The following is a 161818-nucleotide window of genomic DNA, read 5'->3' on the forward strand; positions in this document are numbered from 1 at the left end:
GTTTAACCGGGTAAGACCGCAAGTAGATAACTTGCTTGATAGGCGGCATGTGTAAGCAGGGTAACCTGTTGAGCTGAGCCGTACTAATGGTCGAGGTCTTTGACCTACATCAGGCTGAGCACAAAACTATTCACTACCCCCACAAGAATCTACGATTTTTGTGGGTATGCGACGCGGGGTGGAGCAGTGGTAGCTCGTCGGGCTCATAACCCGAAGGTCGTTGGTTCAAATCCAACCCCCGCTACCAACTCTTTGCAAAAGTTTGCAAATCGTAGCTAATTTTTCACCTGTTTTGTTCAGCCAGAACTTTCTCAAGTATACCTGTTATATCCTTGGAATCGAAGGGTTTGATTAGATACGGTCTCCCTGTTGAAGCAAGGAAATCATGGGTATCTGCTGTCATGACATCACCCGTGATGAACACGACCCTTTTTACCGAATTGGGATGTTTCTTTTTAATTGCCTCGTACAATTCCCTGCCACTCATCCCGGGCATTTTAAGGTCAAACAATAGCAGGTCGTAGACATTATTTGCCAGCTTATCCAAGGCATCCTTGCCATTGGATACGGCCTGCACCTGATAACCACTGGCTGAAAGATTTCGTGTCAGGACAGCGCGAATTGATGACTCATCTTCTGCAATCAGTATCTTACCCGTCATCTTACGCCGTGGGCGGCGACTCTTTTTCTTTGCAGGTTTCTCCTCTCTTATTACCGCTTGTTCTCCAGTTGCTATCGGCAACTCGATGATAAAGGTAGTTCCTTTACCCGGAGTGCTTTCGGCGTATATATTGCCACCGTGCTCAGTTATGATACCATGACAGACGCTTAAGCCCAGTCCGGAGCCACTACCCTCCGGCTTGGTGGTGAAAAACGGGTCAAATATTTTGATAATACTCTCCGGAGAAATCCCTGGGCCATTGTCAGTGATGGATATGCTTACACAGTCCTCGACAACATCTGTGGTCACCGTAATCTTGCCTCTACGTTTGGTCTCAGCTATAGCTTGCTGGGCATTAGCTATGATGTTCAATATGACCTGCTGGAGCTGATTATAATCAGCTAATATCAATGGTATGTCGGCTGCTAACTTAGCAGAAAGCCCGATATTGCTTGTCCTCAGCTTGTAGGCTTCCAATTCCAGAGTCCGCTCTATAAGTTCGTTTATGTCCACAAGGCTCTTTTCCGGCTTATACTGGCGGGCGAAGCGCAGCAGGTTCTGGACTATCCTGACCGTCCTCTGGCTTTCTTCGTAAATCTTCTGCAGGTCTTCCTTAATATTCTGGGGAACATCCTGCCTATCTGCCAGGAGTTGAGCATAACCTATTATGCCGGTGAGTGGATTATTTACCTCATGAGCCACACCGGCCACCAATTCGCCGACTGAAGCCAGCTTTGCGTTCACAAGTGCTTGTTGCTCCGCCTTTTTGCGCTCGGTGATGTCAGTCAGAAAGTTCAATGTAGCTGGTTTCCCCTCCCAGATTATGGAGACGGCGTTGATTTCCGCCCACTTGGTATTGCCTTCTTTATCGATAATCCTGAAGGGATAGATTTGAGGAAATACCTCACCTTGCAGCCTTCTCAGATATCGGTCAACCACCATATCCCGGTCATCGGGGTGTATAATATCGGCAAAAGGTACAGAGGCCAGTTCCTTTATTGAATAGCCGCTCAGTTCAGCAGTCTTGGGATTGGCGAACTTAAGTATACCGTCTTGAGCCACAATAATCGCCTCGTTCGCGTTTTCTACCAAAATGCGATATCTCTCTTCTGATTCCTGCAGCGTTGCCTCCGCTAATTTGCGCTCGGTGATGTCTTTAACTATTGCAAAGTAACCTATTACATTCCCTTCCTTATCTTTTACCCAAGAGGGGCTCACAATCACCGGAAAGCGCTGGCCGTTTTTTCTCATGAAAGTCAATTCGACATCTGCGAAGTCGCCTGCAAGAGTATTCTGGAAAGCCCTATCTATTTCTTCGTGTTTTTCTGGTGGCCAATAGGGGTGGGGTGGTCCAACTCCAACAAGCTCATCTTTTGGAAAGCCAGTCATCTCACACATGGCGTAGTTAACATTAATGTGAACGCCGTTGCTATCCAATACAGAGACACCATCTCTCGCCGAAGTGATGAGGCTCTCTGCGAACTCCTTTGCCTCCCTTAGCTCATCCTCCATCTGCTTGCGCTCGATGGCATAGCTTATAGCACGCCATAGTGCCAGACCACTTAGCAGCCTTTTGACTAAATAGTCCTGAGCGCCATGGCGCACTGCCTCAATGCCGACTCCCTCGTCATCAAGACCGGTAAGCACCACAATGGGTATACCTTTTATCCGAGTGAATGTTTTGTGGAGCGTGTCCAGCCCTTGGCTGTCTGGAAGACCAAGGTCCAGCAAGATAACATTGGGCTGCTGTTTAGCCACACACTCCAAACCTGTTGATAGCTGACCTACAGACTGGAGTTCCCAGGAGGCATCGGGCACCCCAGCTAGCATCTCCCGTATAAGGCGGATATCTCCAGGATTGTCTTCAATCAATAGTATCTTGATGGGCTGCGTACTCTTTTTAGTCGCTGCTATCATTTTTTCACCCCTCCTGACCGCCTATGCCGACTGTAGGCTATTACTGGTAGCTCAATAATTAGATTGGCTCCTTTACCCGGCTCGCTTTCAGCCCATATCTTGCCTTTGTGCTCGGTTATTATACCGTAACAGGCACTCAAGCCGAGTCCTGTTCCTTGACCCACCTCTCTGGTGGTAAAGAAGGGGTCGAATACGCGCTCCAGGTTTTTCTTAGGTATGCCCGGACCATTGTCTTTGAAGGATATACGGATGACATTATCTGCGTGCCCTGTTTTAATTAACAGTTTTCCACTATCACGGGCTGATTGCATTGCTGACTGGGCATTCATAATTAAGTTGAGAAATACCTGCTGGAGTTGACCTGGGTCGGCGATGGTCATGGGTAAGTCACCAGCAAGCTGTAGGCTAACTTTTATATTGTTGGCTGCCAGGGCATAGGCTTGTAGGTCGAGTGAGTTACGTATAAGTTCGTTAATATTGACGTATCTTTGCTCCGGTCTGGTCTGACGGGCGAAGGCGAGCAGTTTTTTTACAATGCCGGCTACCCGTTGAGCGCCTTCATTGATAATCTCTATATCGTGCCTAATATCCTCAGGTATATCTTCTCTGGCTAAAAGCAACTGCGCATAGCCGATAACGCCGGTCAGTGGGTTATTTATCTCATGGGCAACGCCAGAAGCCAGCTCGCCGATAGAAGCCAGGCGACTGGCAAGCTGAGCCTTCTGCTCGATTTTCCCTTTTTCCACTTCCATGCGTTTGCGCTCAATGGCGTAGCGCATAACGCGCCGCAGCAGCCTGACGTTTATATCGTCTTTTAATAGATAATCCTGAGCGCCCTTATGTACTGCCTCGCTGGCAATCGCCTCATCATCGAGTCCGGTAAGCACCACAATCGGCACTGTAGTTGTCTTGGAGCATATCTTGTCGAGTGTTTCCAGCCCCTGACTGTCAGGAAGGCCAAGGTCTAGCAAGATGATGTCAGGCTGTTGTTTAGCCACACACTCTAAACCTGTTGATAACTGACCTACAGACTCAAGCTCCCAGGAGGCATCGGGCATCTCGGCCAGCATCTCACGTATCAGGCGGACATCCCCCGTGTTGTCTTCTATTAGCAGTATTTTTCTTGGCTTATGGCTCATTTTCCCTTTGACTCTTTGGGTGGCAGTTTGACGATGGCCAGCCAGAAGTCTTCTATGGCTCTCACCACCTCGATGAAGCGGTCGAGGTCGAGTGGCTTGGTGATGTAGCAGTTGGCGTGTAGGTCATAGGTCTTGATGATGTCCTCCTCTGTTTTCGACACGGTCAGTATGACCACAGGGATGCGCCTCAGGGCATGGTCCTCTTTGATTTCAGCCAGCACCTCCCGGCCGTCTTTCTTGGGCAAGTTCAAATCAAGCAGGATGAGGTCAGGTCGGGCGGCATCGACGTACTTGCCTTCTCGCCGCAGAAAAGCCATTGCCTCCACACCATCGTTGACTACGTGGAGGCTGTTTAGCACCTTGCCGTCCTTTAGGGCTTCCTGTGTCAGGCGCACATCACCGGGGTTGTCCTCCACCAGTAGAATCTCGATAGGTTTGCCGCTTTTTCCTGTCATTACTGTTTATCTCCTTTCATTTCATTCGTCGCTCGTTGTCAGTCGCTCGTCGCTCGTTGCTCGTCGCTGGTCGAAGTTTATTGATGAGCGAAGCATGCGAGCCTCGCATCCTTCGTCATTGCGAGCGAAGCGTGGCAATCTCACAACTCCGGCCATAGGTCTTTCCACTCGCTGCTCATACTGTTGATCAGGTCCATTTTCTTCTGCCTCGACCCTGCCTTTATCTGCTTCTCTCTCAAAATAGCACCTTCAATAGCGTCAAATACTTCGTAGTATACCAACTTGGTTACGTTGTACCGCTTGGTGAAACCATCAATTAATTTCTCCCTATGCTCGTGAACCCGTTTCCTCAAGTCGCTGGTGATGCCCGTGTACAGTACTCTGTCGTCTATGTTTGTCATTATGTATACGTAGTAATTTTTACTCATGCCACCAAACGATAAGAGATTGCCACGTCGCCTGTGGCTCCTCGCAATGACAGGGCGAAGGCTGCCTGATTCCTTTTTGCCACACCTTCAAACCCCTATAGTCTTTTACTTTCATATCACGTCCTCTCACGAGCTACGAGCGACGAGTCCCGAATCCCGAGCGACACTTCTTTCGCCTTTCGCCTGAAGCGTAAAATAAAACGTGCTCCCTTTGTCCGGCTCTGACTCTATCCAGATGCGCCCGCCATGACGTTCCACAATCCTCTTGGCGATGGCAAGACCAGTGCCAGTACCGGTATACCCTTCACCATGCAGACGCTGAAAGATAATGAAAATACGGTCGAAATACTGTGGGTCGATGCCTATGCCATTGTCCTTTATCGAGAAGACCCATTTGTCTACATTTGTCTTGGCGGAGACGTGCACACGCGGCAGTCTCTTACCATGAAACTTGATGGCATTGCCGATGAGATTTTGGAATAGTTGCACCAGTTGTCCTTCATCTGCTATCACCGTGGGCAACGGGTCATGGCTCACTTTGGCTTTGTTCTCTTTGATAACCACGCTCAGATTAGCAATCGCAGCATCGAATACTGCCTCGCAGTCTGTGGGCTCAAGTGGCTTGCCGCGGGTGCCTACGCGAGAATAGGCTAGCAGGTCATTTATCAGGTTTTGCATCCGTTTGGCTCCGTCCACGGCATATCCGATAAATTCGTGGGCATCATCATCCAGCTTGTCCTTGTAGCGCTTTTCCAGCAGCTGAGTGTAGCTTGACACCATGCGCAGCGGCTCCTGAAGGTCGTGAGAGGCGACATAGGCAAACCGCTCCAGCTCGGTATTGGAGCGCTCAAGTTCTGTCATTGCTTTCCTCAAGTCTTCCTCTTTGCGCATGATCTCTGTAATATCCTTAAACGTCGCTATTATAGTGGCGGGGTTGCCCTCGGCATTTTTGACAAACGACATAGCGGAAGCTACAGGGACATTAGAGCCGTCCTTTTTGATGATACTGAAGGTGCTTGGGGGTGTGGTTTTTCCCTCCATGGCAGTAGCAAACACTGCCGCCATCTCTTCCAGGTCTTCAGGTTTAATCATCTTCAGCAGCAAGTCAGCGGCGTTTCCTCTCACAAGCTCACTCTCGCTATAGCCCGTCATCGCTTGGAATGGCGGATTAACTGCTGTTATTCCACCTGTCATGTCCAATGCAATAAGGCCATCGCCCATGGCGTCGACAATTGCCGCCCTTTCAGCTAGTACACTGGTTCGTTCCTCCTCGGCCTTCTTGCGGGCTCTCTCCTGCCTATCTCTCTCCAATCTGGCACCCAGAATAGGCCCTATTTGGTTACCCAAGGTTTCCAAAAACTGGACGTCCTCCTCGCTATAGTCGGTCGTCTTGTTTGCAATCTGGATAAGCCCAATGGCCTCTCCTTGATATATTACGGGCATGGAAATATACCTGGTAATAGGAATGTGGCCTTCTGGCGTACGTGTAGAGCGCTCATTTGTATAGTTTGTCTTTTTCTCTCTAATAGCCCGCGGCCATGAGCTATCCCCCCATGTCTCGCGGGGAAATACGAAGTCCTTCTGGGGTACCTGACACTGATCCCAGATGCCTCTGGTCATAGAGGGGGCGACAAGGGCTCCATCCTCTCTGATATACCCGAAAACCCCGTACTTGCTCTCCATAACTTGGAGAACGATCTGTAATACCTCCCCGTACATTTCATCGTCTGGGACGGCGAGGAAGACATTGGCAATCTGATGCCTTATGGCTAACTCCCGCTGCGACTGAATTAGCGCCTCCTCCATTCGCTTGCGCTCGGTGACATCACTGAACACGCCGTGCACCCCGATCACGCGGTCTTCAACGAAGATGGGTTTGTTGGAATTGCGCAGCCAGCGCATTTCGCCGGACTTGGTAAAAAAGCGAAGCTCATCAACCATAGCCTGACCAGAAAGGGTGCGCTGAAAAGTGTCAAAGGCGTGTGCCAGATCTTCCGGGTGTAGAAACTCGGCAAAGGTACGTCCCATGAGCTCTGAGGCGCTGTACCCCGTCATAGACTCTACGGCCGGGCTGAGATAGGTCAGCGCTCCGTTCTGGTCAACAGCGAAGACGACATCGGGTAAGTCCTCTACTAAGTCACGATATTTCTCCTCGCTTTCAAGCAATGCCTCTTCTGTCCACTTGCGCTCGGTGATGTCGCTGCAGGCGCCGATCATCTTGTAGGGTTGACCATTATCATCTCGCAGCGCCATACCCTGGTCTGTCCAGTAAAGGTAGGCGCCGTCCTTGCGCATGATACGATATTCTTCGTTGTAGGGCGTGCCTTTCTTCAGGTGGCCGTCCAGCGTGGCATTGACGCGGTCGACGTCGTCGGGGTGGATGGCCTTCTCCCAGGCATCTAGGATGCGGGGGAATTCACCTGTCTCATAGCCCAGTATCTCATCGATTCTGCCGTACCACTCCAGCCTTCCGCTGGGTATATCCCAGTCCCAGATGAGGTCACTGGCGCTGGCAGCAGCAACACGGAACCTCTCCTCGGATTCACGCAGTTCCTGTGTCCGCTCCTCGACCTTCTGCTCCAGTTCTGTGGCGTACTGGCGCAGTTGTGCTTCTTTGTCAGCCAGGGAAGCCGCCATTCGGTTGAACTCGGCGGCAAGTTGCCCGATTTCATCACCCGTCTTCATCTTAATGCGCTGAGTAAGGTCTCCGGCACCGAATGCCTCGACTGCTCTGGTGAGCCGGTCAAGTGGCACCGTAGTCTGTCGCGCCAGCACGACACCGACTATTCCAAGGAGAAAGATCGCGACTACGATTGTCAGCGCCATGTTTTGTGCCATCTGGTTAATCGGCGCAAAGGCCGTCTTGGTGGGTGTAACATAAACCACCGCCCATCCGGTGTCAGGCAACTGCATATAGGCTCCCAGTCTCTCATCCCGTTCTATTGAGTTGAAGTACTCTAGTGCGCCCTCTTTCCCTGCTAAGGCCAGGCTTACCGGTGGCAACGAGCTGAAGTCGGTCTGCTCTTTCACATACAAGGGGTGGGCTGTATCGGCGATAATCAGCCCTCGGCCGTCCGTGATGTAGCCCCACGACAACGGCGTCTCATCTTTCCAGGCACTTACGCCAACCTGGGAAATTTGTTCCAGTGCCAGGTGACCAGCGAGTACACCTGCAATTCGTCCGTCAGTTCCACGTACGGGTACTGCGATAACCACTGTTGGTTCCTGGTCGGCAGGGCAGATGACCAGGTCACTGATAACCGTTTTACCGGTGCTCATCAGCTCTTGATACCAGGCGTTGTAGGCGAGGTTGGTGTGTGACAGCTTGAGCTGTTCTTCATAGGGCTCCATCAGGTATACATCTCCATTGGCACGAAGCAATGAGATATGGCGGACAATCGCGGAATGCCGTAACAAATCGGCGGCGATTTCACGTTTGGTCACAACTGCATCAGCGGGCACACCGTGGAGCGATGGGTCGATAAGCGTATCTGAGAGGGGCACCGACATCTGAGGCATGTCAGCTATCATCTCCAGTTGTGAACGAGCACCCTCAAGATATAATCTTACGGCGCTGGCGTAGGTCTGGACATTGTTGATGTTAGCCGCAATCGTCTGGTCACGCAGCATATTACGGCCTATGAAATAGCCAGTCAGCCCTCCGACCAAGCCGGTAAGGATTATGGCCATAACAATCACCAGGGGCAACTTTAGTGCTAGGCTCATGCCACGCATTATCGCCTTCCCTTCTTTTTCCTCTCTAACTGCCGACTGTTGACTGAAGACTGTCGGCAGTCGCTAGTCGATAGTCAGCAGTCATTCAAGACCACTACTGTTATAATCCTAATTATCGCTCTCACTTTTATCTTTTCCCTCCTTATTGACTGTTGACTTTTGACTGTTAACTGCTGACTGTCGCAGATATTTGATAAAGCCATTTATGAGTTTGGCTGTTTCGCTGCTCAGTTCGTGTATCTGCTTGAATTGCCCGTTTGAAATATAGTCTAGGTCTTTGGCTATGTATAGCTGGCTTTGAACTTCAGCCACAGACCCGAGAGCCACGTGCAAAAACTGGATAAACTCCTTATCGGTCTGTCTGGCATAACCTTCAGCGATATTGCTCATTATTGACACAGAAGCTCGCCTTATCTGGTCTTTCAAGCTGTAGTCCTTGGCGAAATTTTCTCGGCATGTCATATTGTAAATCTGCTTTGCCACATCTCTTGCCTTTTGCCACGCCTTTATATCTTCAAACCTCTCAATCGCCGTCATCGTCCTCTACTCCGACTGCCGACTGCTGACTGCCGACTGCCGACTGTCGACTGTTGACGTCACGCATTATCGCTTTTCCTTCAGGACTTCGTTGAGCAGCGTCTCATCGTAAAGCTGGCTTGCCGGGATGGGTGACTTGAGCATGCTGGCGTTTATCATCACGGTCTGCATACTTTCCAGAAGAACCGGGTCGTTGCGTCCATCGGCCGAGAAACGCGGCATATTCATTTTCTTGGCTACCTCCGGACTGAGATTTAACCGTTTCGCCAGTATATCCCGGGCTTTTTCCGGGTTCTGGTCTATCCACTTGACGGCCTGTAACTGGGCGCGCAGGTAGGCTTTGACTACCTCAGGGTTGCTGCGGCAGAAATCAGCGCTGAAGGTGACCATGCTGTTTTCAATACGCTCAAAGGGTGGCCCGCCGATGACCCAGCCCAGTAGTTTGCCATCTTTTCGAAGAAGTGACTGTGTCAGCCACGGTTCTGGCATAAGGGCGGCAGCCACATTACCTCCAGCTACTGCCAGCCCCTGATTGGCGTAGGGGATTTCCACAAACTTGTGACCGGCAACGCCCTCAACTTGCAGACGCCCATTAACGGCTACGCTGGCTGGGCTCTTTATCAGTGGGACAGCGATGTATTGTCCTTTCAAATCTTGCCAGCTATTGATAGAGGAGGCTGCTAAGACACCAGCCAGTGGATGCTCAGGGTCGGCGAAAGCGTTAGCAGCCACAGGCACAATCTTCCCAGGAACCAAACCCTTTTCCGCTGCTGGAAGTACCGACATACTTCCCATGAGGTTGCCGCAGTTTACGGAGCCAGCTACTATTGCGTCGATGAGGGCACCTCCACCTGGGAATGCTTCCTCCTCGAACTGGAGGCCATTCTTAATGGCAAAGCCCTGTTCCTGCATGACAAAATAGGGCAGGGACTCGATTAAGGGAAAGAAGCCGATGCGGAGCTTGAACTGCTGCGCCGGTGACTTAGGCGTGCAGGCAACTAAAACAGCAATCGCCAACACTAGCACCACTGATATCACCGATATACTAGCTATTCTCTTCATCTTTCCCGCTCCTTTCTATCTTTTGACTGCTGACTACTTGAAGCACCTTGTCTTTCATAGCTGAAGGCAAGAAAACGAAGCCCGCAATAAACAACAAGGGGCACGAGACCTCTGCCCAAAATCGGCTCCACAGCTTTCTCGATGCCCCTCATTCTCAAATCTCTCCTCAGCCCTTTATTCCAAAATGTGTGAGATAACCTAGACAAATATCATATTCGTATAATTACATAATATACCCCCCCCAGGCTGTCAACAAATATCGAATATTACTCTCTAATACCTGCATTCAGCACATTCAAAATGTTATCTTAGCGAGTGGCAATTTATGTAGCAAAATCAGCAAGCAGCCAACCCGTCTAGATTTTAGAGTATGAGATGAGTAGCTGCTGCAAAATTGGAGTCAGTTGCCTCTTAGCAAACACGAGTTCGTAAACTGACCCCAATGGCCCACCCTAGGATATTCGAACCAAATCAGGCAAAGGTAAAGGTAGCTCTAAAAGTTCTATATATTAAACAACTTGGGCTACCAAGAAGTAAAGGGAAGCATGAATGCTTCCCTTCTTGTTTATGTATAGCTTGTTGACAACTCATGCTTTCCGTACAGGCCATCTCCAGGCATACCAGACGATGAGGGCAGTAACTACGACTGTTGAGAGATTAAGCAGCAATTGATGAACAGATGGCTGCGCCATGTGAATAGATGGCTGTGCCAACTGCTCAAATAACAGGTGAAAGATGTTGCCAACTGTAAATATTATGCCCAGAATGATATTTGCCCGGCGATTTGCCAAATCCTTCAAAGTCACAGAAAGGAAAGCCATAGTCAAGGGAATCAACCAGGCGAAGAATGCTGAGAATATAAACTCTCCTTCACTTATTTGTATCTTCCCGTCAGCTATTTGCTGAATAACGCCCGGTTCAAATATAGACAGCGCCATGTGCGCCGAATAAGCGACCGCCATAAAAAGCCACAGCACCGCAATCTTTATCTTCAAAGTCAGATATTCCATGGTCTATCGCCCCCTTTCTATTCGTGACTCGAGTCTATCCTTTTCCCTAGTTCGTGTCAACCCTCCCAGCCTTCGTGCTTTTCAAATCCAACCCCCGCTCTTACATAACACTGGAAGTTTTCAGACAACCTGGCTAAGGGACATCGGGCCTTGAAACATGGGCTAGGTATGGCTGGCATGATGAGACTAAGGGCTAGAACTCCAGCTTTTTCCTGGCAAAGAAACGTTCGATGGCACGGTCTAGCCTCTGCCTGACAGGCATGAGGATACCAACGACTACTCCTATTGAGACAAGATGAATATATATCGGTTGCTCACCTAGTAAGTCCCCGAGATACTTGGACAGAAGGTGCTCGGAACAGCTAAATATAAAGATGATAAGCGCCACCAATATTGAGTATATAGTTCCCTTTTTTATGATGACTGTTATATCAAGGAGCCGATGCATTATTATGGCTATGCCAATTAAGGCTGCAGCAATGTCGTTGAGAAGCATACAGGTGGGCATCAACCAAGGAATGTCGATGCCATAAAGTATGACCATTTTTGTCATAGCTAGATGGACTATTAAAAGGCTGATGAAGATATACAGTATATGGCGCTTTTTCAACGGCAATGTTTCCCGCCTGTAAGCGCGGAACAGGTACCAGAGTGCAGATATGCTAAAATAATAGAACATGGGGCCCAATATGAGGTTACCAATAAGGAGACTAGAGTCGGGCCGGTAGATGTTCCCCCAGCTATAGTTGTAAACGCCTATAATCTTGCCGCCCAGGCCAGAGACGCCAAGAATAAAGAGAATGGCAGAAACAACCCAGATAAAAATGGTACGCTTCCTTCTCGGCTGGTTGAGATAGCTACACGTAAAGTGGTAGATGACGGCAAACATAAAATTGAACGGTTGCCAGATTATATTGCCATAGATAACCAGCTCGTTAACATGGCTATTTCTTATCATGGACAGAGCTACGCCGAGGTCCCACAGAGCACACATGAAAAGAAAACCGCTAAAAAGGTAGTGATATTTTTGCCTTCCCCGTGAAAGGACAAGAAACAGCACGAATGCGTTTAAGAGAAAGCCAATAAATGATGTAATAGCGGTGACTAAAACAGTAGTGGAAGGCATTGGACTCTAATACCCAGATTCTACCTTCAAAACTATCGATTCCTTGAGCCTGGATCTCCTACATCAACTACCGTCTGCCATCTTAAGCCTCTAGTTGCTGAATGTCAATACTTGAGCAAAGGTTTCGGTCGGCAAAGCTGGCATTTGCAAAAGGGCGAACTTTAGCGTATAGTAGAAGTGGTGGTTTCAGTTTCGGTTATCACGTACTTAGTTAAATTAACTTAGATTTGTGCAATTTATCCAAGCTCCGGATGACCACAACTCTAGCCAACTATTTATAAGAGAGGAGGCCATCCAATGAGTTTCACAGACAAGTCAATCCTCTGTCCCGATTGCGGGACTACCTTCGCCTTCACTGCTGGGGAACAAGAGTTCTATGCGTCTAAAGGCCTTACCAACGACCCTAAGCGTTGTCCTTCATGCCGACAGGCTAAGAAACAACAGCGCAGCGGTTCACAAGGGGGCTGGGATAGCTACAGCAGCAAGGCCGAACTTAGTAGGGAATACTAGTTTGGCCTTGAGGACATACATAGGCTGGGAGTACCTGGCCTATGTATGTTACACAGCATGTTAATAGAAGGAGGAACAAAACATGAATATCTACGTGGGTAACTTATCATACAATACAACTGAAGAGGAATTGCGAAACGAATTTACAGCTTTTGGAGGAGTCACATCCGTAAGCATCATAAAGGACAAGTATAGCGGTCAATCTAAGGGATTTGCGTTTGTTGAAATGCCGGTATTGTCTGAAGGCCAGGCCGCAATTAAAGGCCTCCATGGGAAGATGCTAAATGACCGAGCACTCACTGTCAATGGAGCCCGTGAACGTTCCGAAAGCAGCGGCAGTAGATCCTATGGCGGCAGCAGGGGCGGAGGGTTTGGCGGCAGCAGGAGCGGAGGGTCTGGCGGAAGAGGCAGACAGAAAAGATACTAAACCGCCTGATCATCGTCTACATGCTTAAGACATGTAGTGTTGATACTTAGCATGCAAATGACCAAAGACGCGGGGCATAGTATAGTGTCAATGGTAGTGGCAAGATAATCGTGCCAAGATGAAGCGCTTTTATTCTTTTTTAATATGAAAGACAACAGTGACATACACTCTGAAGACATCCTCGGCATGAGGCCTGAAGTCGAGTCACTTAGACCTCCCGAGAGCACTTGGTATATTTTCCACGACGAGGAGACAGAAACAGAAGAAGATATTACCGAAATTGCCCCTTCTTGGGAAGGTGAAGAATCTGCTGACCTTGAAGAAGAGTGGGGAGATAAGATAGAAAGAGGAGCCAAGTCTGTGCTTGGGCTTGAAGTAGAGCCTGAGGAGCATATAGTTGATGACCCAGTTCTCATGTATCTCCGCGAGATCGGCAAAGTCTCGCTTCTCACCGCAAACGATGAGAAGGTATTAGCCAGTAAATTAGAAGATGCCAAGTATCTAGAAAGGATTGAAGGTCTTCGCTTTCAGCGCCATGGTAGATATCCCCTAGCGATTAGTACGACAATCTATTTGCTTCGTCATTTACTTGCGGCTCGGCCCATAGTTGATATTCTGGTCAAGCGCTTTGAGATTGCTACGACAGATGGCCTCATCCAGACAATTCGCGATCCCAAACTGCGGGCGGCCATCGACGGAGTAATCGACCCAGAACTAGTGAAAGCTATTACCGAAGCCAATGGCAAAAGCGCCTCAGAAGTCGGGCGGAGTTTGATAGACCTTTCGATAGATAGCCGGCTTTTGCCTTCGGAATTACTGGAGAGCATAGTAGACGGAACCTCTTGGAGTCAGATGGAATCTTTAGCCGCCGAGCCCGTTAATCTTGAATTACTTTCCAAGCTTCGTGCCAAGAGCCAGCAGCTTAAAACCCATTTTAGTGAGGTTAAAAGAACGGCAAGTGAAGCAGAGAAACAGCTTATTGAAGCAAATTTGCGCCTGGTTGTGAGCGTTGCCAAGAAATATGCTGGACACGGAATACCACTTTTGGACCTTATTCAGGAAGGCAACATTGGCCTATTTCGGGCTGTGGACAAATTCCAATACAGGAAAGGTTATAAATTCAGTACTTACGCTCATTGGTGGATTAGGCAAAGTATTACCCGATCTATCGCTGATCAAGCCCGTACTATTCGTATCCCAGTGCACATGGTAGAAATCATCAATAAGCTATTCAAGACCATCCGTTGTCTAGCTCAAGAGTATGGGCGTGAACCGAGTTATGAGGAAATTGGCAGAGCGATGGACATCCCTTCAGAAAAAGTAAGGGAGGTCTTGAAATTATCTAAAATGCCGCTATCTTTAGAGGCTCCTATTGGCGAAGATGGAGATAGCGATCTCGGCGATTTCGTTGAAGATCGATCTACCATACCGCCAGCCGAGGCTGCCTCACGAGAGCTACTTAAGGCGCAACTAAGTAAGGTGCTTTCTGAACTCAGTGACCGGGAGAGAAGGGTTTTACTGCTCAGGTTTGGTTTAGAGGATGATAGACCCCGAACTTTAGAAGAGGTGGGGAAAGAGTTTAACGTGACCCGAGAGCGAATCCGCCAGATCGAGGCTAAGGCATTACGCAAGTTGCGTCATCCCAGCCGTAGCCGGAAACTCAAAGACTACCTGGAGTAAGCTCGCAGGACTTTGCGGTGCACGATTAGTGCGGAGGTAAAGTAGCATACTTTTTGAGGGATAGTTGCCTTCAATTATCTCTAACATAGGCGAGGCTATAACGAACTACAGCACCTATTATTCCCAATCTAGCTCAAAGCCACCATTTGAGGACAGCTTCGAGCAAGCATCTGCCACCGTAGGGTCGTAGAGAACGCCTTTATTTCGTACGATTTCTCGTATTGCCCTTTCCATACCTAAGGCTGGGCGGTAAGGTCGGTGAGAAATCATGGACTCAACAACATCAGCTACACACAAAATCCTGGCTTCCAAAATTATGTCTTCGCCAGAAATACCGTTAGGATAACCGGAGCCATCTAACCTTTCATGGTGCTGAAGTATAGTTTCAGCTACTGGCCAGGGGAAATCCAGATTTTTCAGTACCTCGTAAGCCACCTGAGGATGAGTCTTGATGATGTTCAATTCCTCAGCGCTTAACTTGCCCGGCTTGCTGAGAATATCCCCGGGCACAGCTATTTTCCCGATATCATGGACTACACCTATTATGTGAATGCCATAAACTTGCTTGGCGGGAAGGCCCATCTTTCTGGCAATAGCACAGGCAAGCTGAGCTACCCTGCGCTGGTGACCAGCAGTATAAGGGTCCCTCTTCTCATACAAAGTAGCTATAGCCTCGACCGTTCCGTTAAGCACCTTCAGCAGACTTTCAAGGTTTTGTTCTATCAAGATTTGTGCCTCTTCGAAGCCACATCTCGAAATGAGGTAAGAAGCGACTTCGAGTCATATCGTCAGAAATGGACGGAATATAGGCTTGTCGTCGACAGGCTCGGGGCATGCGAAAATTTACACTCCTAATATAATAAACGATAGGAACAGGCAAAAAGTTTATCCGCTTAAGGGTTACGGCTCAACTGTCCAATATTTCGCTAAGCTTTTGCTCTACAGTTGACGGAAGATTGGCTTCAGACACAGCTCGCCCATCTAAAGACTCACCAGCTACTACCAGGCTTTGCTTCGCCTTGGCTCTAATCTCTTCTTTGTTGCCACAGGCACGTGGACAGCCACACAGAATTACCACTACATCAATATCATCTTCAGATAGAGGCACAAGCTGAAAATATCTTTGCTCCACGACCACCTTGGCTAGATGACGGGCTATCTTGGTCAAATCCACATGAGGATTACAGGAGCCACAATACTTCAGCGCTACCTTAACTTTGCGACTATCCTTTGACACTTCCACTAGCAGACGAGGAGAGGCTGTTCACCAATCTTGGCTAACTTCTCCGCCAAACGTTTTTTGCGCTCAAGGTTAGCCCGCCGCTCAATCATTATTCTCTGTGCTTGGGGTGAACCAGCACCGTGCATGGACTCGACCAGTGCTGTACCGCAAGTCATCGCCTCAAGAAGTCGAATAAGCCGCATCCTAGTCTCGGTAGGCACATCAGCAACACCCTTCATATACTTGTCCACATATTTACCTACCCGCTTGTCTTTCCAATCCATTTCCGACGGTGCCGTTGCCAACATGCCCCCAGTGATATCCTGAGCCAGCCTGGCGATTTCATAAATGTGGCGGGTTACATTCAACTTAGTGACATTTGCCAGGAGAGGGTCAGCCATGTATGAGCCGGCTGGTAAAGCATAACCCTGACAGGAACAGGCTATAGAGCAGCAGTAGAGCGTCTCCGTGAGGTGAACCATCTCCACCAGCTTATCTCTGACATGCGAAGCGCGGTCTGTGCCCTGGACTTGCGACAGGGCATACGTGGCACCAATGAGAGCGTCAGCCAGACCAGTTTTACAACCGCCGTAGTTCTGGCGATGGGCAGTAGCAAACCTCTCCACAAGCTCATAGGCAAACTCGTATTCACCACACATAAAGACGTGCTCCCAGGGAACGAAGGCCTTGTCAAAGACTATTAGAGCCTCACCACCCACAATGCCATATTCCGCATTACCCTGGTCAAGAAAGCAATTGCACTTCCGCGTATCGTTGGTCTGCCGCCCAAAGATATGGATTACCCCCGGAGCATCCACAGGCACATAAAAACAGACAGCATAATCAGCATCTTCCGCCTTCATAGCAGCCGTAGGCATGACCAGATGCCCATGGGAATTGACTGCACCGGTAATGTGGGCTTTGGCACCGCTGACCACAATACCATCCTTCTTCTTTTCCACCACGTGCACATACAGGTCAGGGTCTTTTTGCTGGCTCGGCGACAGACGGCGGTCGCCCTTTACATCGGTCATAGCGCCTGAAATCATCAGGTCTTTAGACTGCACTTCCTTGAGCAAGCTGACCAAACGCTTGTGGTAATCTGTCCCCATCTCCTGGTCTATGTCATAGGTAATAGAATAGACAGAATTAAGCCCATCATGGCCAACACATCTCTGGAAACAGCTACCCGTCTGCTGGCCGAGAGCACGCAGCATCTTCACCTTTTTCACCAGGTCATCGTGGCTATGATGGATGTGAGTATAGCGATTAATTTTCTCTCCAGTGAGATGTGAAGTAGCTGACAACAACTCTTCGAATTCAGGTGCCAATGCCATATCATAGGTCAGTGCTGCCGCATTTACATGCGGCACAAAAGCTGGGTGGTCGGCCACGCTTTCAATCTTCTCACCCAGGTAATATATCTCCGGCTTAAGCTTCCTAAGGCTTTCCCGATATTCTTTTCCTGTCATCATACTCATGTGTCACCTCCAAGAGTTTCTAAAATGAAGTAAACAACTGCCTTATATAGCACCTCGATTTTGAAAAGTCAACCATGCGCGTTAATATTAAGTCAACAGTCGAATATCATACTATATATGTATGCCAACACGCCAAAAAACAATACTTCAGTTGCCCTTGTAACATCAAGCTGAATACCTATACAATGTGACATTGAATATCCGTAAAGGGGGGAATATTTATGGACAGGGTTAAAAACAGCGTCGGTATCTGGGCCTTCGGTCCCAATGCAACCCGCTTCATGCCTTCAGGCTACCATCCAGAGTTAGTACAGGAAAATATGCCGGCTAAAGTACGAAGGGTCATTGATGGACTAGGTGAACTTGTGGATGGCTATGAATTTCACTACCCCGGTGAGGTCAACGAGGGAAATTTGGATGAGGTCATGAAAGCACTTGGCCAAGCTGACCTTTATGCCATTGCCTTAGGCCTGTTCTCCAACCCAAAATACGCCCTGGGTTCATTCATCAACCCCGATAAGCAAATTCGAAAAGAATCAGTAGAGATAGCCAAGAGAGGGGTTTCGCTGGCCGCGACTGTGGGCGCCAAATTTATAATCTGGCCGGGCGGTGAGGGCTACAACTATTCTTTCCAAGTTCTCTACAACAAGGTATGGGACCAGTTCATTTCAGCGATCGTGGAGATAGTGGCCTGGGCAAACGAACACGGAGTCGTGGTGCTGCTGGAACACAAGAATTCCGAACCGGCCATGAGGATACTGATGAGAGATATCGGCATGACCCTGCATGTTATCCACAAGGTCAAGGAGAGGGGTATACCTACCAATAACGTCAAGATAAATATGGACTGGCAGCACCTGATTATGAACGGAGAACCACTGGCTGAATATGCAGCGCTTCTGGCTAAGGAAAACCTCCTTGGGCATCAACATGGGAACTCCGGCTGGGGCGCTTTCGACGATGACAACATGGTGGGTGCTTCGTTCTTTATGCAGACTCTAGACCTAGCAGTGGAACTGCGTCGAGCCGGATACGGTAGAAACGGAGAGCGCATAGGGTTTGACCTTTTCCCCTACACGGAGAACCAGATTGAAGCAGTAAGTCGCAGCATCTACCACTGGGAATTTATTGACTCTATTGCGGCGAAAATCGACGACAAGGCCTTAAGACAAGTACAGGCAACACACGACGCCGTTGCCTCATACGAGATTGTTTTCAAGGCTTTGGGGCTCGACGACAAGTTCATCCAGGCAGTGTATGCAAGCCGCAAAAGGAAATAGAGGCAACAATCATGAAATATGTTCTGGGAATAGACATCGGCACCACAGGGGCAAAAGCTCTCCTTGTCTCTGAGACTGGTAATATAACTGCATCTGCCACTGTAAATTATCCCCTGCTTACTCCCAGGCCGAAATGGACAGAGCAAGCCCCACTAATATGGTGGGAGGCGACCGTTTCCGCAATCCGTACCTGCTTGGAGAAAGGACGCTCGGTCACCAATTCAAAAATCGAAGTGGTTGCCATCGGGCTTACCGGGCAGATGCACGGTTCGGTGTTCTTAGACAATCACGGCAAAGTGCTCCGCCCAGCAATACTATGGAACGACCAGCGTACCGAGTCCCAATGCCGCGAAATCACCGAGACCGTCGGTTTCAATAAATTGATTGAATTAACATTTAATAGAGCCTTGACTGGATTCACAGCCCCTAAGATACTATGGTTACGCCAGAACGAGCCAGAAATCTATGCACGCGTTTCTAATGTGCTGCTGCCAAAAGACTACATAAGATACAGAATGACTGGTGCGTTTGCCACGGAGGTCTCGGATGCATCGGGAACACTTCTCTTCAATGTAGCCGACCGAAGGTGGTCTGAGGAGATGTTAAAGGCATTGGATATACCCCGAGGATGGCTCCCCGACTGTTTCGAGTCACCGGAGATAAACAGCTACATAAGTAAAGAATCATCTAAGACTCTGGGATTAATCAAGGGGACGCCGGTTGTTGGCGGCGGTGGTGACCAGGCAGCAGGTGCTGTTGGTAATGGAATCGTTCGGGAAGGGCTGGCATCATGCGTAATCGGCACAAGCGGGGTTATATTCTGGCATGTAGACAAGCCAGCCTTTGACCCATTGGGGCGACTCCATTCGTTCTGCCACGCTGTGCCCGGCAAGTGGCACCTGATGGGCGTCACACTTTCCGCAGGAGGCGCATTACGCTGGTTCCGCGATGCGCTCTGCCATGACGAAATCAGAGAGGCAAAACTTAAGGGGATGAGTCCTTACGAAATTATCGACCAGAAAGCTGCCAGCGTGCCGGCCGGCTCAGAAGGTCTTGTCTTTCTGCCATACCTCGCCGGCGAGAGGACTCCTTACGCTGATGCCAACGCTCGGGGTGCGTTCCTCGGTCTCTCCCTCAGACACACGAAAGCGCACATGGCAAGGGCAGTCCTGGAAGGGGTTACCATGAGCCTAAAAGACTGCCTCGAACTGGGACGAGAACTCGGGGTCAGTACCACAAAAATCTATCTCTCAGGCGGCGGGGCGAAGAGTGTCTACTGGCAACAGCTAGCAGCAGATATCTTCGAAACTGAAGTGGTTCGAATAGGCGTTGATGAAGGCCCAGCTTATGGCGCCTCAATCTTGGCTGCTGTTGGGGTCGGTTTATTTAAATCCGTTGAAGAGGCCTGTGCTAACCTCATCCACACCGTTGATTCAAAGTCCCCTGATTCCACAAAGTCGCAGATATACCGCTACCTCTATGCGCTCTACCAGCCTCTTCCTAGAACTCTGAAAGACTTTTTCGACCGCGATGCTGCCTTTGTCGAAGGAACGCTTAAGTAAAAGAAAGGGTTGAAACAATGGAACTCTATCGTGATTCCTCCAAAAGCATTGATACCAGAACCAAAGACCTTATTTCCAAAATGACGCTCGATGAGAAGATAGCACAACTCGGTGGTATCTGGAGCTTCGAGATATTAGAGGCCGGGGAATTCTCTCCAAAAATGGCAGTATCACTTATCAAAAATGGCATCGGGCAGATATCCAGACCTGGAGTAGGCACCGCTTTGCCACCCGGGAAAATAGCGGCTTTCACAAATGAAGTTCAAAAATTCCTAATCGAGAAAACCAGACTTGGCATACCAGCCCTAATCCACGAGGAATGCCTGAACGGTTTTATGGCAAAAGAGGCAACTATATTTCCTCAGATAATTGGCATAGCTAGCACATGGGATCCAGAGTTGGTCGAAAGGATGACGGCCATAATCAAAACTCAAATGAGAGCCGTCGGGGTGCATCAGGGGCTTAGCCCCGTTTTAGATGTTGCCAGAGATCCGAGATGGGGAAGAGTTGAAGAAACCTTCGGAGAGGACCCTTGCCTTATAGCAAGGATGGGAACAGCATACGTAAAAGGACTTCAGGGTGATGATTTAACAAAGGGTGTCATCGCCACTTTAAAACATTTCGTCGGCTACGGATTGCCAGAGGGCGGATTGAACTGGGCACCTGCCCATATACCACCAAGAATGCTCAGGGAGGTCTACTTATATCCATTCAAAGAAGCTATCAAAAAGGGTAAGGCTTTGTCAGTCATGAATGCCTACCATGAGCTTGACGGTATCCCATGTGGTGCATCCCATGAGCTACTCACAGGCATTTTGCGTGAAGAGTGGGGATTTGAGGGGATTGTAGTTTCCGATTACTTTGCTATTGACAATTTGCAGAGCTATCATAAGATAGCTCCTGACAAAGCAAATGCCGCCAGGCTGGCTCTTACAGCCGGTATCGACATCGAGCTTCCTAAGTATAACTATTATGCTCAACCTTTGAAAGAACATGTCGAAAAGGGGCTGGTCTCGGAAGAACTGATTGACCAGGCCGTCTCAAGGGTACTGAGTCTTAAGTTCATGATGGGCCTTTTTGAAAATCCGTATGTTGATCCGAAAGGCATTACGAGGATTTTCGATACTTCAAACCATCGTGAGCTTGCTCTCGAAGCGGCACGGAAATCGCTCATTCTCCTGAAGAACGAGGGTAACATCCTCCCACTCAGCAAGGATATCAAAACCATCGCTGTAATAGGGCCTAACGCGGATAGTCAACGGAATCTCCTCGGGGACTATACTTACGCTGCCCATATTGGCATTATGGCGATGACAGCAAACGTGCTCGGTTCTCCTTTGCCAGAGGCAGACACCAAACCCGACCAGGTTACCGTTCCTGTAGGCACTATGTTGGAAGGAATTAAGTCAAGAGTCACTGCGAAGACCAAGGTCTTATATGCCAAGGGCTGTGAGGTAAGCGGTACTTCAAGGGACGGTTTTGAAGAAGCTATAAAAGCAGCACGACAGGCCGATGTGGCGGTGGTGGTAGTCGGAGGAAAATCTGGGCTGACCCCAGATTGTACCTGCGGCGAAATGAGAGACAGTGCTGAGCTGCGCCTTCCAGGTGTGCAAGATGACCTCGTGAGAACCATCTATGAGACGGGTACTCCTATCGTGCTCATTCTCGCAGACGGCAGACCGCTTGCCCTTGGATGGATTATAGAAAAGATACCAGCTATTATCGAAGCCTGGCTGCCTGGGGAAGAGGGCGGCAATGCGATTGCCGATGTCCTTTTTGGCGATTACAATCCAAGCGGCAAACTGCCGATATCGTTCCCCGAAAAAGTGGGGCAGGTTCCAGCCTATTATGGCCACAAGCCATCCGGCGCCAGGTCTCAACTCTGGGGAAATTATATTGACGCAAGCACCAGCCCCATTTTTGAATTTGGCTATGGCATGAGCTACACTACCTTCGAGTTCAGCAACCTCAGAATAGAGCCAAAGCAAGTATCACCAACTGGCGAAATCTCAATAAAGGTTGATGTCAAGAATACCGGAACCAGGGTCGGCGAAGAGGTAGTCCAACTCTACACCAACGACGTGGTCGCCAGCATTACCAGACCTGTCAAAGAACTGAAAGGTTTCAAACGAATCGCCCTTGAACCTAATGAGAGCAAGACGGTGGAATTTGAGCTGCCTGTAGAAAGTCTTAGTTTCTATAACAAAGATATGCAGTTCATTGTCGAGCTGGGCGTTTTCACAGTGGGGGTAGGACGTTCCTCCAAGGATATTCTGCTATTGGGAGAATTTGAAGTGGTGGCATGAGCGGGCCAATCTTTTACTACCTGGTAGTTCTGGGCATAGCACTACTCCTGTCCTCGGGACTGGTTCTATATCTGCGTTGGCAGGAAAACAGGTGGTGGGTCTTAGCCCTGGGAATCGGTGCCGCCCTGGTTCTCTATATCTTAGCCGGGGGCAGCCTAAGGGTAGCTCAAAGTTTCTACTGGGTTAATAAAAACCCCGATGTTTACGCTGAAGGCAGAATTGTTGACGGAATAGTCGACGGGGAAACCAGAATCAACCCGGAGGTAGTGGAACGAAGCAGCTACCAGACGCTTACCCTCACCTTCCGTGTCGGAGAATACGGCATTAAAGAAATGGGCGGCATCATCCTCCGCCTGGGCAAAATTATCCCTGTAGGTGGTAAGCCGCAGTTCTATGATTGTTTCTATCAGGATATGTGGGAGCAGACCCTCCAGATAAGCAAGCCTTCTCAGCAAGGATATGCGACTGTCAGAGCACCCGATGGGGCTAAGATATCTCTAAGTAAGCCTTCAGCCCCACCTTACAATAACTTTTTGCTCAACACCTTCGCCATAGATGCTGCCAGGCACAGGAAAGACCCTTCTGCCCCGATATACTACCCTCTCAATGTGGCGCGACGCCACGAGATACATCTGAAGTTGGTGAAGGGGTCTCTAAAATCAGGAGACCGAATAGAGCTGGTGCTGGGCGATACTTCCAATGGTGGCTCGGGTTGGAAAATGCCGGATGGCGAGGCGGATGTGGACTTTGTCTTCTACGTTGACCAAGACGGAGACGGCTTCTATCGTATGGTTTCTTCCTATGCCACACTCGAGGTTGGTGGACGACAGATGGCCTCACTGGAGGTTCTGGCTCCCAGCACTCCTTCGCTGCAAAATGACTTTCCCATCGTGGTCAAAGCCCTAGACAAAGATGGTTTCCTCTCCATGTTATACGGTGGCACCATAACTTTCTCGCCCCAACAAGGACTGGAATTTGCCACAGAGAGCTACACCTTTTCCCCATCAGACCGAGGAGTAGCCAAAATACAGGCTCGGGTCACATCTCCAGACACTTACCGCATCAAAGTCCGAGACGACGCCACTGGCCAAATATACGCCAGCAACCCGATATTAGTAGACCCGGCTGCAGAAAAACATATCTATTGGGGTGACCTACATCAGCATACCACCCTGGGAAAAGATGCCAACCGCACCCCACAATATGTCTATGAACGAAACCGCCGAATAGACCGCTTTGATTTCGCCTCAATAAGTATCCACGACCTCTTCGACTACTGGGGGCTTTCCCCCAGCCCAGAGGAGTGGCAACACTTATTAGACTTAAATGAGAAATACAACGTACCGGGAGAGTTCGTCACTTTTGATGGCTTCGAGTGGACTGACTATTATCAAGGCCACCGCAATATTTACTACGCCGAGGGAGAAGACCCCATTTTGGTTTCTCGCCGAGATGCCGCTACCCCTGAGAACCTGCGGCAAGCACTAGAAAGCCGGCGTTACCTAGTTATACCTCACCACACTGCCTGGCGCCTTCTCTATGCCAGCGTCCCTTACAACTGGGGCCCCGCTGACTGGGAACAGCTACGGCTGGTAGAGATATTCTCCAAACACGGGAGCAGCGATTACTTCGACAGTCCTTATCCTATCCACCACGATATCACTCCATTATTCACCTACCTATATGGGGAAAGGAGTCACAGAGCTTACGAGGGCACCGGCTCATATGTCAGGGAGGCTCTGGCTAAGGGATACCGGCTTGGCTTCACTGCCGGCGGTGACAACCACTGGGCAAGGGGAGGTAAGTCCTTCGGCACGCGCATCACCAAAGATTACCAGCCCGGCCTGCAGGCTATTTTTGCCACCAACCTCACCCGAGAAAGCCTCTTTGATGCCATGTGGCAACGCCATACCTATGCCACAACAGGATCCCGCATAGTCGTTGACTTCCAGGTCAATGGTTACCCAATGGGTTCGGAAATATTCAGCGATGACACCACTGTCACCATATATTGCTCGGTAAAGGCTACAGCACCGTTGAAGTGCGTGGAGATGTGGAAATATTCCAGCTCCAAGGGATATGAGCTGTTCTCTCTAGATGGAAAAGGGCAATCCGATTTGGAGACCGAGTTCAAAGACGAAGCATTCGACGAAAGCTCATTCTATTTTGCCCGTATAGTCCAAACAGATGGCCACTTAGCCTGGGCCAGCCCGGTATGGGTTGATAAATAAAAGTATCTAAACAGCACCACACCTGCGATTAACTTCAGGCCTCTGCCTCACCGACAAATATCAGACTTTCCGCCGCGGCAATCTAGTCAATAAAGACCATTCTTTTTCAAACACGTATTTCCAGATTACAGCTGCTATAATACCGCCTACTATGGGAGCTACCCAGAAGAGCCAGAGTTGGGAAAGTGCCGCGCCGCCAACGAAAACCGCCGGGCCTAAACTTCTTGCTGGATTGACCGATGTTCCGGTTATCGGAATTCCTACCAAGTGTATCAGCACCAGGGACAAGCCAATTGACAGACCGGCAAAGCCCTTAGGTGACTCCTTGCTCGTGGAGCCGAAAATCACAAACAGGAACAATGCGGTTAGAACAATTTCTGTCAAACAACATGCAGCCAAAGAATAGCCACCAGGGGAATTAGCTCCAAAGCCATTCTGCCCTAGCCCATTTACCGCCAACGAGTAGCTAGGTATGCCTTTTGCGATTGCCAAGAGAATACCGGCGGCGATTATGGCACCAATGCATTGAGCAATGATGTAAAACACTGTGTCTTTCCAATTCATCTTGCGGGCAGTGAGCATGGCAATGCTTATAGCTGGATTGATGTGGCACCCAGATATACTCCCAATCGCGTAGACCATGGCCAGCACCGTCAAGCCGAATGCAAATGATATCCCAAGGAACCCAATATGCTGACCTGCAATCACGGCACTCCCACACCCTACGAGAACCAAAGCAAACGTCCCTATTAGCTCAGCTACATACTTCTTCATGCGTACCTCCTTATTTTTAGTGCTTACCTAGTTCCATGCCGGCGTCAACTTGCCCTCAGGGCTCTGCCAGTTGGGCATCCAGACCAGCGTAGTCAGGCGCACAGAAATATCTTTCTTTGCCGGTCTAACAATAACTTTCTCCAGCTCCTCGGTTAGTGGGTCACTTTTAGCTGCCAGCGCCTCCGTCTCAGCTTTCAAAGACGACTCGAGCTCCTGCAGCCTCTGTTGATAAGTGGCCACTGTTTCTTGGGCTTGTTTTATGTCCTGGGACTCCTTCATGATACGGCTGGCGCCACGCACTGCCGTTGTGGCACGTCCCAAAGACGAATAGCTAACTGCCTTGCGACCCACAAACGCGCTCAGCAGTGTTGCCCCTACCGATACAGCGGTCTGCATTTTTTGCTGCTTGGCTTGCTCTGCCTCACGCTCAACCGCCTGCTGGGCTCTGCGAACCTGCTCCTCAAGTGTAGCCATCTTCGACGCATATTTCTGCCGAAGTTTTTCTGTTGCCTCATCTCGCTGCTCACGGGCATCTTGCTGTAACCTTATCCGAAAATCGCGTTCCGACTCACCTAAATTCGAGAACTGCTTGAGAGTCGGGCTTCTGAGTAGTTCCAGCTTCTGGTTCCTGTAAAGCCAGTCGGCAAAATCCTTATTCCAGCCACCGTAGTTTCTAGCGTTGCCCGTTGCTGCGGGTAGCTGAGAATACTGGGCTGGTTCATTGGGCGATTTGTCCAAATCGGATATGTTAAAGCTGGCTACTGCCGAGTTATCCCAGTTCACCGCTATAGGATCTTCCGTTATTTGGGTGACAAACGTAGATTCCTGGGCGACATCCACCCCGGTCTTGATATCGGCAAAATGAACCTGCGCTAATCCGAGCAGCATGGGATTGTAGATCAGGGTCTGTCCTGTCGGCTGGCTGCCGCGGATAGGAATAAAATATTGGGAAATATCCGGCGGTAGCAACGGACGTTCAGCCTTTTTGGCAGTAGCACTTACGGCTGCGGCTGGGGCCTGATAGGCAGAAACACCGGGCGAAGATGGAACTTGTGCTGCAGCACCTACAACGGGTTTACCAATTATAGTAGATCTCTTCGGATCCATAAGCAATTTAATCTGATTTCGGGTAACAGGCCCCCTGAGGTACGACATAGCCCACCGGGTTTCGAAAATTTCTGGGGCATCCTCATGGACATCGTTCATCAAGAAAATACGGCTACCGAGCCCGGCTAATGTCTCTTCCATGCTTTGCCGGTCAAATTTTATACCAGTACTGGCAGCAGCACCTTCCAAACCCTCCAGAACCCGCATCTTATCACGCTCTGTCTGCAGTCTTCCTATTAACCACGTGCCCGCATTGGACAGGCCTTTATAGTCCAGGTCTACCGGGTTTTGTGTGGCCAGCAAAATACCAACACCAAAGGCACGCGCCTGTTTCAGCAAAGTAAGAAGAGGTGTTTTTGAAGGAGGATTAGCCACCGGCGGGAAAAAGCCAAAAATCTCATCCATATAGACTATGGCCCTCAAGCTCGTGGTACCGGACTGCATGCGTGTCCAACCCAGTATTTGATTAAGCAGTAATGATACAAAGAACATACGCTCGGCATCATTAAGATGGGCTATAGAGAATATTGATATTCGTGGCTTGCCATCTGGGGCATGCAATATTCGGTCGATATCGAGCGGCTCCCCTTCTAACCAGGCGTTAAAGCCTGGTGCCGCCAGCAAATTATTAAGCGAAAGAGCCAGTTCAAAACGCTCCTTAGACGGATAAAATGATTCGATGTCCATAACACCTATCTTGGCTACGGGAGGTGTTTGTATATGTTGAATGAGAGCTGCCAAATCCAAATCCCGGCCTTGTTTCCAGGATGAATCCAATATTGTCGAGATTAAAATATGCTCCCGGCTCCGGATCGGGTCAGCCTCTATGCCCATAAGTCCAAGCAAACTGGTAGCTGTGGAGCTGATTCGGTCTCCAAGAAGCTCACTATCGTCAATAATGGCAGCTGGCGGAGCAGCAAATGATTTCAATATGGAAACTGGTATACCGGCACTGCTTCCCGGCGTATATATGACGAAATCGGCCGCCTGGCGCAGGCGACCAATCCGTTCACCGCTTTGCCCCCATCCCGCGAGACCCTTCTTCCACATCTCCGCCTGCTGTTTAGAATATTCCTCTGCGGAAAGCCCCTTCTTGCGAGCATCATCCTCATTTATCCAAGGGGCAAAATCTTCCGGTCGTAGCTCCGGGAATGTTAGTAGCAGATTAGGCAGGTCTCCTTTGGGGTCAATAACGATTGCCGGGACGCCATCAAGAGCAGCTTCCTCCAGAAGCGCGATGCAGAGCCCAGTCTTGCCGCTACCGGTCATGCCAACGCAGACGCCGTGTGTTACCAGGTCTTTAGAATCATAGAGAATAAGCCCATCTTTTGGACTTTTTGTTGCCAGGTCATAAGGCCGGCCCAGATAAAAGACTCCCAACTTCTCATAATCTTCCATCGCCAAAGTCTCCTTAAATTATTTTACCGCATCCATTCATTCCCCAGGTTTCCAGAAGCGGCGTCTTTAATTTAAGCCTAATATGCAGACGTTGTCAATAGCGCACAACTTGATTTGTAAAGCCTGTTGTCGTAGACTACTTCTAGTGTGCATAATCCTTTTAAGATTGGAGGCTGACTGATAAAAGGGATGCAGCCTAAGACAAAGAACTTAGAGAAACTTTCAGTAGCTATGAAAGACGAGAATTTCAGTCTATTTGACGCTATCGGTAATACCCCGCTGGTTGAACTAAAGAATCTAAATGGAAATCCGAGGGTAAAAATCCTGGGAAAACTCGAGGGCAGTAACCCCGGAGGTTCAGTTAAAGACCGACCTGCCTACTACATGATAATCAAGGCCGAGGAATCCGGCAGACTAACTAAGGATAAGACAATAGTTGAGCCGACATCAGGAAACATGGGAATTGCCCTAGCTATGATAGGAGCGGCCAAAGGATACAACGTCAAGTTATTTATGCCAGAATGTGTCAGTGTAGAGAGGCAACGTACTCTGGCTGCGCTAGGTGCCGAGGTTATGCTCACCCCAGCCACAGAAGGCACTGATGGCGCTATAAGACGGGCACACCAACTTGCCAGCGAAGAACCTGACAAATGCTACATGCCCAATCAATTCGACAACGAAAGCAACGTCCTGGCTCATTATGAGACAACCGGACCTGAGATATTCGCTCAGACTAAAGGGGAAATTGACGTGTTCATTGCCGGCATGGGGACGACAGGAACGTTAATGGGCACTGGGAAATACCTCAAAGAAAAAAAACGGGGCGTGAAAATAGTTGCGGTAGAGCCTACCGAGGGACATACGATACAGGGACTGAAGAACATGAAAGAATCCATAGTCCCCAAAATCTACCGCCCAGATACATTTGATGAAAAGGTTATCATTGAGGACGATGACGCATTTGAAACAACGAGATTACTGGCTATCAAAGAAGGCCTCTTTGTCGGGATGTCAAGTGGAGCAGCAGTAGCCGGAGCTCTACACATAGCTAAAAATCTGAATTCCGGCACTATTGTGGTTGTACTGCCTGACCGCGGAGACCGCTACTTGAGCACAACGCTGTTCCGGTCGTTTTGCGCCAAATGTCCTCCATAAACTTCCTTTCAACCCAATCCTTCCACAAAGGCCTTAACATTCTTGCCCAAGACATTATGGTTATAACCACCTTCTAGAACAGCAAATCTTCTGCCTTTGCAGTTCCTTTCTGCAGCTTCCTTAACCAACTTTCCAATAGTCCGGTAATCGTCGGTAGCGAGTAGTCCACCCCAATCCTCAATATGGCGATCAAAGCCAGCCGAAACCGCCAGTATAGAGTAGTCTTCCTCTTCCTGGAATCTTCTGGCTATTTCTTCAATGAACGTCTCCCGATTTTGGGCCTCTGGATGAAAATATTTAATCTTGCTCCCTTCAAAAATATTGTTGGTGCCATCTCCAAAATGCAGATCGAAATCCAGAATCAAAGCCTGTTCAATCAGGTTTTCGTTCTGAAGCTTAGCTAAAGCTACGGCGATGTTATTGAAATAGCAGAATCCCCAGCAATGGTCAGGACTGGCATGATGTCCTGGTGGCCTGATAAAACCAAAACTGGCTTCGCCTTCCATAGCTATTTCGGCAGCTTCAATGGCTCCACCGACTGCCAGAGAGGCAATCTCATAAAGATGTTTATCTCTTTTGATTGATTCGACATGATACTGAGTATGGACTCGCCTCAAATCGTCCTCAGAAGCCGTTCGAGGTTCAACAAAGTCGCACTTTCCTTGGAGTTCCTTAAAAATCGCCTCCATTCTCCCTGGACTGGCAGCCGGGTCGGAAGCATAAACCTCAATATATCGGGGGTGGTAAACTATCTTCATAACATCTGAGGACTACCCGAACTAAATCCACTTCAAGATGCCCATGAACACTACCAGGCAGACGATATCGAAGGCGAGTATTGCTCCAACCGTTATTGCCTTCTTCTTAACGCTCTCCATGTCTAACACCCAGAAGGAAACCAGGAAAAAGTAAAGATATCCCACCAGAAAGATCAACCACGGCGCACCTGTGTTCCACCAAGGGTATTCCCAAGTAAGCGCACCAACGGCATTCAACAAATACTCAACAAAGACACAAAAGGCAGCGCCGACGATGGCAAAAAGCACCCGGTTGGGAATGCCCAACACCTTCATTTTCTTGTCCTTGGGCAGCATCTTGCTGAAGGCAATGCCTGCAATCGCAAACATAAAGCAAATCTCTATATTGAGCCCGATTAAAATGAGATAAGCCGTACCTCCAGGCGCACCCCAAACCGGGGCGTACTGAGTAAAATGGAAGACTAGCCCATTCCAAATCTCATTGAACCAATCCATGCCCCAGAACGCCAGACCGGCGAACACCAAGCTCCAGTTTCTCTTTTCGACCTCATTGGCATACACATACACCACAAGGGCAAACAGAGGGATAACATGCCATTGAAACAGGCTTCCATCACGCAAAATACTTAGGGCTTGCTGAGCTGACTCTGTCATAATGCACCTCCATCTGAATGATTACAGCCGAAAAAATCCGCGACTGTTTCAGCGTGCGGCGAATGTCATTATACACCCAGACTAAGACAAAACGGAATACCTTTATCTCTGCATGTTCTCAAATTGATTGACGTAATTGCTGACCATTGATAGAATGGCAATCTGCTGAATATAAATTAGATTACAAAACGCGGATATAGGACGCTTCGTATGATAAAATCAATGACATCCTGGAAAATAGTTGTACTGTTAAGAAAAACAATTCAGGAGTTCACCACCGATAACTGCCCCCTGCTCGCCGCCGCCATTTCATATAACTTGCTCCTCTCCGTGTTCCCTTTTTTACTAGCAATAATATCTATAGCCACTTTTTGTGTAGATGCGCCATCGTTACAGGAACGAATGTCTCAGGCCTTCCAATATTTAGTTCCTGTATCACCTGATTTTATATTAAATATCACCAGTAGTGTGATTAAGGAGCGTGGAGCTGTAGGTATCATATCTATTATACTGATGCTTTTAGGCTGCTTTGGATTTTTCAATTCGCTGAGAATATCACTAAACACAGCTTGGGGAATTCACAAATCCAGATCGATCATACGAAGTCAGCTAACCAACTTTGCTATGATTCTCGGAACTGTCTTGCTTCTATTCATTTCTCGCTTGATAACTGTAATTCTGAATGTCAGCGAAACATTTCTGAGAACAATTACAGATCAACCACTCACAAATTTAGTTCTGTTGCATCTTTTAGTCGTCATCATTGACATCGCTGTTGCTTCTTTGGTTTTTCTTATCATTTATAAATTCATACCCCAACGCCAACTCAGATGGAAAGATGTCTGGAGCAGTGCTGTGGCAGGCGCATTTTGCTTTGAGATAATAACAATTCTATTTATTTTATACTTAGATAAATTTAACCCTTATAATCTAGTATTCGGTTCTATCGGAGCCATCATAGCCTTCCTGGTATGGACATACCTTGCGGCGCTCGTACTTCTCTTTTTTGCTAAAATCTCAGCGATTAATCTGAGGATTAAAAGCGTGCAGTCATAGTAAGTTACTATTCCGGTCAATTAGCGTGGGATTCTAGTTCATATGCTCAATCAACATAACCAGCAGATGCATTCTGCCTTCTTTCGACAACCTCGATGGCACTCCGATATAGGTCAAAAAGTCCACGTCTATTTAAGTTGCTCCCTGGAATAGTCGAGGACTCGTCGTGCCACTACGAGCATGTTAATCTGGCCGGTACCCTCGAAGATATCGTTTATCTTGGCATCACGCATCCATTTTTCCAGCAGGCATTTTCTGGAATAGCCCAGCGGCCCCATGATTTCAACCGCCTTCTGGGTAATCTTGGTAACAGCCAGCCCGGCTTTCGCCTTAGCCATCGATGCTTCAAGGCTATTTGGCAGCATCTGGCTCATTAGCGAAAACGCACGTAATGTCAGCAGCTTGGCTGCCTTGTAATTGGCTTCCATTTCCATGACATCCCGTTCTAGAGCACTGAGCTTGTTACGCGGTAAGCCATAACGTATCTCGATACCTTCCTTTTCCAGTGTTTCCTTGACGAAATCCAAGGCGGCACGGCCAACACCTAAAGCCTGAGCAGCGATCATGGGTCTCGTGGCATCGAAGGTAGCCATGGCTCTTTTGAAGCCGGCAGTCCCGGCCTTGTCTATCTTCCTGACTTCAGGACTGCCCAGTATATTTTCATAAGGTATGCGGCAATTATCGAAAACGATGGTTACAGTATCGCTGGCCCTGATTCCCAGCTTTTTCTCCATCTTCTCCACCCTTGCTCCCGGAGTTCCAGCCTGCACCACAAATGACTTCATGCCAGCACGTCCCGCTGACTTGTCCACAGTAGCCCAGACCACCACCAGGCCTTCAGAGTCCTCCATAGCTCTTTTCCCACAGGTTACAAATATCTTCTCACCGTTGAGCACCCACTCATCGCCATCGCGTACTGCAGTAGCAGTAATGGCAGAGGTGTCCGAGCCGCAACCGGTCTCCGTCATCGCCATAGCACCCCATTTTGGTCCACCCTCGTTATAGTTACCCAGAAAACGCTGCAGTTGCTCTGGTGTCCCCGTTGCGAAAATAGCCGCACCACCCAATCCCGGGCTCGGAACACACAAATAAAGGCCGGCGTCACCCCAGCAGACCTCCTCAGTCCTTAACGCCGCAGTCATGTCCAGCCCGCCAAGCAAGCTGCCTTCCCGCCTTTTCTCCCACAACTTATCGATGAGTTCCTGCGGGCTCTCGTGTTCATGTTCGTCATAATATCGACTTATAGGCCGCAATAGCTCTTCCGCAACCTTATGAGCTGCCTCCACTGCTTCTTTTTGTTCCGGTGTGAGTTCGAAATCTATCATTAGCGGAAACCTCCTTCTATACGATAGCCATGCCATCAAAAGTGGCAAATCCCCGACCGTTCCTGAGCCATAGCTCCACCGGGTGCTCACGGATATAACCATGCCCACCCAATATCTGCACGGCGCGGTCGGTCACCATTAACACCATGTCATCAGCATACGTCTTAGCTAGAGAAGCGTCTTTTGTCGACTCTTCTTTTCTATCCAGCTTCCAACCAGCCTCCCAGGTCATTAATCTGGCAGCATCTATTTCAATGGCCATCTCTGCCAGCATGAAAGCGATTGCCTGTCTAGACGCAATCGGCTCGCCGAAGGCAACACGCTCTTTGGCATAATCTCTCGAGTACTCAAAGGCAGCTCTGGCTACCCCAACAGCCATCGCTGATAGAGCCACCCGTGAGCAGCTTATAATACGCGAGAAATCACATCCCTTGTCACCCCCAAGCCGATTCTCTTTGGGTACGCTGCAATTCTTCAGACTCAGTTCGTATGTGGCTAAGGCTTTAATGCCCATGTTCTTTTCGCGCTCGCCAATCTCCAGCCCCTTGGTACCCTTCTCGACGATGAAAGCTTGACTATTGCCTTTCCCTGCGGCATAGACCAGTAACATGTCGGCATCTGCGGCTAGTGGGACATAGCACTTCTGCCCATTAAGCACATAGCTTCCGTCCTTTAGACTCGCAGTGGTTGAAAGAGAGTAAGGGTCGAAGCCGAATCGAGGCTCGATTAGAGCAGCAGTGGCTGCTTTGCACTTCTCACTGCAAAAAGTAGATAGATACTTTTTCTTCTGCTCCTCAGTGCCCATCTCGAGAATAGGATAAACTGCCAGAGAAGGGCACAGGATATGCATGGCCATAGACAGGTCGCCCCAGGCCAATTCCTCGGCAATCAGTGAACCTGTTATAGCCGAGTGCTCTCCACCAAGACCTCCATACTCCTCGGGTATGCTTGTAGAAACCAGCCCTAATTTCCAGGCAGTGTCGATGATACGGGCAGGAATTTCGCTGTTTTCATCGCACTCCCTGTAGACTTTCCGCATCTCATCGTTGGCAAACTGCTTCACCATGGTCACAATCATTTGCTGTTCTTCACTCGGAGTAAACGAAATCATATCTCAACTCCTTTCAGTACACGCGTAATTTCAACACACCCTCCAAACGGGATAATTTAGCATTACCAGAACCCTTAGTCAAGGATAAATATACCTATATTATGCTCAGAATACCGGTATTAAGCCCAATACCTGCAGAGATAATTTATTAGAACCAGTACCATCGGGGAATTGCCTAAGAATTACCGCTCCATCAGCTTAAGCGCTGCATCCACGATACGCTTCGTGCCAGGAAGAACCTGGTCTTCAAGCTCCCGACAATAGGGTATGGTCTCTTCAGTGCAGACTCGGCCATACCGCACCGGAATTCCCGCCTCCAACACCACTGCGGCAAGCTCTCCTGAGAGACCGAAATCCTTATAGTCCTCATCCACAACCAGCAAACGTCCACTTCTGGAGACAGCCTGACACAGCGTCTCCTTGTCTAACGGCGAAACAGTTCTTAAGTCCAGCACACCGGCTGAGATACGTCTCCTTTTGAGTATCGCTGATGCCTCCAGACAACGGTGGACTCCAACGGCAATGCTCACCATCGTAACGTCATTGCCTTCACGCCGCATAGCTGCCTTCCCCAGGGGCAAAGGCATCCATTTGTCAGGAACAGGACCACATGTACCTTCCGCTGGCACGTCATACTGCACAGTTTTACGCCCACCCGACCCTAAGAAGTCCAGCATATTGCTGGCAAGAAGCTTGTGCTCCAGATAGACCACCGGCCCTTCATGTTCAATAGCTGATAACATCAATCCACCGGCATCTGCAGGATTCGATGGTACCACCACAGTCAGTCCCGGAACATGTGCCAGCCAGCCCCACAATGATTGCTCATGTTGTCCCCCATCACCATAGCCCCCACCGCACGGAGCCCTAACAACCATGGGAACCTTCCATTTACCCCCAGAAAATGCATCCACCTTGGCAGCATGGTTAAGCAATGCATCCACAGCCACCCCAATGAAGTCCACCATCATCACCTCCACCACCGGCTGCAGACCCGCCATGGCAGCTCCCACTGCAGCCCCGACAAATGCAGCCTCACTGATAGGAGCAGGACGAATTCTCTTTTCACCAAAACGCACAAAGAGTCCAGTCCTCAGCCCATGAACATCCTCCCCAAAGACCACTACTCTGGAATCACTCGCCATAGCTTGGGCTAAGGCATCATCTATGGCATCGGCAAAGCCCATCGTCTTCATTATCTCTTTCCCCCATTAGAGCTATGACAATGCAACATCCACCGCCTGCTTGATTTCCTTCGCTATCTCTTTCTCGATTTCATCTAGGCGAGATTTCTCTCCTTTCAACCTCTGCCTAGCACGGTAAATAGGGTCACGGTGCTTACTGTACTTCTCAGTCACAGTTTGACCAATCAGAGACGTTATCGTGCCAAGGCTGGCAATACGCTCACCCGGCGATGCCCCTTGCCTCACCGGTAAGGAGCGCATTAGCGGCTTGACCATTCCCATCATCGACTCTAGAGATTTCCGTAACGGCGTGTAACCCAGGAAGTGTCCCTCAGGCCTGATGCAGTGAGCCAACAGAAAGGCGGGGCTGTTATTTTTACGTGCCCTGTCAACTCCCTCTCTTGCAGCATTCCATACCGCCTCCACATCTGTCCCATCCACCTCAAGCGCTGGCATTCCGAATCCCTTGACACGGTCAAGCAAATTTCCACCTGTGACATACCTAGAACGGGTGGTGATCGCCCATTCATTGTCCTTGCAGACAAAGAGCACAGGCAGCTTCCAGGCGACGGCAAGGTTAAAGGATTCCAAAAGCATACCCTGATTCATAGCTCCGTCTCCGAAAAAAGCCACAGCTATATTCCCTGGACGGAGATGCTGAGCAGCTAAGGCAAAACCAGCAGCTACTGGGCCGGCTGAACCTACGATACCTGAAGATGCCGCAAGGTACTCGAGAGAAAAGAGATGCATGTGTCCACCCATACCACCACAGAGACCGTCACTACTACCCAAAAACTCCTTCAGCAGGAGTACCAGGTCCACTCCACGTACAACCAGCGGCGGCGTACCACGGTGGTCAAGGGCCATTGCATCCCCATCCTGCAGGTGCGCTACAACACCTGCGGCGATAGCTTCTTCTCCAATACCCAGGTGCATCTCACCGGAGATTTTTCCCTTCTCCCACAAATCTGCCACCGCCTCCTCAAACCGTCGGCTCCGCAGCATGTGTCGGTAAAGTGCCCACAAATCAGGCCCCATGCTCTCCTCCGATGAGTGATAGACTATAGCCCATAATTATATGCCCTCAATAACTTTTGGTATCTGGTTACTGAAACCGGACGATAAGGATGGCCGCATATATGACAAAGGCCACGATAGCGATTAGACTAATAACACCCATGACAATAGCCAGACGTGCTCGACCGACTCTACTACCCAAGATGTCGCCTATGAGTATGACTACAGCAATGCCCACCACTATCCCGACCACGGTAATAGCAGTTTTCAAATCAATCATAAACCACTCCTCATAGTTTAATTATAGCAGTAATTCCCGACAAGGCAAGACTTTGCCTAACTCATCTGCTTCTGCTATCATCTCAAAACATGCAAATTAAGCTAACTTTTCTGGGCGCGGCTCAGAGCGTCACCGGCTCATGCTACCTCGTTGAGGCCAGCAACGTCAGATTCCTGGTAGATTGCGGGCTTTACCAGGAGAGGGAGTTCAGAGGACGGAACTGGGAACCGTTTCCTATTCCGCCCGAAACTCTGGATTGCGTCCTTCTAACCCACGCCCACCTCGACCATAGCGGCCTTCTGCCCAAGCTAGTCCGTGAAGGTTTCCATGGTCCGATTTACTGTCTTGCTGCCACCACTGAAATCGCAGAAATCATGCTCCTCGATTCAGCAAACCTCCAGGAAGAAGATGCAGAATTTAAGAAAAAGAGACACCAAAAAACAAGGAGACAAGGCCAATATCCGGAGGTTCCACTGTACACGGTAGATGACGCCAAAGCTTCTTTCCCACTTTTCTCGCCTGTAGAATATAGAAAAACCGTCAGTATAGGCAAAGGTATTGAAGCCACCTTTTATGATGCAGGTCATGTCCTTGGCTCATCCATGATAAGGGTCAGGATACAGCAAAACGGGGAGGAGAGGACGATTCTCTTCTCTGGAGACATTGGCCGTTGGGGTAAACCGATACTCCGTGACCCCACACTGTTCGAAGAAGCAGCCTACGTACTCGTGGAGTCCACATATGGTGATAGGTCACTTGAGCCTTCAGAAGACGCCGCCAACAAGCTAGCCGATGTCATAAACGCAACCGTGAAATCCAGAGGAAACATAGTCATCCCCAGCTTCGCTCTGGAGAGGTCACAGGAGATATTGTACTGTCTCAACAAGTTCCTACTTGAAGACCGCATACCGCACCTCATGGTTTTCATCGACAGCCCTATGGCAGTAAGCATTACCGGAGTGTTTGAACATCATCCTGAACTGTTCGATAAGGAAATGGTCAAGCTTATGCGCCAGAAAAGGTCGCCCTTTGATTTCCGTGGCTTAAATGTGATAAGAACGGCTGAGGAGTCAAAGGCGATAAATCGAATAAAGGGTACCGTTATTATCATCGCCGGCTCCGGGATGTGTACCGGCGGCAGGATAAAACACCATCTGGTAACCAATATCTCCAGGAAAGAGAGTACAATACTTTTTGTCGGCTATCAGGCAGTAGGAACTTTAGGCAGGGAGATAGTTGGCGGTGCTGAAAAAGTCAGGATACTGGGGCAGCACTATCCAGTTAAAGCCAGAGTGGTACAGATAAACGGCTTTTCGGCACATGCCGACAGGGATGAACTTCTCAAATGGCTCTCAAGCCTTCGCAAACCACCCAGGCGCCTCTTTGTAACCCATGGCGAATCGAGCGTATCGCAGCATTTCGCTAGCCTTATCAAAGATAAAATAGGATGGGAGGTAGCTGTCCCAAAATATCAGGAGGAGTTTCTGCTCGATTAGAGGCTTATTCCAAGCCCGTCTGAGCTACAGCTCTTCTACCAACGATTTTTTGCTTTACATACCATTGCTGAACTGTGTCAACCACTTCATCAGGCGTGTCGCAAACTCTGAGTAAATCAAAGTCCCCTTCAGAGACAAAGCCCTTAGTTAAGGTTTGACGTCGCAGCCAGTCTAGAAACCCCTTCCAGTATTTACTATCAAACAAAATCACGGGGAAAGGTTTTATCTTGTGGGTCTGCATCAATGTCAGCACCTCGGTTAATTCGTCAAGCGTCCCCAGCCCACCAGGCATCATGATAAAAGCGGTAGCATACTTCACCAGCATGACCTTGCGAACAAAAAAATGGTGAAACGTTATCGATTTGGTGGTGTAAGGATTACAAGCCTGCTCCTCCGGCAGCTCGATGTTTAGTCCAATTGAGGCCACTCCAGCTTCGAGAGCACCCTTGTTGGCTGCTTCCATAACACCGGGTCCACCACCACTTATAATTGAAAAACCCAGCTCACCCAGCCGACGGGCTATCTCTTCGGTCTTCGCAAAAAGCTCGTCATCTGACTTCAGTCGAGCCGAACCATATATAGTCACCGCCGGTTCTACGCCTGCAAGCTCATCAAACCCTTCCACCAGCTCCCCGATTATCCGAAACATCCGCCAGGAATCTTCTTTAGCTAATTCGTTTATCTCATATTCTTGCGCCATATATGCCTCCGCTTCAATCAGATATTACCATACTGGGTACAAAAACTGCCACTAAACCAACCAAAGCTGCCTTGACACAATTCGGCAAGCAATCTACACTATTGACAACCTTTTGAGGATAGCGTTTATTTGTCATTGCGAGCGAAGCGTGGCAATCTGGGGGATAAAGATAGGGTGAGATTCTTCGTTGCGCTCAGAATGACAGGCAGTGTCGCTCAATAGGCTTGTGAAGGTGTAGTCGTAATGATTTGTCCGTCCTGTAAGAGCGATATGATAGTTGTTGAGTATAACAACATCGAGCTTGATTATTGTAACGACTGCCATGGGGTATGGTTCGATTCCACAGAACTCGAGCTATTGCTGAAGTCAATGAACCTCGATAGCCACAACCTGCTACTCAGCGATATATTGAAATCGCCGGAAGCCGAGTCATCGGAGAAGAAGCGGAAATGTCCCATCTGCAGGAAGAAAATGAAGAAAACAACCATCGGCGAACATCCCAGAGTACTCGTCGATGTCTGCCCGCAAGGACACGGATTGTGGTTCGATGGCGGTGAGATGGCTCAATTGCTAAAACATCTAGCCGGGAAAAAACCAGCAAGAAAGGATTCTCAACAACAGGTAATAAGTTTCCTGGGAGAAACATTCAAAGCTGGAACTCAGCTGCAACAATAAAAGCATATGATAAACGGATAAACAACCGTTAAGGAGGGTTACCCATGATAGCAGTCTGGATTGTCATCGGCATCGTAGTTATCCTTATCATCGCCTTCATCGCCATCTACAATGGCCTGGTCAGGTCGCACAACCAGGTAAAAAATGCCTGGGCGCAGATTGATGTCCAGCTAAAGAGACGGCATGACCTGATTCCAAACCTTGTAGAAACGGTAAAAGGCTACATGAAACATGAACGACAGACAATGGAGGCAGTAACTAAAGCCCGCACCCTTGCCCAGCAGGTAGCTTCCGCCGGGCCGGGCGAGCGAGCTAAGGCTGAGGGTGAGCTAAGCTCAGCCTTGAATCGGCTGCTGGCTGTAGCTGAAAGATACCCCGACCTCAAAGCCAGCCAGAACTTCCTGGCTCTCCAGGAAGAGCTCGCCTCAACCGAAAACAAGATAAGCTTCTCCCGTCAGTTCTACAATGATTCGGTGTTAAACTATAACAATCAGACGCAGATGTTCCCGTCTAACATCATAGCCGGCATGGCTGGCTTTAAGCCAGGCGAGTTCTTCGAGGTCACCGTAGCTGCGGAAAAAGAGGCGCCAAAAGTCAGCTTTACTTAATCAATAGAGGAGAAATCCCAAATCCAACTCTCTAAACAATAACGTTTAGGGTTTGGTGCCTGGGATTTCGTGCTTGTTTTTATGTGGGAACAAATCAGGTCTAACCAGACCAGGTCAGCAATACTTGTAGTTTGGATGGGAGTATTGCTGCTCCTGCTCGGCTATTTCCTGGGCGTGTACTTCTTCGATAGCGGCACAGGCGGCTTAATCTTCGCCCTGATACTATGGATAATCATGAGTCTGGTCGCCTATTTCCAGGGAGACAGCATCCTGCTTGCCATGTCGGGAGCCAAGAAAATCAGCCACGATGACCATCCCCGCCTATTTAACATAGCTGAGGAAATGAAGATTGCCTCCGGTCTGGAAACAATGCCCGCCATATATATTGTTGACGACCCGGCGCTGAACGCCTTCGCCACCGGGCGAGACCCCAAAAAGGCATCTGTGACCGTCACCTCCGGACTGCTGCAGAAGCTCAACCGAGATGAGCTACAGGGAGTCGTTGGGCACGAGATGTCTCACATCAAAAACCGAGATGTGCTATTGATGGCAATGTGCAGCGTGCTTCTCGGCACTATCGTCATCCTGGCCTGGTACGCATCACGATTCATGCTTTTCGGCGGCATGGGCAGAACCAGAAGAAGCTTCTCTTCAGGCGGTGGCTCGGGCCAGATTATCATCATCATTGTTGCCATTGCCTTTATGATACTGGCTCCAATCATGGCTCAACTCATTTACTTCGCCATCTCCAGAAAAAGAGAATACCTAGCAGACGCCTCCTCAGCTCTATACACCAGATACCCTGAAGGATTGGCCTCGGCTCTAGAGAAGATAGCCACCTCCACCGACCAGCTAAAATCAGCCAATCAAGCCACAGCACCAATGTATATTGTCAATCCCTTCCGCAAGCGAGGTATGTCTGCCGAGAATCTCACCAGTACCCATCCACCAATATCCGAGCGAATACGCATATTACGTTCCATGGCTGGTGCCTCTTTTGCTGACTATGCTGCTGCTTATAGACAGGTTCGCGATACCAGCCAAGTATTAATACCCGCTGCTGCGGTAACAGCCGCCGGAACTGTGGCTCTGCGAGCCGCACGACCGGAGGCACCCAAAAAACTCGAAACTGTCCAGCGGGCTCGAGAGACCTCGAACTTAATGTGGAACCTCAACAAATACAACACCATAACCTGTGCTTGCGGCACCAAGCTGCGGCTGCCTCCCAACTTCAAATTACCTGAAATCAGATGCCCACACTGCGGCAGAATCAACCCGGTTTGAAAGGAGAAAAACGATGAAATTCAAAGACTTAGTCTACGTTGAAAAAGATAAAATTGCCTGGATTACGCTGAACCGTCCCAAATCCTTCAATGCCTTAAGCATGAACCTTTCCGATGAGCTGGTAGCTGCCATAGAAATGATACGCAAATCCACTGCGCTTAAATTCCTGGTGATAAAAGGCGCCGGCGACAACTTCTGCGTTGGGGATGACATCACAGAGATGGCCCAGTGGGGCAATGCCAATGACGTCATGCGCCGTGTCCGATACTACCAGAACATGGCCAATCAGCTTGAAGAACTGGACAAAATAACCATCTCCGCCGTAGATGGCTATGCCGTAGGTGGTGGCCTGGAAATCACCATGGCCTGCGATTTCGTCATCGCCACGGAACGCGCCAGATGGGGAATGCCTGAGGTGGATGTGGGGATTACACCGGGGTGGGGTGGAACAACACGCCTGGCTCGCCTCATCGGTCGGCGCATGGTCAAAGAGATTAACATGCTCGGTGCTCTCCATCATGCCCGCAGGGCCGTGGAGTTAGGGCTTTGGAACCGGGTTGTACCCAACGACCAGCTCGATGCCGAGGTGGACAAATTGCTTGAATTATTGCGCACCAAGCACCAGCAGGGACTGCGACAGTTGAAGTTCATAATCAACCGTGGCGTGGAATGCGACCTTTATACGGCACAGGGCTTCGAAGCGCTTTCTGGCGCGCTAATCGGAGCTATTAGTAGTTGGGGAGAAATAGAGGATGCGGACAGAGGTGCTGGGGTACAGGCTTTCACCCAAAAAAACGAACTCTGGAATAAACGTCGCAGCCTAGCCACAAACTTCTGGGTGGATTAGATAATGTATACCATGAAATGAACACGGAGGGATAAATGCCATCGGAAAAACCTAAAAGAAAGAAGAGGGTCGAAACGAACATCCGCCAGATGGAGATAGACGATATCAGCGCTGTCTATCACCTGGGCGAGCAGCTTTTCACCAGCGAGGAATTTCCTATTCTCTACCGCACCTGGGACCAATATGAGGTAACCGATTATTTCACCTCCGACCCTGAATATTGCATGGTTGCCGAGACCGAACCGGATGGGAAAATTATCGGCTTCATAATAGGTACCACCATTGAGAAGGAAGGCACTGCCTGGAAGAAATACGGATACCTAAGCTGGATAGGTGTGGATGAAGCTTTCCACAGGACTAATTTGGGCCTCCGACTTTATAGAAAGCTGGAACAGAGGCTGCGGAGAAATGGAGTCAGGATGGTTATAGCCGATACCGACGCTGAGAATGAGCCTGCTATCGCCTTCTTCAAGGCGATTGGCTTCTCCCATAGCAGCCAGCACGTCTGGCTGGCCAAAACCATTCGCCGACCCAACAAAGACAACAACAAGCCCGAGAACTCTTCAAAAACCACATGAATCAGAACAAGTACCATGAAACCAAACACTAGCCAGTCAATGAATATAAAACCAGCAAGGCTGAAAAAGCTTCTCAAAGACCTGGTGGACATCTACAGTCCGTCGGGTAAAGAGGAGGAAATTGTTGAGTTTGCAGAAGAATATCTCAAGAAACATGGCCTGGTGATAAGCAAGCAGGAAGTCGATGAGAACCGCTTTAACCTGATAGCCTTCCCTAAGGGAAAAGACGAGGCAGACCTCTGCTTTGTAGGACATCTTGATACCGTTACTGCCCACGACCTCGAGGATTTTGGATTCAGTGAGAAAGACGACACCATCTTTGGCCTGGGAACCACAGATATGAAAGCCGGCTGCGCTGCCATGATGGAAGCGTTCATCGCTCTGGCTAGCAGAAAAAAGGCTTTCCCGCCAGTAGGGCTAGCCTTAGTGGTTGGCGAAGAGGAAGACAGCAGCGGTGCCAAGGCATTGATTCAGGAATATAGTTTCCCGTGGGCGGTGATTGGTGAGCCTACCAACATGGTACCCTGTCTCGGGCATTACGGCTATCTGGAAGCACTACTGCGCACCGAGGGGAAAAAAGCCCACTCTTCTATGCCGGAACTTGGTCAAAATGCCATTGAGGCCATGCTAAGACTCTTGCTGCAAATCACAGAATACGCCGCATCAGCACCACAAGGCTTGGTGTACAACATCAGAGAACTTTCAGGCTTCCCCGGTGGATTCGTCGTGCCGGACACCTGTGAGGCCTGGCTGGACCTTCACCTGCCACCTAACGCCAGAATTGACATGCTCAAAAGGGAACTGGAACAACTAGTAGAGGCAGCAAGTGCCAACATCCCCGACCTGAATGCCCGTCTGAAATTTGAAGATACACACGCCGGCTACCAGATCTCCCAGGAGAGACCCTTGATAAGTAAGCTGAAGGAAACATATAGAAAGATGTCTCTCCCCTGGGAACCTCAAGACTTCAGGAGCCATTCCGATGGCAGCGTGCTCTGGGCTGCCGGTGTAGACCCCATCGTACTAGGGCCTGGTCGGCTAGAAGCAGCCCATGCACCGGAAGAATCGGTTTCCTTCCAGCAGGTGCTGCAGGCAGCTCAGCTGTATCTGAACCTGGCACTGGCCATATAAGCCCGGACTATTCGTCACTTTCCACCCTTAGTCGTGCGTCACAAATGTAGCCTTGACCCTTTAGGATCGCCCTTCTTTCCGTTCATTCTGAGCTTGTCGAAGAATCTCAAGCCTCGTGGCTACATGTGCTTTTTCTGTCATTGCGAGCGAAGCGTAGCAATCTTATTCATTCTGAGCCCAGTCAAGAATCTCACAAGGCTCAGGATGAACTTGTCACTCAAAAAATCTCGCTACCGATACGGCTTATTCAGCTGCACGAGTTCCGCATGAGTTGGATATAGAAATTGATGAATTCGCCATAATTATCGATGGATATCCTCTCGTTCAGGCCATGAATCCTGGTCAAGTCCTCGCCAGAAAGCCTCTGTGGCAGAAAACGGTAGATGCTCGGCGAGAGCTCCACGTAGTATTTACAGTCAGTGGTGACAACCACCAGGGAAGGTGCAACAACCACGTCAGGCATTACATCGCGAATGGTCTTGTTCATAATACCGAAGCTCCATGTCTCAGCGCTGGAGATAGGCGACGGCTCGACACCAGGATGGGCTGAACTCCGCACAACCACGCGCGGGTCGTCAATGATTTTCTGCACCTGCTCAGTAACGCTCTGGACGGTATCCCCAGGCAGTAGCCTGAAGTTGACCGCCGCCCTGGCCTGTGTGGGGAGCACATTTTCTTTTGTGCTGCCTTGAAACATGGTGGGCGCCATGGTGGTCCTGATGGTTGCATTCGTCGCCGGCGATACAGAGAGCTTACCCTTCACTACCGGGCCGAAGAGCCACATATTGGCAAAGACCATGTTGTTGGGAAATTTCATCTCCGGGCCAAGGTACTCGAAGAGGTCGCCGGTGGGACCTGACATACGAATTGGAAAGGGGTTGTTCTGAAGTTTGTCTATGGCTGTAGCCAGGATACCGACCATGGTCTGGGGCGGCGGCATGGCTGAGTGACCACCTTCGCCCTCAGCAATAAGCTCAAGCGTGAGATAACCTTTTTCTGCGGTTCCCACCAAGGCTGCAGGAGCAGACACCCCAGGCACAATACCCTGTGTAACCACAAGTCCTTCGTCCAAAACATATTCAAACTGCAATCCCTGTGACTTGAGGTACTCAGCTATCTTACCGGCACCGTCGCTGCCTCCTATCTCCTCATCGTGCCCAACAGCCAGATAAATAGAGCGCGCTGGCTTGAAGCCCTCCTTTATCAGATACTCAATGGCTTCCATCGGCCCGCAGATGGCGCTTTTATCATCCAGAGCACCGCGGCCCCAGATGTAGCCAGCGGCTACCGTCCCAGAAAACGGCGGGTACTCCCAGCCAATATCTTCAGCCGGCACTACGTCTTGGTGCGCCAGCAACAATATGGGCTTCTTCTGGGTATCTGTGCCCTTCCAGACGTAGAGAAAGCTGTACTCGCCTATAACTTTTTTATCCAGAGCAGAATGCACCACCGGGAATGCCTTTTCCAGATGTTCCTGGAGCAGCCTGAATTGCTCGTAGTCTATCTCGGACGGGTCCTGGCTGGAAACAGTCTTGAACTGAATAGCCCCGGAAAGGCGTCCGGCAGCCCTGTCAATATCAACAGGGTAAGTCACCTTGCCTGAGACAGGAATCTGCTTCGAGGTGAAGGTAACGGTTCTAACAGCTATGACAGCTACTAAGATGACTATCAACAGCGCGACAGAAAGCACTGCAATGACCCATTTCTTCATTTCTAAACCTCCTTGTGTGCATAATCGGGGTAATTTTCGCACAGATACCATTGCCTTGACAAATGGCCGAAAACACGTATAAAATGATACGCAAAAGACATAGCGCCATTTCGAGAGGTGGGAGGGTCACCCCCTCCCACCTCTACTATATCGAGAAACTGTAGGGACAGACCTCCAGGTCTGTCCTCCTTGGACTAGCGTACTGAGCAAAGATGAATAAGAATAAACATTTGACACAAACAGGCTACGAAGACCAAACAATGAAGAGCGATATCAGTCGGCGCTCTGCAAAGTTCAACGCGCTTAAAGCCGAGGCTAAGCGGCGAAACACAAGTCTAATCACAACTATCGTTACCTGCGCCGGTGTTCTGGCATTTGTAGCCGCTACCATACTGGCAGCCATATATGTCCCTCAGGTAGCCATATATGTGCCTTTTATTGCCCTGGCACTGGCGTTGGCCCTACAGAAATACACTGCCAGCTTTTTCTCCTTCTTTGTCATCACCTTCTCCAAAATCTACGACATTGGGGATAGAATTCGCATCGGCAACACAAAAGGCGATGTCAGGCATATAGGGCTGCTTCACACTACACTCGAAGAGGTCGGAGAGGACGAGAAGCTGGGCGGTGAACTCACCGGCAGGCTGCTATACGTGCCCAACCTCATCATACTTGACCAGCCAGTACTGAACTACTCCAAGGACTACTCGACAGGCCTTGAGGCTATCTCCTCTGACTACATGTTCGACGAGGTACGCATCCCCATAACCACCGACAGCAACGTGGAGAAGGCGAGCCAGCTTCTGGAGAGCATACTTAAGAGCCAGGACGAGGTCTACGTGAAGCAGGCCGGCCAGGTCTTCCAGGACGGTTACCCCAGGTTCCTCGACGAAGCCATGAGCGGCCCCCGCGTGCTCGTCTTCGTCGAACCGCAGCACATTTGGATTAAAGGCAAGTTCGTCGCCCCGCTGGAGAGCCGCAACGACCTGCGCAGCAGCATACTCCTCCAATTCATCAAGGAAGCCAAAACCAGCTCCGATATCAAGCTGGCATAGGCCACCACACCATTCACTATTCACTCACCGTCTTTGCCTGGCGTGTCTTTGATTGCCCAAGATTGGTAGGTAAATAAGGTCAGAGCCATTGACATCTAATGTCATATGTGATATAATAGTTCGGTCAGGGGGGTAGCAACTAATCAATAGGCTTAAGGGTTCAAAGCAGAGAGGAGGATTAGAAATGGGCATAAAGTATACGGCAACAGGGAGGTTATCAATCAAAATACTGGCTATGCTGGGCATGTGTTTGGTGCTGTTGACGAGCGTTTCAGCTCCTGTATTCGCCGGCGTTGAGCCCACTCCGTGGCAGCCGCAGGTGAATCAGCTCAACGCAGTGACTAACAACCTGGCAGAGATTAACAGGCACGTTGATAAAGCCATAATCCGGGCAGGCGTTGAGCCCACACCATGGAAAGCGCAGGTGAACCAGCTCGAGGCCATGGCGCAACAGCTTAGCGTGCTGAACGGTCGGGTGAGTGCAGTTCTAAAGGTTCTAGGTGTCCCACCTGATGACCAGAGAGTACTGGATGCCCTGCAAGAAGTCAGCGATGGAGCGCAGGCAATCGTTACTGACATCCGTCTTGGTACTCCGCCGGATGACAATAGGGTACGGGAAGCCCTGCAAGAAGTCAGCGACGGAGCGCAGGCAATAGTTGACTTGGTAGACACTTTCCTCGATGGCACACCCATAAAATAGCTGACCGCAGCACATCTGGATTAAAGGCAAGTTCGTCGCCCCGCTGGAGAGCCGCAACGACTTGCGCAGCAGCATACTGCTGCAATTCATCAAAGAAGCCAAAGCCAGCTCCGATATCAAGCTGGCATAGGCTACTACGTCATTCGCTATTTACCGACCGTCTTTGCTCGGTGTGCCTTTGACTCCATGATACTACGCCGCACCGGGAATTGAGCAGAACGTTTTGCGTTGTGTGGCTCAGGCCTTTTCTCTCTATGTGCGTCAGATCTGACAAATTCCTTAAAGCTTTTAAACATTAAACGAACCACCTAAGTCTTGACTTGACAGCATCGTTTGACACGGTCTATATTAGTTATGTAATGTAATGGTCAAACCGCTGGTGCGGGGGGGCAAAATCCAAGCCAGCATAGACTAGGTACGAAAAGTGATGGAACAACTATCAACAAATAGCCATATAGTCGTAGACCCTATCTATGGCAATATCGAAATCGACGACTTGCTACGTAAGCTTCTGACATACACCGACGTTCGGAAGGAGCGGGAGAGGCTGGAAGGAATTAGATGTCTTGGCTTGATTTCACTGGTATTCCCATCGGCGACACATATGAAATGGGAACACCACACAGGTATGTACCATGTTGTACAGGAACTCAGACTCATTTCTGAAGATATGAAGAAGTTCAGAATATATTGCATTCTTGGTGGGATAGGCCATCTCCCATATACATATGCAGCAGAAGAAGGAGTGCTACTGGCTACTAAGCTGTCAAAGGAATTTCACGACACACTGCGTAGTGCGTTGGAACCAGTTTGGGAGATGTGTATAAAACACAAACCGCAATTGGAATCGACTAGCAGACTCGACCAACTATTGGAAAACTATGAATACGAGTCATTACATGCTTGGTTTTGTGGCTTGAAGATAAAGCTTATGCCAAAGGAAGTGGACCTCGGCGACAGGGAATGGTTGATCTGTCATAGGCTCGATGACAGGAGCGAGTTCAACCGACTATATAGGATAGTATCGCGCTACGATTATGTGCAGAGAGACCTTCATTACACAGGACTCGCCAGATTCTCTATTCCCGTAAGTGTTGCTTTTCAGGCGATGCGCAGTGGCATTACAGCGGTTGCTGCGCTAGAAGAATCAGTGGAGGTGGCGCTTCTAAGCCAGTTGCGCCATTATCTAGTAGACACTCTATATCTTGATGCTAGGTCAAGTGTCATCGAAAGTCTTGTAGCACGAAAGGTAGCAAGATTGCTTATGGAAGGCATGCTAGACGTGAACAAGTTGTTGGAATTTAAAGATGAAGACCTTAAAAGCTTGCTCGATAAAAATCTTGGAAAAGATTTCTTGCCTTCCACCAGAGACAGAATACCTAGAGTCATACTTAAGAGCGATGTTAGGTTTTCTTATGCCACTGCTATGGATGAGAAAATTCCAAACGTCCTAGAGCAAGAGAAAAAGGTAGTTGGCTTAGGAAGCAGACTCTGCAGAAAGTTGTGTCCTATCCCGATGACGACGGTTATATAGTTCTAGTCAGGCCCATGACGAAACCAGGGGACTTTGCCTCCACTCATGTTATCACAATAGCAACGGTCGATACCCCAAAATCATTGGGACTACTGGTGCGTCCTATCCGAAACTTAGAGATCCTGCAGAGTAAACTTGCAAGAGGGGGGAGTATGCCTACATCTGCAAGAGATCTCTCAAAGTCGCCTTACGGAATAGCAATTCTACGCTATATTTTCGATACGTCGAAGGTTGAAATTAACACGAATAAGTTAGAAAAGCATTTGGTAGCAGCAATAAAACAGGCTTCTGATCCAAATCTCCAAAACTTGTTTGAAACGCTATATAAATTAGAAAAAGTAGATACAGAGCCTGAAAGAGCAAGACCGAGAGACACCGTTGCTTGGAGGCTTATATTTGGCAATAAGAATGAGCCACAACGTCTTAAAGAGGCAATAAATGCGCGCCGCGTTGTAAGACTAATTTTTGACTTGACAACAAAAAGTTCCAGAATGGCCCGAACTCTTTGTATTCCTCTTAGAGCAATTCTTATGGAGGCGGAAAAAAGCAAAACGCTGAAGCAAGATGAAGTCACAGAAGTTCTTGCGTATACCAACGAGCTCATGGCCGATGATAAACAACAAGCGGCTAGGTGGGTCTTGCCTCTTGTAACAATCGCAATGCGACCAGACGATTTAAAAGAAGTGGATGTAATAACAATTACGCTTGCGTCTGATGGCGTTTGTATAAGACTACTTGAATGCACCAAAAGCGATGCCTCAAACAAAGCTCTAAATGATTACAGCAAACTGATTGATTTGAAAAACTACCTAAATTCGAAACGGTTTGCCGACCTCACTGTTGATACAAAAGTTATCGGGGCCTCTAAGGTGGCCAAAGATTTTCTATCCATTGATTTACTCTATAAGTCGCTTCCAAGCGACAAAGCTCCGGAAGAAGAGTGACGTCACGCACACAACTGCCCATTGTGTCATCAACCTTGAAGCGTTTCTAAAAAAATCGTGTTCACTGTCCGTTTGGTTCCATGCGGAGATACTTCAAAAGAAGATCGCAATTTAGCTATACGTCCATAGTTTCACATCTCTATTGTGCCACTCGCAGACGGCAAGGTGACCTCAATTCCACTTCCACTCAGGTGCTCTATGTAGAAATCGGGGTGTTCACTGTGGACGGGGATGAGAACCTCGGGCTTTATGCATCGAGCCACCTCGAGTAAATCGGGACCACAGGCATGGCCGGAGGCATGTAAACCCCTCTCCTCCTCAGGTATCTCCCAATCACCATTCTTTTCTACAGGCAGGCCAAAACCTCTAAGCCCAAAATGCTCCAGCCACTGATGCAGGCGACGGAAGTCAATCTCCTGCTCCTCGTCATGAGGCTCGCTGGAGCTGAAAACATACAGGCTGCCCGGCTTAGGACGAAGGCTGGGCAACTCATTAATGTCAAAGAAGCTGAAACAGAGGATAAACCTGTCCTCTGCCGAACGTACATCTTCAGCCAGAATCATCTTGCTGCCGTACTCTTTGCACAAGTTCTGCACCCAAAGATTGGGGCTCTTGCTGGCAATGGTGTCCTGATATATGACGATGCTATCCTCCTGAGCAATATCAGGAATCTCCGGCTCCAGTAGACGCATGGTCTTTAACAAATAAGCGTCTCTGGGCAGTATAGCCAGCTTCCTGCCTGTATCCCTGGCAACCTGCAAGAAGGTGAGCAGGCGGTACACATCCCGGGGAGGGAAGTCAGCGATAACTAAGCCGGTAGCACCTTTTATAGCCTTAAACCCATTTTCATACACTTCGCGCTCAGCCACATTCGTCTTGCGGGTCACATTCGTGCCTTCCAGGATAAGCGCCCTGGGACGCAATTTGCCAGCCTCTTCAATGAATTTTCTGGTAAGCTCAGCCCGCTTGCCGTGCAGCCGCAAATCTCCGCTGTAGATAATCCAGCCGGAGCTGGTCTCAATGCCCCAGGCGCAGGCACCGGGTATGGAGTGGTCAACGGGGAAACAACGTAGCTTCAAGCTGCAGCCACTGTGGCAAGCCAGGGGACAGGAGATAAGAGGTTTTTGTCCCGGAGATTTCAGCCAGAACTTGACGGCATCTTCGCTTAAGGCCTGTAGCTCTGCATCGGCAAGGCAAAACTGCCGCTGCTGCTTTTTATCAGTGGTGAGCAGCGCCTCCTGCTTCCAATTTGAGGGACGACCTGGTTGTTTATGGTCGAAATAACATACCTGCTGGTCGAAGTCTGCCTTTCCTGAATCCTGAACAGCCTTGGCAATAAAGGCAGTAGTTACAGTCGAATAGACCGGGATGTCATCCCTGAGAAAAGCGATATGACCTGAGTGGTCGAGATGAGCATGGGACAGCAGCATGCCATCCAACTGCTCAAGTTTACGATAGGAAGGAGCATTCCGGAACTGCTCCCAGAGCCCCGGCGTAACCAGGTCATCCCGATAAAGCCCCTCCAGCGGAGGCAGCAACCCCATCGCCAGGGGGTCGAGCAAGCCGGCGGCGCCGCGTGGCTTCAGGTATTCCTCGTAGAACTGCTTGTGTCTTTTATAGGGAAAGCCGAAGTCAAGGAACAGCCGTCGCTCTCCATCCTCGAGGAGTATCTTGTTGCCGCCGATTTCATTGACGCCGCCGTAGAATGTCAGCTTTACCACAGACCGCTCCTGTTATGCTATCAGTCTAACGTAAAGGCGACCTGGAGGCAACCCATAAAAAGTTAAAAATCAAAATTGACAGCTTTCTCAAATTGGAGTAGGATAAGCTCTCGATGAAGAAAGAGTTGATGGACATACTGGCCTGTCCGGTGTGCAAAAGCTCGCTTAAACTCAAAGCAACTGAGGAGAAAGAGGGCGAGGTAGTTACCGGCTCACTCTTCTGTAAACAATGTAACCACAGCTACCCCATCACAGAAAGCATCCCCAACCTCTTGCCGCCAAACATAGAAGGCTAACTATTCAGGGCTATAAGTTACGCAGCTCTGCGGCGATTCCCACACCTGAACGCTCGACAGCGACACCCCACCAGAGAAACGACCTTTAAGCTGGTCATATATAGTGACAGCGATATTCTCCGAAGAGGCGTTGATTTTATCGAAGGGCGGCACATCGTTGATGCAGGTGTGGTCGAACCGGGCAAGAACCTCTTTCAGATGACGCTTCAGCTCCACGAAATCATAAGCCAAACCGATCTCATCAAGCTTTGTTGCCTTCAGACTGACCACCACCTTGAAGCGATGACCATGCAGATTCTCACACTTGCCGCCATAGTCCCTGAGATAATGGGCGGCATCAAAGTGTCCTTCAACGGATACTTGATACATCTTGCCTCCTAATCATAATCTCCTCGGCTCCAGCCCACTTTCGAACACCGGTCACAGTTCCCAAATCATCAAGCAGCTCTTTGGCAGTTTTTTTATTCCCAGGATGAACCAGGTCTGGAGCGATCTCAGCCAGCGGCACCAGCACAAAAGCTCGCTCAGTTAGGCGAGGATGGGGTATGGTCAATTCTTTACTGCTGAAAACCTCATTGTCATAGAGAAGTATATCTATATCTATTGGCCTGGGCGCGTTGGCAAGACTAGGTGCTCTGCCAAGCTTAGTTTCAATTTTCTTGGCCAAACGCAGAAGCTGTCTGGGATTTAGCTCAGTAGAGATACGGCACACGGCATTAAGAAAAAGGGGTTGCTCCGTGTAGCCTACAGGCTCGGTCTCGTAAATAGGGGAGACTTTTTCAATCACCACATGTTTTGACAGCAACTCAAGGGCTTGAGTCAGATTCTGCTTTCTGTCTCCCAGATTGGAGCCAAGACCAAGGTAGACTGTTGCCACTGCTAGCTCCCCTTGCCTCGAATGATGGCATCGCTCATGCGGCAAACGCGCATCATCTCCCTGACATCATGCGCCCGAATTATATCGGCACCTCTGGCGATACCGATGGCAATGCTGGCTGCTGTGCCCTCCAGACGCTGCTCCGGAGGCAAATCCAACACCAGTCCAATCATCGATTTACGCGAGGTGCCAAGCAATATGGGTCTGCCTAAAGCTTTAAGTTCATCCAATCGCCGTACCAGCTCAAGGTTCTGTTCCAGTGTCTTACCGAAGCCAACGCCCGGGTCAATGATGATATTCTCCCAGGGCACCCCGGCATCTAACGCCATATCTATGGCCCTCTTAATATCCGCAATAACGGCCGACACAATATTGCGCTGAGGCTTATCCCGCTGATTACTCATCAGGATTATAGGCACGGCTCTCTCTGCCGCCAGCTCAGCCAATCGTGGCTCTTGCTTCAACCCCCAGATATCATTTACCATCTCTGCCCCGGCATCCAGAGCCCGACGAGCCACCTCAAACTTGTAGGTATCGACACTCAAAGGCACCTTAACTTTGCCGACCAATCGCTCCAGCACCGGTATCACCCGCCGCAACTCCTCATCGACTGATATCGGAGCCGAATTGGGGCGGGTAGATTCGCCACCAACATCGAGTATGTCAACACCTTCGGCGACAAAACGTTGCGCCTGAGCCACCGCAGCATCGACACTATCCAAGCCATCGCCGGAAAAAGAATCGGGTGAGACGTTGATAATCCCCATCACATAGGTTCGCTCTCCCCAGTAGAAGGTGTTTTTTCCGCAATGGGTGACGCCCAAAGAAGAAGCTCCCCTCGCCTTTCGCCACTCTAGCAATGAAGCTTTGCTCATCCTGCCAGTCATCAGGTTTTTATTCTATCATGCTATGTGATTATACGCTATTCAATGCTCGGCGAAATATGTTACAATGCTATTTGCGGCAATCGCAGCACGTAAAATCCTCACATAGCGGCTTGATGGGAAGGTAAAGCATATGGGAATTGAACAAAAGATCACCGAGTTAAACAAATTAAGACAACAGGCCATGGCCAGTGGCGGAGCCCAGCGTATAGAAGCCCAGCATAAACGAGGCAAGCTTACCGCCAGAGAACGAATTCAGCTTCTCTTTGACCCAGGTACCTTTGAAGAACTCGACCCGTTCGCTCTTCACCGCTGCACTGACTTCGGACTCGAAGAACAGAAGGTTCTAGGCGATGCTGTAGTCACCGGATATGGCAAAATCAATGGACGAACTGCTTTTGTCTTTTCCCAGGATTTCACCGTTTTCGGTGGTTCGCTGTCAAAAGTGGCTTCAGAAAAAATTTGTAAAGCCATGGACCTATCAGCCAAAAACGGCACCCCTATCATCGGCTTGCTTGACTCAGGCGGTGCCCGTATACAGGAGGGAGTAGACAGCCTGGCAGCCTACGGTGACATCTTCATGCGCAATACCATTTATTCAGGCGTCATCCCTCAAATTTCAGTGGTTATGGGACCGTGTGCCGGAGGCGCCGTATACTCACCAGCCATAACCGACTTCATCTTCATGGTAAAGAACACAGGCCAAATGTACATCACCGGGCCAGCAGTCATCAAGGCAGTGACCGGCGAAGAGGTTACTTTCGAGGAACTAGGTGGCGCTATGACGCATGCCACTAAAAGCGGCAACTGTCACTTTGTCGCCGATAACGACCAGCAATGTCTTGAGGCAATACGCCGACTGCTAAGCTTTCTGCCACAAAACAATATGGATGAGCCACCTTTTATGGATACCGGCGATGACCCGAACCGGATGGATGAAGAACTTCTTAACCTCGTCCCTGATGACCCGAACAGAACCTATGATATGAAAAAAGTCATACTCAAAATCGTAGATAACGGCGATTTTCTGGAGGTACACGAGAATTTTGCCAACAACCTCATTGTTGGCTTTGCCAGGATGGGCGGGCACATCGTCGGGATAGTAGCCCAGCAACCATCAATATATGCCGGAGTAATCGATGTTGATGCTGCAGACAAAGGCGCCAGGTTCGTCCGTTTTTGTGATTGCTTCAATATCCCTCTGGTTACACTCGTCGACGTACCCGGATACATGCCAGGCACCGAACAGGAGTACAGGGGCATTATCAGGCATGGTGCCAAGTTCCTCTATGCCTATGCTGAAGCCACCGTACCCAAGATAAGTGTCATCACCCGCAAAGCTTACGGCGGGGCTTTTGTAGTCATGAGCAGCAAAAACCTGCGCGGCGACATCAACTATGCCTGGCCAACAGCCGAGATTGCTGTAATGGGGCCAGATGGTGCCGTAAACATCATCTTCAAAGATACCATAGATAAGTCAGAAAAACCGGAGGAGACAAGACAAAAACTGATTGCTGAGTACAGAGATAAATTCGCCAATCCCTATGTAGCTGCTAGCAAGGGCTACATTGACGATGTCATCGACCCCAGAAGCACACGGCCAAAAATAATTAAAGCCCTGGAAATGCTCCGCAACAAAACCGATACCAACCCACCGAAAAAACACGGCAATATACCGTTATAGAAAGTAATCGAAATGAACAAGGCTGTAACAGCCGCAATAGCGGGGGCGATTAACGCCTACATGGAACAGGAAGAGCAGGCCAAAGCAGTACCTTCTAGAGTCACGCCTTATTCTGAAACTAGCCCGTGGCGGCTTTTTGGACGCCAGGAACTGATGAGAGCCAGAACTCGCTGGCGCGTAAGAAGAGTCAACCGATAGCAAGTCCAACTATCCCATTCATTGAGGAGGAGACATAAATATGAGTCCCACTAAGGAAAGCGGCAAGAATCCAGTAAAAATTACCGATCTTACCCTGCGTGACGGACATCAATCCCTCTTCGCCACCCGGATGCGAACCGCTGACATGGAGCCTATTGCCCCGGAGATGAACAAAGCAGGATTCTGGTCCATGGAAGTTTGGGGTGGTGCCACTTTTGATGTCATGACCCGGTTTCTGAATGAAGACCCCTGGGAAAGAATCCGTATCCTGAAAAAGCTGATGCCTGATACCAAATTACAAATGCTACTGCGCGGTCAGAACTTAGTTGGCTACCGCAATTATGCCGACGATGTAGTCACCGCATTTGTCCATCATGCCGCCGACTGCGGTATTGACGTCTTCCGCGTCTTCGATGCCGTCAATGACGAGCGAAATTTCATAACTGCCTTTAAAGCCATCAAGGATAAAAAGAGGCATATCCAAGGTTCCCTATGCTACTCATTAACAGAACCTAAGTTGGGTGGCCCAGTATACAATATCGATTATTTTGTGAAGAAAGCTCTTGTCATTCAGGAAATGGGAGCAGATAGTCTGTGTATTAAGGACATGGCTGGACTTATCTCCCCGGATGACGCTTACGAGCTAATCAAACCTCTAAAACAAGCCCTGAATATACCCGTCAACTTGCACAGCCACTTCACCAGTGGCATGGCCTATATGAGCTACTTAAGAGCCATCGAGGCTGGCGTTGATTTCATCGATACCTGCATCGCCCCATTCGCCTTGCGCACCGCTCATCCAGCAGTAGAACCAATTGTAGTCGCCCTTAGCGGCAGCCCTAGGGATACGCAGCTTAAATTGGCGCACCTACTTAAATTGGGCGAATACTTCGAGTCCATTGCCCCTAAATACAGGGACTTTTTAGACACAACGAAGATATCGGTGATTGACACCGGCGTGCTATGGCATCAAATCCCCGGGGGTATGTTCAGCAACATGGTTGCCCAACTGAGAGAAGCCAATGCCCTCGACCGTCTGCAAGAGGTCTATGCCGAACTTCCCCGAACTCGAAAGGAGCTTGGCTACCCGCCACTAGTCACCCCAACCAGCCAGATAGTCGGCGTTCAGGCAGTCCAGAACGTCCTCTTTGGCAGATACAAGATGATATCTAAAGAAGTCAAAGACTACGTCTATGGCTTGTACGGCAAGCCACCAGCCCCGATTGACAAGGAGATACAGAAAACAGTCCTCAAAGGCTATGAAAGAGGAGAGAAACCTATTACCTCTCGGCCGGCCGATATCCTTGAGCCGGAACTGCAAAAAGCCAAAGAGGCGACAAAAGACATCGCTAAAGACATCGGTGATGTGCTTGTCTATGCACTTTATCCTCAGACAGGCATGCGCTTCCTAAAGTGGAAATATGGCCTTGAGACACCACCTCCGGAAACCAAGCCAAAGACCTTAGAAGATGTCAAAAGAGAAGAACAGCTTATTGCCAAAGCTAAAGCTGGTAAACTGGTGGAAAAAGTCGAGCTTAAAGCACCGATGAAAGGGCCGGCCTCCAGAACATTTAATGTCTTTGTTGGTGACGACTACTACAAGGTCCAGGTTGAGCCTACAGGTGGCCCGGCCACATTTGCTCCACCTCCAGCATATGCCCCACCACAACCTACAACAGCACCACCACCTAAACCAGAAGCGCCTCCAGCACCTCCCAAGGCAGAAGTTGCTGCCGGGGAGACACCAGTGCCTGCTCCGATACCAGGCACGGTCATCCGTTATCTCGTAAAAGAGGGTGATGAGGTCAAAGCAGGCATGGGCATAGTTATCCTAGAAGCCATGAAGATGGAAAACGAAATAGTTGCTCCAGCCACTGGTAAGATAAAAGCCATAAATTTCAAGCCCGGTGATAAAGTAAGCGGGGGCGCTGTACTCGCCATAATCGGTTAGGCTTTAATGGGGAAAACCCTCAGTGAGAAAATACTAAGTGAAAAATCAGGGTCTGATGCCAGAGCAGGCGATATAGTCATTGCCCAGGTGGATTTAGCCTTTGTGCAAGACACCACCGGCCCCTTAACTATCCGGCAGTTCAAAGAAATCAAACACGGCCGCATAGCCAACCCGCAGCAAACCGCCATCTTTCTTGACCACGCCATACCAAGCCCTAACCGGCAACTGTCTAATGACCATAAATTCCTACGCCGCTTCGCTGAGGATACCGGCTGTCTGATTTTCGAAGGCGGCAGTGGCATATGCCATCAGCTAGTAGCCGAAATGTTTGCCAACCCGGGTGATATTATCGTCGGTGCTGACTCACATACTGTGACTGCTGGCGGTCTAGGGGCCTTTGCCACTGGAATGGGGTCCAGTGACATTGCCGTTGTTTTCGCCCTGGGCAAGACATGGTTTCGAGTACCAGAGACCTTCAAAATTAGCATCAGCGGCAGATTTCGAAAATGGGTTGGTGCCAAAGACCTTGTCCTCCACCTTATCAGCGTACTAGGAGCTGACGGTGCCACCTACAAAGCATTAGAATTCAACGGTAACACGGTAGCTAACATGACCATCTCACAACGCTTGACTGTAGCCAATATGGCAGTGGAAGCTGGTGCCAAGGTCGGCATTTTCCCCAGCGATAATGTCACCCTAAGATACTTGGCGGCTCAAAGGAGAGGCAATAAATACAGGCCTCTTCGACCGGATGATGATGCCAATTATGAACGTGCTATCATCATCGATGCCTCCGAAATTGAACCTATGGTAGCCATGCCTCACACTGTAGATAATGTCGCTCCAGTAAATATGCTCGCCGGTACTAAAATCGACCAGGTATTCATCGGCACCTGCACCAACGGTCGACTTGAAGATTTAGCCATAGCTGCTACCATTCTCAAAAAGAAGAAATGCCACCCAAGCGTCAGGCTAATAATAGCTCCGGCATCACAGCAAGTCCTGACCAAAGCCATGAGGATTGGCTACATCCAGGTGCTAGCTGCGGCTGGGGCTATGATACTCCCACCAGGATGCGCTGCCTGTCTCGGCCTCCACCAAGGCGTTCTCGGAGATAATGAAGCCTGCCTATCAACAGCTAATCGTAATTTCAAAGGTCGTATGGGCAACCCAGAGGCCTCAATATATCTGGCTAGTCCAGCTACAGCTGCCGCTTCAGCATTGACCGGCGAAATTACAGACCCGAGAAAGGTGTCATGATGTCTAACACAATTCTTAAAGGCAGGGCTTTTAAGTTCGGTGACAACATTTCTACCGACCATATCATACCGGGTAAATACGCACACTTGAGAAGCGATTTGCCAGAGTTAGCCAAACACGTTATGGAAGATGCTGATCCAACTTTCGCTAACAAAGTGAAACCAGGTGACTTCATCATTGCCGGCAAGAACTTTGGGCTTGGTTCCAGCCGGGAACATGCTGCACTAGTTATTAAAATTGCCGGGGTGAGCGCTATCCTGGTAAAATCAGTCGCCCGCATCTTTTTCAGAAATGCCATAAATCAGGGATTACCAGTCCTGATTTGTGATACCAACAAAATTGACGCTGGTGATGAAATAGAGGTAAATTTAGCCACGGGTGTAGTTACCGACTTGACCAACCGTGGCCAGCTTACCTTTGGCAAAATTCCAAAGGTGATGCTGGACATACTTGACGAAGGCGGGCTCGTCCCCTACATAACCAAACATGGCAACTTTGAACTCTGATATTATAAATAGGGAATATCTTATGCCTCACAAAGTGACCCTTATCCCCGGCGATGGAATTGGCCCTGAGATTACTGAAGCGACTAAAAGGGTATTGGAAGCCACCGGTGTTAAATTTGAGTGGGATATTGGAACAGTCGGCCAGGGAGCTCAGGATAAATTTGGCACACCTTTGCCTGATTATGTTCTCGAATCCATCAGGAAGAATAAGGTAGCTCTAAAAGGCCCGGTAACCACGCCGATAGGCATCGGCTTTAGGAGCGTCAATGTAGCTTTAAGGCAAAGTTTAGACCTCTACGCTTGCCTCCGCCCGTGTAAGACCTACCCCGGCGCGCCCACGCCCTTTGAAAACGTAGATATCGTAATCGTTCGCGAGAATACAGAGGACCTTTACAGCGGTATTGAATTTGCCAAAGGGACTAATGGGGGCGATAGACTGGCAAAACTCATTTTCGAGACCACACAGACAAAAGTGAAGGAAGATTCCGGCTTCAGCATAAAGGTGATTTCTGAAACAGCTTCCAGGCGCATCGTCAAGTTCGCTTTTGAATATGCCCTTGCTAATAAGAGAAAAAAAATCAGCGCTGCCCATAAAGCTAATATCTTAAAGTTCTCCGATGGCCTATTTCTGGCTACCGCCCGTGAAGTGGCTAAGGAATATCCAACCATAGAGTTCGAAGATGTAGTTATTGACGCACTGTGCATGCGGCTTGCCAGAAATCCTCAGCAATACGATGTCATCGTCTTACCTAACCTCTATGGAGATATCGTCTCCGACCTTTGTGCTGGATTGGTCGGCGGGCTAGGTGTTGCACCCGGGGCTAACACGGGTGATAATATAGCAGTTTTCGAACCTACTCATGGTAGCGCACCAAGATACACTGGTCAGAATAAAGTTAATCCCATGGCTATGATGCTCTCAGCAGTGATGATGCTCCGCCACCTCAACGAAATTAAAACGGCAGATAGACTAGAAAAAGCTATAGCTGACGTAATATCTGAAGGCAAAAAGGTCACCTACGACTTAAAGCCAGACCGCAATCAACCTGCAGCAACTACCTCAGAGGTGGCTGATGCAGTGATTGAAAAACTCAAAAAACAAGGAGGGTAAAATGCGTAGTAAAGTTAGCGTCATCGGCGCCGGGAATGTAGGTGCTACTCTAGCCCAGCGTATCGCCGAAAAAGGATACGCTGATGTGGTAGTGGTGGACATCGTAGATGGCTTACCTCAGGGCAAAGGACTGGACATGCTACAAACAGGTCCAATTACCGGCTCAGATGCCAAAGTCATCGGCACTAATTCCTACGAAGAAACTGCCAACTCTGACATCGTAGCCATTACTTCAGGGGTGCCGAGAAAACCAGGAATGAGCCGTGATGACCTGGTACTGACTAATATGAATATCGTGAAATCGGTCACTGAACAGGTGGCGAAATACTCTCCCAACTGCATCCTTATTATGGTGGCCAATCCCTTAGACGCCATGACGCAGTTAGCTCTTCACGTCAGCAAATTTCCTCGGCAACGCGTCTTCGGGCAGTCAGGCATTTTGGATACCGCCAGATTCAGAACCTTTCTGGCTCAGGAACTCAATGTCTCAGTCGAAGACATTTATGCCTGCGTTCTGGGTGGGCACGGAGATACCATGGTGGCTATCCCAAGGCTAACCACCGTGGGCGGCATCCCAATAACCGAGCTTCTGCCGCAGGAAACTGTAAACAAAATCGTTGAGCGGACGGTCAAAGGGGGTGGCGAAATAGTTGCCCTACTGAAGACGGGAAGCGCCTTTTATGCTCCGGCGGCGGCTACCGCTCAAATGGTCGAATCTATACTCCTGGACAAGAAGAGAATCTTACCCTGCGCTGTCTATCTTGATGGCGAGTATGGAATAAAGGGTGCAGTAGTTGGTGTTCCAGCAAAGGTAGGTAAAGATGGCATTGAGCAGATAATCGAGCTCAAGCTAACGGCAGAGGAGAGCACCGCACTCAAGAAATCAGCCGAGGCCGTAAAAGAGCTTGCCAAAATAATGAATTTGGAGTAATCGGCTAATGCGGGACATCGACTGCAAACAGATAACAGAAACCATATCCAACCTGTTTCAGGAAGCTTGCCTTTATCTCCCTGAAGATGTGCTCACAGCGCTCAAGCAGGCAAGAGAGAAAGAAGAGTCACCCGTGGCTAAAGACGTTTTAGCTCAAATGCTTGAGAATACCGAAATCTCCACCAAGGAGAAAATACCCCTATGTCAGGATACAGGCGCCGCAGTGGTCTTACTGGAAATGGGGCAAGAAGTTCACATAACCGGTGGAGACCTTTATACCTGCATAAATGAAGGTGTTCGCCAGGGATACGACAAAGGCTATCTGCGCAAATCTATGGTGAATCAGCCATTCTCAGCACGGGTGAATACCAAAGATAACACTCCGGCAATCATTCACACCGATATCGTTCCCGGCGATAAACTTAAAATCAGCGTGATACCTAAAGGGGGCGGCTCGGAAAACTGCTCCCGCCTGACAGTTATGCCCCCAGCAAAAGGGCGGCAGGGAATTATAGATTTCGTGGTAAATCTTGTCAATGAGTCCGGTAGCAACCCGTGTCCACCTATCATCATCGGGCTAGGCATAGGCGGAACAACAGATAAAACAATGGCAATGGCCAAGAAAGCACTTCTGCGCAAAGTCGGCGAGCCAAATCGAGACCCAGAGGTTGCTGAGCTGGAGAAGGAAATCCTGCAACGTGTGAATAACCTGGGCATTGGGCCGATGGGCTATGGTGGCAGGACAACCGCCTTAGCCGTTCATGCTGAAGTCTTCCCAGCACATATAGCCAGCATGCCCGTGGCAGTTAATATTCAATGTTGGTGTGCTCGTCATAAGGAGGCAATACTGTGACGAGCCAAAAACACGATATTATAGTTCTGGGATCGGGACTTGCCGGACTACGTGCTGCCATAGAAGCTGCCCGAAATCCAGACCTCGATGTTGCCATCGTCTCCAAAGTTCAGTTGATGCGTTCTCACTCAGTCTGCGCCGAGGGTGGTACTGCAGCAGTCATGCAGCCGGATGAAGGAGACAGCTTTGAACTCCACTCCTGGGATACAGTCAGAGGTGCGGACTTCCTTTGCGACCAGGACGTGGTGAAGCACTTCGTCGAAGAGGCACCTAGCGAAATATTGCTATTAGAGCACTGGGGCATACCCTGGTCACGGCGTCCGGATGGACGCATCGCTCAACGACCATTCGGCGGCCATAGCTATGACCGCGCAGTCTTCGCTGCCGATAAGACAGGCTTTGCCGAAATGCAGACTCTCTACGACACTTTACAGAAATATGCCAATATACGCAGATACGATGAATGCTACGTTAGCTCCATCCTAACAAAAGACAATTCATTCTGCGGCGTAACTGCCTGGGATCTAACCAGTGGTGAGTTCTTCCTGATTCAAGGCAAGGCTCTAATCATCGCTACCGGTGGTGCTTGCCGCATGTTCGGCTTCACTACTTATTCTCTTACTGCGACAGGCGATGGCCTAGCCATGGCTTATCGGGCCGGATTGCCTATCAAGGATCTGGAGTTCGTCCAGTTTCATCCCACCGGACTGGTGCCCTCCGGCATCCTGATTACAGAGGCGGCACGAGGTGAAGGCGGCTATCTGCTCAATAACAAAGATGAAAGATTTATGGAAAAATACGCTCCGTCTAAGATGGAGGTAGCCCCTCGAGACATTGTCTCCCGCTCTGAGATGACTGAAATCGAGGTGGGAAGAGGATTCCAGGGTCCCGATGGTCTCGATTATGTTCACATCGACCTGCGTCATCTCGGCGCTGCGAAAATCAACGAACGGCTGCCGATGATTCGAGAGGTCGCTATGAAGTTCAACTTCATCGACCCCATCTACAAACCAATACCCATTCGTCCCGCCGCTCACTATTTTATGGGCGGCATCCACACCGACATTAACGGAGCTACACCAATAGAAGGCATCTGGGCAGCCGGCGAGGCCGCCTGTGTATCGCTCCATGGCGCCAATCGCCTCGGCTCCAATTCAACCACAGAATGCCTTGTCTGGGGAAAGAAAACCGGAGATGAAGCCGCTAAGTATGTCTCTAAACAGAAGACTCCGCGTCCAGCACCTAAAGAAGCTACATTAAAGGATGAAGAGGCGCGAGTCTTCAATAGGTTTAGCTCTGACGGCAAAGAAAGCGCCTATGCTCTACGCAGGGAACTGCAGAAAACAATGGATAGTAAGGTAGGTGTATTCCGCACCGGCTCGGAACTAAAAGCAGCCCTGCATAAGATAATAGAGATAAAGCAGTGCCTGCCTGATGTCAAAGTCAAAGACCGCGGACGCATATATAATACTGACCTGCTCAGCGCCTTAGAAGCCGATAACCTGCTTGACCTGGCTGAAATCATCGTCGCCGGAGCTCTAGCCCGCACCGAATCCCGAGGAGCTCACTCTCGACGAGATTTTCCCAATCGTGACGATGTCAACTGGCTCAAACATACCCTGGCTCACTACACACCAAAAGGACCGCGGCTCGATTACATGCCCGTAACCATCACCATGTGGCAGCCGGTAGAAAGGAAATATTAGGGACTAAACATGAGACAGATACAGCCACGACAAAACCATCTAGGCATTGGCGGCTGGGTATGGGCAGGCAATTACAAACTAGAGCGTTACCTGTACATACTGCACCGGGTAACTGGACTGGGAATCTTGCTCTTCCTACTGATACATCTGACCATGACAACCATTTTCCGTATTCAAGGCCAGGATGTCTGGGAAACTACGATGAGCATCCTTCGCAATCCGTGGTTTAAAATCGGCGAATATCTGGTTGTTGTCGCCTTAGTTTACCATTCTTTAAACGGCCTACGCCTCATCCTACAAGAACTCGGTTTTCTGATGGGAAAGCCAACCCCACCAATTTATCCTTATCGAGATTCGTTACGTAAAAAGCGCCTCTGGACAATGGCCATGATAGGCATAATTTTAATCCTGTGCCTGGTGTTCTTTTATGACTTCATCGCAGGAGGTTGGTGATGCGCAATACTTACCTCTGGTTCATACAACTGGTTACTGGCGTGCTGATAGCATTGCTAGCAGGCATACACATGGTATGGATGCACCTCGATGCCATCCTCGGCTTTTTCGGGATCGATATCAGTGACATAACTTCGTGGCATTCCATGATAGAACGGTCTCGCGAAGTTATATGGGCTGGCATATATATAGCCTTACTGGCTGTCGTTCTGTATCACGCCCTCAACGGACTGCGTAACATCATCCTGGAGCTGACACCATCAGCCAGAACCGAGCACATTGTTACCTGGGCTATTGTAGCTTTTGGCATCATCGTCTTCGTCTGGTCTGTCTATGTGCCAATTGCGCTGTTATCCACATAGGAGGCATCATGGATAAAGAAAAAAACGGACAGATAACGCTCAAAGTCCAGAGATATAATCCTGAAAAAGATGGTGAGCCTCATTTCCAGGAATTCGTAGTCACGTCCAGCCGAGGCATGACGGTACTCGATGGCCTTATATACATAAAGGAGAATCTTGATAGCACCCTGGCTTTTCGTACCTCATGCCGCATGGCAATATGCGGCTCCTGTGGCATGCTTATCAACAACTACCCACATCTTGCCTGCCATACACAAATAGAAGAGTTTCACTCAAGCAGGTTAACCATCAAACCACTACCCAACCTGCCAATCATCAAAGACCTGGTGGTTGACCTCACTCCATTCTTCGAAATTCACAAATCAATAAAGCCCTACATCTTACGCCGTGATGGCAAGGAAATGGAAAACCCAACTGCTGAATTTGCCCAGTCGCCCCAAGCATTAGATGCTTTCTTACAATTTACCTACTGCATAAAGTGCGGCATTTGTATATCTGCTTGCCCCACGTCAGCCAGTGACAAGCTTTTCACTGGCCCACAGGCTCTGGCTCAGTGCTATCGTTACTGCGCCGACAACCGCGATGAAGGCGAGCCGGAGAGATTCCCTGTGGTAGACACCGACCACGGCGTATGGCACTGTCATCTCGCCGGTGCTTGCTCCGAAGCCTGCCCCAAAGGATTAGACCCAGCTTTAGCCATTCAACTACTCAAAAGACTAATGGTATCCCGGGCTGTAGGAATCGGCAGAAAGGAGCAGCCTGCTTCGATAATGCCACCACCAACCCAGACCAAATCCAAAGTTCCCTTCCCTGACTTCACTGTGAAAGGAAGTAAATAAGCTACCTCGGAGGGATAGCAATGAAAACTCTAAATATCAAGTCCCCGCTCGACGAGGAGACCATAAAAAGGCTAAAAGCCGGCGACCAAGTTTTCATTACCGGCGTGATTTACACGGCTCGAGATGCTGCTCACAAACGCCTGGTTGAAGCCCTAGACAGAGGTGAAAAACTACCTTTTGACCTCACAAATCATACTGTCTACTACATGGGCCCATCTCCGGCCAGGCCCGGGCAAGTCATCGGCTCAGCCGGACCGACAACCAGCGGAAGAATGGATAGCTACGCCCCCCGCCTCATGGCTGCCGGCCTTAAAGGAATGATTGGCAAAGGCAACCGAACACAAGCAGTAAAAGATGCTATGAAACAATACAAAGCCGTGTATTTTGCCGCCATAGGTGGTGCAGGAGCCCTTATATCAAAGAGCATCAAGAAAGCAGAGGTTATAGCTTACGAAGACTTAGGTGCAGAGGCAATACGCCGCCTGGAGATAGAAAACTTCCCCGCCACCGTCATTAACGACATCTATGGCGGTGATTTGTACGAACAGGGCAAGGCTAAGTATCAAATCAAGACATAACTTGCACAGTTAACTGCCCTTCAGTCCAAGTGAGATAACCCTTAGCAACCCAGCTACACTCTTAGCATCACAGATTTCCCCGGAAGCAATAAGGTCAGGTATCTGTGATAAAGGTACTCGAACCACCTCTATGTCTTCTGTGTCCTCAGCCTCAAGACGACTGGGTATAAGATATGTAGCCAGATACAGGTGCAAATATTCAGTACAATAGCCAGGAGCTGCATAGAAACCGCCGAGTTTGTCTATCTTGTTGGGCAAATAACCTATCTCTTCTTGCAACTCACGGCGGACACAGTTGATGGGTTGTTCACCCTGGTCAATGCCACCTGCTGGAATCTCCAGAAGCGTTTTGCCCACAGCGCTGCGATACTGGCGCACCAAGATAGCCCTGTCTTTAGAATCCAGAGCTACCACCGCCACACAATCGCTATGCTCAACGACTTCCCTGGTGGTAATCTTGCCGCTGGGCTTCCGAACCGTGTCAACCCTCAGTTTCACCGCCCGGCCATCATAAACCCGCTGGCTAGACAAAGTCTTCTCCATCTCAGTTCTCACCTCTCAAATCGATAGATCAGAGCCACCTCATCACAATCCGGAAACTTGGGGCAACGATAGCACTCCGCCCATACTTTTCGTGGCAATTCCATCTTGTCAACCTGACGGAAGTTATGTTTTTCGAAAAAAGCTGGCTTGTAGCTCAGGCAAAAAATTGTAGGAATTCCCAGTTCTCTGGCTTCATCGAGACAGGCCTCAACAAGCGTTGAGCCTAATCCCTGAGCTTGTTTATCTCCGCTCACTGCTAAAGACCTAATCTCAGCCAAATCTGACCAATTAATATGAAGAGCAACACAGCCGATAACCTGTTTATTACTATCCCTGACGACGAAAAAGTCGCGCAGGTTCTCATATATCTCGCTTAATGCCCAAGGCAGCATCTCGCCTTTGTCGGCGAAGCTGTTGACCAGCTCATGTATCCGCTGGGCATCGTTTATTTTAGCTTTCTCTAATTTCATGATATCTTCCCTTTAAGTCTCGACTCCAGATAACTGTAAAAATAAGCTTTGGGACGAATCCTTAAGAAACGCCCTACATAAGGGCTAAGTTTAACTTTAACTTGATCTCCGCTGCGTAGTGGCAACTCCACCTGCCCATCAATGCTGAGCATGGCTTCATGGGTTGTAGTCACCTTCAACTGGATTTCAGCTTCGGCAGGCAAAACCACAGCTCTATCCAGAGTCAGATGAGGACAAACCGGCTTGAATATGATTTCGTTCGCCTGTGGATGAAGAATAGGCCCACCAGCCGCCAGTGAGTAACCTGTGCTACCAGTAGCCGTAGCCACTATGACGCCATCAGCCCGATGGGTCGCTAAAATCTCGCCATTAACCCTGGTCTCAACCTGAACCAGCCGCGCAAAGTTCCTTCGCCCAACAAAAATATCGTTCATGGCATGAAAAACCTTGTCCTGAGATAACAGCACAGCTTCAAGCATAGCTCTCTCTTCAATCCAACCACCACCATCCAGCAGCCGAGGCAACTTCTCAAAAGCTTCATCAGCTTTAAGCTCAGTCATAAAACCCAGGTTACCCAGGTTTATACCTACAATTGGCACTGCCTGCGGAATAACGGCTCGTACTGCCCGCAGTATAGTGCCATCACCCCCGATGCTCAGTATTAATTCCGAGCCGGCTATCTGAGGCTTCGCCTTCTCCTCCTCCCATGACGAGCACGTCCAGAAGGAAACGCCCTGAGCTTTCAGAAATTTCTCCAGCTCTCGGCTAAAAGCCTCAGCCTTCTCAATTTTTGGGTGATATAAAATGCCAACCCGTTTCACAGCAAGAGGAGTCTATCACCGCCTGCTAAAGGGTGTCAAGAAAATATACCAGCGAAACAACGTGATAATAGTTGTAAGGACAGACCTTCAGGTCTGTCCGCTTTGGACAGGTCTAAAGACCTGTCCCTACATTCGTCATAACTGCGTCCCTTCATGGCCGTAGCCACGAGGCTAAAGCCTCATGGCTACATGTAATTGCATATAGAGATGACTGATAAAAATATTTGGTTGATAGTTTACTTCTTTCCAATCCTGGAGACCCCCCACGATGCTATCCCCATAACAGCTAGTCCCAAGATTATAAAAAATGCGTAGTCACATATGGTAATATTTGGAACTCTCGCCAGCCAAGCCGAGACCCCCACCAATGCCACTGCCGCACCAAAAAAAGAAAAGGTCACCATGTGGGATTTCTCTATTTCTTTGTCCTGCCGCTTGAGGTGTTCTTCAATTGCCTCCAAGCTAACCATTTTCCCTGTTTTGCCAGCCATGCGTCACCTCCTCTATTCCTATATGCTTATAATACCAAAGGGAAAACTAGGCGACAATAACTAATCTATTTAAAAAATGAGGGAGACGCGTTAATGGGAGGAACAAGAGATTGAAGATAAGCAGTTTACGAGCCCAACATGCGAACGGCAGCTTCAGCAATACCGACAAAACCACCCGGGACAACACCCAAAAGCAGGACGAAGAGGCAGCAGAAAGCTAAAGCAATACGCAGCGCCCAGGACGAAGGCACTCTCTCCTCTGAAGTCGGAGTGCCCACCCACATTACCTTAACCACTCTCAGATAGTAGAAAGCCGAGATACAACTATTTATCACCGCTACTATAACCAGCCACAGTAAGCCATGTTGCACTGCTCCACTAAAAATATAAATCTTGGCAATAAGCCCTGCTGTCGGCGGCAAACCAATCAGAGAAATCAAGCAAAGAGTTAAAGCGACAGCCAAGAGCGGTGCTCGCTTACCCATGCCGGAATAGTCATTAATTTCATCACTTTTGATCTTGTTGGAGATAGCTATAATAGCAATAAAGGCTCCCAGATTAGTAACGGCGTAGCTCATTAGGAAAAAGAGCAGCCCGCTTTGCCCCAAAGCATCGCTTCCTACCGCCATCCCAACCGTAGCCAGCCCAACCATGAGATAGCCAGCTTGAGCTATGCTGGAATAACCGAGCATGCGCTTGATATTGCTCTGAAGAATAGCCACCACATTGCCCACCGTCATGGTGACAGCGCTCAAAATGGCAAATAAAATGCCCCAGTTAAGGCTAAGCCATTCAGGAGCACCAAGGGCGACGAAGAAAATACGAAGGACAACGGCAAAGCCTGCAGCCTTGCTGGCTACAGAAATATAGGCGGTAATCGGCGTTGGCGCACCTTCATAAACATCGGGCACCCACATCTGGAATGGGAAACTGGCGATCTTGAAGCCGAAGCCAGCAGCCAGAAGCACCATACCCAAAAGCAAAGCTGGGTTGTTTAGAAGACCGGCGCCAGGCATACCCCGAACATAGTCGGCAATACACATCAGGCATGTCTTGCCGGTAAAGCCGAAAACCAAAGCCATGCCATAAAGGAGCACTGCCGAGGCAACAGCACCCAGAAGCAGGTACTTCAGCCCGGCCTCAGATGATTTCTGGTCCTTCAGAAAAGTAGCTAGCACATACAGCGAGATGCCGCTCAATTCCAAAGCCACATAGATAGCAATCAGGTCGGCTGATGCCACCAGCAGCATCATACCTAGAGCCGAGATAAGCACCAACGCATAATACTCGCCCTGAAATCTCTCGAATTTACTCACATAGTCTTGGGAAGCCAGTATAATGAGACCGGCAGCTACTAATAATAGGAGTTTAAAGAAAAGAGCAAAATTGTCGACCGCCAGCATGCGGTAGAAGATGGCTTCACTGGGTGTTCCCCAAATCGCCACGGTGAAACCAGCGGAAACCACCAGGCCAGCGATGCTAAGACCAGCCAGGACTTTCTTCTGCTTGACAAATAAATCAACCAGAATTACCACGAGGGCAAAACCCAGCAGACTGAGTTCCGGTGTCAAAAAACGAAGCTCACTAATTGTCATGCAATTAGACCATCCCGGCTAATTTAAGCAACTCTTTGGCATCTTCATGCATGTCTTTCCAGATACTATCAAGTTCCTCCTTATTAACCCATAGAGCTTCTCCAACATCGCTATCCACCTTGAGTTCACCACCAGCTAGCTTGGCTACGTAGCTAATATAAACCACATGCAAGCTCACTCCACCAGCCGACTTCACAATTCGGTCAAAAGCTGGCAAAGGTCTGACCAATTCTATCTCTAATCCTGTCTCCTCTTTAATCTCACGTTTTATGCCCTCAGCAATCGTTTCTCCCAGCTCCAGTTTACCGCCTGGGCAAATCCACTTTCTTTGCCAAAAACCACCCCTTTCCGGCTTGTGTTTAACTAAAAGTATTCTACCTTCGTCATCCTCAATAACCGCCCCCACCGCCACCATTATCTGAGACGTAATCATTCACCCCTATCACAAACCTACTAGCCTTACTATCGGCTCAACCCCCAGCTTGATGACATCAGTTAGGATAGCTGGGTAAATACCGACAAGCATAATAGCAGCAACAAAAGAAAAGACGCATACCTTCTCAATATTGTTGGCATCGGGTACGTCGCTGAATTTCTCCAATGGCGGGCCGTAGAAAACTCGCTGCAGCATCCACAAAATGTAGCCGGCAGTTAAGACAATCCCAAAGACACCCAGAATGGTATATATTCGAATGCCTTCAACAGCCAGGCTCGAGTAGCTTCCCACAAAGGTAATAAACTCAGCAGCAAAACCGCTTGTGCCCGGTAAGCCTAAAGACGCTAAGCCGGCGATGCTGAAGACCACTACTATAACCGGCATCCGTCGGGCTAGCCCACCCAGATTGTCCAGATTGCGCTCATGAGATTTATCGTAGACCAGCCCTACCATAGCAAAGAGAAGTCCGGTGATAATGCCATGGCTGAACATCTGCAAAGTGGCCCCGGTCAGACTTATTTGACTCAAGGCGAAAATGCCCAGAAGCACATACCCCATGTGGCTAACGCTACTGTAAGCGATCAACCGCTTCAAATCCTTCTGCCTTAAAGTTACCGCCGCTCCATAGAGTACACTGACAACGGCGAAGACTACCAGCAACGGAGCGTAATGCAGGGCAACCCCAGGGAAGATGGTTACACAAAGCCGAATCATCCCGTAGCCACCCATCTTCAGCAATGCCCCGGCCAAAATCACGCTCGCCGCTGTCGGAGCATCAGTATGGGCATCGGGCAACCAAGTATGTAAGGGAAAAACCGGCAGCTTAATAGCGAAACCAACCAACATCAATAAAAACATGGCCGCCAGCGGGATAACTGGCCTGGCAGCAGCCAGACCAGCCAGCTCCATCATGTTCAAGCTACCAGTTGTAAAATAAATGCTCAAAATGCCAGCCAGCATCAGGGCGCTGCCGACCAGGGTGTATATCACATACTTGATAGCTGAGTACTCTTTCCTGCCACTGCCCCAAATAGAGATGAGAAAATACATAGGGATAAGCTCTAGTTCCCAGAACAAGAAGAACAAGATAAGGTCTAAGGAGCAAAAAACACCCAGTATGCTCGCCTCCAAAAGCAATAACCAGATGAAATATTCCTTAGGCCTCAACTGTATATTCCACGACACCAGCACCGCCAAGACGCCGAGGAATGTCATCAGTATCACCAGAGGCAAGCTGAGGCCATCAACACCGAGATGGTAATAAGCGTTGATTGCCGATATCCAGGAGAGTTTTTCCTCAAATTGAATCTGTCCAATAGCGCCAGCAGAACGGTCAAAAAGACAGAAAACAGCTATCGACAGAGCAAATGAAGCCAGGGCGAATATCAGGGCTATAAGTTTTATGGTCTTTTGCTGCGGTTTAGGCAATAAGGCAATAATTACCAGCCCGACTACCGGGAGAAAGACTATGGTTGATAGATAAGCAAAACTCAAATCACTCTACCTCAACCGAAGAGATAAAAACAGACTGCAATCGCTATCACACCAATAGCAATAGCTATGCCATAGGCCTGCAACTGCCCTGTCTGTGCCCGCCGCATAACTCCACTCGCCTCAGCAGTACCGCGAGCCACACCATTCACCACCCCATCGACAACACGAGAGTCAAAGATGCTGAGCGCCGCAAAAATTCCATCAACCAGCACCCTGACCACGACAACTCGCTCATAAAGCTCGTCGAACCAGTATTTTCGGTTAAACAAGGTATAAAAAGGCTTGAAGACCCTGCCCACAGCTTCAGCCGACACCCATTTAGCACTGTACATAGCGTAGGCCAACAAAATGCCCAAGCCTGCTACCAGAAGTGATATCAAAGGCAACGGATGTGCCAGCATGCCAAAGAAACCACCAATGAAACCATGCACCCCACCATTTCCACCATGACCCAGAAACTGGCTGAATGAGCCGGTAACATTGAGCCATCCGGAGACAACCGATAAAACAGCCAGAATGACCATAGGGACAACCATCACTGCCGGTGATTCATGAGGCTTCCCACCTTCATGACCACCATGACTTGATAACGCCCCGCCTCGGTACTCACCACCGAAGGTAAGGAATACGGCTCGGAACATATAAAAGGCTGTCATAAATACGGTAATCATGGCCAGGTAGAACAATACCTGGTTGTTGGCAAAGGAATATGCCAGTATTTCATCCTTACTCCAGAAACCGGAAAGCGGCCAGATACCAGCAATACTCAATGAGGCAATAAGGAAAGTAATATAAGTCCATGGCATTGCCTTACGCAAGCCACCCATCTCCCGCATGTCAAAAGTCCCCGTGCTGTGGTTGACACTTCCAGCACCGAGAAACAACAGGGCCTTGAAGAAGGCATGATTGAACAGATGGAAGATGCCAACGGCAACACCGCCAACACCCAGACCCAACATCATATAACCCAGCTGGCTGATGGTTGAATAAGCCAGGACACGTTTGATATCAGTCATCACCAGACCCATGCTAGCAGCAAAAATAGCCGTAAAACCGCCGATGACGGCTACCGTAGTTAAAGCCATCTGGGAATGCTCAAACAGTGGGAAGAAGCGAGCCACCAAGAAGACCCCTGCAGCCACCATTGTCGCCGCATGTATGAGGGCACTGACCGGCGTCGGGCCCTCCATAGCATCGGGCAACCAGACGTGCAATGGGAATTGCGCTGATTTGCCCACAGCACCGGAGAAAATGCCGATGGCTGCCCAGGTTAAAGTTGTCCCACCTAAAACTCCGGCAACAGCTAAGCCATGCAGCTCCTCGATATTAAAAGTTCCTGTATTGTAGAAAAGCAGAAGGATAGCAGCTAGAAAACCAAAATCACCAAAGCGGGTAACAATAAAAGCCTTCTTGGCTGCATCGGCAGCAGAAGGCCGGTGAAACCAGAAACCGATGAGAAGATAGGAGCCTAAGCCAACGCCCTCCCAGAAGAGAAATAGGAAAACGAGGTTATCGGCCATGACCAAGCCCAGCATACAGGCTGTGAAAAGAGACATGAAAGCAAAATAGCGATGGTAGCCGGGATCACCTTGCATATAACCTTGGGAATAAATTTGAACCATCAGGCTGACAAAGCTAACCACTACAACCATGATGGCAGTTAGAGAATCAACTAATATCCCGACTTGGACGCTCAGGTCACCAATCACCATCCACTGTATATCAGGTATTTCCAGCTTATGCCCGGGCATAGCCAAGACTTCCGCCAGCACCCACAAAGAGAGGACACAAGAAACGCCAATAGCACCAATGGTAACATAGCCGCCAAGTTTGGGACGATTATTAAAGAAAGGCCGGAGGATGAAGGAAATAACGATAAATGACAAGAAGGGTAATAGAAATATCAGCCACGGGACTTGATTGGGCATTAGAGTTTTCTCAACACCTCCTCAACAACATGTACCCTCTCCTGGGACACAAGGATGCGGTAGCTAGGTAATTCGCCGGCGCCGGGCTTTTCCGTCTTAGGCAGAATCCGCGTCGGTATCCCTTCACCTTCAAAAAGCTCCTTCCACATCTCCGCTATTATCAAATTAGTTGCGCTCTTAACTTGAACCCACATATCCTAACTCGCTACCATTTCATCAAGTCAAATTTATCAACATCAACAGATTCTCGATTACGATAAATAGTGATTATTATGGCTATGCCAACAGCAGCCTCAGCCGCAGCCACCACCATGACAAATATGGCAAATATCTGCCCGGTAAGAAACATGGGCACAACGTAGCGGGAAAAAGCAACCAGGGCGATGTTAGCTGCATTGAGCATAATTTCAATGCACATCAAAATGACCACAGCATTACGCTTAGCCAAAACCCCATATAACCCAATGGAAAAAAGAACCGCTGATAAAACAAGGTAATGCTCTAGTCCAACTGACATCTTTATTTCTCCCTTATCAGCACAATAGCACCTAGCACCGCCGCCAAGAGCAACACTGCGGTAATTTCCACAGGTAATATAAAGCCACCTTCGCCGAACAGGCTCGCACCTATGGCTGCCGTTGTCGGCTGTTGAGGTGGCTCACCGCTCGTTTCCCATTTGGTGCTTATCACAGTGAAAACCATAGTCCCTAAAAGCAGCAAGCTCACAACCAATGCGGGGATGCGCAGTTTCCCCGATGGATTGCCGTGCCAAACTTCGCGTGTAAGCATGATTGCCACAATAATCAATACTGAGATAGCTCCCACGTAAATAAGTATCTGCACAACCGCCAGGAAGTCTGCGTAAAGCGTTATATATATCCCAGCTATGGTTAAGAAAAGCAGAACCAGAGAAAGAGCTGCCCGAAAGACATCACGCAAGATAACCACAGCCAACGCTGCACAGACGGTCACGGCTGCCAATATCCAGAAGATAATATCAAACACCTCGACCTCTCTTCTTGCTCAGTCCTAGCCAGCTCAATTTTTGTCCACCTCCCTCCCTGCCCCCGTAAATAAGCAAGCTCTGTTTAGGCAGACTCGCCTCAATCTTTGGACGAGCATAACCACTGGGCTGCCTTACATCAGACAACTGGAGCTCTTCTTTGCTCAGAATGAGCTTTCGACGTCTATGCTGCGCCTGCTCATAACTGCGCCCCATAGCCAGAGCATCGTATGGGCAAGCCTCAACACACAAGCCGCAGAACATACAACGTCCAATATCTACTTCGAACTTGTCAACCACATAATTGTTCTCATTACCTACATGGGTAACAATCTCAATATTTCCTTGAGGGCAAGCCTTGGCACAAGTAGCACAGCCGGTGCATCTATCGGGAAACCACACCAGCTCGTTGCCCCGTATGCGCCGGGAAACGACTAACTTCTCCTCGGGATACTGCACCGTAATCGGGGCGCGGAATAGATGCTTGAATGTCACCGCCATCCCTTTAGCTATGCCGATTCCATATCTCTCAAACTTCAACTCGGCCGCCTCCTAAGGCAAACAACTTCGACCATAAAACAATCAGAACACCGGCAGAAACGAAATTCACTGCTACTATTATCCACGGCATAGTTTCCGGCAGCCACAGCACCTCGGCAGCAATGATAAATAGGTTAATTATGGCCATAGGTAATAAACCCTTCCAAGCAAAAGCCATTAATTGGTCTACACGCAATCTGGGGAGAGTAGCTCGCATCCACACAATAACCGAAAACACCGCCATGACTTTAATCAAAAACCATATAATCGGTGGCAATAATGGCCCTTGCCAGCCACCTAGGAACAACGTAGTGATAATACAGGAATAAGCCAGAGCATGGCCATACTCGCCCAGATAGAACATAGCAAACTTCATCCCAGAGTATTCTATATGGTAGCCGGCGACTATTTCAGAATCAGCCTCAAGAAGGTCAAACGGGCTCCGGTTCATCTCAGCCACCGTGCCCAAGAAAAAAATAACAAAACCAAGAGGCTGCAGTATGAGGAAAGGAATATCCTGGGAAGCAACAATTTGAGTCATTGAAAGCGACCCGGTCATCAACACCACACCCAGAATCGCTAGAACCACAGGCAGCTCATAGCTCACCATTTGAGCTACTGTCCTTAAAGCTGCTATCAAGGCATACTTATTATTTGACGCCCAACCCGCCATGTATATACCGACTGCAGACACTGAACTGATTGCCACTACATAAACTATGCCCACATTAAGGTCGGTTAAGATAGCCCTTTCGCCGAAGGGTACAACAGCAAAAATCATCAATACCGGCACAAAGACAATCACCGGAGCCAGCCAGTGAATCACTTTATCACCCTTAGCCGGCACAATGTCTTCTTTCAATAGTATCTTCAAAGCCGTAGCAATCGGCTGGAAAATCCCCTCCGGACCAAGCCGGTTCGGACCTAGCCGAATTTGGAATCGACCCAGTAGACGCCGCTCGTACCAAATGAAGATGATAACCGTAATCACAACAAAGGCGAGAACAACCACTATGCCAACCACACCCGGCACGATATAGGCTGCCCAATCCGGCCAGATACCGCCTAACCGCAACTGAAATTGTTCCAGCAGCGTCATTACCTGTCTATCTCTCCCAGGCAAACATCGATGCTGCCAAACGTAATTATCAAGTCGGCAACCTTCCAGCCGACAACCATATCCTTTAACGCAGTCAGATTAATCAGCGTCGGAGGGCGAATATGTAACCTGTACGGAGCAATTGAATTATCGCTGACCAGGTAGAAGCCAAGTTCACCTTTTGGTGCTTCTATATGCCCGTAGACCTCACCAATCGGCGGCCGCAGCAAATGAGGCACTCTGGCACAAACCTCACCTTCAGGCAACTGAGCTATCGCTTGCTCCAAAATGCGAACGCTCTGCCTCATCTCCTGCATCCTCACCCAGTACCGGTCATAGTTATCACCCACGGTGCCAACTGGTATCTCAAAGTCAAAGCGGTCATAGATTGAATAGGGGTCAGCTCGACGAATATCCCACTTCACACCACTGGCTCGAAGCACCGGACCGCTGGCCGCGGTGTTTATGGCAGTATCTCTCGGCAGAATGCAGACCCCTTTAGTCCTTGCCAATAAAACTTCATTCTGAGATAAAAGCTGGTCATATTCATCAATAAACCCCGGCATTTCAGCCACAAATTTTTTCAGAGCCGGTAAAAATTCTTCAGGGACATCCTGGCTAACTCCACCGATGCGCATATAGTTGTAGGTAAGCCGCTGACCGCAAACCATCTCATATAAATCCAGAAGCTTTTCCCTCTCCCGCCACATATACAATACTGGCGTCATCATAGCCCCAAGATCGTTAAGGAAAAAGCCGACTGCCATAAGATGGTTGGCAATACGCATCGTCTCGGCCATGATAATCCTCAGGTACTCAGCCCGCTCCGGAATTTTTATCCCGGCCAACTTCTCCACAGCCAGCACATAGGCGAAATTGTTCGTCATCGAAGCTACATAATCGAGCCTGTCGGTCAGCGGGATTATTTGGGTATACGTTCTGGTCTCCCCTAACTTCTCGATGCCCCGATGTAGATAACCGATAACAGGTTCTACATCAACAACCACTTCGCCATCAAGAGTAACCCTCATGCGGAAGACACCATGGGTTGATGGGTGCTGTGGACCCATATTAAGGATAAAAGGCTCAGTCCTTATCGCCATCTAGAGATAATCCCTCCGCAACGGATACCCAACAAACCCTTCCCAGAGCAACAAACGCTTCAAATTAGGATGCCCTTCAAAGATAATGCCCATGAGGTCATAGGCTTCCCGCTCTTGAAAATCAGCCGAGCGCCATAAACTAACCACCGAAGGCACTGCAGGCTTATCGCGGTCATGGCATCTGGTCTTCAAAACCAAACTGTGGTTATGCTTCAACGAAATCACATGGTAAACAACTTCGAAATAATCCATGTAATCGACGGCAGTTAGATTTGTAAGATAGTCAAAATCAAGCGCTGGAGTATTCTTTAGAAACTCCGCCACCTGATAAAGAGACTTACTAGTCACAACAACAGCCGCCTTGTCAGCAGCAACAACTGTCCCGGGAAACGCTTTGGTTATTCTCTTGGCTACCTGCTCACCATTTAAGGCCGTGGTCACGCTTTGTTTATACTCTCCTTAACGATTTTCTCGTGTATCTTCCTTATGCCGTGAAGCAATCCCTCAGGCCGAGGCGGACACCCGGGCACATAGACATCAACCGGAATTATGCGATTGATGCCCGGGACAACACTGTAAGATTCCTTGAAAGGCCCGCCGCTAATGGTGCACTGTCCCATAGCTATCACCCATTTAGGCTCAGCCATCTGCTCATATACCAGTTTCACCGCGGGTGCCATCTTCCAAGTAAGTGTTCCAGCGACAATCATCAAATCAGCCTGGCGCGGCGACCAACGGAAGATATCCATGCCGAAGCGAGCGATGTCAAAACGCGAAGCTGCCGTACCAATCATCTCAAAAGCGCAGCAGGCCAAGCCAAACATAAGCGGAAATAATGACCGCGACCGCGCCCAATCAAGCACATAATCCACCGTAGTAACCAGAACATTCCGCCTGATCTCCTCATCAAGCCAGCTATCAGGATCAGGAATAGGCTGCTGAGAGGCCGCCATCAGCGAGTTAATCTTTAGGCCCTCAGCTAAATCAATCTCATTCAAGGTCATCATCGAATACTTCTCTACTTCCATTCCAGGGCTCCTTTGAGCCAAGCGTAAATGTAGCCCACCATAAGGATTACAAAGAAAACAGCTATCGCAATCAGCCCAAACATACCCAGCCCCTTAAGATTTACTGCCCAGGGATACAGAAAAACAGTTAATACGTCGAGCGCAACGAAAAGAACAGCAAAGAAGTAATAGCGAAAGTTGAATTGAACCCACGTTTTACCGATAGTTTCCATGCCGCACTCATAAGTGGAAGTCTTGGCTGGATTGCTTTTCCTGGGGACGATATTGAAAAAGCTAAGAGTTAAAGGTAGGAGTAGAGTGGTAACCATGAACAGTATACCTACGATAAGGAGTATACCAATATATCCGAAGTCAGCTAGCAAATACTCATGCCTCCCCGCCTAGTTTACTCTGAAAACTTCGCTTTTCATAGGTCCCAAAGTCCGATTTTGAAACAGCGAGGCCCCATAAAAGAGCTAAACGAATCTCTCATGGGTACTAAAAATGCCGTTTGAAAGTATATCACACACACAAAAGAGAGGGCAAAGCTTGACTATAGAATAAGTCAATGTATAATAATGCAGGTAAAGGTTCCGGACAATGCGTATTACCGGCGGCGTTGCCAGAGGACAACAATTGAAGGTGCCCCAGAACGATTTAGTTCGTCCAACAACAGATAGGGTGAGAGAAGCCATCTTCTCCATTCTAGCCTCCCTCACCAGCCACTGGTCTCGAGGGCTAGACTTGTTCGCTGGTAGCGGCGCTCTGGGTATCGAAGCTCTAAGCCGCGATATAGAGTGGATCGACTTCGTCGACCAGGCACCCAAATGCTGTGCTATCATTAAACAGAATTTGCAGAAGCTCGGATTTTCACAAAAAGCTCATGTCTATTGCTGTAACGTAGCTAAAGCCCTTACCTTCCTTAAAGACAAATACGACATTGTATTTATGGACCCGCCTTACTCAGACCAGTCAATAAATCATATGGCAACGCAATTAGCCAGCTCGAGAATCATAGATGACGAATCATTAATCGTGATTTCCCACGCTTCCCGTTCCCCACTACAAGACAGCTATGACGGCCTATCTTTAATCAAAGAAAAACAATACGGTGACACCTGTATTTCGATATACCAAAAACGCGCTCCCGGAAAAGGAGGTTAAACTTTGACTATCGCTATCTATCCCGGCAGCTTCGACCCTATAACTCATGGACACCTCGATATCATCAAACGCGCTTCCTCAATATTCGACGAGTTAATCGTCGGTGTTTATGACAGGCCTGAGAAACGGCTTCTATTCTCTACCGAAGAACGAGTAGAGATGACCCGGCAAGCCATGGCTCATCTGAAGAATGCTAAGGTTAAATCCTATTCTGGGCTTACCGTCGATTTCGCTAAAAATGTGGGGGCACAAGTCATGGTCAGGGGATTGAGGATGAGTTCCGACTTTGAACGAGAGTTTGAGATGGCGATGATGAACAAAAAGCTGGCACCTGACCTCGAACTGGTCTGTTTTATGGCAAGCCTGCAATATCAATTCCTCAGCTCCAGCCTGCTTAAGGAAGTAGCCCAGCTAGGAGGTTGCCTTGAGGCGATGGTGCCAGACCACGTGGCCAAAGCACTGAAGAAAAAGTTTACCCCGTAGACTTGTAAGCCTTGACCGATAAGCGTTACTAGACAATATCACTAGAAATAGTTACTATATTAAATTCTAAGGAGGTTAACTTAAAAAATGGCGTACAAGATCACTGACGAGTGCATCAGCTGCGGTGCCTGCGAGCCGGAATGCAAAAACCAAGCCATCAAAGAAGGAGCATCGATATACGACATCGACCCCGCTAAGTGCACTGAATGCGTTGGCTGGTTTGCGTCACCTAAATGCGCTGAGGTTTGCCCAGTAGATTGTTGTGTTGCAGACGCTGCTCATAAGGAAAGCAAGGAACAGCTGCTGGAAAAGTGGAAGAAGCTGCACCCTGGCAAAACTCCAGAAGCTACTTAATCAGACAAAAAACACAAATTTAGCTCAAATAACTAAGACAGCAATCGGTCGCTTGCTGTCTGTTGTTACTCTTTGGAGAAATCTGCCCTCTAACCAAGCCGCCAGAAAACCCAAAAGCATATAAAGGTTATTGTGAATGCTTACCATCGACTATGACCTCATAGGAATTAAGGATGGTGAGCGAGTTCTAGACGTCGGCTGCGGTGAGGGCAGACACAGCTGGGAAGCCTGCAAGCGAAACGATTGCCTGGTTTGTGCCTTAGATATTGAGGAGGTGAATCTCAAAAAGGCACATTACGCCCTTTATTTAATGGAACAGCAGGGCGAAACCAAGGGAAAATGGCTTCTAGCTAGGGGGGACATAACCAGCCTCCCCTTCAAAGATGCTTCCTTCGATAAAGTCATTTGTTCCGAGGTGTTGGAACACATCCCTGACGACATTCAAGGTATCAGTGAGCTGGTCAGAGTTCTAAAAGACAATGGCGCGCTTGCCATCAGCGTCCCATCGTATCTGCCCGAAACCATCTGCTGGAAATTATCCAGAGGTTACCACAGGAAGCCGGGAGGTCATATCAGGATATACAAAGCCAGCGAAATCACATCTAAGCTACAGCAGAACAACCTGCATATCTTTGCAGTACGCCGCAAACACGCCTTACACTCCTTTTACTGGATATTACGCTCTCTGTTCGGAGTAGAGAACGAAAAGGCTATTATTCCTTCTCTTTACCACAAGTTCTTGGTCTGGGACATATACAAGAACAGCAAACCCGTCCGCCTGCTCGATGAATTCCTCAACAAATTTTTCTCCAAAAGCCTGGTCCTCTACGCCCGCAAAGCTCAAACATAACACGATTACGGCGATTTTTTTAGACGATACCAATTTCCTTGCTTCGGTCTACACCTCAGCACCACAACATCGCTGAGAGACGGCAGATGTCGAGCCAATTTATCTAGCGTTTTTAATATGGCAAGCGAGATGCCCCTGGGGCACTTAGCCAAAAACATACCCCACCACGGAAGACCAAAGAGCAATGACACCCCGATAGCCTTTTCTACTTTAAAATGGTTGCCCACCAGACGCCTGAGAAATGAGTAATCAAATTTATATGTGTGGTCCTCCGGCACTTCCCATAGCATTCTCCCCTCTGTAGCCTTAAAGCCAAATACCTTCCTGAACCACCACACCGTCTTCCCCCACCTGAATCCAAGGCTCTCAAAATTAGCTATGGCTATTATCGCTTTTCCTCCAGGCCTAAGCACCAGGGCAATCTGCTCCATGACCATGGGCGGGTTAGGAAAATGGTCCAGAGCTCCTTTGCATATAACCTTGTCTACAGAATGAGCTCGGAACGGCACATGCTCGCCCACCCCACTGACCAGTCTCATCTTCGCTCCATTCTCAGAAATATGCTTCCTGGCACGTCTTATCATCACCTTTGAAGGTTCAAGGCCAACAACCACCGCACCTCTCTTTGACAACTCCACGCCATCAATACCCCTGCCGCAGCCGATATCCAGTATAACTTCACCTTGTCTCGGATTCACGCTTTCCAAAGTGGCTTCGTTCATCCTCCGAAACAGGAACTCCGCATCCGGATAAACCACCTCAGGAAAGAGCTGCCCATCATCCCACTCCAAGTCAAATCGAGCATTCTTTTTGTCATTGCCAGGAGCGTTAGCGACATGGCAATCTCTCAACAAGTTCTCCCCCCCCCCTTGAATGGTGAAGGTGAAACCCTGAGATTGTCACGCTCTGGTCGCAATGACATAGGGGAATTGCCCAACAACTTACTCAGTAAGATAGGTTCTTACTTGGCTCCTAAAGCCTTAGCCTTGTTATAAGCGGCGATGACCGCCTGGAGAAGCAGCGACCGCAATTTGCCTGCTTCCAACTGCAGCAGTCCTTCGGTGGTCGTCCCTCCCGGCGATGTCACCATGTTCTTCAGCTCCGCCGGATGCTTACCCATCACCTCCACGGCTCGCGCTGAACCCAGCACCGTCTGCACCACCAGCTTTTCAGCCATATCACGGGGTAAACCTATGTGCACACCGGCATCGACCAACGCCTCGATAATGAGAAACACATAAGCCGGACCGCTGCCGCTTAAAGCGGTTGCCATATCTATGTATTTCTCACTAATGACATAGATTTCCTTGCCCATGGCAGCCAGAATAGACTGCGCCATATCCTTCTGCTTCTGGTTCACCCCATCAGTAGCTGTCCAAACCGTCATGCCTTCACCGATTTGTGCCGCCATGTTAGGCATCGCCCGAACCAAACAAGAATGGCCTAACCCCTGGTGCAAACTCTCCACAGTAGCCCCAGCCACTATGGACAACACCATCTGCTGAGATGATAGCCCCTTCAGCTCAGCCATCACCTTACCCAGTTCCTGCGGTTTCACCGCCAGGACAATTACTTCAGCCCCTTTAATTGTCTCCTTATTATCAGCCACAACCCTGACACCGTGCTTCTTCTTCAAGACATCTCGTCGTACTTTACTGACATCGCTGACAACGATGTCACCGGGCTTAGCCGTTCCTTTAGTCAGCAGGCTCTTAATTATCGCCTCCCCCATAATCCCACCACCGATAAAACTTATCTTCATTGCTGCCTCCTCTCGCCGAATATAGCTCGACCTATTCTTAGCATGGTCGCCCCTTCCTCAATCGCCACCTCAAAATCATCGGTCATACCCATAGACAGATGTTCCAGTCCCAACGAATCTCGAAGCTCCCGCAGCTTTCGGAACACGGGACGGACTTCCTCAATGTCAGCCACGAATGGAGCCATAGTCATAAGTCCCATCACCTTCAAATTGGGCAAATGCTTTACCTCGTTTACCGCCACGGCAATCTCTCCCACAGAGAAGCCACCCTTTGTCGCCTCCCCGGAAACATTGACCTCAAGCAAAACAGGCAGTGGTTTTTCAGCCCGCCTACTCAAAACCTCAGCCAGCCTTATCGAGTCAACGCTGTGTATTATGTCAAATAAATCAATAGCCCGCCGGGCCTTGTTGCTCTGGAGATGTCCCACCATGTGCCAAGTCACATCTGGCTTGAGGTCTGAAAGCTGTGCTATCTTATCCTCTGCCTCCTGGACTCGGTTCTCACCGAAATTTCTTATCCCGCAGCCAAAAGCCACCCTTATCGCCGAAACATCAACCCCTTTGGTAATTGCCACCAGCGTTATCTCGCCGGGCAGCCTGTGACTTCGTTCACAAGTCCGGGCAATGCACCCCTGCACTTCTTCGATATTTGCCGCTATACTCACCGCCCTCTATTCTAACACACTGGCACTGATATCACTCAAAACAAGAAGGGTATGAACATCCTGGTTGTCTTCATATATACACCGTAATCGGCACCAAAATTGCGGATGTTCTCCGACTCTTCTACCTTAGCAGTAGCTACCAGAAAGGCTGAGGCCGCTAGAGCCAGGATACCGCCGAGCCATGAAGGACTCTTGAAGAATGCTCCCCAGGCAAGGAACAGCAATGAGCTATAAAGAGGATGGCGGATATACTTATAGGCACCAACCATCACCAGAGTGGTCGTGTCCTCAATCCCGCTTTTCGGTCTGCCAATCACATGAAGCAAATAAAATCCATGCGCCGCCAAGACAATTGAGGCGAGCAACAGCAACCAGGAAACGATTTGATGCACAGAGAATGGGTCGCTAAACCAGCGCTCCAGGTTGAGCAGAATTAAGATTAAAATGGATTCGAAGGCGAAGAAGCGGTAAAAACCATGCGAGCGTGGATTACGCAAGGATTGCCATGAAACAACGAAAATCCCCACAGACACAACAATAAAAATGGACACTTTCAATATGAGCATCGTTCCGCCCTAGGACTTATCTGTCATTGCGACCCTGAGCGTAGCGAAGGGGTGGCAATCTCACGGTTTCTTAAATCTGACTGTATAATTAAAGAAGTTCCCTGACACCTTATCCACCACAAAACCGGCTCCGTTACCTAACTTGATGGTAGTAGACTTCCAGGGATAATCGGGGTCGGGAAACAGTTCGGTCACAGCAAAAAATCCACCTCGTTTCAACACCCGCTTAACCTCCTGCAAAGCCCTGCTTCTATCGGGTATCTCCTGGAGGACAGTCACCATATTCACCAAATCGAGAGAGTTATCCTCAAATGGCAGCTCATAGGCATTGCCCTCAATCAGTTTGATATTCTTAATATCCTTATTCTCAGGCTTGGACAGCTTCCTCTCAAGCTGCTTCAACATATCCGCCTGTATATCGAGGGCGTAGACCTTGCCTTTTTCACCGACTGTCCGGGCAATAAAAGGTGTAAATGCTCCGCTGCCGCAGCCAAGGTCCAAAACCTGCATCTCTCTTTTTACCCCACTCCGTTCTATCAACTGAGCCGGCGGCTGTATTCTTCTTCTATAACCGCTATCCAGCAGCCGCCCGATGAACGCCGGCGCCGGAAAACGAAACATCTTCCTGACTACCTTAGCCAGGCTAATCCACAGTATAGGAAACGCCAGAATTACTAATATGATTATTAACAGTGTTTTAAGCGCCATACAATTAACACCTCAGCCAGATTTTGTGAGCAACAGCCGTCAATGGCTTGGCTTCTCTTGGTATTGTATCGATATAACCTCCGAGCCTGTCTCGAATAATTCAGACTTGATCTCATGGACCAAACCCCAGGCCTTAGCCTCATCAGGATTCAATGTAGTTCTTTCCAGCATGGCATCTGTCACATCTTGAACAGTCTTGCCAGTATTTGCCGCTATGACTTTGGCAATATTCTCAATGTCAATCCTGAGCCCTTTCAATCTCTCCTCAAGTTGCTTCTCTTCCAGGCGCTCGTTTTGAAAACCAGCAGCTACGCCATGAAGCAGGAATCGCGCCTGCGGAACTGAAAGTCTCTTGCTCCCTCCACAAAATAGTACAACTCCGATAGAATCGACACTGCCAAAATTATGCGTGGTTACATCTACAGGCAAGCCCTTTAGATAGTTGTAAGCCGATAAGCCATGAAAGACAGAACCACCGGGAGATGAAATGAGTATGATGAAGTGATTAGCACCTTGTTTCATCTTCTGGTCAATTGCATCCATCAAAGCGTTGATCGTGCCATCAATAACCGGAGCAAAAAACTTAATAACTACAGGTTTCGTTGCCATATTACGACCTCCCTTTGCCAATAATGGCAGCCAACATTTCTGAAGCTTTACTAAGCACCATAGGCATTGCCTTCAATCAGCTTGATGTTCTTGATATCTCTGTTCTTTGGTGCTGTATCCTCCTCCTGTAACCGCTATCCAGTAGCCGCCCGATAAACGCCGGCGCTGGAAAATGCACCAGCTTCCTGACTACCTTGGCCAGGGTGACCCACAGAATAGGGAATGCCAGGATGACCAGTATTACTATTAATACGATTTTCAGTGCCTCCATTGTTATCTCCTTATTTGCTGCCAGACCACATCCACCCCCACATAACAAAAAGGCTGTCGATCATCAGAACCGTCAGAATAGTGCCGATCACCACACAGCAAATAAAAACAAAGGGAGCTAGGATTCAAGACGCTGCGTAAGCCTGTCTCTCAAATCAACAATGCCGTCCCCAGTCCTAACCCACCGTTCTCCCTCTTTCTTCCAACCCTCCCAAGACATAAGTCTGCCTTTTCCTTCCGGGTAATTACTATCTTCCTGCCCCCATATCCATTTATAAGCCTTCATTAAGGCTTCGGGTGACTCCCCACAAGGAGTACCCAACCGGATATCTCCTATGACATCATCAGGTTCTTCTCCATTAACGACTCTTTCAAATAATTATGACCGGGCAGACGCACGTCCCGTAATATCATGACTACTATGGCATCATGACCTCTACTTTAAACTTCCTGAGTATTCGGGCACATTTCTTATAAGCATCTCTATACATAAGCAAGTCCCCAGCGTTGTCAATCTGATATTCTTTACCGTCCCTGATGCCGAGCTTCTTAAGTTCATAAAGCACACCCCCGTAATCTGCCATATCTTCGAGTTCCGAAGTAACTGCTATAACCACATTTCCGTACAACGTTAGACCACTACTACTTTGCAACTTCATAGTTATGCTCCTCTCTCAGCAAATCCAAACTGTTCTCGTTTATCATTATGTAACAATGCTGAGTTATATAGTTCCTCTAGATCTTTATAGAATATAAACAGGAATTTACTCTTAAAATCCCTAAATGGGGTTTGATTTACATATTGATCAAACAACTCTTTCTCCTTTTCAGTGGGACCTATGATGTAGAATTTGGCGGGGAATCTTCTCGGTATCTTCAATAGCCTGTCCAATCCAGACTTCACCCTTGTAGTCTCTTCAACTTCAAAAGCATACACCGGAAACAGTCCGTAATCATCTTCGTCAAACCACAATACATCTATTTCTCTAATCTTTGCCAAATTGGGCCCTCTGAAAATATCAGTACAGTCAGCCACTGTGACAAAGTCTCTTAACGGCTTATCCTGAAAGCTCCTAGAGGTCTGATCATGTGGTGGTATATAAGTTTCATAACCATAAATCTTGCCCACGGTCACCAACATTCCCTGAGCAATTCCATGATCGATCTCTGGCTTTTCTGTGAAGCCCTGCGCTTCTGGCTTTACGTAAACCTCTTCAACAACCCTATAAATACCGCTTCGTTCGGGTGAAACTGGTTCAAATATCTTATACTGTCTTACTACCCTTCTTATAGTATCTCGCCAAGTTGGGTTCGTTCTTGTCTTTGGGTGACCTTCTATTATCCTGTTTATTTCAGATAAATGGCCTTGTCCACCTAATTCTAATAGAGTATCCCTTACAACATCTTTCCAAGTCAATTTTTGCTTATCCATCTAAACCACCACCTCAGTTTCTCCAAACTACCCCACCACTATATTCACCAACCGATGCGGGACATAAATAACCTTGGCGACATTGTTGTCTTTAATATATACCTTTATCCGTTCCCGACTCAAGGCCAGTTCCTTAGCCTCGGCTTCAGTGATGGACACGGGCACGGTAACCCTGTCCCGCACTTTGCCGTTTACCTGAATGACCAGCGTGACCTCCTCCTCTTTAGCCAGTTTCTCATCCCACTTGGGCCAGAGTTGATTGTGAATACTATGAGTTTGGCCGGTCTTTTCCCATAGCTCCTCGGTTAGGTGCGGTGCCGTCGGCGCCAGAAGCAGCAATAAGCTGGCTATAGCCTCATTCCACAACGAAGCTGAAACCGTCCCCTGCTCCTGCACCTTGCTGAGATAATTGGTGAACTCCATCAATGCCGCCAGCATGGTGTTGAAGCGGAACCGCTCCATGTCATTGGTTACCTTCTTGATGGTCTTGTGAATAATACGGTTCAACTCTTTTTCCACATCAGGGACAACCTTTTTCTCCGAATAGCCAGCCGTTACCAGATTCCAGACTCGGTTCACCCAGCGGCTCATGCCGACAATGCCCTGGTCGCTCCACTCACCACCCAACTCCCAGGGTCCGATGAACATTAGATAGGCTCGAACGGCATCAGCACCTATCTCAGATACGTAGACATCAGGCGTAACCACATTGCCCCGGGACTTGCTCATCTTGTCACCCTGGTAAATAATCGTCCCCTGGTTGAAAAGCTTTATAAAGGGCTCATCGAAATTCACCAACCCCATATCTCTAATCGCCTTGATGAAAAAGCGGGAATAGAGAAGATGCATTACAGCGTGTTCGGCACCGCCGGTGTACAGGTCCACCGGCATCCAGTGCTTCAGCTTAGCCTTATCAAAGGGATGTTTATCAACGCCGGGACTGGTATAACGCAGGAAATACCACGAGGAGCACATAAAAGTGTCCATGGTATCGGTTTCCCGCTGTGCCGGCGAGGAGCACTTCGGACAGGTGGTGTTAACAAAAGACTCACAATATTTCAGCGGTGACTCGCCGGTAGGCCTGAACTCGGCATCAGGAGGCAGCATAACGGGCAAATCTTTCTCCGGCACGGGCACAATGCCACATTTATCGCAATACACCATGGGAATAGGCGCACCCCAGTAGCGTTGGCGTGAGATTAGCCAGTCGCGTAGCCTGTAGGTGACAGCCCGCTTCCCCCAGCCCTTTTTCTCCATGTAATCGCAGATAGCCTCAAATCCCTGGTCGCTGGGCAAACCATCGAACTGCCCCGAATTCGCCATGGTCCCATCTTCAGTATAAGCGCACTCCAATTCTTCTCCAGACCAATCCTGTGGAGCGATAACTACTCGAATGGGCAAGCCGTACTTCTTGGCGAACTCAAAGTCACGCTGGTCGTGGGCTGGGACTCCCATCACCGCCCCGGTGCCGTAGCTGAGGAGCACGTAATCGGTAATCCAGATGGGCACCGGCTGACCATTCAGCTTGTTAATCACATAGCTTCCCAGGAAGACGCCGGTCTTTTCCCTCTCCGCAGATGTCCTTTCAATCTCTGTTTGCCTCTGAGTTTGAAGTATATAAGCCTCCACCTCAGACTTGTGTTCCGGTGTGGTGAGCAGAGGCACCAAGGGGTGTTCCGGCGCCAGGACAAAGAAGGTTACCCCGAAGATAGTATCAGGACGGGTGGTGAATACACTTATCTCCTTGGTATCAACGCCTTTATGCTCCAGCCCAAAGGAAATCTCGGCACCGGTACTCTTGCCAATCCAATTGTTCTGCATGATTTCTATACGCTCGGGCCAGTCTATCTTACCGAAGCCCAGAAGCTCATCGGCGTATTTGGTGATGCGGAAAAACCACTGCTCCAACAATTTCCTGAGCACCGCCGTGCCGCAGCGCTCACAGGAGCCCTCACCGACCACCTGTTCATTAGCCAGCACCGTCTGGCACGTGGGACACCAGTTTACCGGTGCTTTAGCTCGATAAGCCAGCCCAGCCTCATAAAGCTTGAGGAAAAACCACTGCGTCCATTTATAGTATTCGGGTAGGCAGGTGACTACCTCACGGTTCCAGTCATAGATGGCACCGATGCTCCTGAGCTGACGGCGCATGTTTTCGACATTCTCCATCGTCCAAATGTAAGGATGAATGCCGTGTTTAATAGCAGCATTCTCCGCCGGCAGGCCGAAAGCATCAAAGCCCATGGGATGCAGCACATTATAGCCCTGCATACGCTTAAATCTGGCCTGGACATCCGAAGGCGCCATAGCATACCAGTGCCCGATATGGAGATCACCTGAGGTATAAGGGAACATGGTCAGGGCATAAAATTTGGGGCGACTGTCACCATCCTTAACTTCATAAAGTCGGTCAGCCGCCCATTTCTCTTGCCATTTCTTTTCGATTTCCTGAGGATTATATTTAACAGCACACATAACAGGCTGATTTTATCCCGTTGGAGCTATCCCGTCAACCTTATCCCGTTTGAGGGTGTTATGTCATTGCGGGGAGTGACAGCGACGAAGCAATCCCAGTGGGGATATGGAATTGAGATTGCCACGCCTACGGCTCGCAATGACACGGGGGACTGTTATTCAACAAGAGTACAGCGGTGTATAATGTGAACATGGAAAGGCAAGAGTTTGAGGCTGTCGTCTTCAGGGCAATAGAGGCATTGCCGGCGGAATTCAAAAGCAAACTGGAGAACGTCGATATTTTAGTCGAAGACTGGCCAAGTCCAAAGCAAATCCGTCAATTAAGGCTCAGAAGTAAGGCACAATTGCTGGGTCTTTACGAAGGAGTGCCTCAGACAAAGCGAGATAGTGGCTACAACCTGGTTCTACCGGACAAGATAACCATCTTCCAGAAGCCCATTGAGGCGCAGTGTCGCTCAAGCCAGGAAATCGAAAACGAAATCGGTAGAGTGGTACGCCATGAGATTGCTCACCACTTCGGCATCGGCGACGCCACCTTATACAAGATAGAAAGACAAAAATCCAGGAAGAATAAAGAGAGCACCTAGCACTCCCTGCCCGCCATTGAGACCGAAGCTAAACAACCCGGATTAGCCTCTTAAGGCAAGAAACTCCAAATACTAAACACTAAATCCTAAATAATGTCAAAATTCAAATTTTCCAAATCCCAAGGTGCAATTTTTGGGTCATTGGCATTTTGGAATCTGAATTTGTTTAGGGCTTACTGAAAACAGATGCAAGAACAAATCTTTAAGCCTACCCGAAGCTCACATCTACTATTTCCCCGTATACTTGGGAGGCCGCTTCTCCAAGAAAGCCTTCGCCCCTTCTTTCTGGTCCTGGGTGCCAAAACACATGGCAAACAGGTCAGCTTCGCACTCAGCTCCGACAGAAAGTGGAGTCTCTAGAGATTTATTGACCGCAAGTTTAGCAAATTTCAAGATTGCCGGGCTCTTGCTTTTAAGTTTCTTTATGACTTCTTCAACTGCCTCTCTCAACTTTTCCGCCGGGACAACTTTGTTCACTAAGCCGAGCCGCAGGGCTTCCTCGGCCGAAATAGGGTCGCCGGTAAAAATCATCTCCCGTGCCTTCTTGTCTCCCACAAGCCTGGGCAAAATCTGGGTTCCGAGCCCACCCGGTATAACGCCAACGCTTATTTCCGGCTGACCAAATCGAGCATTCTCCGAGGCTATAATCATGTCGCAACTCATTGCTAGTTCACATCCACCACCTAATGCCAGACCGTTTACCATGGCTATGACCGGCTTGGGAATTTCCCTGATGAAATTATATGGCCTCTTCGCTCCCTTGTTCGATGTAATGACGCTAATTGTAGTCCAATCAACAAAATTGCTGATATCAGCACCGGCGCTGAAAGCCTTGTCGCCCGCCCCGGTAAGAACGATAACCTGCACCTCATCGTCTTCCTTGGCATCCTCTAAGGCAGTGATAACCTCACTGCGCAAGGTCTGATTCTGAGCATTATACTTCTCAGGTCGGTTTAAGGTTATCCAGGCAACATTGTCCTTCTTCTCATAAATAATTGTCTCGAATTTCATTACTATCCTCCCTTATATCGTAGCGCCACCATCTATGGCCAGAACCTGTCCGGTCACATAGCTAGAAGCATCAGAAGCCAGAAAAACAACAGCTCCAACCATTTCCTCAGGTTCGGCTACCCGCCGCATTGGAGTTCCCAGCATGGCACCCTGCAGAACATCCGGGTTGCCCCAGAGGGCCTCACTGAAACGAGTCTTAGTCAGTCCCGGCGCTATGGCATTAACCCTGATATTATATTGAGCCCATTGTTGTGCCATAACTTTCGTTGCCATAATCACTCCAGCTTTACTTATGGAATAAACCGGCAATATGTCAGGGGTAATCCCAGCCACGGAGGCAACATTGATAATCTTGCCTCCACCTTGCCCCTTCATCACCCTGGCCACCGCCTGACCGAGGAAGAACAGCCCTTTCAGATTTAGATTCATAATGGAGTCCCAGGCGCGTTCCTCTATATCTATAGCCTGGTCCATAGTCGGGTTGGTAGCTGCATTGTTCACCAAGATATCAATTCTGCCGAACTCCTCTTTGACCTTACTAACCAGGTTGTTTATCTCCTCAAGTCTGCCAACATGTGCCGCCACAACCAGCGGCTTCCTCTTCAATCCTTTTATCTCTTTAGCCACCTCCTCGAGGTCTGGTAATTTTCGACTGGCTAAAGCCACATCGGCACCGGCCTTAGCCAGCCCAACAGCAATCGCCTTCCCGATGCCACGGCTGCCACCAGTTACCAAAACCACTTTGTCTTTCAGAGAAAAATCATCCGGGGAAAAATTCATCACTTACCTCCTAAACAAGATTTATTAACTATGCTCAAAAACCAACATAAAAGTATATATCGCCAGTGGCATGATACGCAACTTAGCGCTTAGGTGTTTCCGATCAGGAGTTGCGAGATTAACGACCGCTTTTGCGCGACTCATCAAGCGTACGCCTCAAGTCTTTTACGAAGCTGGCGACTGATGTTAAATCGTTATCAGTCCCCATAAGTTGAATCGCCCGACTGCCTACAATCACCCCGTCGGCTATTTGGGCTACCTGTTTTGCCTGTTCCATGGTAGATATGCCAAACCCAACACACAGTGGCAGAATAGCTATCTTTCTCACCCTGGCAACAAATTCATCCAGGCCTGAGGGAAGATTGCCTCTGGCACCGGTAACGCCCGTTACCGAAACCAAATAAATGAAGCCTCGAGACCTCTCAGCCGCAAGTTCAATGCGCTTCTCAGTGCTGGTTGGAGCCAGGAGATAGACAAGGTCGAGGTTTTGTTTTTGGCTGATAGCTTCTAGTTGTGAGCCCTCGTCTGGAGTCAAGTCAGGGATGATTAAACCATCGATACCAGAATTAGCACAAGCACTACAGAATTCTTCAAGGCCGTAACTAAAAACCGGATTGAAGTAGGTCATAAACACGAGTGGTTTATCAACTTTTTGACTCAACTCTTTGGCCACTTCTAAACAGAGCTTGGGGGTAACGCCATTACTCAAGGCACAGAAGCTAGCCTGTTGTATAGTGGCACCATCGGCCAAGGGGTCAGAGAAAGGTATGCCCAACTCAATCATATCGCAACCGCTGCTTGCAAGGAGAGGAACAACCTTTAAGGTAGCTTCAATGCTAGGGTAACCGACAGTAATATAAGGTATAAGGGCAACATGACCTGGCCGGCCAAATACAGGAGCAATGCGGCTCAAGGCTGTGCTCCCAGTGCTTCAGCTACAATATGCATGTCTTTATCTCCACGACCGGAAAGGTTAACCACAATAATCTGCTCCTTGTCTAACGAATTTGCTAGCTTAACGGCATAAAATATAGCGTGGGCTGGCTCTAAAGCCGGGGCAATACCCTCAGTCTTACATAGGAGCTGGAAACCCTCAAGCGCCTCCTTATCGCTCACTGCGAAATACTTAGCACGTCCGGTGTCCTTGAGATAGCTATGCTCAGGTCCAACACCCGGGTAATCCAGCCCTGCAGAGATGCTATGTGTTTCTTCAATTTGCCCATCACTGCTCTGGAGGACATAAGACTTCGCCCCGTGGAGTACCCCCACCCTTCCTGCGACCAGTGAGGCGGCGTGTTCCCCTGTACTAAGCCCCTTCCCTGCTGCCTCCACCCCGATAAGCTTGACATCTTTATCGTTCAAAAAGGGATGAAAAATACCAATGGCATTGCTCCCACCCCCCACACAAGCGACTACATAGTCGGGCAGGCGATTACATTTGGCCAGAATTTGCTCTCTCACTTCCTTGCCGATTACAGATTGGAAATCACGCACCAACGTCGGATATGGATGAGGACCAACCACCGAACCTAGAAGATAGTAGCTGTCTCTAACATTGGTCACCCAGTCTCTCATCGCATCGTTGATGGCATCCTTTAGCGTTCGGCTACCTGTAGAAACAGGCCTAACTTCAGCCCCCATTAGTTTCATCCGGAAGACATTAAGTGATTGGCGGCGCATGTCTTCCTCACCCATGTAAACGATGCAATCCAAACCGAGCATGGCACACACTGCAGCAGTAGCTACACCATGTTGTCCGGCTCCAGTCTCAGCGATGATCCTACGTTTTCCCATTTTCCGAGCAAGAAGCCCTTGCCCCAGAGCATTGTTAATTTTATGCGCCCCGGTATGAGCCAAATCCTCTCTCTTAAGGAAAATCTGAGCACCATCGCAGTGCCTACCTAGCCTCTCTGCTAAGTAAAGTGGTGTCGGTCTTCCTGAGTAGTCACGAGACAGGGAATCAAACTCAGCCCAAAATGAAACGCCGGCTTTGGCATCCGCATAAACTCTTGCCAGCTCGTCCAACGCTGGTATAAGGGTCTCGGGGACAAAACGTCCACCATAATCACCAAAATAGCCTCTGTTATCAGGCAGCAACGAATAGCCTTCTTCGGTCACAAGCAAACCCTCCTATCTCATGAAAAACGACTAATATTTGTCTCAGCCCTCCTCACTGCCTCGATAAAGGCACTGATTTTTGCCACGTCTTTCCCACCGTCAGTCTCTACGCCGGTGGAGACATCAACTCCCCAGGGTTGAACTTCCTCGACCAGCCGGCCAACATTGGCTGGAGTTAGTCCCCCAGCAATAATAACCGGGGACCTTGCCGATATCCCCTTTGCTAATTGCCAATCAAAAGCCTGGCCTGTACCACCATAGTAATCCCCTGCTTTCGAATCGAGAAGGCAAACAAGTTTATGATAGCGCACTTGGTGGTACCCCACGACCATCTCGCCAACAATCTCCTCAATCGTACTGGTCAGTGACACGTGGAAAGTTTTGATAATCGGTCGTTCAATCTGCTGGCAGTAGTGCCAGGTTTCATCGCCGCTGAGCTGCACCCAATCTAAACGGCAGAGGTTCGCAATGTGGTTAACCTCGTCAACTGCAGCATTGGCAAAGACACCAGCAATAGCCGGATGGCGTCTTAAACTGCGAACTGCTTCAACTAACTTTAGTGCCTTTTCAGCAGAGACCTGACGCCGGCTGGTAGCAAAGACCAACCCTATGAAATCAGCACCAGCTTCCGCTGCTGCCAAAACATGCTGTACCTCAGATAGGCCGCAAATTTTAACCTTGGTCAAAATAGCTCCCTCATTTTGGCTGCAATATTAGATGCTGACATTAGAGATTCACCGATAAGGACCGCGTCAATGCCCAACTGTCTCAGCTTCTCTATATCGCTGCGCTCTTTTATGCCGCTTTCACTGACCACTATTCGGTCTGTTGGGATAAGCGGCCTCAATCGCTCAGTGGTAGCGAAATCTACTTTAAGGGTAGAAAGATCACGATTGTTGATACCGATGATCTTGGCTGCGCTCTTCAGAGCGATTTCGACCTCGGCTTCATTATGTACCTCAACCAGACAGCTCATGTTCAGCTCGTGACTCATTGCGAGCAACTCCTGTAATTTTTCTAACTTCAAAATAGACGCGATGAGAAGCAGACTGTCAGCACCGTAGGCTCGCGATTCGTAAACCTGGTATGGGTCGAGGATGAAATCCTTTCTCAGCAGAGGCAGCTTCTTATGCAATGCATTACTAATGTCCGCTAGGTGGTTAAGGCTGCCCCGAAAGTATCTTGCCTCGGTCAGTACCGATATGGCTGAAGCACCACTGTCAGCATATATTTTGGCTATCTCCACTGGGTCGAAGTCAGGATGAATGATACCCCTAGATGGCGATGCTTTCTTCACCTCGGCAATAAGTCTAACGTCCTCACCTCGGAGAGCTGAAGCGAAGTCGAGTGATGGAGGCTGCTCCAATGCCATCTTCTGCAGCTCTGTCATAGGGAGGATACGCTTCTTAGACTCAAGTGCTTGCAGAGTGTGTGATACTATCTCATCAAGAATCATTTTCCCTTAGCCTAAGCTTCGACTGAACTCAATTAGCTGGTCTAGTTTTGCCGCGGCACTGCCATTGTCAATTACTTCCTTAGCCATGGCTACTCCTTGCTGGAGCGTTTCTACCTTGTCTCCAGCTACCAGTGCGGCGGCCGCATTCATCAACACCACGTCTCGCTGCGAACCCAAGGTGCCGGAGATGGTATTACGCAATAATTCAGCATTCGCTTTGACATCACCACCCTTTATGCTGCCTGAGCTAGCCCTCGGTAGGCCGAAGTCCTCAGGACTGACGATATAGCGTTCTATATGGTCATTTTTGAGTTCGCAAACATGAGTCTTGCCAGTGATCGTTATCTCATCCAACCCATCCTCACCGTGGACTAACAAGGCGTGCTGACAGCCTAAGCCTTGAAGCACCAATGCCAGCTTCTCTATCAGCGACTCATCGCCTACACCCAACACTTGAGCCTTGGCACCGGCAGGGTTGGTAAGCGGACCGAGGATATTAAACACAGTGCGAATCCCAATCTCGCGCCGGGGAGCTGCAGCATATTTCATGGCGGGATGGAATACTGGAGCAAACATGAAACCAATTCCTATCTCCTTTAAACATCTCTGCACTTGCTCAGCATTAAGGTCGATTTTGACACCTAAAGCTTCCAGAACATCAGCACTACCACACTGGCTGCTCATGGCGCGATTGCCATGCTTGGCTATTTTAAGCCCGGCTCCAGCAGCAACGAAGGCAGCCGCTGTTGAGATGTTGAAGGTATGTGAACCGTCACCGCCGGTTCCGCAAGTGTCCACAACCAGCCCGTCGGTACTCACAGGAATAGCCTTAGCCCTCATAGTTCTGGATAAGCCGACGATTTCATCCACAGTCTCCCCTTTAAGTCTTAGTGCAGTAACAAAGGCGCCAAACTGGGCTGGAGTAGCTTCGCCCTCCATTATCTCCTCCATGACCTTTGCTGCCTCATCCGTAGCCAGTGAACGTCCTGACACTAAAGTCACAATAGCCTCTTTAATCATGCTGAATCACCTCCGTACCTAATCGTCTGCCGTTAATTGTAAAGTAGAGTTCTCCTAAGAAAGCCTTCTTATTCTGCTTGTCGATGCGAAATTCCTGAACAGTAGTAATTTTTCTTTCATAAATATCCTGATATTCGGTTTCTAGTCGTGGACAGTATGCCGCTGGTTTGCCGAACCACTCTCCCGTATAGTTAAAATCAATCCGTACATGTGCGCCCACTTCTAAGGCTTTGGACTCACGAGGAGGAAAGAATAGTACTTTTTCTGGGTGACTATCCAGGGGCATCCCCCATAATGAAAACCGCGCGTTAACGGCCACACCCTTACCCAAGTTTGCCCACTCAAATGTCGCCCCTGTGCCCGTTTGCAGAATCTTGTAGAGATGCTCATCGGGATCAAGCCCCTTAGTTTTTTGAGCTATGGAAACTAATAGCACAGGTAAGCATTCGGAATACCTCTGCGCTTTTATCTCTTCAGCTTGCTTCCTTGTGGCACCAGCAATTTCCGCAGTTCGTATAGCATAAATTCCAGTAACGCATATCAAGGCAAATAATAGGAGCAAATTCATAGCCTGACTCATATCAATGATATGCTTTATCAATAGAAAAACGATTAAACCGGCAAAAACAATTAGAAGAATACTTAACTTTTTTAATTCATTCTTTCTCACCTACTTATCCTCCCTTAAGAAAATTTCTCAAAATATCCTTTCCCGCTTGGGTCATAAATGATTCAGGATGAAACTGAATGCCTTCTACCGGATATTGGCGATGACGTAACCCCATAATCGTGCCATCATCCGTCCATGCTGTTATTTCAAGGCAATCAGGAAGCCCACCACGCTCCACTACCAACGAGTGATAGCGAATAGCAGAGAAGGGATTAGACAGCCCAGCAAACACCCCTTGGTTGCTATGGTATATAAGGGATGACTTACCATGCATAATCTCCTTGGCTTGCCCAATAGACGCACCATAGCTATAACCGATGCACTGGTGCCCCAGACAGACGCCCAGTATGGGCAACCTGGAACCAAAATTTTGAATAACTTCATTGGAAATACCAGCTTGCAGCGGCGTAGAAGGTCCAGGCGAAATAACTATCCGCTGAGGCTTCATTTTTTCAACTTCCTCAAGAGTCGTCTTGTCATTGCGTATCACCACCGCCTTTTCACCCAATTCACTCAGGTATTGAAAAAGGTTATAGGTGAAGCTATCATAGTTATCAATCAATAGCAGCATTTTTCCTCTCAGCTGTCCGACTCGAACTCTCAGCTTGATCAATAGCTTTAAGTAGAGCCTGAGCCTTGTTCATGGTTTCTTGATATTCGCGTTCTGGTATGCTGTCGTAGACAATGCCACATCCAGCCTGGACATAGGCAGTTCCCTTAGCAACCACCATGGTTCTTATGGCTATGGCCATATCCATGTTGCCTGAGAATGAGAAATAGCCCACAGCTCCGGCATAGGGCCCTCTTTTCTCGGGTTCGAATTCGGCAATTATCTCCATCGCCCGAATTTTTGGAGCTCCGGACACAGTGCCGGCAGGAAAACAAGCCTGCAGGGCATCAAATGAAGTCAGTTCACGCTGCAACTTACCTTGAACATGAGTAACTAAATGCATTACATGAGAGTAGCGTTCCACCTCCATCAGTTCGCTAACCTCAACAGTACCCGGCTCGCTCACACGCCCGATGTCATTGCGACCCAGGTCCACCAGCATAATGTGTTCAGCACGTTCCTTCTCATCATTGCGCAGCTCTTGCTCCATCAGGATATCCTCATCCAAGCTTTTCCCTCTTGGCCTGGTGCCAGCCAGAGGGCGGGTCATCACCATACCATCCTCTACTCTTGCCAGAATCTCAGGGGAGGCACCGATAATGCAAAAGTCGGTGAAATCGAGAAAGAACATGTATGGGGAGGGATTCAGGGTGCGCAGTGCTCTATAAATTTCAAAAGGAGCAGCACCGGTAGGTTGAGCCAAACGCTGGGAGAGTACCACCTGAATAGCCTCCCCGGAAGTGATATACTGTTTTACTTTCTGCACGCTGGCTTCAAACTCATCCTTAGAAAAGTTTGAGGAAAGGTTATAGTTTGTTTTAGAAGGAATGGCAGCCTTTTTGTCCTGGTTTGGTTCAAGCACACGATTCAATCTATCTATAAGGTTATCAATCTTGTCCACCGCACTTTGATAGGCTTGCTCTATGTCCCCGTCAAGACGAACATGGCTCAAAACTTTAATCTTATGGGTGACGTGGTCAAAGACAAGCATGGTATCCACAAACATAAACAAGGATTCAGGTAATTCCAAGGGGTCACTAGCAGGAGATGGCAATTCCTCAAAACGAGTGGCCACCTCATAGCTAAGATACCCCACTGCCCCACCGCAAAACCTGGGCAAGTCACTAATTGGCACTATTTTGTATTTTCCCAATTCTTCAGCTATGAGCGGGAGAGGATTAATTCTATCTTTTGCTCTAGCCACCAACACCTGGTACGGCTCAGTGCCTATGAAGCTATAGCGAGCCAGCCGCGCACCACCCTCGACACTTTCCAAAAGAAAGGAATAGCCGCCACGGTTAATCTTCAAAAAGGCTGACACGGGTGTATCCAAATCAGCAACGATTTCACGGTAAATAGGTATTAGGCTGCCGTCCTTTTTTCGTTTCTTGACTTCATCTAGTGTTGGGTAATACATTGAACCTCCGGCAATCTCGTAAATAAAAAACCTCTCGCCATAGGGGCGAGAGGTTTTCTTCGCGGTACCACCCTAATTGATCGCCTGTTACCTTAAGGCAATCATCTCAATCAGGTACGGCTTCAACATTTCTGAAGCGATACCCTGGGCTCTAATAACGGTGCCCACTCCGTCAAAGCCTACTTGGGCATTCTCCTTTCGGTTTGCGGCTCCCGAGTCCATTCAACCTCTGCATTAGCACCGGCTCACACCTTCCCCGGCTCTCTGAGCTTCGCTGGAGGCCTACTAGTCTCGTTCCCAGCCTTTGTTCTATTCTATTTTAGTGATGACTCTAGTGTAGTCAACAACGAGCTTCTTGTCAAGTTTCGTACTTATTGTGAGAAGCTGGCAACTTAAGGTTAAATGGTGGGGCATTATGGACAGTTCCCGAACTCGTGTTTGATAGTAAGAAACTGAAGCCAATGCTTGAGCAACTTCTTGCTACTGTTCATATGGCATAAAAATTTCACAAAGACATACTTAAAGCATTAGCGTCATGTACATTAGTTTGAAATGTTGAGGCCGTGATAAAAATGAAAGAGCGAATCGCAAAGCTTTGACAGCCCATGACTGGACGGATTTGTCATTCTTTGATAACATGCGACGCTATCCTGGTTTTACCTCCTTTTTTAAACCTGAAATCGCACTTCTCAAAGCCGTCGGCGATTGTCCTCGTCCGGATTAAGCCCCATCCAAATAACTCGCTATAAACAATATCTGCTGTGCAAATATAGGGCGCAAGTTCGGCGGCGCCTTGTTTAGACAGGAATTTGCAGGCGCCACATTCAGTATAGTCCACGCCATAGTCGAATTCCCTTCCGTCACCGTCTACGACAGAAAAAACATATCCTCCAGGGTACAGTCGCTTCTGCGATTCTAAAGCCCTCTTTTTCAATGCTCTTAAGTAGATCTTTGAGAAGCTCAGATTTCCGATAAGGCGGTGTACAATCCTTGGATACGAATTCAGGACAGCTTCGCACATGAGGTAATACAACTTCCCGGTCTCTTCCACTGTCTTGCCGTGACTACTAAGCACTCGATAAATCGCCAGCGACTGAGCTGTAGCCGTTATGAACTGTACAAGAATCTTGCTGTGACCTACATAAGGGATTTCGGGGATCAGCTTTGAGTATTCTTGGCGGGTCTCACTAACTATTGTTTCAGTAAATTTTTCGCCATACTGCGATACCAAAACACCTTTTACTGTTTTCATTAAATTGTCAAAGTCTTTGAGGAGTTTTGATTTTCGTGAGATAAAATAAGTTTCAGCGAATTTGTGGCTCATATTGAATACCTCCATAACCCTGCTGAATATATTTTATCAGGGTTACAGCTCAAACGCATTTCTTCAACTATAGCAGGAAGCTCTCAATAGCATTAGAAATAGTAATTCCTGGATCTGACGCTACAGCTAAATGAGCATGTTGTTTATTAGTAGTTACTTCTTTGGATACTAAGGATTTAGGAGAAATGGTGGCAGCGACTAGATTTGAGCTAGTGACCAAGGGCTTATCTGGGCTTTAATTAATAATTCGCACTAATAGCCAGCAAAGCATAGGGTTCGGGATCTGTCCAGAATGGTTACAGTTTCAGGTTCGATGGTGGAGCTGATGGGATTCGAACCCACTACCTTTTGACTGCCAGTCAAACGCTCTCCCGATTGAGCTACAGCCCCACGCCAAAAAGTCTAGCAAAAAGCTCGGCGAAACTCAAACGGCACTAATGTTTCAGGGGCCGACCCCAGGCATCCTTGCGCCACTCGCTGGCAATGAGGATGAAATCAGTAAGCCACCAGACACCAAAACAGCTCAAGGTAAGGAGCTTAACAATTGCCGAGCGCGTTCTGCCGATATAAAAACGGTCAGCCCCAAAGGGCCCAAGGAAAAGAGATAGAAGAAGCGCTACTCGCCAGCTTCTTAGCTTAGGCTTAGATTTAGGCTTAGATTTAGACTTAGACTTAGGCATAGACCATCTAAATTCCTAGCACTCCTACCCAGCGTAGTATAGAGCGTAAGCCGAAATAACCCAAATAGGCAATTGCCATGTTCTTTAAAGCCTTACCTGCCCAGCATAAAAAGAAAAATTTGACCAGCCCAAACCGAAGCATTCCAGCTATGGCCGTGAACGGATAGAACAAAGGATTAAGGATGGCTGACATTAAGAAGACAGCTATCTCACCACGACGACGTATCCAATCAGTAAATTTGTCCATGAATTTGTGGTTAATATTTTGTATAGCTTTTTGTCCGCCCCAGCCACTCAGGTAAATACCAATACTACCAACTGCTTCCCCTAATCCAGACACGATTCCAACCAGAGCTGGATTTAATACGCTGCCCAAAGTGAATACAACTAAAACACCGGGTATAGGCACAAAAATTGTAGCACCAGCAAGAATACTGATAACGAATGCGCCAAGGTAACCATAGTGTTGAGCCTGCCTGACATAATCCCAGTAAAAAACAACAGCCACACAACAAGCAATAGTGAGCGCTAGTGCCAAGCCGCCTATAATATATTCCTTTTTCCTCGACCCAGTCTTTGTTGCCATCGTCAATTTCGAAGATTATCCGGTTTAAGCTGGCTACCTCTCTTATTTCTTGGCGCCAAAATTAGTCTTAAGGAAATCAGTGATTCGTCTCTGAATCCTTGGATTATCCCAGTCGTATTCGTGTCCCTGGGCACTAACGCAATGAGCAAACATTACCCGTTTTCCCATAAGCCGATACCACATCCACTTAAAAGGAGCAGCCATAAGAATTCTAGCCCCAACCCACAGATTACCTTGCACTAGAACGTCAGGCTTGACACCATTACCTTCTACTACTAGCGTCCTCTTGGTAACTGTCCGCCATGATTTGTACTGGAAGGGAAAGCCCAATTCAATGCTATAGACCGGGTAACGTCCACCTAGCTGCTGCATAACTGCGCTACCGAAGGCAGCTCCCTGACTTATCCCTACCAAGATAACCTTGATAGCATTGACATGTTTGATGATAAATCGCAGCCAAGCCGCCATTATATTTGCCTTAGAAGCAAAAAAACGAAATTGCTCTCTCAAGTCCCGCATCTGCTCCCGACACCCCGTACCGCTGCGGAAATACTGGGTCAGCAACGACCTGTGCCCCATTCCCTCAGTGACTGCTTTAATTCCGACCACTATGCCCCTTTCCCACTCCAGACATTGGTCTAACCGGGCATGCCCCCAACCACCAGGGTTATGAACAATGAGGAAGTCTTTCCCTTTGGCTTTAGCACAAACATCCACAAGTTGATTAGCAAAATCACTGCCTGTATCACCAATTCCAAAAAGTTGCTGAGCCAGGCGATAGGCGTCTTCCCGTAAAGTTAGACTCGCACTAGTCATCCTTGGTACCTCGCTGTCGTTTTGGGGACTTCACAGGAAATCTTAATCAACGGAGCATATACCTGAACGCACCAATGGGGGATACCTTGCACTCTTCTTGCCTACTGAATTGTTCCTCTGCTCAAGATAGATTGCGTTGCCCTTTTGCCAAACCCATAGATGATGGCCAGGGTGAAGCCATGCCCCAATAGATTGCCTCGAAGGATAAACAAGAAAAACGGTCTCTGCTACTCTGATAAGCTCATCCAATGCCATATCGGCATAAGGAATTGATTGCAGGTGCTCCAATATGTGACTGGCAAAAACGGCTCCAAATGCTTTGTCGGAGAACGGAATTCTGGTAACATCGGCAATCACCCCGCAGGGGTGCCCTTCGAAGGCCCGGCGCTCAATATCGAGACAAACATCACCGCCACCGTGCGCAGGCATCTTTAGCCACCGGCGAATTCCCCTGTCGCTCCATGGCCCACCGGCTACAAGAAGTGGCTTACTAGTCTTCCGGGCACGGGCAGCAGCTGCCTCGTACTTACTGTCTTTATCCTGAATTTCACCAACCCAAACGGCGAACTGCCAGATTACTACACCGAGCGATATTCCGACCATGCAGAAAAAGAAGATATACACTTTTTCAATTACATTCCCTTCTAGATTCCCAGAAATCGGAAAAGCGAAGTTAACCCGAAATAACCACAAAAGGCTATGAATGAACTTTTTACTACGTTACCCAGTAGAGAGAAAAGGAGGAATTTCCATGCAGGATAACGAAGTGACGCCATGGCAATAGTCATCGGCAAGTGGAAAGGATTTATTATGGCCGACATGGTAAAGACAGCCAGTGAGCCGTGCCGCTGTGCCCACCTCAAGGCCCTATCATACAAGCCTCTATTAACTTTATAAGCGAGTTTCTGAGACAGGTCTCTGCTCCCATAGCCAAGCATGAAAGTGAGCAGTTGACCCAGGCTGGCACCCAACCCTGAGATTATACCCACCAACATAGGCGCTCCTATCTGAAATTGAGGTGCCAGGATAGACGGCAACGTGAATACTAAAAGCCAATAGGGAACAGGGATGGCTATCATGCTCAACAAGCTTCCACCGAGGAAGGCAACGATGAGCATGCCCAGAAGGCCATAGGTGGCTACATATTTCGCACCCAGCAGGTAATCTTTATAGTAGATGGCAGCAAAACAGAGAAGGATAGTGAGTAGTAAAGACAGGACACCTAATGTGATGTCTCTTACAGATAACCGCTGCTTGACTTCATCTCTGGCGGTTACGGTGTCCATTCGTGAGGAATTTCCCATCTATTTAGCTGATTTGACCTTTTTCTTGGTGCTGAAGTTTAGCACATCACCGCTGACGCCAACAACCACAGTTTCTCCGTCTTTTATTTCACCTTGCAATATTCGGCTGGACAGAGGATTTTCCACATAGCGTTGGATTGCCCGGCGCAGCGGACGCGCTCCATAGGCCGGCTCATAGCCCTTCTTGAGCAGCCAGGCTTTTACCTCGTCACTTAGCTCCAATTTCATATTGCGCTCATCCAGCCTTTTCTGCACTTCAAGAATTAACAGGTCAACAATCTTCTTTAAGTGCTCTTCAGTTAGCGGCCGGAAGATAATAGTATCATCTATCCTATTGAGAAACTCAGGGCGAAAGGTCTTTTTCAAATCGCTCTCTATAGAACTCCTCAGCCTGTCCATCTCGTCTTTATCCTGCTTGTCCCCAGGGGTTGAAAAACCTATTGCCCGGCTTGCCTGACGGGTGAATTCAGACATACCTAAGTTGCTGGTCATTATCACCACTGTTTCCCTAAAATTGACTGTCCTGCCATGGCCATCAGTCAGCCTACCATCCTCCAGTATCTGGAGCAGAATGTTAAATACATCAGGATGTGCCTTTTCAATCTCATCAAAAAGAATCACCCGAAACGGGCGCCTTCGCACTGCCTCGGTTAGTTGCCCCGCCTCGTCATAACCCACATATCCAGGCGGAGCACCGATTAGCCGAGATACCGTGTGCTTCTCCCCGAACTCTGACATATCCAGCCTTATCATGGCTTCCTCATCGTCAAAGAGAAATTGAGCTAAAGCCTTAGCCAGCTCTGTCTTACCAACACCTGTAGGACCCAAGAAGATGAAGCTACCTACAGGTCTCTTGGGGTCTTTAAGCCCGGCTCGACCTCGCCTGATAGCCTCGGAGATGGCTGAAACTGCCTCCTCTTGATTTACGATTCTCTCGTGCAACCTCCCCTCCATATGAACCAGCTTCTCAGCCTCACCCTCCAACATACGAGACACCGGAATACCTGTCCATTTTGAAACTAACTCGGCTATAGTCTCCTCATCCACAACACCATAGATTTTTTTCTCGTTACGCCACTCAGCCTCTTTTTCATCACGGACCGGCTCAAGTTGCAACCTTTGTGACCTTATCTCGGCAGCTCTTTGATAATCATCCCGCTGAGAAACTGCCTCCTCTTCGTCTTGTAGGTTTTTTATCTTGGCATCCAACTCTTTGATATCTGATGGCTTGCTTTCCATGTCAATGCGCAGCTTGCTTGCTGCCTCATCTATAAGGTCAATTGCCTTATCTGGCAAAAACCGGTCTGCTATATAACGCTGGCTAAGTTTAGCAGCAGCCACCAGAGCAGAGTCGTCAATTTTTATCTTATGATGGGCTTCATATCTAGGACGCACCCCACGTAACATCTCTATAGTCGCCTCAACACTCGGCTCACTTAGAAACACAGGTTGTAACCGCCGCTCCAGCGCCTTGTCCTTCTCAATATGCTGCCGATACTCATCCAAAGTAGTCGCCCCAACGCACTGGAGTTCACCACGAGCTAATGCTGGCTTTAACATGTTGCTGGCATCGATAGCCCCCTCAGCAGCTCCGGCGCCAACTACAGTGTGCAACTCATCTATAAACAAGATAATCTCACCGCTGGACTGGCGAACCTCATCCATAACCGCCTTCAGCCTCTCCTCAAACTCGCCACGAAACTTGCTACCGGCAACCAGTGCCCCCATATCCAAGGCAATAACTCTTCGATTCTTGAGAGAATCGGGAACGTCACCAGCGGTAATTTTCTGGGCTAGCCCTTCAGCAATAGCTGTTTTGCCAACACCTGCCTCGCCGATAATAACCGGGTTGTTCTTGGTACGCCTAGTCAACACCTGTATCACACGTTTTATCTCATCATCACGCCCGATCACCGGATCAAGCTTCCCCTGACGAGCTAACTCAGTGAGGTCACGCCCATACTTCTCCAGGGAACGATACTTACTCTCAGCGGTTGGGCTATCAACTCGGTGGCCACCACGCACGTTCTGCATTGCTAGGTAAATCTTCTCTTTATCAACACCGAATTCCTTGAGTATAGTAAACGCTTGTCCGGCATCTTCGCTAGCAATAGCAATCAGCAAATGCTCGACGCTGATAAACTCATCGTTGAGCCTATTAGCTTCGCGCTCAGCAATATCGAGCAACCGGGCATATCTGGGTGTAGGATAAAGCTGGATAGCACCATGAGAACCTGTTTGATGTAATACTTTAGGAAAAGCGGCAACGACGTTTTCCACACGGCTTTTGACAGCCGCTATGTCTACACCTAAATTCCGCAACAACTCAGGTACTGCACCACCCCGCTGGTTCAGCATGGCCAGCAGAATATGCTCCACATCAACCTGACTATTCTTTAAACCATAAGCAATCTGTGACGCAGAAGCTAGCACCTCCTGCGCCTGCTCGGTAAATCTTTCCGGTCTCATGAGCTTACGTTACTTTCCTCCAAATTCTTCCTTAATTAGCTTATCTCTGTAATCTGTAACATAGGAGCATTCGGGCCCATTGCATTTCTCTATCTTGAGCCTCATTTTCTTATCGGACTTTTGCTTTTTGTCCTCAAGAGCTTTCTGTTTATGCCGATTATACCAGACACATTTAGTTGACCAATCTTTGTTCACCATGATAGTGACAAAGTCGTCAACCAATTCACAACGCATAGTAGTTGCTGTAATCTGCCATTTGGCAGGTTTTAGTTCTGTCTTTGTCTTAGGCATCATTAACCTCCATTCTTTGGTTTTCTTCTTATTCCTATTTCAGGTTGTCTAAGCTGCTCAATCTCAAATTCCATTTCTTGAATTCGGCGTTGCATTTCTGTCATCTTCCCGACCATGCGTATTACTACCTCCACCCCAGCCAGATTAATTCCCAAATCGCTCATCAAGGTTTTAATATGACGCAGACGTTCAATATCAGCTTCCGAGTAGTAACGAATATTCCCCTTGGAACGATACGGCTGCACCAGGCCGATTCTTTCATAATATCTCAGAGTGTGCGTCTCAATGCCGACTATTCGAGCCGCAATGCTTATCACATATCTCGGTTCTGAACCCGCCGAATTCATGCTATCTTATCACCTCAACAACACAATGGCAATGCTTAATTGGGCCGATATGTTCGCAACTGCTCAAAAAGCTGTTTCTCCTGCTGTGTCAATTTTGCCGGCAGCACCACCTTGACTTTAGCAAACATGTCACCTCGTGCAGAGTCGTTCAAATGAGGCATGCCCTGACCTGTCAACCGAAACACCTTGCCGTTCTGGGTCTCCGGCGGCACTTTCAAAGCCACATTCCCCTTAAGTGTCGGGGCCTCCACTTCACCACCAAGCATGGCGATGACTAGCGGGACAGGCACCTCAACATGAAGGTCATCACCTTTACGCTCAAAGACTTGGTGAGGCAATACTTTCACTACCAGATAGATATCACCTTTAGCTCCATCATAATCTTGACTGCCCTGACCGGCAATCCGCACCTTTGAACCGTCTCTAACTCCCGGTGGAATTTTGACCTCGAGTCGCTTAGGTCTCAACAACTTGCCTGAACCTCCACAGGTAGAACATCTTGCTCTCCCCACCCTGCCACTACTACCACACACTGAACAAGGTTCCTCGGCCTGAAGTTGAAGAACACGCTTTGTCCCGTGATACGCTTCCTCCAAGGTCACCTCGACGGGATGCTCCATGCTCCTGGGCCCAGCAGAGCGGCGAGCAGTATTTGAACCACTACCAAAGCCCCGGAAAATACCGCCAAAGACGTCCCCCAAATCACCTAAGTCACCAAAATCAAAGGTGGTATAGGTGTCCCCCTGTCTGAAATCCCACTGGGCTCCTTGCCCGGCTTTGGCAAACTGCTCGGCATATTGCCACTGGTCGCCAAAGCGGTCATATTTCTTACGCTTTTCTGAGTCAGACAGAATCTCATACGCCTCATTTATTTCTTTAAACCTGGCTTCAGCCGACTTGTCACCAGGATTGACATCGGGATGATATTTCCGAGCTAGCCGACGATAAGCCTGCTTTACCTCCTTTTCAGTGGCATTGCGGCCAACTCCTAAGATCGTATAATAATCTCTACCCGGCATAACATTCACCTTTAACTTTTAGCCGTATTATAGATAATTTCTTAAACTTTGTCAAACACCTGCCCTATAAATGTTAATATTGATTATTAATCAGCTTGATAAAAGTATTTAAGTATCCTCTAATTTGTTGTGAGTGGAGCTCATATTACATAAAGGAGGTAAAGCTATGAACGTTGTACGATGGGAGCCATTCAGAGAAATGACAAGTTTGAGAGATGCTATGGATAGGCTGTTTGAGGACAGCTTCGCACGGGCTCCACGCTTGTGGCCCGGGCTTGGAGAATGGGAATTGCCTATCGACATGCATCAAACTGCTGACGAGGTGGTAGTGAAGGCATCTGTCCCAGGATTCAAGTCTGAGGAGGTTGATATCTCCATCACCGGGGATACCCTCACCATCAAAGGTGAACATAAGGAGGACAAGGAAATCGAAGAGGAGGATTACATCTACAAAGAGCGCCGCTACGGCACATTCAGCCACTCCATGCTCATCCCTGTACAGGTCAAGAGCAATAAGGCGAAGGCACTCTTCGGAGATGGCGTTCTCACCCTAACCTTGCCCAAGGCAGAAGAGGTCAAGGCAAAGCAAATCACTGAGGGCAAAAAGGCCGAAACCAGAAGCTAAAAGGCAAATCACTGAGCTCCACTCGCTGCTTGCCAGACTTCAAGAAATTGCTTAACAATCCGGGCTGTAGCCCCCCATATCACCCGTCCTTCATATTCATAGGAGTAATTAACAAAAACCTGATTATCAAAAGTATAATACTCCTCTTTTTTGTTAGCTTTATACAACAAAGCTAAGACGGGTACACTGAAAATTCCATCGATCTCATAAGGGCTTAAAGCGAACTCGTAAGGATAAGGGATAAAAGCTACAAAAGGCGAGATATTGAAACTCGATGTTGTTGTAGGGGTATCATCTAGTTCTCCCAAAACCTCCGCATCCTTGGCTTCCAATCCAATCTCCTCCCAGCTCTCTCTAAGAGCTGTATCCGAAAGACTAGCGTCAGACTCGCTGCGTGCTCCACCAGGAAATGATATCTGACCTTTGTGATGCGGTACCTGGTCGCTCCGCTGAGTGAAAAGGATATGATGTTCTCCGTCTTTGCAGAAAATTGGGATGAGGACTGCTGCCTCAGTCAACCCTCTGTCGCTTAACCTCATCTTCTGCCGCGAAGCCAACGCCTGCCTGAGCTTCTCTTTCATTCAACAAAATCATACATCACCCTCATTTGCAACACAAATCACAGAACTTGCCAAGCCAGCATATCTAAAATTTGCCAAGAAATTGACTTATTAGATATACTGAAATGTTGAGGTTTGTTTTAATATGCCCACCAATCGGGACTATTACGAAATACTTGGGGTTCCAAGAAACGCTAGTAACGAGGAAATCAAGAAAGCCTTCCGCAAGTTAGCTTTCAAATATCATCCTGACCACAACAAAGAATCAGGAGCCGAGGAAACATTCAAGGAGATAAACGAAGCCTACGAAGTTCTCTCCGATGCCCAAAAGCGTGCCTCCTATGACCGCTATGGCAATGTAGCCACCGCTGATCGATTTGGTTTCGAAGATCTCGGCTTCGGTGGCCTGGGTGACATTTTCGATGCTTTCTTTGGCGCCACTACTGCCAGGGCTCAACGCCGTTCCCCGCAAAAAGGATCTGACCTGCGAGCCAACCTAACCCTTTCTTTCGAAGAGGCCGTTTTCGGTATAGAAAAGCAGTTCGATATATGGCGCATCGAAAACTGCTCTGTGTGTAATGGCCTCGGCAGTCAACCAGGAACAAATCCGCAAAAATGCACTAACTGTAACGGCAATGGCGAAGTGCGCCGAACACAACAAAGCCTTTTCGGGCGTTTTGTTCACACCGCCACCTGTCCACACTGCAAAGGCGAAGGCACGGTGATTAACAACCCTTGCCACCAGTGCAAGGGTAGCGGTAAAGAAAGAATAAAGCGCAAACTCACGGTTAACGTTCCATCAGGTATAGATGAAAGCTATCAACTGCGCCTCAGCAATGAAGGCGATGCCGGAAGATATGGTGGTTCCCCAGGCGATATCTACATCAACTTTTCCGTGAAACCACATAAGGTCTTCAAACGTAAAGACCTTGATATCTTCTATGAGTTGCCAATTAATTTCGCGCAAGCTGCCCTGGGAGGTGACTTAGAGGTGCCGACCCTGGATGGTAACGCAACGTTGAAAATACCGCCGGAGACCCAGAACGGCAAGGTGTTTCGCATCAAAGGCAAAGGCATACCCCGACTTCACGGCAGAGGCAAGGGAGACCAATTGGTCATAATCCGGGTAGTAACCCCACAATCTATAGATACCAACCAGCGGCGACTTTTTGAAGAACTGGCCAAAACACTGCCCACGGCGAAAATGCCTGAAGGCAAAGACCACGAAATTATCGAATAGACGAAGGACGCGCCCATCAAGAGTTAGAGGATTGATTCAGGCTTCAGCCCGTCCTTGAACCGGCTTGATATCTCAGTTGGCGGCAGGGATTCGAATAACACGCTATATACAAGATTTATAATTGGTGTATCAAGTCTAACACTATTCGCCAATCGGTGAGCAGCTATAGCCGTATCAACCCCCTCAGTGACATGGGACATAGAACCAATTATGTCACTCAAAGGCCGCCCTTTACCCAATTCGTAACCCACATAATGATTACGACTCAACGAACTGTTACCGGTAGCTATTAGGTCGCCCAAGCCCGCTAGTCCATAAAAAGTGCCTGGCTTAGCCCCCAAGGCTATCCCCAGCGAAACAACCTCGCTCCAGCCTAGAGTTATAAAGGCAGCTTTGGCATTGTTGCCTAAATTCAAGCCATCCATGATTCCAGCCCCTAAGGCAATCACGTTCTTTAAGGCACCGCACAACTCAACACCAACAATGTCATCGCTGACGAAAACGGAGAAATTCGGTGAATCCAACAATGCCTGCACCTTTTTGGCAACCTCAATATCCTGACCAGCTATTACAGAGGTGGCAGGTAAGCCCTGGTTAATCTCTCCAGAAAGGTTCGGCCCGGATAGAGCACATATATTGTCATGAGAAACAGAGGTAGCCTCCTCCGCTATCACCTCTGACATCCTCTTGCCAGTTTCTGCTTCCAGCCCCTTAGCTGCGCTTACCAAAACCACAGAGGCATTTAAACGAGGATTACTAAGCCTCATATTTTGCCGCATGCGTTGGGCTGGCACGGCACAGATAACAAACTCAGCTCCATGTAATGCCTCGTCAAGATTATCTGTAAACGAGAGGCAACCGGCGGAGACGTCTTTCGATAGGCACCCTTGGTGCTCCTGTCTCATCTCCTTGGCCTTAGCCTCAGTCCGTACCCAAACACTGACCATCACCGCTTTGTCTGCCAAAAGCCTGCTCAAAGTATTACCCCAGGTAGTAGCACCGATAACAGCAACTTTAGACATAACCAGTTACCCCTTACAAAGGATAAAACGAATTTTCATGCAGTTGTGGTTATGGAGACTAATCACAGGGCTATCTTAGTTACTACGCCCTCGGCCCATCCGACTTTCAGTCCCAGCTTGCAACCTGCTGATATTGCTCCGATGCTGAAAGACAATCAACGCTGCAGCTACCAGGCTATAAATTAAGTAGACAGGAGAAGACGCATCAGCCAACGTCAGTACCATGAACAAACACAAAATACTCAATGAGCCAAGTATAGAGCCCAAGGACATATATTTACTCAGCCAAACCGTCACTATCAAAATCACACCACCGAATAAAGCAGCCAGTGGCCAAAGAGCAAACCAGCTACCAAAGTAAGCTGCTGCCCCCTTACCCCCACGAAATTTGATATATGCTGACCAATTGTGCCCCACCATCACCATCAAAGCCGTTATGACTTGACCCCATTGCCAATTAAGAGGAAAACCGGCTATAGGCAGTACGCTGTCACCTATGATAAACTTGGCCAACATCACCGGCACAAATGCCTTGACTAGGTCCAGAGCCATTGTAATGGCACCTGCTTTGAAACCTAGAACGCGCAACACGTTGGTACCGCCAAGATTACCACTACCGTACTTAGAAATATCAATCCCTGCCATCCGCTTGCTGATTATTAGAGCAAACGGAATAGCACCCATGAGATAACCAATCACTGCAACAAGAATGAATTTAGCCACTATCACGCCTTCTCACCCCCCACTTTCTGAAGCTTTCTTGATTTTGCCTTCTTGAAAATAAGCCGCAATGAGGTACCGGAAAAGCCAAAGGTTTGCCGGAGCCTATTTTCCAAATAGCGCTGATAAGAGAAGTGCACTAGCTCCGGGTCATTAACTAGAAGAGCAAAACTCGGCGGATTGATGCCCGCCTGATAGGCACGAATGACTTCGAGTTGCTTTAAACCTTTGCGTGGCCGCGTATGAGCTATCACCGCCTCTTTAATAAGTTTATCCACCACTGGGTCAGGTAACTGCTTTTGCCTTTCCTGCCATACCTCCAGAGCCCTAAGTATTATCTGGTTGACACCACGCCTAAATTTAGCTGAAACATAAAGAACGGGCACATGGGCCATAAACTTTAGCCGTTGCTGAATTTGTTGAGCGTATGCTTCCTTCGGCTGCTCGGAGACAAGGTCCCATTTATTAATCACCAGCACCATGCCTTTGCCCGCCTGCTTGACATAGCCAGCAATATGCACATCCTGAGTAGTAATAAACTCAGTAGCATCCGCAACTAACAGGGCAACATCGCAACGATTAATGGCACGCAAAGCTCGAATCAAGCTGTAATATTCTACTCCAATGCTAGTACGCCCACGCCGCCTGATGCCGGCAGTATCTATCAACAGCAACTCCTGCCCTCGGTGATTGAAAACGGTGTCCACAGCATCCCGAGTTGTCCCGGGAACTTGGTCCACAATGGTTCTCTCCTCGCCAACAATTGCATTCAATAACATTGATTTCCCTACATTAGGCCGTCCTACAATAGCCAGTTTAGGCTTATCTGAATCAACAAAACTAACAGAAGGCTCTGGAAGGAAATGAGTTATCGCTTGCAAAAGCTCGTTTATACCCCGACCATGTTGAGCACTAATAGCCAGTGGATTGCCAACGCCTAACCCGTAAAAATCAGCTGCCTGGCTTTCTAACCTGGCATTATCGGCTTTATTAGCCGCCAAAACCACCGGCTTATCACAGCTACGCAGCAGGTCGGCTATCTCACAGTCGGCAGCAATCACTCCATCGCGAACATCCACCATAAAAATAATTAAGTCGGCTTCAGCTATGGCTGCTTCTGCTTGGTCCTTAACTTTCTGAGCTAGAGAAGAGTCTGGCCTTAGCTCCAAACCACCGGTATCAACCAAAGTCACTTCCCGCCCCTGCCAGGAAACATCGGCAAAAACACGGTCGCGCGTCGTCCCTGGCAGGTCTTCAACAATAGCAACCGACCCACCTGCCAGACGATTAAACAGTGTCGACTTGCCGACATTGGCTCGACCGACTATAGCTACAACAGGTTTCATATTTTACTCACTATCGGAATAATGACTGGTATAAACAAAAAATGTCACTTGCTAGCGGGTGCGTCCAACCTTGCCAAACATCTCGGCCAGCAAATGCTCTTTGTAGGTGGAGCCTATTTTCTGTCTGGTCAAAGACCACTGAGCATGGGCTGTCCACAAACCCAGCAGCAACCTCCTCCCCCTGATGAGCTGGCAGAAGATGCATAAATATAACATCCTTCTTAGCTAAAGACAATAACCGGGCATCGACCTGATAGCGCGCGAAGGCTTTGCGACGTTTTTCAGCTTCAGTTTCAGCGCTTCGGCAATGTTTTTTTCAGTCTCCGCAGCGCTCAAATCGGCTACAGAAAGCAGATTCTTCGTCTTCACTTTAACCCCTCTTAAGGAATGAGCAATAGTATACCACGGCCGTCAACCTGTTATATAATGAACCTAATCACAGGAATTTAGGTGTCATTGCAAGGTGTCCCGAATGAAACGAGGGAACAGCCGTGGCAATCTCGCTCTCTTCCGTCATCGCGAGAGGCGTTAGCCCCGTGGCGATCTCGGGGTAGCTGAAAAAGGCTATGAGACTGCTTCGCCTCGCTCGCAATGACAAAGGGGAAAATTAGTACCAAAGTTAGATTGGTTAGTTTAAAGATATGGCTCAATACAGACCGCTGTTGCTGCTTTTTGATGGGAATGCTCTAGTACATCGAGCTTTCCACGCCATCCCTCCCCTAACAATCTCGAGAACCGGGGAAATGGTCAATGCCGTTCAAGGCTTTGCCAGTACCTTACTTAAGGTGCTAAATGAAATCAAGCCAACTCACTGGGCTATTGCCTTCGACCGTCCCACACCAACCTTCAGACACGAAAAATTCGAGGACTACAAAGCTCAACGCCCCAAAACCCCCGAAGAGCTGGTCAGTCAAATAAAGCGAGTGCACCAGCTAGTAGATACCTTCCATATTCCCACCTTCGAAATCGATGGCTACGAAGCTGATGACGTTCTGGGTACTCTGAGCCTCCAGGCTAGCCAGCAAAACGTAGACACCCTCATCGTTACCGGCGACAACGACATGCTGCAGGTCGTCTCACCGAGCACAAAGGTAATGTCTCCAAGACGAAGCTTCAGCGATACAGTAATCTACGATGAGACTGGCGTCGAGCAGAAATACGGCATATCTTCCAGTCAACTCACCGACTTCAAAGCTCTCACCGGCGACCCTTCAGACAACATTCCTGGCATCCCCGGCATCGGCGACAAGACAGCAGTCAAGCTGCTGCGACAATTCAACAGCCTTGAGGGAATATACACGCATATCGACGAAATAACACCTGAGAAGCTACAGGCGTTGCTCCGCGACCATAAAGACCGGGTTCTTCAAAACAAGGAACTGGCGACAATAGTTACCGATGTCCCCATAATCTTGAATCTGAATGCTTGCCAGGTCAGCAGATACGACAGACATCAGGTAGTCGAGCTTTTCCGCGAACTGGGATTCGCCCAATTGCTATCCAGGCTGCCCGAGGAGATAGAAGGGACACCAACTGTAGCTCCTGGCAAACCCATATCCAAAAAGGACTACCACATAATTGACAGCGACCAAGCGCTAGATAAGCTTATCACCCAGCTGCTAGCCGCCAAAGAATTCACCGTTGATGTAGAGACTTCCAGCAAAGAAGTCATGGCTGCTGAGCTCGTCGGCATCTCGCTGTCATCAAAGCCGGGTGAAGCCTACTACATACCGCTGGGGCACCGTGGGCTAAGCCACATATCCCAGCTACCATTGTCTCAAGTCATTGCCAGGCTTAAGCCGGTGCTTGAAGACACCAAAATCCCCAAAATAGCACAAAACGGCAAATTTGATATGACGGTGCTCGCCGAATATGGGATAAGGCTTGAGAATCTTAGCTTCGATACCATGATTGCCGCCTATCTGCTGGGTGAAAAGTCCATCGGGCTTAAAGCACTGGCTTTCAATAAACTGGGAGTTGAGATGACACCCATCACCGACTTAATTGGCAAAGGAGCCAAGCAGCTCTCTATGGCGATGGCAACAATAGAACAGGTTACCGACTATGCCTGTGCCGATGCCGATATTACTCTAAGGCTTAAAAGCGTGCTCGACGCTGAGCTGCGAAAAGAAGGACTATGGCAACTTTTCAGCGAAGTGGAGATGCCCTTGGTACCAGTGCTGGTAGACATGGAAAGAAATGGGGTGGCTATAGACGTTGAGCTGCTGCGAGATATGTCTCACAGCCTGGGAAAGGAGATGCTCAGACTGGAAGCCGAGGTTTACAACAGCCTTGGCTACAGGTTCAACATAAACTCGTCGCAACAGTTGTCCAGAATCCTGTATGAGGAGATAAGGCTTCCCAAGCCGCGCAAAACAAAAAGCGGCTATTCTACCGAAGCCTCAGCGCTTGAGGAGCTAAAGGGAACTCATCCTATAATTGAGCTTGTCCTACAATACCGCCAGCTGGCTAAATTGAAGTCAACCTACACCGATGCTTTCCCTGCCTTAGTCAACCCTAAAACAGGCCGGCTCCATACAAGTTTCAACCAGACAGGCACAACTACCGGCCGTCTTTCCTCCAGCGAGCCGAACATGCAGAACATCCCCATAAGGAGCGAGCTGGGTGGAAGAATAAGGCAAGCCATCATCGCCCAGCCGGGGTGGTATCTTCTATCCGCCGATTACTCCCAAATCGACCTCAGGGCATTGGCCCACATTTCACAGGACCAGGAGCTTATCGCCACCTTCCTCAGAGACGAAGACGTCCATACCGCCACCGCTTCCCGCGTCTTTAATGTCCCAACAGACAAGGTGATACCTGAGATGCGCCGTGTGGCCAAAACAGTCAACTTCGGCGTTATCTACGGCATGAGCGACTACGGTCTGGAGCAAGCTACAAGTTTCAGTCGGGAGGAGGCTGCCCAGTTCATAAGCGCTTATTTCGAGAAATATCCCAGGGTCAAAGAATATATCGAAGCCACCAAGAGCCAGGCCAGAGAACTGGGTTATGTGCAGACAGTGATGGGCAGGCGCCGTTATATTCCTGAAATCAAGTCGCCAAACCGTCAGGTCAGAGAAGCTGCTGAGCGAATGGCGATAAATATGCCAGTGCAGGGCACTTCGGCTGATATAATCAAAATCGCCATGGTCAACCTTCACCGCGAGATGGAAAAACAGAACTTGCGAAGCAAAATGAACCTTCAAGTGCACGATGAACTCCTCTTTGAAGTGCCGCCAGAGGAAACAGACCTGATGAAAGAACTAGTAGCTGAAATAATGCCTCAAGCCTTAAAGCTCAGCGTGCCCTTGAAGATAGACATCAAACTAGGCAAAAACTGGGCCGAGATGGGATAAGGTGCCTGAACTTCCCGAAGTCGAAACCATAAAGAACGAACTCTCTCCCCACATAATCGGATGGCGATTCACCGGCGCTACCGTCTGCGACGCTAAGATGGTGCGCCAGCCTTCAGTTGAAGAGTTTCGCCGCAAACTCGTGGGGCAAAGGATAAACGGCCTTGAGCGCCGCGGCAAATATCTCCTCTTCCGCCTGTTCAGCGACAACGTGCTGATTATCCACCTCAAAATGTCCGGGGCTCTGCTGCTAAATCCAGAACAAGCCGACCGCTATACCAGAGTCATCTTCGACCTTGATAACGGCAACCGGCTCATCTTCACCGATCGAAGGCGGCTAGGAGCCATCTGGCTGGTAGAAAATGAACAGGCTGTTACCGGCAAGCTCGGCCCTGAGCCACTAGCCCCAGAATTCACCGCCGAGAGTCTAGCCGAACGACTGCACAAACGCCAGGCGCCGATAAAAGCCGTACTCCTCGACCAAGCTTTTATCGCCGGCATTGGCAACATGTATGCCGATGAAGCTCTGTTTGCTGCCAGAATCCACCCACTGCGGAAAGCAAATAGCCTGTCACCTCAAGAAATCAAAAAGCTACACAAAGCCATCGTTGACGTCCTGCGGTCAGCCATCGACAGCAAAGGTGCCAGCGTTGACACCTATAAACTTCCCGATGGCGAACTTGGCACTGCACATTCAAACTTCTGCGTGGCTCATCGCGGCGGCAAGCCATGCCCTATCTGTGGCACGCCCATCCAGCGCCTTGCCATCAGAAACCGTGGCAGCTACTTCTGCCCCAATTGCCAAAAGCTCTAGACAGACGTGTTATAATTGTATTATCGAGGATAAAGGAGGTGGGAGATATGAATGCATTAGAGCACAAACACTAGCCGTCTTATTATTAACCGAACTCAAAAGGAGGTAAATGTGAGAAAAGCGATTTTTATTTTCTTCGGTTTACTGCTTGCAGTGTCGATGTTCTCCTTCCCAGCAGACACGATAAGCGCCCAGACAATCACCACGCCACAGTTATCGTCATCTTCCCCAGCCGCTATGCAAGCAGGCGAAAAGGAATTAATAGATGACATTCTCAGAGAGCTTGACCAGGCCCGGAAATTAACCAACGATAGTAATATTCAGGGCCAGATAGGTGTCATCAAAGAATGGGTCAAAAAGCTTCAGGCACTTATAGAGCGGGGTGACACGAAGGCAGCTCTTGAAATCAAATATACAATAGCCAGGCGGCTGGAGTGGCTAATAAACCAATTGCCAACTGTTACGCCCGGTACAACTACCGCCGTCGCAGCTGTGCCAGCACCAAACCCTCTATATGATGAGCTGGTCAGAATTCGAGCCAAAATTGATAAGCTCATAGCGCTGGAAGAGCGAGAAATGCCAACCATAACGCCATGGGAACCACCTGAAATCCAGCGCCCGCCGGAGATGGAAAAGCTGATTGTCTACTCAGCCAAGTTCCTCTGTGGGCCCGCCTTAGGTGGGGAAGGCGTTCAGTCCGGCTCATATTCCACAGCCATTAACGTACATAACCCGAATAACGACACCGTCTATGTGTTCAAGAAAGCTGTTATTGCCCAGCGAGAGGATGAAGCCAGAGGCAGAATCTCTGCTTTTCGAAAAGTCGCGCTAGGACCTGACGAGGCCATAGAGATTGACTGCATCGACATAGTCAGATTCTTTGGGGCTCAACAAGAAACTGGAGTAACTGCCCCCTCTCAGCAAACACAGACCTTGCTACAAACCACAAATGTTACGCCAATAAGTTCTGTGGTTAGGTTCATCAAAGGCTTCGTCGTCATCTACGCCACAGCGCCTTTGGATGTAGTCGGCGTTTATACTGGCAGCACACCCAATGGCTTCAGCCTTGATGTCGAACAAATTCCTCGCAGTACCATGGGAGTCCCTGTGCGCGTTCCAGAAGAACCTGAAGAAGAAGCCGAATGTCCCGCAGGATGTTACTGTATGACCAAGGACGAGGCCCTTGGTAAATTAGGGGCCAACGCTACTCTGTGCCAGGATGCACCATGCGATAAGGACGCCAGAGGAGTCCTCAGATATTGCTGGAAAGCCGGCGAGGAGGTTAAATGCCCCGGGGGCTGCGTCTGCCTGACCAAGGATGATGCCTATAAGAGGTACGGACAAAACGCTACCCTCTGCCAAGATGCGCCATGCGATAAGGACGCCAGTGGAAACCCTCTATACTGCTGGAAACCGCCGGCCCAGGCTACCTGTCCGCAGGGATGCGTCTGCTTGACCAAGGATGACGCCTATAAACGATATGGACAAAACGCTACCCTTTGCCAGGACGCGCCATGCGATAAGGATGCCAGTGGAAACCTCCTATATTGCTGGAAACCACCGGCCGAGGTTACCTGTCCGCAGGGATGCTACTGTCTGACCAAAGCCGATGCCGACGGTCGGGGCTACACCACCCTGTGTCAGGACCAACCATGTGGATATGTCACCAGCGCCACAACTGCCACTACAACTGCCGCCACAACCGCTGTGCAAACCCCTAAATATTGCTACAAACCGCCGGCTCAGGTTACCTGCCCCCAGGGATGCTATTGTCTAACCAAAGACGAGGCATACGCCAAATTGGGGGCCAACGCCACCATGTGTCAGGAACAGCCATGCGAATATGTTGCAGGTGCCACAGGTGCTGCGCAAATCGTGAGATATTGCTGGAAACCGCCGGCCGAGGTTACCTGCCCCCAAGGATGCTACTGTCTGACCAAAGCCGATGCCGACGGTCGGGGCTACACCACTCTCTGCCAGGACCAGCCGTGTGGGTATGTTGCAGGTGCGACAACAGCTATGCAAACCCCGAAATATTGCTACAAACCACCAGCTCAGGTCACCTGCCCACAGGGCTGCGTATGTGCCACCTTCGATGAGGCTAAGCAATACGGCTACGTTTACTGCCAGAACCAACAGATACAATGCGGCACCGGTAAGTATTGCTTCCAACGGGCAGTCACAGAGGTCAAACCCACACCAGCCAGAATACTAATTGACCCCGCTCAGGCTAGAAACGTTGTGGGTTCTCAGCATACCATCACGGTTGTTGTCTACGACACTAACGGCAAGCCAATGGCGAACGTAAGGGTAAAAATCAGCCACACTGGTGCTAATAGCTTCGCCCCGATCGAGCTCACGACTGACGGCAATGGCAAGGCTAGCTATAACTACACCGGCAAAAACACCGGCACCGATACCATCGTGGCTACTGTTGACAGTCTGTCAGCCAAAGCCACCAAGGAATGGTATAGACTGCCAACAATAACCGTACCACCGACCCTCAAATGAAGCCCAAGCAGAGCTGGGGAGTTTTCTATGAGCTCCCCAGCTCTCACCTAAATTCAAGAAGTCGAAAGCTTATCCAAAGCTGCTCTCAGCCGCTTAAGGCACAGCTCCCTACCCAGCACCTCCATGGTCTGAAACAAAGGCGGAGCTGCCGTTCTTCCCGTAACTGCTACACGCAGCAGGCCAAAGAATACGCTGGTCTTCAATTCACGCTCCTCAGCCAATGGCCGGAAAACAGCCTCTAGTGAAGCTGCGTCCCAATTCTTCAAATTATCCATCTCGGCAACCGAAGCCTGGAGACTTTTAATCGCTTCAGCCTTCTCAATTTTACCCAAGAGCAGCCCTATATCATATTCCACTTCATCCGCAAAGAAAAAATCGCTGAGCTGTGGCACTTCAGCCAGAGTTTTAGCTCTCTCTTGGACAAGAGGCACAATCTGACGGATATAGCCAATGTCGAATGGACGATTGATTTCCGCTGGCAAGTCCCTTTCCAAAAAAGGGGTAGCTCGCTGGGCAAATCTTTCTGCACTCAAACCCCGGAGATAAACCCCATTCATCCAATCGAGCTTATCTTTGTTAAACACGGCTGCAGTCCGGCTTATCCGCTCCAGCGAGAAATGCTTCACTATCTCTTCTCGTGTCAAAAGCTCCGTCTTATCATCCAACGACCAGCCAAGCAGAACTAGAAAGTTAAACATCGCTTCGGGCAAATAGCCCTGCTCTCGATATTCAGTGATGGCTGTAGCACCATGCCGCTTACTTAGCTTCGACCTATCTGTCCCCAGAATCATAGGTAAATGGGCAAACTGAGGTGGCTGCCAACGCAGCGCCAGGTAAAGCAGAACATGACGAGGTGTGCTCGATAGCCACTCATCAGCTCTGAGAATATGGGAAATCTCCATAACATGGTCATCAACTATGTTGGCCAGATGATACGTAGGATAACCATCAGATTTAAGGAGAACGAAATCGTCCAAGGTGCTGTTTTCAAAGACTATCTGGCCACGAAGCAAATCATTGAAAGAGGTCTGGCCATCAAGGGATGACTTGAAACGCACCACAGGTATAATCCCGCTCGCCTCCATCTCAATCTTCTGTTTTTGTGTGAGGTTGCGACAGTGACGGTCATAGCCGGGTGGCTGCTTCCGCTTTATCTGCTCCTGACGCATTGACTCCAGCCGTTGGGGAGAACAGTAGCAATGGTAAGCAGACTCCTGCTTCAGCAACCTATCAGCCACCTCGCGGTAAAGCTCCAGCCGTTGTGATTGGAAATAGGGACCTTCATCCCAATCAAGCCCGAGCCAGCGCAGACTCTCCAAAATAATATCTGTAGCTCCATCCACTAGACGAGCCACATCGGTGTCCTCAATACGCAGAATAAAAAGGCCATTATTGTGACGGGCGAATAGCCAATTAAATAGAGCGGTCCTGATATTGCCAAGATGAGGATAGCCTGTTGGGCTTGGAGCGAAGCGAACACGCACCATAGTTTCAGACATAGCTAGCCTGGCCCCGCGCATAAGGCCCCGTGAAAGACACCTGCCTTACCGGCAGTTTCACCACGTAGGTATCAGCAATCTTATCATGTATACCTTGCTTGCGGGCATCAAAGGCAACCCAGATAAAACCTACAAACAGAGTTACCACCGAGACAATGTATCCCAAGAAACGATACAGCGCGCATTGTAATTTAACCGGAGAGCTGTCAGTCCGAATAACCTTTATCCCCACAGCCATCTTCCCCAGCGTCTGTCCCCGCCATACCCAAAAACCCAACCAATAAGCAACCGATATTACTAGGCCGCTTGGCACCCAGATTACCGGAGAGGCAAAAACGCAGACAATAACGGCAACAATAAACCCTAAGACCAAAAGGTCAATAACACCTGCCCCGAGCCTAACCCAGAAACCAGCATACTCTAAGGCAAACTCTTTTGGCTTCTTCTCCAACCCTCATTCCTTTTGAAAACGCTAGTCTTACTGCGCATTCTTGGATTCACTGAAGGCAACAAATCATCCCATAAGGCTTAAGTAATTAGAGAATATCCTGGAAAGATACAGGAAACGGTTAATAGATTACTACCAAATCCTCATTTTTTGGTCAGGATACGGTACATGCCTTCAAGATCATTCAATCTTCGTCTGAGCCGCCCAGCTAGCTGTTCAGCCTGCTTCAAGGCATTCCTGACATCCTCCATATCGGTTTGGATTTTAAATAGTAACTCATTCCGCCGAACAGCGGAATCAGCTTCAAAGCTCTCCAAATCGCCGAATTCGCCTTTGCCACTTAATTGTGAAAGCAACTCACTATCACGCCCCATTTGACCTTTTTTAATCTGCTCAAAAGACTTATCAGCGCCCTTCATCTTTAAATACCTCTCTTCAAATACAATTTAACACATTATCTATGCATTAGCAATAGGAAAAGGCAAGAATTCTAAACCTTTACCCCAGTTATGAGTCTCATAGCCTGCTTCAGGTCTGAAGGCAATTCACAGGTGAATTCCTGGTATGCGCCGCTGGCAAGCAAACGGAAACCCAAGCGGTAAGCATGAACGAACTGCCGCTTAACATAGGCGGACCTGACACCATACATCGGGTCACCGACGACTGGATAGCCAATAGCTGATAAATGAACTCGTATCTGATGGGTTCGACCAGTTTCAGTGGTAACCTCAAGCAGGGAGTAATCACCCAGATACTCCTTAACCTTATATCTGGTCCTGGCTTGCCTGCCGTTAGATACTACCGCCATCCGTTTGCGATTGAACGGGTCACGCCCGACAGGAGCATCGATAACACCCTGACTCTGAGCCAGCTTACCTTTAACTAAGACAAGGTAACCCTTGGACACTGACCTGGCTTTGAATTGATTAATCAGATATTGCTGCGCGGAGTTATTCTTGGCAATAATCATCAACCCCGAGGTATCTTTGTCCAAACGGTGAACTATACCCGGTCGTATAGCATCACCAAAGTTGCCCAAATTTGGGCAACGAGCTAAGAGGGCATTGACCAAGGTATGAGTGGTATGTCCCGGAGACGGATGGACAACTAACCCAGCCGGCTTGTCTATCACCAGAAGGTCGTCATCTTCATAAATCACATCCACCGGAATAGGTTCAGCAACAAGTGAGACCTGTTCGGGAGGGGGCAACGCGATATGAATCTTATCTCCAGCATTCAACTTCTGGCTTGCCTTGGCTCCACATTCGTTGACCAAAATATAGCCCTGCTCAATCAGCTTCTGAAGGCGAGAGCGTGATAACTCAGGATATTCTTTAGCTAGATATCTATCCAGGCGACCTGTTGACCCTGCAACCTGCAATATCTTAACTTCTGGCTCCAGAGGAATTACCATTTCCCTTTCTAAATGCCCAAAAAATGAAAATAGCCAGCACTATACTACCAACGGTGATGGCTGAGTCAGCGACGTTAAATGCCGGCCAGTGAAAATCACGCCACAGGCGAACATCAACAAAGTCGGTAACATAACCGAAACGTAGGCGGTCTATCAGATTACCTACTGCACCACCAAAAACCAAGCCCAAAGCCGAGATACCCAGAATGCTAGACCTAGAAAGATAGCGATAAAACAGCAAAATAGTCATTAACCCGGCTATAGCGACTAGCGTTAGCAAGAAAGCTTGATTTGCAAAAAGACCAAAGGCTGAGCCAGTATTCCGCACATGGGTCAAGCTTAAGAAACTGGTTATAGACACTGTTTGATAGAGCTCTAAATGAGACCTGACCCACAGCTTACTTGTCTGGTCTAATGCCACCACAAAGGCAGCAATGATGAGGAATAATCCTCCCCACCACCCACTACCTTGCCGTTCTACTTCTGGCATTCTTCGCCTGGCGCGCTTTACACTCAAGACACAAGTTCGCTTGCGGCAATGCCTCAAGCCTAGCTGGCTCTATGGACCGACCACAAAGGTCACATATTCCATAAGTGCCAGCCTCATATTTTTTCAGAGCATGCTCCACCCCAGCTAGAGCGTCAGTCAGCTGCCTTTCCAGAGCCATCCTCTTCTCCAACTCAAAGGCTTCGGTGGCTCCCTCTTCTCGCTTTCCGAAGGGACTTCCCTCTCGCTGCTCGTCAGCAGACTTCTCCTCAGCCTTCAACCGCTGAAGCTCCTTTTTCAGACGCACCTGCTCTTGTTTCAAACGTTCATAAAGCTCAGTAAAATTGGCCACAACTTAAACCTGTCTCAACATGCTGTGGAGACTATTCTAGCCTATGCTAGATAGGAAAGCAAGCTAGTCAACCATAAGACGTAGCTGTCGTATAGTGCCTATCGCTTGTCCGCGCCAATGGTTATTGGCGAAGACAAAAGTCTTTTCTGCTAGACTGTTCAGCTTGCTTATCCGTGGCAACCATTCCTTCAGTTCTTCGGCTGAATAGGTATAATCATACCTTTCGTAAGCATGCTCGTGTTGCCACCACTTGGCTGCATTACGCCCGTGGAAACGCACATAACCTACATTACTAGTAACCTCAGCCAACGGCGGCAGGAGCTTGGGCAACTGTGGCTCATCAACACAACAAAAACCAAGATTGCGGTTTCGCAGCAAATCAAAGACATCTGACCGCAGCCATTGAGAGTTGCGAAATTCCACCACCACCGGTAAATCACCCAGCCGTTCCTGAAAAAGTTCAAGATAATCGCGATTCTGAAGGCTGAAATGAAAACTGTAGGGAAACTGAGCTAACACACAGCCCAGCTTACCGGCAGCCATAAAAGGCTGGAGTATACGGACAAATGCTGCAAAAACACTGCCATCGTGCTGGCGTTGATGTGTCATCTCTTGATTCGCTTTGATGGAGAATAAGAACCCCTCTCCAGTCTTACCAATCATAGCTTCCAGAACGGAAGGCTTAGGCAAGGCATAAAAGGTAGAATTCAGTTCTAAGGAGTTGAATTCCCGGGCATAGTAACGAAGCCATTCCTGTCGTGGCATGCCACGAGGATAAAAGTTACCTACCCAATCATTATAGCTGAAGCCAGACGTGCCTAAGTAAAGCACACCTTAGTCTAGCACAGCTGTCAGCGTAAACAAAGCTAACGCAGCTTTAAATAAAGCGGATGCAATTAAACGCTCAATTTCTTACGAAGTTAAATAGCCAGAATTATAGTCCATATCCCGATAATAATTAGATAAATACCAACAAGGTAGTTTAATATCCTAGGAAAAATCATCACGATAATGCCGAAGATAAGGGTTAATATACCAATTATTAAACTGCCTACGGGAGCTATAGTAATGCCAAACATAATACATTACCTCCTTTTCAAAATAAGCAATGTCCTCAGGACAAATAAAATACTACTTACACCAACGTGAATACAGCTACCTATTTATGAGCGCCAACACACCCCAAACAATAAGAAAAACACCAACAATGAGGTAAAGGGGTAGCCAGTTAAACAGAATCAACACGCCGGCGACTATAGCAATAATCGCCATAACTGTACCGCTTATAGTAATGCTTTTCTTCGCCATATGAATGAGACCTCCTTCAGTTTGGATTTACTACTTATATTATTGATTTTTGGCTATGCTGTCAATACTTTGGTTACCAGATGAAATATGCTGCAATCAACGAGCAACATGGTTACTCATTGACCAAACTATCCTCGCTATTGTAATATCTCCACAAAACATTTTGACTTGAAGACAGAAAGGGGGATGTTTTTATGAGCGCAAAAAGGCGAGGAACCACGAGCAAATGGAAATGGGTCATCATTGGTATAGTCGTGGCTGTCTTGCTTGTGCCAGTTGGGCTTTTCCTGGCAACAGACCACGAGGACAAAGAACTCAACGAAGCCACACGCGCACAGCTAGGCGGCACCTATGTCAAACTCTCTGATGGGGTGACCCATTATGAATTACTCGGCCCGAAAGATGGGCCAGTGGTTGTTTTGGTTCACGGTGCTACCATACCGATGTGGATATGGGACCCTCAGATTGAGGCATTTATCACCGCCGGATTTCAGTTGCTTCGCTACGATATGTACGGCAGGGGCTATTCCGACCGCCCTGACGCCGACTACAATCGGGAACTCTACCGCAAGCAACTGCTCGACTTACTCGATAATCTGGGACTAAATGAACCTGTCGATTTAGTCGGGATGTCTTTAGGCGGCGCCATCGTCACCGACTTCACTGCCAACTACCCCGAGCGTGTGCAACGCTTGGTTCTAGTTGCACCAGTGGTTAATTCTGTAAGCAAAGATACTTCCATCAAGATGCTGCGCATTCCCATTCTGGGCGATTTCCTGATGCGCATGGTGGCAGTGAAAACCGTAACCAAACGCGCCAATTCCTTAATTCAGGGAATGGACAGGGCTGATGAATACAGCAAACTCCTATATGAACAGACCACCTACAAAGGCTTTGAAAGAGCCTCCCTTTCTATGTTTCGTGGCGATGCTATGCGAGATTATCGAGAAGCCTACCGCACAGTGGGAAAGCAAAACAGAGAGGTGATGCTCATCTGGGGAACAGAAGACACAGACATCTCTCGTGAGAGGATAGATGAAATAATAAGCGCCGTCCCGAACATTCAAGTCCATATCATTGAGGGAGTCGGCCACCAGGTGAACCTAGAAGAATCGGAGAAAGTCAACGAGCTTGTGGTCGACTTTTTGAAATAATAGCTTGAAAGAATAGAGCAGAACTTATACTTCCCTGAACTCGCCCTCCACAGTACCCTCCTCGCCACCAGGAGGAGGTCCACCAGGAGCTTCACCTCCAGGCGCTCCACCGGGTGGAGGTGGCGTCCCAGCTTGCCCATAAACAGCAGCACCGATCTTTTGCATTACTTGAGACAGCTCCTCCGCTGTGCTGCGAACATAATTCATATCCGTGCCTTGAAGAGCCGAGCGCACAGCAGCTATCTTGCCATCTACCTCCTGTCTTAAGTCAGCCGGTATCTTGTCCCCTTGTTCGCGGAGCGTTCGTTCAGCAGTATAAACCAAGGTATCAGCCGTATTGCGAGTCTCCACCTCTTCTTTCTTTCTGGCATCTTCAGCAGCATGAGATTCAGCTTCCCTAGCCATCTTCTCCACTTCATCCTTGCTCAAACCGCTGGAGGCAGTAATTGTAATCTTTTGCTCCTTGCCAGTGCCCTTGTCCTGCGCCCGGACGTCCAGAATGCCATCAGCACTGAAATCAAACGAAACCTCAATTTGGGGTACACCCCTCGGCGCTGGCAAAATGCCGTCAAGTACAAAACGGCCCAGAGTCCGATTATCCGCCGCCATGGGACGTTCCCCCTGCAGTACATGGATTTCCACGCTGGGTTGACTGTCTGACGCCGTGCTAAAAATCTGGCTCTTTTTGGTGGGAATAGTAGTGTTCCGCGGAATAAGCGGCGTGGCCACACCACCCAGCGTTTCAATACTCAAAGTAAGCGGTGTAACATCAAGCAGAAGAACATCTCTGACATCTCCCTTAATCACACCTGCCTGGATAGCAGCGCCCAATGCCACCACCTCATCAGGATTAACACCTTTAACCGGCTCCTTGCCAAAAAACTGGCGCACCATGTCCTGGACCTTTGGCATTCTTGTTTGACCGCCAACTAGAATGACATCGCTTACCTGAGCCGCAGTAATTTTGGCATCAGTCAACGCTTTACGGCACGGTTCTATGCTCCTTTCCAGCAAGTCCATGGACAACTGCTCCAGCTTGGCTCGCGTCAGAGTTATATTCAAGTGCTTGGGCCCAGAGGCATCGGCCGTGATGAAAGGCAAATTTATATCCGTCTGACCAACTGTGGATAACTCACGCTTGGCTTTCTCGCCAGCATCCTTTAGACGCTGCAACGCCATCCTGTCCTGTTTCAAGTCTACGCCCGATTCCTTCTTAAACTCATCGCATAGCCAGTCCATAATTTTTTGGTCTATATCATCGCCACCGAGATGAGTATCACCATTCGTTGACTTAACCTGGAATTGGCCTTCACCAAGTTCGAGTATGGAAATATCAAACGTGCCACCGCCGAGGTCATAGACAGCGATAGTTTCCTCCTGCTTCTTATCCAGCCCGTAAGCCAAAGCTGAAGCGGTTGGCTCATTTACTATGCGTATCACATTCAACCCCGCGATGGTGCCAGCATCCTTGGTCGCCTGGCGCTGGCTGTCATTGAAATAGGCCGGCACCGTAACCACCGCATCGGTGACCTTCTCGCCGAGGTAAGCTTCAGCATCAATTTTCAGCTTCTGCAAAATCATGGCTGAGATTTCCGGCGGACTGTACTGCTTGCCCCCCATCACTACCCAGGCATCACCATTGCTGGCTTCAACTATTTTGTAAGGTAGTCGCTTTATATCATTCTGAACTTCGGAGTCTTTGAACTTGCGACCCATGAGCCTTTTCACACTGAAGATAGTGTTCTCGGGATTGGTAATCGCCTGCCGCTTTGCCAATAATCCCACCAGCCGCTCACCCTTCTTGTCAATAGCCACTACCGAAGGTGTTAGCCTCTCCCCCTCAGCATTGGGGATTATTTTCGGCTCACCACCTTCCATAACTGCCACCAAACTAAATGTGGTGCCTAAATCAATACCAACTGCTTTGCCCATCTTGTCCTCCTTCTGACACTAAATTTTTTATGACTTTTCTCATTTTTCTAACCCTTTTCCGCAGTTAAATCTTCCTCATCCTGTTTAGTCGATTCCGTGGCCGATGATTCGCCACCCTTCCCCACCACCACCTGTGATGCCCGAAGTAATTTGTCCTTCAGTTTATACCCTTTTCGAACCTCATCTAGCACCTCGCCTTCAGCACCCTCATGCTGGGCTACTGCTTCATGGAGACTCGGATCGAATATCTCACCCACACACTTCATTTCGGCCAGCCCATGTTTACTCAAAACATCTAATAACATCTTCTGAATTTGCCTGAAGCCGGTAAGCCAACTGAGACCTTTGCCCTCAGGAGCAGCTCCTTCAAAAGCACGGTCAAAAGCATCCAACACTGGTAATATATCACAAACCAGCATGGAGTTGGCCCAATGTATGAGCTCTTTTTTCTCTTGTTCTTCACGTGTTTTATAGTTTCGAAAATCAGCCTCAGTCCTCTGCCAGTTGGCTAAATACCGTTCAGCCTTCTCTTTCTCCTGAGCAAGGGCTTCTTTTAAAGACTCAATATTCTCTTCGGCTAGCTCAGGCGCTTCACTCTCAGATGCCACTCTGTCTTCTTCAACCAATCTATAGCCTCCTTATAACAAATCTAATCGCCGCGGTAAATTCCAGCCACCAGATCGCTTAATACCCCAGACATATAGGACACTATAGAAATAGCTCGGCTGTAATCCATCCGAGTTGGACCGATAACACCAACGGTGCCACCAACCTGGCCAGGTATACCATAGCGACTGAAAACCAAACTCAAATCACGTAATGTCTGAACTTGATTCTCTTCACCGATCAGAACCTGTACGCCAACATCGCTCGACCGCAGGGAGAAAGCGGAGTTAAGCCACTCTTTCGTCTCCATCAGCTCCATGATACTCAACATCCTGTCCTTTTGAGCAAACTCAGGTTGGCCAAGCATCAAGCGCAATCCTTCAAGGTAAGATTCCTCATATTCTAGCTCATCCTCGGCAGACATCATGTCAGTCACGGCTTCAATTACTTGCTCCTCTTCCGAGGAAAGCCCTACCTTTTTAGTTTTAATTAAGATCTCAGAGCTTGTTAGCCCAGAATAAACAGCATTCAGTTTATTAGCCATGATTGTTAGCTGTTCCTGCGTTACTGGCTTATCGAATGACAATAGTTGCCTCTTCAATATAGCCTCCCTGAGCACCAGAACCATAAGAGCCACGAACTCCTGCATTGCCACCAATTCCACATGCCAGAATCGACATTGCCTTGGCTTGGGATAAGTGACCAAAGCTGCATTCTTGGCTAAACGTGCCAAGATGGTTGCTGCCAGCTTCAGCCATCTATCAAATTCCTCTTCCACTTCACGGAAAAGCTTACTGATGCGATACTGCTCCTCCAAGGGAAGCTCGGCTTCATTAGCCAGCGACTCTACATAATGACGATACCCCTTGTCTAAAGGCATACTGCCAGCCGATGTATGGGGTCGGCTAATATAGCCCTCCTCTTCAAGATAGGCCATGTCATTGCGAATAGTAGCCGGGCTCACCCCTAGCTGATAATTTCGAAAAATAGTCTCCGACGCTACAGGCACTGCTGTAGCAATATACTCACTGACTATTATTCTCAGAACAGCTTCTCTTCTCTTAGTCAAACCTTTCAACATTTTTTAGCACTCTCCCCCAAAGACTGCTAACTACTATAATTTACCACTATATCAACAATATGTCAAAACCTAAAAATAGGGGCTACTTACTTATGTAGCTGCGAGGCTTTAGCCTCGCTAAAGAAAGGCAATCCTGAAGTGGCGCAACTGGATTGAAAATGGATTATTGATAAACACTCCTAAAAATATATAAGGTGGCCTTAAGGCCACCTTATACAACATACAACAAAAAATTCAGGTGGTTATCTTTCTGAATAGGTGACCTCGAGAATAACCTCTGACCACTCTATCAATTGAGCTACACTGTTGCCGTTAGTCTTCTTCATAAATAGAGCTTCAACCTGAAAGTGAGTGGCAGCCGCAGCGGCAAGATGGACTATGTCAGGAGTGACGTCTACTATAGTCGGTGGTTGAGTAAAAAGCGTAGAGGAATACTGCAATTGCGTGCCAGTATACCAGAATTCGGGCAGCTTGTCACCATATTTAACATTCCACAAACGCATACCGGCAAGCCCCGTAGTGGCCGGGAACGGATCACTAACTACGCTCCTAGTGGTAAACCTGAGATTGGCATTTTCTATTTTCTTTCCCGCCAGGCTCCAGATATCGAAGCTCCAGAAAGCACAATATCCTCTATTCTTCTCATCATCCCCAGCTATAGTCCGGGAATTATCTTTATCACCTTCAGAATCTACTGTGCCAGTTTCCTCGGCAATCGGTCTGATGGTTACGGTTTTAGTAACTGTTGACACGGTGACCATCACATTACCCTTGGTTTCGCCACCTTTGCCATCGCTAACAGTTACCGTGATGTTGAAATTCCCACCTTTATTCGGTGCTATCCAGGTAACTCTGTTGCCTACCCCGGTGATATCCCCCTCACTAGCCGACCAGCTATATCTGACCGCGTCGCCATCAGGGTCACTAGCAACACAGGTAAGCATCGTACTCTCCCCGTACAGCACCCCGGATGGGCTGGCATCAAAGCTAGAAATTATCGGCGACTGATTAGCACCAACTGTCACAGGTAAACTAGCCTGTGACGAACCACCTTTGCCGTCCTCCACGGTGACCGTGATGGTTTAAGTCCCGTAATTCGGCGGAGCTTTCCAGATAACGGAGGGCCCAGCACCGCTAAAATCACCCCCTGTGCATGCCCACCTGAAATCTAACTGATCACCATCTGCGTCCTGAGCTATACACTTAACCTCAGTGTTGCCTGAAGGATAAAGCTGTGTCTTCGCCGCTACTAGGCTGGCGATTACTGGCGGTTGATTACCGCTCGGCATCGATGGCGGCGTCGCCTGGCGCGGGCCGCAAGCCCCACCCAGCATGACCGCCACAGCCAGCATAACCAGGACTATAGTGAAACTAACTCTAAAAATACTCATCCTCATTTACCTCCTTACGTAAAAGTATACTTCAACTCAACACTGTTAACAATCAGAGCGACCCGTGCCAATCATCAAGACTATTGCTTTGTGCTAGCCGCAATGTCATAGCTTGTAATCTTCCAGGCATCAGGGCCAATAGTCGTAATGCTGAAATCCCATATCTCACCCGGGCGCAGATTCTCCCTAATAGCTGACGCCTTGGCAATGAGACTTTTGTTCTTATCATAGAAATTGACTGCTATCGTGCCGAATTTTATGTCCATATTGCCAACGTTCTGAGCTCTGCCAATGACCACTGCCGTGCTTTGAGGTGCACTTCCAGCGAACTCACGCACCGTCATGCTATGGCTCAATATCTTCAACTCTCCATCATCGCCTACCCCTAGTTCAGCACACCCAGCAGAACTTACTGTTAAAATCAGCACCAATACTGCAGCTACAACCCTAGCTGTCCTCTTCATTATCTCCTGCTCTCCTTGCAACTTAACCCATCTCATTTCCATTACTGACCGCAACAGCTCTTGTATGGCCTGGGAATAACGCTTACGGTTAAGGTAGCCTCGGTACTGCCACCATTTGCGTCTTGGGCAACAACCATAATGTGATAGTCACCATAATCGTTTGGCGCTTCCCAGGTAATAGTAGGCCCATCACCCGTTAGACTACCACCGGTGGATGACCACTTGAACTGCACCGCATCGCCTTCAGGGTCAGAAACAACACATTTGATTTCAGAGGCTCCCCTAGGGTAAACATTTATATACTGAGCCTCAAGATTTGAGATTTCTGGAGGCTTATTGCCCTTAAACTCCGGCGATGCCAAACAAGCACTGCACAGCACTGTCACAACCACGATTATGCCTAAACCAATTTTGTCGATACGCGAATTCACTGATACTCCCTCCCTCGAACGAGCTAGCCAAAGTATATACAGGCGTGGCAATTTTAGCAAGCAATCGTGCTGTTGACCTTGTTTTAGCAGGATGGTATCATTCTCTAAATATCCCGGAGATACAGGATTGGCTGACAACGCCAGACAAGATACCGAAATCGCTCGATTTCTCAAGCTAGAGGCTAGGCGACAAAAGGAAACCATAAATCTTATTGCCGCCGAAAATTACGCCAGTCGAGCGGTGCTCGAAGCTCAAGGCTCCATATTAACCAACAAATATGCCGAAGGCTACCCGCAACGCCGCTATTACGCTGGCTGCCCCAATATAGATGCCATCGAAAGCTTGGCAATCGAGCGAGCCAAGAGATTGTTCAACGCTGAGCATGCCAACGTCCAGCCCCATAGCGGCAGCCAAGCCAACATGGCAGTCTATTTCGCCCTTCTCGAGCCCGGCGATACCGTTATGGGAATGAGCTTAAGCCATGGCGGCCATCTAACTCACGGCGCCCCAGTCAATTTCTCGGGAAAATGGTACAAGTTCATCACCTACGGAATTGACCGACAAACTGAAAGGCTCGACTATGACAACATAGAGAAACTAGCCCTAAAGCACAAGCCAAAACTTATTATCGCTGGAGCCAGTGCCTATCCCCGAATTATTGACTTCAACCGCTTCCGCAGCATAGCTGATGCTGCCGGCGCCCAGCTTATGGCAGATATGGCCCACATAGCCGGATTGGTAGCTACCGATTTACATCCCTCTCCAGTACCTCATGCCCAAATAATTACCTCATCCACCCACAAGACCTTGCGCGGTCCCCGAAGCGGCTTCATTTTATGTAATCAAGAGCTGGCTTCAAAGATAGATGCCGCTGTTTTCCCTATGATGCAGGGAGGACCACTGATGCACGCCATCGCTGCCAAAGCCATAGCCTTTTTTGAAGCTATGCAGCCTGAGTTCGCCACCTATCAAAAGGCAGTACTGGAAAATGCTCAAGTCCTTGCCTCTGAGTTAAAGCAGCACGGTTTACGACTAATTTCTGGCGGTACCGATAATCACCTCATCCTCGTTGACCTCACCCAGACTGGAATAACCGGCATAGTCGCTCAGGAAGCCCTTGAAGCCGCTGGCATCTTGGTAAATAGGAATGCCATCCCCTCAGACCCCAGACCACCTCAAATCACCAGTGGCATCAGGCTGGGTACACCAGCTATTACAACCAGAGGCTTCGGCCCCAAAGAAATGAAGCACATTGCTTCTTTCATTATAAAGGTGCTCTCTCACCCCGAAGATAAAAGAATACAAAACGAAATAGCTGAGCAAGTAGCTTCCATGTGCCACAGTTTTCCCACCCCAGGAATAGACTAGACTCTACCAATGAAACGTTACATCACAAGACAGAAAACGTCAGATTCCCTTTAAGCGGGTAGGCCTTCCATAGCATCATTAGTATAATTCAAAGGTTTGCGGTAGAAACCTATGGAACCAAAATTTGCCATCGAAACCAGAGATTTAACCAAGAAATATGGTGACCTCACTGCGGTCGATAAGCTAAACATTACAATAGGCTACGGTGAGGTGTTTGGGCTGCTCGGCCCTAACGGTGCCGGCAAGACAACAATAATCTCCATGCTGTGCACCATAATCAATCCATCTTCAGGCAACGCCACTGTGAATGGCTTCAATATATTAAAACAACCGGCCGCTGTTAGACGCAGCATCGGCATCGTTTTCCAGGACCCAAGCATCGATGACCGCCTAACAGGCAGAGAAAACTTGCAGCTTCATGCTTGCCTTTACGATATGCCGGCAGAGCTAACCAAAAAGCGCATAGCGGAGGTCCTAAAGCTGGTAGGATTGGAGGATAGAGCGGATTCCGCCATGAAAACTTACTCGGGCGGTATGAGAAGACGATTGGAATTGGCCAGAGGTTTGCTTCACCACCCCAAGGTGCTCTTTCTCGACGAGCCCACTCTAGGCCTGGATCCTCAAACTCGAGAGCATCTCTGGACATACATCGAAAACCTGGCCCGAACAACTGAAATCACCATCATCCTCACCACCCATTACATGGAAGAAGCCGACCTGCTTTGCAGTCGTGTTGCCATCATTGACTATGGTAAAATCAAGGTCATTGACACACCCTCCAATCTGAAGGCAGCTCTAAAAGGCGATGTCATAACCATTACCACAGCCCATCCGCAAAAGCTCGCCACCAGACTGACTGAACTCAGACTCACCCCTCATATAGACTCATCAGGAGATGCCTTGAGATTAACTGTCTCCAACCCAGAAAAACTCATACCCAGATTAATTAGAACCGCTGCCGATGTTGGAGTAGAAGTCAATTCCGTATCTATCCATCACCCAACATTAAATGATGTGTTCCTTCACTACACCGGTCGAGACATAAGAGCAGAAGAGGCCGAATCACAGTTCAGAAAATTCATGATGGTGGGGAGGCAAAAAAGATGAGTGAGCTCAGGAAAATATATGGATTGTGGCGTCGGGAAGTACTCAGATACTGGCGTGAAAAGTCACGGATTATCTCTTCACTCATATTGCCTCTGCTCTGGCTGCTGGTTTTCGGCGGCGGCATGCGCGGCGTAGAGCTGCCCGGCATACAGGGTTACCAAACATACATATTCCCGGGCATAGTCGCTATGACACTCTTATTCACCTCTGTCTGGTCCGGCATCTCCATAATCTGGGACAGAGAATTCGGCTTCTTTAAAGAGATTATGGTAGCACCCGTCTCTCGAACCTCAATCGTCATCGGTAAGGCTCTGGGCAGTGGAACAAGCGCCCTTATCCAGGGCTTCATTTTGCTACCGCTTTCATTTCTGGTAGGTGTGCACCTGTCGCCGATGTCTTTCGTAATATTAATCCCCACTATGATTCTCATCTCAATCGGACTGGTCTGTATTGGACTGCTTATCGCCTCAATGATAACCAGCATGGAAGGATTCAATTTCATCATGAGCCTGGTGATTATGCCCATGTTCTTCACCAGCGGCGCCCTTTTCCCCCTAACTTCGGCGCCAGATTGGCTTAGGGGCTTTAGCTATGCAAATCCACTGACTTACGGCGTGGATGTCTTACGCTGGGGCACCTTCGGCGAGGCAAGTTCATTGCTACCAATTTATGCCGAATTTCTTATACTGGTGCTATTCGCCGCAGCTATGATTGTAGCCTGCTCCTATACCTTCAACATTAAAAAGTAACGTCCAATCACCCAGGGCACAATATCCTCACCGCTCCGACTATTCTCTGACCGCTTTCGCATGATTAAAGCATGATTCATCAGAAGAAAGCCAATCGCAGCATACGGTTCAGTTAAAATTTTTACCAAAAATTTACACAACGACAAAACCGAGGCAACAATCCGCTGCTACACTAATAGTAGACTGTAAAGTTGACCCAGGCCTTGTACGCAGGGCCCTAACATGGTCTGGAGTTAGCTCCCAGTCAAGAAGAAAAAGGAGGTTAAAAAATGAAGAAAACTCTAAGCCTGGCGCTGCTGGCAATAATCTTGGTAGCCAGCCTCGGTTTTGCCCCGGCAGCCTATGCCGATGATGCCAGCACCGATGTCGATGCTAAAGGCATCGGCAAGCTGAAAGCCCAAGGAGACGGCATAGCCGTATTATATGGCAAGGGCGCCGTCGAACTCAGCGGCAACGGCACCCTGTGGGTAAAGGACTCCGCTGGCAATGCTAAGATTGAAGTCACAGGATACGGCGTAAAGAAGGAGTTCCCCGATGGTTGGATTCAGTACGCAGGTCTGCGCGGCACCGCCAGTATTAAGGGCACCAATATCCGCGTTGTCATTGCCGGCGTAAGCATCGACCTTACCGCTAAAGGCCGCGGTGGCGCCATTCTCTGGGGGCACGGAACTTATGAAATGAACGGCAGGTCAGGCCAGTGGGGCAACAATACCTTCCCCAAACCAGTGCTGCTCGCCCCGGTTGAATAACTAAAGCAACGACAGACAAAACTCTGGCAAGCCAGGGAATTCTCTGGCTTGCCAGACTGAAAAAAAGAAAGGAGATTACAAAGAAATGAGAAAAATCCAGAAATTCGTTCTTGCCACCGTACTTGTCGCCATCATGCTCATCTCAAGCGCACCGGCTATAGCGCTGGCTCAAGAAGACGGGGCTCCGGAACGTCGGGGTGCTCTAATAGCTCAAGTCGCCGAAATACTGGGTATTGACCAGCAAGAGCTTGAGGATGCCCTCAAGCAGGCCCAAATGGAATTGCGGCAGGAAACTCTCGACGCCAGACTTCAAGAATTAATAGCTGAGGGCACGTTAACCCAGGAGCAGGCTGATGACCTTAAGGCATGGATGAATGCCAGACCCGATGTCCCGAATATTCCTCCAAAGCAACTTAAGGAGGCACTAGAAAAAGGCGTTATAACCCAAGAGCAAGTAGACCAACTTAAGGCATGGATGGAGGCAAAGCCGGACACTCCAAATATCGGGGCAACGATAGGTGAGCGTCTTGTAGAGGAAGGCATAGTCACACAGCAACAGGCAGACGAGTACAAAGCCTGGATGGAATCAAGACCAGCGGATATACCAAAAGTTGGCCCCGGACAACTTAAGAAGTTGCTGGACGAGGGCAAAATAACCCAAGACCAGATGGATGCGTTCAAGGCGTGGATGGAATCAAAGCCTGATATGCCAAAGATTCGGCCAGAAGTGCGAAAGGAGCAGGCAGAGAACACTCAAGAACACCGCGATGCTCTGACAACACGCGTCGCTGAAATCCTTAATATCGACAAGGCAGACCTTGAGAATGCCTTCAAGCAAGCCCAAAGTGGATTTCGAGAGCAAGCCCTGGACACTAGACTGCAGGAGCTGGTAAATCAGGGCGCGTGGACCCAGCAGCAGGCTGATGCATTCAAAGCCTGGATAAAAGCCAGGCCTGATGTCCCACCACTTCAACCTGCCCAGCAAGCCGGCCAATCAAGGCCACCAAGATAATAGGAGACACCGGACCTAGTGGCTGAGCGGACAAACTAAGCATCAATAACGATTGGCAAGCCAGGCTGTGCCTGGCTTGCCAGCATTCGAACCGTAAGCACATCAAAACACTTTAAGCTATAATAAGAAGAATACGTATTTACTAATTACCGAGGTAGGTCATGACAACCATACTGGTCGTCGACGATGAGCCGAACATACTAGAACTCGCCAAGCTCTATCTTGAGCAAGAGGGGTACCGTGTACAGGGGGTTGGCAACGGCAACGATGCCCTTGAAAAGCTAAATTCGGTTAAGCCATCGCTCATCGTCCTGGATTTAATGCTACCCGACATAGACGGTTTTGAGGTATGCCGTGAGATACGAAAGAAAAGCGACATCCCCATTCTGATGCTTACTGCCCGAAAAGAAGACGTGGACAAAATAGTCGGGCTTGAGCTTGGGGCTGATGACTATCTAACCAAACCATTCAATCCACGAGAGCTGGTAGCCAGGGTCAAGGCTATTCTCCGCCGCTACAAGTCCGGACTCAAGCCCAGTCAAGCCATAGAAGTCGGTAATCTACATATTGACCTGGCTCGCCGCGAGGCAACTATAGATAGCCAACAACTTAAACTCCGCACTAAAGAGTTCGACTTGCTAGCAACCCTGGCTCAAAACATAGGAGTCGTTCTAACCCGAGAGCGACTCCTTGAGATGGTCTGGGAAACTGATTACTACGGAGAAACGCGCACCATCGACATCCATATTAACCATCTCCGGGACAAGTTAAGCGGAGCGAACGCCTCGATAGAAACAATCCGAGGTATAGGCTACAAAATGACATTGAAATAACGAGCATCCAGCGGCTGAGCACAGAGTTTTTAGTCACAGAAAAAGCCGCTCCTAAATAGAGGTTTATGATGAGCCTGCGTACACGCCTTATTCTTTCATACGTTTTAATCATAGTCTTATGCCTGGGCATAGTCGCTGCCTCTCTGATAGTCTTGCTCGGTGACCATATAAACAGGCTAGCCATGGCACGCCTGGCCGATATTGCACTGCCCATCTATGTCCAGTTCAGAGCAGCTACCAGAAGCCAAGTCTCTCTGAACCAGGCATGGGCCAATCTGCAGGAGATGTCTCAGGAAACTGGCACTTACATATTTCTACTGGACGCTAAAGATGTCATTATCAGACAGGCAATACCCGAGGAGAGTTCCTGGATACCACCCTCAAAGTTGGAAATCAAAAAGCCACCTGCCATCAGACTAACGCCTTACCACGGAACTTATGTCGCACCTGGTGGAGAAAGATTACTATTCGTCGCCCAACCACTTACTGGATTGTTCAAAACACCCAACCCCTCTAATCCAGAGACCCTAGTGCTGGCCTTGCCTCGCCGGGAGGCTCTGGCCATCTGGGCTGACTTTGCTAAACCATTTCTCTGGGCAGGACTAGCCGCCCTGGCTGTCTCCATACTTATAGCCATTCTCCTAGCGCGCTCCGTCTATGTACCTGTCCGACGCGTGACAAACGCCGCCGAAGAAATAGCCCACGGTAACTATGAGCAGGAGGTCCCAGAGGCCGGCCCTAAAGAGGTCAAAGGCTTGGCTACAAGTTTTAACCAGATGGCCAAGCAGGTGAAGCACTCTCAGCAGATGCTGCGCGACTTTGTAGCCGATGTCTCCCACGAGCTAAGAAGTCCGCTTACCTCCATCAAGGGATTCGCCCAAGCCATAGTCGATGGAACTGCCAAGGACAAAGAAGCCCAGCTTAAAGCTGCCACTGTCATCGAGGACGAGTCCAAACGCATGATGCGGCTGGTAGAGGAACTGCTTGAGTTTTCCAGGCTTGAATCAGGCCAGATCACCATGGTCAAGGAACCAGTAGATTTGAAGGAGCTTCTGCAGCAGTGCCATGAGATTTTCCTCATGCGTGCCGAAGAAAAAAACATACTACTGAAAACAGAGATTGAGCCTCTGTCGCCTGTCACCGGTGATATCGACCGTTTGGAGCAGGTCTTCAACAACCTGCTCGACAATGCCTTGAAACACACCCCCTCCGGTGGCAAGGTAAGCATCATTGCCCGGCAACCCCACCCCAACTTCGCCGAAATTGCCGTAACTGATACCGGCCCAGGCATCTCTGGTGAGCAGCTACGGCATGTCTTTGAGCGCTTCTATAAGGCTGACCATTCAGCAGGTAAAACTGGTGCCGGCCTGGGCCTGGCCATCGCCAGACAGATAGTCCGCGCCCACGGCGGAGATATCATGGCTAAAAGCGCCCTGGGTCAAGGAACCGAGTTCCTGGTCAGATTACCCACCAACCCCACTATTTAATATTGTTTAGCTGGTAGGTTGGCGCAAATGCTCCAACCTACCCCAAAATTCTAAATAACAAACATCAAATACTAAACAATGTCAAAATTCAAATATTCAAATTCAAAACCGTAATGTTTTGGTCATTGGTGTTTTAGCATTTGGATTTGTTTGGGATTTAGAAATTAGGATTTGGTATTTATTTAAGATGCTGCTTGCGGTACGTTAGTCTCGCCCCTCCTGTTTCCCAAGCCATGCGTAACTGGGGCATAATCCGCCTAACACGCACTCCTTACAACGAGGCCGTTGAGCTTTGCATATCCTCCGGCCATGCTCTATCAGCATAACATGAAACTGATACACATCCTGAGACGGCAAAAGTGCCTCAAGCAGCCTGTGTGCTTGCTCCACAGAAACCTTGGAGCTAATCAGTCCCAGCCTTTTAGCCACGCGGAAAACATGCGTATCCACCGGCAAAGCTGGCATACCCAGCGAAAAAAGCAATACGCAGCTAGCTGTTTTCATGCCCACCCCGGGCAATTGCCTCAGCCAATCCCTGGCCTCATCTACAGGCAGCTTCCCCAAGAAGTCCAGCTCGAAATCACCACGCCTTCGCCGTATTTCCTCCAGTGCCTGCTTGATATATCTGGCTTTAACTACACCCAGTCCACCAGCTTTAATAGAATGAGAAATCTCACCAACGCTGGCATTAGCCATATCTTCCCAACTACCAAAAGAAGCCAAAAGCTGCTCAAAGGCTTTTCCGGAGTTCCTATCCGACGTGTTCTGGGAAAGAATCGTCTGGACCAGCACCTCTATCGGGCTCTGCCGCCGTCGCCAATTGCGCCTGCCATATTCTTTAGTCAGCAACGTGAGAATTTGTTCAACGCTCGCTCTAACCATTCCGAAAGTATTATACAGCACAAACGTAGGGACAGGTCTTCAGACCTGTCCGCAGCAGACAGACCTAGAGAAAATCCTAAAATCGTTACAAAACCGTAATGTTTTGGTCATTGTTATTTGGTGCTTTGAGTTTGTTTGGGATTTCCCTAATCTGCGGACAGACCTAAAGGTCTGTCCCTACAGTTTTCACTTGGATAGGGTGAGGGTGAGAGTAGGACACAACAACCTCTTTGGTGCTATAATTATCTCACTAGAAATGGTAGGGGTGACTAATGGATGAACTCAAGGTCTTCACCGGCAACGCCCACCCGAAGCTAGCCGAGGCAATATGCAAATACCTCAACATACCGCTGGGCAAAGCTGAGGTCTTCGAATTCAAGAATGAGAACATCTTCGTCCGAGTTCAGGAAAATGTCCGTGAACGAGATGTATTCGTCATCCAACCGTTTTCCACACCGGTCAATAAAAACCTGGTCGAACTCCTAATTATGATTGACGCCTTCAAACGAGCTTCTGCCGGTAGAATCACCGCTGTCATCCCTTACTACGCCTACGGCCGCACCGACAAGAAAGACCAGCCTCGCGTGCCCATAACCGCCAGATTAATTGCTGACCTGCTCACCACCGCCGGCGCCAACCGCCTGCTAACCATAGACCTTCACGCCGCCCAAATCCAGGGCTTTTTCAACATACCAGTCGACGAACTCACCGCGCTCTTCATACTCAGCGATTACTGGAAAGAGAAAGAGAAGGTATTGGATAACCTGGTCGTCGTCGCCACCGATATCGGCATATCCGCACATGCCCGCGATATGGCGGCTAAGCTCAATGCACCATTGGCTATCATTGAAAAGAGGCGACTAGGCAACATCGACGCCACCGAGACTCTCAACATCATCGGCGAAGTCGAGGGAATGCGTGCACTGACCATCGACGATGAAATCGATACCGCCGGCTCCCTTGTCGGTGTCGTGGACACTCTACTAGAGCACGGTGCCACCGAAGTTTACGCCTGCTGCACCCACCCCATATTCTCCGGACCAGCTATAGAGCGAATAGCCAAATCGCCAGTTAAAGAGATTGTCGTCACCGACACCATTCCTATCGACAAAAAGAGGAGACTGGACAAAATCACCGTCCTGCCTATCGCTCCGCTCCTCGGCGAAGCCATACACCGCATCCACACCGGCCTATCCATAGGCGCCATGTTCGAGTAGAAAAACCATGCTTAAGTGGCTAGGTAGCCTCGTTGATTCCAACGAAAAAGAACTGAAGCGTCTCCAGCCTATTGTAGACGAGATAAATTCGCTAGAACCCGAATTCCAGAAGCTCAGCGATGCTGAACTTCGCGCCAGGACAGACGAGTTCAAAGCCCGGCTTAAAAACAGCGAGACGCTAGATGATATACTTCCTGAAGCCTTCGCTGCCGTCAGAGAAGCTGCCAGGCGCACCATAGGCGAACGACACTTCGATGTCCAGCTTATTGGCGGCATCGTACTCCACCAGGGCAAAATCGCCGAGATGAAAACCGGCGAGGGCAAAACCCTGGTTGCTACCTTGCCACTATATCTGAACGCCCTCACCGGCGAAGGTTGCCATCTCGTTACCGTAAACGACTACCTGGCGCGGCGCGATGCTTACTGGATGGGCCCCATATACCACGCCCTCGGCTTAACCGTTGCCAGCATCTACCCACAACAGAGTCCCGCAGAACATCTGCCAGCCCGTCTTTATGACCCTGACTATACCGATGAAAAAGACACCCGCTGGCCCCATTTCCGACCCGTCAGCCGCCAACAGGCTTATCAAGCCGATATTACCTACGGCACCAACAACGAGTTCGGCTTCGACTACCTCAGGGACAACATGGCTATAGACCTGTCTCAATACGTCCAGCGCCCACTCAACTACGCCATTGTCGACGAGGTGGACAATATACTCATCGACGAAGCCCGCACCCCGCTGATAATCAGCGGCTCCGCTGAAGAAGCCACTGAAAAATACAACGTCTTTGCCCGCCTAGTGCCTCAGCTCAAAAAAGATGAAGACTACACCGTCGAAGAAAAGGAACGCCAGACCTACCTCACCGAATCCGGCATGACCAGGATGGAAAAATGGCTTCGCCGGGACGGCTTGCTCAAAGCCCCCAGCCTCTATGACCCGGCTAACTACAGTTTGACTCAATACCTGGAAAATGCACTGAAAGCCAATGTGCTGTTCAAGAAAGACCGCGACTACGTAGTTAAAGACGGGCAGGTTATCATTGTCGACGAGTTCACCGGACGGCTCATGTTCGGCCGCAGATACTCCGAGGGGCTGCACCAGGCTATCGAAGCCAAGGAAAGGGTCAAGATTCAGCGGGAGAGCGTAACCCTAGCCACCATCACCTTCCAGAACTATTTCCGCCTTTACAAAAAGCTGGCCGGCATGACCGGCACCGCCGCCACCGAAGCTGAAGAATTCCACAAGATTTACAAGCTTGAAGTGGTCGCCATCCCCACCAATAAGCCGATGATTCGTATTGACAATCCCGACCAGATTTACAAGGACGAAGAAACCAAATTCAAAGCCGTCGCCAGGGAAATCGAGGGCTTCCATCAGCAGGGCACGCCGGTGCTCATAGGCACCGTCTCCATCGAGAAATCCGAGCTTTTGAACGGACTGCTCACAAGGAAAGGCATACCGCATCAGGTGCTCAACGCCAAAAATCATGAAAAGGAAGCTACTATAATCGCTCAGGCTGGACGCATAGGCGCCGTCACCGTTGCCACCAACATGGCCGGGCGTGGTGTTGACATCATACTTGGCGGTAATCCTGTCGAGCGTGATAAGAAAGAATGGCAGAAAGAGCACGATAGGGTAATTGAGCTTGGCGGCTTACACGTCATCGGCACCGAGCGCCACGAGGCCAGGCGCATTGACAACCAGCTCCGAGGCCGCTCTGGAAGGCAGGGCGACCCCGGCAGCTCCCGATTCTATATCTCCTTAGAAGACGATGTCGTTCGCCGCTTCGGCGGCGACCGCGTCAAAGGCTTCATGGAGTGGGCTGGCTTCGATGAAAACACGCCCATCGAACATTCCATGGTCAGCAAATCCATAGAAAACGCCCAGGTCAGAGTTGAAGGCCATCACTTCGATATCCGCAAACACCTCGTTGATTATGATGATGTGGTCAACAAGCACCGCGAGGTAATCTATGCCGAGAGAAGGAAAATACTGGAGGGCGCTGACCTCAAGTCAAACATCCTGTCTATGGTTCGAGATGAAATCGAAAAGCTGGTAGCCGCCAGTGGCAGCCATGACCTTATCCAGCCAGACTTCACTGGCTTAATCGAGGAACTCGCCACTATCCTCCCCCTACCACCTCAGATAAATCCTGCCGCACTCTCCAAAATGAGACCAAACCAAATCACCGAAAAGCTGATTGAGCACGCCGAGCAGCTATACGAGCAACGAGAGGCAGAGATAGGCGCCGAGAACACGCGGCTCTTAGAGAGACTGGTTATGCTCCGCGCCCTCGACAGCTTATGGAAAGACCATCTCACCGCTATGGACCATCTCCGTCAGCAGGCAAGCCTTTACGCCATGAAACAGGTTGACCCCATAGTCGTCTATAAAAAAGAAGGCCATGCGCTGTTCGAGAGCCTCACTGCCAGCATAGAGCACGATGTCGTCCACACCATTTACAAAGTCAGCCTCGAGAGAAAGGAAGCCCCAGCACAGAGACAGCCCCAGAAAGTCGCCGTCCCTGCTGGCAAAAAAGTCGGCCGCAACGAACCCTGTCCCTGCGGCTCCGGCAAGAAATACAAGCATTGTTGTGGCAGATAAAAAGGAGGAGGTTGTGATATGATGGAAGCTAGATTAGGCGTCACTATCTGTGACAAATGCCAGCAGCCGATGGCAAAAGACCAACATGTCATTATAATAACCGAAGGCAATATCACCGCATCAAACGATATTTTAATCTTTGACGGCTCTTGTGTCCGCTATGCTTGCCATCTCGGTTGCTGGGATGGAGTTGAGGAGAGTTGAGGAGATTGAGCAGGCGACGCGATATTCAAAAGCTAGATCCAGATTTCGCAGTTAAGCACAACCTCCGGGCAAATTGGAGGTAACAAAAATGGAACTGAAAGATTTAATAAGAATTTACGAAGACAAGAAAAGATTATACGGAGATGAAGTTTATCTCCATGTATCTGAGATTTTCGAAGAGGCGAGAGAAAAGTATAAACAAGAATATCTATCAAGCTCAAAGGCTTCGAAACTAAGGGCTAAGGGTAAAACACCAGATGCCGAGCAATCGTGGAAAGCGTTTAAAGGTAAAAACTTCGAGAAGCTGATTTGGCATATAATCGGTGATGAACTTGAGTCTGTTGATCTTCGCGTAATACTTGGTGCATCACTAAAAAGGAAAAAACTATCAGCAGAATTGAGCAAGGTATATCGGAACCTTCTCATCAGATACGGAGAGTGGGCATTGCTGCCCGATGTAGATTTGGTTATTTATGACCCTACGACGTGCGATATTATCGGAGTCATTTCATGCAAAATAACACTACGGGAGAGAATCGCCCAAACCGCATATTGGAAGTTGAAGCTAGCAAGTGATCCTTTAACTATGCACGTTAAAGGGTACTTCATAACAGCTGATGAGGATGGAGACCTAGTGAAAGGCATGACAAGCCCCACTCGAAACAGAATTATCGTTGAACATGAATTAGATGGAACTTACGCCCTACGGCACATTGCTGAGAGCGAAAAGGTTAAGGCATTTCCGAAGCTTCTCGACGATTTACGAGCAATGGTTCAAAAGAGATAACACGCATGGCTAAAAAAAGATCTAAAGAGATAGAAGCTAAGCTACCACTCTTTAAAAACATACCACTAAACGGATTCGCCTATCAGGCCAGCGAGACTAAAAAAGCTAAGAAATCTGAAGGCGTTAAAGAAATAAAAACAAAGGATGAAACGCTTATATTGGAGGCCACTACTTTATGGGATTATCCAAAACAAAGCTATGGCGAGAAGCCAAAAGGCAATAACAAATATGCAGGTGTCACACCTGCATTCATAATTTGGAATCTAGTCCAACGATATACCCTGCCGGGTGATTTAGTTGTAGACCCAATGGCCGGAAGCGGCACAACCATCGACGTGTGCAAAGAAGAAGGCCGACAGGCCATTGGATATGATATAGCTCCGGCACACCCTGAAGTTATGCAGAATGATGCTCGGAATATACCGCTTCCTAATGATTCAGTAGATATGATATTTATAGATTCTCCTTACTCTGACAACATAAACTACTCTGACCACCCTGATTGCATCGGCAAGATTTCCTGCGAGGACGAGCGTTTCTTCGATGAGCTTGATAAAGTTGCAGCCGAAATACATAGGGTCCTTAAGCCCGGTAAGGTAATGGCATGGCTGATTGGTGACCAATGGGTAAAAAAGAGGTTTACACCCGTAGGCTTAAAACTATACGAGCGTCTGTGCAAGTACTTCGAGACTGTAGATCTCATTTGCGTTGTGAGAAGGGGACAAAGTTCAAATACAGGTCTTTGGCACAATAGAGCAAGAAGGTTCAACTTCTATCTCCGTGGCTTTAAATACCTTTTCATCATGCGTAAGCCCTCAATCGAAACTGACAAAGAGCAGCAAAATCGCTCGGTAAAATGGGCCAGATATGAGAGAGGCGGGAAGAAGAGCAGCAAAACCAGAAGTGCTTCTTCAACCACGGCGACCCCGACTGGGAGTGGATAAGGACAAAGATTCAAGCCTCGACAGTTGAGCATAAATAGTGCTCAATTGCACACAAATTCTGCTCGGCCTATACTATTGATATACGGCCAATGAAAAACACCGCTATTGCTAAAGTATTCCAGGATATGGCTGACCTGCTGGAGCTTAAGGGGGAGAACGTGTTCAAGATTCGAGCCTATCAGCGTGCGGCTCGCACCATCGAGCACCTGCCCAAGGAGATAGAAATAATGCTCCAGGAAGGCGAGGACTTGCAGACCATACCCGGCGTCGGCGAGGCAATAGCCAAGAAAAGCATCGAGCTGGTAAATACCGGCAAACTACATGTATACGAAGAGCTTAAAGCCGAGTTCCCTGAAGGCATAACTACCCTGCTAGAAATCCCCGGCATCGGACCCAAGACGGCAAACAGGCTCTCCAACGAACTGGGGATTAAGTCCGCTGACGAGCTGGAAGAGGCTATAAAAGACGGCCGGGTTGCCAAATTATTCCGCCTCGGCGATAAGACGGCCGACAACATACTGCAGCAAATTGAAGCCCTGCGCCGCAAAGACCAGCGTATACCCATAGGCGAAGCCCTGCCAGTAGTCGACGAGATATTTAAAGCCCTGCGTCCTCTACCCGGCGTGAAAAACCTGACCGCTGCCGGCAGCCTGCGCCGCTTCAGGGAGACGGTGGGCGATATCGACCTTATGGGCACCGCCGATAACCCAGAGGAGGTCATTAATGCCTTCGTGGCTTTGCCACAGGTGAGAGAGGTGCTGGCTAAAGGCCCAACCAAAGCCAGCGTCATCCTCCCCGGCGGACTTCAAGCCGACTTGAGAATGGTGGAGCATGATTCCTTCGGCTCACTGCTCCAGTATTTCACCGGCAGCAAGCAGCATAACGTCACACTGAGGACAAGGGAACAGAAAAGGGGGCTCAAGCTGAGCGAATACGGCATAACTGACACTAAGACCGATAAGCTGGAGAAATTCGCCACCGAGGAAGCCTTCTACCGCCGACTGGGCTTGCAGTACATCCCGCCGGAACTGAGGGAGGACCAGGGCGAAATAGACCTTGCTGAAAAAGGCAAAGTACCGAAGCTTGTAGAGCTATCAGACATAAAAGGGGACATCCACGCTCACACCGACTGGAGCGATGGCCATGACTCTATCGAAGCCATGGCTCAGGCAGCCAAAGCCCTCGGCTACCAGTACCTGGCAATCACCGACCACTCAGCCGGTAGAGGCATCGCCCACGGATTAAGCGAGGAGCGTTTGCGACAGCAGATAGAAGAAATCAAACAGCTCAATAAGCAGCTCAAAGGAATGCGCATCTTCACCGGCACAGAGGTGGACATACGCGCCGATGGCAGCATAGACCTGCCTGAGACACTTCTGGCCGATTTAGACGTCGTCATCGCTGCCATCCATTCAGCCATGACTCAAAGCGAGGAACAGATAACAAAACGCATCTTGGGCGCTATAGAAAACCCGCATATTGATGTTATCGCCCACCCCACCTGCCGCCTGCTCGGTGAGCGGGAGCCGGTAGCCGTTGACATGGAAGCCGTCTTCCGAGCCGCAGTCAAATACAATAAAGCTCTGGAAATAAACGCTATGCCCAGCCGACTCGACTTGAAGGATATTCATGCCTACCGAGCGCGGGAATTGGGGGTAAAGCTAATAATGGGCACGGATGCCCACAGCATTGCCCAGCTAGGCTTTATGCGCTTCGGCATCGGCGTAGCTCGCCGCGGCTGGTGCCAAGCTAGAGATATACTCAATACCAGGCCTACAAAAGAAATGCTGGCATTCCTCAGAAAGAATTAAGACATGCTTGCCACTATCGAATATGGACAGGTAACCCAGATTAGGCTGTGTCGCTATCCGGACTTCAATCCCGGCGGCACTGTGTCCACTTACCTGGTGGACAGCCTCTTGGTAGACAGCGGACCGGCTCATACTGCCGAGGAGTTGACAGAGTTCCTGAAAGGCAAAGGGGTAAAAACGGTAGTTAACACCCATTATCATGAAGACCATATCGCCGCCAATGCCTTGCTCAAAGAAAGATACGGCGTCGAGCTTCTGGCTCATCCCCTGGCGGTGAACAAAATCAACCAGCCAGCCAAACTTTATCCCTATCAGGAAGAGGTCTGGGGCTATCCTGTACCCAGCCAGGTTAAGGAAATCGGTGATAGCGTCACCACCGAGAATTTCCGTTTCGAGGTAGTCCCTACTCCGGGACATGACCGCGACCATATCTGCCTTTTTGAGAGAAAAAATGGCTGGCTTTTTACCGGAGACTTGTTTGTTGGCACCCGCCCCAATGTAGTCCGACCTATGGACGACGTGCGGCAAATAATAGCCGACCTCAAAAAAGTAAAGGATTTAAAGCCGCAAATACCCTTCCCCGCACCGGGAAAGGTGAGAACTGAGCCCGTGCCTGTGCTGGAACAGACCATCCAATACCTTGAGGATTTGGGGCAAAAGGTCATGGAGCTGCATGACAAAGGTTTATCTCCAGCCAAGATTGTGAAACAGATTTTCGGCAATGAGGCACCTTTAGCCGAATCGACCCAGCAGCAATTCTCATCGTTAAACATGGTAAAATCTCTACTTAAAACAGGTTAATCAAAATGTCACCAAAGGAAGCCAAAAATATGCCGACCACGGCTGCAGGCGATGCCAGAGCCATCGAGCATATCAAACAAGCTGTGGCTAATGGCAAGCACTGGTATACAGCTTTGCTCGAGGCTATCAAGCTGTGGAAAAGCGCTGAGGAGGATTATCATGGCCATCATCTCCGCTATTTGATTGATGGCGAGGCTTTTGACTGGCTATTACTGGCAGAGCGTCTAAGCGACGAGATAAGCCAGTCCATTCCAGAAAAAGAAAGAATCAACCTCCTTTTCTTTGACCTGCCGCCATTGGAGTTAACCAGAGAGGAATTCAAGAAATTGATAGGCCCGGTTAAATATCGAGCTTATCTTAATTATCTTTACGGCGTCCTCGTTGAGGAAAACCTGATTTCCGCTGTGGTTGACGAGATTCGAAAAGAAAGATTGGCATCAGGCTTAAATAAGCATGAGGACATACTTGATAAAGCATACCGCAGAATTTACGGCGATAACCAGCAGGCTTTGCTCGATAGCTTCAGAAAAGAAAAAAAACGCCCGAAGCGCAAATCTATGACCCTGGGCGAAATGAAGGAATTCACCTACTGGCTATTCAAATATCGAATAAAAAGGTGTGATAAGTCCCGCGTGGCCAGCGATACCAAAAAAGCCCTGATAAAGATGCAACGCAACCTGGCAGCCAAAAAGTCACCCCTCTAAACAGCACAACTGAATCCCACCTCCAAATCCCAAATTACAAGCACCAAATCTCAAACAATATCAAAATCCGAAGAACCAAATCCAAAACTACTGGCTTTTTGTCAGGATAGAGCTGAATATCTTCGTCAACTCTGCAGATTCTTTCAAGCGCATCGCTTGCTCCTGCCGTAAAGCAGGGCTACTCACTCCAATAAGTCTCAGCCAGTATCCACTCTCTTTAGCTTCCTTACGACATATCTTGATTCTCATCAAGAAATCCTTCTTCCCTAATGCCTCATTCGCTTCTATATAATTTGCTCCCACAGACGTCGCCGCTCGAACTAATTGCTTTGCAAGTTCTCCATCAATAACCGTCTTCGACAATTCCTTACAAAAATTAATCACACTCTTGGCAAAATTGAGGGTTCTCGCTTCTAGGTCGTATTGTTTTGAATTTTGATTTTTGGTCATTGGACTTTGTTTGGGATTTGTGTCTTGAGATTTGGAATTTCTAGTGTGCACAGCACACTAGCTAAGTTGTGTCAGTTCCTGCTTCAACCTAAGCAACTTGTCTTTATAACCTTGGAGCTTGCCCTTCTCTTTCTCTACCACCGCTGCTGGCGCCTTGGACATAAAAGCCGCATCTTTCAGCCTTTGCTCTAATCGGTCGATTTCCTGCTCAATCGTGCTGATTTCCCCTTCCAAACGTCGCTTCTCGGCAGCCACGTCAACCATGCCCGCCCAAGGCAAGACCACCTCAGCTTCCTTCAACACCAAGACCAGGGCTTTCTCCTCCTTTGCCTGACGCTGGTTGCGACTCAAAACAGCCAGTGGCCGGGCTTTGGCTAAGGTCTCTATAGCCTCAGACTGCGAAGCTATAGCTGACTGGAGTTTATCGGCGTAGACACGAGCTTCAATCCATTTGCCTGCTGCCACCTTGTGCTCAGCCCGGGCATTGCGTATGGAGCGGATGATTTCTGTAACCGACTCCATCACCGTCTCAGCCTCAGCATCGACAAATTTCTTATTGCCAACAGGGTACGGCGCAATGATGATTGAATCTGAATTGAGACTACCCTCAGGCAAACGCTGTTTCAGATTCTGCCACAGTTCCTCGGTGATGAAGGGCATAAAGGGATGGAGAAGGCGCAGCGCAGTCTCCAGAGCGAAGGCAAGCACGGGTAAAGGTGAAAAATCCGACCGGGACAGGCGGATTTTGGCTATTTCAATGTACCAATCACAGAATTCGCCCCAGAAAAAGTCATGGATTTGCCTCTCAGCCTCCCCGAACTGGAAATTAGACATCAACTCATCCACGCTTAAAACAAGGCGATTAAGCCGGCTCAAAATCCAGCGGTCCTCCATCGGCTCCGGACGCTTTGCCATCAACTTCGCTAAGGCTCCACTCTCTATCGGATTAGCTTCAAGACTTTGCAAGACAAACCTGGCAGCGTTCCACATCTTGTTGGCAAAGTTGCGCCCAGCTTCCAATCGGTGGGGACCAAGATTAATATCATTCCCCGGAGAAGTGCCGGTGGTTACGGCAAAGCGGAGGGCGTCAGTGCCATAGTCTTCTATAGCATCGGTGGGATTAAGGACATTCCCCCGCATCTTGCTCATCTTCTCGCCTTTCTCATCCCGAATCAGCCCGTGCAGATAGACAGTGTGGAAAGGGACATCTCCGGTGTCTTCCAGCCCCATCATAATCATACGGGCAACCCAGAAGAACAATATGTCATAGCCGGTTTCCATAACCGACGTGGGGTAGAAATACTTCAAGTCCTCAGTATCCTCAGGCCAGCCTAAAGTCGAATGTGGCCAAAGCGCCGAGCTAAACCAGGTATCGAGCACATCAGGGTCCTGGACGATATCATTAGAGCCACAATGTCCACAGGTTGAAGGCTCGTCGATAGCCACCGTCAATTCATTGCATTTCTGACAATACCACACCGGTATGCGGTGCCCCCACCACAACTGCCGGCTGATGCACCAATCGCGGATATTCTCCATCCAGTTAAGGTAGACTTTAGTAAAGCGCTCCGGGACTATGGCAATCTTATCATCGGTGACGGCTTTAATTGCCGCCTCAGCCAATGGCGCCACTTTTACAAACCACTGTTTGCTAACCTCAGGTTCCACCATGGTTTGGCAACGACCGCAGTGCCCCACTGAATGATGATGCGGCTCAATCTTCTCCAGCAGTCCGGCCTTCTCAAAGTCAGCCAACACCTTCTGCCTGCAAATAAAGCGGTCAAGCCCAGCATAAGGGCCAGCTTGCTCGTTCATGGTGGCATCAGGATTCAATATCTTTACTATCGGCAAATGCTGTCGTTCTGACATTTCGAAGTCCACCGGGTCATGGCCTGGGGTAATCTTAACAGCACCGGTGCCGAACGAAGGGTCAACAGCACTATCAGCGATAACAGGAATCACTCTCTTAATAACTGGAAGGACGACCTTTTTGCCCACCACAGCCTTGAAACGCGTATCATCGGGATTCACCGCCACGGCGGTATCACCCAGATATGTCTCCGGGCGAGTAGTAGCCACGGTGACAAAGCCATCGCCATCAGCCATGGGATAACGAAGGTAATACAGATTTCCCGTTATGTCTTTATGCTGGACTTCTAAATCAGAAAGGGCAGTCTGGCAGCGGGGGCACCAATTGACAATCCGCTCTCCACGATAAATCAAGCCTTTATTATATAGTCGGACAAAGGCAGTCCGTACCGCCCGGCTGGGCACCTCATCAAGGGTAAATCGCTCTCGAGTCCAGTCACAGGAAGCCCCCAGCCTCTGATGTTGGTATGTAATCGACTGCCGTGACTTCTTAACCCACTCCCAGACGCGCTCGATGAACTTCTCCCTGCCCAGCTTATGTCGGTCCAGTCCTTGCTCAGCCAGTTTCTGTTCTACGACCACCTGAGTAGCGATGCCAGCATGGTCAACTCCGGGCAGCCATAGCGCAGGCTCGCCTTTCATCCGATGCCACCTGATCATAATATCTTCCAGTGTAGCCGTCAGCGCATGCCCCAGATGAAGCTCGCCGGTGACATTAGGAGGCGGCATTATGATGACGAAGGGCTTTTTTTTGCGGTCTATCTTCGGAGTGAAATAGCCATGCTCCATCCAGAAGCGATACCACTTCTGCTCAACCTCACCTGGCTCATAAGCCTTTGGAATTTCAGGCATATCACATAACCCCAGCTATAAAGTAATGCGACCCCTCAGGGTCGCCTATCACACCAGCCTCAAAATACCGCACTACTAATAAATCTTACCTAAGTAGGGACAGACCTTCAGGTCTGTCCGCCTCGGACAGGTCTAAAGACCCGTCCCTACATTTTTTGACTGTCTCTTAGCCATGAGTTCCCTGTTAGCTTCAATAATCAATTGTGTAGCTTCCCTAATGTTTTCTCTTACTTCTTTCAAAGTTCGCCCTTGGGTGTTAACCCCCGGGAGCTCCTCTACATAGCCAATGTACCAATCTCCCCTTTTTTCAATAATTCCAGTGAACTCTCGTGACATTTCTTCTCCTTACGCTTTCCTAATGCGACACCTTCTCATTGGCTGGATAACTTCAATAAAATTTATAGCCCTGTACTATCTCTTTGCAGCCAAAAACTGGGCTACCTTATCCAGAATCTTGTCCGCCACTTCTCGCTTGGGCAAGAGGGGTAATTTCTCAACTTTACCCTTACGGTCAATTAGCACCACCTGGTTGGTATCAGCGCCGATGCCGCTAGCCCTAGCTGTTATGTCATTGGCAACGATAAGGTCAAGCTGCTTCTTTTCAAGCTTTTCCTTGGCATTAGATACCAGATTTTCAGTTTCAGCAGCAAAGCCAACCTTGAGAAACTTTCCCTTCACCTCAACCAGTATATCAGGCGTCCTCTCCAGTTCCAGCGTCAAACTGGAAGCTTGCTCCCGCTTAATCTTGCCCTTAGAGACCTTCTTAGGCCGATAATCAGCCACCGCCGCTGCCATTATCAGGACATCTGCTTTAGCCACAGCCTTCTTCACCGCCTCATACATCCCCTGAGCCGTGCCAACATTCACCACATCTACGCCGACCGGTTTTGAAAGAGCACTGGGCGCACTAACCAGCACCACCTGAGCACCGCGGTCTCTGGCGGCTTCAGCCAGTGCATAACCCATCTTGCCGGAAGAGCGATTGGTCAAGCATCGGACCGGGTCAACCGGCTCCTGAGTGCCGCCGGCAGTAACCACAATTCGCCTGCCTGCCAGATCACGGCTTCTACCCAAAACCTGGCGGATAGTACCTAAAATCTCGCTTACATCGACAAGGCGTCCCAGGCCTATTCCACCCGAGGCGAGCCGACCATAATCAGGGCCGACGATGGTGAAACCACGCGCCTTCAGCTTAGCCAGATTATCCTGGGTTACCTGGTTCTCATACATGCCGGCATGCATCGCCGGAGCCATGATAATAGGTGCCTTTGTGGCCAGCACAGTGCAGCAGAGCATATCATCAGCAATACCAGCAGCTATCCTGGCAATGATGTCCGCTGTAGCTGGAGCTATAGCCACCACATCAGCAGCCTTGGCCAGAGCTACATGCTCCACACTGTATTCAGAAGCCAACTCGAACATCTTGGTAACCACAGGCCTGCCAGTGATGTTACGAAAGGTCAATGGTGTTATAAACTCGGTAGCGGCTTCGGTCATAATAACCTCAACTCTAGCCCCCGCCTGCGTTAACTGGCTAGCTAATTCAGCAGCCTTATAAGCAGCGATGCTGCCGGTTACACCTAACACTACAGTCTTACCTTCTAACTCCATATCCCTAATCCTTTACCTTGTTCATTTCATAGATTAAACGCAAACCTATAAGCGTCAAGTCAGGATTTACCTCCTCGATTACCGGTGTTTCCCGAGCCAGGAGCTCGGCATAGCCCCCCGTAGCCACCACCTTTGCTTTACCTCCTAGTTCTTGCTGAATCCGAGTCACTATACCTTCAATCAGCCCGGCATAACCGAAGACTATGCCAGATTGCATAGCGGCAACAGTATTCCTACCGATAGCCCGTTTGGGATGAGTCAATTCCACCCGTGGCAGCACCGCAGTCCGGGCAAACAAAGCTTCCGTGGCAATAGCAATTCCTGGGGCAATAGCCCCTCCAAGATAATCCCCTTCCTCAGATACAACATCAAAAGTGGTGGCAGTGCCCAGGTCAATGACAATCACCGGGCCACCATATAGCGCATGAGCGGCTACCGCATTCACTATTCGGTCGGCGCCAACCTCCCTCGGGTTATCCATAGAGATTCGCACTCCTGTCTTGACACCGGCCTCTATCACTAAAGGAGCAACCTTTAGATATCGCCGGCACATCTCCTCAAAAACGCCTACCAGCGGAGGAACAACGCTGCATAATATCGCATCAGTAATTTTAGAAGCAGAAATACCCTGGCGCTCAAAAAGATTAAGCATCAAGCTGGCATATTCATCTGGCATACGATGAACACCGGTCGCCACCCTCCAGGTAGCCTTCAACTTACTACCATCAAAGATGCCAACAGTCATGTTAGTATTGCCAACATCAACAGCTAATAACACTACACTCACCAAACCTTAAGATGTCTCTCTCAGTTTAAGCCCCATTATCACCTTAGGTAAAACCGGCAAAAGGTCACTAGCCAACATCCCGACATCACCCATCTCCCGACTCACCATCTCTCCAGCCTCACCATGAAGATAGACACCACAAGCTGCAGCATCGAAAAGAGACATGCCTTGAGCCACCAATCCGGCAATCACACCAGTAAGCACATCACCAGTTCCGGCTGAGGCCAATCCCGGGTTAGCTACCTGACTGATTCGCGCCTGACCATCAGCTGCTGCCACAATAGTATATGCCCCCTTAAGCACAATCACCTTTCGCCACTCCATAGCCGCTTTCCGAGCAATCTCCAGGCGCTGCCGCTGCACCTCATCCACCGAAACTTCCGCGAGCCGCGCCATCTCGCCCGGATGTGGCGTAAGTATAGCATCCTGACTTAGCTTCTGCCACCAATGGGGTATCTGGGCTAAAGCATTCAAAACATCAGCATCAAGAACCAAAGCTGGAGAGGAACTTTTTGCCAAACTAAACAGAGTAGACTTAATAAACTCCACAACCTGTGGCTTTTGCCCCAATCCACATCCTATAAGCAAAACTTCGTAGCTTGGTAGTAACTCTTTTAGAACAGATACTGCTTTAGAAGCGATTATCCCAGCTTCAGCTTCTGGCAAAGGAGCATAAGTTACTTCAGCCATTTTCGCTGCCAGAATTGGCTGCAGACTCGAAGCCGTAGACAATGTTATCAGACCAGCCCCCACCTTAGCCGCTCCCATACAGGCAAGGTAAGCAGCTCCGATATAGTTGATTGAGCCAGCAACTACTAAAACTCTACCAAAGCTCCCTTTATTGGCACTAAGAGGACGCCTAGGTAACACCGATTTAACCCAATCCCCGGTGATTAGCTCGGTCGGTATATTCTCTGCCAGACTGGGCGGTATGCCGATATCAGCTATGATAACCCTGCCAGCCCTTTCAGCACCGGGGAAGTTGAATAATCCAGGCTTAGGATAACCAAGGGTAACAGTGGCATCAACATAGGGACAGCTTGGATCAACTGCCCCAGTATCAGAATCGAGTCCCGAAGGTACATCCACGGCGATAACTAAAAGCTCGGGATTCTTCTGCTTAGCCGCTATAACCCTGGTCAGCACTTCTTTAAACACACCACCAACAGTGCGACTTCTGCCTGTACCAAAGACGGCATCGATTATCACTTCAGAAGAAGCTAAGAGGCTGCCCAAACTGGCGAAATCCTTGTCCTGGTCAGCCTGAATAGTGATTATGCCCCGCTCTTGAGCTAGCGCCAGATTCTTATCGCTAGCTGGACGCTGACTGCACAAGTAAAGACTGACGTCAGCCCCCCAATCGTCAAGATAACGACCTGCCACCAGGCCATCCCCACCGTTATTCCCCGTACCAACTATGACTAAGATATGCTTGCCGATAACACCACCAATAAGCTTCCTGGTTTCCTCGGCTACAGCCCGCCCGGCATTCTCCATCAATGTTTCAGTGGTCAAACCGATGCCAGCAGCACTGCGGTCAATCTTCCGCATTTGCTCCGCGGTAACAATCTTCATAACCCAGACCGCCTTCCACTATTTCTATTTTTGTGCCGCGAACCTCTCCAGTTCCCGGCTCATTGCCTGCCAATGTGTGCCCCGCCAATAGATGCGATGACAGGACGGACACTCCATATACAGGTTCTGGGTATTAAAAACGTAAGGCGGGACTAAATCACGCACTTCGTCTCTATCCCTTTCTATCAGGTCCTCATTACACTCGAGGCAGATAGAGAACGGCCTAAATTGGTAGTCCAAGCTTAAAGTTCCAACAATCTGCTGCAATTGAGCTTTGGAGTCATCATCCTCAATTAAAATAGCCTTAAGTCTGCCACTGGTTACCAGCCGCCGCCTCATAATCTGCGTATCTTTAGTCAAAATCACCCTGTCTTGCGCCAAGGCGACTTTAACCATCTTGCCATCATCCTCTTCCGTGAAAAGCAAGGTATCGTATCCCATTATTCTCAACCACTTCCCCAGTTTGCCAACATTATTGTCAACGATAAACTTAATTTCCACAGCCTATCCCAGTTCAGCCACTAAATGACCCTCAGGGGATTAAAATCAACGCCGTAGTCATAGACGTCGATGTTTTCTTTCCGCTTTAAATAACCTACGACGACATAAGTTAACGGGGTAGCTATGACTTCATAGGCAGACTTTACCAGCCAGTGACTCAAAATCATGCTGCCCAGCACAGAAAGCGGCAGCAAACCTACAAAAGCTATAGTCAGAACAAACAATGTATCCACACCCTGCCCTACTAAAGTGGAGCCGATGGTTCTCGTCCACAGCCACCGCCCTTTGGTCGTTATCTTCATCTTGGCCAGAACGAAAGAATTGGCAAATTCACCAGCGAGATAAGCTGCAAAAGAAGCTAACAAGAAACGAGGAGTGCTACCCAGAATGTCCTCATAAGCATTTTGCGCCTCGAAAACCGGTGCTGGAGGTAGTATCCTACCTATCCAGATAGCCAGCACCGCGATCAAATTACACAAAAAGCCGAGCCAGATTACACGCCGTGCCTGCCGGTAACCATAAACCTCAGTAAGAATATCACCGATAATATAACTTATAGGAAAAATTATTATCGCCGCTGGTAAAATTATGCCACCGATGCTTATCTGCTTAGCAATTATGATGTTGGCCGTAATCAGACAGGTGACGAAAAGAGCCGCTACCACTACAAATCTATGAGAAACTGTCATCGCGAAAGCCCTTGCACCCAAGTCAACCTAAAGCCAATGCCTACGACGGAAGTACCAGAGCATAGTCATAGCAATACCAAACATGATGAAAAGTACTATCCCAAAAGTCCAGAAGGTGATCTCTCCCGCACTCGATAGCCCACCGGGTAAATGTATATTCATGCCATAAATACTGGCAATGAGAGTTCCCGGTGCCATAATCGCCATAACGATGGTTAGTATTCGCATTATCTCCTGAATCCTGTGGGAGGTTAGCCAGTTGCTGGTATCCACCAAGCCATCCACCACCTCCTTGCAATCTTCCAAGCCATCCCAAATCTTGCGAATATGGTCAGCAATATCGCCAAAATAGATGTCCTGGTCTTCTTTGAAGAACGAATATTCCTCTCGCTCCAGTGCCTCCACTACGCCGATTTGAGGGTGGATGACACGACGAAAGGAAATTAAGTCACGCCTGATTAGCGAGATTTCGCGCACTGTCTCCGGAACCGGCCTGGCAAAAATGAGGTCTTCCAACTTCTCAGCATTGTCTACCACCTTGTCAAGAATCGGGAAGCAATAATTTACCAGCCTATCCAGTATATGGTAGAGGAGAAAGCCCGAACTACGACTCATATAGGCGTTACAGATTCCCTCGTCGACATGGCACTCATTAAAAAATTTAGCTAAGGGCTTCAAATCACCCGACTTATGGACAGTGACCATGTAGTTCTCGCCGATAAATATATCTACCTCACTGGGATGCGTCACCCGATTCTCTTTGTCGTACACAGGGAAATGGAGCACAATAAAAAGGTGGTCGGGATACTCATCGATTTTAGGACGCTGCACTCGGCTCAAAACATCATCTAAATTTAGCGGATGAAAATTGAAGCTCTGAGCCAAATACTCAACATCCTGTGTAGTTGGTGTCTCGATGTAAATCCAGGTCAACTTGCCACAGGTAATCAAATTTGCATTTGACTTCTTCTCTTCATCAACCAAAGGCATCGACATGTTCCAAAACCCCCAAAGGTAAAATCTTGCCCTATTTTACCACAATTGAGGTTAACAAAGGGGAATAGATTGGAAGGTGCTTATGTGATTACAGGCGCTAAGCCAGAAAGGAAACTTATAAAGTTAACCTGTATCGCAGAGAAAAGGTTGTGATGACAGCGAATTCAACTCAATATACTCGCTCGTCAACTATCAGCTTATGCCATTCGGGAATCACCCCTTTGGCTACAAATTCAACCCGGTCAACCTTGATCCTTAACGCCTCGCTCACTACCTGGATTAACTCTTTTGCCAGGTTGTCCTTGTCAATTCTTTCCTCGGCTTTGAGCTCCACTTTGAGCGTCAAGTCATCCCGATGACCCGGCCTGGTCACCACTGCCTGATATTGAGCAACTTGCGTAAATTTGGCCATGGCTGGCTCAAGCTGCCGTGGATGAATAAACATGCCCCTGGTTCTAACGGCATCACCCACCCTGCCCAAAAGGCGTGTTATCCTAAGAGAAGTTCGGCCACAAGAGCAAGGCTCATCAATCAAACCGGCAAGATCTCCAGTGCCAAAACGTATCAATGGATAGGTCTCATCAATTGGAGTTATTACTATTTCGCCGACCTCACCAGGCTCAACCTGCTTCTCAGTCTCGTAACTAATCATCTCCAGTATTACACCCTCGGCAATGTGCATGCCACTCTTGGCACTACACTCAAAAGCTATTAGGCCGACATCGGCTGTTGCATAGATATCCCCGGTAGCAATGCCATATTTCTCCTCAACCGTTTTCCTGATTGGCCCACCACCCATCTCACCACCAATGACAGCTAGTCTAAGATTAAAATCTTTGCGAATATCAAGACCCATCTCCTCAGCCTTATTTATGATATTCATAAAGAAGCCCGTAGTGCCAATAAATCCATTAACTTTAAGCTGATGCATGACTTGGACTTGGAGCTCAGTATTTCCCACGCCCATCGGTATAACCGTAACCCCGGCTCGCCTTAATGTCTCATCAATGAGAAGCCCAGCCGGCACAAGGTTATACATCCAGCTGTTGACCACGATGTCTCCTTTACGAAACCCCACAGCTTTGACCAGGTAGACATGCCTCCGCCAGAAAGTTTCACTTTGATGATGCGGGTCATAAATGGGACCGGGGGAAACATAAACCCTCTCCAACTCGTTTATGGGCACAGTCACCAATCCGCCAAGAGGAGGATTTGCTTTGTATAAATCCACCAACGCATCCTTCCTCAGTAAAGGCAAATTCTCCAAATCCTTAATGCCGGACACTTTTGATGGCACAATACCCGCCTTATCAAACCTCTCTTTGGTTGCTGGAGCTTTTTCATAAGCATAAGCAACCAGCCACTTTAACTGTTCATCAAGGTGTTTCTGCCTCTCCCCACGGGACATCTTCTCCATTGCCTCAAATGGAGGTAAAGGTTTTTTTGCTTTCACTGCTCTTCTTTCTCCTTCATTTATTCATTTAAGCTGTTAATCATGTTTGCTACGGCGCCAATTTGGGCACCTTCCTGAATATCAGCAGCCAAGACTAAGAGGAACCCATAAACTCGAGCAAACATGGATTATTTTGGGCTTAGTTCTCTTGATAGCCCTTCCAGTCTAGACTATGAAAATTTTCTAGGCCAGACGCAAAAGTACTGAACTGAGCTAGCGAGTTAGTACCTGAGAGGTTAGCGCTATGCAACCAATAAAGCTGCTGGATTGGCGCAAACTGTATTATAGCTAATATCCTCTCTTATCAACAATGCGTTTGGCATCATCAGGAATGGCACCCTTGGCAACAAACTCCATGTGGTCAAACCTTACCTTACATACATCCCTGAAACTCTTATCCAGAGCACCCTTCAACTTCTCCTTATCAATATCTCCATCGGCAAGTTCAGCCATAAGAATCATCTCATCCCTATGCTGAGGACGAGTGACCACCAGCTGATACCGTCGAACCTCAGGAAATTTAGAAATCGCTTCATCCGTCTGCTTGGGATGGACAAACATCCCCCTCACCCTGAC

Annotated in this window: 166 protein-coding genes, 2 tRNA genes, 2 pseudogenes and 1 other annotated feature; of the genes and pseudogenes, 61 read left to right on the forward strand and 109 right to left on the reverse strand. The window is 48.9% G+C overall.

The window, feature by feature from the left end; translation table 11 throughout:
* The first annotated feature begins 2 nt into the window (after nucleotides 1-2).
* Nucleotides 3-106 (forward strand) — a sequence feature (possible 23S ribosomal RNA but 16S or 23S rRNA prediction is too short).
* Nucleotides 107-172: 66 nt separating this feature from the next.
* Nucleotides 173-247, forward strand: a tRNA-Met gene (locus FJ023_03915).
* A gap of 36 nt (nucleotides 248-283) precedes the next feature.
* Here FJ023_03915 and FJ023_03920 read toward each other — a convergent pair.
* From FJ023_03920 to FJ023_03960, 9 genes are all read right to left on the reverse strand, one after another.
* The gene (locus FJ023_03920) at nucleotides 284-2578 is read right to left on the reverse strand and encodes a PAS domain S-box protein (GenBank protein MBM4446484.1); all 2295 of its coding nucleotides are present in this window, start codon (nucleotides 2576-2578) and stop codon (nucleotides 284-286) included.
* Nucleotides 2575-3717, reverse strand: a complete 1143-nt coding sequence (locus FJ023_03925; protein ID MBM4446485.1) for a response regulator — start codon at nucleotides 3715-3717, stop codon at nucleotides 2575-2577. Before FJ023_03925 ends, FJ023_03920 begins: the two co-directional genes overlap by 4 nt.
* Complete coding sequence (locus tag FJ023_03930; GenBank protein ID MBM4446486.1) at nucleotides 3714-4172, reverse strand: response regulator; 459 nt, start codon at nucleotides 4170-4172, stop codon at nucleotides 3714-3716. Before FJ023_03930 ends, FJ023_03925 begins: the two co-directional genes overlap by 4 nt.
* Nucleotides 4173-4312: 140 nt before the next feature.
* On the reverse strand, nucleotides 4313-4573 hold the full coding sequence (locus tag FJ023_03935; GenBank protein ID MBM4446487.1) for a GIY-YIG nuclease family protein: 261 nt from the start codon (nucleotides 4571-4573) through the stop codon (nucleotides 4313-4315).
* Nucleotides 4574-4726: 153 nt separating this feature from the next.
* Nucleotides 4727-8335 carry a PAS domain S-box protein gene (locus FJ023_03940; GenBank protein ID MBM4446488.1) on the reverse strand — a complete coding sequence of 1203 codons (3609 nt, stop codon included), beginning with the start codon at nucleotides 8333-8335 and terminating at the stop codon, nucleotides 4727-4729.
* Nucleotides 8336-8443: 108 nt separating this feature from the next.
* Nucleotides 8444-8872 carry a four helix bundle protein gene (locus FJ023_03945; GenBank protein MBM4446489.1) on the reverse strand — a complete coding sequence of 143 codons (429 nt, stop codon included), beginning with the start codon at nucleotides 8870-8872 and terminating at the stop codon, nucleotides 8444-8446.
* 66 nt (nucleotides 8873-8938) lie between these two features.
* The gene (locus tag FJ023_03950) at nucleotides 8939-9934 is read right to left on the reverse strand and encodes an ABC transporter substrate-binding protein (protein ID MBM4446490.1); all 996 of its coding nucleotides are present in this window, start codon (nucleotides 9932-9934) and stop codon (nucleotides 8939-8941) included.
* Nucleotides 9935-10521: 587 nt separating this feature from the next.
* On the reverse strand, nucleotides 10522-10944 hold the full coding sequence (locus FJ023_03955) for a hypothetical protein (protein ID MBM4446491.1): 423 nt from the start codon (nucleotides 10942-10944) through the stop codon (nucleotides 10522-10524).
* Between the two features lie 193 nt (nucleotides 10945-11137).
* Nucleotides 11138-12070, reverse strand: coding sequence for a hypothetical protein (locus tag FJ023_03960; GenBank protein ID MBM4446492.1), 933 nt, complete (start codon nucleotides 12068-12070; stop codon nucleotides 11138-11140).
* 297 nt (nucleotides 12071-12367) lie between these two features.
* Between FJ023_03960 and FJ023_03965 the strand changes: the two genes are divergently transcribed.
* The 3 genes from FJ023_03965 to rpoD all read left to right on the forward strand — a co-directional run bounded on the left by FJ023_03965 (nucleotide 12368) and on the right by rpoD (nucleotide 14687).
* Nucleotides 12368-12580 (forward strand): hypothetical protein, encoded by a 213-nt coding sequence (locus FJ023_03965; protein MBM4446493.1) that lies wholly within the window; start codon nucleotides 12368-12370, stop codon nucleotides 12578-12580.
* Nucleotides 12581-12662: 82 nt separating this feature from the next.
* The gene (locus tag FJ023_03970) at nucleotides 12663-13007 is read left to right on the forward strand and encodes an RNA-binding protein (protein ID MBM4446494.1); all 345 of its coding nucleotides are present in this window, start codon (nucleotides 12663-12665) and stop codon (nucleotides 13005-13007) included.
* 414 nt (nucleotides 13008-13421) lie between these two features.
* Nucleotides 13422-14687, forward strand: coding sequence for an RNA polymerase sigma factor RpoD (gene rpoD / locus FJ023_03975; GenBank protein MBM4446495.1), 1266 nt, complete (start codon nucleotides 13422-13424; stop codon nucleotides 14685-14687).
* A 117-nt stretch (nucleotides 14688-14804) separates the two neighbouring features.
* Here rpoD and FJ023_03980 read toward each other — a convergent pair whose 3' ends face one another.
* From FJ023_03980 to FJ023_03990, 3 genes are all read right to left on the reverse strand, one after another.
* The gene (locus FJ023_03980; protein ID MBM4446496.1) at nucleotides 14805-15446 is read right to left on the reverse strand and encodes an HD-GYP domain-containing protein; all 642 of its coding nucleotides are present in this window, start codon (nucleotides 15444-15446) and stop codon (nucleotides 14805-14807) included.
* Nucleotides 15447-15594: 148 nt separating this feature from the next.
* A complete protein-coding gene (locus FJ023_03985) occupies nucleotides 15595-15924 on the reverse strand; it encodes a hypothetical protein (GenBank protein MBM4446497.1) in 330 nt (109 codons plus the stop codon).
* A gap of 5 nt (nucleotides 15925-15929) precedes the next feature.
* Complete coding sequence (locus tag FJ023_03990) at nucleotides 15930-17390, reverse strand: 4-hydroxybutyryl-CoA dehydratase (protein MBM4446498.1); 1461 nt, start codon at nucleotides 17388-17390, stop codon at nucleotides 15930-15932.
* A gap of 221 nt (nucleotides 17391-17611) precedes the next feature.
* Here FJ023_03990 and FJ023_03995 point away from each other — a divergent pair, with 221 nt between their 5' ends.
* The 4 genes from FJ023_03995 to FJ023_04010 are packed head-to-tail and all read left to right on the forward strand — an operon-like array spanning nucleotide 17612 to nucleotide 24769.
* Nucleotides 17612-18670 carry a TIM barrel protein gene (locus FJ023_03995; GenBank protein ID MBM4446499.1) on the forward strand — a complete coding sequence of 353 codons (1059 nt, stop codon included), beginning with the start codon at nucleotides 17612-17614 and terminating at the stop codon, nucleotides 18668-18670.
* 11 nt (nucleotides 18671-18681) lie between these two features.
* Entirely contained in the window at nucleotides 18682-20232 is a 1551-nt protein-coding gene (xylB, locus tag FJ023_04000) for a xylulokinase (GenBank protein MBM4446500.1), read from the forward strand.
* 17 nt (nucleotides 20233-20249) lie between these two features.
* The gene (locus FJ023_04005; GenBank protein MBM4446501.1) at nucleotides 20250-22538 is read left to right on the forward strand and encodes a beta-glucosidase; all 2289 of its coding nucleotides are present in this window, start codon (nucleotides 20250-20252) and stop codon (nucleotides 22536-22538) included.
* A complete protein-coding gene (locus FJ023_04010) occupies nucleotides 22535-24769 on the forward strand; it encodes a DUF3604 domain-containing protein (GenBank protein ID MBM4446502.1) in 2235 nt (744 codons plus the stop codon). The genes FJ023_04005 and FJ023_04010 overlap by 4 nt, the downstream gene beginning before the upstream one ends.
* Nucleotides 24770-24829: 60 nt before the next feature.
* On the opposite strand, the gene aqpZ is transcribed toward FJ023_04010, so the two are convergent.
* Together aqpZ and FJ023_04020 are read right to left on the reverse strand one after the other, a co-directional pair.
* A complete protein-coding gene (gene aqpZ, locus FJ023_04015) occupies nucleotides 24830-25543 on the reverse strand; it encodes an aquaporin Z (GenBank protein ID MBM4446503.1) in 714 nt (237 codons plus the stop codon).
* A gap of 27 nt (nucleotides 25544-25570) precedes the next feature.
* The gene (locus tag FJ023_04020; protein MBM4446504.1) at nucleotides 25571-28048 is read right to left on the reverse strand and encodes an ATP-binding protein; all 2478 of its coding nucleotides are present in this window, start codon (nucleotides 28046-28048) and stop codon (nucleotides 25571-25573) included.
* Nucleotides 28049-28279: 231 nt separating this feature from the next.
* Here FJ023_04020 and FJ023_04025 point away from each other — a divergent pair, with 231 nt between their 5' ends.
* A complete protein-coding gene (locus FJ023_04025; protein ID MBM4446505.1) occupies nucleotides 28280-29203 on the forward strand; it encodes a PLP-dependent cysteine synthase family protein in 924 nt (307 codons plus the stop codon).
* A gap of 8 nt (nucleotides 29204-29211) precedes the next feature.
* On the opposite strand, the gene FJ023_04030 is transcribed toward FJ023_04025, so the two are convergent.
* Both FJ023_04030 and FJ023_04035 read right to left on the reverse strand, forming a co-directional pair.
* Nucleotides 29212-29961, reverse strand: a complete 750-nt coding sequence (locus FJ023_04030; protein ID MBM4446506.1) for a histone deacetylase family protein — start codon at nucleotides 29959-29961, stop codon at nucleotides 29212-29214.
* Nucleotides 29962-29982: 21 nt separating this feature from the next.
* Nucleotides 29983-30618, reverse strand: coding sequence for a hypothetical protein (locus FJ023_04035; protein ID MBM4446507.1), 636 nt, complete (start codon nucleotides 30616-30618; stop codon nucleotides 29983-29985).
* 207 nt (nucleotides 30619-30825) lie between these two features.
* Here FJ023_04035 and FJ023_04040 point away from each other — a divergent pair, with 207 nt between their 5' ends.
* Nucleotides 30826-31671 carry a YihY/virulence factor BrkB family protein gene (locus FJ023_04040; protein MBM4446508.1) on the forward strand — a complete coding sequence of 282 codons (846 nt, stop codon included), beginning with the start codon at nucleotides 30826-30828 and terminating at the stop codon, nucleotides 31669-31671.
* A 128-nt stretch (nucleotides 31672-31799) separates the two neighbouring features.
* On the opposite strand, the gene FJ023_04045 is transcribed toward FJ023_04040, so the two are convergent.
* The 5 genes from FJ023_04045 to FJ023_04065 form a co-directional block, all read right to left on the reverse strand.
* Nucleotides 31800-32996, reverse strand: coding sequence for an acyl-CoA dehydrogenase (locus FJ023_04045; protein MBM4446509.1), 1197 nt, complete (start codon nucleotides 32994-32996; stop codon nucleotides 31800-31802).
* Between the two features lie 16 nt (nucleotides 32997-33012).
* Nucleotides 33013-34107 (reverse strand): acyl-CoA dehydrogenase, encoded by a 1095-nt coding sequence (locus tag FJ023_04050; protein ID MBM4446510.1) that lies wholly within the window; start codon nucleotides 34105-34107, stop codon nucleotides 33013-33015.
* A 182-nt stretch (nucleotides 34108-34289) separates the two neighbouring features.
* Nucleotides 34290-35303 carry a pyruvate dehydrogenase gene (locus tag FJ023_04055; protein ID MBM4446511.1) on the reverse strand — a complete coding sequence of 338 codons (1014 nt, stop codon included), beginning with the start codon at nucleotides 35301-35303 and terminating at the stop codon, nucleotides 34290-34292.
* 21 nt (nucleotides 35304-35324) lie between these two features.
* The gene (locus FJ023_04060) at nucleotides 35325-36329 is read right to left on the reverse strand and encodes a thiamine pyrophosphate-dependent dehydrogenase E1 component subunit alpha (protein MBM4446512.1); all 1005 of its coding nucleotides are present in this window, start codon (nucleotides 36327-36329) and stop codon (nucleotides 35325-35327) included.
* A 67-nt stretch (nucleotides 36330-36396) separates the two neighbouring features.
* On the reverse strand, nucleotides 36397-36588 hold the full coding sequence (locus FJ023_04065; protein ID MBM4446513.1) for a hypothetical protein: 192 nt from the start codon (nucleotides 36586-36588) through the stop codon (nucleotides 36397-36399).
* Between the two features lie 89 nt (nucleotides 36589-36677).
* Here FJ023_04065 and FJ023_04070 point away from each other — a divergent pair, with 89 nt between their 5' ends.
* The gene (locus FJ023_04070; GenBank protein MBM4446514.1) at nucleotides 36678-38084 is read left to right on the forward strand and encodes an MBL fold metallo-hydrolase; all 1407 of its coding nucleotides are present in this window, start codon (nucleotides 36678-36680) and stop codon (nucleotides 38082-38084) included.
* A 4-nt stretch (nucleotides 38085-38088) separates the two neighbouring features.
* Here FJ023_04070 and FJ023_04075 read toward each other — a convergent pair whose 3' ends face one another.
* A complete protein-coding gene (locus FJ023_04075) occupies nucleotides 38089-38784 on the reverse strand; it encodes a TIGR00730 family Rossman fold protein (protein MBM4446515.1) in 696 nt (231 codons plus the stop codon).
* A gap of 243 nt (nucleotides 38785-39027) precedes the next feature.
* Here FJ023_04075 and FJ023_04080 point away from each other — a divergent pair, with 243 nt between their 5' ends.
* From FJ023_04080 to FJ023_04105, 6 genes are all read left to right on the forward strand, one after another.
* Nucleotides 39028-39459 carry a hypothetical protein gene (locus tag FJ023_04080; protein ID MBM4446516.1) on the forward strand — a complete coding sequence of 144 codons (432 nt, stop codon included), beginning with the start codon at nucleotides 39028-39030 and terminating at the stop codon, nucleotides 39457-39459.
* Between the two features lie 44 nt (nucleotides 39460-39503).
* Nucleotides 39504-40067 carry a LemA family protein gene (locus FJ023_04085; protein MBM4446517.1) on the forward strand — a complete coding sequence of 188 codons (564 nt, stop codon included), beginning with the start codon at nucleotides 39504-39506 and terminating at the stop codon, nucleotides 40065-40067.
* A gap of 81 nt (nucleotides 40068-40148) precedes the next feature.
* On the forward strand, nucleotides 40149-41351 hold the full coding sequence (locus FJ023_04090) for a M48 family metallopeptidase (GenBank protein MBM4446518.1): 1203 nt from the start codon (nucleotides 40149-40151) through the stop codon (nucleotides 41349-41351).
* 13 nt (nucleotides 41352-41364) lie between these two features.
* Nucleotides 41365-42198, forward strand: a complete 834-nt coding sequence (locus tag FJ023_04095) for an enoyl-CoA hydratase/isomerase family protein (GenBank protein MBM4446519.1) — start codon at nucleotides 41365-41367, stop codon at nucleotides 42196-42198.
* A gap of 35 nt (nucleotides 42199-42233) precedes the next feature.
* Complete coding sequence (locus FJ023_04100) at nucleotides 42234-42776, forward strand: GNAT family N-acetyltransferase (GenBank protein ID MBM4446520.1); 543 nt, start codon at nucleotides 42234-42236, stop codon at nucleotides 42774-42776.
* 15 nt (nucleotides 42777-42791) lie between these two features.
* Nucleotides 42792-43907 (forward strand): M20 family metallopeptidase, encoded by a 1116-nt coding sequence (locus tag FJ023_04105; GenBank protein ID MBM4446521.1) that lies wholly within the window; start codon nucleotides 42792-42794, stop codon nucleotides 43905-43907.
* A 247-nt stretch (nucleotides 43908-44154) separates the two neighbouring features.
* On the opposite strand, the gene FJ023_04110 is transcribed toward FJ023_04105, so the two are convergent.
* The gene (locus FJ023_04110; protein ID MBM4446522.1) at nucleotides 44155-45669 is read right to left on the reverse strand and encodes a M20 family peptidase; all 1515 of its coding nucleotides are present in this window, start codon (nucleotides 45667-45669) and stop codon (nucleotides 44155-44157) included.
* 209 nt (nucleotides 45670-45878) lie between these two features.
* Here FJ023_04110 and FJ023_04115 point away from each other — a divergent pair, with 209 nt between their 5' ends.
* The 4 genes from FJ023_04115 to FJ023_04130 all read left to right on the forward strand — a co-directional run bounded on the left by FJ023_04115 (nucleotide 45879) and on the right by FJ023_04130 (nucleotide 49851).
* A complete protein-coding gene (locus FJ023_04115) occupies nucleotides 45879-46673 on the forward strand; it encodes a mechanosensitive ion channel (protein ID MBM4446523.1) in 795 nt (264 codons plus the stop codon).
* A 184-nt stretch (nucleotides 46674-46857) separates the two neighbouring features.
* On the forward strand, nucleotides 46858-47373 hold the full coding sequence (locus FJ023_04120) for a hypothetical protein (protein MBM4446524.1): 516 nt from the start codon (nucleotides 46858-46860) through the stop codon (nucleotides 47371-47373).
* A 427-nt stretch (nucleotides 47374-47800) separates the two neighbouring features.
* Nucleotides 47801-48907 (forward strand): hypothetical protein, encoded by a 1107-nt coding sequence (locus FJ023_04125; GenBank protein MBM4446525.1) that lies wholly within the window; start codon nucleotides 47801-47803, stop codon nucleotides 48905-48907.
* A 152-nt stretch (nucleotides 48908-49059) separates the two neighbouring features.
* The gene (locus FJ023_04130) at nucleotides 49060-49851 is read left to right on the forward strand and encodes a hypothetical protein (protein MBM4446526.1); all 792 of its coding nucleotides are present in this window, start codon (nucleotides 49060-49062) and stop codon (nucleotides 49849-49851) included.
* A 131-nt stretch (nucleotides 49852-49982) separates the two neighbouring features.
* On the opposite strand, the gene FJ023_04135 is transcribed toward FJ023_04130, so the two are convergent.
* Nucleotides 49983-51572, reverse strand: a complete 1590-nt coding sequence (locus FJ023_04135; GenBank protein MBM4446527.1) for an exonuclease — start codon at nucleotides 51570-51572, stop codon at nucleotides 49983-49985.
* Nucleotides 51573-51685: 113 nt separating this feature from the next.
* Between FJ023_04135 and FJ023_04140 the strand changes: the two genes are divergently transcribed.
* Complete coding sequence (locus FJ023_04140; GenBank protein MBM4446528.1) at nucleotides 51686-51868, forward strand: Trm112 family protein; 183 nt, start codon at nucleotides 51686-51688, stop codon at nucleotides 51866-51868.
* On the opposite strand, the gene queD is transcribed toward FJ023_04140, so the two are convergent.
* The 3 genes from queD to folP are packed head-to-tail and all read right to left on the reverse strand — an operon-like array spanning nucleotide 51869 to nucleotide 53620.
* Entirely contained in the window at nucleotides 51869-52237 is a 369-nt protein-coding gene (gene queD, locus FJ023_04145) for a 6-carboxytetrahydropterin synthase QueD (GenBank protein ID MBM4446529.1), read from the reverse strand.
* Complete coding sequence (gene folK / locus FJ023_04150) at nucleotides 52218-52745, reverse strand: 2-amino-4-hydroxy-6-hydroxymethyldihydropteridine diphosphokinase (GenBank protein MBM4446530.1); 528 nt, start codon at nucleotides 52743-52745, stop codon at nucleotides 52218-52220. The genes queD and folK overlap by 20 nt, the downstream gene beginning before the upstream one ends.
* A 2-nt stretch (nucleotides 52746-52747) precedes the next feature.
* The gene (gene folP, locus FJ023_04155) at nucleotides 52748-53620 is read right to left on the reverse strand and encodes a dihydropteroate synthase (GenBank protein MBM4446531.1); all 873 of its coding nucleotides are present in this window, start codon (nucleotides 53618-53620) and stop codon (nucleotides 52748-52750) included.
* A gap of 142 nt (nucleotides 53621-53762) precedes the next feature.
* Here folP and FJ023_04160 point away from each other — a divergent pair, with 142 nt between their 5' ends.
* Genes FJ023_04160 through FJ023_04220 form a run of 13 tightly spaced genes read left to right on the forward strand, consistent with a single transcriptional unit; the run spans nucleotide 53763 to nucleotide 66061 of the window.
* Nucleotides 53763-55313: an acyl-CoA carboxylase subunit beta gene (locus FJ023_04160; GenBank protein MBM4446532.1), complete on the forward strand. Its 1551-nt coding sequence runs from the start codon at nucleotides 53763-53765 to the stop codon at nucleotides 55311-55313.
* 12 nt (nucleotides 55314-55325) lie between these two features.
* Nucleotides 55326-55511, forward strand: a complete 186-nt coding sequence (locus tag FJ023_04165) for a hypothetical protein (protein MBM4446533.1) — start codon at nucleotides 55326-55328, stop codon at nucleotides 55509-55511.
* 40 nt (nucleotides 55512-55551) lie between these two features.
* Nucleotides 55552-57462 (forward strand): pyruvate carboxylase subunit B, encoded by a 1911-nt coding sequence (locus FJ023_04170; protein MBM4446534.1) that lies wholly within the window; start codon nucleotides 55552-55554, stop codon nucleotides 57460-57462.
* A gap of 6 nt (nucleotides 57463-57468) precedes the next feature.
* Nucleotides 57469-58722: a 3-isopropylmalate dehydratase large subunit gene (locus tag FJ023_04175; GenBank protein MBM4446535.1), complete on the forward strand. Its 1254-nt coding sequence runs from the start codon at nucleotides 57469-57471 to the stop codon at nucleotides 58720-58722.
* Between the two features lie 11 nt (nucleotides 58723-58733).
* A complete protein-coding gene (locus tag FJ023_04180) occupies nucleotides 58734-59228 on the forward strand; it encodes a 3-isopropylmalate dehydratase small subunit (GenBank protein MBM4446536.1) in 495 nt (164 codons plus the stop codon).
* 22 nt (nucleotides 59229-59250) lie between these two features.
* Nucleotides 59251-60339 carry an isocitrate/isopropylmalate dehydrogenase family protein gene (locus tag FJ023_04185; GenBank protein ID MBM4446537.1) on the forward strand — a complete coding sequence of 363 codons (1089 nt, stop codon included), beginning with the start codon at nucleotides 59251-59253 and terminating at the stop codon, nucleotides 60337-60339.
* A gap of 1 nt (nucleotide 60340) precedes the next feature.
* Nucleotides 60341-61270: a malate dehydrogenase gene (gene mdh, locus FJ023_04190; GenBank protein MBM4446538.1), complete on the forward strand. Its 930-nt coding sequence runs from the start codon at nucleotides 60341-60343 to the stop codon at nucleotides 61268-61270.
* Nucleotides 61271-61277: 7 nt separating this feature from the next.
* The gene (locus FJ023_04195; protein ID MBM4446539.1) at nucleotides 61278-62123 is read left to right on the forward strand and encodes a fumarate hydratase; all 846 of its coding nucleotides are present in this window, start codon (nucleotides 61278-61280) and stop codon (nucleotides 62121-62123) included.
* A complete protein-coding gene (locus FJ023_04200) occupies nucleotides 62120-63829 on the forward strand; it encodes a succinate dehydrogenase/fumarate reductase flavoprotein subunit (GenBank protein ID MBM4446540.1) in 1710 nt (569 codons plus the stop codon). The genes FJ023_04195 and FJ023_04200 overlap by 4 nt, the downstream gene beginning before the upstream one ends.
* A gap of 9 nt (nucleotides 63830-63838) precedes the next feature.
* Nucleotides 63839-64282: a hypothetical protein gene (locus tag FJ023_04205; GenBank protein MBM4446541.1), complete on the forward strand. Its 444-nt coding sequence runs from the start codon at nucleotides 63839-63841 to the stop codon at nucleotides 64280-64282.
* Entirely contained in the window at nucleotides 64282-64644 is a 363-nt protein-coding gene (locus FJ023_04210; GenBank protein ID MBM4446542.1) for a hypothetical protein, read from the forward strand. Before FJ023_04205 ends, FJ023_04210 begins: the two co-directional genes overlap by 1 nt.
* An 8-nt stretch (nucleotides 64645-64652) precedes the next feature.
* Nucleotides 64653-65483, forward strand: a complete 831-nt coding sequence (locus FJ023_04215; GenBank protein ID MBM4446543.1) for a succinate dehydrogenase iron-sulfur subunit — start codon at nucleotides 64653-64655, stop codon at nucleotides 65481-65483.
* Between the two features lie 20 nt (nucleotides 65484-65503).
* Complete coding sequence (locus FJ023_04220; protein ID MBM4446544.1) at nucleotides 65504-66061, forward strand: Fe-S-containing hydro-lyase; 558 nt, start codon at nucleotides 65504-65506, stop codon at nucleotides 66059-66061.
* A gap of 9 nt (nucleotides 66062-66070) precedes the next feature.
* Here the strand turns inward: FJ023_04220 and FJ023_04225 are convergent, their stop codons facing one another.
* The 17 genes from FJ023_04225 to FJ023_04305 form a co-directional block, all read right to left on the reverse strand.
* A complete protein-coding gene (locus tag FJ023_04225) occupies nucleotides 66071-66604 on the reverse strand; it encodes an NUDIX hydrolase (GenBank protein MBM4446545.1) in 534 nt (177 codons plus the stop codon).
* Nucleotides 66605-66612: 8 nt separating this feature from the next.
* Nucleotides 66613-67074 (reverse strand): N-acetyltransferase, encoded by a 462-nt coding sequence (locus FJ023_04230; GenBank protein ID MBM4446546.1) that lies wholly within the window; start codon nucleotides 67072-67074, stop codon nucleotides 66613-66615.
* Nucleotides 67071-67895 carry an NAD(+)/NADH kinase gene (locus tag FJ023_04235; GenBank protein MBM4446547.1) on the reverse strand — a complete coding sequence of 275 codons (825 nt, stop codon included), beginning with the start codon at nucleotides 67893-67895 and terminating at the stop codon, nucleotides 67071-67073. The genes FJ023_04230 and FJ023_04235 overlap by 4 nt, the downstream gene beginning before the upstream one ends.
* Before the next feature lie 236 nt (nucleotides 67896-68131).
* Nucleotides 68132-68386: a hypothetical protein gene (locus FJ023_04240; protein MBM4446548.1), complete on the reverse strand. Its 255-nt coding sequence runs from the start codon at nucleotides 68384-68386 to the stop codon at nucleotides 68132-68134.
* Between the two features lie 125 nt (nucleotides 68387-68511).
* Complete coding sequence (locus tag FJ023_04245; protein ID MBM4446549.1) at nucleotides 68512-69981, reverse strand: NADH-quinone oxidoreductase subunit N; 1470 nt, start codon at nucleotides 69979-69981, stop codon at nucleotides 68512-68514.
* A 4-nt stretch (nucleotides 69982-69985) separates the two neighbouring features.
* Nucleotides 69986-70414, reverse strand: coding sequence for an NUDIX domain-containing protein (locus FJ023_04250; GenBank protein MBM4446550.1), 429 nt, complete (start codon nucleotides 70412-70414; stop codon nucleotides 69986-69988).
* A 9-nt stretch (nucleotides 70415-70423) separates the two neighbouring features.
* On the reverse strand, nucleotides 70424-71911 hold the full coding sequence (locus FJ023_04255; protein MBM4446551.1) for an NADH-quinone oxidoreductase subunit M: 1488 nt from the start codon (nucleotides 71909-71911) through the stop codon (nucleotides 70424-70426).
* A gap of 11 nt (nucleotides 71912-71922) precedes the next feature.
* Nucleotides 71923-73839: an NADH-quinone oxidoreductase subunit L gene (gene nuoL, locus FJ023_04260; protein MBM4446552.1), complete on the reverse strand. Its 1917-nt coding sequence runs from the start codon at nucleotides 73837-73839 to the stop codon at nucleotides 71923-71925.
* Nucleotides 73839-74033: a hypothetical protein gene (locus tag FJ023_04265; protein ID MBM4446553.1), complete on the reverse strand. Its 195-nt coding sequence runs from the start codon at nucleotides 74031-74033 to the stop codon at nucleotides 73839-73841. The genes nuoL and FJ023_04265 overlap by 1 nt, the downstream gene beginning before the upstream one ends.
* Nucleotides 74034-74044: 11 nt before the next feature.
* Complete coding sequence (gene nuoK, locus FJ023_04270; protein ID MBM4446554.1) at nucleotides 74045-74356, reverse strand: NADH-quinone oxidoreductase subunit NuoK; 312 nt, start codon at nucleotides 74354-74356, stop codon at nucleotides 74045-74047.
* 2 nt (nucleotides 74357-74358) lie between these two features.
* The gene (locus FJ023_04275; GenBank protein MBM4446555.1) at nucleotides 74359-74844 is read right to left on the reverse strand and encodes an NADH-quinone oxidoreductase subunit L; all 486 of its coding nucleotides are present in this window, start codon (nucleotides 74842-74844) and stop codon (nucleotides 74359-74361) included.
* Nucleotides 74837-75382: an NADH-quinone oxidoreductase subunit I gene (locus FJ023_04280; GenBank protein MBM4446556.1), complete on the reverse strand. Its 546-nt coding sequence runs from the start codon at nucleotides 75380-75382 to the stop codon at nucleotides 74837-74839. Before FJ023_04280 ends, FJ023_04275 begins: the two co-directional genes overlap by 8 nt.
* Nucleotides 75372-76481: an NADH-quinone oxidoreductase subunit NuoH gene (nuoH, locus tag FJ023_04285; GenBank protein ID MBM4446557.1), complete on the reverse strand. Its 1110-nt coding sequence runs from the start codon at nucleotides 76479-76481 to the stop codon at nucleotides 75372-75374. Before nuoH ends, FJ023_04280 begins: the two co-directional genes overlap by 11 nt.
* Nucleotides 76481-77584, reverse strand: coding sequence for an NADH-quinone oxidoreductase subunit D (locus FJ023_04290; GenBank protein MBM4446558.1), 1104 nt, complete (start codon nucleotides 77582-77584; stop codon nucleotides 76481-76483). Before FJ023_04290 ends, nuoH begins: the two co-directional genes overlap by 1 nt.
* Nucleotides 77585-77986: an NADH-quinone oxidoreductase subunit C gene (locus FJ023_04295; GenBank protein MBM4446559.1), complete on the reverse strand. Its 402-nt coding sequence runs from the start codon at nucleotides 77984-77986 to the stop codon at nucleotides 77585-77587.
* Between the two features lie 35 nt (nucleotides 77987-78021).
* The gene (locus FJ023_04300) at nucleotides 78022-78612 is read right to left on the reverse strand and encodes an NADH-quinone oxidoreductase subunit B (protein ID MBM4446560.1); all 591 of its coding nucleotides are present in this window, start codon (nucleotides 78610-78612) and stop codon (nucleotides 78022-78024) included.
* A complete protein-coding gene (locus FJ023_04305) occupies nucleotides 78603-78974 on the reverse strand; it encodes an NADH-quinone oxidoreductase subunit A (protein MBM4446561.1) in 372 nt (123 codons plus the stop codon). The genes FJ023_04300 and FJ023_04305 overlap by 10 nt, the downstream gene beginning before the upstream one ends.
* 217 nt (nucleotides 78975-79191) lie before the next feature.
* On the opposite strand from FJ023_04305, the gene rsmD reads away from it, so the two are divergent.
* From rsmD to FJ023_04325, 4 genes are all read left to right on the forward strand, one after another.
* The gene (rsmD, locus tag FJ023_04310; GenBank protein MBM4446562.1) at nucleotides 79192-79755 is read left to right on the forward strand and encodes a 16S rRNA (guanine(966)-N(2))-methyltransferase RsmD; all 564 of its coding nucleotides are present in this window, start codon (nucleotides 79192-79194) and stop codon (nucleotides 79753-79755) included.
* Between the two features lie 3 nt (nucleotides 79756-79758).
* On the forward strand, nucleotides 79759-80238 hold the full coding sequence (coaD, locus tag FJ023_04315) for a pantetheine-phosphate adenylyltransferase (protein ID MBM4446563.1): 480 nt from the start codon (nucleotides 79759-79761) through the stop codon (nucleotides 80236-80238).
* A gap of 87 nt (nucleotides 80239-80325) precedes the next feature.
* Nucleotides 80326-80592 carry a YfhL family 4Fe-4S dicluster ferredoxin gene (locus tag FJ023_04320; protein ID MBM4446564.1) on the forward strand — a complete coding sequence of 89 codons (267 nt, stop codon included), beginning with the start codon at nucleotides 80326-80328 and terminating at the stop codon, nucleotides 80590-80592.
* Nucleotides 80593-80728: 136 nt separating this feature from the next.
* Entirely contained in the window at nucleotides 80729-81442 is a 714-nt protein-coding gene (locus tag FJ023_04325; protein ID MBM4446565.1) for a class I SAM-dependent methyltransferase, read from the forward strand.
* Nucleotides 81443-81447: 5 nt separating this feature from the next.
* On the opposite strand, the gene FJ023_04330 is transcribed toward FJ023_04325, so the two are convergent.
* The 11 genes and pseudogenes from FJ023_04330 to FJ023_04380 form a co-directional block, all read right to left on the reverse strand.
* On the reverse strand, nucleotides 81448-82293 hold the full coding sequence (locus FJ023_04330) for a methyltransferase domain-containing protein (GenBank protein MBM4446566.1): 846 nt from the start codon (nucleotides 82291-82293) through the stop codon (nucleotides 81448-81450).
* A gap of 110 nt (nucleotides 82294-82403) precedes the next feature.
* Complete coding sequence (locus tag FJ023_04335; protein MBM4446567.1) at nucleotides 82404-83204, reverse strand: pyrroline-5-carboxylate reductase; 801 nt, start codon at nucleotides 83202-83204, stop codon at nucleotides 82404-82406.
* Nucleotides 83201-83869: a YggS family pyridoxal phosphate-dependent enzyme gene (locus FJ023_04340; protein MBM4446568.1), complete on the reverse strand. Its 669-nt coding sequence runs from the start codon at nucleotides 83867-83869 to the stop codon at nucleotides 83201-83203. Before FJ023_04340 ends, FJ023_04335 begins: the two co-directional genes overlap by 4 nt.
* A 35-nt stretch (nucleotides 83870-83904) precedes the next feature.
* Complete coding sequence (locus FJ023_04345; GenBank protein MBM4446569.1) at nucleotides 83905-84435, reverse strand: isoprenylcysteine carboxylmethyltransferase family protein; 531 nt, start codon at nucleotides 84433-84435, stop codon at nucleotides 83905-83907.
* A 60-nt stretch (nucleotides 84436-84495) separates the two neighbouring features.
* The gene (locus tag FJ023_04350) at nucleotides 84496-84993 is read right to left on the reverse strand and encodes a methyltransferase domain-containing protein (protein ID MBM4446570.1); all 498 of its coding nucleotides are present in this window, start codon (nucleotides 84991-84993) and stop codon (nucleotides 84496-84498) included.
* Nucleotides 84994-85182: 189 nt separating this feature from the next.
* Complete coding sequence (locus FJ023_04355; protein MBM4446571.1) at nucleotides 85183-85752, reverse strand: hypothetical protein; 570 nt, start codon at nucleotides 85750-85752, stop codon at nucleotides 85183-85185.
* Between the two features lie 76 nt (nucleotides 85753-85828).
* On the reverse strand, nucleotides 85829-86023 hold the full coding sequence (locus FJ023_04360; GenBank protein ID MBM4446572.1) for a hypothetical protein: 195 nt from the start codon (nucleotides 86021-86023) through the stop codon (nucleotides 85829-85831).
* A gap of 195 nt (nucleotides 86024-86218) precedes the next feature.
* A pseudogene (locus FJ023_04365) lies at nucleotides 86219-86401 on the reverse strand (hypothetical protein).
* Nucleotides 86402-86441: 40 nt separating this feature from the next.
* A complete protein-coding gene (locus FJ023_04370; protein MBM4446573.1) occupies nucleotides 86442-86681 on the reverse strand; it encodes a hypothetical protein in 240 nt (79 codons plus the stop codon).
* A gap of 2 nt (nucleotides 86682-86683) precedes the next feature.
* Complete coding sequence (locus FJ023_04375) at nucleotides 86684-87454, reverse strand: hypothetical protein (GenBank protein ID MBM4446574.1); 771 nt, start codon at nucleotides 87452-87454, stop codon at nucleotides 86684-86686.
* A gap of 27 nt (nucleotides 87455-87481) precedes the next feature.
* Nucleotides 87482-89929: a leucine--tRNA ligase gene (locus tag FJ023_04380; GenBank protein ID MBM4446575.1), complete on the reverse strand. Its 2448-nt coding sequence runs from the start codon at nucleotides 89927-89929 to the stop codon at nucleotides 87482-87484.
* Nucleotides 89930-90105: 176 nt separating this feature from the next.
* On the opposite strand from FJ023_04380, the gene FJ023_04385 reads away from it, so the two are divergent.
* On the forward strand, nucleotides 90106-90516 hold the full coding sequence (locus FJ023_04385) for a metallopeptidase family protein (GenBank protein MBM4446576.1): 411 nt from the start codon (nucleotides 90106-90108) through the stop codon (nucleotides 90514-90516).
* A 228-nt stretch (nucleotides 90517-90744) separates the two neighbouring features.
* On the opposite strand, the gene FJ023_04390 is transcribed toward FJ023_04385, so the two are convergent.
* From FJ023_04390 to FJ023_04490, 21 genes are all read right to left on the reverse strand, one after another.
* A complete protein-coding gene (locus FJ023_04390; protein MBM4446577.1) occupies nucleotides 90745-91527 on the reverse strand; it encodes a crotonase in 783 nt (260 codons plus the stop codon).
* Between the two features lie 12 nt (nucleotides 91528-91539).
* On the reverse strand, nucleotides 91540-92307 hold the full coding sequence (locus FJ023_04395; protein MBM4446578.1) for a glucose 1-dehydrogenase: 768 nt from the start codon (nucleotides 92305-92307) through the stop codon (nucleotides 91540-91542).
* A 118-nt stretch (nucleotides 92308-92425) separates the two neighbouring features.
* Nucleotides 92426-93220 carry a tryptophan synthase subunit alpha gene (locus FJ023_04400; GenBank protein MBM4446579.1) on the reverse strand — a complete coding sequence of 265 codons (795 nt, stop codon included), beginning with the start codon at nucleotides 93218-93220 and terminating at the stop codon, nucleotides 92426-92428.
* Nucleotides 93217-94404, reverse strand: coding sequence for a tryptophan synthase subunit beta (gene trpB / locus FJ023_04405; GenBank protein MBM4446580.1), 1188 nt, complete (start codon nucleotides 94402-94404; stop codon nucleotides 93217-93219). Before trpB ends, FJ023_04400 begins: the two co-directional genes overlap by 4 nt.
* 38 nt (nucleotides 94405-94442) lie before the next feature.
* Nucleotides 94443-95111: a phosphoribosylanthranilate isomerase gene (locus FJ023_04410; protein ID MBM4446581.1), complete on the reverse strand. Its 669-nt coding sequence runs from the start codon at nucleotides 95109-95111 to the stop codon at nucleotides 94443-94445.
* The gene (gene trpC / locus FJ023_04415) at nucleotides 95108-95881 is read right to left on the reverse strand and encodes an indole-3-glycerol phosphate synthase TrpC (GenBank protein MBM4446582.1); all 774 of its coding nucleotides are present in this window, start codon (nucleotides 95879-95881) and stop codon (nucleotides 95108-95110) included. The genes FJ023_04410 and trpC overlap by 4 nt, the downstream gene beginning before the upstream one ends.
* A gap of 6 nt (nucleotides 95882-95887) precedes the next feature.
* The gene (trpD, locus tag FJ023_04420) at nucleotides 95888-96901 is read right to left on the reverse strand and encodes an anthranilate phosphoribosyltransferase (GenBank protein ID MBM4446583.1); all 1014 of its coding nucleotides are present in this window, start codon (nucleotides 96899-96901) and stop codon (nucleotides 95888-95890) included.
* The gene (locus tag FJ023_04425) at nucleotides 96894-97571 is read right to left on the reverse strand and encodes a hypothetical protein (GenBank protein MBM4446584.1); all 678 of its coding nucleotides are present in this window, start codon (nucleotides 97569-97571) and stop codon (nucleotides 96894-96896) included. The genes trpD and FJ023_04425 overlap by 8 nt, the downstream gene beginning before the upstream one ends.
* 4 nt (nucleotides 97572-97575) lie before the next feature.
* Entirely contained in the window at nucleotides 97576-98142 is a 567-nt protein-coding gene (locus tag FJ023_04430; protein MBM4446585.1) for an aminodeoxychorismate/anthranilate synthase component II, read from the reverse strand.
* Nucleotides 98126-99598, reverse strand: coding sequence for an anthranilate synthase component I (trpE, locus tag FJ023_04435; GenBank protein MBM4446586.1), 1473 nt, complete (start codon nucleotides 99596-99598; stop codon nucleotides 98126-98128). Before trpE ends, FJ023_04430 begins: the two co-directional genes overlap by 17 nt.
* Nucleotides 99599-100220: 622 nt before the next feature.
* Nucleotides 100221-100937: a hypothetical protein gene (locus FJ023_04440; GenBank protein MBM4446587.1), complete on the reverse strand. Its 717-nt coding sequence runs from the start codon at nucleotides 100935-100937 to the stop codon at nucleotides 100221-100223.
* 299 nt (nucleotides 100938-101236) lie between these two features.
* Nucleotides 101237-101312, reverse strand: a tRNA-Ala gene (locus FJ023_04445).
* Nucleotides 101313-101356: 44 nt separating this feature from the next.
* Nucleotides 101357-101602 (reverse strand): TM2 domain-containing protein, encoded by a 246-nt coding sequence (locus FJ023_04450; protein ID MBM4446588.1) that lies wholly within the window; start codon nucleotides 101600-101602, stop codon nucleotides 101357-101359.
* Nucleotides 101603-101609: 7 nt separating this feature from the next.
* The gene (locus FJ023_04455) at nucleotides 101610-102188 is read right to left on the reverse strand and encodes a VTT domain-containing protein (protein MBM4446589.1); all 579 of its coding nucleotides are present in this window, start codon (nucleotides 102186-102188) and stop codon (nucleotides 101610-101612) included.
* A gap of 42 nt (nucleotides 102189-102230) precedes the next feature.
* Nucleotides 102231-103004: a hypothetical protein gene (locus tag FJ023_04460; protein MBM4446590.1), complete on the reverse strand. Its 774-nt coding sequence runs from the start codon at nucleotides 103002-103004 to the stop codon at nucleotides 102231-102233.
* Nucleotides 103005-103046: 42 nt separating this feature from the next.
* Complete coding sequence (locus FJ023_04465; protein MBM4446591.1) at nucleotides 103047-103628, reverse strand: class I SAM-dependent methyltransferase; 582 nt, start codon at nucleotides 103626-103628, stop codon at nucleotides 103047-103049.
* Between the two features lie 20 nt (nucleotides 103629-103648).
* Nucleotides 103649-104308 carry a VTT domain-containing protein gene (locus FJ023_04470; protein MBM4446592.1) on the reverse strand — a complete coding sequence of 220 codons (660 nt, stop codon included), beginning with the start codon at nucleotides 104306-104308 and terminating at the stop codon, nucleotides 103649-103651.
* Nucleotides 104309-106777: an AAA family ATPase gene (locus FJ023_04475; GenBank protein ID MBM4446593.1), complete on the reverse strand. Its 2469-nt coding sequence runs from the start codon at nucleotides 106775-106777 to the stop codon at nucleotides 104309-104311.
* Between the two features lie 9 nt (nucleotides 106778-106786).
* Complete coding sequence (locus FJ023_04480; protein MBM4446594.1) at nucleotides 106787-107068, reverse strand: hypothetical protein; 282 nt, start codon at nucleotides 107066-107068, stop codon at nucleotides 106787-106789.
* Nucleotides 107069-107070: 2 nt separating this feature from the next.
* Nucleotides 107071-107415 carry a MerR family transcriptional regulator gene (locus FJ023_04485; protein ID MBM4446595.1) on the reverse strand — a complete coding sequence of 115 codons (345 nt, stop codon included), beginning with the start codon at nucleotides 107413-107415 and terminating at the stop codon, nucleotides 107071-107073.
* Between the two features lie 35 nt (nucleotides 107416-107450).
* Nucleotides 107451-108434 carry a molecular chaperone DnaJ gene (locus tag FJ023_04490; protein MBM4446596.1) on the reverse strand — a complete coding sequence of 328 codons (984 nt, stop codon included), beginning with the start codon at nucleotides 108432-108434 and terminating at the stop codon, nucleotides 107451-107453.
* Nucleotides 108435-108600: 166 nt separating this feature from the next.
* On the opposite strand from FJ023_04490, the gene FJ023_04495 reads away from it, so the two are divergent.
* Nucleotides 108601-109059: an Hsp20/alpha crystallin family protein gene (locus FJ023_04495; GenBank protein ID MBM4446597.1), complete on the forward strand. Its 459-nt coding sequence runs from the start codon at nucleotides 108601-108603 to the stop codon at nucleotides 109057-109059.
* An 8-nt stretch (nucleotides 109060-109067) separates the two neighbouring features.
* Here FJ023_04495 and FJ023_04500 read toward each other — a convergent pair whose 3' ends face one another.
* Nucleotides 109068-109640, reverse strand: coding sequence for a CoA pyrophosphatase (locus tag FJ023_04500; protein MBM4446598.1), 573 nt, complete (start codon nucleotides 109638-109640; stop codon nucleotides 109068-109070).
* 124 nt (nucleotides 109641-109764) lie between these two features.
* On the opposite strand from FJ023_04500, the gene dnaJ reads away from it, so the two are divergent.
* Nucleotides 109765-110859, forward strand: coding sequence for a molecular chaperone DnaJ (gene dnaJ, locus FJ023_04505; GenBank protein ID MBM4446599.1), 1095 nt, complete (start codon nucleotides 109765-109767; stop codon nucleotides 110857-110859).
* A gap of 23 nt (nucleotides 110860-110882) precedes the next feature.
* Here the strand turns inward: dnaJ and FJ023_04510 are convergent, their stop codons facing one another.
* The 4 genes and pseudogenes from FJ023_04510 to FJ023_04525 all read right to left on the reverse strand — a co-directional run bounded on the left by FJ023_04510 (nucleotide 110883) and on the right by FJ023_04525 (nucleotide 114242).
* A complete protein-coding gene (locus FJ023_04510) occupies nucleotides 110883-111881 on the reverse strand; it encodes an NAD(P)-dependent glycerol-3-phosphate dehydrogenase (GenBank protein MBM4446600.1) in 999 nt (332 codons plus the stop codon).
* 75 nt (nucleotides 111882-111956) lie between these two features.
* A complete protein-coding gene (gene plsY, locus FJ023_04515) occupies nucleotides 111957-112604 on the reverse strand; it encodes a glycerol-3-phosphate 1-O-acyltransferase PlsY (GenBank protein MBM4446601.1) in 648 nt (215 codons plus the stop codon).
* Nucleotides 112605-112606: 2 nt separating this feature from the next.
* Nucleotides 112607-113947 (reverse strand): ribosome biogenesis GTPase Der, encoded by a 1341-nt coding sequence (locus FJ023_04520; protein MBM4446602.1) that lies wholly within the window; start codon nucleotides 113945-113947, stop codon nucleotides 112607-112609.
* A 10-nt stretch (nucleotides 113948-113957) separates the two neighbouring features.
* Nucleotides 113958-114242 (reverse strand): annotated as a pseudogene (locus FJ023_04525) (hypothetical protein).
* Between the two features lie 346 nt (nucleotides 114243-114588).
* Between FJ023_04525 and polA the strand changes: the two are divergent.
* From polA to FJ023_04540, 3 genes are all read left to right on the forward strand, one after another.
* Entirely contained in the window at nucleotides 114589-117303 is a 2715-nt protein-coding gene (polA, locus tag FJ023_04530; GenBank protein ID MBM4446603.1) for a DNA polymerase I, read from the forward strand.
* A gap of 1 nt (nucleotide 117304) precedes the next feature.
* A complete protein-coding gene (gene mutM / locus FJ023_04535) occupies nucleotides 117305-118114 on the forward strand; it encodes a DNA-formamidopyrimidine glycosylase (GenBank protein ID MBM4446604.1) in 810 nt (269 codons plus the stop codon).
* A gap of 111 nt (nucleotides 118115-118225) precedes the next feature.
* Nucleotides 118226-120625 carry a hypothetical protein gene (locus FJ023_04540; protein MBM4446605.1) on the forward strand — a complete coding sequence of 800 codons (2400 nt, stop codon included), beginning with the start codon at nucleotides 118226-118228 and terminating at the stop codon, nucleotides 120623-120625.
* Between the two features lie 53 nt (nucleotides 120626-120678).
* Here FJ023_04540 and FJ023_04545 read toward each other — a convergent pair whose 3' ends face one another.
* From FJ023_04545 to FJ023_04585, 9 genes are all read right to left on the reverse strand, one after another.
* Nucleotides 120679-122124: a glutamate--tRNA ligase gene (locus tag FJ023_04545; GenBank protein MBM4446606.1), complete on the reverse strand. Its 1446-nt coding sequence runs from the start codon at nucleotides 122122-122124 to the stop codon at nucleotides 120679-120681.
* On the reverse strand, nucleotides 122117-122575 hold the full coding sequence (locus FJ023_04550) for an RDD family protein (protein MBM4446607.1): 459 nt from the start codon (nucleotides 122573-122575) through the stop codon (nucleotides 122117-122119). Before FJ023_04550 ends, FJ023_04545 begins: the two co-directional genes overlap by 8 nt.
* A 140-nt stretch (nucleotides 122576-122715) precedes the next feature.
* Entirely contained in the window at nucleotides 122716-122991 is a 276-nt protein-coding gene (locus tag FJ023_04555) for a hypothetical protein (protein ID MBM4446608.1), read from the reverse strand.
* A 71-nt stretch (nucleotides 122992-123062) separates the two neighbouring features.
* A complete protein-coding gene (locus tag FJ023_04560; protein MBM4446609.1) occupies nucleotides 123063-123986 on the reverse strand; it encodes an RluA family pseudouridine synthase in 924 nt (307 codons plus the stop codon).
* Entirely contained in the window at nucleotides 123958-124476 is a 519-nt protein-coding gene (lspA, locus tag FJ023_04565; GenBank protein ID MBM4446610.1) for a signal peptidase II, read from the reverse strand. Before lspA ends, FJ023_04560 begins: the two co-directional genes overlap by 29 nt.
* Nucleotides 124451-124825 (reverse strand): molecular chaperone DnaK, encoded by a 375-nt coding sequence (locus FJ023_04570; protein MBM4446611.1) that lies wholly within the window; start codon nucleotides 124823-124825, stop codon nucleotides 124451-124453. Before FJ023_04570 ends, lspA begins: the two co-directional genes overlap by 26 nt.
* 63 nt (nucleotides 124826-124888) lie before the next feature.
* Complete coding sequence (locus FJ023_04575) at nucleotides 124889-125656, reverse strand: DUF72 domain-containing protein (GenBank protein MBM4446612.1); 768 nt, start codon at nucleotides 125654-125656, stop codon at nucleotides 124889-124891.
* Nucleotides 125657-125745: 89 nt separating this feature from the next.
* Nucleotides 125746-125904 (reverse strand): DUF3096 domain-containing protein, encoded by a 159-nt coding sequence (locus FJ023_04580; GenBank protein MBM4446613.1) that lies wholly within the window; start codon nucleotides 125902-125904, stop codon nucleotides 125746-125748.
* Nucleotides 125905-125980: 76 nt separating this feature from the next.
* Complete coding sequence (locus FJ023_04585) at nucleotides 125981-126133, reverse strand: DUF3096 domain-containing protein (protein ID MBM4446614.1); 153 nt, start codon at nucleotides 126131-126133, stop codon at nucleotides 125981-125983.
* Between the two features lie 194 nt (nucleotides 126134-126327).
* Between FJ023_04585 and FJ023_04590 the strand changes: the two genes are divergently transcribed.
* The gene (locus tag FJ023_04590) at nucleotides 126328-127287 is read left to right on the forward strand and encodes an alpha/beta hydrolase (protein MBM4446615.1); all 960 of its coding nucleotides are present in this window, start codon (nucleotides 126328-126330) and stop codon (nucleotides 127285-127287) included.
* A gap of 24 nt (nucleotides 127288-127311) precedes the next feature.
* Here FJ023_04590 and dnaK read toward each other — a convergent pair whose 3' ends face one another.
* The 7 genes from dnaK to FJ023_04625 all read right to left on the reverse strand — a co-directional run bounded on the left by dnaK (nucleotide 127312) and on the right by FJ023_04625 (nucleotide 133192).
* Nucleotides 127312-129219 (reverse strand): molecular chaperone DnaK, encoded by a 1908-nt coding sequence (dnaK, locus tag FJ023_04595; GenBank protein MBM4446616.1) that lies wholly within the window; start codon nucleotides 129217-129219, stop codon nucleotides 127312-127314.
* A gap of 47 nt (nucleotides 129220-129266) precedes the next feature.
* Nucleotides 129267-129845 (reverse strand): nucleotide exchange factor GrpE, encoded by a 579-nt coding sequence (locus FJ023_04600; GenBank protein ID MBM4446617.1) that lies wholly within the window; start codon nucleotides 129843-129845, stop codon nucleotides 129267-129269.
* Nucleotides 129846-129868: 23 nt separating this feature from the next.
* Nucleotides 129869-130906: a heat-inducible transcription repressor HrcA gene (gene hrcA, locus FJ023_04605; GenBank protein MBM4446618.1), complete on the reverse strand. Its 1038-nt coding sequence runs from the start codon at nucleotides 130904-130906 to the stop codon at nucleotides 129869-129871.
* 242 nt (nucleotides 130907-131148) lie between these two features.
* The gene (locus FJ023_04610; GenBank protein ID MBM4446619.1) at nucleotides 131149-131973 is read right to left on the reverse strand and encodes a PKD domain-containing protein; all 825 of its coding nucleotides are present in this window, start codon (nucleotides 131971-131973) and stop codon (nucleotides 131149-131151) included.
* A 15-nt stretch (nucleotides 131974-131988) separates the two neighbouring features.
* A complete protein-coding gene (locus tag FJ023_04615; protein MBM4446620.1) occupies nucleotides 131989-132297 on the reverse strand; it encodes a hypothetical protein in 309 nt (102 codons plus the stop codon).
* Nucleotides 132298-132377: 80 nt separating this feature from the next.
* On the reverse strand, nucleotides 132378-132761 hold the full coding sequence (locus FJ023_04620; GenBank protein MBM4446621.1) for a hypothetical protein: 384 nt from the start codon (nucleotides 132759-132761) through the stop codon (nucleotides 132378-132380).
* Nucleotides 132762-132802: 41 nt separating this feature from the next.
* On the reverse strand, nucleotides 132803-133192 hold the full coding sequence (locus FJ023_04625) for a hypothetical protein (protein MBM4446622.1): 390 nt from the start codon (nucleotides 133190-133192) through the stop codon (nucleotides 132803-132805).
* A gap of 91 nt (nucleotides 133193-133283) precedes the next feature.
* Here FJ023_04625 and FJ023_04630 point away from each other — a divergent pair, with 91 nt between their 5' ends.
* The 7 genes from FJ023_04630 (at nucleotide 133284) to FJ023_04660 (ending at nucleotide 140498) form a co-directional block, all read left to right on the forward strand.
* Nucleotides 133284-134561 (forward strand): serine hydroxymethyltransferase, encoded by a 1278-nt coding sequence (locus FJ023_04630; protein MBM4446623.1) that lies wholly within the window; start codon nucleotides 133284-133286, stop codon nucleotides 134559-134561.
* A gap of 111 nt (nucleotides 134562-134672) precedes the next feature.
* Nucleotides 134673-135668, forward strand: coding sequence for an ATP-binding cassette domain-containing protein (locus FJ023_04635; GenBank protein MBM4446624.1), 996 nt, complete (start codon nucleotides 134673-134675; stop codon nucleotides 135666-135668).
* Entirely contained in the window at nucleotides 135665-136417 is a 753-nt protein-coding gene (locus FJ023_04640) for a daunorubicin ABC transporter permease (GenBank protein ID MBM4446625.1), read from the forward strand. Before FJ023_04635 ends, FJ023_04640 begins: the two co-directional genes overlap by 4 nt.
* 269 nt (nucleotides 136418-136686) lie before the next feature.
* Nucleotides 136687-137166: a hypothetical protein gene (locus FJ023_04645; protein ID MBM4446626.1), complete on the forward strand. Its 480-nt coding sequence runs from the start codon at nucleotides 136687-136689 to the stop codon at nucleotides 137164-137166.
* Nucleotides 137167-137251: 85 nt separating this feature from the next.
* Entirely contained in the window at nucleotides 137252-138178 is a 927-nt protein-coding gene (locus tag FJ023_04650) for a hypothetical protein (GenBank protein MBM4446627.1), read from the forward strand.
* 161 nt (nucleotides 138179-138339) lie between these two features.
* Nucleotides 138340-139011 carry a response regulator transcription factor gene (locus FJ023_04655; protein ID MBM4446628.1) on the forward strand — a complete coding sequence of 224 codons (672 nt, stop codon included), beginning with the start codon at nucleotides 138340-138342 and terminating at the stop codon, nucleotides 139009-139011.
* A gap of 65 nt (nucleotides 139012-139076) precedes the next feature.
* The gene (locus FJ023_04660; GenBank protein MBM4446629.1) at nucleotides 139077-140498 is read left to right on the forward strand and encodes a HAMP domain-containing histidine kinase; all 1422 of its coding nucleotides are present in this window, start codon (nucleotides 139077-139079) and stop codon (nucleotides 140496-140498) included.
* A gap of 204 nt (nucleotides 140499-140702) precedes the next feature.
* Here FJ023_04660 and FJ023_04665 read toward each other — a convergent pair whose 3' ends face one another.
* Entirely contained in the window at nucleotides 140703-141380 is a 678-nt protein-coding gene (locus FJ023_04665; protein ID MBM4446630.1) for an endonuclease III, read from the reverse strand.
* A 272-nt stretch (nucleotides 141381-141652) separates the two neighbouring features.
* On the opposite strand from FJ023_04665, the gene FJ023_04670 reads away from it, so the two are divergent.
* The 8 genes from FJ023_04670 to FJ023_04705 all read left to right on the forward strand — a co-directional run bounded on the left by FJ023_04670 (nucleotide 141653) and on the right by FJ023_04705 (nucleotide 150459).
* Nucleotides 141653-142597 (forward strand): ribose-phosphate pyrophosphokinase, encoded by a 945-nt coding sequence (locus FJ023_04670; protein MBM4446631.1) that lies wholly within the window; start codon nucleotides 141653-141655, stop codon nucleotides 142595-142597.
* Nucleotides 142598-142604: 7 nt separating this feature from the next.
* A complete protein-coding gene (gene secA / locus FJ023_04675) occupies nucleotides 142605-145208 on the forward strand; it encodes a preprotein translocase subunit SecA (protein MBM4446632.1) in 2604 nt (867 codons plus the stop codon).
* 18 nt (nucleotides 145209-145226) lie between these two features.
* Complete coding sequence (locus tag FJ023_04680) at nucleotides 145227-145412, forward strand: hypothetical protein (protein ID MBM4446633.1); 186 nt, start codon at nucleotides 145227-145229, stop codon at nucleotides 145410-145412.
* An 88-nt stretch (nucleotides 145413-145500) separates the two neighbouring features.
* Entirely contained in the window at nucleotides 145501-146199 is a 699-nt protein-coding gene (locus tag FJ023_04685) for a DNA modification methylase (protein ID MBM4446634.1), read from the forward strand.
* 5 nt (nucleotides 146200-146204) lie between these two features.
* Nucleotides 146205-147143: a methyltransferase domain-containing protein gene (locus tag FJ023_04690; GenBank protein ID MBM4446635.1), complete on the forward strand. Its 939-nt coding sequence runs from the start codon at nucleotides 146205-146207 to the stop codon at nucleotides 147141-147143.
* A gap of 89 nt (nucleotides 147144-147232) precedes the next feature.
* Nucleotides 147233-148954: a DNA polymerase/3'-5' exonuclease PolX gene (gene polX, locus FJ023_04695; GenBank protein ID MBM4446636.1), complete on the forward strand. Its 1722-nt coding sequence runs from the start codon at nucleotides 147233-147235 to the stop codon at nucleotides 148952-148954.
* A gap of 3 nt (nucleotides 148955-148957) precedes the next feature.
* Complete coding sequence (locus tag FJ023_04700) at nucleotides 148958-149755, forward strand: MBL fold metallo-hydrolase (protein MBM4446637.1); 798 nt, start codon at nucleotides 148958-148960, stop codon at nucleotides 149753-149755.
* 5 nt (nucleotides 149756-149760) lie between these two features.
* Nucleotides 149761-150459 carry a hypothetical protein gene (locus tag FJ023_04705; GenBank protein ID MBM4446638.1) on the forward strand — a complete coding sequence of 233 codons (699 nt, stop codon included), beginning with the start codon at nucleotides 149761-149763 and terminating at the stop codon, nucleotides 150457-150459.
* A gap of 87 nt (nucleotides 150460-150546) precedes the next feature.
* On the opposite strand, the gene FJ023_04710 is transcribed toward FJ023_04705, so the two are convergent.
* The 11 genes from FJ023_04710 to FJ023_04760 form a co-directional block, all read right to left on the reverse strand.
* A complete protein-coding gene (locus FJ023_04710; GenBank protein ID MBM4446639.1) occupies nucleotides 150547-150909 on the reverse strand; it encodes a four helix bundle protein in 363 nt (120 codons plus the stop codon).
* 57 nt (nucleotides 150910-150966) lie between these two features.
* A complete protein-coding gene (locus tag FJ023_04715; GenBank protein ID MBM4446640.1) occupies nucleotides 150967-153645 on the reverse strand; it encodes a valine--tRNA ligase in 2679 nt (892 codons plus the stop codon).
* 117 nt (nucleotides 153646-153762) lie between these two features.
* A complete protein-coding gene (locus FJ023_04720) occupies nucleotides 153763-153966 on the reverse strand; it encodes a type II toxin-antitoxin system HicB family antitoxin (GenBank protein ID MBM4446641.1) in 204 nt (67 codons plus the stop codon).
* 75 nt (nucleotides 153967-154041) lie between these two features.
* On the reverse strand, nucleotides 154042-155241 hold the full coding sequence (gene coaBC / locus FJ023_04725) for a bifunctional phosphopantothenoylcysteine decarboxylase/phosphopantothenate--cysteine ligase CoaBC (GenBank protein ID MBM4446642.1): 1200 nt from the start codon (nucleotides 155239-155241) through the stop codon (nucleotides 154042-154044).
* A 4-nt stretch (nucleotides 155242-155245) separates the two neighbouring features.
* The gene (locus FJ023_04730) at nucleotides 155246-156019 is read right to left on the reverse strand and encodes a type III pantothenate kinase (GenBank protein ID MBM4446643.1); all 774 of its coding nucleotides are present in this window, start codon (nucleotides 156017-156019) and stop codon (nucleotides 155246-155248) included.
* A gap of 15 nt (nucleotides 156020-156034) precedes the next feature.
* Nucleotides 156035-157603 (reverse strand): NAD(P)H-hydrate dehydratase, encoded by a 1569-nt coding sequence (locus tag FJ023_04735; GenBank protein ID MBM4446644.1) that lies wholly within the window; start codon nucleotides 157601-157603, stop codon nucleotides 156035-156037.
* Nucleotides 157604-157627: 24 nt separating this feature from the next.
* Complete coding sequence (locus FJ023_04740) at nucleotides 157628-158104, reverse strand: hypothetical protein (GenBank protein MBM4446645.1); 477 nt, start codon at nucleotides 158102-158104, stop codon at nucleotides 157628-157630.
* A 20-nt stretch (nucleotides 158105-158124) separates the two neighbouring features.
* Entirely contained in the window at nucleotides 158125-158793 is a 669-nt protein-coding gene (locus FJ023_04745) for a queuosine precursor transporter (GenBank protein MBM4446646.1), read from the reverse strand.
* A gap of 27 nt (nucleotides 158794-158820) precedes the next feature.
* Nucleotides 158821-159789 (reverse strand): magnesium transporter CorA family protein, encoded by a 969-nt coding sequence (locus FJ023_04750; GenBank protein ID MBM4446647.1) that lies wholly within the window; start codon nucleotides 159787-159789, stop codon nucleotides 158821-158823.
* A gap of 169 nt (nucleotides 159790-159958) precedes the next feature.
* Entirely contained in the window at nucleotides 159959-161242 is a 1284-nt protein-coding gene (locus FJ023_04755) for a phenylacetate--CoA ligase (GenBank protein MBM4446648.1), read from the reverse strand.
* A gap of 288 nt (nucleotides 161243-161530) precedes the next feature.
* Nucleotides 161531-161818, reverse strand: a 288-nt coding sequence (locus FJ023_04760; protein ID MBM4446649.1) for a phenylacetate--CoA ligase, incomplete at its 5' end; no start/stop codon positions are given.

The sequence above is a fragment of the Chloroflexota bacterium genome (assembly GCA_016875875.1).
Taxonomy (GTDB): domain Bacteria; phylum Chloroflexota; class Dehalococcoidia; order GIF9; family UBA5629; genus 9FT-COMBO-48-23.

Bases quoted from the DNA above. Each gene is read 5' to 3' on its own strand.
- FJ023_04165 (MBM4446533.1), top strand. From the start codon at position 55,326: ATGAACAAGGCTGTAACAGCCGCAATAGCGGGGGCGATTAACGCCTAC.
- FJ023_04290 (MBM4446558.1), bottom strand. From the start codon at position 77,584: ATGGCGATAAGGACTGAGCCTTTTATCCTTAATATGGGTCCACAGCAC.
- FJ023_04380 (MBM4446575.1), bottom strand. From the start codon at position 89,929: ATGTGTGCTGTTAAATATAATCCTCAGGAAATCGAAAAGAAATGGCAA.
- FJ023_04250 (MBM4446550.1), bottom strand. From the start codon at position 70,414: ATGATTACGTCTCAGATAATGGTGGCGGTGGGGGCGGTTATTGAGGAT.
- FJ023_04060 (MBM4446512.1), bottom strand. From the start codon at position 36,329: ATGGGGCCTGATTTGTGGGCACTTTACCGACACATGCTGCGGAGCCGA.
- FJ023_04650 (MBM4446627.1), top strand. From the start codon at position 137,252: ATGAGAAAAATCCAGAAATTCGTTCTTGCCACCGTACTTGTCGCCATC.
- FJ023_04025 (MBM4446505.1), top strand. From the start codon at position 28,280: ATGAAAGACGAGAATTTCAGTCTATTTGACGCTATCGGTAATACCCCG.
- FJ023_03970 (MBM4446494.1), top strand. From the start codon at position 12,663: ATGAATATCTACGTGGGTAACTTATCATACAATACAACTGAAGAGGAA.
- hrcA (MBM4446618.1), bottom strand. From the start codon at position 130,906: ATGTTGAAAGGTTTGACTAAGAGAAGAGAAGCTGTTCTGAGAATAATA.
- nuoL (MBM4446552.1), bottom strand. From the start codon at position 73,839: ATGCCCAATCAAGTCCCGTGGCTGATATTTCTATTACCCTTCTTGTCA.
- FJ023_04630 (MBM4446623.1), top strand. From the start codon at position 133,284: ATGGTATCATTCTCTAAATATCCCGGAGATACAGGATTGGCTGACAAC.
- FJ023_04195 (MBM4446539.1), top strand. From the start codon at position 61,278: ATGCGGGACATCGACTGCAAACAGATAACAGAAACCATATCCAACCTG.
- FJ023_04040 (MBM4446508.1), top strand. From the start codon at position 30,826: ATGATAAAATCAATGACATCCTGGAAAATAGTTGTACTGTTAAGAAAA.
- FJ023_04105 (MBM4446521.1), top strand. From the start codon at position 42,792: ATGAAACCAAACACTAGCCAGTCAATGAATATAAAACCAGCAAGGCTG.
- FJ023_03950 (MBM4446490.1), bottom strand. From the start codon at position 9,934: ATGAAGAGAATAGCTAGTATATCGGTGATATCAGTGGTGCTAGTGTTG.
- FJ023_04120 (MBM4446524.1), top strand. From the start codon at position 46,858: ATGGGCATAAAGTATACGGCAACAGGGAGGTTATCAATCAAAATACTG.
- FJ023_04030 (MBM4446506.1), bottom strand. From the start codon at position 29,961: ATGAAGATAGTTTACCACCCCCGATATATTGAGGTTTATGCTTCCGAC.
- FJ023_04320 (MBM4446564.1), top strand. From the start codon at position 80,326: ATGGCGTACAAGATCACTGACGAGTGCATCAGCTGCGGTGCCTGCGAG.
- FJ023_04450 (MBM4446588.1), bottom strand. From the start codon at position 101,602: ATGCCTAAGTCTAAGTCTAAATCTAAGCCTAAATCTAAGCCTAAGCTA.
- FJ023_04220 (MBM4446544.1), top strand. From the start codon at position 65,504: ATGAAAACTCTAAATATCAAGTCCCCGCTCGACGAGGAGACCATAAAA.
- FJ023_04520 (MBM4446602.1), bottom strand. From the start codon at position 113,947: ATGAAACCTGTTGTAGCTATAGTCGGTCGAGCCAATGTCGGCAAGTCG.
- FJ023_04615 (MBM4446620.1), bottom strand. From the start codon at position 132,297: ATGAGTATTTTTAGAGTTAGTTTCACTATAGTCCTGGTTATGCTGGCT.
- FJ023_04585 (MBM4446614.1), bottom strand. From the start codon at position 126,133: ATGGCGAAGAAAAGCATTACTATAAGCGGTACAGTTATGGCGATTATT.
- FJ023_04065 (MBM4446513.1), bottom strand. From the start codon at position 36,588: ATGATTGATTTGAAAACTGCTATTACCGTGGTCGGGATAGTGGTGGGC.
- FJ023_04735 (MBM4446644.1), bottom strand. From the start codon at position 157,603: ATGAAGATTGTTACCGCGGAGCAAATGCGGAAGATTGACCGCAGTGCT.
- FJ023_04230 (MBM4446546.1), bottom strand. From the start codon at position 67,074: ATGAAATTAGAGAAAGCTAAAATAAACGATGCCCAGCGGATACATGAG.
- dnaJ (MBM4446599.1), top strand. From the start codon at position 109,765: ATGCCCACCAATCGGGACTATTACGAAATACTTGGGGTTCCAAGAAAC.
- FJ023_04545 (MBM4446606.1), bottom strand. From the start codon at position 122,124: ATGTCTGAAACTATGGTGCGTGTTCGCTTCGCTCCAAGCCCAACAGGC.
- FJ023_04370 (MBM4446573.1), bottom strand. From the start codon at position 86,681: ATGAAGTTGCAAAGTAGTAGTGGTCTAACGTTGTACGGAAATGTGGTT.
- FJ023_04115 (MBM4446523.1), top strand. From the start codon at position 45,879: ATGAAGAGCGATATCAGTCGGCGCTCTGCAAAGTTCAACGCGCTTAAA.
- folP (MBM4446531.1), bottom strand. From the start codon at position 53,620: ATGAGCAAAGCTTCATTGCTAGAGTGGCGAAAGGCGAGGGGAGCTTCT.
- FJ023_04660 (MBM4446629.1), top strand. From the start codon at position 139,077: ATGATGAGCCTGCGTACACGCCTTATTCTTTCATACGTTTTAATCATA.
- queD (MBM4446529.1), bottom strand. From the start codon at position 52,237: ATGTATCAAGTATCCGTTGAAGGACACTTTGATGCCGCCCATTATCTC.
- FJ023_04335 (MBM4446567.1), bottom strand. From the start codon at position 83,204: ATGAAGATAAGTTTTATCGGTGGTGGGATTATGGGGGAGGCGATAATT.
- nuoH (MBM4446557.1), bottom strand. From the start codon at position 76,481: ATGACGCTGCTGGAACAATTTCAGTTGCGGTTAGGCGGTATCTGGCCG.
- FJ023_03940 (MBM4446488.1), bottom strand. From the start codon at position 8,335: ATGCGTGGCATGAGCCTAGCACTAAAGTTGCCCCTGGTGATTGTTATG.
- FJ023_04655 (MBM4446628.1), top strand. From the start codon at position 138,340: ATGACAACCATACTGGTCGTCGACGATGAGCCGAACATACTAGAACTC.
- FJ023_04480 (MBM4446594.1), bottom strand. From the start codon at position 107,068: ATGCCTAAGACAAAGACAGAACTAAAACCTGCCAAATGGCAGATTACA.
- FJ023_03965 (MBM4446493.1), top strand. From the start codon at position 12,368: ATGAGTTTCACAGACAAGTCAATCCTCTGTCCCGATTGCGGGACTACC.
- FJ023_03990 (MBM4446498.1), bottom strand. From the start codon at position 17,390: ATGAGTATGATGACAGGAAAAGAATATCGGGAAAGCCTTAGGAAGCTT.
- FJ023_04100 (MBM4446520.1), top strand. From the start codon at position 42,234: ATGCCATCGGAAAAACCTAAAAGAAAGAAGAGGGTCGAAACGAACATC.
- FJ023_04700 (MBM4446637.1), top strand. From the start codon at position 148,958: ATGCTTGCCACTATCGAATATGGACAGGTAACCCAGATTAGGCTGTGT.
- FJ023_04005 (MBM4446501.1), top strand. From the start codon at position 20,250: ATGGAACTCTATCGTGATTCCTCCAAAAGCATTGATACCAGAACCAAA.
- nuoK (MBM4446554.1), bottom strand. From the start codon at position 74,356: ATGTCAGTTGGACTAGAGCATTACCTTGTTTTATCAGCGGTTCTTTTT.
- FJ023_03925 (MBM4446485.1), bottom strand. From the start codon at position 3,717: ATGAGCCATAAGCCAAGAAAAATACTGCTAATAGAAGACAACACGGGG.
- FJ023_04620 (MBM4446621.1), bottom strand. From the start codon at position 132,761: ATGAAGAGGACAGCTAGGGTTGTAGCTGCAGTATTGGTGCTGATTTTA.
- FJ023_04045 (MBM4446509.1), bottom strand. From the start codon at position 32,996: ATGATAGATTTCGAACTCACACCGGAACAAAAAGAAGCAGTGGAGGCA.
- FJ023_04745 (MBM4446646.1), bottom strand. From the start codon at position 158,793: ATGACAGTTTCTCATAGATTTGTAGTGGTAGCGGCTCTTTTCGTCACC.
- FJ023_04245 (MBM4446549.1), bottom strand. From the start codon at position 69,981: ATGACAATTAGTGAGCTTCGTTTTTTGACACCGGAACTCAGTCTGCTG.
- FJ023_04300 (MBM4446560.1), bottom strand. From the start codon at position 78,612: ATGGAAGTAGAGAAGTATTCGATGATGACCTTGAATGAGATTGATTTA.
- FJ023_03920 (MBM4446484.1), bottom strand. From the start codon at position 2,578: ATGATAGCAGCGACTAAAAAGAGTACGCAGCCCATCAAGATACTATTG.
- FJ023_04110 (MBM4446522.1), bottom strand. From the start codon at position 45,669: ATGGTATCTGTGCGAAAATTACCCCGATTATGCACACAAGGAGGTTTA.
- FJ023_04395 (MBM4446578.1), bottom strand. From the start codon at position 92,307: ATGAATTTTTCCCCGGATGATTTTTCTCTGAAAGACAAAGTGGTTTTG.
- aqpZ (MBM4446503.1), bottom strand. From the start codon at position 25,543: ATGAAGAAGTATGTAGCTGAGCTAATAGGGACGTTTGCTTTGGTTCTC.
- FJ023_04125 (MBM4446525.1), top strand. From the start codon at position 47,801: ATGGAACAACTATCAACAAATAGCCATATAGTCGTAGACCCTATCTAT.
- xylB (MBM4446500.1), top strand. From the start codon at position 18,682: ATGAAATATGTTCTGGGAATAGACATCGGCACCACAGGGGCAAAAGCT.
- polX (MBM4446636.1), top strand. From the start codon at position 147,233: ATGAAAAACACCGCTATTGCTAAAGTATTCCAGGATATGGCTGACCTG.
- rpoD (MBM4446495.1), top strand. From the start codon at position 13,422: ATGTATCTCCGCGAGATCGGCAAAGTCTCGCTTCTCACCGCAAACGAT.
- FJ023_04265 (MBM4446553.1), bottom strand. From the start codon at position 74,033: ATGTGGGTTCAAGTTAAGAGCGCAACTAATTTGATAATAGCGGAGATG.
- FJ023_04705 (MBM4446638.1), top strand. From the start codon at position 149,761: ATGTCACCAAAGGAAGCCAAAAATATGCCGACCACGGCTGCAGGCGAT.
- FJ023_04050 (MBM4446510.1), bottom strand. From the start codon at position 34,107: ATGATTTCGTTTACTCCGAGTGAAGAACAGCAAATGATTGTGACCATG.
- lspA (MBM4446610.1), bottom strand. From the start codon at position 124,476: ATGCCAGAAGTAGAACGGCAAGGTAGTGGGTGGTGGGGAGGATTATTC.
- FJ023_04170 (MBM4446534.1), top strand. From the start codon at position 55,552: ATGAGTCCCACTAAGGAAAGCGGCAAGAATCCAGTAAAAATTACCGAT.
- FJ023_04240 (MBM4446548.1), bottom strand. From the start codon at position 68,386: ATGGCTGGCAAAACAGGGAAAATGGTTAGCTTGGAGGCAATTGAAGAA.
- FJ023_04685 (MBM4446634.1), top strand. From the start codon at position 145,501: ATGGAACTGAAAGATTTAATAAGAATTTACGAAGACAAGAAAAGATTA.
- FJ023_04475 (MBM4446593.1), bottom strand. From the start codon at position 106,777: ATGAGACCGGAAAGATTTACCGAGCAGGCGCAGGAGGTGCTAGCTTCT.
- FJ023_04440 (MBM4446587.1), bottom strand. From the start codon at position 100,937: ATGGAGGTATTCAATATGAGCCACAAATTCGCTGAAACTTATTTTATC.
- FJ023_04140 (MBM4446528.1), top strand. From the start codon at position 51,686: ATGAAGAAAGAGTTGATGGACATACTGGCCTGTCCGGTGTGCAAAAGC.
- FJ023_04485 (MBM4446595.1), bottom strand. From the start codon at position 107,415: ATGAATTCGGCGGGTTCAGAACCGAGATATGTGATAAGCATTGCGGCT.
- FJ023_04225 (MBM4446545.1), bottom strand. From the start codon at position 66,604: ATGGAGAAGACTTTGTCTAGCCAGCGGGTTTATGATGGCCGGGCGGTG.
- FJ023_04345 (MBM4446569.1), bottom strand. From the start codon at position 84,435: ATGCTCATATTGAAAGTGTCCATTTTTATTGTTGTGTCTGTGGGGATT.
- FJ023_04555 (MBM4446608.1), bottom strand. From the start codon at position 122,991: ATGAAGGGCGCTGATAAGTCTTTTGAGCAGATTAAAAAAGGTCAAATG.
- FJ023_04640 (MBM4446625.1), top strand. From the start codon at position 135,665: ATGAGTGAGCTCAGGAAAATATATGGATTGTGGCGTCGGGAAGTACTC.
- FJ023_04215 (MBM4446543.1), top strand. From the start codon at position 64,653: ATGGATAAAGAAAAAAACGGACAGATAACGCTCAAAGTCCAGAGATAT.
- FJ023_04055 (MBM4446511.1), bottom strand. From the start codon at position 35,303: ATGAAGACGATGGGCTTTGCCGATGCCATAGATGATGCCTTAGCCCAA.
- FJ023_04095 (MBM4446519.1), top strand. From the start codon at position 41,365: ATGAAATTCAAAGACTTAGTCTACGTTGAAAAAGATAAAATTGCCTGG.
- FJ023_04430 (MBM4446585.1), bottom strand. From the start codon at position 98,142: ATGCTGCTATTGATTGATAACTATGATAGCTTCACCTATAACCTTTTT.
- FJ023_04670 (MBM4446631.1), top strand. From the start codon at position 141,653: ATGGATGAACTCAAGGTCTTCACCGGCAACGCCCACCCGAAGCTAGCC.
- FJ023_04010 (MBM4446502.1), top strand. From the start codon at position 22,535: ATGAGCGGGCCAATCTTTTACTACCTGGTAGTTCTGGGCATAGCACTA.
- FJ023_04020 (MBM4446504.1), bottom strand. From the start codon at position 28,048: ATGGAAGATTATGAGAAGTTGGGAGTCTTTTATCTGGGCCGGCCTTAT.
- FJ023_03955 (MBM4446491.1), bottom strand. From the start codon at position 10,944: ATGGAATATCTGACTTTGAAGATAAAGATTGCGGTGCTGTGGCTTTTT.
- mdh (MBM4446538.1), top strand. From the start codon at position 60,341: ATGCGTAGTAAAGTTAGCGTCATCGGCGCCGGGAATGTAGGTGCTACT.
- FJ023_03935 (MBM4446487.1), bottom strand. From the start codon at position 4,573: ATGACAAACATAGACGACAGAGTACTGTACACGGGCATCACCAGCGAC.
- FJ023_04070 (MBM4446514.1), top strand. From the start codon at position 36,678: ATGCAAATTAAGCTAACTTTTCTGGGCGCGGCTCAGAGCGTCACCGGC.
- FJ023_04680 (MBM4446633.1), top strand. From the start codon at position 145,227: ATGATGGAAGCTAGATTAGGCGTCACTATCTGTGACAAATGCCAGCAG.
- FJ023_04590 (MBM4446615.1), top strand. From the start codon at position 126,328: ATGAGCGCAAAAAGGCGAGGAACCACGAGCAAATGGAAATGGGTCATC.
- rsmD (MBM4446562.1), top strand. From the start codon at position 79,192: ATGCGTATTACCGGCGGCGTTGCCAGAGGACAACAATTGAAGGTGCCC.
- FJ023_04490 (MBM4446596.1), bottom strand. From the start codon at position 108,434: ATGCCGGGTAGAGATTATTATACGATCTTAGGAGTTGGCCGCAATGCC.
- FJ023_04205 (MBM4446541.1), top strand. From the start codon at position 63,839: ATGAGACAGATACAGCCACGACAAAACCATCTAGGCATTGGCGGCTGG.
- polA (MBM4446603.1), top strand. From the start codon at position 114,589: ATGGCTCAATACAGACCGCTGTTGCTGCTTTTTGATGGGAATGCTCTA.
- FJ023_03995 (MBM4446499.1), top strand. From the start codon at position 17,612: ATGGACAGGGTTAAAAACAGCGTCGGTATCTGGGCCTTCGGTCCCAAT.
- FJ023_04455 (MBM4446589.1), bottom strand. From the start codon at position 102,188: ATGGCAACAAAGACTGGGTCGAGGAAAAAGGAATATATTATAGGCGGC.
- FJ023_03930 (MBM4446486.1), bottom strand. From the start codon at position 4,172: ATGACAGGAAAAAGCGGCAAACCTATCGAGATTCTACTGGTGGAGGAC.
- FJ023_04130 (MBM4446526.1), top strand. From the start codon at position 49,060: ATGCCTACATCTGCAAGAGATCTCTCAAAGTCGCCTTACGGAATAGCA.
- FJ023_04470 (MBM4446592.1), bottom strand. From the start codon at position 104,308: ATGGGAAATTCCTCACGAATGGACACCGTAACCGCCAGAGATGAAGTC.
- FJ023_04075 (MBM4446515.1), bottom strand. From the start codon at position 38,784: ATGGCGCAAGAATATGAGATAAACGAATTAGCTAAAGAAGATTCCTGG.
- FJ023_03960 (MBM4446492.1), bottom strand. From the start codon at position 12,070: ATGCCTTCCACTACTGTTTTAGTCACCGCTATTACATCATTTATTGGC.
- FJ023_04645 (MBM4446626.1), top strand. From the start codon at position 136,687: ATGAAGAAAACTCTAAGCCTGGCGCTGCTGGCAATAATCTTGGTAGCC.
- dnaK (MBM4446616.1), bottom strand. From the start codon at position 129,219: ATGGGCAAAGCAGTTGGTATTGATTTAGGCACCACATTTAGTTTGGTG.
- FJ023_04325 (MBM4446565.1), top strand. From the start codon at position 80,729: ATGCTTACCATCGACTATGACCTCATAGGAATTAAGGATGGTGAGCGA.
- FJ023_04090 (MBM4446518.1), top strand. From the start codon at position 40,149: ATGTGGGAACAAATCAGGTCTAACCAGACCAGGTCAGCAATACTTGTA.
- FJ023_04085 (MBM4446517.1), top strand. From the start codon at position 39,504: ATGATAGCAGTCTGGATTGTCATCGGCATCGTAGTTATCCTTATCATC.
- FJ023_04185 (MBM4446537.1), top strand. From the start codon at position 59,251: ATGCCTCACAAAGTGACCCTTATCCCCGGCGATGGAATTGGCCCTGAG.
- coaBC (MBM4446642.1), bottom strand. From the start codon at position 155,241: ATGGAGTTAGAAGGTAAGACTGTAGTGTTAGGTGTAACCGGCAGCATC.
- FJ023_04750 (MBM4446647.1), bottom strand. From the start codon at position 159,789: ATGTCGATGCCTTTGGTTGATGAAGAGAAGAAGTCAAATGCAAATTTG.
- FJ023_04720 (MBM4446641.1), bottom strand. From the start codon at position 153,966: ATGTCACGAGAGTTCACTGGAATTATTGAAAAAAGGGGAGATTGGTAC.
- trpD (MBM4446583.1), bottom strand. From the start codon at position 96,901: ATGATTAAAGAGGCTATTGTGACTTTAGTGTCAGGACGTTCACTGGCT.
- FJ023_04580 (MBM4446613.1), bottom strand. From the start codon at position 125,904: ATGTTTGGCATTACTATAGCTCCCGTAGGCAGTTTAATAATTGGTATA.
- FJ023_04510 (MBM4446600.1), bottom strand. From the start codon at position 111,881: ATGTCTAAAGTTGCTGTTATCGGTGCTACTACCTGGGGTAATACTTTG.
- secA (MBM4446632.1), top strand. From the start codon at position 142,605: ATGCTTAAGTGGCTAGGTAGCCTCGTTGATTCCAACGAAAAAGAACTG.
- FJ023_04175 (MBM4446535.1), top strand. From the start codon at position 57,469: ATGGGGAAAACCCTCAGTGAGAAAATACTAAGTGAAAAATCAGGGTCT.
- FJ023_04355 (MBM4446571.1), bottom strand. From the start codon at position 85,752: ATGGCAACGAAACCTGTAGTTATTAAGTTTTTTGCTCCGGTTATTGAT.
- FJ023_04690 (MBM4446635.1), top strand. From the start codon at position 146,205: ATGGCTAAAAAAAGATCTAAAGAGATAGAAGCTAAGCTACCACTCTTT.
- FJ023_04560 (MBM4446609.1), bottom strand. From the start codon at position 123,986: ATGGTAATTCCTCTGGAGCCAGAAGTTAAGATATTGCAGGTTGCAGGG.
- FJ023_04495 (MBM4446597.1), top strand. From the start codon at position 108,601: ATGAACGTTGTACGATGGGAGCCATTCAGAGAAATGACAAGTTTGAGA.
- FJ023_04160 (MBM4446532.1), top strand. From the start codon at position 53,763: ATGGGAATTGAACAAAAGATCACCGAGTTAAACAAATTAAGACAACAG.
- trpE (MBM4446586.1), bottom strand. From the start codon at position 99,598: ATGTATTACCCAACACTAGATGAAGTCAAGAAACGAAAAAAGGACGGC.
- FJ023_04360 (MBM4446572.1), bottom strand. From the start codon at position 86,023: ATGGAGGCACTGAAAATCGTATTAATAGTAATACTGGTCATCCTGGCA.
- FJ023_04500 (MBM4446598.1), bottom strand. From the start codon at position 109,640: ATGAAAGAGAAGCTCAGGCAGGCGTTGGCTTCGCGGCAGAAGATGAGG.
- FJ023_04080 (MBM4446516.1), top strand. From the start codon at position 39,028: ATGATTTGTCCGTCCTGTAAGAGCGATATGATAGTTGTTGAGTATAAC.
- FJ023_04390 (MBM4446577.1), bottom strand. From the start codon at position 91,527: ATGAAATTCGAGACAATTATTTATGAGAAGAAGGACAATGTTGCCTGG.
- FJ023_04460 (MBM4446590.1), bottom strand. From the start codon at position 103,004: ATGACTAGTGCGAGTCTAACTTTACGGGAAGACGCCTATCGCCTGGCT.
- FJ023_04210 (MBM4446542.1), top strand. From the start codon at position 64,282: ATGCGCAATACTTACCTCTGGTTCATACAACTGGTTACTGGCGTGCTG.
- FJ023_04665 (MBM4446630.1), bottom strand. From the start codon at position 141,380: ATGGTTAGAGCGAGCGTTGAACAAATTCTCACGTTGCTGACTAAAGAA.
- trpC (MBM4446582.1), bottom strand. From the start codon at position 95,881: ATGATTCTTGATGAGATAGTATCACACACTCTGCAAGCACTTGAGTCT.
- FJ023_03945 (MBM4446489.1), bottom strand. From the start codon at position 8,872: ATGACGGCGATTGAGAGGTTTGAAGATATAAAGGCGTGGCAAAAGGCA.
- FJ023_04635 (MBM4446624.1), top strand. From the start codon at position 134,673: ATGGAACCAAAATTTGCCATCGAAACCAGAGATTTAACCAAGAAATAT.
- FJ023_04710 (MBM4446639.1), bottom strand. From the start codon at position 150,909: ATGACCAAAAATCAAAATTCAAAACAATACGACCTAGAAGCGAGAACC.
- FJ023_04375 (MBM4446574.1), bottom strand. From the start codon at position 87,454: ATGGATAAGCAAAAATTGACTTGGAAAGATGTTGTAAGGGATACTCTA.